General features: G+C 63.7%; 218 protein-coding genes, 1 tRNA gene, 1 other RNA gene, 3 pseudogenes and 1 riboswitch (1 of these 224 cut by a window edge). Of the genes and pseudogenes, 88 read left to right on the top strand and 135 right to left on the bottom strand.

Annotation, left to right across the window (positions count from 1 at the left end; translation table 11 throughout):
* A partial coding sequence (locus FJ954_RS20240; RefSeq protein WP_140662731.1) for a WYL domain-containing protein occupies positions 1-360 on the top strand: 360 nt, incomplete at its 5' end.
* A gap of 63 nt (positions 361-423) precedes the next feature.
* Here the strand turns inward: FJ954_RS20240 and FJ954_RS20235 are convergent.
* The 3 genes from FJ954_RS20235 to FJ954_RS20225 all read right to left on the bottom strand — a co-directional run bounded on the left by FJ954_RS20235 (position 424) and on the right by FJ954_RS20225 (position 2,833).
* Entirely contained in the window at positions 424-1,119 is a 696-nt protein-coding gene (locus FJ954_RS20235) for a DUF1013 domain-containing protein (RefSeq protein WP_015315358.1), read from the bottom strand.
* 361 nt (positions 1,120-1,480) lie between these two features.
* The gene (locus FJ954_RS20230) at positions 1,481-1,621 is read right to left on the bottom strand and encodes a DUF1127 domain-containing protein (protein WP_013892619.1); all 141 of its coding nucleotides are present in this window, start codon (positions 1,619-1,621) and stop codon (positions 1,481-1,483) included.
* Between the two features lie 201 nt (positions 1,622-1,822).
* Entirely contained in the window at positions 1,823-2,833 is a 1,011-nt protein-coding gene (locus FJ954_RS20225) for an NAD(P)H-quinone oxidoreductase (RefSeq protein ID WP_140662729.1), read from the bottom strand.
* Between the two features lie 122 nt (positions 2,834-2,955).
* Between FJ954_RS20225 and FJ954_RS20220 the strand changes: the two genes are divergently transcribed.
* The 3 genes and pseudogenes from FJ954_RS20220 (at position 2,956) to FJ954_RS20210 (ending at position 4,781) form a co-directional block, all read left to right on the top strand.
* Positions 2,956-3,150 (top strand): DUF1192 domain-containing protein, encoded by a 195-nt coding sequence (locus FJ954_RS20220; protein WP_015315356.1) that lies wholly within the window; start codon positions 2,956-2,958, stop codon positions 3,148-3,150.
* Positions 3,151-3,226: 76 nt separating this feature from the next.
* Positions 3,227-4,486, top strand: a pseudogene (locus tag FJ954_RS20215) (MFS transporter); the annotation flags it as partial.
* 31 nt (positions 4,487-4,517) lie between these two features.
* Positions 4,518-4,781 carry a metalloregulator ArsR/SmtB family transcription factor gene (locus FJ954_RS20210; protein ID WP_010911936.1) on the top strand — a complete coding sequence of 88 codons (264 nt, stop codon included), beginning with the start codon at positions 4,518-4,520 and terminating at the stop codon, positions 4,779-4,781.
* A 26-nt stretch (positions 4,782-4,807) separates the two neighbouring features.
* Here the strand turns inward: FJ954_RS20210 and FJ954_RS20205 are convergent, their stop codons facing one another.
* The 5 genes from FJ954_RS20205 to FJ954_RS20185 all read right to left on the bottom strand — a co-directional run bounded on the left by FJ954_RS20205 (position 4,808) and on the right by FJ954_RS20185 (position 7,586).
* Positions 4,808-5,272, bottom strand: a complete 465-nt coding sequence (locus FJ954_RS20205) for an SRPBCC family protein (protein ID WP_140662727.1) — start codon at positions 5,270-5,272, stop codon at positions 4,808-4,810.
* Between the two features lie 18 nt (positions 5,273-5,290).
* Positions 5,291-5,662 carry a nuclear transport factor 2 family protein gene (locus tag FJ954_RS20200; RefSeq protein WP_015315352.1) on the bottom strand — a complete coding sequence of 124 codons (372 nt, stop codon included), beginning with the start codon at positions 5,660-5,662 and terminating at the stop codon, positions 5,291-5,293.
* A 13-nt stretch (positions 5,663-5,675) separates the two neighbouring features.
* The gene (locus FJ954_RS20195; RefSeq protein WP_015315351.1) at positions 5,676-5,999 is read right to left on the bottom strand and encodes a metalloregulator ArsR/SmtB family transcription factor; all 324 of its coding nucleotides are present in this window, start codon (positions 5,997-5,999) and stop codon (positions 5,676-5,678) included.
* 5 nt (positions 6,000-6,004) lie between these two features.
* On the bottom strand, positions 6,005-6,661 hold the full coding sequence (locus FJ954_RS20190) for a glutathione S-transferase family protein (RefSeq protein ID WP_140662725.1): 657 nt from the start codon (positions 6,659-6,661) through the stop codon (positions 6,005-6,007).
* An 88-nt stretch (positions 6,662-6,749) separates the two neighbouring features.
* Positions 6,750-7,586 (bottom strand): alpha/beta hydrolase, encoded by an 837-nt coding sequence (locus FJ954_RS20185; protein ID WP_140662723.1) that lies wholly within the window; start codon positions 7,584-7,586, stop codon positions 6,750-6,752.
* Positions 7,587-7,678: 92 nt separating this feature from the next.
* On the opposite strand from FJ954_RS20185, the gene FJ954_RS20180 reads away from it, so the two are divergent.
* The 3 genes from FJ954_RS20180 to FJ954_RS20170 all read left to right on the top strand — a co-directional run bounded on the left by FJ954_RS20180 (position 7,679) and on the right by FJ954_RS20170 (position 9,103).
* Positions 7,679-8,200, top strand: coding sequence for a helix-turn-helix domain-containing protein (locus FJ954_RS20180; RefSeq protein WP_015315348.1), 522 nt, complete (start codon positions 7,679-7,681; stop codon positions 8,198-8,200).
* A gap of 76 nt (positions 8,201-8,276) precedes the next feature.
* Complete coding sequence (locus FJ954_RS20175; protein WP_023773965.1) at positions 8,277-8,510, top strand: hypothetical protein; 234 nt, start codon at positions 8,277-8,279, stop codon at positions 8,508-8,510.
* A 161-nt stretch (positions 8,511-8,671) separates the two neighbouring features.
* Positions 8,672-9,103, top strand: a complete 432-nt coding sequence (locus FJ954_RS20170) for a heme-binding protein (RefSeq protein ID WP_140662721.1) — start codon at positions 8,672-8,674, stop codon at positions 9,101-9,103.
* A gap of 9 nt (positions 9,104-9,112) precedes the next feature.
* Here FJ954_RS20170 and FJ954_RS20165 read toward each other — a convergent pair whose 3' ends face one another.
* The 3 genes from FJ954_RS20165 to FJ954_RS20155 form a co-directional block, all read right to left on the bottom strand.
* Positions 9,113-9,514, bottom strand: coding sequence for a hypothetical protein (locus FJ954_RS20165; RefSeq protein WP_015315345.1), 402 nt, complete (start codon positions 9,512-9,514; stop codon positions 9,113-9,115).
* A gap of 252 nt (positions 9,515-9,766) precedes the next feature.
* Positions 9,767-9,949 (bottom strand): 50S ribosomal protein L32, encoded by a 183-nt coding sequence (gene rpmF / locus FJ954_RS20160; RefSeq protein ID WP_008834724.1) that lies wholly within the window; start codon positions 9,947-9,949, stop codon positions 9,767-9,769.
* A gap of 141 nt (positions 9,950-10,090) precedes the next feature.
* The gene (locus tag FJ954_RS20155) at positions 10,091-10,852 is read right to left on the bottom strand and encodes a transglycosylase domain-containing protein (protein WP_140662719.1); all 762 of its coding nucleotides are present in this window, start codon (positions 10,850-10,852) and stop codon (positions 10,091-10,093) included.
* 222 nt (positions 10,853-11,074) lie between these two features.
* Here FJ954_RS20155 and FJ954_RS20150 point away from each other — a divergent pair, with 222 nt between their 5' ends.
* Positions 11,075-11,992, top strand: coding sequence for a polyprenyl synthetase family protein (locus FJ954_RS20150; protein WP_140662718.1), 918 nt, complete (start codon positions 11,075-11,077; stop codon positions 11,990-11,992).
* 111 nt (positions 11,993-12,103) lie between these two features.
* Positions 12,104-14,443, top strand: a complete 2,340-nt coding sequence (locus FJ954_RS20145) for a response regulator (protein WP_140662716.1) — start codon at positions 12,104-12,106, stop codon at positions 14,441-14,443.
* Between the two features lie 13 nt (positions 14,444-14,456).
* Here FJ954_RS20145 and FJ954_RS20140 read toward each other — a convergent pair whose 3' ends face one another.
* The 4 genes from FJ954_RS20140 to FJ954_RS20125 all read right to left on the bottom strand — a co-directional run bounded on the left by FJ954_RS20140 (position 14,457) and on the right by FJ954_RS20125 (position 17,961).
* Positions 14,457-15,209 carry a Stf0 family sulfotransferase gene (locus FJ954_RS20140; protein WP_140662714.1) on the bottom strand — a complete coding sequence of 251 codons (753 nt, stop codon included), beginning with the start codon at positions 15,207-15,209 and terminating at the stop codon, positions 14,457-14,459.
* A 126-nt stretch (positions 15,210-15,335) separates the two neighbouring features.
* Positions 15,336-16,190 carry a lytic transglycosylase domain-containing protein gene (locus tag FJ954_RS20135; protein WP_140662712.1) on the bottom strand — a complete coding sequence of 285 codons (855 nt, stop codon included), beginning with the start codon at positions 16,188-16,190 and terminating at the stop codon, positions 15,336-15,338.
* Between the two features lie 5 nt (positions 16,191-16,195).
* The gene (gene ispG / locus FJ954_RS20130; RefSeq protein WP_140616683.1) at positions 16,196-17,449 is read right to left on the bottom strand and encodes a flavodoxin-dependent (E)-4-hydroxy-3-methylbut-2-enyl-diphosphate synthase; all 1,254 of its coding nucleotides are present in this window, start codon (positions 17,447-17,449) and stop codon (positions 16,196-16,198) included.
* 332 nt (positions 17,450-17,781) lie between these two features.
* On the bottom strand, positions 17,782-17,961 hold the full coding sequence (locus tag FJ954_RS20125; RefSeq protein WP_015315338.1) for a YdcH family protein: 180 nt from the start codon (positions 17,959-17,961) through the stop codon (positions 17,782-17,784).
* A gap of 239 nt (positions 17,962-18,200) precedes the next feature.
* Between FJ954_RS20125 and FJ954_RS20120 the strand changes: the two genes are divergently transcribed.
* Positions 18,201-18,404 carry a YdcH family protein gene (locus FJ954_RS20120; protein ID WP_015315337.1) on the top strand — a complete coding sequence of 68 codons (204 nt, stop codon included), beginning with the start codon at positions 18,201-18,203 and terminating at the stop codon, positions 18,402-18,404.
* Positions 18,405-18,433: 29 nt separating this feature from the next.
* Here the strand turns inward: FJ954_RS20120 and FJ954_RS20115 are convergent, their stop codons facing one another.
* Positions 18,434-19,222 carry an IclR family transcriptional regulator gene (locus FJ954_RS20115; RefSeq protein WP_140662711.1) on the bottom strand — a complete coding sequence of 263 codons (789 nt, stop codon included), beginning with the start codon at positions 19,220-19,222 and terminating at the stop codon, positions 18,434-18,436.
* A 170-nt stretch (positions 19,223-19,392) separates the two neighbouring features.
* Between FJ954_RS20115 and FJ954_RS20110 the strand changes: the two genes are divergently transcribed.
* The 10 genes from FJ954_RS20110 (at position 19,393) to FJ954_RS20065 (ending at position 27,697) form a co-directional block, all read left to right on the top strand.
* On the top strand, positions 19,393-20,223 hold the full coding sequence (locus tag FJ954_RS20110) for a transporter substrate-binding domain-containing protein (RefSeq protein WP_174361987.1): 831 nt from the start codon (positions 19,393-19,395) through the stop codon (positions 20,221-20,223).
* A 73-nt stretch (positions 20,224-20,296) separates the two neighbouring features.
* A complete protein-coding gene (locus FJ954_RS20105; RefSeq protein ID WP_015315334.1) occupies positions 20,297-20,962 on the top strand; it encodes an amino acid ABC transporter permease in 666 nt (221 codons plus the stop codon).
* Between the two features lies 1 nt (position 20,963).
* Complete coding sequence (locus FJ954_RS20100) at positions 20,964-21,614, top strand: amino acid ABC transporter permease (RefSeq protein ID WP_015315333.1); 651 nt, start codon at positions 20,964-20,966, stop codon at positions 21,612-21,614.
* 5 nt (positions 21,615-21,619) lie between these two features.
* The gene (locus FJ954_RS20095; RefSeq protein ID WP_015315332.1) at positions 21,620-22,414 is read left to right on the top strand and encodes an amino acid ABC transporter ATP-binding protein; all 795 of its coding nucleotides are present in this window, start codon (positions 21,620-21,622) and stop codon (positions 22,412-22,414) included.
* A 37-nt stretch (positions 22,415-22,451) separates the two neighbouring features.
* Positions 22,452-22,913, top strand: coding sequence for a RidA family protein (locus FJ954_RS20090; RefSeq protein ID WP_015315331.1), 462 nt, complete (start codon positions 22,452-22,454; stop codon positions 22,911-22,913).
* Between the two features lie 25 nt (positions 22,914-22,938).
* Positions 22,939-24,144, top strand: a complete 1,206-nt coding sequence (locus FJ954_RS20085; protein WP_140662709.1) for an aminotransferase class V-fold PLP-dependent enzyme — start codon at positions 22,939-22,941, stop codon at positions 24,142-24,144.
* A gap of 435 nt (positions 24,145-24,579) precedes the next feature.
* Positions 24,580-25,119: a sigma-70 family RNA polymerase sigma factor gene (locus FJ954_RS20080; protein ID WP_041163301.1), complete on the top strand. Its 540-nt coding sequence runs from the start codon at positions 24,580-24,582 to the stop codon at positions 25,117-25,119.
* Entirely contained in the window at positions 25,116-26,027 is a 912-nt protein-coding gene (locus FJ954_RS20075) for an anti-sigma factor (protein ID WP_015315327.1), read from the top strand. The genes FJ954_RS20080 and FJ954_RS20075 overlap by 4 nt, the downstream gene beginning before the upstream one ends.
* A 99-nt stretch (positions 26,028-26,126) precedes the next feature.
* On the top strand, positions 26,127-26,624 hold the full coding sequence (gene purE / locus FJ954_RS20070; RefSeq protein WP_027141852.1) for a 5-(carboxyamino)imidazole ribonucleotide mutase: 498 nt from the start codon (positions 26,127-26,129) through the stop codon (positions 26,622-26,624).
* Positions 26,621-27,697, top strand: coding sequence for a 5-(carboxyamino)imidazole ribonucleotide synthase (locus FJ954_RS20065; RefSeq protein ID WP_140662707.1), 1,077 nt, complete (start codon positions 26,621-26,623; stop codon positions 27,695-27,697). The genes purE and FJ954_RS20065 overlap by 4 nt, the downstream gene beginning before the upstream one ends.
* A gap of 12 nt (positions 27,698-27,709) precedes the next feature.
* On the opposite strand, the gene FJ954_RS20060 is transcribed toward FJ954_RS20065, so the two are convergent.
* A complete protein-coding gene (locus tag FJ954_RS20060; protein WP_140662705.1) occupies positions 27,710-28,129 on the bottom strand; it encodes a lysozyme inhibitor LprI family protein in 420 nt (139 codons plus the stop codon).
* Positions 28,130-28,371: 242 nt separating this feature from the next.
* Between FJ954_RS20060 and ykgO the strand changes: the two genes are divergently transcribed.
* The 4 genes and pseudogenes from ykgO to FJ954_RS32090 form a co-directional block, all read left to right on the top strand.
* Positions 28,372-28,497 (top strand): type B 50S ribosomal protein L36, encoded by a 126-nt coding sequence (ykgO, locus tag FJ954_RS20055; protein WP_006327841.1) that lies wholly within the window; start codon positions 28,372-28,374, stop codon positions 28,495-28,497.
* Between the two features lie 109 nt (positions 28,498-28,606).
* Positions 28,607-29,254 (top strand): hypothetical protein, encoded by a 648-nt coding sequence (locus tag FJ954_RS20050; RefSeq protein WP_140662703.1) that lies wholly within the window; start codon positions 28,607-28,609, stop codon positions 29,252-29,254.
* Positions 29,255-29,347: 93 nt separating this feature from the next.
* Positions 29,348-30,415, top strand: coding sequence for an alpha/beta hydrolase (locus FJ954_RS20045; RefSeq protein WP_140662701.1), 1,068 nt, complete (start codon positions 29,348-29,350; stop codon positions 30,413-30,415).
* A 37-nt stretch (positions 30,416-30,452) separates the two neighbouring features.
* Positions 30,453-30,764: pseudogene (locus FJ954_RS32090) on the top strand (hypothetical protein); the annotation flags it as partial.
* Between the two features lie 24 nt (positions 30,765-30,788).
* Here the strand turns inward: FJ954_RS32090 and pyk are convergent.
* Together pyk and FJ954_RS20030 are read right to left on the bottom strand one after the other, a co-directional pair.
* Entirely contained in the window at positions 30,789-32,222 is a 1,434-nt protein-coding gene (pyk, locus tag FJ954_RS20035; RefSeq protein WP_140662699.1) for a pyruvate kinase, read from the bottom strand.
* Complete coding sequence (locus FJ954_RS20030) at positions 32,219-32,665, bottom strand: DUF1036 domain-containing protein (RefSeq protein ID WP_181177879.1); 447 nt, start codon at positions 32,663-32,665, stop codon at positions 32,219-32,221. Before FJ954_RS20030 ends, pyk begins: the two co-directional genes overlap by 4 nt.
* Before the next feature lie 286 nt (positions 32,666-32,951).
* Between FJ954_RS20030 and FJ954_RS20025 the strand changes: the two genes are divergently transcribed.
* The 3 genes from FJ954_RS20025 (at position 32,952) to FJ954_RS20015 (ending at position 35,349) form a co-directional block, all read left to right on the top strand.
* Positions 32,952-33,749 carry an N-formylglutamate amidohydrolase gene (locus FJ954_RS20025; protein WP_140662695.1) on the top strand — a complete coding sequence of 266 codons (798 nt, stop codon included), beginning with the start codon at positions 32,952-32,954 and terminating at the stop codon, positions 33,747-33,749.
* Between the two features lie 11 nt (positions 33,750-33,760).
* Positions 33,761-34,069 (top strand): DUF1244 domain-containing protein, encoded by a 309-nt coding sequence (locus FJ954_RS20020; protein WP_015315317.1) that lies wholly within the window; start codon positions 33,761-33,763, stop codon positions 34,067-34,069.
* A 98-nt stretch (positions 34,070-34,167) separates the two neighbouring features.
* Positions 34,168-35,349 (top strand): MFS transporter, encoded by a 1,182-nt coding sequence (locus FJ954_RS20015; protein WP_015315316.1) that lies wholly within the window; start codon positions 34,168-34,170, stop codon positions 35,347-35,349.
* On the opposite strand, the gene FJ954_RS20010 is transcribed toward FJ954_RS20015, so the two are convergent.
* A complete protein-coding gene (locus tag FJ954_RS20010; RefSeq protein ID WP_140662693.1) occupies positions 35,307-36,221 on the bottom strand; it encodes a LysR family transcriptional regulator in 915 nt (304 codons plus the stop codon). The two genes, FJ954_RS20015 and FJ954_RS20010, sit on opposite strands and share 43 nt — an antisense overlap.
* A gap of 114 nt (positions 36,222-36,335) precedes the next feature.
* On the opposite strand from FJ954_RS20010, the gene FJ954_RS20005 reads away from it, so the two are divergent.
* Entirely contained in the window at positions 36,336-36,542 is a 207-nt protein-coding gene (locus FJ954_RS20005; protein WP_140662691.1) for a DUF680 domain-containing protein, read from the top strand.
* Positions 36,543-36,631: 89 nt separating this feature from the next.
* Entirely contained in the window at positions 36,632-37,591 is a 960-nt protein-coding gene (locus FJ954_RS20000) for an SDR family oxidoreductase (protein ID WP_140662689.1), read from the top strand.
* Positions 37,592-37,655: 64 nt separating this feature from the next.
* Here the strand turns inward: FJ954_RS20000 and FJ954_RS19995 are convergent, their stop codons facing one another.
* From FJ954_RS19995 to FJ954_RS19975, 5 genes and pseudogenes are all read right to left on the bottom strand, one after another.
* Positions 37,656-37,814, bottom strand: a complete 159-nt coding sequence (locus tag FJ954_RS19995) for a DUF3309 family protein (protein WP_015315312.1) — start codon at positions 37,812-37,814, stop codon at positions 37,656-37,658.
* 96 nt (positions 37,815-37,910) lie between these two features.
* The gene (locus tag FJ954_RS19990) at positions 37,911-41,087 is read right to left on the bottom strand and encodes an efflux RND transporter permease subunit (protein WP_140662688.1); all 3,177 of its coding nucleotides are present in this window, start codon (positions 41,085-41,087) and stop codon (positions 37,911-37,913) included.
* A gap of 80 nt (positions 41,088-41,167) precedes the next feature.
* The gene (locus FJ954_RS19985) at positions 41,168-42,343 is read right to left on the bottom strand and encodes an efflux RND transporter periplasmic adaptor subunit (protein WP_140662686.1); all 1,176 of its coding nucleotides are present in this window, start codon (positions 42,341-42,343) and stop codon (positions 41,168-41,170) included.
* 797 nt (positions 42,344-43,140) lie between these two features.
* A pseudogene (locus FJ954_RS19980) lies at positions 43,141-44,245 on the bottom strand (patatin-like phospholipase family protein).
* Positions 44,246-44,465: 220 nt separating this feature from the next.
* Positions 44,466-45,554 carry a citrate synthase/methylcitrate synthase gene (locus FJ954_RS19975; protein ID WP_140662684.1) on the bottom strand — a complete coding sequence of 363 codons (1,089 nt, stop codon included), beginning with the start codon at positions 45,552-45,554 and terminating at the stop codon, positions 44,466-44,468.
* Between the two features lie 93 nt (positions 45,555-45,647).
* On the opposite strand from FJ954_RS19975, the gene FJ954_RS19970 reads away from it, so the two are divergent.
* Positions 45,648-46,790 (top strand): citrate synthase, encoded by a 1,143-nt coding sequence (locus FJ954_RS19970; protein WP_140662683.1) that lies wholly within the window; start codon positions 45,648-45,650, stop codon positions 46,788-46,790.
* A gap of 20 nt (positions 46,791-46,810) precedes the next feature.
* On the opposite strand, the gene phaR is transcribed toward FJ954_RS19970, so the two are convergent.
* Positions 46,811-47,419, bottom strand: a complete 609-nt coding sequence (phaR, locus tag FJ954_RS19965; RefSeq protein ID WP_140662681.1) for a polyhydroxyalkanoate synthesis repressor PhaR — start codon at positions 47,417-47,419, stop codon at positions 46,811-46,813.
* Between the two features lie 81 nt (positions 47,420-47,500).
* A complete protein-coding gene (locus FJ954_RS19960) occupies positions 47,501-47,728 on the bottom strand; it encodes a hypothetical protein (protein WP_140662680.1) in 228 nt (75 codons plus the stop codon).
* Here FJ954_RS19960 and FJ954_RS19955 point away from each other — a divergent pair.
* The 6 genes from FJ954_RS19955 to FJ954_RS19930 all read left to right on the top strand — a co-directional run bounded on the left by FJ954_RS19955 (position 47,715) and on the right by FJ954_RS19930 (position 55,739).
* Positions 47,715-48,893, top strand: coding sequence for an acetyl-CoA C-acetyltransferase (locus tag FJ954_RS19955; protein WP_015315306.1), 1,179 nt, complete (start codon positions 47,715-47,717; stop codon positions 48,891-48,893). The genes FJ954_RS19960 and FJ954_RS19955 overlap by 14 nt on opposite strands.
* Before the next feature lie 107 nt (positions 48,894-49,000).
* Positions 49,001-49,726: an acetoacetyl-CoA reductase gene (gene phbB / locus FJ954_RS19950; protein WP_015315305.1), complete on the top strand. Its 726-nt coding sequence runs from the start codon at positions 49,001-49,003 to the stop codon at positions 49,724-49,726.
* Positions 49,727-50,454: 728 nt separating this feature from the next.
* Positions 50,455-53,823, top strand: a complete 3,369-nt coding sequence (locus FJ954_RS19945) for a helicase-related protein (RefSeq protein ID WP_140662753.1) — start codon at positions 50,455-50,457, stop codon at positions 53,821-53,823.
* 10 nt (positions 53,824-53,833) lie between these two features.
* Positions 53,834-54,220, top strand: a complete 387-nt coding sequence (locus FJ954_RS19940) for an RNA-binding S4 domain-containing protein (RefSeq protein ID WP_140662679.1) — start codon at positions 53,834-53,836, stop codon at positions 54,218-54,220.
* Positions 54,221-54,449: 229 nt separating this feature from the next.
* Positions 54,450-54,788 (top strand): ferredoxin FdxA, encoded by a 339-nt coding sequence (gene fdxA / locus FJ954_RS19935; protein WP_015315302.1) that lies wholly within the window; start codon positions 54,450-54,452, stop codon positions 54,786-54,788.
* 369 nt (positions 54,789-55,157) lie between these two features.
* A complete protein-coding gene (locus tag FJ954_RS19930) occupies positions 55,158-55,739 on the top strand; it encodes a CarD family transcriptional regulator (protein ID WP_015315301.1) in 582 nt (193 codons plus the stop codon).
* A gap of 78 nt (positions 55,740-55,817) precedes the next feature.
* Here the strand turns inward: FJ954_RS19930 and FJ954_RS19925 are convergent, their stop codons facing one another.
* The 3 genes from FJ954_RS19925 to FJ954_RS19915 all read right to left on the bottom strand — a co-directional run bounded on the left by FJ954_RS19925 (position 55,818) and on the right by FJ954_RS19915 (position 58,174).
* Entirely contained in the window at positions 55,818-56,585 is a 768-nt protein-coding gene (locus FJ954_RS19925) for an amino acid ABC transporter ATP-binding protein (protein WP_140662677.1), read from the bottom strand.
* On the bottom strand, positions 56,582-57,262 hold the full coding sequence (locus FJ954_RS19920; protein WP_027141826.1) for an amino acid ABC transporter permease: 681 nt from the start codon (positions 57,260-57,262) through the stop codon (positions 56,582-56,584). The genes FJ954_RS19925 and FJ954_RS19920 overlap by 4 nt, the downstream gene beginning before the upstream one ends.
* A 138-nt stretch (positions 57,263-57,400) precedes the next feature.
* Positions 57,401-58,174, bottom strand: a complete 774-nt coding sequence (locus FJ954_RS19915) for an amino acid ABC transporter substrate-binding protein (RefSeq protein WP_140662675.1) — start codon at positions 58,172-58,174, stop codon at positions 57,401-57,403.
* Positions 58,175-58,475: 301 nt separating this feature from the next.
* Here FJ954_RS19915 and FJ954_RS19910 point away from each other — a divergent pair, with 301 nt between their 5' ends.
* Positions 58,476-59,339: an RNA polymerase factor sigma-32 gene (locus tag FJ954_RS19910; protein ID WP_140662674.1), complete on the top strand. Its 864-nt coding sequence runs from the start codon at positions 58,476-58,478 to the stop codon at positions 59,337-59,339.
* Between the two features lie 16 nt (positions 59,340-59,355).
* On the opposite strand, the gene FJ954_RS19905 is transcribed toward FJ954_RS19910, so the two are convergent.
* The 4 genes from FJ954_RS19905 to thiB all read right to left on the bottom strand — a co-directional run bounded on the left by FJ954_RS19905 (position 59,356) and on the right by thiB (position 64,520).
* Positions 59,356-60,825: a M48 family metalloprotease gene (locus FJ954_RS19905; protein ID WP_023784820.1), complete on the bottom strand. Its 1,470-nt coding sequence runs from the start codon at positions 60,823-60,825 to the stop codon at positions 59,356-59,358.
* A gap of 229 nt (positions 60,826-61,054) precedes the next feature.
* Complete coding sequence (gene thiQ / locus FJ954_RS19900; protein WP_140662672.1) at positions 61,055-61,831, bottom strand: thiamine ABC transporter ATP-binding protein; 777 nt, start codon at positions 61,829-61,831, stop codon at positions 61,055-61,057.
* Entirely contained in the window at positions 61,824-63,443 is a 1,620-nt protein-coding gene (gene thiP, locus FJ954_RS19895; RefSeq protein WP_140662670.1) for a thiamine/thiamine pyrophosphate ABC transporter permease, read from the bottom strand. The genes thiQ and thiP overlap by 8 nt, the downstream gene beginning before the upstream one ends.
* Positions 63,444-63,521: 78 nt before the next feature.
* The gene (gene thiB / locus FJ954_RS19890; protein ID WP_140662668.1) at positions 63,522-64,520 is read right to left on the bottom strand and encodes a thiamine ABC transporter substrate binding subunit; all 999 of its coding nucleotides are present in this window, start codon (positions 64,518-64,520) and stop codon (positions 63,522-63,524) included.
* Positions 64,521-64,563: 43 nt separating this feature from the next.
* A riboswitch (TPP riboswitch) is annotated at positions 64,564-64,678 on the bottom strand.
* A gap of 86 nt (positions 64,679-64,764) precedes the next feature.
* Between thiB and FJ954_RS19885 the strand changes: the two genes are divergently transcribed.
* The 4 genes from FJ954_RS19885 to FJ954_RS19870 all read left to right on the top strand — a co-directional run bounded on the left by FJ954_RS19885 (position 64,765) and on the right by FJ954_RS19870 (position 67,939).
* The gene (locus FJ954_RS19885) at positions 64,765-65,424 is read left to right on the top strand and encodes a thiamine diphosphokinase (RefSeq protein ID WP_140662666.1); all 660 of its coding nucleotides are present in this window, start codon (positions 64,765-64,767) and stop codon (positions 65,422-65,424) included.
* 1 nt (position 65,425) lies between these two features.
* A complete protein-coding gene (locus FJ954_RS19880) occupies positions 65,426-67,246 on the top strand; it encodes an ABC-F family ATP-binding cassette domain-containing protein (protein ID WP_140662664.1) in 1,821 nt (606 codons plus the stop codon).
* A 151-nt stretch (positions 67,247-67,397) separates the two neighbouring features.
* The gene (locus tag FJ954_RS19875; RefSeq protein WP_140616651.1) at positions 67,398-67,640 is read left to right on the top strand and encodes a type II toxin-antitoxin system CcdA family antitoxin; all 243 of its coding nucleotides are present in this window, start codon (positions 67,398-67,400) and stop codon (positions 67,638-67,640) included.
* On the top strand, positions 67,640-67,939 hold the full coding sequence (locus tag FJ954_RS19870; RefSeq protein WP_140662662.1) for a CcdB family protein: 300 nt from the start codon (positions 67,640-67,642) through the stop codon (positions 67,937-67,939). Before FJ954_RS19875 ends, FJ954_RS19870 begins: the two co-directional genes overlap by 1 nt.
* Positions 67,940-67,966: 27 nt before the next feature.
* On the opposite strand, the gene FJ954_RS19865 is transcribed toward FJ954_RS19870, so the two are convergent.
* On the bottom strand, positions 67,967-69,730 hold the full coding sequence (locus FJ954_RS19865) for a hypothetical protein (RefSeq protein ID WP_140662660.1): 1,764 nt from the start codon (positions 69,728-69,730) through the stop codon (positions 67,967-67,969).
* Positions 69,731-69,808: 78 nt separating this feature from the next.
* Positions 69,809-71,107: an adenylosuccinate synthase gene (locus tag FJ954_RS19860; protein ID WP_015315287.1), complete on the bottom strand. Its 1,299-nt coding sequence runs from the start codon at positions 71,105-71,107 to the stop codon at positions 69,809-69,811.
* Between the two features lie 211 nt (positions 71,108-71,318).
* On the opposite strand from FJ954_RS19860, the gene FJ954_RS19855 reads away from it, so the two are divergent.
* Positions 71,319-72,215 (top strand): DMT family transporter, encoded by an 897-nt coding sequence (locus tag FJ954_RS19855; RefSeq protein ID WP_140662658.1) that lies wholly within the window; start codon positions 71,319-71,321, stop codon positions 72,213-72,215.
* A gap of 12 nt (positions 72,216-72,227) precedes the next feature.
* On the opposite strand, the gene FJ954_RS19850 is transcribed toward FJ954_RS19855, so the two are convergent.
* The 8 genes from FJ954_RS19850 to glmM form a co-directional block, all read right to left on the bottom strand.
* Positions 72,228-73,445 (bottom strand): cytochrome c, encoded by a 1,218-nt coding sequence (locus tag FJ954_RS19850; protein ID WP_140662656.1) that lies wholly within the window; start codon positions 73,443-73,445, stop codon positions 72,228-72,230.
* Complete coding sequence (locus tag FJ954_RS19845; RefSeq protein ID WP_140662654.1) at positions 73,442-75,208, bottom strand: GMC family oxidoreductase; 1,767 nt, start codon at positions 75,206-75,208, stop codon at positions 73,442-73,444. The genes FJ954_RS19850 and FJ954_RS19845 overlap by 4 nt, the downstream gene beginning before the upstream one ends.
* Before the next feature lie 2 nt (positions 75,209-75,210).
* A complete protein-coding gene (locus tag FJ954_RS19840) occupies positions 75,211-75,864 on the bottom strand; it encodes a gluconate 2-dehydrogenase subunit 3 family protein (protein WP_246681114.1) in 654 nt (217 codons plus the stop codon).
* A gap of 468 nt (positions 75,865-76,332) precedes the next feature.
* On the bottom strand, positions 76,333-77,934 hold the full coding sequence (gene serA / locus FJ954_RS19835; RefSeq protein WP_140616645.1) for a phosphoglycerate dehydrogenase: 1,602 nt from the start codon (positions 77,932-77,934) through the stop codon (positions 76,333-76,335).
* Between the two features lie 65 nt (positions 77,935-77,999).
* The gene (locus tag FJ954_RS19830; protein WP_140662652.1) at positions 78,000-79,175 is read right to left on the bottom strand and encodes a phosphoserine transaminase; all 1,176 of its coding nucleotides are present in this window, start codon (positions 79,173-79,175) and stop codon (positions 78,000-78,002) included.
* 258 nt (positions 79,176-79,433) lie between these two features.
* Positions 79,434-80,210 (bottom strand): outer membrane beta-barrel protein, encoded by a 777-nt coding sequence (locus tag FJ954_RS19825; protein ID WP_140616643.1) that lies wholly within the window; start codon positions 80,208-80,210, stop codon positions 79,434-79,436.
* Positions 80,211-80,418: 208 nt separating this feature from the next.
* A complete protein-coding gene (locus tag FJ954_RS19820) occupies positions 80,419-81,279 on the bottom strand; it encodes an outer membrane protein (RefSeq protein ID WP_015315279.1) in 861 nt (286 codons plus the stop codon).
* 251 nt (positions 81,280-81,530) lie between these two features.
* Positions 81,531-82,886 carry a phosphoglucosamine mutase gene (gene glmM / locus FJ954_RS19815; RefSeq protein ID WP_015315278.1) on the bottom strand — a complete coding sequence of 452 codons (1,356 nt, stop codon included), beginning with the start codon at positions 82,884-82,886 and terminating at the stop codon, positions 81,531-81,533.
* A 367-nt stretch (positions 82,887-83,253) separates the two neighbouring features.
* Here glmM and FJ954_RS19810 point away from each other — a divergent pair, with 367 nt between their 5' ends.
* Entirely contained in the window at positions 83,254-84,111 is an 858-nt protein-coding gene (locus FJ954_RS19810; RefSeq protein ID WP_015315277.1) for a hypothetical protein, read from the top strand.
* A gap of 254 nt (positions 84,112-84,365) precedes the next feature.
* Entirely contained in the window at positions 84,366-84,824 is a 459-nt protein-coding gene (locus FJ954_RS19805) for a hypothetical protein (RefSeq protein ID WP_015315276.1), read from the top strand.
* Between the two features lie 276 nt (positions 84,825-85,100).
* On the opposite strand, the gene ftsH is transcribed toward FJ954_RS19805, so the two are convergent.
* From ftsH to ybgC, 10 genes are all read right to left on the bottom strand, one after another.
* Positions 85,101-87,029 (bottom strand): ATP-dependent zinc metalloprotease FtsH, encoded by a 1,929-nt coding sequence (gene ftsH, locus FJ954_RS19800; RefSeq protein WP_015315275.1) that lies wholly within the window; start codon positions 87,027-87,029, stop codon positions 85,101-85,103.
* 122 nt (positions 87,030-87,151) lie between these two features.
* Complete coding sequence (tilS, locus tag FJ954_RS19795) at positions 87,152-88,519, bottom strand: tRNA lysidine(34) synthetase TilS (protein ID WP_140662749.1); 1,368 nt, start codon at positions 88,517-88,519, stop codon at positions 87,152-87,154.
* 58 nt (positions 88,520-88,577) lie between these two features.
* On the bottom strand, positions 88,578-89,672 hold the full coding sequence (ybgF, locus tag FJ954_RS19790; protein WP_140662650.1) for a tol-pal system protein YbgF: 1,095 nt from the start codon (positions 89,670-89,672) through the stop codon (positions 88,578-88,580).
* 212 nt (positions 89,673-89,884) lie between these two features.
* On the bottom strand, positions 89,885-90,391 hold the full coding sequence (pal, locus tag FJ954_RS19785; protein WP_015315272.1) for a peptidoglycan-associated lipoprotein Pal: 507 nt from the start codon (positions 90,389-90,391) through the stop codon (positions 89,885-89,887).
* 258 nt (positions 90,392-90,649) lie between these two features.
* Positions 90,650-91,027, bottom strand: a complete 378-nt coding sequence (locus FJ954_RS19780) for a four helix bundle protein (protein ID WP_140662648.1) — start codon at positions 91,025-91,027, stop codon at positions 90,650-90,652.
* Positions 91,028-91,059: 32 nt separating this feature from the next.
* Positions 91,060-92,331, bottom strand: a complete 1,272-nt coding sequence (gene tolB / locus FJ954_RS19775) for a Tol-Pal system beta propeller repeat protein TolB (RefSeq protein WP_224531044.1) — start codon at positions 92,329-92,331, stop codon at positions 91,060-91,062.
* A 78-nt stretch (positions 92,332-92,409) separates the two neighbouring features.
* Positions 92,410-93,567 (bottom strand): TonB family protein, encoded by a 1,158-nt coding sequence (locus FJ954_RS19770; protein WP_140662646.1) that lies wholly within the window; start codon positions 93,565-93,567, stop codon positions 92,410-92,412.
* Positions 93,568-93,574: 7 nt separating this feature from the next.
* Positions 93,575-94,030, bottom strand: coding sequence for a protein TolR (gene tolR, locus FJ954_RS19765; RefSeq protein WP_015315268.1), 456 nt, complete (start codon positions 94,028-94,030; stop codon positions 93,575-93,577).
* A gap of 9 nt (positions 94,031-94,039) precedes the next feature.
* Positions 94,040-94,750: a protein TolQ gene (tolQ, locus tag FJ954_RS19760; RefSeq protein WP_015315267.1), complete on the bottom strand. Its 711-nt coding sequence runs from the start codon at positions 94,748-94,750 to the stop codon at positions 94,040-94,042.
* A 270-nt stretch (positions 94,751-95,020) separates the two neighbouring features.
* Positions 95,021-95,500, bottom strand: a complete 480-nt coding sequence (gene ybgC, locus FJ954_RS19755; RefSeq protein ID WP_015315266.1) for a tol-pal system-associated acyl-CoA thioesterase — start codon at positions 95,498-95,500, stop codon at positions 95,021-95,023.
* A 53-nt stretch (positions 95,501-95,553) separates the two neighbouring features.
* Between ybgC and FJ954_RS19750 the strand changes: the two genes are divergently transcribed.
* Entirely contained in the window at positions 95,554-96,801 is a 1,248-nt protein-coding gene (locus FJ954_RS19750; RefSeq protein WP_140662644.1) for a cellulase family glycosylhydrolase, read from the top strand.
* 25 nt (positions 96,802-96,826) lie between these two features.
* On the opposite strand, the gene FJ954_RS19745 is transcribed toward FJ954_RS19750, so the two are convergent.
* From FJ954_RS19745 to FJ954_RS19710, 8 genes are all read right to left on the bottom strand, one after another.
* Positions 96,827-97,723, bottom strand: coding sequence for a metallophosphoesterase (locus FJ954_RS19745; protein ID WP_140662642.1), 897 nt, complete (start codon positions 97,721-97,723; stop codon positions 96,827-96,829).
* A 210-nt stretch (positions 97,724-97,933) separates the two neighbouring features.
* Positions 97,934-98,971 (bottom strand): Holliday junction branch migration DNA helicase RuvB, encoded by a 1,038-nt coding sequence (ruvB, locus tag FJ954_RS19740; RefSeq protein ID WP_015315263.1) that lies wholly within the window; start codon positions 98,969-98,971, stop codon positions 97,934-97,936.
* 43 nt (positions 98,972-99,014) lie between these two features.
* On the bottom strand, positions 99,015-99,635 hold the full coding sequence (ruvA, locus tag FJ954_RS19735; protein ID WP_015315262.1) for a Holliday junction branch migration protein RuvA: 621 nt from the start codon (positions 99,633-99,635) through the stop codon (positions 99,015-99,017).
* A gap of 28 nt (positions 99,636-99,663) precedes the next feature.
* Positions 99,664-100,083 carry a type II toxin-antitoxin system VapC family toxin gene (locus FJ954_RS19730; RefSeq protein WP_140616636.1) on the bottom strand — a complete coding sequence of 140 codons (420 nt, stop codon included), beginning with the start codon at positions 100,081-100,083 and terminating at the stop codon, positions 99,664-99,666.
* Positions 100,061-100,330, bottom strand: coding sequence for an AbrB/MazE/SpoVT family DNA-binding domain-containing protein (locus FJ954_RS19725; protein ID WP_140662640.1), 270 nt, complete (start codon positions 100,328-100,330; stop codon positions 100,061-100,063). The genes FJ954_RS19730 and FJ954_RS19725 overlap by 23 nt, the downstream gene beginning before the upstream one ends.
* A 55-nt stretch (positions 100,331-100,385) precedes the next feature.
* The gene (gene ruvC / locus FJ954_RS19720; protein ID WP_140662639.1) at positions 100,386-100,895 is read right to left on the bottom strand and encodes a crossover junction endodeoxyribonuclease RuvC; all 510 of its coding nucleotides are present in this window, start codon (positions 100,893-100,895) and stop codon (positions 100,386-100,388) included.
* Between the two features lie 88 nt (positions 100,896-100,983).
* Complete coding sequence (locus FJ954_RS19715) at positions 100,984-101,517, bottom strand: DUF1465 family protein (protein ID WP_015315258.1); 534 nt, start codon at positions 101,515-101,517, stop codon at positions 100,984-100,986.
* Positions 101,518-101,890: 373 nt separating this feature from the next.
* Positions 101,891-102,283, bottom strand: a complete 393-nt coding sequence (locus FJ954_RS19710; protein WP_015315257.1) for a hypothetical protein — start codon at positions 102,281-102,283, stop codon at positions 101,891-101,893.
* Positions 102,284-102,609: 326 nt separating this feature from the next.
* Between FJ954_RS19710 and FJ954_RS19705 the strand changes: the two genes are divergently transcribed.
* The gene (locus tag FJ954_RS19705; protein WP_140616634.1) at positions 102,610-103,161 is read left to right on the top strand and encodes a DUF2269 family protein; all 552 of its coding nucleotides are present in this window, start codon (positions 102,610-102,612) and stop codon (positions 103,159-103,161) included.
* Between the two features lie 13 nt (positions 103,162-103,174).
* On the opposite strand, the gene FJ954_RS19700 is transcribed toward FJ954_RS19705, so the two are convergent.
* The 3 genes from FJ954_RS19700 to FJ954_RS19690 all read right to left on the bottom strand — a co-directional run bounded on the left by FJ954_RS19700 (position 103,175) and on the right by FJ954_RS19690 (position 105,323).
* A complete protein-coding gene (locus FJ954_RS19700; RefSeq protein ID WP_015315255.1) occupies positions 103,175-103,945 on the bottom strand; it encodes a sulfite exporter TauE/SafE family protein in 771 nt (256 codons plus the stop codon).
* Positions 103,946-104,050: 105 nt separating this feature from the next.
* A complete protein-coding gene (locus FJ954_RS19695; protein ID WP_140616633.1) occupies positions 104,051-104,779 on the bottom strand; it encodes a class I SAM-dependent methyltransferase in 729 nt (242 codons plus the stop codon).
* A gap of 91 nt (positions 104,780-104,870) precedes the next feature.
* Positions 104,871-105,323: an Lrp/AsnC family transcriptional regulator gene (locus tag FJ954_RS19690; protein WP_015315253.1), complete on the bottom strand. Its 453-nt coding sequence runs from the start codon at positions 105,321-105,323 to the stop codon at positions 104,871-104,873.
* 132 nt (positions 105,324-105,455) lie between these two features.
* On the opposite strand from FJ954_RS19690, the gene FJ954_RS19685 reads away from it, so the two are divergent.
* The 9 genes from FJ954_RS19685 to FJ954_RS19645 all read left to right on the top strand — a co-directional run bounded on the left by FJ954_RS19685 (position 105,456) and on the right by FJ954_RS19645 (position 113,484).
* The gene (locus tag FJ954_RS19685) at positions 105,456-106,361 is read left to right on the top strand and encodes a DMT family transporter (RefSeq protein WP_140662638.1); all 906 of its coding nucleotides are present in this window, start codon (positions 105,456-105,458) and stop codon (positions 106,359-106,361) included.
* 133 nt (positions 106,362-106,494) lie between these two features.
* Positions 106,495-107,142: a thiamine phosphate synthase gene (locus tag FJ954_RS19680; RefSeq protein WP_015315251.1), complete on the top strand. Its 648-nt coding sequence runs from the start codon at positions 106,495-106,497 to the stop codon at positions 107,140-107,142.
* Between the two features lies 1 nt (position 107,143).
* Positions 107,144-108,184 carry a tetratricopeptide repeat protein gene (locus FJ954_RS19675; RefSeq protein ID WP_181177875.1) on the top strand — a complete coding sequence of 347 codons (1,041 nt, stop codon included), beginning with the start codon at positions 107,144-107,146 and terminating at the stop codon, positions 108,182-108,184.
* 165 nt (positions 108,185-108,349) lie between these two features.
* Positions 108,350-108,916: an elongation factor P gene (gene efp / locus FJ954_RS19670; protein WP_015315249.1), complete on the top strand. Its 567-nt coding sequence runs from the start codon at positions 108,350-108,352 to the stop codon at positions 108,914-108,916.
* Between the two features lie 89 nt (positions 108,917-109,005).
* Positions 109,006-109,806 carry an inositol monophosphatase family protein gene (locus tag FJ954_RS19665; protein ID WP_015315248.1) on the top strand — a complete coding sequence of 267 codons (801 nt, stop codon included), beginning with the start codon at positions 109,006-109,008 and terminating at the stop codon, positions 109,804-109,806.
* A gap of 136 nt (positions 109,807-109,942) precedes the next feature.
* The gene (locus FJ954_RS19660) at positions 109,943-110,629 is read left to right on the top strand and encodes a hemolysin III family protein (RefSeq protein ID WP_140662636.1); all 687 of its coding nucleotides are present in this window, start codon (positions 109,943-109,945) and stop codon (positions 110,627-110,629) included.
* A 120-nt stretch (positions 110,630-110,749) separates the two neighbouring features.
* On the top strand, positions 110,750-111,775 hold the full coding sequence (locus tag FJ954_RS19655) for a MotA/TolQ/ExbB proton channel family protein (RefSeq protein ID WP_140662634.1): 1,026 nt from the start codon (positions 110,750-110,752) through the stop codon (positions 111,773-111,775).
* 1 nt (position 111,776) lies between these two features.
* A complete protein-coding gene (locus FJ954_RS19650) occupies positions 111,777-112,808 on the top strand; it encodes a peptidoglycan -binding protein (protein ID WP_109664719.1) in 1,032 nt (343 codons plus the stop codon).
* Positions 112,809-113,058: 250 nt separating this feature from the next.
* Complete coding sequence (locus FJ954_RS19645; protein ID WP_140662632.1) at positions 113,059-113,484, top strand: hypothetical protein; 426 nt, start codon at positions 113,059-113,061, stop codon at positions 113,482-113,484.
* A 103-nt stretch (positions 113,485-113,587) separates the two neighbouring features.
* Here the strand turns inward: FJ954_RS19645 and FJ954_RS19640 are convergent, their stop codons facing one another.
* Entirely contained in the window at positions 113,588-113,941 is a 354-nt protein-coding gene (locus tag FJ954_RS19640; RefSeq protein ID WP_140662630.1) for a DUF1304 domain-containing protein, read from the bottom strand.
* 142 nt (positions 113,942-114,083) lie between these two features.
* Between FJ954_RS19640 and FJ954_RS19635 the strand changes: the two genes are divergently transcribed.
* A complete protein-coding gene (locus FJ954_RS19635) occupies positions 114,084-115,568 on the top strand; it encodes a carboxypeptidase M32 (protein ID WP_140662628.1) in 1,485 nt (494 codons plus the stop codon).
* 50 nt (positions 115,569-115,618) lie between these two features.
* Here the strand turns inward: FJ954_RS19635 and FJ954_RS19630 are convergent, their stop codons facing one another.
* A complete protein-coding gene (locus tag FJ954_RS19630; protein WP_140662626.1) occupies positions 115,619-117,418 on the bottom strand; it encodes an ABC transporter transmembrane domain-containing protein in 1,800 nt (599 codons plus the stop codon).
* 205 nt (positions 117,419-117,623) lie between these two features.
* Here FJ954_RS19630 and rpmE point away from each other — a divergent pair, with 205 nt between their 5' ends.
* Positions 117,624-117,845 carry a 50S ribosomal protein L31 gene (gene rpmE, locus FJ954_RS19625; protein WP_010912060.1) on the top strand — a complete coding sequence of 74 codons (222 nt, stop codon included), beginning with the start codon at positions 117,624-117,626 and terminating at the stop codon, positions 117,843-117,845.
* Positions 117,846-117,926: 81 nt separating this feature from the next.
* Here the strand turns inward: rpmE and FJ954_RS19620 are convergent, their stop codons facing one another.
* Positions 117,927-118,556: a TetR/AcrR family transcriptional regulator gene (locus FJ954_RS19620; RefSeq protein ID WP_140662624.1), complete on the bottom strand. Its 630-nt coding sequence runs from the start codon at positions 118,554-118,556 to the stop codon at positions 117,927-117,929.
* 146 nt (positions 118,557-118,702) lie between these two features.
* Between FJ954_RS19620 and FJ954_RS19615 the strand changes: the two genes are divergently transcribed.
* Positions 118,703-119,179, top strand: a complete 477-nt coding sequence (locus tag FJ954_RS19615; protein ID WP_140662622.1) for a DUF1772 domain-containing protein — start codon at positions 118,703-118,705, stop codon at positions 119,177-119,179.
* A 29-nt stretch (positions 119,180-119,208) separates the two neighbouring features.
* Here the strand turns inward: FJ954_RS19615 and FJ954_RS19610 are convergent, their stop codons facing one another.
* From FJ954_RS19610 to FJ954_RS19600, 3 genes are all read right to left on the bottom strand, one after another.
* Positions 119,209-119,529 carry a SelT/SelW/SelH family protein gene (locus tag FJ954_RS19610; protein WP_140662620.1) on the bottom strand — a complete coding sequence of 107 codons (321 nt, stop codon included), beginning with the start codon at positions 119,527-119,529 and terminating at the stop codon, positions 119,209-119,211.
* Positions 119,530-119,545: 16 nt separating this feature from the next.
* A complete protein-coding gene (locus FJ954_RS19605) occupies positions 119,546-120,295 on the bottom strand; it encodes a YebC/PmpR family DNA-binding transcriptional regulator (protein WP_015315237.1) in 750 nt (249 codons plus the stop codon).
* 232 nt (positions 120,296-120,527) lie between these two features.
* Positions 120,528-120,851: a helix-turn-helix domain-containing protein gene (locus tag FJ954_RS19600; RefSeq protein ID WP_140616621.1), complete on the bottom strand. Its 324-nt coding sequence runs from the start codon at positions 120,849-120,851 to the stop codon at positions 120,528-120,530.
* Positions 120,852-120,902: 51 nt separating this feature from the next.
* On the opposite strand from FJ954_RS19600, the gene FJ954_RS19595 reads away from it, so the two are divergent.
* From FJ954_RS19595 to FJ954_RS19585, 3 genes are read left to right on the top strand one after another with little or no spacing between them, the layout of a single operon-like run.
* Positions 120,903-121,385 (top strand): SRPBCC domain-containing protein, encoded by a 483-nt coding sequence (locus tag FJ954_RS19595; protein WP_140662618.1) that lies wholly within the window; start codon positions 120,903-120,905, stop codon positions 121,383-121,385.
* 16 nt (positions 121,386-121,401) lie between these two features.
* Positions 121,402-121,764, top strand: a complete 363-nt coding sequence (locus FJ954_RS19590) for a hypothetical protein (protein WP_140662616.1) — start codon at positions 121,402-121,404, stop codon at positions 121,762-121,764.
* Positions 121,765-121,788: 24 nt separating this feature from the next.
* Positions 121,789-122,256 carry an SRPBCC family protein gene (locus FJ954_RS19585; protein ID WP_140662614.1) on the top strand — a complete coding sequence of 156 codons (468 nt, stop codon included), beginning with the start codon at positions 121,789-121,791 and terminating at the stop codon, positions 122,254-122,256.
* A 21-nt stretch (positions 122,257-122,277) separates the two neighbouring features.
* Here FJ954_RS19585 and FJ954_RS19580 read toward each other — a convergent pair whose 3' ends face one another.
* From FJ954_RS19580 to ssrS, 4 genes are all read right to left on the bottom strand, one after another.
* Entirely contained in the window at positions 122,278-123,045 is a 768-nt protein-coding gene (locus tag FJ954_RS19580) for a TerC family protein (protein WP_140662612.1), read from the bottom strand.
* A 68-nt stretch (positions 123,046-123,113) separates the two neighbouring features.
* Positions 123,114-123,938 (bottom strand): YmdB family metallophosphoesterase, encoded by an 825-nt coding sequence (locus FJ954_RS19575; protein ID WP_015315231.1) that lies wholly within the window; start codon positions 123,936-123,938, stop codon positions 123,114-123,116.
* Between the two features lie 63 nt (positions 123,939-124,001).
* Complete coding sequence (locus FJ954_RS19570) at positions 124,002-124,589, bottom strand: 5-formyltetrahydrofolate cyclo-ligase (RefSeq protein ID WP_140662747.1); 588 nt, start codon at positions 124,587-124,589, stop codon at positions 124,002-124,004.
* Between the two features lie 96 nt (positions 124,590-124,685).
* Positions 124,686-124,841, bottom strand: a non-coding RNA gene (gene ssrS / locus FJ954_RS19565) — 6S RNA.
* Positions 124,842-124,978: 137 nt separating this feature from the next.
* Between ssrS and FJ954_RS19560 the strand changes: the two genes are divergently transcribed.
* The 4 genes from FJ954_RS19560 (at position 124,979) to msrB (ending at position 128,052) form a co-directional block, all read left to right on the top strand.
* Positions 124,979-125,818, top strand: coding sequence for a MoxR family ATPase (locus tag FJ954_RS19560; protein WP_140662610.1), 840 nt, complete (start codon positions 124,979-124,981; stop codon positions 125,816-125,818).
* A gap of 82 nt (positions 125,819-125,900) precedes the next feature.
* Positions 125,901-126,347 (top strand): GNAT family N-acetyltransferase, encoded by a 447-nt coding sequence (locus FJ954_RS19555; RefSeq protein ID WP_140616616.1) that lies wholly within the window; start codon positions 125,901-125,903, stop codon positions 126,345-126,347.
* A gap of 6 nt (positions 126,348-126,353) precedes the next feature.
* Entirely contained in the window at positions 126,354-127,544 is a 1,191-nt protein-coding gene (locus FJ954_RS19550) for a VWA domain-containing protein (protein ID WP_140662608.1), read from the top strand.
* 103 nt (positions 127,545-127,647) lie between these two features.
* Positions 127,648-128,052 (top strand): peptide-methionine (R)-S-oxide reductase MsrB, encoded by a 405-nt coding sequence (gene msrB, locus FJ954_RS19545; RefSeq protein ID WP_015315226.1) that lies wholly within the window; start codon positions 127,648-127,650, stop codon positions 128,050-128,052.
* Positions 128,053-128,115: 63 nt separating this feature from the next.
* On the opposite strand, the gene FJ954_RS19540 is transcribed toward msrB, so the two are convergent.
* The 13 genes from FJ954_RS19540 to FJ954_RS19480 all read right to left on the bottom strand — a co-directional run bounded on the left by FJ954_RS19540 (position 128,116) and on the right by FJ954_RS19480 (position 142,994).
* Positions 128,116-128,415 (bottom strand): hypothetical protein, encoded by a 300-nt coding sequence (locus tag FJ954_RS19540; RefSeq protein WP_140616614.1) that lies wholly within the window; start codon positions 128,413-128,415, stop codon positions 128,116-128,118.
* The gene (locus FJ954_RS19535) at positions 128,416-128,856 is read right to left on the bottom strand and encodes a hypothetical protein (protein WP_140616613.1); all 441 of its coding nucleotides are present in this window, start codon (positions 128,854-128,856) and stop codon (positions 128,416-128,418) included.
* A 49-nt stretch (positions 128,857-128,905) separates the two neighbouring features.
* On the bottom strand, positions 128,906-129,166 hold the full coding sequence (locus tag FJ954_RS19530) for a DUF2312 domain-containing protein (protein ID WP_015315223.1): 261 nt from the start codon (positions 129,164-129,166) through the stop codon (positions 128,906-128,908).
* A 159-nt stretch (positions 129,167-129,325) separates the two neighbouring features.
* On the bottom strand, positions 129,326-132,784 hold the full coding sequence (pyc, locus tag FJ954_RS19525; RefSeq protein WP_140662606.1) for a pyruvate carboxylase: 3,459 nt from the start codon (positions 132,782-132,784) through the stop codon (positions 129,326-129,328).
* Between the two features lie 286 nt (positions 132,785-133,070).
* The gene (locus tag FJ954_RS19520) at positions 133,071-134,189 is read right to left on the bottom strand and encodes a branched-chain amino acid ABC transporter substrate-binding protein (protein WP_015315221.1); all 1,119 of its coding nucleotides are present in this window, start codon (positions 134,187-134,189) and stop codon (positions 133,071-133,073) included.
* A 137-nt stretch (positions 134,190-134,326) separates the two neighbouring features.
* Positions 134,327-134,674 carry a DUF6867 family protein gene (locus tag FJ954_RS19515; protein WP_140662604.1) on the bottom strand — a complete coding sequence of 116 codons (348 nt, stop codon included), beginning with the start codon at positions 134,672-134,674 and terminating at the stop codon, positions 134,327-134,329.
* A gap of 16 nt (positions 134,675-134,690) precedes the next feature.
* Complete coding sequence (locus tag FJ954_RS19510; RefSeq protein ID WP_015315220.1) at positions 134,691-135,419, bottom strand: ABC transporter ATP-binding protein; 729 nt, start codon at positions 135,417-135,419, stop codon at positions 134,691-134,693.
* Complete coding sequence (locus FJ954_RS19505; RefSeq protein WP_140662602.1) at positions 135,419-136,891, bottom strand: ATP-binding cassette domain-containing protein; 1,473 nt, start codon at positions 136,889-136,891, stop codon at positions 135,419-135,421. Before FJ954_RS19505 ends, FJ954_RS19510 begins: the two co-directional genes overlap by 1 nt.
* Entirely contained in the window at positions 136,891-138,486 is a 1,596-nt protein-coding gene (livM, locus tag FJ954_RS19500) for a high-affinity branched-chain amino acid ABC transporter permease LivM (RefSeq protein ID WP_015315218.1), read from the bottom strand. Before livM ends, FJ954_RS19505 begins: the two co-directional genes overlap by 1 nt.
* 4 nt (positions 138,487-138,490) lie before the next feature.
* Positions 138,491-139,393: a branched-chain amino acid ABC transporter permease gene (locus tag FJ954_RS19495; protein ID WP_015315217.1), complete on the bottom strand. Its 903-nt coding sequence runs from the start codon at positions 139,391-139,393 to the stop codon at positions 138,491-138,493.
* A 333-nt stretch (positions 139,394-139,726) separates the two neighbouring features.
* A complete protein-coding gene (locus FJ954_RS19490; RefSeq protein ID WP_140662600.1) occupies positions 139,727-140,728 on the bottom strand; it encodes a 4-hydroxyproline epimerase in 1,002 nt (333 codons plus the stop codon).
* A 15-nt stretch (positions 140,729-140,743) separates the two neighbouring features.
* Positions 140,744-142,081 (bottom strand): FAD-binding oxidoreductase, encoded by a 1,338-nt coding sequence (locus tag FJ954_RS19485; protein WP_181177874.1) that lies wholly within the window; start codon positions 142,079-142,081, stop codon positions 140,744-140,746.
* A gap of 19 nt (positions 142,082-142,100) precedes the next feature.
* Positions 142,101-142,994 (bottom strand): dihydrodipicolinate synthase family protein, encoded by an 894-nt coding sequence (locus tag FJ954_RS19480; RefSeq protein ID WP_140662599.1) that lies wholly within the window; start codon positions 142,992-142,994, stop codon positions 142,101-142,103.
* Positions 142,995-143,105: 111 nt separating this feature from the next.
* Here FJ954_RS19480 and FJ954_RS19475 point away from each other — a divergent pair, with 111 nt between their 5' ends.
* Positions 143,106-143,756 (top strand): GntR family transcriptional regulator, encoded by a 651-nt coding sequence (locus tag FJ954_RS19475; RefSeq protein WP_246681115.1) that lies wholly within the window; start codon positions 143,106-143,108, stop codon positions 143,754-143,756.
* 25 nt (positions 143,757-143,781) lie between these two features.
* On the opposite strand, the gene FJ954_RS19470 is transcribed toward FJ954_RS19475, so the two are convergent.
* Entirely contained in the window at positions 143,782-144,087 is a 306-nt protein-coding gene (locus FJ954_RS19470; RefSeq protein WP_140662596.1) for a hypothetical protein, read from the bottom strand.
* Between the two features lie 236 nt (positions 144,088-144,323).
* Positions 144,324-145,820, bottom strand: a complete 1,497-nt coding sequence (locus tag FJ954_RS19465) for a CoA-acylating methylmalonate-semialdehyde dehydrogenase (RefSeq protein WP_015315211.1) — start codon at positions 145,818-145,820, stop codon at positions 144,324-144,326.
* Between the two features lie 159 nt (positions 145,821-145,979).
* On the opposite strand from FJ954_RS19465, the gene FJ954_RS19460 reads away from it, so the two are divergent.
* The 3 genes from FJ954_RS19460 (at position 145,980) to FJ954_RS19450 (ending at position 149,635) form a co-directional block, all read left to right on the top strand.
* The gene (locus FJ954_RS19460; RefSeq protein WP_140662594.1) at positions 145,980-146,861 is read left to right on the top strand and encodes a LysR family transcriptional regulator; all 882 of its coding nucleotides are present in this window, start codon (positions 145,980-145,982) and stop codon (positions 146,859-146,861) included.
* Between the two features lie 189 nt (positions 146,862-147,050).
* Positions 147,051-147,494, top strand: coding sequence for a hypothetical protein (locus FJ954_RS19455; protein ID WP_140662592.1), 444 nt, complete (start codon positions 147,051-147,053; stop codon positions 147,492-147,494).
* Positions 147,491-149,635 (top strand): phosphatidylserine/phosphatidylglycerophosphate/cardiolipin synthase family protein, encoded by a 2,145-nt coding sequence (locus tag FJ954_RS19450; RefSeq protein ID WP_140662591.1) that lies wholly within the window; start codon positions 147,491-147,493, stop codon positions 149,633-149,635. The genes FJ954_RS19455 and FJ954_RS19450 overlap by 4 nt, the downstream gene beginning before the upstream one ends.
* A gap of 60 nt (positions 149,636-149,695) precedes the next feature.
* On the opposite strand, the gene FJ954_RS19445 is transcribed toward FJ954_RS19450, so the two are convergent.
* From FJ954_RS19445 to rsfS, 10 genes are all read right to left on the bottom strand, one after another.
* A complete protein-coding gene (locus tag FJ954_RS19445) occupies positions 149,696-150,952 on the bottom strand; it encodes a D-amino acid dehydrogenase (protein ID WP_140662589.1) in 1,257 nt (418 codons plus the stop codon).
* 123 nt (positions 150,953-151,075) lie between these two features.
* Entirely contained in the window at positions 151,076-151,618 is a 543-nt protein-coding gene (locus FJ954_RS19440; RefSeq protein WP_140662587.1) for a nucleoside-diphosphate kinase, read from the bottom strand.
* A 14-nt stretch (positions 151,619-151,632) separates the two neighbouring features.
* Positions 151,633-152,055: a nucleoside diphosphate kinase regulator gene (gene rnk / locus FJ954_RS19435; protein ID WP_140662585.1), complete on the bottom strand. Its 423-nt coding sequence runs from the start codon at positions 152,053-152,055 to the stop codon at positions 151,633-151,635.
* A gap of 272 nt (positions 152,056-152,327) precedes the next feature.
* The gene (gene alr, locus FJ954_RS19430) at positions 152,328-153,467 is read right to left on the bottom strand and encodes an alanine racemase (RefSeq protein WP_140662584.1); all 1,140 of its coding nucleotides are present in this window, start codon (positions 153,465-153,467) and stop codon (positions 152,328-152,330) included.
* Positions 153,468-153,564: 97 nt separating this feature from the next.
* On the bottom strand, positions 153,565-154,086 hold the full coding sequence (locus tag FJ954_RS19425; RefSeq protein ID WP_140662582.1) for an RNA pyrophosphohydrolase: 522 nt from the start codon (positions 154,084-154,086) through the stop codon (positions 153,565-153,567).
* A gap of 36 nt (positions 154,087-154,122) precedes the next feature.
* Entirely contained in the window at positions 154,123-155,304 is a 1,182-nt protein-coding gene (locus FJ954_RS19420; protein WP_140662580.1) for a divergent polysaccharide deacetylase family protein, read from the bottom strand.
* Between the two features lie 182 nt (positions 155,305-155,486).
* A complete protein-coding gene (locus FJ954_RS19415; RefSeq protein WP_015315201.1) occupies positions 155,487-156,818 on the bottom strand; it encodes a S41 family peptidase in 1,332 nt (443 codons plus the stop codon).
* 1 nt (position 156,819) lies between these two features.
* On the bottom strand, positions 156,820-158,169 hold the full coding sequence (locus FJ954_RS19410; RefSeq protein ID WP_140662578.1) for a murein hydrolase activator EnvC: 1,350 nt from the start codon (positions 158,167-158,169) through the stop codon (positions 156,820-156,822).
* A 157-nt stretch (positions 158,170-158,326) separates the two neighbouring features.
* A complete protein-coding gene (gene rlmH / locus FJ954_RS19405) occupies positions 158,327-158,809 on the bottom strand; it encodes a 23S rRNA (pseudouridine(1915)-N(3))-methyltransferase RlmH (RefSeq protein ID WP_140662576.1) in 483 nt (160 codons plus the stop codon).
* A gap of 82 nt (positions 158,810-158,891) precedes the next feature.
* On the bottom strand, positions 158,892-159,269 hold the full coding sequence (gene rsfS / locus FJ954_RS19400; RefSeq protein ID WP_015315198.1) for a ribosome silencing factor: 378 nt from the start codon (positions 159,267-159,269) through the stop codon (positions 158,892-158,894).
* A gap of 242 nt (positions 159,270-159,511) precedes the next feature.
* Here rsfS and FJ954_RS19395 point away from each other — a divergent pair, with 242 nt between their 5' ends.
* Complete coding sequence (locus tag FJ954_RS19395) at positions 159,512-160,363, top strand: mechanosensitive ion channel domain-containing protein (protein WP_140662574.1); 852 nt, start codon at positions 159,512-159,514, stop codon at positions 160,361-160,363.
* Here the strand turns inward: FJ954_RS19395 and FJ954_RS19390 are convergent, their stop codons facing one another.
* The 5 genes from FJ954_RS19390 to obgE form a co-directional block, all read right to left on the bottom strand.
* Positions 160,364-161,662: an MFS transporter gene (locus tag FJ954_RS19390; RefSeq protein WP_140662572.1), complete on the bottom strand. Its 1,299-nt coding sequence runs from the start codon at positions 161,660-161,662 to the stop codon at positions 160,364-160,366. It abuts the gene before it with no gap.
* A 69-nt stretch (positions 161,663-161,731) separates the two neighbouring features.
* Positions 161,732-162,364, bottom strand: coding sequence for a nicotinate-nucleotide adenylyltransferase (locus FJ954_RS19385; protein ID WP_224591736.1), 633 nt, complete (start codon positions 162,362-162,364; stop codon positions 161,732-161,734).
* Positions 162,365-162,391: 27 nt separating this feature from the next.
* Positions 162,392-163,678 carry a glutamate-5-semialdehyde dehydrogenase gene (locus FJ954_RS19380; RefSeq protein WP_140662570.1) on the bottom strand — a complete coding sequence of 429 codons (1,287 nt, stop codon included), beginning with the start codon at positions 163,676-163,678 and terminating at the stop codon, positions 162,392-162,394.
* A gap of 3 nt (positions 163,679-163,681) precedes the next feature.
* A complete protein-coding gene (gene proB / locus FJ954_RS19375; RefSeq protein ID WP_015315193.1) occupies positions 163,682-164,818 on the bottom strand; it encodes a glutamate 5-kinase in 1,137 nt (378 codons plus the stop codon).
* Between the two features lie 4 nt (positions 164,819-164,822).
* Complete coding sequence (gene obgE / locus FJ954_RS19370) at positions 164,823-165,854, bottom strand: GTPase ObgE (protein WP_140616594.1); 1,032 nt, start codon at positions 165,852-165,854, stop codon at positions 164,823-164,825.
* A 132-nt stretch (positions 165,855-165,986) separates the two neighbouring features.
* On the opposite strand from obgE, the gene FJ954_RS19365 reads away from it, so the two are divergent.
* Positions 165,987-166,856 (top strand): endonuclease/exonuclease/phosphatase family protein, encoded by an 870-nt coding sequence (locus FJ954_RS19365; RefSeq protein ID WP_140662568.1) that lies wholly within the window; start codon positions 165,987-165,989, stop codon positions 166,854-166,856.
* A gap of 99 nt (positions 166,857-166,955) precedes the next feature.
* On the opposite strand, the gene FJ954_RS19360 is transcribed toward FJ954_RS19365, so the two are convergent.
* The 3 genes from FJ954_RS19360 to FJ954_RS19350 all read right to left on the bottom strand — a co-directional run bounded on the left by FJ954_RS19360 (position 166,956) and on the right by FJ954_RS19350 (position 168,703).
* Positions 166,956-167,543, bottom strand: coding sequence for a GNAT family protein (locus tag FJ954_RS19360; RefSeq protein WP_140662567.1), 588 nt, complete (start codon positions 167,541-167,543; stop codon positions 166,956-166,958).
* A 118-nt stretch (positions 167,544-167,661) separates the two neighbouring features.
* Positions 167,662-167,931, bottom strand: coding sequence for a 50S ribosomal protein L27 (gene rpmA / locus FJ954_RS19355; protein ID WP_015315190.1), 270 nt, complete (start codon positions 167,929-167,931; stop codon positions 167,662-167,664).
* A 100-nt stretch (positions 167,932-168,031) separates the two neighbouring features.
* On the bottom strand, positions 168,032-168,703 hold the full coding sequence (locus tag FJ954_RS19350) for a 50S ribosomal protein L21 (protein ID WP_140662565.1): 672 nt from the start codon (positions 168,701-168,703) through the stop codon (positions 168,032-168,034).
* A gap of 326 nt (positions 168,704-169,029) precedes the next feature.
* On the opposite strand from FJ954_RS19350, the gene FJ954_RS19345 reads away from it, so the two are divergent.
* From FJ954_RS19345 to FJ954_RS19335, 3 genes are all read left to right on the top strand, one after another.
* A tRNA-Ser gene (locus FJ954_RS19345) sits at positions 169,030-169,119 on the top strand.
* Between the two features lie 559 nt (positions 169,120-169,678).
* Positions 169,679-170,071 (top strand): low affinity iron permease family protein, encoded by a 393-nt coding sequence (locus FJ954_RS19340; RefSeq protein ID WP_318011701.1) that lies wholly within the window; start codon positions 169,679-169,681, stop codon positions 170,069-170,071.
* A gap of 1 nt (position 170,072) precedes the next feature.
* Positions 170,073-171,416: a phospholipase D-like domain-containing protein gene (locus FJ954_RS19335; protein ID WP_210243327.1), complete on the top strand. Its 1,344-nt coding sequence runs from the start codon at positions 170,073-170,075 to the stop codon at positions 171,414-171,416.
* 62 nt (positions 171,417-171,478) lie between these two features.
* On the opposite strand, the gene recQ is transcribed toward FJ954_RS19335, so the two are convergent.
* Positions 171,479-173,314 (bottom strand): DNA helicase RecQ, encoded by a 1,836-nt coding sequence (gene recQ, locus FJ954_RS19330; RefSeq protein ID WP_140662562.1) that lies wholly within the window; start codon positions 173,312-173,314, stop codon positions 171,479-171,481.
* Positions 173,315-173,551: 237 nt separating this feature from the next.
* Here recQ and FJ954_RS19325 point away from each other — a divergent pair, with 237 nt between their 5' ends.
* Positions 173,552-174,973, top strand: a complete 1,422-nt coding sequence (locus FJ954_RS19325) for a coniferyl aldehyde dehydrogenase (RefSeq protein ID WP_140662560.1) — start codon at positions 173,552-173,554, stop codon at positions 174,971-174,973.
* 153 nt (positions 174,974-175,126) lie between these two features.
* On the opposite strand, the gene FJ954_RS19320 is transcribed toward FJ954_RS19325, so the two are convergent.
* The 8 genes from FJ954_RS19320 to uxaC all read right to left on the bottom strand — a co-directional run bounded on the left by FJ954_RS19320 (position 175,127) and on the right by uxaC (position 182,293).
* Positions 175,127-175,465 carry a cupin domain-containing protein gene (locus FJ954_RS19320; RefSeq protein WP_140662558.1) on the bottom strand — a complete coding sequence of 113 codons (339 nt, stop codon included), beginning with the start codon at positions 175,463-175,465 and terminating at the stop codon, positions 175,127-175,129.
* Positions 175,466-175,475: 10 nt separating this feature from the next.
* Positions 175,476-176,240: a 2-dehydro-3-deoxy-D-gluconate 5-dehydrogenase KduD gene (gene kduD / locus FJ954_RS19315; protein ID WP_140662556.1), complete on the bottom strand. Its 765-nt coding sequence runs from the start codon at positions 176,238-176,240 to the stop codon at positions 175,476-175,478.
* Entirely contained in the window at positions 176,237-177,088 is an 852-nt protein-coding gene (gene kduI, locus FJ954_RS19310) for a 5-dehydro-4-deoxy-D-glucuronate isomerase (RefSeq protein WP_140662554.1), read from the bottom strand. The genes kduD and kduI overlap by 4 nt, the downstream gene beginning before the upstream one ends.
* 22 nt (positions 177,089-177,110) lie before the next feature.
* Positions 177,111-177,884, bottom strand: a complete 774-nt coding sequence (locus FJ954_RS19305; RefSeq protein ID WP_140662553.1) for a FadR/GntR family transcriptional regulator — start codon at positions 177,882-177,884, stop codon at positions 177,111-177,113.
* A 114-nt stretch (positions 177,885-177,998) separates the two neighbouring features.
* The gene (locus FJ954_RS19300) at positions 177,999-179,279 is read right to left on the bottom strand and encodes a TRAP transporter large permease (RefSeq protein WP_140662551.1); all 1,281 of its coding nucleotides are present in this window, start codon (positions 179,277-179,279) and stop codon (positions 177,999-178,001) included.
* A gap of 3 nt (positions 179,280-179,282) precedes the next feature.
* Positions 179,283-179,807 (bottom strand): TRAP transporter small permease, encoded by a 525-nt coding sequence (locus FJ954_RS19295; protein ID WP_041163297.1) that lies wholly within the window; start codon positions 179,805-179,807, stop codon positions 179,283-179,285.
* 62 nt (positions 179,808-179,869) lie between these two features.
* Complete coding sequence (locus FJ954_RS19290; protein WP_140662550.1) at positions 179,870-180,847, bottom strand: TRAP transporter substrate-binding protein; 978 nt, start codon at positions 180,845-180,847, stop codon at positions 179,870-179,872.
* A gap of 33 nt (positions 180,848-180,880) precedes the next feature.
* Positions 180,881-182,293 (bottom strand): glucuronate isomerase, encoded by a 1,413-nt coding sequence (gene uxaC / locus FJ954_RS19285; protein ID WP_181177872.1) that lies wholly within the window; start codon positions 182,291-182,293, stop codon positions 180,881-180,883.
* 151 nt (positions 182,294-182,444) lie between these two features.
* Between uxaC and FJ954_RS19280 the strand changes: the two genes are divergently transcribed.
* A complete protein-coding gene (locus FJ954_RS19280; protein WP_181177871.1) occupies positions 182,445-183,977 on the top strand; it encodes a mannitol dehydrogenase family protein in 1,533 nt (510 codons plus the stop codon).
* A gap of 144 nt (positions 183,978-184,121) precedes the next feature.
* On the opposite strand, the gene FJ954_RS19275 is transcribed toward FJ954_RS19280, so the two are convergent.
* The 8 genes from FJ954_RS19275 to FJ954_RS19240 all read right to left on the bottom strand — a co-directional run bounded on the left by FJ954_RS19275 (position 184,122) and on the right by FJ954_RS19240 (position 192,995).
* The gene (locus FJ954_RS19275) at positions 184,122-184,529 is read right to left on the bottom strand and encodes a F0F1 ATP synthase subunit epsilon (RefSeq protein ID WP_015315174.1); all 408 of its coding nucleotides are present in this window, start codon (positions 184,527-184,529) and stop codon (positions 184,122-184,124) included.
* 112 nt (positions 184,530-184,641) lie between these two features.
* Positions 184,642-186,237, bottom strand: a complete 1,596-nt coding sequence (atpD, locus tag FJ954_RS19270; RefSeq protein ID WP_181171137.1) for a F0F1 ATP synthase subunit beta — start codon at positions 186,235-186,237, stop codon at positions 184,642-184,644.
* 70 nt (positions 186,238-186,307) lie between these two features.
* Entirely contained in the window at positions 186,308-187,192 is an 885-nt protein-coding gene (locus tag FJ954_RS19265; RefSeq protein ID WP_140662549.1) for a F0F1 ATP synthase subunit gamma, read from the bottom strand.
* Between the two features lie 46 nt (positions 187,193-187,238).
* Positions 187,239-188,768: a F0F1 ATP synthase subunit alpha gene (atpA, locus tag FJ954_RS19260; protein WP_015315171.1), complete on the bottom strand. Its 1,530-nt coding sequence runs from the start codon at positions 188,766-188,768 to the stop codon at positions 187,239-187,241.
* On the bottom strand, positions 188,768-189,328 hold the full coding sequence (locus tag FJ954_RS19255; protein ID WP_140616577.1) for a F0F1 ATP synthase subunit delta: 561 nt from the start codon (positions 189,326-189,328) through the stop codon (positions 188,768-188,770). The genes atpA and FJ954_RS19255 overlap by 1 nt, the downstream gene beginning before the upstream one ends.
* A 246-nt stretch (positions 189,329-189,574) precedes the next feature.
* Positions 189,575-189,970 carry a DUF4345 family protein gene (locus FJ954_RS19250; protein ID WP_140662548.1) on the bottom strand — a complete coding sequence of 132 codons (396 nt, stop codon included), beginning with the start codon at positions 189,968-189,970 and terminating at the stop codon, positions 189,575-189,577.
* A gap of 96 nt (positions 189,971-190,066) precedes the next feature.
* Entirely contained in the window at positions 190,067-190,762 is a 696-nt protein-coding gene (locus tag FJ954_RS19245; RefSeq protein WP_015315168.1) for an aspartate/glutamate racemase family protein, read from the bottom strand.
* 49 nt (positions 190,763-190,811) lie between these two features.
* Positions 190,812-192,995, bottom strand: coding sequence for a primosomal protein N' (locus FJ954_RS19240; protein ID WP_140662546.1), 2,184 nt, complete (start codon positions 192,993-192,995; stop codon positions 190,812-190,814).
* Between the two features lie 90 nt (positions 192,996-193,085).
* Here FJ954_RS19240 and fsa point away from each other — a divergent pair, with 90 nt between their 5' ends.
* Positions 193,086-193,742: a fructose-6-phosphate aldolase gene (gene fsa / locus FJ954_RS19235; protein ID WP_140662544.1), complete on the top strand. Its 657-nt coding sequence runs from the start codon at positions 193,086-193,088 to the stop codon at positions 193,740-193,742.
* A 59-nt stretch (positions 193,743-193,801) separates the two neighbouring features.
* On the opposite strand, the gene FJ954_RS19230 is transcribed toward fsa, so the two are convergent.
* From FJ954_RS19230 to leuS, 3 genes are all read right to left on the bottom strand, one after another.
* Positions 193,802-196,276, bottom strand: a complete 2,475-nt coding sequence (locus tag FJ954_RS19230; RefSeq protein ID WP_140662543.1) for a DNA translocase FtsK — start codon at positions 196,274-196,276, stop codon at positions 193,802-193,804.
* Positions 196,277-196,552: 276 nt separating this feature from the next.
* Positions 196,553-197,131 (bottom strand): LPS assembly lipoprotein LptE, encoded by a 579-nt coding sequence (locus FJ954_RS19225; RefSeq protein ID WP_015315162.1) that lies wholly within the window; start codon positions 197,129-197,131, stop codon positions 196,553-196,555.
* Positions 197,118-199,742 carry a leucine--tRNA ligase gene (leuS, locus tag FJ954_RS19220; protein ID WP_140662541.1) on the bottom strand — a complete coding sequence of 875 codons (2,625 nt, stop codon included), beginning with the start codon at positions 199,740-199,742 and terminating at the stop codon, positions 197,118-197,120. The genes FJ954_RS19225 and leuS overlap by 14 nt, the downstream gene beginning before the upstream one ends.
* Before the next feature lie 153 nt (positions 199,743-199,895).
* Here leuS and FJ954_RS19215 point away from each other — a divergent pair, with 153 nt between their 5' ends.
* Both FJ954_RS19215 and FJ954_RS19210 read left to right on the top strand, forming a co-directional pair.
* Positions 199,896-200,558 (top strand): YggS family pyridoxal phosphate-dependent enzyme, encoded by a 663-nt coding sequence (locus FJ954_RS19215; protein WP_140662539.1) that lies wholly within the window; start codon positions 199,896-199,898, stop codon positions 200,556-200,558.
* 128 nt (positions 200,559-200,686) lie between these two features.
* Positions 200,687-201,736, top strand: coding sequence for an aldo/keto reductase (locus FJ954_RS19210; protein WP_015315159.1), 1,050 nt, complete (start codon positions 200,687-200,689; stop codon positions 201,734-201,736).
* 60 nt (positions 201,737-201,796) lie between these two features.
* Here the strand turns inward: FJ954_RS19210 and FJ954_RS19205 are convergent, their stop codons facing one another.
* The gene (locus FJ954_RS19205; RefSeq protein ID WP_015315158.1) at positions 201,797-202,702 is read right to left on the bottom strand and encodes a LysR family transcriptional regulator; all 906 of its coding nucleotides are present in this window, start codon (positions 202,700-202,702) and stop codon (positions 201,797-201,799) included.
* Positions 202,703-202,823: 121 nt separating this feature from the next.
* Here FJ954_RS19205 and FJ954_RS19200 point away from each other — a divergent pair, with 121 nt between their 5' ends.
* Both FJ954_RS19200 and FJ954_RS19195 read left to right on the top strand, forming a co-directional pair.
* On the top strand, positions 202,824-204,005 hold the full coding sequence (locus FJ954_RS19200; protein ID WP_140662537.1) for an MFS transporter: 1,182 nt from the start codon (positions 202,824-202,826) through the stop codon (positions 204,003-204,005).
* 56 nt (positions 204,006-204,061) lie between these two features.
* Positions 204,062-205,096, top strand: coding sequence for an aldo/keto reductase (locus tag FJ954_RS19195; RefSeq protein WP_015315156.1), 1,035 nt, complete (start codon positions 204,062-204,064; stop codon positions 205,094-205,096).
* A 206-nt stretch (positions 205,097-205,302) separates the two neighbouring features.
* Here FJ954_RS19195 and FJ954_RS19190 read toward each other — a convergent pair whose 3' ends face one another.
* Entirely contained in the window at positions 205,303-205,575 is a 273-nt protein-coding gene (locus FJ954_RS19190) for an aspartate-semialdehyde dehydrogenase (RefSeq protein WP_140662535.1), read from the bottom strand.
* 318 nt (positions 205,576-205,893) lie between these two features.
* Here FJ954_RS19190 and acs point away from each other — a divergent pair, with 318 nt between their 5' ends.
* Positions 205,894-207,849 (top strand): acetate--CoA ligase, encoded by a 1,956-nt coding sequence (acs, locus tag FJ954_RS19185; protein ID WP_140662533.1) that lies wholly within the window; start codon positions 205,894-205,896, stop codon positions 207,847-207,849.
* Complete coding sequence (locus FJ954_RS19180) at positions 207,849-208,595, top strand: MOSC domain-containing protein (RefSeq protein WP_140662531.1); 747 nt, start codon at positions 207,849-207,851, stop codon at positions 208,593-208,595. Before acs ends, FJ954_RS19180 begins: the two co-directional genes overlap by 1 nt.
* A gap of 15 nt (positions 208,596-208,610) precedes the next feature.
* On the opposite strand, the gene FJ954_RS19175 is transcribed toward FJ954_RS19180, so the two are convergent.
* The 3 genes from FJ954_RS19175 to FJ954_RS19165 all read right to left on the bottom strand — a co-directional run bounded on the left by FJ954_RS19175 (position 208,611) and on the right by FJ954_RS19165 (position 212,946).
* The gene (locus FJ954_RS19175; protein ID WP_140662529.1) at positions 208,611-209,879 is read right to left on the bottom strand and encodes a cyclopropane-fatty-acyl-phospholipid synthase family protein; all 1,269 of its coding nucleotides are present in this window, start codon (positions 209,877-209,879) and stop codon (positions 208,611-208,613) included.
* 334 nt (positions 209,880-210,213) lie between these two features.
* Entirely contained in the window at positions 210,214-211,692 is a 1,479-nt protein-coding gene (locus tag FJ954_RS19170; RefSeq protein ID WP_140662527.1) for a TadE/TadG family type IV pilus assembly protein, read from the bottom strand.
* A 384-nt stretch (positions 211,693-212,076) separates the two neighbouring features.
* Positions 212,077-212,946: a transglutaminase family protein gene (locus FJ954_RS19165; protein ID WP_015315150.1), complete on the bottom strand. Its 870-nt coding sequence runs from the start codon at positions 212,944-212,946 to the stop codon at positions 212,077-212,079.
* Positions 212,947-213,140: 194 nt separating this feature from the next.
* Here FJ954_RS19165 and FJ954_RS19160 point away from each other — a divergent pair, with 194 nt between their 5' ends.
* Entirely contained in the window at positions 213,141-213,806 is a 666-nt protein-coding gene (locus tag FJ954_RS19160) for an HAD-IA family hydrolase (protein WP_140662525.1), read from the top strand.
* Positions 213,807-213,815: 9 nt separating this feature from the next.
* Here the strand turns inward: FJ954_RS19160 and FJ954_RS19155 are convergent, their stop codons facing one another.
* Positions 213,816-214,037, bottom strand: coding sequence for a DUF1674 domain-containing protein (locus tag FJ954_RS19155; RefSeq protein ID WP_015315148.1), 222 nt, complete (start codon positions 214,035-214,037; stop codon positions 213,816-213,818).
* Between the two features lie 105 nt (positions 214,038-214,142).
* Between FJ954_RS19155 and htpX the strand changes: the two genes are divergently transcribed.
* Together htpX and FJ954_RS19145 are read left to right on the top strand one after the other, a co-directional pair.
* The gene (gene htpX, locus FJ954_RS19150) at positions 214,143-215,165 is read left to right on the top strand and encodes a zinc metalloprotease HtpX (RefSeq protein ID WP_015315147.1); all 1,023 of its coding nucleotides are present in this window, start codon (positions 214,143-214,145) and stop codon (positions 215,163-215,165) included.
* Positions 215,162-216,550: an RsmB/NOP family class I SAM-dependent RNA methyltransferase gene (locus tag FJ954_RS19145; RefSeq protein ID WP_181177870.1), complete on the top strand. Its 1,389-nt coding sequence runs from the start codon at positions 215,162-215,164 to the stop codon at positions 216,548-216,550. Before htpX ends, FJ954_RS19145 begins: the two co-directional genes overlap by 4 nt.
* A 96-nt stretch (positions 216,551-216,646) precedes the next feature.
* Here the strand turns inward: FJ954_RS19145 and FJ954_RS19140 are convergent, their stop codons facing one another.
* Complete coding sequence (locus tag FJ954_RS19140; RefSeq protein ID WP_140662738.1) at positions 216,647-217,579, bottom strand: phytanoyl-CoA dioxygenase family protein; 933 nt, start codon at positions 217,577-217,579, stop codon at positions 216,647-216,649.
* A 424-nt stretch (positions 217,580-218,003) separates the two neighbouring features.
* Between FJ954_RS19140 and FJ954_RS19135 the strand changes: the two genes are divergently transcribed.
* Positions 218,004-219,728 carry a heparinase II/III family protein gene (locus FJ954_RS19135; protein ID WP_140662521.1) on the top strand — a complete coding sequence of 575 codons (1,725 nt, stop codon included), beginning with the start codon at positions 218,004-218,006 and terminating at the stop codon, positions 219,726-219,728.
* 104 nt (positions 219,729-219,832) lie between these two features.
* Positions 219,833-220,738, top strand: the 5' portion of a protein-coding gene (purH, locus tag FJ954_RS19130; RefSeq protein WP_140662519.1) for a bifunctional phosphoribosylaminoimidazolecarboxamide formyltransferase/IMP cyclohydrolase. It continues 711 nt past the right edge of the window; the window shows 906 of its 1,617 coding nt (coding positions 1-906); it begins with the start codon at positions 219,833-219,835; the stop codon falls past the right edge of the window.

Here is a 220,738-nt window from a genome sequence, read left to right as displayed (position 1 = left end):
GAGATCCACACGCCGATGTGGGTGGTCAGCGATGCCGCCCGCGAGGCGATCGACCTGATCGAGCGCGCGGTCGAAAAGCGCCAGGTGCTGACCATCGACTACTCGGACGAAGCCGGCCGCGGCACCGCGCGCGATATCAGGCCGCTAGGCCTGTGGTTCTGGGGCAAGGTGTGGACACTGGTCGCCTGGTGCGAGATGCGCGATGATTTCCGCGCCTTCCGCATCGACCGCATTGCCTCCGTGGTCATCGCCGGCCGAATCTTCAAGCCGGAGCGCGGCAAGCAGCTTGCCGATTTCTACCGGGCGGTGGAGCGCAGCGAGGACTACGGCATGGCGCCCGACCGCGCGGCGCGAAGCTGAGACTTGCTGGCCGCACAAAATAGCCCGCTCGAAGCGGGCTATTTTGTTCCGTTCGCGAAAAGCCTATTCCTCGTCGTCCGTATCGGTGTCCTTCGACTTCAGCGCCGACAGCTTGGCGAAGACGGCGTTTGCATCGAGCTCCGCGTCCTCGTCCTTCGGCTTCTCCGGTGCAGGCACCAACCGCTCGGTCAATGCCGCCGGCAGCAGCGTGTCGCCGACCGGCTGCGCCTGTTCGCGGCCGCGCGAGGCGCGGTTGACTTCCATGTCGAGGTCGATCTGCGAGGCGAGACCCAGCGTCACCGGGTCCATCGGCTGCAGATTGGCCGAATTCCAGTGCTTGCGTTCGCGGATCTGCTCGATCGTCGACTTGGTGGTGCCGACGAGGCGCGAAATCTGCGCGTCCTTCAGTTCGGGATGATTGCGCACCAGCCACAGGATGGCGTTCGGCCGGTCCTGACGTTTCGACAGCGGCGTATAGCGCGGACCCTTGCGCTTGGATTCGGGTACCCGCACCTTGGGGTCGGAAAGCTTCAGGCGCTGGTTCGGATCCTTCTCGGCGCGCGCGATCTCGTCGCGGGTCAGCTGGCCGGTCATGATCGGATCCATGCCCTTGATGCCTTGCGCTGATTCTCCGTCGGCGATCGCCTTGACCTCGAGCGGATGCAGCCCGCAGAACTGCGCGATCTGCTCAAAGGAAAGCGCGGTGTTGTCGACCAGCCAGACGGCGGTCGCCTTGGGCATAAGCAGCGTATTGGCCATGTGCAAATCCTTCTCGTTCGCCCGCGTTCCCGCGCGGGCGGTGGTTTAGAGCCACCAAAATGGGAAATTCGCGGCCTGTATAACTGCTCTCAGGTCGTTTCGCAACGTTTTTGGAAGAGCTGGGAACGACATGGCCAACCAAGGCACGCGGTGACGGCTAACGTTTGCCACGGCGGTCCAAACCCTGCCGCCGCATTTGCCGCGGATCGCCATGGCATATCACGCCGAAGCCGAGATGAATCCAATCCCCCCAAAAGACAAAACCCGCCGGACAGGGTCCAGCGGGTTTGGAACCGGCGACGACAAGCGTCTGCGGCGGCTCTGCATTGCGACCCTGCCTTGCGGCGGGTCGCGCTTGCAATCAGATCGCCTGACGGGCGATCCGCTCGATGTCGCCGCGGTTGATGCCGAGGTCGCTGAGCTGACGGGCGTTGAGGCGGTTCAGTTCGCGAACGGTCTCGTTGTACATGCGCCAGTTACGGAAAGCACGGATCGGGTTCATGGTAGTCCTCCTGAATTGGGTTCGTTTCGATGATGCTCAAATAGTGATCATCGGGCGGGACTTGAACAGCCGATTTTGCATAGCAATGATGCAAATGCTGCATTGCACCATTAAGCTTCTGTTCATCTTGTAGGCAGGGGCGAAGGACGCTGGCCAGACCGTGTCGAGATCCGGTCGGGCCGAGCCGAAAATGCTGGCGTCCTAGCCGACGTCGAGCACGATCTTGCCGATATGCTCGCCCTCCTCCATCCGCTCATGCGCACGCCAGGCGTCGGTGAGCGGGTAGATCATGTCCATCACCGGTGCCACCTTGCGCGTGCCCAGCAGAGGCCACACCTGTGCCTCCAGCGCCGCCGCGATCGCCGCCTTGAATTCGACTGTGCGCGGCCTGAGCGTCGAGCCCGTATGGGTCAGCCGCTTGACCATGACCTTGGAAAAATCGGCACTGGCGACAGCGCCTGCCTGAACCGCGATCTGCACGATCCGGCCCTCGACAGCGGCGGCCTCGTAGTTTCGCTGGACATAGTCGCCGCCGACCATGTCGAGGATGACGTTGGCGCCTCGGCCTTCGGTCACCTCCTTGACCGCGGTGACGAAATCCTGCTCGCGGTAATTGATCGCACGGTCGGCTCCGATCTTCAGGCAGGCGTCGCATTTCTCCTGGGATCCGGCGGTGGTGATCACATAAGCGCCGAAGGCCGAGGCGAGCTGGATCGCCGTGGTGCCGATGCCGGACGAGCCGCCATGGACGAGCAGTGTCTCACCCTTCTTCAGGCCGCCGCGTTCGAACACATTGTGCCAGACGGTGAAATAGTTTTCCGGCACCGCCGCCGCTTCCGTGTGGGTGAAGCCCGCCGGCAGTGGCAGAACGCTGCCTGCATGAACCCTGACATATTCGGCATAGCCGCCGCCGGGCGTGAGCGCGCAGACCCTGTCCCCGATGCGCCAGCGCGATATCTGGTCGCCAAGAGCGGCCACTTCTCCCGACACCTCGAGGCCCGGCAGGTCCGATGCACCGGGCGGAGGCGGGTAGGCCCCCTTGCGCTGCTGCACGTCCGGCCGGTTGACGCCGGCGGCATGCACCTTGATCAGGATTTCGCCGGGGCCGGGCTGCGGTACGTCGCGCGTTTCCGGTTTCAGCACCCGTGGGCCACCCGGCTCCGAGATAGCGATCGCCGTCATCCGTGCCGGAATTTTCTGTCCGCTCGCCATGAAGTTTTCCGTCTTTCCTCGCCGCACTCTTACCGGCTGTTTGCATCGACGCCCTTGCCCTATGTATGCTCATTGCCAAATCAGGCAAATGGCCAATCTGGTCTGGCGGAGGAGGAGCAGCCATGGCGATCTTCGACGACGAACCCAAGAAGAAGGCACGTCCGCACGAGATCGGGCAAGACCTGTCGCTGCTTTCCGTCGGTGAACTGTCCGAGCGCATCGGCATCCTGCGCGACGAGATCGCCCGGCTGGAGGCCGAACTCAAGACCAAGGACACCACCAAGTCGGCTGCCGAGGCGCTGTTCCGTCGCGGATAAGTTCGCTGAGGTAACCGCCCGCCGCCGAAAACCGAATGCGACTGCCTTCAAACCTGCGTCCCCGCCCAGTCCCCAGCCGGATCAAAAAATGCTCGCAGCCTACAGACCGATCCTTTCCCTGCTTCGCGGCACCGCCTTTCTTCTGGCTGCATCGGGACTGCACGGGCTGCTGCTGCCCTTGCGCGGCCAGGTGGAAGGGTTCTCGACCGCTTCGCTCGGCCTGATGGGCACGGCTTGGGCCGGCGGCTTCGTCACCGGCTGTTTCTTTGCGCCGCGCATCGTGCGCCGCGCCGGACATGTGCGCGCCTTCGGCGCCTTTGCCGCGTCCGGCGCGATCGTGGCACTGCTCACCGGCCTGATCATCGACGAGTATGTCTGGATCCTGCTGCGTGCCTTTACCGGCTTCACCATGGCCGGCGCCTTCATGGTCATCGAAAGCTGGCTGAACGAGAAAGCCACCAACGAGAACCGCGGCACCGTTTTCGGCCTTTACATGATGGTCACCTATGCCTCGATCATGGGCGGCCAGATGATCGTCGCCGGCGGCGACGTGAAATCGGCGTCGTTGTTCATGATCACCGGCATCCTGTTTTGCCTGTCACTGATCCCGACGGCCGTGTCGACCGCCTCGCATCCCAAGCCGCTGCAGGACGTCAAGCTCGACGTCAAGGGACTCTACGCCAACTCGCCGGTGTCGGCGATCGCTTGCCTTTTGATCGGCATCGCCAACGGCGCCTGGGGCACGCTCGGCGCCGTCTACGGCGCCCGCATCGGAATCTCCACCGCCGAGATCGCCTTGATGATGAGCCTGGTGGTCGTCGCCGGCGCCGCCATGCAACTTCCGGCCGGGCGCCTCTCCGACAAGACCGACCGGCGTTTCGTGCTGGCCGGTGCCGCCTTCGGCGCGGCGCTGTTTGCGCTGCTCATCTTCCTGTTCGAGCCGCGCTCGGCGGTCTTCGTCCTCGTCTTCACCGCCGCCTACGGCGCTTTCGCCTACACGCTCTATTCGATCGCCGTAGCGCATGCCAACGACCACGCCCGGTCGGAAGATTTCGTCAAGGTGTCGGGCGGGCTGCTGCTGCTTTACGGCTTCGGCACCATGATCGGGCCGTTGCTGGCCGCCGCCCTGATGGGCTGGATGCGCCCGGAGGGCCTGTTCCTGGCGACAGCCTTCGCGCATCTGTCGCTGGCCGGCTACACGCTGCTGCGCATCAGCCGCCGCGCGCCGGTGCCGATCGGAGATCGCGATGCCTTCAAGACGCAGCCGGCCGACCGTTCGGTGACCCCCGAAGCATTGCGGCTCGATCCGAGAAGAAAAGCAGAAGCAAACAGTTGAGATTTGAAAAACTTTGCCTCACAAATGAGGCATGATGTTTTCCGACGCCTTCATGGCGATCGCCGATCCCAATCGGCGCCATCTTCTGGAAGAACTTCGACGCGGTCCGAAGACCGTCAACGAATTGGCGGCCGGGCTGCCAGTCTCCCGCCCGGCGGTATCACAGCATCTGAAAGTGTTGCTCGACGCCGGACTGGTCAATGCCAAGGCTGAAGGGACGCGGCGTGTCTATACGGTGAGCAATGCCGGCTTCCTCAGACTCAACATCTGGCTCGATCAATTCTGGGAAGCCTGATCCTCTTCGGTCAGCGGCCACAACGATCAGGTTTCCATCCGCAAAAACTTGCCGAGAAGATCGAGCAACACCCCGGTCCCATGCTCGCGTGTGCCGGACGTGTCATGGCCATCCAGGAAAGCGCCCTGCTCGGTCAGCACCAGGCGCGTGCTCTTGTCTTCGGCAAAAAGTTCGATCGTGGCCAGCGACACCGAAATTCTGATATCGCCAAACAGCATGTCGTAGCTGTAGACGATGCGCTGGTCGGGCACGATATCCCAGTAAGTGGCGGTGTAGACGTGGATCGGCCCATCCTTCGGCCCTCCGGCATTGATCTCCTTGCCGCCGACGCGAAAGTCCAGTTCGGATCGGCTGGGCATCGGGTTGCCCGGATCGGTGAACCAGTGCCGCTTGGCGTCCGGATTGCTGAGCGCGAAAAAGACCTTCGATGGCGCCGCCGGATAGAGGCGCTCGATAACGAAGGTGGAGTGGACGACGGAACGTTCGGTCATGGCTTGGGTCCTCGCTGGTCAACTCGATTGGTTCGGCGGAATGAAGACACCGTTGCGATAGGCAGCGCCGAAATAGACCTCGACACTACGCAGCCGGCCGCCGCGAAACACGTGTAGCTCGGTGTTGCGGAAGGATTTTCCGTCCACCGTTTCGCAGCCATACAGAACGAAGGCGGCAGCCCCGTCTTCGCAAATCCGCTCGATCGTCATCGACCGGAACAGCTTGCCATTCGGCCAGCAGCGCTCGAAATAGGTCGTGCGATCGATGGCGTCGTCATAGGGGCTGGTGAAGGTGAAATCGTCGGCAAGGGTTGCCTCCATGACGGCGCGGTCGCCGGCCTGAAAGGCCGCGAAATAGCCGCGGACCAGATCGGATTTTCTCTTTGACATGGCATGCTCCTCTTCAGTTCTCCGCAAGAAAATCGCCGAGCCGATCCAGCCGGCGTTCCCATGAGAGGCGCCGCTCATTGATCCAGTGTTCGGCCGCGCGCAGCGCCTTCGGCTCGATCTGACAGGTGCGCACCCGTCCGACCTTTTGCGTGCGCACGAGGCCACTCGCCTCCAGGAGATTGAGGTGCTGGACGACCGCCGATAGCGACATCGCCAGCGGCTCGGCCAACTGGCTCACCGACGCCGGGCCGCGTGATAGCCGGTCGACCATCTGCCGCCGCGCCGGATCGGCGAGCGCCTGGAACATCAGGTCGAGTTGGGCGGGATCGTGCAGCATCGCGATCAGCCGTTGTTGTAGGGAAAGAACTTGAAGTAAGGCTGCGCCTCCTCGATCACCCTGGTGAAGGCGGCGCGCTGCAGCAGGCGGTCGTGATAGCGCTTCACGGCGGGATAGCTGTCGCCGAACGGCTCGACCTTGTTGGCATAGAAGAGCGCCGGAGACGCCGCGCAATCGGCCATGGTGAAGATATCGCCCACAGCCCATTCCCTCGACAGCATCTCCCGTTCGATGATGGCGTAGGAATTGCGCAGCTGGCTCCGCGCCTGCTCGACACCGAATGGATCGGTCTTGTCCTGCGGCCGCAACCTGTCGCCGACGATCTTCTGCATCGGCTCCTGCACATAGAAATCATAGAAGCGGTCGGCCTGGCGGACCGCCAGCGCCAGGTCGATGCCTTCGGGAACGAGGTCAATCGGTCCCGGATAGTGCGCGGCCAGATATTCCACGACGATGGTCGATTCCAGCACCGTCCGGTCACGCGCGTCGTCGCGCAGCGCCGGCATCTTGCCGGTCGTCGAAACCTTCAGAAAGGCCGCGCGCGATTGCTCATCGCCTAGGTCGACGATGACGGGCGCAAAAGGCGTGGCGTTCTCGTAGAGCGCGATCAGCGGCTTCCAGCAAAAGGAGGCCAGCGGATGGAAATGCAGCGTCAGGGACATTCTTGTGCTCATCTGTTCTGTGGAAACACTGAAGCATTTACTTAACTATTGCGGCAGGCCTCGCTCGTCAAGGCTCGCCCACGAAGTCTCAGCTGGATCGGACATGCTCGACAATGGCGGCTTCTATATCAGGCCAGTCATCCGGATGCAGTTCGTGACCGCCGCCTTCGACACGAAGGAGTTTCGCTCCGGCAACTGCTTGGGCCAAGGCCTCGCCATGCTCGACCGGAAAAATCGGATCCGACGTGCCGTGGATGACCAGAAGCGGCACCGCCAGTTCGTGCAGGCGACCCTTCCATTGGTCATTGCCCTTGAGCATGAAATGATTGGTGGCGCTGAGCAAGCCGCCGGACCTGGTATAATCCCGCTCGATGAACGCCCTCATCCCGGCCTCGTCGAACCGATGCGCGGTGCTGGCGATCGCGCGTGCATCGCTGACCATGAAGTCGATGACCTGGCGGCGGTCCGCCCAGTCGACCTTGGTCCCATCGGCCGAATGCTCCATATAGGCATCGGTCGTTTGCGGCAGATGCGACGTGTCGGTCCCCACGGGCGAACTGCTGATCACGGTCAGCGAAGCGACGCGCAAAGGGTGCCGGAGCGCGACGAATTGCGCGATCATGCCGCCCATCGACATGCCCGCGACATGCGCATTGCCGATGCCGTGACTGTCGAGAACGGATATCGCGTCGTCAGCCATGTCGTCGAAAGTGTAGGGCGGCTGTCCCACCAGATATTTGGTCGACCGGCCAGTGTCGCGATTGTCGTAGCGGATCACGTAAAGGCCGGCATTCGCGAGCTCCCGGCAAAACGCCTCCGGCCACCACAGCATTGAGGCCATCGCGCCCATGATCAGCAACAGCGCCGGATCCGCCGGATCGCCAAAGGCTTCCGATATGATCTCGGGACGGTCTTTGCTCGTCATTTCATGGCCTCCTCATCTGCTTGCATTTTGCAATCGGTTGCACGATAGGAAAACCGATACGATAATGCAACCGGTTTTGCGGAGAAAATGAAATGACCCTCGATCGCCGGTCCGGCTGCCCGATCAACCTTTCGCTCGAGGTGTTCGGCGATCGCTGGAGCCTGATCATCCTGCGCGACATGATTTTCGGCGGCAGGCGCCATTTTCGCGAGCTGCTCAACGGCTCGATGGAGGGTATCGCCTCCAACATCCTCGCAGACCGTTTGAAGCGGCTGATGGAGCTCGGCATGCTGACCAAGGCGGACGACCCGAGTCATAAGCAGAAGGCGATCTACAGCCTGACCGAGATGGCCATCACGCTGGTGCCCATCCTGGCCCATCTCGGCGCCTGGGGCCGCGTCTGGCTGCCGACAAGCGAGGAACTCTCGATCCGCGCCGAACTCCTGGAAAAGGGCGGACCTCCAATGTGGGAGAAATTCATGGACGAATTGCGCCATGAGCATCTCGGCACCCCCCTCGACACAGCGCCCGGCTCCTCTGTCCGCGCGACGCTGCAGGCCGCCTATGAAGCGGTGGTTGCTGAAAAGGCCCGCAACGCCAGCCCGGCCGTCTGACCAACTATTTTCCCCGTTGAAAGGCCGGCTCTGCTACAAAGGACGGAAATCACACTTCACGGGATTGGATACGCTCTTGGTTGAGAACTCTAGGGACACTGCCCGCGCGCGTGCCGATCTGCGCTTCAAGAAGCAGGAAGAGGCGGCGACGGTACGGCAGAAAGCCATGGCCGAATACGTCGCCGAGAGCGATGCCCGCAAGGCCAAGACCGACAAGCTGCGGGCGCTGCGGCTGGCCAAGGAAGCCGAAGATCTAGCCAACGCGCCTGCCGCACCTGCCAAGAAGCCGGCCCGCGCCAAGAAAAAATAGCCCCGTCTCTCCGCCAATGCCTCGTCCTGGATCGAGCGGTCGTAACGCATCCGACAGGCACGCCTTCGTCCCGCTGCTGCGCGGGAAGCAATTTCAACCGAAAGCGGGATTGCCTGGTCCGGCTGGCCGGCGATGATTGGGCTGTTCAACAGGAGATTGCCATGACCGCTCTGTCGCTCGAAAAAGCCGTCGAGATCATCAATGCCGCCTTCGCCAAGGGCGCCGACCTCAAGCTCAAGCCGCTCGGCGTCTCGGTGCTCGACGCCGGCGGGCACCTGGTCGCCTTCCAGCGCCAGGACGGCGCCTCGTTCCTGCGCCCGCAAATGTCGGCCGGCAAGGCTTATGGCGCGCTGGCGATCGGCATGGGCTCGCGCAGGGTCGAGGCCTTCGCCAAGGAGCGCCCGCATCTGGTTGCCGGCATTTCCGACGTGTCGGGTGGACGCGTGCTGCCGGTCGTCGGCGGCGTGCTGATCCGCGACAAGGCAGGCAGTGTCATCGGCGCTGTTGGCATTTCCGGCGACACGTCTGACAATGACGAGGCGGCCGCGATTGCCGGCATCGAAGCCGCCGGCTTCGCCGCCGATCCGGGCTGAGGTTCCGGTCTAACTCAAATTGATGTCGCGGCTGGCCGACCGCATCGACACCGCGAACCCGGCCAGCACATCGAACAGCGCGATGATCAGCAGCGTGAAGAAGATGGAGTGCGCGGCACCCTTCACCAGCAGAAACTCGACCAGGAAAGCAACGAAGACAAGCGTCGACAACAGATGGTCCATGATCGAGGCGGTGGTCGTGCGCGCCGACTTCACCATTTCAAGGAACAGAAAAATCAGCCCGATCAGCACGATCAGGTCGCCGAGCGTCATCGAGAACACCCCGCCCGACATCATGCGGAACGAGAACATCTCGCTCGCCCACGGATCGTCGCCGCCGCCGAATATACCGAGCAGGCCGAGATTGTAGAGCACGAAAGGCACGATCAAAAGCGGGACGGCACCGAACATCTGGCGTCTCCATATGGGGGCACCTTCTGTAGAATGCCCCACAGGCACGGCGTCAAGATTTTTCGTGCGCGGCCGCAAACACGGTCGAATACCGGATGCAACAACCATGTCAGCCGGTTGCCCGGCCGACATGAAAATCGAGAGACGAAAGCTCAGCGCTTGAAGTAGCCGGCGCGCACGGCAAGGCCAAAACGCAAAAAGACCGGCCAGAAGCCGGTCTTTTGTAACTCGGTTGCTTGGGAAAAGCTGGTCTCAGCTTTCCTTGGGCGTCAGCACCTGGCGACCGCGATACATGCCGGTCTTCAGGTCGATGTGGTGCGGGCGGCGCATTTCGCCGGAGTTCTTGTCCTCGACATAGGTCGGGGCCTTGAGGGCGTCGGCCGAGCGGCGCATGCCGCGCTTGGACGGAGAGGTTTTGCGTTTCGGAACGGCCATGGATATGCTCCACTACATGGTCAAAAGCCCCGCCCGCCCTCGTGAAAGGGCCATGTCGGGGCCTAAATCTGAGAAAGTCGGGTGCCTATACACGCCTGACACCGTTTTGGCCAGCACCGCAGTGAATCTTTTTTATACCGGCTAGTCCAGGCAACCGACATAGCCGCCGGAGCGGCCGGCGCGCCGCTCGATCAGATTGGCGAGCCTTCTCAAGCCCGGCCCTGGTTTTGCCGGATTGCGGGCGATCGGATTGGGCAGCGTGACGGCGAGAAGGGCCGCCTGCCGTCTGGACAGCTGCTTTGCCGAAATGCCGAAATGGTGCCGCGCCGCAGCCTCGATGCCGTAGATGCCGGGCCCCCACTCGGCGATGTTGAGATAGATCTCCATAATGCGCCGCTTCGACATCACCGCGTCGAAATAGACGGCCAGCGGCAGTTCGACGACCTTGCGCACCGAGCCCAGCGGCCGCGACCACAGGAAAAGGTTCTTCACCGTCTGCATGGTGATGGTCGAGGCACCACGCGTCGCCTCGCCGGCCAGCGCATCATCGACGACCCCCCTGAGCTCGCCAAGATCGACGCCGCGATGAAAGCAGAACTGCCCGTCCTCCGACATGATGACCGAATGGGCGAGCACAGGCGCGACATCATCGATCGACACCCAGCGCCGGTCGTAGCCGGAGAATGTCGCGAGATCCTTCAGCATCAGCGTCGACACTGGATGCACGAAGGACGGCAGGTAGAGAAAGGTCAGCACCACCGGGATGAGCGCCAGCACGGCGGCCACGACGATGCCGCGCCGGACCCAGCGCTTGAGACTGCGGCGGCTCACGCCTCGCGATCTCGTCGCCATGTCCAGCTTTTCGGTCTCATGATCGACGATCGGTTCCGCCAAGCCGCCCAACCCATGCCAGAGAACTCGCTTTGAAACTGCCTCCTGGGAGTCATGTGAGGGTGTTTTCGAGAACCGGAGCGGAGCGTACATTCGAGTACGTGAACACCGGAAGCGCGGAAAACGCCTTCAGATGACCGCAGGAGATGAGTTTCCAAACGGGCTCTTACCGCCCCGGCATAATGGCGCTTGCCTTCTTGCGCAACGTCTGAGTGTCGGCTACCGGTCCCGGCCATGACGAATGACGACGAAATGGCGTTCGAAATGGCGCTCATCAGGCGCGCGGCCGCCGTCGAGGTGATGCTGCGTCGCTTGCTCGACGACCGCCCGCTTTCGGGCGAGATCGCGCGGCCCGATCGTCTGATGGCGGCGATGCGCCATGGCGTGTTGAACGGCGGCAAGCGCCTGCGCCCCTTCCTGGTCATGGAAAGCGCCGCCCTGTTTTCCGCCGATGGCGAAGCGGCGTTGCGCGTCGCGGCGGCGCTCGAATGCGTGCATTGCTATTCGCTGATCCACGATGACCTGCCGGCGATGGACGACGATGACCTGCGCCGCGGCCAGCCGACCGTGCACAAGGCCTTTGACGAAGCCACCGCCATCCTGGCGGGCGACGCCTTGCTGACTCTGTCCTTCGACATCATCGCCGGCGAAGCGACGGCGCTGCCGGCCGAACGGCGCGCAGCCCTGGTGCTGGCGCTCGCCCGCGCCGCCGGGGCCGGTGGGATGGTCGGCGGCCAGAAGCTAGACCTCGAAGCCGAGCAAGTGCGACCGGACGAGGCCGGCATCATAACACTGCAGGCGATGAAGACTGGCGCGCTGATCCGCTTCGCCTGCGAGGCGGGTGCGATCCTGGCCGGCGCACAGTCGGATGACCTGGAAAGGCTTGCCGAGTTCGGTTCGGCGATCGGCTTGGCCTTCCAGCTCGCCGACGACCTGCTGGATCTGACGGCCGACGCCGAGCAGATGGGCAAGGCGACCGGCAAGGATGCCGCCGCGGGCAAGGGTACGCTGGTGGCCCTGCACGGCGCGGATTGGGCACGCAAGCAGCTCGACGGCCTCGTCGGCCAGGCGCACGCGCTGCTCGAGCCCTATGGCGAAAAGGCTGCCCTGCTGAAGGCCGCAGCGATCTTCGTCGCAACCCGTAACAGCTGACGGCAGGCTCATGTCGGTTGCGCGGTGCACCTGCGGTCCACCAACGAAATCTTAATGTAAATGAAGCGTAATCCCAATCCTTAGAATGATGCGTATGTGTTGGGGTTGCGCATGCCGGAATATTCTTCCTTTATCCGGTCCGTCCGGATACGTTATCTTTCAGGATTGTTGGTTTTCGCGCTGGCTTCAGCCGCCATCATGGTTGCGCTCAATCGCGTCAATTCCTTGCGCCATGAAATCGATGCGCTGAGCAGCAATCTCGTCATTTTCACCCGCGATCTGCGCAACGCCACCAGCTTCGCCGAGACAACCAGTTCCGCCTGGCGGATCGAGACGCGCGATGCGCTGACGGCTTCGGCGCGCGACCATTCCGAGCGGCTGACCGGCGAGATCGAGACACTGACCGCCCAGCTCGCCGCGATCCGCCCGCGCCTGTCGGCCAAGACCGTCAGCGAGCTCGCGGCCGCTTCGGTCAATGGCGACCTGTTCTGGTCGCCGCGTGACATGGTTCGCAACTTCAACCTGATGTCGGTGGCGCAAAAGACCGATGAATGGAGCACTCGCGAGATCCGCAACCAGAACGACCTGTTCGTTCAGCCTATGCTGGTGCGTGTCCGCACCGCGATGGACGACGAACGCCATCAGGCGGACGCGTCCAGCGATCGGCTGCTTTTGTGGGCAAGCGGCTTGTTGTTTGCCGTCCTGGGCATCGTCGCTTTCTGGATCTTCCGCCCGATGGAACAGGCGATCCGTCGCGCCTTTGCCCAGTCGGCCGAATCCTTGTTCAAGGCAGAGGCCGCCGACCGTGCCAAGTCGGAATTCCTGGCCAATATGAGCCACGAGATCCGCACACCGATGAACGGCGTGCTCGGTATGGCCGAATTGCTGGCCAAGACCGAGCTCAACCCGCGCCAGAAGACGTTCACCGACGTTATCGTCAAGTCGGGCAACGCGCTGCTCACCATTATCAACGACATCCTCGACTTCTCGAAGATCAATGCCGGGCAGTTGACGCTCGACCCCGCCCCCTTCCGCCTCTCGGAAGCGGTGGAGGACGTGGCGACGCTTGTCTCGGCGCGCGTCGCCGAGAAGAACCTGGAACTCATCGTGCGCGTCGATCCCAGGCTGCCGGCCTATGTCGTCGGCGACGCCGGCCGCTTCCGGCAGATCGTCACCAACCTGGTCGGCAATGCAGTGAAATTCACCGAGAAGGGCCATGTGCTGATCGATGTCGGCGGCGAAACCGTCAACGACGTCGTCCAGCTCAAGCTGCGCGTCGAGGACACCGGCATCGGCATCCCGGCCGAGAAATTGCAGAACGTGTTCGAGAAGTTCGCTCAGGTCGATGGCTCCTCGACCCGCCGTCACGAAGGTACCGGCCTTGGGCTCGCCATCGCCGCCCGCCTCGTCGACCTGATGGCCGGCAAGATCGGCGTCGAGAGCGAGATCGGCCGCGGCTCCGTCTTCTGGTTCGCCGTGCCGCTGCCGGTCCACCGTGCCGAGGCGCGCGACGCCATCGTGCCGGTCGACGTCACCGGCGCGCGTGTGCTGGTCATCGACGACAATCCGGTCAACCGCGAGATCCTGCTAGAACAGCTCAGAAGCTGGAGCTTCGACTGCGCCGCCGCCGAAAGCGGCGCGGTTGGCCTCGCCTTCCTCGATCGCGCCTGCCAGCTCCGCGCCAGCGTCGACTGCATCATCCTCGATTATCAGATGCCCGGCATGAACGGCGCCGATGTCGCCCGGGCCATCGCCGCCGACAGCCGGCTGTCCACCATCCCAGTCGTTATCCTGACGTCGGTCGACCAGGTCGATTTCGGCAAGATGATCATCGACTTCGGTATATCGGCGCATCTGACCAAGCCGGCGCGCTCGGCGGTCCTGCTCGGCACCGTCATCTCGGTCATCCAGAAGGCGCGCTCGCAGGTCGGCAAGGCGCACTTCATTCGCGAACCGATCCAACCGATGCCTCAGCCGGCTCCGCCGGCCTTCACGGTTATCCGCGGCCCCGCCATGCCGATCGCGGCAGTGCCGGAATCGAATGCCGCGCCGAACAGCCCGATCGACATCCTCATCGCCGAGGACAATGACGTGAACCAGATGGTGTTCGGCCAAATCCTCAATGGGCTGGGCTTGAGCTACCGCATCGCAGGCAATGGCCGCACCGCGGTCGAGATGTACCGGTCGCTGCATCCGAGGCTGGTTCTGATGGACGTCTCGATGCCGGAAATGAACGGCTACGAGGCGACACGCGCCATTCGGGCGATCGAGGCGTCGTCGGGTGGCCACATCCCGATCATCGGCGTCACCGCGCATGCGCTGAAGGGCGACCGCGACAAGTGCATCGAGGCCGGCATGGACGACTATCTGCCCAAGCCCGTTTCGCCCGATCGCCTCGGCGCCAAGATCGGCACCTGGCTCAGCGAAACGGTGGTGGCCAAGACGGCCTGAACTCCGTCCGGCGTCAGACGGCTGCGTCCAGATGGTAGCGGCGCATCCAGTCGAGGCTTGTCGCGTCGGCGAGCTTCGCGACACCCGGTTTCACATCCCCGGCGTTCGGCGACTGTACGCCCAAGGCCTGACAGATGGAAATCAGCGTTGCCGCCGGGCTGCTTGAAAGCCGCTCGTAGCCAATACGCAGCGGCGTTATGTCTTGCTCGGCGAACCATGTGTTCCACGCTGAGTCATAGGCTTCGAGCTCGGCGACTTCGTCCCTGATACGCTGGAAGTCGTACCGCGGTTCTCCTGGCGATCCGACCCTTTCGATCTCCGTTCCATCGGGAGCGACGTGCCAAAGGCCGGTCTGCTCCGCCTTGACCAGGGAGACAGCCTGCGCAAGCTTGTTCTCACGCGACAGATGCACGTAGAGAACGCGACCGAAAGCCCTTTCGAAACGCGCTTTGCCCGACGCAAGCCCCGGAAAAATCCGGTCGAGGATCGCTGAAAGCTCGTCCAGGTTTTCTCGCATCAGGCGAAGACCGAAGATTTCCGTACCACCCTTGCCGGCATCGATCGCCGCATTGAGATAGGCAAGCTGGAATTCAAGCTCGCCCATCGTGTCGCGAGGCGGCAGGTTCCATTCTTCGGCCCACTCCGACACATCCTGCCGCCGATAGAATGAGTGTGGATCGCCGGTCGTTCTGGTGGCCGCCAGCAGTTTGCACAGCAAGGTGCTGCCGGTTCTGGGCGTGCCGCAGATAATGTACGCGTCGAACATCGCTGTCCCTGTAGCTGCCGAAGGCGGACCAGCCCACCGGTCCGGCGCCGCTATAGCTGAAATCGTTGCTGGATACGATGGGCACATTCCAACGGCGTGTGCCCCGTGCAGCCCAACCCTCCTCGGCTACCGGTTGCGCACCACCACGCAGGCGCCACCGATGCTTTGCAGTTTCTGGCAGATGACATTGGCGGCGGCGCGGTCGTCGACGCCGATCCGGACCGCGTAGATGCCGCGCCGGCCGATCGGCGTACGCACTCGGCTGACCACCGGATCATGCCCGGCAAGCAGGGCCGGAAAACGGCCCCGTACCCTGAGCCATTGGCTGATCGCGGCGCTGCGGCGGAAATTGCCCGCCACCTGAATGCCCCATGGCTTGATGTTGATTGAGGCCATCGCCACGGTTCTGGACATGATCACCGGCAGCTTGCGGCAGGCGACCGCGAAATCCAGCTTGGCGTCGAGTGGCTCGACTTTGCCGGCATAGGCCCGGTCGGTGAACTTGTCGACCGGCTCGCCCATCACGTCGAAGACATAGCTTTCCGTCTCCATCGGCAGGAAGCCACCGGAATTCAGCCAGCGCGACACCCGGCTCTCGCCGGCATTGTAGGCAGCGGCCGCCAGACCGAGATTGCCATAGCCGGCCTTCATTTCGGCGAGATATCTGGCCGACGCCGGAATTGCCTGGTTGATGTCGAAGGAATTTTCCAGCCCCCGCATCTTGGCGGTGCCCGGCATGAACTGGGCAATGCCTTCGGCGCCGACAGGGCTCACGGCGTTGGGATCGAACCGGCTTTCCTTCCAGATCAGGCGGGCGAAGAAATCCCGGGGCAGGCCGTTCTGGTCGGCATGCGCCTGGATCAGGTTACAGACCTTGTCGATCAGCCGCTGCTTGGCCGATTGCGGTGGATCGGCCTGGGCAAGCGTCGACCAGGCCATACCGCACAGGAATATCAGCGCCACCCACGGGAAACGCCGCATCTGGTTTACTCTGCCGCGGCCTTGCCGCCCCGACCGAAGCGCTGGTCAATATAGTCGGCGACCATTTTCTCGAAATCCGCCGCGATCGACGGCCCGCGCAGCGTCGCCGCCTTCTTGCCGTCGACGAAGACCGGCGCGGTCGGCGTTTCTCCGGTGCCGGGCAGCGAAATGCCGATATCGGCATGCTTGGATTCACCGGGACCGTTGACGATGCAGCCCATCACCGCGACCTTGAGGTTCTCGACGCCCGGGTATTTCTCCCGCCACACCGGCATGTTCTTGCGCAGGTCCGCCTGGATGTTCTGCGCCAGTTCCTGGAACACGGTGGAGGTGGTGCGGCCGCAGCCCGGGCAAGCCGCGACGATCGGCACGAACTGCCGGAAACCCATGGTCTGCAGCAGTTCCTGCGACACCTGCACCTCGCGGGTGCGATCGCCATTGGGCTCCGGCGTCAGCGAGATGCGGATGGTATCGCCAATGCCTTGCTGCAAGAGGATGCCCATGGCCGCGGAAGACGCGACGATGCCTTTGGAGCCCATGCCGGCCTCGGTGAGGCCGAGATGCAGCGCATGGTTGGAACGGGTCGCAAGCTCGGTGTAGACGGCGATCAGGTCCTGCACGCCGCTGACCTTGGCCGACAGGATGATTTTTTCGCGGCCAAGACCAATTTCCTCGGCCATCTCGGCCGACAGGATCGCCGACTGCACGATTGCCTCGCGCGTCACTTCCTGCGCCGTCAGCGGGAAACCCTTGTCCTGGTTGTCGTCCATCAGCCGCGTCAGAAGCTCCTGGTCAAGCGAGCCCCAGTTGACGCCGATGCGCACCGGTTTGTCATGTTTGATCGCCATCTCGACGATCGCCGCGAACTGCCGGTCCTTCTTATCCTTGAAGCCGACATTGCCGGGATTGATGCGGTACTTGGCCAGCGCCTCGGCGCAAGCCGGATGATCGGCCAGGAGCTTATGTCCGATATAGTGGAAATCGCCGACCAGCGGCACGTTGATGCCAAGCCGCTGCAGCCGCTCATGAATGCGCGGCACGGCGGCGGCACTTTCATCGCGGTCGACGGTGATGCGCACGATCTCGGAGCCGGCGCGGTGCAGCGCCGCGACCTGCGCGACTGTCTGGTCGATATCGGCCGTGTCGGTGTTGGTCATCGACTGAACGACCACCGGCGCGCCGCCGCCGACGACCACGCCGCCGACATCGACGCCGACCGAGGTGCGGCGGGGGAAGGGAGAAGAAAAATATCCGGTCATGCCGGCAGCCTTTTGTCTCTGGAGCGCTATGCGTCTCTCTGAAGCGCGTGCGTCCACCTGGACGCACAAGCCGGGGCCGATGCGTTGAAGTCCGGCATGAGGTGGAGGAGCAAAGATGGCTTGTCAATGGCGACAGTCGCCACTGGCAGCAATTGGTCCCGGCCGGGACCTGAAACAGCACACGAGCTGGCAGCGGCCAAGCGGGCAAGATGGGTCCGAAGGATATTAGTTTCCGCTTATGGTGCAGCGCTGAAAATCGCAATCACTGCACCGGCGGCTGGCGCCGCCGGCAAGGAAGACCGCCAGTGGTGAGCGGCTATGTCAGGTGAGGATCAATGCGTGGTTGGTTGCGCCCTCAGTTTCTCAATCGCATCCTTGAGTGCCAGCTTGCGTCGCTTGAGATTCCCGATTTCGAGGTCATCAACCGACGGGTGATTCATCGCGTCATCGATTTCGCGTTCGATGTCGCCGTGTTTCCGCTGCAACTCATCAAGATGGGATGCAAGAGACATGATTGGTTCTCCCTTTCATGGTTTTCCTCGATTGCAGCCGCCAAGGCACGTCCACCGCAGGTCGTATCTGTGACGGCACAATGACAGTGTGCCACCATCGAGCAGCGATGTCGAATGCTGCGTGGTAGCATTCCACGACAACGTGAAATGTGATATGGGCTGCGCGCCGGTGGCAGAAATTGCCGCCCCCGCCCAACCAGGCCCAGTTTTGGGCGCCGCAGACGTGCAGACGGTAGAGAATGTCCGATCAGGAACAGGCCGATACTCGCCTCGAATTTTCCCGGCTGAAGCAGGAACACGCCGATTTCGATGCCGCGATCAACGCCATGATCGCCATGAATTGCGACCCGCTGCAGATCCAGCGCATGAAAAAGAAGAAGCTGTTCCTCAAGGACCGACTGATGAAGCTGGAAGACAGGATCATTCCAGACATCATCGCCTGAGACGGAATCGCGCCGCCGGCACTTTCCGCCTATGCGCCGATCGAGAGCCCGGCGGCGCGGCCGCGCAGCAGGCCGATGAGATCGGCGGTCCGCTCCTCCGACGTATCGATCGGAACCACCAGGCACATCGTCGCCTCGACCTTGCCTGGCGCTGAAAAGACCGGCACGGCGAGGCATTTCGTATAGGCGTCGACCAGGCCCGAGGTGACGCAGTAGCCGGTCACCCCTGCCTTTGCGATGTCGGCGATGAAATCGTCGAGCCGCAGCTTGCGCCCGTCAGGCAGCACGAGATCGTCATCAGACACCATGGCTTCGATCGCAACTCTATCCAGCCCCGCAAGCAATAGCCGGCCAGACGCGGTCCAGGGCAGCGGTATCTGCAGGCCGGTGGCCGAACTGATGCGGAACGGCCTGGTACCAGGGCTGGAATGGACGATCGTATAGCGGCCGCTCTGCAGCATGCACAATTCCGAGGTCTCGCCCGTCTCGCGCGACAGATGGTCGACCTCCTGGCGCCCGCGCCGCAACAGGTCGTTGCCGCGCACATAGTCCATTCCGTAAAGGTAGAGCTTCTTGCCGAAATAGACGCGATTGCCGTCGCCGGCCATTTCAAGGAGGCCGGCATCGACCAGAGACCGCACCAGCGTGTAGGTGGTCGAACGCGGCGCATTGACGCCCTTGGCGAGATCGCCAATGCCGATCGCACGCTGCGTCGTGTGAAGGAACTCTAGGATTTCCAGGACCCGGTTGAGGCCCTTCTCACGGGAGCCCGGCGCCTTCTCGTCGGCCGAAGCAGCCAAAACACTACTATCTTGCATTGTCGATTCCCGGTGCTAGTATCTGTCTTGTACAGGATACATGCGTCTCTTGTAAGAGACAATCTTTGATAATCACTGCCGCGTGTATGGCCTGTGCATAGGGGAACACAACACGAAAGGAGGTCGCCGTGAACGACACATCCGGAAGACGTGATTTTCTGAAATTGGGAATGGCGGGACTTGCCACGGCCGGCGTGCTGGCAGCCGTCGATGCGCAGAAGGCCGCCGCACAGGCCGCATCCGACAGCCTGCTGCGCACCGTGCTCGACAGAGGCAAGCTGATTGTCGGGACCGGCAGCACCAACGCACCCTGGCATTTCGAGAACGATGCCGGCGAACTGGTCGGAATGGATATCACCATGGGCCGCATTCTCGCCAAGGGCCTTTTCGACGACCCGACCAAGGTCGAGTTCGTCATGCAGGATCCGGCCCAGCGCATTCCCAACGTGACCACCAACAAGGTCGACATCACCATTCAGTTCATGACTATGACGGCGCAGCGCTCGCAGCTGATCAATTTCTCCCGGCCCTACTATGTCGAAGGCGTTGCCTTGCTGACCCTGCCGACCGCCGAGAACAAGACCTTCGACAAGCTGCTGGCCGGTGGTTCAGCGACACGCATTTCCATCCTGCAGAATGTCGACGCCGAAAGCTCGGTCCACTATGCTCTGCCGCAGGCCCAGGTGTTGCAGATCGACACGCAGGCGAACGTGCTGCAGGCGCTGGAGTCCAAGCGTGCCGACGCCGCCGCGGTCGACCTGTCCACCGTGCGCTGGCTCGCCTCGCGCAATCCAGACAAGTATTTCGATGCCGGCAAGAGCTGGTATTCGATGCTTTACGGCGCCGCGCTGCGGCAAGGCGATTTGGACTGGCTGACCTTCGTCAACCAGACTTTCACCATCGCCATGTTCGGCCACGAATCGGCGCTCTATGACGCCGCCTTCAAGGACTATTTCGGCCAGGAGCCGCCGGCGCGTCACCCCGGCTTCCCGGTCATCTGATCCCGGATTACGGAAGGGTGGCGTTGTTGCCCTTCCGTAATCGACTCGACGTCCTTCACACCGAGGCGGATGCATGGGCTATGCCCTTAATTTCAACCTGATCTGGCGGCATTTCGACAAGCTCTGGGGCGGCCTGCTGCTCAGCCTCGAGCTTGCCGTGATCTCGATCGCCATCGGCGTCGTCATCGGGTTGGTGCTCGCGGTCTGGTACGTCTCGGCCGGACGCGTGGTGCGGGCGGTGATCGCCGCCTATGTCGAATTCATCCGCAACGTGCCGCTGATCCTGCTGGTCTATCTCGTCTTCTACGGCCTGCCGACCGTGGTCGACCTGGCCTACAGTGCACCGACCTCGTTTGTATTGACCCTGTCGGTCTATAGCGGCGCCTATCTGGTCGAGGTGTTTCGCTCCGGGCTCGAGGCTGTCCCGCGCGGCCAGCTCGATGCCGGCAAGGCGATCGGCCTAACGCCATGGCAGAGGCTGTTGCACGTGCGCCTGCCTACAATGCTGCGCATCACGCTGCCGGCGCTCTCCAACACCTTCATCTCGCTGTTCAAGGACACCTCGATCGCCTCGGTCATCTCGGTGCCCGAACTCACCTTCGGCGCCCAATGGATCAACTTCAACACATTCCGCATCGTCGAGGTCTACCTGGTCACGACGGCGATGTATCTGGTAACCGGCTATGCGCTGCTTTTCGGGCTGCGGCTCGTCGAGCGCCGGTTCAGGGCGGCGCGCTGACATGCTGAGCCAGATCCTCTACGCACTGCCCTTCCTTGCCCAGGGCTTCGCCGTGACCTTGTGGGTCTCGCTGCTGGTGGTGGTGCTGTCGCTTATCGCCGGCGTCCTGCTGGGCGTCGGCCTGATCTATGGTCCCGCCCCTTTGCGCTGGGCGGTGCGCATCTTCTCGGACACCATTCGCGGCATTCCGATCCTGGTGCTGATGTTCTTCGTCTATTACGGCCTGCCGGCGATCGGGCTGCATCTGCCATCGTTCTGGGCCGCGGTGTCCGCGCTCACCCTGTTCAAGACGGCGCAGGTCATCGAATACCTCAGGGGCGCGGTCGGCTCGATCCCGAAGGGACAGTCCGAAGCCGCGATGGCGATCGGGTTGACCTTTCGCCAGAGGCTCACCTACGTCATCTTTCCGCAGGCCTTCAGGCGCTTCCTGCCGCCCTGGATCAATGGCGTCACCGACGCGGTCAAGGGCAGCGCGCTGGTGTCGCTGCTCGGCATCACCGATTTGATGCAGGCCATCAATCAGGTCATCGGCCGCACCTATGAAGCGATGCCGCTCTATATACTGGGCGCGCTCCTCTATTTCGCGGTCAACTACGCACTCTCGCTCGCCAGCCGGCGGCTCGAGCGGCGTTTCTCCTTCATCCGGGAATAGCAACGATGTCCGAAGCCCCAAACGCCAGTCCGGCACTGCTCGACGTGCGCGATGTCTCCAAGGCCTTCGGCGCCGTCGAGGTGCTGCGCTCCGTCAGCCTTCAGGTGAAGCGCGGCGAGGTGGTGACCGTCATCGGCCCTTCCGGCAGCGGCAAGACCACGCTGCTGCGCTGCGTCAACTTCCTGGAGAGCTACGACAGCGGCTCGATCCGCATCGACGGCAAGGAGGTCGGTTTTCGCGAGGCCGGAACGCGTCAGCGCCGCAGCGAGCGCGATCTTGCCGCCATGCGCGCCGAGACCGGCATGGTGTTCCAGAGCTTCAACCTGTTCCCTCACCTGACGGCGGCCGGCAACATCATGCTGGGTCTGACCAAGGTGCGCGGAAAAAAGGACGCCGAGGCACGATCGATCGCCGAACACTGGCTCGGGCGCGTCGGCCTTGGCCACAAGGCCGACAGCCTGCCGGCCGAACTCTCCGGCGGCCAGCAGCAGCGCGTCGGCATAGCCCGCGCCGTGGCCATGGAACCGAAGATCCTGCTGCTCGACGAGATCACCTCCGCGCTCGATCCCGAACTCGTCGGCGAGGTGCTGGCCGTGGTGCGCAGCCTCGCCGAGGATGGCATGACCATGCTGATGGTAACCCACGAAATGGCCTTTGCCCGCGACGCTTCTAGCCGCATCGTCTTCATGGCCGATGGCGGCGTCAGCGCCGTCGGGCCGCCGAAGGAGATCCTCGCGGCGGAGACCAGCAACGAACGCCTCCGTACTTTCCTGGCGCGCTTCCGAGCCTCGCATTTCTAAACTCAGGCGGCCAAAGCCGCCCAAGGAGCCTTCATCCATGACGCCTTATATCAGGCTCGCCGAACTCGGCCTGACGTTGCCCGAGCCGCCGACGCCGATCGCCAACTTCGTCACCCATGCCGAGAGCGGGCGGCTGATCTTCCTCTCCGGCCAGGGGCCCCTGCGCGCCGACGGCACGCTCTGCACCGGCAAGGTGGGCGAGGACGTGACGGTCGAGCAGGCCTATCAGCATGCCCGGCTGACCGGGCTCAACCTGCTTGCCGTCATGCATGCCGCCGCCGGCGATCTCGGCCGTATCGTACGCGTCGTCAAGCTGCTCGGCTTCGTCAACGCGACGCCGACCTTCAGCGACCACCCGAAAGTGGTCAATGGCTGCTCGGACCTGTTCGCCGATGTCTTCGACAAGATCGGCGGCCATGCCCGCTCGGCGATCGGCGTCGGCTCGCTGCCTGGAAACATCACCGTCGAAATCGAAGCGGTCGTCGAGATCGCCGCCTGACCTGCCACCCACGGGATTAGCTCACATGAAAACCTCTTCCGACACCGGCTCCAACACCACCATCCGCGAACGGCTGGGATTGCGGCCGATCATCAACGTCTCGGGCACCATGACCGCGCTCGGCGCCTCGATCATCGTCCCGGAAGCGATCTCCGCCATGGCTGAAATGGCCTCGCAATGGGTGGAAATGGACGATCTGCAGCGCGCCGCGAGCACGGTCGTCGCACGCCTCACCGGCGGCGAGGCCGGCTTCATCACCGCCTGCTGCGCCAGCGGCATCACCATGGCGATCGCCGGTGCGATGACCGGAACCAGCCTGCTCGCCATCGAGCGCCTGCCCGACGACACTGGCGACCTCAAGTCGGAGGTCGTCATCCAGCTCGGCCACATCGTCAATTACGGCGCCCCGATCGACCAGTCGGTCCGCGTCGCCGGCGCCAGGGTGGTGCCCGCCGGCACGGTCAGCGTGACCCAGGACTATCATGTAAGCGAGGCGATCAACGAGCGCACGGCGGCGGCCCTCTACGTCGTGGCCCACCACACGGTGCAATACGGCATGCTGTCGCTGGAGGAATTCTGCGATATCTGCCACGCCAAGGGCGTGCCGGTGATCGTCGACGCCGCGTCCGAGTATGATCTGCGCGGTTTTCTGGCGCGCGGCGCCGATGTCGTCATCTACAGCGGCCATAAATTCCTGAGCGGGCCGACCAGCGGCATCGTCACCGGCCGCAAGGATCTGGTGCGGGCCGCCTATCTGCAGAACCGCGGCGTTGCGCGCGCCATGAAGGTCGGCAAGGAAAGCATCGCCGGCACCATGGCGGCACTCGAAGCCTGGGAGAAGCGCGACCATGCCGGCATCCGCCGGCGCGAGGAAGCAGCACTGAACCTGTGGAAGGACGCGCTGCAGGGACTGCCCGGCATCGCCGCCATCATCATTCCCGACCCCACCGCCAATCCGCTCGACCGGCTGCAGATATTCGTCACGCCGGAGAGCCGCTTCACCGCCGCCGGTCTTGCCTCGGCCCTTGCCGCCGGCTCGCCGCCGATCATCGTGCGCAACCACGAGGTCGAGCGCGGCCATTTCTTCCTCGACCCCTGCAACCTTCACCCCGGCGAGGCGGAGATTGTCGCCGAACGTCTGCGCGCCGTGCTGACGGCGAAGGAGCGCCCGGCCGACGCGATGAAGGTCGCCCGCAAGGATTCGTCAGGCGTCTTGCGCTGGCCGGATTGATCGCTAAACCGACCATGCCGAAGGCATCGGCTGATCACGCGACTGTGAACAGCCGGAATTTGCCCACGCGGGAATAAATCCTCTCTTCAACAAGTCTCCTCGACATACGCCACGGCTGGCGTTGAGGAGACTGGCATGCCCCATCATCGCGAGCACAGCGAACACGGCTGCGGCGTCAGCCGCCGTCATGCGCTGCCGAGCATGATCGTCATCAGTCCCTTCTCCATGGCGCCTCTCCTTTTCATAGCGCCCCTCCTTTTCATAGCGCCCCTCCTTTCATAGCGCTTGACACTGGTGACGCAGATGAATTCACTTTCAGCAAGGCAGACGACTTTGCCCGTTTCCGGGGGCTTTGCTCCTGCAAGCCAGGCAAAATCGCTGTCGCATCTTGAGGCGGCACGGCCTGTCCGCTCCGGAGAGGATCATGGTGCTGCTTTGAGCGACAGGGCCCTGGCAGAGCGTTTCAACGACGTAGTGCTGCCGCATCTCGGCGACGCGCTGGCGCTTGCCCGCTGGCTGACCGGCAATGCCGCCGACGCCGAGGATGTCGTTCAGGACGCCTGCATCAAGGCGCATGCCGGCATATCAGGCTACGCCGGCGGCAATGCGCGTGCCTGGCTGCTCACCATCGTGCGCAACACCTCCTACACCTGGATGGCGCGCAACCGGCCGCGCGGGATGATGGCCGTCGGCGACCTCGGCGATCTCGACGACATGGCGGCCGCCCATGGCACCAGCCTGCCGGACGAGGATGGTCCGGAAGCGAGCCTGATCGCCAGGGCCGACACGGCGGCACTGGAGGCTGCGATCGCTGCCCTGCCGCAGCCGTTTCGCGAAACGCTGGTGCTGCGCGACATCAACGGCCTCAGCTATCGCGAGATAGCGGCCATGCTCGACGTGCCGATGGGTACGGTGATGTCCAGGCTGGCCCGCGCCCGCGGCCTGCTGGCGTCCGAACTGGGGAGAGCGCCATGACCGGCCATGACGATGGACTGCCCAATGATCCCGAAGGTGTCAGACTGATGATCCACGCCCTTGTTGATGGCGAGCTTGATGCGGCGGCGGCCCTTGCGGTGGAGCGTCGCATCGCCGCCGATCCCCGGCTTGCCGCCGAACATGCCCGCATCCTTGCCTTGCGAGGCGCGGTCAGCCGCTTGCCGCGCCCCGACGTGAGCGACGCCTTTCGGGCCCGCATCGCGGCGATCGGCATGGCCAGCACCGAGCAGCCGGCGACAGCCGAGGCAGCAGAGCCGCAGCGCGGCACGCCGTCGGCGCTGCCGGGCTTGATTGCCGGCGCTGGCGTCGGCCAGCGGCGTGAAGCCGGGACGCGTCCTTCGCTGGCGCGGAGATCGCCGAGGGCAAGCCGCTTCGGCTCGTTCGACTGGCGCGCCATGGCGGCATCGATCATGATCAGCGCGGTGCTGGCCAGCGGCGCAACGCAATGGGTAATGTTCAACGGCGCCGAAGACGGCTTGGCCGCGGCCGTCGCCAGCGGCCATCGCCGCAGCCTGCTCGCCGCGAGCCCGATCGACATCGTCTCCTCCGACCGCCATACGGTCAAACCGTGGCTGGACGCCCGCATCGGCGTCTCGCCGCCGGCGCCGGATCTTGCCCAGGAGGGTTTCGCTCTTATCGGCGGCCGGGTCGAGGTGATATCGGGCCGGCCGGTACCGGCACTGGTCTACCGCCACCGCGAGCACCTGATCACCCTGGTCGCCGAACCGCAGCAGGGCGGCAAGACCACCCAGCCGGACGATCTTTCCTCCGGCGGCTTTTCGATGGTGCACTGGAGCGACGGCGCCTTCTCCTATTGGGCGATCTCCGACATGGAGCGCCCCGAGCTCGACGACTTCGTCGCTCGCTTCCGCAAGGCGGCGGCATGAGCCGGAATGTGGCCGTCGGCATCTCGCCGATGGCCTGAAATCCTTGCGGCCCCGCGCGAATTCCGCTAAGGCGCGCCTTTGTCGCCGGGGAGCAGAAGCTTGAACGATCAACGCGCCGACGTCGCCATCATCATGGGCAGCCAATCCGACTGGGCGACGATGCGCCAGGCAGCGGAGACGCTGGAGGCGCTTGGTGTTCCCCACAAACGGCTAATCATTTCGGCGCACCGCACGCCCGACCGGCTCTATGAGTTCGCCAAGGGCGCCAAGGCCGCCGGCTACAAGGTCATCATCGCCGGCGCCGGCGGTGCCGCGCATCTGCCCGGCATGACGGCGGCGATGACACCACTGCCGGTGTTCGGCGTGCCGGTGGAATCGAAGGCGCTGTCGGGCCAGGATTCGCTGCTGTCGATCGTCCAGATGCCGGCCGGCATTCCTGTGGGAACGCTGGCCATCGGCAAGGCTGGTGCGGCCAACGCGGCCCTGCTGGCCGCCGCCGTGCTGGCGCTCAACGACGACAAGCTTGCCCAGCGCCTCGATGCATGGCGCGCCTCGCAGACCGCCAAGGTCGCGGCCGAACCGACGGATACGCCGTGAGCCTGCCCGCCGGATCGACCATCGGCATCATTGGCGGCGGCCAGCTTGGCCGCATGCTGGCAATGGCCGCCGCCCGGATCGGCTACCGCACCATCGTGCTGGAGCCTCAACCGGATTGCCCGGCGGCACAGGTCGCCAACCGGCAGATTACGGCCGCCTATGACGATCCGGCAGCACTTGCCGAACTGGCGGCTGCAAGCGCCGTCGTCACCTACGAGTTCGAGAACGTGCCGGTCGCCGCCGCAACCGCGCTTGCCGCCAAAGTGCCGGTCTATCCGCCGCCGCGGGCGCTTGACGTGGCGCAGGACCGGGTGAGCGAAAAGACATTCCTCAACGGCATCGGCATCGCCACCGCCGCGTTCCATCAAGTCGACACCAACGACGAGCTGGCGGCGGCGCTGAAGGCCTTCGGCGGCAGCGGCATCCTCAAGACGCGGCGAATGGGTTACGACGGCAAGGGCCAGCGCGTCTTCCGCAACATGGAAGCCGGCGGTTTCGCCGGCACCTGCGAGGCGATGGGCAATGTGCCGCTGATCCTGGAAAGCTTCGTGCAGTTCGAGCGCGAGATTTCCGTCATCGCCGCGCGAGGGCTGGACGGCACTGTCGCCGCCTACGATCCAGCCTGGAATGTGCACCGCGACGGTATTCTGCGCACATCGACCTTGCCGGCCGGCGTTGCGCCGGCGACCGCGCGGGACGCGAAAGACGCGGCGACGAAAATCCTCTCGGCGCTCGACTATGTCGGCGTCATCGGTGTCGAGTTCTTCGTACTGGCCGACGGCTCGCTGCTGGCCAACGAGATCGCGCCCCGCGTCCACAATTCCGGTCATTGGACCGAAGCCGCCTGCATCGTTTCGCAGTTCGAGCAGCATATCCGCGCCATTGCCGGCCTGCCATTGGGAAGCTCGAACCGTCATTCCGATTGCGTCATGGAGAACCTGATCGGCGACGACGTGCTGCGCGTTCCCGCCTTGCTCGCCGAGCCCGACCTGATGCTGCACCTCTACGGCAAGGCCGAGGCCCGGCCCGGTCGCAAGATGGGTCATTTCACCCGCATCAGCCGCCGCGGCTGATACCAGACACGCCTATTGCACCTCGTCGCTGTCCGCGTCGGGGCTGGCGCAACTTGCATCGCCTTCCTCGCAATTGGCGGAGGCGGCGAGCTGCTTGATGCGATCATTGGTCAGCCTGGTCAGGCATTGCGAGACCTCCATCGCATGGATGGACCCGCCTTGGCTGGCGGCGGTGTTGTGCGCGCATTCGGCATCCCGGAAGCTGATCCAGGCGCGTTGTGCCACCTGAAGCAATCTCTTGCCATCGGCATCATCGGAGCCGATCAGCGCCTGATAGGCCGCATTGAGCCTGGCGTCGGCCGCCTGATAGTCCTCGCCGGCACAGATATTCATCATCTGCTGACTGTCGTCGGAGCGGTCGCATTCCTGCCCTCGGACAGCCGAGCTCGCCGCCAGGATGACGAGGCAGGAGGAGAGGAATATTCGGCGCATGGTCGTCCCCAAATCGCTTGCGATGGACGACATCATCCCAGCCGGCTCATGGCCGCGCAATGCCACGGGGCCGATATGGCGGATATTTGATGATATCGGGACGCGGAGCGCGCTTGCGGTTGACTTACGGTTGACATGGGCAAGTCTCCTCGTTTATGAGCCACCCACCGTTCAAAAGGCGCGTCTTCTGGCGCGCCTTAAAAATTCGACCCCGAACCGGGTCCAGACCGACAGGCAAGACCATGAAGATCAAGAATTCGCTCAAGGCGTTGAAGGCGCGTCACCGCGACAACCAGCTGGTTCGCCGCAAGGGCCGCGTTTACATCATCAACAAGACCGCCCCGCGCTACAAGGCGCGCCAGGGTTGAGTTTTCGGCCGGAGGCTTCTCGTCTCCGCCCACTGATGCTTGTCGGCCAGCCGACCTTCCCACGCTAAAATCACTTTGATGTTCCGCCGCCCGGGATTAAACTCGGGCGATGCGGATTCTTTTTGTATTCTTGACGACTTTGCTGGTTTCCGGCGTCATCTCCCTGCCGGCCCAAGCCGGTGATCGGCCGATCGCGGTGGCGGCCGCGGATGGTCAGCCGGCGCCCGCCGATGCCCAGCCAGCGGCTCCGGACACTCCGGCCACGCCGATGACGAAACAGGCCCGGCTCGACAAGTTGTTCTCCGACCTGAAGCGCGAACGCAACGAAAAGGCCGCCGAGCGCATTGCCGGCAGCATCTGGAACGAATGGTTCCAGTCCGGCAGCGCCTCGATCGACCTGATGATGCAGTGGTCGCAAAAAGCGATGAATGATCAGAAATTCGACGTCGCGCTCGATTTCCTGGACCAGGTGGTGACCTTGCAGCCTAGCTACGCCGAAGGCTGGAACCGTCGCGCCACCGTGCATTTCATGATGAAGAACTACGGCAAGTCGATGGCCGACATCGACCGCACGCTGCAGCTCGAGCCACGCCATTTTGGCGCGCTGTCGGGCCTTGCCCAGATCATGGCCGAGACCGGCCACAAGCAATCGGCGCTCGAGGCCTGGCAGAAGGTGCTGGCCATCTACCCGATGATGCGCAGCGCCCAGAACCAGGTCGCGACCCTGTCGGAAGAGCTTGCCGGCGAAGGCATTTGATAGATCAGGAAATAGCCATTAGGCGCTGGCGCTGGAGCCAGCCCTACTGCCCTACCCCACAACTTATCCCCCTCCATCCCCGTATATCCCTGCATGAACCTGATCTATGCCGCGCTCGCCTTCCTGATGGCGCTTGTCCTTGCCCTGGTCGGCGTCACCCGCGCCGGCTCGTGGCTGATCGAGCGCCGCGGTCCATCGGTCGGCGCGTTCGCCGACATCGACGGTGCTCGCATCCACTACGTCCACCTCCCCGCCCCAGCCAATGCGGATCTGCCGCCGATCGTCTTCATCCATGGCGCCAGCGCCAATTTGAAAGACCAGATGCTGCCCCTCAGGCCGCTGCTTGAAGGCCGCGCCGAAATGCTGTTCTTCGACCGGCCTGGTTTTGGCTGGTCCGGCCGCGGTCCAGGCAACAATGAGGACCCATCGGCGCAAGCCGCAACCATCGCCGCCCTAATGGACCGTCTCGGCATCAAGAAGGCAATCATCGTCGGCCATTCCTTCGGCGGCGTGGTGACGGCGGCTTTCGGCCGCGAGCATGCGGACAAGACGCTCGGGCTGGTCTTCCTGGCGCCGGCGACCCATCCCTGGCCGGGCGGCGCGACGTCCTGGTACTACGACCTGACCACCATTCCGGTGATCGGCCGGCTGTTTTCCGAGACGCTGACCTATCCTGCCGGGACGCTGTGGATGGCGGACGCCACGACCTGCGTCTTCTCACCCAACAAGGTGCCCGACAATTATCTCGCCGCAACCTCGATCCCGCTGGTGCTGCGGCCGTCGGCCTTTCGCGCCAACGCCACCGACGTTGCCGGCCTCTATCGCTATGCGCTCGCCGCCGCACCGCACTACAAAGAGATCACGGCCCCGACCGTGGTCATCTCCGGCGACCGCGACAAGGTCGTCTATGCCCGGATCCACTCCGTCGGCCTGGTGCGCGACATCCCGGGTGCCGAGCTCGTCTGGGTGCATAATCTCGGTCATAAGCCAGACTGGATCGCATCCGACCTCGTCGTCGGCGCCATCGAGAAAGTCGGCGGCAAGGATATCGATCTGGAAGCAATCGCCAGGACGGTGGAGGCACGGATTGCCGGCGACACATATGGCACGGGCAAATGCGCCGACATCAAAGAACCTGAGGCGGAGCTCGCGCCGACCTGATGCGTGCCAACCGAAAACGGCCATCGCAGCCCGCCATTACGGCGAACGGATCATTCCTAACGAAGGTTTTTCAGGAAACCATATCTATGTGACGAACGGCCTGATCGCTTTCGACTACCACGGCTATTGCGCCCGAGAGCGGTTGCTCGAACACCATGAAAGAAGCTGGGCTTCGCGCAACGCCGGATGGCGTTGCACGATTGCGAAAGTGGATTTCGATCTGCTCGATAAGACCGAACTCAACCGGCGAAAGATGCTCGGCCCAAATCAATATCTGCATGACCCCATTCCTCGCGCGCGACGGTTCCTCCAGCGAAGAAACCACGCGGAAGCCGCGGTAAGAGCGCTGGGACTGCAGCGACGCTGGCGCCGACTACCGGCCGGCTGTTTCCGATCCGACATAGGCGATGCGCAGCATGTTGGTCGATCCCGGAGTCCGCAGCGGCACGCCTGCGGTGATGATGACCCGGTCGCCCGGCTTGCCGAAGTCTTCTTCCAGCGCGATGCGGCAGGCGCGGTTGACCATGTCGTCGAGATCGGTGGCATCGGGCGAGACGACGCAATGCGTGCCCCACAAAAGCGACAACCGTCGCGCCGTGTTGAGGATCGGCGACAGCGCGATGATCGGCACCTGCGGACGCTCGCGCGCGGCGCGCAGGCCGGTGGTGCCCGATGCCGTGTAGGTGATGATCGCCGACAGTTTCAGCGTCTCGGCGATCTCGCGGGCGGCCAGCGAAATGGCATCGGCGCCGGTCGCTTCCGGCTCCGAACGCTGTGCGTTGATGATGCCGGCATAGGTCGGATCGGTTTCGACCTTGGCGGCGATGCGGTTCATCATCGCCACCGCCTCGACCGGATAGGCGCCCGCTGCCGATTCCGCCGACAGCATGATCGCGTCGGCGCCTTCGAAGACGGCAATCGAAACGTCGGACACTTCGGCGCGGGTCGGCACAGGGGCGGTGATCATCGATTCCAGCATCTGCGTGGCGACCACCACCGGCTTGCCGGCACGGCGCGCGGCGCGCGTGATCTGCTTCTGGATGCCGGGCACCGCCTCCAACGGCATTTCGACGCCGAGATCGCCGCGGGCGACCATCAGCGCGTCGGACAGTTCGATGATCTCGGCCAGCCGGGCCACGGCCTGCGGTTTTTCGATCTTGGCCATGATCAGCGCCCGGCCACGGGCGATCTTGCGCGCCTCGGCCAGATCTTCCGGCCGCTGCACGAAGGACAGCGCGACCCAGTCGACGCCCGTGGCGAGCACCGCGTCGAGGTCCTTGCGGTCCTTCTCGGTCAGCGCGCCGACCGGCAGGTCGGTATCTGGCAGGCTGACGCCCTTCTTGTCGGAAATGGTGGTGCCGGCAATAACGGTGCAGACGATCGACTTGCCGTCGCTCTTTACCGCCTTCAGTTCGAGCTTGCCGTCGTCGATCAGGAGGCGATGGCCAGCCTCGACCGAGCTCAGGATTTCAGGATGCGGCAGGTAGACCCTTGTCGAGGTGCCGGGCTCGGGATTGTCGTCGAGCGTGAAGGTCTGGCCCAGCGTCAAGACTTCCTTGCCATTGGCGAACTTGCCGACGCGCAGCTTCGGGCCCTGCAGGTCGGCCAGGATGCCGATCGGCCTGCCAACTTTTTCCTCGACCACGCGGATGCGGGCGACCAGCGTGCGCATCAGCTCATGATCGGTATGGCTCATATTGATGCGGAACACATCGGCGCCGGCTTCGAACAGCTTTTTCAGCATCTCCTCGGAGGAAGATGCCGGACCGATTGTGGCTAGGATCTTGACCTTGCGGCTACGTCTCATTGACTATTCGTTCCCGGGGCGGCTGGAGCGCCTCCCGTTGCGGGCTCGTCGGTGAGCTGGACCATCCAGCTTGCCTGCTCGCCCGTGTCATATTCCTGGAATCCGGCGCGCTGGAAGCCCCTGGCGATGCAGTCGCTTACGCCGGCAATCTTGAACTCTTTTTCAGCCACGCACATGTTGATCGGGCCGTCCCAGCGTCCACCGCGCTCGGCGTCTTCTGCATAAAGATAGTAAAACCTTGATGACAGCGGTCCTTCGATCAACGTCTTGCAACTCGATCCCTCGATGTGCCACCAGCCCTCGGTGATCCAGCCGGCCTTGGCCCGATAGCCGATACCGACGCCGACCAGGTTCTGCGTGGCGTTGCAGACGCGAAAGTCGGCGCGCGCCGGTGAAGCTGTGACCATCGCTGACAGTCCCACGGCGAGCGTCAGGAGCGGCATGGCTAAGGCAAAGCGCGCGCGCTGCCCGCCGTCGGAACCCATCCTAAAACCCCTCAAGAACCACATCAGCATCTCTCTGCGCCCCTTTTCGGAAAAGTCCGGGCGCATGTCAACGCGCCGTTTTGACCAATTCCAATCGATTTAGGAAGGCTACCGGCGCACGACCGTCGCCCCGTGCCAGATTTCCCGGGAAACCTTGGCTAAACAACGGCATTGCGTACACGTCGTCTTCGTGGAATGACGATAGCATCCTCCCCGAAGGCCAGCGAACGACCATTTTCCGCCAATGACCCGGTCCACAGTTTTCGCGCCCTTCGACATCGTCGAGGGCGACCGCAAGCGAGGCATCGTGCTTCTGGCCGATCACGCCCGCCGCGACCTGCCTGAAGAATATGGCAGCCTGGGGCTGCCGGCGGCCGAATTCGACCGCCATATCGCCTATGACATTGGCGTCGAAGCGGTGACGCGCGAACTGGCGGCCCTGCTCGATGCGCCGGCGGTGCTCGCCAATTTCTCGCGGCTGCTGATCGACCCCAACCGAGGCGAGGACGATCCAACACTCATTCGCCAGCTTTACGACGGCACCATCATTCCCGGAAATTATCCCCTGGCGCAGGAGGAACGCGAAAGGCGGCTCGATCGCTTCTACCGCCCTTATCACGACGCGGTCGGCGCCATGATTGCGTCAGTCGCGCAGGCTTCAGGGCAAGCGCCTTTCATCTTCTCGGTGCATTCCTTCACCCCTGCCATGCAGGGCAAGCAACGTCCGTGGCATGTCGGTATCCTGTGGGACAAGGACGACCGGGTGGCGCGACCGCTGATCGATATGCTGGCTGAGGACAAACAACTCGTGGTTGGCGACAACGAACCGTATGATGGCGCGTTGCGCGGCGACACCATGTTCAGGCACGCCATCGTCAATGGCTATGCCCACGCGCTGATCGAAATCCGCCAGGATCTGATAGCGGACCAGAAGGGCATTGTCGCCTGGGCCGGGCGGCTCGCACCGATCGTTGACGCGATCGACCGCCGTCCCGATATACATGCGGTAAAGATGTTCGGCTCGCGCACCGGGCCGCTATGACGGAGGTTTCGATGACCGAACTCAGCAACGAACAGAAGCGCGACTTCGAGGCCGCCGCCTTTCGGCGACTGGTCGAGCATTTGCGTGAACGGGGCGACGTGCAGAACATCGATCTGATGAACCTCGCCGGCTTCTGCCGCAACTGCCTGTCGAACTGGTACCGCGAAGCAGCCAATGCCGAAGGCGTCGAGCTCGGCAAAGAGCAATCGCGCGAGATCGTCTACGGCATGCCCTATGCGCAATGGCAGGCGCTCAACCAGATAGAGGCTTCGGACGCCAAGAAGGCGGAATTCGAAGCACGGCGCCCCAAGGATCACTGAGCCCGTTTAGCCCAAATGCTTTCCCACAACAGCGCTTGACTGAAAATTGAATCGATCTAATTTGCCGCGCAAAGCCATTTTCTGACCGGATTCGTGCCATGAACGCTTCGAACGCCATGCAGACTGCCATTCGCGGGCGATGGGCCGTGGCGGCCATTTTCCTCGCCAATGGTTTCCTGACCGGCAGCTGGGCGCCGCAGATTCCTGTCTTCCTGACCCGGCTCGACATCTCGAAATTCACGCTCGGCCTGCTGATCCTTTTGTTCGGCGCCGGCGCGGTCACCGCCATGACATGGTGCGGCCACCTGATCTCCAAACACGGCTCGCGCACCGTGCTGCGCTGGTTCGGCCTGTGCGGCAGCCTCGGCCTGCTGGTCGTGGCGCTGGCACCCGACGTGCCGCTGGCGGCCATCGCCATGTTCATATTCGGCGGCTCCATCGGCGGCATGGATGTCGCCATGAATGCGAATGCGGTGGTGGTGGAACGGCGGCTGGGGCGCGCCATCATGTCCTCGTCGCACGGCTTCTGGAGCCTCGGCGGTTTCGCCGGCGGCGCCCTCGGCGGCTTCGCCATCCAGACCTATGGCCACCTCGCCCATGCCGCGGTGGTGACCGTGCTTGCCTTCGCGGCAATCGCCGCGGCGGTGCCCCACATCGTGGCCGAAAACAAGCCGCAGGCGGTCGAGCATCATAAATTCGCTCTGCCGGCAAACCCATTGGTCTACCTCATCGGCCTAATGGCCCTGTTGACGATGATTTCAGAGGGCGCGGTGCTCGATTGGGCGGCGCTGTATCTGCGGCAGGAACTCGGCGCCGACCTCGCCGTCGCCGGTCTTGCCTATGCCGCCTTCTCCGGCGTCATGGCGATCATGCGCTTTTTCGGCGATGGCGTCCGCAACCGCTTCGGCGCAGTGATGACACTGCGCGGTTCGGCCATCGTCGCGGCCGCCGGCATGCTGATCGCCGGCCTGTCGCCTTCGCCTTGGCTCGCCATATCAGCCTTTGCGCTTTGCGGCTTCGGCATCGCCAACATGGTGCCGATCATCTTTTCCGCCGGCGGCAACCAGGAGGGCATGTCCTCGGGCACCGGCATGAGCGTCGTCACCACCATGGGCTATTCCGGCATTCTGGTGGCGCCGTCGGCGATCGGCTTCGTCGCCGAGCATTCCAGCTTCGGCCCGATCTTCATCGCCATGTCGGCTCTGCTGATCGTCGTCTTGCTGATGGCCGGATTGGCTCACCGCGCCGAATTCGCTCCGGATGCCGCCCCCGCCGAATAACGTTTCAATTCCTCGTGGAGAAAATCCGCCACGCGCCGGATGCGCACGCTGGTGCGCACGTCGCGATGCATGGCCAGCCATACCGGCAGAGCAGGCAAGGGCAGGCCGGGCAACACTTTTTCGACCAGCGGATCGCGGTCTGCCAGCGGCTCCTGGCCAAGACCAATGCCGTTTCCCGCCCGCACCGCTTCCCAGAGCACGATCTGATTGTCGGCCCTGAAACGAAAGCTGTTTCGGGTGACCGGGATGCCATACTGGGAAAAGGCCCGGATCATCTCGTCGCTGCGATCGAAGCCGATCAGGGCGTGATTGACGAGGTCGGCCGGTCCCAGCGGGCGCCCGCGCCTATCGAGGTAGGATATGGCTGCACAGGCGCAGAGTCCGATATCGCAGACCTTGCGCGCCACCAGTTCGTTCTGCGCCGGCTTGACCATGCGGATGGCGATGTCGGCATCCCGGCGCAGCAGGTTCTCGACCTGGTTCGAGGCAACGATCTCGACCTCGATGCCGGGCTCATCAATGCCGAGCCGCGCCATCATGTCGGGCAGCACATAGGCCGCTACCACCTCACTGGCCGCGATGCGCACAGTGCCTTCGATCGCCTCGACCGAACCCAGCGCGAGCCGTGAAAAGGCGCTTGCCTGCTCGCTCACCGTCTTGCCGCGCTCGAACAGCGTGGCTCCCGCTTCGGTCAGCGCATAGCCGCTTCGCCCGCGCCGGAAAAGCGTGACGCCGAGCGCCTGTTCCAACTCCCCGATGTGACGGCCAAGCGTCGGCTGGCTTGCCGACAGCTTTCGCGCCGCGGCCGACAGGCTGCCGGTTTCCGCCACGGTGACAAAGCTCTTGATCAGGTTCCAGTCAATGTCTTCCATTCAATAATGAATATCAAAACTGCATTCGTAGTCAATTTTAATTCATTGATGAAGCAATCATATTCACCCTGCAAATACCGATACCGACTGCAACAACCAATCAGGAGTAATCCAATGACCAAGATCGCAATCGCAACCGCCGCCCTCCTCATCGCCGCCAACACGGCTTTCGCCGGCAGCGACAAGTTTGGCTCGGACAATGCCAGCCAGACCGTCGCCACCACCGACAATGTGACCACCTCGTCGATCAGCAAATCCGAGGCGACCAATCAGAAGCCTGTCGTCCAGGGCAGCAACCGCGACCTCTTCGGCAGCCGCTGAACGGTGGTCCTCGAAAATCCAGAAGCGGCGGGCTCGTCCCGTCGCTTCTAGGCAAACCCCGCACTTGAAAACGAATAAGGAGACGAAGAATGACCAAGATCGCAATTCTCGGCGCCAATGGCCGGCTCGGTCGCGTGGTTGCCAAGGCCTTCATCGACGCCGGCTTCGACGTCCGCGCCGTCACCCGTACCGGCATGGTGCCGGCCGAGCTTGAGGGCGCCACGGCGGTTGCCGGCGATGCGCTGGACCGTCAATCGCTGATCCAGGCCACCGAGGGCGTCGACATCATCTTCAACGGCCTCAACCCGATCTACACCGACTGGGGCAAATGCCTGCCAATGGCCGAAAATGTCATGGCCGCCTGCCATGCCAACGATGCGCAGCATCTCTTCCCCGGCACCGTCTACAATTACGGCTCGCCCATGCCGGCGGTGATCACGGAAGACACGCCGTTCCATCCGACGACCGAGAAGGGCCGCATCCGCTGTGCCATGGAGGATCTGTTCCGCCGTGAGGCCGAGGCCAGACGGGTGCGCACCATTGTTCTGCGGGCCGGCGATTTCTTCGGCGGCACCGGCAGCGGCTCCTGGTTTGACCTGATCGTCGCCGCCAAGATCAACAAGGGCATCTACACCGCGCCCGGTCCGGCCGACCTCGTGCATGAATGGGCCTATTTGCCGGATTTCGCCGTCGGTTTCGTCGCGCTGGCCCGCAATCTCGACAAGCTCGGCTTCTATGAGGCGCTGAACTTTCCGGGCCATGCCGTCACCGATCTCGAGATCAAGGTGGCCGCCGAGAACGCCGTCGGCCATCAACTCAAGATGACTTCCATGCCTTGGTGGGTGCTGCGCGCCGGCAGCCCGTTCGTGGCGATGTGGCGAGAGATCGTCTCGATGTCATACCTGCGCTTCGAGCCGCACCGGCTGGCCTCGACGCGGCTGGAAGGCATCATCGGCGAAATCCCGCATACGCCGCTCGATCAGGCGGTGACCAAAGCCTTGCAGGATATTGGCCTCGCCGTCGCTCCCGCCCGTCGCCAGGCCGCCTGATCGAGCTTGCTGGCAGGTGAGAACAGCTGCGCTCGGTAAGGGTCCGGCGGCGGATCGTTGCCGGTCAGATCCTGCCCAGCACAAGCAGGATCAGCACCACGACCAGTATGACGCCGACAATGCCCGATGGTCCGTAGCCCCAAGAGCGCGAGTGCGGCCATGCCGGCACAGCGCCGATCAGGATCAGGATCAGGATGATAACGAGAAGTGTGCTGATCGTCATTTTGAGCCCTCGCCGTCTGGTTGCATTCGAGGGAACAATGCAAAAGGCCGCCCGGTTGTTCCCGGACGGCCTTTGTTGCTTGGCCTGCGAAACGCTCTATTCCGCCGCCTTCGGGAAGCTGACTGCCGGCTCGGCGCCGACATCTGCCAGAGGCCCTTGGGACGAGATCTCGCCCTTGCCGCGCCGGAAGAGACGGCTGATTAAGCCGCGTCGCGCGCCGGGTTTGATCTTGGCGCGGGTGAACACCATCAGCATCGACGGCGTCACGACCAGCGTCAGAATGGTGGCGAAGGACAGGCCGAAGACGATCGCCGAGGACAGCGAAATCCACCATTGCGTCGACGGCGCATTGATCGTCGTCTCGTGATGGAAGATTTCGAGCCCAAGGCCGAAGGCAATCGGCAGCACGCCGAGAATCGCCGACACCGCCGTCAGCACAACCGGTCGCGCACGCTCGCGGCAGGTCTGCAGCACCGCGTCCATCTTGTCCCAGCCCTCCTCACGCAACCGGTCGTAGGTGTCGATCAACACGATGTTGTTGTTCACCACCACGCCGGCCAGCGCGATGACGCCAATGCCCGACATGACGATGCCGAACGTCTCGCCCGTGATCAGCAGTCCAAGGAACACGCCGATTGTCGCCATGACCACGCAGGACAGCACCAGCCATACGCTGGTGAACTTGTTGAACTGCGCCAGCAGCACCAAGAAGATCAGGAAGATCGCCGCGCCGAAGGCCTTGCTGAGGAAGGCGCTGGCTTCCGCGCTGTCCTCGTTCGATCCGGCGAGCTTCCAGCGTATTCCGCTGCCCAGATTCATATCGGTGACGGCCTGAGTGACCTGCTGCTGGACTGCCGCGACCTGTTGGCCGGCGGCAACATTGGCCTGCACCACCACGGTTCGGGCACCGTCGATGCGGTTGAGGATGCCGACCGTCGGCTCGGGTTTGCGCACGACGAAGTTTGAGATCGGCACCGACCCTTGCGAGGTCTGCACCCTGAGCTCGTCCAGCGTCGACAGCGTGCGCCGGTCTTCCGGAAGACGCAGGCGGATGTCGACGGCGTCATCGGCACCAGCAGGCCGGTATTCGGAGAGCTTCAGTCCGTTCGTCACCAGCTGCACCACGGTGCCGACCGAAGTCGGGCTGATGCCGTATTGCGCGGCCTTGGCGCGGTCGACCTCGAGAGCCCAGTCGACGCCGGGCGGCGGCAGGCCATCGGAAATATCGATGACGCCCGGCACCTTGGCGATACGCGCCGCGACGGCGCGCGCCTTGTCGTCGAGGCCGGCTGGATCGACGGCCGATAGCCTGATCTGGATCGGTTTGCCGGTCGGCGGACCGGCTTCCGGCACGCGCACCTCCACGTCGACCCCGGGAATGCCGGCCATCACGCCGCGCAGATCGCTTAGGATCTGGTTGGCGGACTTGCGTTCGCGCCAGTCGATGAATTCGTACTGGATGACGCCGACGACGTCCTCGGGCACGTCCTGGCCGCCGCCCTGCGTCTTGCCGACGCGGGTGTAGACCGACTTCACGCCAGGCCACCCGAGCAATCGGCTCTCGGCGATCTTGGTCGCCGTATCCATTTCGGCCAGCGAAAGGTTGCCGCGGGCATGCACGTAAAGCAGGCCGTAGTCAGGTTCGACGCTCGGGAAAAACTCGACGCCGGCACCGTACTTTGAATAGCCAACGAAAATACCGGTCAGCAAGACGACGGTGAGCACCATCACGGTGATGGGAAAGCGCACCGCCTGCTTGACGACAGCCATGTACCAGCCGTCGCGATTGCCATCCTCGTGATGCTGCGGCGCCTTGGCGAATATAGCGCCCAGCGTCGGCGCGAAGACCAGCGCATAGAGCATCGAGGCCGACAGCGTGACGATCAGCGTGATCGGCATGTACTTCATGAAATCGCCGATGATGCCGGGCCAGAACAACAGCGGCGAGAAGGCGGCGATACGCGTCATCGTCGCGGCGATGACCGGGCCGGCCATGCGCTTGGCGGCAAGCGCGAAGGCTTCCTGCTTCGGCATGCCTTCGCTCATCCTTCGTTCGGCGAACTCGGTGACAATGATGGCGTCGTCGACCAGCATGCCGACCGCCAGGATGAGGCTGAACAGCACGATCATGTTGATCGTGTAGCCCATCATGGCAAGCAGCAGGATACCGATTAGGAAGGACGACGGAATGGCCAGGCCAATCAGCAGCGAGGCACGGCCGGACAGCGCGTAGAGGATGACGATGAACACCAGGATGACGGCGATCATCACATGGTTCTGCAAGTCCCCCAGCAGCTGGTTGACGAAGACCGACTTGTCCTGCGTGTAGGTGACGTGCATGCCCTCGGGCATGGTCTTGACGAAGGCATCCGACACCTCCCTGACCTTGGTCAGCGTATCGATCAGATTGGCGCCGATGCGCTTTTTGACTTCGATGGCGATGGCCGGCTTGCCGTTGAGGCGCGTGATTGTCGTCGCGTCGGCGAAGGTCGAGCGTATCGTCGCGATGTCCTTGGCCTGCACCACGGCATTGGGCCCGGCGACCACGGGAAGTGCCGCCACATCCTCGGGTGTCTCGATCAGCGACGGCACCTTGACGGCATATTTGCCTTCCGAGCCCTCGATGTTGCCGGCGGCGACCAGGCTGTTGGAAGCACCGACCGCGCCGATCAGCTGGTCGAGCTGCAGGCCATAGGACGACAGCTTCATCGGATCGATGACGACCTCGACCAGATCGTCGCGCGAGCCCTGCAACGAGCCTTCGAGCACGCCGGGCACTTCCTCGATGCGATCACGCAGTTCGCGCGCCGCGGCCGCCAGCACGCGTTCGGGCAATTCGCCGGACAGCGTGACGACGAGCACCGGAAATTCGGAAATGTTGACCTCCGTGACGACAGGCTCCTCGGCCGCCTGCGGCAGGTCGGCCTTGCCGTCCTGCACCTTGGAGCGTGTGTCCTGCAGTGCCGTCGCCAGGTTCGTCTGCGGCTGGAACTCGACCAGAACGTAGCCGCCGCCCTGGAAGGCGGCCGAGCGCATCTCCTTGAGGCCCTTCAGGCTTTTCAACTTGCTTTCCATCGGCCGCAGCAGAAGACGCTCGGAATCCTCCGGCGAAATGCCTTGATAGATCAGGCTGACATACATCATCGGAATCGGAACGTCGGGTTCCGCTTCCTTCGGTGTCGATTGATAGGCGACCCAGCCTGCAATCAGCAGGAAGACCAGGACCGAGATGGTCAGGCGGGCATTGTTGATTGCGAGTCTGACGATATGCATGACTTATGCCTGCTGTTGCTTTCGGGAGTGGCGAACGGACATGCTGTCGCCGGACAAGGCCCGGCGCCGGCGCCCATGCGCTACTGCGTCCCAGCGGTGGCTTCGCCGATCAGTTTTTTGATGGTCGCCTGGTCGGCCTCGACCGGATGGACCTCGTCGCCTTCCTTCACCAGTTCCTGGCCGGCAACGATGATGCGCGCATCGGCCGGGATGCCCCCAAGCACGAGACCGGTCGGCGTATCGTCGACCAGATCGATCGGGAAGAACGCCACCTTGTTGTCCTTTCCGACGGCGCGGATGCCGAGGTCGCCCTTGTCGCCGAGCGTCACCACCGAGCGCGGCAAAAGCACCGCGTCGGTCGGCTGCGCGCTGAGCTGGATTTCGGCCGTCATGCCGGCCGGCACCGAGCCATCGGCATTGGGGATGGCAATCTCGACACGGAAGGTGCGGGTCGCCGACGAGGCGTCGCGGCTGATATAGCGCACGGTGCCTTCGATGGTCTGGCCGCTGACCAGCCGAACGCTGGCCTTGTCGCCGATCTTGAGATAGCCGAGGTCGCGCTCGCTGATTTCGCCGCGCGCGATCACCGGATCGAGCTTGAGGATCGTCGCCACCTCGCCGCCCTGCATGACGGAGCTGCCGAGTTCCACCGGCACCCGGTCGATGACGCCGTCGAACGGTGCCTTCACTTCGTTGCGGTCGAGCTCGGCCTGTGCGGTGTCCAGCTGGGATTGCGCCTGGGTCAGGTTGGAGCGGGCGGTGTCGAGCTGCAGCTTCGGCAAATTGCCTGTCTTGGCCAGACGCTCGGCGGCGTCGAGTTCGGCCTTGCGCTGCGCCACAAGCTGCTTGGCGTTGTCGACCATCGAGATCTTTTCCTCGGCGGCGAGCATCAGCACCAGGTCGCCGGTCTTGACGTGGTCGCCCTGCTTGACCGGCAGCTTGTCGATGACGCCGGCGACGCGGGTTGCCAGCACCGCGCGCTTGTCGGCTTCGGTCAGCCCGGAAATGCGGATGGCGCGCGCATAGGTCTTTCGCGGCGGCGTCACCACAGCGACGGTACGCAGCGGGGCCTTCGGTTCGGCTTCCGCCGTCTTCGGCTTGCTCGCGTCCGGCATCTTGCCCTGCTCGGCTTCGGCTGCCTTGGCCTTGTTCGCCGCTACGCTGCCGACCGACGAGAACTCGCCTGTCGCCATCCACGCCGCGAAACCGATGAGCACAACAATGGCTGCAAGCTTGTGAAACCTGATTTTAGGCATCGTCATTTTTCCACTGCGGGTTCGGCCAGCACCGCGTCTGATGACGCGGGCGCGTCGCCGATATGGGTGCGCGCTCGACCGTGTTCAAATTGCCGTGATCGGCGAGCGCGCTTCTACATCAAAGTTGCATCGCAATATAGCCCCAAAGTTGCAGCAGCATTGCGTAGCCGAACAAGGTGTGGCCGCCATGAAACGGTACTTCGTCACTTGCCAGGCTACTTGGTGAAGCCGGCCGCCGGCTCACGATCCGGCTCTGAAACATCGTCCACCGGAGACCAGCGCGGCTCGCCACAGGCCCGTCCGGCCGTCACCGAAATATAGCCGCGATCCGCATTGCGTCGCCGATCGAAGTGCAGGCACAAACCGACGATCCGCGTCAGTGTGATCGGCGAGGGAAGACACCACAACACTCGGCCAAGCCGCTGGAATCCCTCGAAAAAAGGCACGGCAACCTTTCAGGTCAGGTTTGCCGCCGCCAAGGCCCCGAGGTCGAACCTGATGCTGAAAAACTCAACGCGCCCGCATTCTTACGCCTTGGACCATCGCGTCGCGATACGCGCGACATAGGGCTCGGCGCGAGACAGGTACGGGAACACCGGGTGTGTTTCGTCCCATTCGCAATTCGGGATCGAGCATTGCGCCCGATTCCTTCGGACGTCTTCCGCCCGGCGTCATCTGACCGTTGGTGGCAACAGGCGTCAGCATGATGACGGCTCTTCCGCACGCCAAGGTTGCTGTCACGCCAGCAGCGCTGGACTACGCGCTGCTGCGGAGACCCCGCCATGCCGCCGGCGGGCTCAGGCCCGACGGCGCTCTGCCTCCGGATTCTTGCGAACGGCGAGAAACTCCTTCACGCGACGGCCCGGTGCTGGACCGCGGACCGGCTTGAAACCGTCGTCGAGTTCGCCCGAGAGATCGAGCGTGGCATGCTTGCCGACGGCAGCGTAATTCTCTTCAAGCCAGTCGCTGGCGGCGGTGCGGCCGAGGTCGCGCAGATAGGTCAGGAAGGCCCATTCGGCATTGACCTTCGAGGATGCCGACAGATCCTTGAACGCCTCGTCGGCATCGATGCGGTGCATGCGGATGTCCCGGTATTCGCCATGCGGCAGACGCCCGGCGGCGATCAGTTCCTTGACGAAGGCGATCGAGCGGAATTCGCGCAGCAGCCCGGCATTGAAGCTCGTTGGCGCTTCTCGGTGTTCCCTCGCGCACCACCGGGTTGATCTGCACCAGAAGCACGTCCTCGGTCGCCGCCGTCTTGAAGAACGGATAGAGCGCCGGGTTGCCGCCATAGCCGCCATCCCAATAGGGCACGCCCTTGATCTCGACAGCACGGAACAGTTGCGGCAGGCAGGCCGAGGCCATCACTGTGTCGAGATCGATCTCGCCGTCGGAAAACACTCGCAACTGCCCTGTCTCGACATTGGTGGCGGAGATGAACAGTTCCATCGGCTTGCAGGCATGGACATTCCCGAAATCGATCTCCTGCGCGACGACGTCGCGCAGCGGATTGAGGCCGAGCGGGTTGGCGACATAGGGCGAGAATACCCGCGACATGGTGTCGAAGAAGACATAACCCGGCGTGTTCTCGATCGACCAATTGCCCCAGGCGACATCCCACGGCATGCGTTGCACCGGGCTGAACCGTCCCTTCGCCGCCACCGCGCGCCAGAAATCGTCCAGCTTCTTGCGCGCGCCCTCGACCCCGCCTCTGACAAAACCGTCAGCCAGCGCCACCGCGTTCATCGCGCCGGCACTGGTACCGGACACCGCCGATATCTCCAGCCTGCCATCCTCCAGCAGCCGGTCGAGCACGCCCCAGGAAAAGGCGCCATGCGAGCCGCCACCCTGGAGAGCGATGTTGATCTTCTTCTTTTCCTCCGCCTTGCCGTTCTTCGTCATGGCGTTCCTGTCATCCTGATACGCCAGCCCGCCCCCCAACGTCATTCGAAGGAAGCAGCTATCGCCAGCTTATGTTGCAGTGCAGCATATAAGGATGGGCCAAGGCAAGAACACGAACACGCTCGCGTGATCACATGAAATTTCGGTCATGCGAAAGCCAATCGCTGCATGCGGAGAGACCGCGGCTTTCGAAACAGACATGAAGCCAGGCAAATGGGAGCTAGGCGACGAGGTCCGGCACAGGCCCGATATAGCGTGACTGCGGACGGATCAGCCGTCCGGTGGTCTGCTGCTCGCGCGCGTGCGCGACCCACCCGGCGACGCGTCCGGCTGCGAAGACATTGCTGAACGCCTCGGGCGGAAACCCTGCCGCTTCCAGCACCAGTGCGGTGTAGAATTCGACATTGGTCTGCAGCGAACGCTGCGGCTTGGCGACCCGGAGCACGTCGAGCGCGGTTTGCTCGACCGTCTCGGCGAAAGCCAGCCGCCTGCCGGTGTCGCCCTCACCGCCAAGCTTGCGCACCACCGCTTTCAGGACATCGGCACGCGGATCGCGCACGCGGTAGATGCGGTGACCGAAGCCCATGATGCGTTCGCCATGCGCGATCTCGTCGCGCAGCCAGGTGGCCGCATCGCCATGCGCGGCGATGGCGTCGAGCATCTCGATGACCGGGCCGGGCGCGCCGCCATGCAGCGGCCCCTTGAGCGCGCCAAGCCCGGCCAGCACCGACGATGTCAGGCCCGCCAGGGTCGAAGCGACGACGCGGGTGGCGAAGGTCGAGGCATTGAGGCCATGATCGCAAACGGTCACCAGATACGTGTCGAGCGCGTTTGCCAATGCCGGCGACGGGACCGATCCCCTGAGCATCCGCAACATGTCGGTGGCATGATCCGCCTTGCCGTCGGGTGCGATCGGCTGCTCGCCGCGCCGCAGGCGCAGCAAGGCCGGCGTCAGCACCGCCGGCGCAGCAATCAGCCGCAAGGCGTCCGCCAGCGTTTCGCCATCCGGCAGCAAGGCCATGCCGGCGCGCATGGCGCTGTAGATTTCGAGCGGCGCCAGCAGGGGCAGCGAAGACGCGAGCCGGTCGAAGACCTCGGTGCGTGCCCCGCCCAACCTTGCCGCCAGTTCGGCGTCACCGGGCAGATCGTCGAAGAAGCCGTCCAGCAGCAGGCGGACGACCCGGGCGTAACTCCATCGTCCAGCCAAGTCCCCAAGCGAATGGCCTCGGATCGTCAGGTGGCCGCCCAGGCCATCCACGTCGGACAGCACGGTTTCGGCCGCCACCACATCATCGAGGCCATTCGCCATGGTCTTGTCTCCTTGAAGCTTTTCCCGGTGGGAGATAAGGATGGGCGCCATAAGCATCAATCTTGATCAATAGAATCAATATCTGAGCTCGATATGTCCGAATGGTTGTCGCGGGAAGAGGCGCTGGAAAGGCTCCGGGTGAGGCCGCAGACGCTCTATGCCTATGTCAGCCGCGGTCGCATCGGCATGCGCCCGGATCGGGCCGATCCGCGCCGCAGCCAGTACCGCGCCGACGACATCGCGGCGCTGGCAACGCGAAGGGCGCGCGGGCGCAGCCCCTCGGCCATTGCCGAAAGCGCGATCGCCTGGGGCGAGCCGTCGCTCGTCACCGCGATCTCGACCGTCTCGCACGGCAACCTCATCTATCGGGGCCGGGATGCCGTTGCGCTGTCCGATCATGCCACGCTGGAAGAAACCGCTGGACTGCTCTGGGCTCTGTCCGGCCCGGTCCATTTCGAAGCGTCGCCACCAGATGCGCCGCGCCCGACCGGCCGCGCCCAGGCGTTCGTGCAACTCGCTTTGCTTGCCGGCCAGGCGCGGTCTTCGCTTGGACGAAATGCTGCCTCGCTGTGCACTGATGCCGCACGCGCGATCGGTGTGCTGGCCAGCGCCCTCGGTGCCGAGGCGGGGCCGGAACCGGTGCACCAGCGATTGGCGCGGGGCTGGTCGGTGGACGATGAAGGCGCGGATGCGATCCGGCGTGCGCTTGTGCTGCTTGCCGATCACGAACTCAATGCGTCGACCTTCGCGGCCCGCGTCGCCGCCTCGACCGGAGCCTCGCCCGCCGCTTGTCTGCTGGCCGGCCTGGCGACACTGTCAGGTCCCCGCCACGGCGGCGCCGGCGAAGCGGTAATGCAACTCGCCGAAGACGCGGGACGGCATGGTGCCGATGCCGCGATCCGGCGCTGGCTTGGCCACGACCGGCCACTGCCGGGATTCGGCCACCAGCTCTATCCCGAGGGCGATCCCCGGGCCACGGCGCTTCTGGCGGCCTTCGACAACACCGATGAAACATTGCGGTCGCTGGAAACCGCCGCCATGGCGGCGACCGGCGCCCAACCGAATATCGATTTTGCCTTGGCCGTGCTGGCGCGCAGCCTTGGCTTGCCGCGCGATGCACCGTTCCACCTCTTCGCGCTTGGACGCAGCGTCGGCTGGGCGGCACATCTGGTCGAACAGATCGTGAGCGGCAGCATCATCCGGCCGCGCGGCCGCTATGAGGGATTGCTGCCGTAAATCGCGTGAGCGCTATGCGCTCATGACATCGTGTCGAGCTTGCGCTGCATGGCCGCGATCTGGTCCTTCAACTGCTGCAGATCGTCGGACTTCTCCGGCGCGTCCTTCCTGGCCGGCTCGGCGGGGGCCGCTGCCGGTGCCGGGCCCGCGGGCGGAAAAGGCGTGAACAGCCGCATCGCGTTCTGGAACATTTCCATGTTTCGGCGCGTCTGTTCTTCCAGCGCCTTGATCGGTGTCGCCATTTTCATAACGTCCAGTGGCGACTTGCCGATGGCGCCCTTCATCTGCTCGCGGAACCGCTCTTGTTCCTTGGAAAAGGCGATCATCGATTGCTCGAGGAAACTCGGCACGATCATTTGCATCTGGTCGCCGTAGAAGGCGATCAGCTGGCGCAGGAACGGGATCGGCAGCATGTTCTGCCCGTCCTTGTTCTCCAGCTCGAAGATGATCTGGGTCAGCACCGGATGCGTGATGTCGTCGCCGGTCTTGGCGTCCTGGACGGTGAACTCCTCGCCCTTCTTGACCATCTCGGCCAGATCCTCGAGCGTCACATACGTACTCGTCCCCGTATTATAGAGGCGGCGATTGGCGTATTTCTTGATAATGATAGGGTCGTCTTTTGCGGCCATCTGCATCCTCCCCGGACACCGGCGCGCCTGAGTAAGCAGCCGGTAACGATTGCGCCTTTTTCGAGGATATGCGCAAAAGCCTCATAATTCCAAGCAGTTTGTGCACTGCGGGATCACATAATGCTGCATAGCAGGCAAAATATGCTGCGCGGCAGCGACCGGACCGCCGACACCGCGATGCGCGGCCCGCTTGCGGCGCATCGGCGCCATGCCGATTTCCGGTTTGACTTGGGGTTGGGAAAGGGCAAAAAAGTCCTCAACGGCACAACAACACCCTTGAAGTCTGGAGAAGAAAATGTCCGCTTCCATTGTCATTGCCAGCGCCGCGCGCACGGCTGTAGGCTCCTTCAACGGCGCCTTCGCCGCCACGCCCGCGCATGAGCTCGGCGCCGTCGTCGTGCAGGAACTTTTGGCGCGTGCCGGGGTCGAACCGGCCGAGATCGACGAGGTCATCCTCGGCCAGGTGCTGACCGCGGCGCAAGGCCAGAACCCGGCCCGCCAGGCCTCGATCCTTGCCGGACTGCCCAAGGAGACCACCGCCTGGGGCCTCAACCAGGTTTGCGGTTCGGGCCTGCGCGCCATCGCGCTCGGCATGCAGCAGATCGCCACCGGCGACGCCAAGGTGATCATTGCCGGCGGCCAGGAATCGATGTCGCTGTCGCCGCACGCCGAGCACCTGCGCGCCGGCGTCAAGATGGGCGACTACAAGATGATCGACACCATGATCAAGGACGGGCTGTGGGACGCCTTCAATGGCTACCACATGGGCAACACCGCCGAGAACGTCGCCCGCCAGTTCCAGATCACCCGCGACGACCAGGACCAGTTCGCACTGGCCTCCCAGAACAAGGCCGAGGCCGCGCAGAAGGCGGGCAAGTTCAAGGACGAGATCGTCGCCTTCACCATCAAGGGCAAGAAGGGCGATACGGTTGTCGATCAGGACGAATACATCCGCCACGGCGCCACGATCGATGCCATGACCAAGCTGAAGCCGGCCTTCGACAAGGATGGCACGGTGACCGCCGCCAATGCCTCCGGCATCAATGACGGTGCCGCCGGCGCGCTGCTGATGAGCGAAGCGGAAGCCGCAAGGCGTGGCATCACCCCGCTGGCGCGCATCGCCTCCTGGGCGACCGCCGGCGTCGATCCGGCGATCATGGGCACCGGACCCATTCCCGCTTCACGCAAGGCCTTGGAACGGGCCGGTTGGTCGGCAGGGGATCTCGACCTTGTCGAGGCCAACGAGGCGTTCGCCGCACAGGCCTGCGCCGTCAACAAGGACATGGGCTGGGACCCCTCGATCGTCAACGTCAATGGCGGCGCCATCGCCATCGGCCACCCGATCGGCGCCTCGGGCGCCCGCATCTTCAACACGCTGGTCTTCGAAATGCGCCGACGCGGCGCCAAGAAGGGACTGGCCACCCTATGCATCGGCGGCGGCATGGGCGTCGCCATGTGCGTGGAGGCTTTCTGATAGACTTTGGACGGGCGGCGCAAGCCGCCCGTTTCACATGTGGTGCCTGTAGCAAATCCAGTGCCTGCCAAGCCCGACAACAGGGCGATTTCAAAAAGGGGAAATGCATGACCAAGGTTGCAATCGTCACGGGTGGATCGCGTGGCATCGGCGCGGCGATCTCGATCGCTTTGAAGAACGCCGGCTATTCGGTTGCCGCGAACTACGCCGGCAACGACGAGGCGGCGGCGAAGTTCAAGGCGCAGACCGGCATTCCGGTCTACAAATGGTCGGTCGCCGACTATGACGCTTGCGCGGCTGGTATCAAACAAGTCGAGGCCGACCTCGGCCCTGTCTCGGTGCTGGTCAACAATGCCGGCATCACCCGCGACGCCATGTTCCACAAGATCACCCGCGAGCAGTGGAAAGAGGTGATCGATACCAATCTGTCCGGTGTCTTCAATATGACCCATCCGCTGTGGGGAGGTATGCGCGACCGCAAGTTCGGCCGCGTCATCACCATCTCCTCGATCAACGGCCAGAAGGGCCAGGCCGGTCAGGTCAATTACTCCGCCGCCAAGGCCGGCGACATCGGCTTCTCGAAGGCGCTCGCCCAGGAAGGCGCCCGCGCGGGCATCACCGTCAACGTCATCTGCCCTGGCTACATCGCTACCGAGATGGTCAAGGCAATCGACGAAAAGGTGCTCAACGAGCGCATCATCCCGCAAATCCCCGTGGGCCGCCTTGGCGAACCGGAAGAGATCGCGCGCTGCGTGGTCTTCCTCGCTTCGCAAGATGCCGGCTTCATCACCGGCTCGACCCTCACCGCCAATGGCGGCCAGTACTTCGTCTGAGACGTCTGCTCGCGCAGTCCAACGCTGCGGATTCATGCGTACCCTGCGATAGGCGGACCGGAAAATCGGTCCGCTTCCAAATGGCCTGACTCTTGGGAGACATCGCTGTGACGCAATGCCCCAATGCGGCACGCAAAGGTTAATGCCGGTTGGCGCGTCTGTGCGAACCCTGTGGTTAAGCCTGTGGATTCTCGGTGGATAAGCTGTTCACAACACAAGATATTGAGGGAACAAAAAGAGAAAATACGTGCGGCGCTACTTTGTCTCCGATTCGTTCCGGCTTTGAGCCCAATGTTAAGATTAATGGCCGCGATAAGCTGCTGTTCTTTAACGCCGAGTTTAGAAAGATTAACACTTTCATAAGCTTAACGGGGCGCGCACCGAATCGCCCCCATCGTTCCCGGCGAAAGTAACGGCAGGACCCGCCCAGCATAAAACGGGCCAGTTCGGTGATTCAGCATGTGGTGAGACTCGTGGTCACGAAATCCATATCTAGCCGTGAACAAAAGCTGAATCTGACGGAGTCGCCGATTCGTCGCTGATTCGTTCCAGACTCGTTCCAACTGTTAAGCAGGGGCTGATTTGCGGAGTGAGGCGGGCGTCTCCGGAACCCTGCCGGAACATTCTGCTTTCGCTTCGCGCCCGAAATCCCTATGTGTCGGCTGTCATACGCGCCGTCCTGGCACGCTCCCGACCACGAGAGGCCAGAAAGCCTTATTTCCGAGCCGATGAACATCCAGCCGAAACACAACGAGCCGCTGATCCTGTCGGGCCGCGACGTGACCGCCGTGCTTGGGCCGACCAATACCGGCAAGACCCATCTCGCCATCGAGCGGATGGTGGCGCACGAAACCGGTGTCATCGGCCTGCCGCTGAGGCTGCTGGCCCGCGAGGTCTACACGCGCGTCTGCGAAAAGGTCGGTGCCAACAAAGTGGCGCTGATCACCGGCGAGGAGAAGATCCAGCCGCCGGGCGCCAGATATTCGGTCTGCACCGTCGAAGCCATGCCGCGTGAAACCGACGCCGCCTTTGTTGCCATCGACGAGGTACAGCTGGCCGGCGACCTCGAGCGCGGCCATATCTTCACCGACCGCATCCTGCATCTGCGCGGCCGCCAGGAGACGCTGCTGCTTGGCGCGGCCACCATGCACGGCATTCTCCAGCGGCTGCTGAAAGGCATCTCCGTGGTGACGCGGCCGCGGCTGTCGCACCTCGCCTATGCCGGCTCCAAGAAACTGACCCGCCTGCCACGGCGCACCGCGATCGTCGCCTTCTCCGCCGACGAGGTCTATGCCATCGCCGAACTCATCCGCCGCCAGCAGGGTGGTGCGGCCGTCGTGCTCGGGGCGCTGTCGCCCCGCACCCGCAATGCTCAGGTGGCGCTGTTCCAGTCGGGCGATGTCGACTATCTCATTGCCACCGATGCGATTGGCATGGGCCTCAACCTCGACCTCGACCATGTCGCCTTCGCCCAGAACCGCAAGTTCGACGGCTACCAGTACCGCAATCTGACGGCGGCCGAACTCGGCCAGATCGCCGGCCGCGCCGGCCGGCATCTGCGCGATGGCACGTTCGGCGTCACCGGCCAGGTCGATCCGCTGGACGAGGACCTGGTGCAGAAGATAGAGGGCCATGACTTCGACCCAGTGAAGGTGCTGCAGTGGCGCACCGCCCAATTCGATTTCGCCAGCCTCGATGCGCTGAAGCGCTCGATCGAAACCAACGCTCCGGTCGAGGGCCTGACACGCGCGCTGCCGGCCGTCGATGCGCAAGCGCTCGAACATCTCTCCCGCGACGAAGACATCCGCGCGCTCGCCACCAACGCCAAGCGCGTGGCGCTGCTGTGGGAAGCCTGCGCCCTGCCCGACTATCGCAAGATCGCGCCTGCCCAGCATGCCGACCTCATCGCCTCGATCTACATGGACCTCGCCCGGCAGGGCCATGTCGACGAGAACTACATGGCCGAACAGGTGCGCCGCGCCGACACCACCGAGGGCGACATCGACACGCTGTCCCACCGCATCGCCCAGATCCGCACCTGGACATTCGTGTCGAACCGGCCCGGCTGGCTGGCCGATCAGGCACACTGGCAGGAAAAGACGCGCGAAATCGAAGACAGATTGTCGGATGCGCTGCATGAGCGGTTGACGAAACGCTTCGTAGACCGCAGGACTTCCGTCCTCATGCGGCGCCTTAGAGAAAATACCATGCCTGAAGCCGAAATCAGTCCTACCGGAACCGTCCTTGTCGAAGGCCATCATGTCGGCGAGTTGCAAGGGTTCCGCTTCACCGCCGACCAGACCGCCGGCGGCGAAGACGCCAAGGCCGTGCGCACTGCCGCGCAAAAGGCGCTTGCCGCCGAGTTCGAGGCACGCGCGGAGCGCTTCGGCGCCTGCGCCAATGGCGATCTCGCGCTCGGTTCGGACGGCACGCTGCGCTGGATCGGCGCGCCGATAGGCACGCTGGTCTCGGGCGAAGACGCGCTGAAGCCGCGCCTGGTGTTGCTGGCTGACGAACAGCTGACGGGCCCGGCGCGCGACAAGGTCGCGGCGCGCGCCGAACGCTTCGTCAATTTCCAGATCGAGTCGTTGTTGAAGCCGCTGGTCGATCTGAAGAACGCCGAGCAGATTTCCGGCATCGGCCGTGGCATCGCTTTCCAGCTGGTCGAGAATTTCGGCCTCATCAACCGTCGTGACATCGCCGAAGAGATGAAATCCTTGGACCAGGAAGGCCGCGCGGCGCTGCGCCGGCTTGGCGTCCGCTTCGGCGCCTACCACGTGTTCGTGCCCGCGCTGATCAAGCCGGCACCCGCCGGGCTGGTGACGCTGCTGTGGGCGTTGAAGAACGACGGCAAGGACAAGCCAGGCTTCGGCGACGTCGTCCACGCGCTGGCCTCGGGCCGCACCTCTGTTGTCATCGACCCGGCCTTCGACAAGGCCTTCTACAAGCTCGCTGGCTACCGCAATCTCGGCCGCCGCGCCGTGCGCATCGACATTCTGGAGCGGCTGGCCGACCTGATCCGCCCGGCGACCAACTGGAAGCCCGGCCTTGGCCAGCGTCCGGACGGCGCCTATGACGGCCAGTCCTTCATGGTGACGCCGCCGATGATGTCGATCCTTGGCGCCACCGCCGACGACATGGAAGAGATCCTCAAGGGTCTCGGCTATCGCGCCGAGCCGAAGCCGGCTGCGGAAGTCAAGGCACGGCTGGAAGCACAGGACAATGCCGCGCGGGAAGCCGCTGCGGCCAGGCAGGCAGCCGAAGAAGCAGCCCGCGCGGAACAAGCCAAGGCGGCGGAAGAGTCGGCCGCCGAGGGAGTTGAACTGGTGCCGGATGCGGCAACCGACGTGGAGACGGAGGTTCCAGCCGAAGTCGCCGCCGACGCGCCGGTGGAAGCTGTCGCGCAAGAGCAGGCGGAAGCCACCGCTGAAGTTGCGGAGGAACCTATAGCCGAAGCCGCTGTTGAAGCCGCCGAGCCGGCGCCGGTTGAGCCGCGGGCCGAACCTGAAACTGCCGAGGTGGACGCGGCACCCACGGAGGAAACCGCAGCGGCGGAGCCCGCCGTCGAAACCTCCGCGTCGACGGAAGCCGCCGAACCGGCTGCCGTGGCGGAAGCCGCCGGCGAACCCGTGCCGGAAGCCGAAGCGCCAAAGCCGATCCTGCTGTGGCGCCAAGGTCGCTTCGACCAGCGTCCGCGTCATCGCGACGGCCGCAACAACCGGCCGCAAAACGGACAGGCGCGCGGCCGAAGCAACGCGCCGGCCGGCGGTGAACAGGCAACAGCCGCGCCCGCGGACCGTCCCACACACGAAGGACGCCGCGACGGCGCCGGAAAGCCGCGCTTCGACCGCTCGAAGTTCAAGCCCAAGCCGCAAGCTGAGGGTGCTGAGCGCCGCGACGGCCGCCCGCAGGGCGAGCGTCCCGAGCGCCGCGAAGGCCGGCCAGACTGGAAGGGCGGCAGGCCGGAAGGCAAGGGTGCCGATCGCGGCGGAAAGCCCGCTTTCCAGCCCAAGCCGCGCGAGGAGCGCCCGGTGCGTTTCGATCCGGACTCACCCTTCGCCAAGCTCGCCGCATTGCGCGACCAATTGAAGAAGTAAACTCGCTTCGATGGTTGCTGAAGGCCGTCAGCGCATCGACAAATGGCTGTTCTTCTCGCGCGCGGTGAAATCGCGCTCGCTGGCGGCCAAATTGGTGGTCGCCGGCCGCGTGCGCATCAATCGCGACAAAGCAGCGCAGGCTTCCGATCTGGTCAAGCCAGGCGACGTGCTGACCATCACACTCGACCGGCGTATCTTCGTCTGGAAGGTGCTCGGCGCTGGCGCGCGGCGCGGCCCGTCCGAGGAAGCCCGCACTCTTTATCAAGACATGTCGCCTCCGCCCGCACCAAAGGGCGACGCCCCGCCCGACGCTATCGCGGCGCCGCGCGAGGCAGGCAGCGGCCGCCCGACCAAAAAAGAGCGTCGCCAGACCGACCGATTGCGCGACGAAGATTGAGCCTGCCGATCGACGCAGATGTGCGCTCCCGCGGCAACGGCAACTAAAAGGGAATTTTTGCACGGCAAACCAACGTCGGTGAGGGATGCGGGACCGTCGCGGCACCGCCGACCTGAAATTCAATTCCCAAACTCTGGCGCCGCTGGGAATGGCTACCCTTGCAAGCAGCCCATAAAGGCGTTACCTCACGGAAAAAGCCAACAAAAACGGGACGTCCCGGAGCCGACCGATGACCTATGTCGTGACCGACAACTGCATCAAATGCAAATACATGGACTGCATCGAGGTCTGTCCGGTCGACTGTTTCTACGAAGGCGAGAACATGCTCGTCATCCATCCCGACGAGTGCATCGACTGCGGCGTCTGCGAGCCGGAATGCCCGGCCGACGCGATCAAGCCCGACACCGAGTCCGGCCTCGACAAATGGCTGCAGATCAACACCGAATATGCCGATAAATGGCCCAACATCACCGCCAAGAAGGAGCCGCCGGCCGACGCCAAGAGCTTCGACGGCGAGGCCGGCAAATTCGAGAAATACTTCTCCGCCGAGCCCGGCGAAGGCGATTGACAACACCGCTGTAAAGGCTTGTATGACGCAGCGTAACAGGCACGCCGGATTAACCGCCTTGACAGGCGGCGATTGGTTGTGGCCTTCGCTTACGCAGCAAAACCTTGATTCTTCCGACTTTTTGTGTTACATCAGCGAAACATGCCGGTGACACAACGTCGATTTATGGCGCAGACGCCCCAAATCACTGAAAGGTGAAAATCCCATTCCGGACCAGAGCGATCTGGGCCAGGCGGTCGCAGTTGTTGCGGTTTGCCGGTCCCGGCTTTTCCGGTGGGTTCATCTGTTGTGCGGCTAATGATCGGTGACCCCGATCACGTGAGTTCAGCCGGCACCGCCGCCGGCCCACAACAAGGAGTTCAGGGCGTAATGGCAACGATCACCCCGCAGAAGAAGTCCACAGCTGCACGTCACGGTTTCAAGACCGGCGAGTTCATCGTCTATCCGGCGCATGGCGTCGGCCAGATCGTCTCGATCGACGAGCAGGAAGTGGCCGGCCACAAGCTGGAACTGTTCGTCATCGACTTCCAGAAGGACAAGATGCGCCTGAAGGTGCCGGTCGCCAAGGCGACCTCGATCGGCATGCGCAAGCTGTCGGAAGAGGATTATGTCGAGCGCGCGCTGAAGGTCGTGCAGGGCCGCGCCCGCGTCAAGCGCACCATGTGGTCGCGCCGTGCCCAGGAATATGATGCCAAGATCAATTCGGGCGACCTGATCTCGATCTCGGAAGTCGTGCGCGACCTCTATCGCGCCGACAACCAGCCGGAGCAGTCCTATTCCGAACGCCAGCTCTACGAGGCGGCACTCGACCGCATGGCCCGCGAGATCGCGGCCGTCAACCGCATGTCGGAAACCGAAGCCGTGCGCCTGATCGAGGTCAACCTCAACAAAGGCCCCAAGCGTGGCGCCAAGGCCGACAATGAGGAAGCCGAGCAGGAAGAAGCTGCCTGAGCTTTTTCGCATTCAAGTTGACGAAAACCCGGCCTCGCGCCGGGTTTTTGTTTTTGGGGAAGGCCGCGATTGTCGCGCCTATGCGCCTCCCTCTTCCTCCGCCTCCTGCTTCAGCGTGGCGATAAACCGCTTGGTGCGTTCGCGCTCCGGATTGCCGAACAGCTTGGCGGATGCCCCCTGCTCGACGATGACGCCGGCGTCGAGGAACACCGCCTCCTGGGCGATCTTGGAGGCCAGGCGCAAATCATGCGTCGCCATCACCATGGTCGTTCCCTCGCTGGCGAGCTGACCCAGCACATCGACCACCTCCTGCGCCAGTTCCGGATCGAGCGCCGAAGTCGGTTCGTCGCACAGCAACACCTTCGGCGACGGCGCCAGGGCGCGGGCGATCGCCACGCGCTGCTGCTGGCCGCCCGACAGCGTCGCCGGCCAGGCATCGGCCTTATGCACCATGCCGACCTTCTCCAGCAGCGCGAGTGCCCGCTCATGTGCCTTCTGCGGCGACCATTTGAGCACCGTAACCAAGCCTTCCATGACATTTTCGATGGCGGTGCGATGCGGAAACAACTGGAAATTCTGGAACACCATGCCGGTCTGCAGGCGCAGACGCCTTATGTCCGCCGCCGGCACCTTCCCGCCCGGGCGGAACTCAAGCGTCTCGTCACCGATCCGCACCGTGCCCGAGGTTGGGATCTCCAGCAGGTTGATGCAGCGCAGCAGCGTGCTTTTCCCCCCGCCGGAAGGGCCGACAAGCGCGGTGACGCTGCCTTCGGCGATGGCGACAGTCACCCCTTTCAGCACGAGATTGTCGCCGAAACGCTTTTCGATGTTGGTGAGGCTGATCATGAGCGTGCCTCCAGGAAGCCGCCATAGCGGTTGAGCCGCTCCTCCAGTCGCGTCTGCAAGGCCGACAGTACCGAACTCATCGCCAGATAGAGGATCGCCGCCTCGACATAGAGGATGAGCGGCTCATAGGTGGTGGCGACGATGCGTTGCGCCGCCTGGAACATTTCCGGCACGGTGATGGCGGCGGCCAGCGACGTGTCCTTGACCAGCGAGATGAAGGTGTTGGAGAGCGGCGGCACCGCCACCCGTCCGGCTTGCGGCAGAATGGTGCGCCGCATCGCCTGGCTCCAGGTCATCCCGATCGAATAGGCGGCCTCCCACTGGCCCTTGGGCACCGAGCCGATGGCCGCCCGGATGATTTCCGACGTGTAGGCCCCGATGTTGAGCGTGAAGCCGATCAGCGCCGCCGTGAAGGCGTCAAGCAGGATGCCGACCGACGGCAGGCCGTAGAAGATCAGGAAGAGCTGCACCAGGAGCGGCGTGCCGCGGAAGATCCAGACATAGAAGCGCACGAGCGCCACCAGCGGCTTCGGGCCGAACAGCCTGCCGAGCGCCGCGCCCAGCCCTACCGTCAGGCCGAGCACGAAGGACAGCAACGTCAGCGGCACGGTAAAGATCAACGCTGCCCACAGCAGCGAGGGCAGCGAGTCCAGCATCAGTTGCAGCCAGTGCGGCACGAAAGATCCTCCGGAATGGACGGGGAACGTCATCGAAGCGCGAATGCGCCAGCCATATCACGACAAAAGCGGCGAGCCGTCAAAGACGACTCGCCGCTGGATACGTCACAGGGCGACAGCCGGCCCCCGCTTGGTGAATTACTTCGAGACGTCCTGGCCGAAATAGGTGTTGGCGATCTTCTGGTAGGTGCCGTCCGCCTTGATGTCGGCCAGCGCCATGTTGATGGCCGCGACCAGCTCCGGATCGCCCTTGCGCACGATGACGCCGGAGTAATCGGCATTCTCTTCCTGGGCGGCGATCTTCACATTGGCGTCGGGCTTGTGCTTCTTGAAGTCGAGGAACGACAGGCTGTCATTGATGGTAGCGTCCGCACGGCCGGTCAAAAGCAGCTGGATCGACTGGTCGAAGCCGTCGGTGCCGACCAGTTCGGCGCCATTGGACTCGGCCAGCTTGCCGAAATTGGATGTCAGCGACTGCGCCGACTTCTTGCCCTTGAGGTCGGCGAAGGTCTTGATGTCGGTGTTGTCGCCGCGCACGATCAGCACTGCCTTGGAGGCGATATAGGGATCGGAAAAGTCGTACTTGGCCTTGCGGGCGTCGGTGATGCCGACTTCGTTAATGACGGCATCATAACGGTTGACGTCGAGGCCGGCGATCAGCCCGTCCCACTTGCCTTCGAGGAACTCAGCCTTGACGCCGAGCTTATCGGCGATCGCCTTGGCGATCTCGACATCGAAGCCAACCAGCGCGCCGGAAGCGTCATGGTAGGTGAAGGGAGCGTAGGTGCCCTCCGTACCGACCTTGATGATTCCGGCCTGCTTGATCTGGTCGAGATTGGCGCCGGCGTGGCCCGATGCGACGGCCAGGGCCTGCAACGTTCCGGCGATGATGAGTGACTTGAGCCATTTCATTTTTCTGTGATCCCGTCCTTGGCCGGTAACCCGGCATGTTGTGAGGGCTGGAAAATGACAGATGCAGGTCGAAAAAATAAGGAATGAAATTTCAAAGAGAGCGTCTTCCAGAAATCAAATTCTCCGAAAGGAATTCATTCGCAGGCTCGGAAGTTGCAGGCAGCTGCGCGGACGCTAGCGCTCGCCCTGCCCGCACCGGCGGAACCTTTCTCGCGCATGACAGTTTTGGCTGTTGTAGGGCACGCCGCCGTCATTTCAAGCCGGTGTCTGCCATTTGCCTCGCCGAGCCACGGAGCGCCTTATGATGGAAGACACGGCAGGACGGATCATGGTCCGCGCGGCAATGAAGGCACCCTATCTCGAGCGCGAGGAGGAGCATCGGCTGGCATTGCTCTGGAAGGAAGACAACGACCAGAACGCGCTGCACAGCATCACCGTCGCCCACATGCGGTTGGTCATTTCCATGGCCTCGAAATTCCGCCATTACGGACTGCCGCTCGGCGATCTGGTTCAAGAGGGCCATGTCGGACTGCTCGAGGCCGCCGCCCGTTTCGAACCGGAGCGCGAGGTGCGGTTCTCGACCTACGCGACGTGGTGGATCCGCGCCTCGATGCAGGACTACATCCTGCGCAACTGGTCGATCGTGCGTGGTGGCACCAGTTCGGCGCAAAAGGCCCTGTTCTTCAATCTCAGACGCTTGCGTGCGCGTCTCGCGAACGGCGCCGAGCCGATCTCCAACACAAATCTCTACCGCGAGGTTTCGGTTGCGCTTGGTGTATCCGAGGCTGATGTGGCGATGATGGATTCACGGCTGTCGGCTCCGGATTCTTCGCTGAACGTGCCGCTGGCCGACGACGCGGGCGGCACCGAGCGGATGGATTTCCTGGTCTCCGACGATCCCTTGCCGGACGAAATTGTCGGCGACAAGATCGATGTCGCGCGCCGCTCGCTTTGGCTGAAGGAAGCGCTTCACGCGCTCAACGCGCGCGAACTCAGGATCATCGAGGAACGCCGGCTGAATGACGAGGGGGCCACGCTCGAGGCGCTCGGCGAGACGCTCGGCATCTCCAAGGAACGTGTCCGCCAGATCGAGGCGCGCGCCATGGAAAAGCTCAAGGTCGCGCTGGTGAAGCAGAATCCGGAATTCATGGCGACCGCCGCCTGATCTCCCGCTCGGGCTTTTATTTGTCGGTGACGATCTTGACCTTGTCGCCGGCCGAAACCGCGGCCCCCGGCGACAGCGCATTGAGCACGCGGAACAGGTCGAGCTTGCGGTCGACGCCAACCATCTGCGCGGCAAGCGACCCCATGGTCTGTCCCGGCTGCACGGTGAGCACACGAATATGCAGTGGCTTCAGTGCCGCCTTCTCGGCGGGGCTGAGGATGCGGAAGGAGCCGCTGACCGAGCGCGCCACCGTTTCAAGCGAGGTGCTGGCCGAGGGGGCCGCGGTCAGCAATCGGTAGACCTGGCCGCCGGCGCGGATCACAGCGATATCGAACTGCCAGCCTTCGGCGCCTGCATGCGCGGTCGCCGCCTCATTGCCGTTGATGGTTTCCTGCTTGACGGTGCTGTCGTCGAGGCCGGCCACCCAGCCGCTTCTGATATAGTCGGTCAGGGCGCGGTTCTTGTCGATCGAAACGCCGTCGAAGCGGATCGCTATGTCGCCGGGACCGGTCGCCGTCACCGCCGCCGCCGAATTGTCGATGATGAAACCGTCCGGCACCGTGAACGACACGCCCAAGCCTGGATGCAGGAAGGTTTCGCCGCGCACATAGCCTTCTTCCGGCGTGTCGCCGTAAAGCAGGCCGTCTATGCCGGCGAGGAAGGAATCGCGGTCGCGTGTACCGAAGCCGGGCGCACCGAACTGGCGGGCGTGCCGCTGTGCCAAATCGATGCGTTGCGGCGTGTTAGGGTGCGTCGCCAGGAAGTCGAGGCTGGCGTCGGTGGCGCCGCTGATCGAGCGGAAATCGGTATAGGCCGACATCGACTGCAGGAAGCGGCCGGCGGCATAGGGATCATAGCCGGCTTCGCCGATCGACTTTATGCCGATGGCGTCAGCCTCAAGCTCCTGGTTGCGCGAGAACTGCGCCAGCCTGAGCTTGCCGCGGATGAGTGCAGCCTTGGCGGTCGGGCTGTCGCCAAGCACATCGGAGACGACCTTGGTCGCCAGACCTTCCTCGGCCTCCAACTGCTGGCGCTGCAGCCCATGATTGGCGGTGACGTGGCCCATCTCATGCGCGATGACGGCGGCGAGCTCGGACGAATCATTGGCCAGCGCCAAGAGGCCGCGCGTTATGTAGAGATAGCCGCCCGGCAGCGCGAAGGCGTTGACGTTGGGCGAATTGAGGATGGTGATGCGATAGGTCTGGGTCGGGTTCGCCGACACCACGGTCAAATTGCCGACCACCTTGGCGACCATGCGTTCGAGCTTGGGATCGGAATATTCGCCGCCATAGGTCGCCAGGATGCGCGGATGCTGCGCCTTGGCGAGCTCCGCGAGCTTGTTGTTGGCGGCGACATTGTCGACCGTGATCGGCTTGTCGGATGGCTGGAAGCCTGATTCCTGGACTTCCGGAGGCGTGAACATCTGGCAGCTTGCCAGCGCCACGGCAAAGCCGGCCAGCGCCAGAAAGCGCGCCAGCGGGTTCATTCGTAGCCTGTCAACGCCGATCGCCAGAACGGCTTCCTTTCAGGTCCCTGCGCATGACCACATGCGCAAAACAAACTGCTACAGTATCCGTCACGCGCCCCTCGGAGCATGCGGCGGAAGCTGTAGGCAAATCACGGCCTGTGCCGGACCGGTATCGAGCGGACCTAGCCACACTACTTCAGTCATGGCAAGCAAGCGCCACATCGCATCGAGCCGGTTTGAGCGTAAATTATGTCCGCTTCCGGGCAATATCTCGTGATAAGGAATCCCCGGCACCGGCTCCGATATAGCGCCGGAATGCCTCCGGACCAGCCCCGGCAAAAAAATCATCCGCCGTGCCGATAGCGGCGACGGCGCCGTTCTCGAGAAACACCAGCCTCTGACCGATGCGGCGGGCATCTTGCGGCTGATGCGTGACGAGCAGCACCGTCATGCCACGCTCGGCATGCAGGCTGGCAACCAGGTCGAGCATATCGTCTCGCAAGGCGGGCCCAAGCGAAGCGAAGGGCTCGTCGAGCAGCAGCACCGGGCGGTCACGCACCAGCACGCGAGCCAGGGCAACGCGCTGGCGCTCACCACCGGAAAGTTCGCGCGGCAGCCGCTTCTCCTTGCCGGCAAGGCCGGTGCGCGCAACCGCGTCGGCGATCGCAGCGCGATCGGCTTCGGCCAGCCGCAACGATGGCGAACGGCCGAGCCCGACATTCTGCTCGACGGAAAGATGCGCGAAAAGGTTGTTTTCCTGAAAAACCATCGACACTGGCCGCGTCGCCGGTGCCGCGGTGCTGACATCGGCCCCGCCGATCAGCACGCGACCGGATCGCGGCGGCTCGAACCCGGCCACCAGATTGAGCAGCGTCGACTTTCCGGAGCCGCTCGGTCCCATGATGGCGGTGATTTGCCCCGCCGTGAACTCGGCATCGAAGGTGAACAACGTCTCGCCATAGCTGAACGAAACCTTGTCCAGCCGCACCGAAACCCCCTTGCCGCCAGCCGCCCCGTCAGACATTGCGGGCCGTCTCCTTTCCCAGCCGGTCCGCTGCCAGCACCAGTGCCAGGCAGACAAGGCCGAGCAGCAGCGCCAAGCCGGCGGCGTCCTCGGTTCGGTAGCTGCCCATGCGCGCCAGGAGAAGGTAGGGCAAGGTCTGCACGGAATCACTGCCGAACAGGGCGACGACGCCGAGATCGCCGAGCGACAGTGCCATGGCGAAGGCAAAAGCGGTGGCCAGCGGGCGCCGCAACGTCGGCCAGTCGACCAGCCACAGTCTTGACCAGCCGGAAATTCCGAGCTGCGCGCAAAGCCGCTCGTGACGCTCGCTTGCCGCATCATAGGCGGGACGGATGGCGCGCAGCGCAAAAGGCATCGCCATGACAGCGTTGACGGTGACGACCATGAGCGGCGCGATGGCAAAGACATCGCCGACATGGCGCAGCAACAGGAACCAGCCGGCGCCGACGACGATCGGCGGCACGACCAGGACAAACCCGGCGCCCGTATCGGTGGCATGTTCGAGCAGTGTCCTTGCCCCGAAGCGGCGGTTCGACGCCAGCGCCCTGCGCGCCATGGTCAATGCCAGCGAAAGCATCACCGAAAGCCAGGCCGAAAGGAAAGCGAGCACAGCACTGGTCAGCGTCGCCTGACGGACAGTGGCCTCGCCGGCAAGCCGGCCGAGGTCGGCGCCAAGTCCGGCCGCCACGGTCGCCGCCATCGGCCCGGCAACGAAGAGCAAGGCCAACACGATGAGCGTCGCGTTCAGCCACGCTTCGGTCCTGTTGACGGAGAGGTAGCGGCGCGGCGCGACCGGCAGGTTGATGTCGCCGACGACGTCGGCTCCGAGCCGGGTCAACGCCAGCACCATGATGAAGGTCAAGGCGATCTGCAGCAGTGTCAGCGCGACAGCCCTCGCGGGATCGAAATCGAAGCGCAATGCCTGATAGATGCCGACTTCGAGCGTCGTCGCGGCCGGCCCGCCGCCGAGCGTCAGCACGATGGTGAAGGATGTGATGCACAGCATGAAGACAAGTCCGGCGACACCGGGCAGCGCGACACGCAGCGTCGGCCACTCGATCAGCTGGAATGCCGGCGGCGCCCCCATGCCGAGCTGGCTCGCCAGCCGCCACTGGTCGGAGGGAATGGTCTGCAGCGCCTCGAGGAACAGGCGGGTGGCCAGCGGCAGGTTGAAGAAGACATGGGCGACGAGAATGCCGGACAGGCCATAGATGCCCGGCCAACCCTGGCCGCCGACGGCGCTGAGAAAGCCGGAGAAATAGCCGGCGCGGCCATAGAGCGCCAGGATGCCGAGCGCCGCGACGATCGCCGGCAGCGCCAGCGGCACGGCGAAGAGCTGCAGGATGAAGGCACGGCCGAAAAACCGTGGATGCCGCGACAGCGCCCGCGCCACGAACAGGGCCGGCCCGACCGAGAGCAGCGTCGACAGGGCCGCCTGCCAGAGCGTGAAGCGCACGACCCGGAACAGGTAGGGATCGAACGCAGCCCAAGCGCCGGAAAAATCGCGAGCGCCTTCGACAAGCAGCCCCGCAAACGCGCCGCCGATCAAAATGGCGATGGCGGCGAGCCCTATCACGCCGGCTGTGATGCGGGGATCAGAGCGGGTTTGCACACCGCACCCTCAACGATTGGGTGAAGCTTAGGGAGCATCGCCGGAGAGCGTTCATCTCACGAGATTAGCCCACAAAACCTACTTGCTCATCACCGCCAGCCATTCATCGACCCAGGCTTTGCGGTTGGCCGCGACCTCCTCCGGGCTGAACAGCAAGGTCTTGGTCGGCTTGACCAGCTTGTCGAAGGCGGGGTTGAGCGGCTTGTCGGTCTTCCCGGCCGGGAACATCCAGTTGGTCTCGGGGATGGCGTCCTGGAATTTCGGCCCAGTCATGAAGGCCATGAACTTTTCCGCCAGCGGATTCTTGGCGCCGGTCGTGGTGATGCCCGCGACCTCGATCTGCAGATATTCGCCTTCCTCGAACGACGCCGCCTGATAGCGCTCGGTGTTCTCGGCGACCATGTGGTAGGCCGGCGAGGTGGTGTAGGACAGCACCATCGGCGCCTCGCCCTTGGTGAACAGGCCATAGGCCTCGCTCCAGCCCGGCGTCACGGTCAGCACCTTGGTCTTGAGCTTGGCCCAGGCCTCCGGCGCCTTGTCGCCATAGACCGACTTCACCCACAACAGCAGGCCAAGACCGGGCGTCGATGTGCGCGGGTCCTGGATGACGATCTTGTCGTCGGCGCTACCCTCGACCAAATCCTTCAGGCTTTTCGGCGGCGATTTCAGCTTCTGGGTATCGTAGACGACGGCGAAGTAGCCATAGTCGAAGGGAACAAAAGTATCGTCGCTCCAGCCACCCGGCACGTTGACGTCCGTTATTGCGCCATGTGGCGCGAACAGGCCCGAGGCCTTGGCATCGGCGGTGAGATTGGTGTCGAGACCGAGCACGATGTCGGCTTTGGTCGAAGCGCCTTCCAGCTTGACGCGGTTGAGCAGCGCCACGCCATCGGCGACCGAGACGAACTCGAGATCGCAGCCGCATTCTGCCTCGAATTCCTTCTTCACCACGGGACCTGGACCCCAGTCGGCGGTGAAGCTCTCATAGGTGTAGACGGTGAGCTTATCCTTGGCCAAGGCCGGCCCGGACAGGGTCACTGCCGTGGCGGCGATCAGAAAATATAAAAGCGTGCGCATCGGCGCCTCCTTCGTTTGCGTTGAAAGGAATTGAGGCGTCGGAGTGTCCGAAACGTCTAATCCCTCCGCCGGTACAAACCGGATCAGGTTCAGCGGGTTGGCGACACTGCCTCTCAGCCGGCCCGCGAAATTCGCGTCCGGCACCCCGTTAGAGCGTTTCGACACATAGGCCGGGCCGATGACCCGCGCAAGTGGGACTTTGCCGCCTTCCGTTTCCCGTGCCGGGCTGGTAAGGCGACGGGATATGAGCACATTCACCATCCTGCTTGGCGGCGACCTCATCCGCACGCCTCGGCTCGACCGCCAGGTCGAAGGCTCGCGCGTCATCGCCGCCGACGCCGGCATCGGCCATGCGCGGATGCTGGGCCTCGTGCCGGAACTGTGGGTGGGTGATTTCGACTCGGTCCCGGCTGATCTGCCCGCCGACCTCGCCGCCGTGCCGCGGCAAACCTTCCCGGCGGAAAAGGACAAGACCGACGGAGAACTGGCGATCGCGGCCGCACTGGAGCGCGGGGCGACCCGCCTTGTGCTGGCGGGCGCCTTCGGCGGCAAGCGCGCCGACCACGCCTTCCTGCATCTGGCGCTTGGCCTGCGGCTGGCCGAAGCCGGAATGGATGTGTTTCTGACCAGCGGCGCCCAGGAAGGTGTTCCCTTGCTGCCCGGCAGGGCCGGCTTCGATTATGCCGACGGCACGCTGTTCTCGATTCTCGGCTTCTCCGAACTCTCCGGCCTGACCGTCACCGGCGCCAAATGGCCGCTCGACAAGGTCGAGGTGGCGTTCGGTTCGTCGCTGACCATTTCCAACGAGGTCAAGTTCGGCAAGACCGGGGGCCGCCTCGACATCGCGCTCGGCCATGGCCGCGCGCTGCTGCTCGCCCATCCCTATCCATTGCCCGAAAGCTGACATGGCCCCGCCTCTTCTCAATCTCGACGGGATAAGACTGACCTTCGGCGGCGCGCCGCTGCTCGACGGCGCCGCCTTGACCGCTTCGGCCGGCGACAAGATCGCGCTGGTCGGCCGCAACGGGTCCGGCAAGTCGACGCTGCTCAAGATCGCCGCCGGCCTGATCGAACCACAGGACGGCGAGGTGTTCCGCCAGCCTTCGGCGACGGTGCGTTATCTGCCGCAAATGCCCGACATGGACGGCTTTGCAACCGTGCGCGCCTATGTCGAGGCCGGGCTCGGGCCCGCCGACGATCCCTACCGCGCCAGCTATCTGATGGAGCATCTCGGCCTGTCGGGCGAAGAACGGCCTGGCGACCTGTCCGGCGGAGAGGCCAGGCGCGCCGCGCTTGCCCGCGTCATGGCGCCGGAGCCCGACATCCTGCTTCTTGATGAGCCGACTAACCATCTTGATTTATCTGTCATCGAATGGCTGGAAGAAGAGCTCGTCCGGACCTCCTCGGCGCTCATCGTCATCTCGCATGACCGCCGCTTCCTCGAGCGCGTGTCGCGCGCCACAGTCTGGCTCGATCGCGGCCAGACGCGCAGGCTGGACAAGGGCTTTGGCCATTTCGAGGAATGGCGCGACCTGGTGCTGGAAGAGGAAGAGCGCGAACAGCACAAGCTCGGCCGCCAGATCGTGCGCGAGGAGCACTGGCTGCGCTACGGGGTGACGGCGCGGCGCAAGCGCAACATGCGGCGCCTAGGCCAGTTGCAGACCATGCGCCAGCGTTTTCGCGGCCATCGCGGCGCCGAAGGCACCGCGATAATGGTGGCAAGCGACGCCGCCGAATCCGGCAAGCTGGTGATCGAGGCCAAGAACATCGAGAAGAGCTTTGGCGACCTCACCGTCGTCAAGGGGTTCTCGACCCGCATCCAGCGCGGCGACCGCGTCGGCCTTGTCGGGCCGAACGGCGCCGGCAAGACGACACTTCTGAAGATGCTGACCGGCGAATTGGCGCCGGACGCGGGTTCGATACGGCTTGGCACCAATCTGGAGATCGCCACGCTCGACCAGAAGCGCGAGGCGGTCGACCCGCAAGAGACGCTGGCGCAATATCTGACCGACGGGCGCGGCGAGAACCTCGTCATCAATGGCGAGCAGCGCCATGTCGTGTCCTATATGAAGGATTTCCTGTTCAAGCCGGAACAGGCCCGCACGCCGGTGCGCGAGCTGTCCGGCGGCGAACGGGCGCGGCTGATCCTGGCGCGCGTGCTGGCACGACCAGCAAACCTCCTGGTTCTCGATGAGCCGACCAATGATCTCGACATGGAGACGCTGGAACTGCTGCAGGAACTGGTCGCCGGCTTTGCCGGCACCGTCATCCTGGTCAGCCACGACCGCGATTTCCTCGACCGCACCGTGACGAGCGTGATCGCGCCGGAGGGCGGCGGCCGCTGGGTCGAATATGCCGGCGGCTATTCCGACATGCTGGCGCAGCGTGGCGGCACCAGGCTTGACGACCGCAAGGCGCGCGCCAAGGCGGAAGCCGGCGATGGGCCGACACCGGGCAAGAGCGATCCGGCGGCGCCAAAAGGGCCGGCGAAGAAATTGTCGTTCAAGCAGAAGTTCGCGCTGGAATCCCTACCCAAGAAGATCGAGGCAGTGACCGCGTCGATCTCGCGGCTGGAGAACAACATCGCCGACCCGGCCTATTACGAACGCGACCCGGCCTCGTTCCAGAAGACGATCGCCGCCCTCGACAAGGAGCGTGCGACGTTGGCCGCGCTCGAGGAAGAATGGCTGGAACTGGAGATGCTGCGCGAGGAGATGGAAGGGTGAAGAGCGGTCGGCCGTAGGCCGATCGATTGACAACGATTTGTCGATTGAAGCGACGAGCGCCCGGAGCCATAGTGGGGCGCTCCTTGCTGCGCCTGAGCATTGCCTCCACATCGGAATGCGCATACATTATGCGCATGTTGCGGAGGCCGTTATGCGTAAGATTGCCTTGAATGCGATCCGTCAGCCAGCAAATCTGTCGATCGACTCGAACCTCATGCGGGAAGCCAAGGGGCTTGACGTGAATGTCTCGCGCGCTGCGGAAGCCGGCATCGCGGAGGCGGTGGCAGCTGAAAAGGCGCGGCTTTGGAAGCTTGAGAACCGTACCACGATGGATGCGTGGAACGACTACATCGACAAGAACGGCATCCCATTGGAAGAGTATCGGCAGTTCTGATGCCCCGCTATGATGTCTTCGCCGGTCGCGTTGAAGGCAACTATTTGCTCGACGTCCAATCCGACCTGCTCGACAATTTCAAGACGCGGGTTGTCGTTCCGCTTCTGCCGGTCGCAACGGTGCCGCCGCCGATGCGAAAGCTTCATCCGATCTTCGAGATCAATGGACGGAAGCTGGTCATGGCGACACACCTGATCGCCACCGTTCCCGCAAGCGAATTGGTTGAAAGTCGGCTGAACCTGGCGAAGCATCACGATGACATCGTTGCCGCGCTCGACATGCTGTTCCAGGGATTCTGAACGGAGGCGACCGTTACGCCGCCCGTCTCAACCCGCCGTCTTGGCCTGCCAGGCCTTGATCGCCTCGTCGAACACCTTCTCGCCGGGAATGCCCTTTTCCATGGTCAGCAGTGCCCGCCGTCCGGTCTTGTAGACGACCGGCACGTCGATCCAGTCCTGGCCGCGCAACAGGGTCATGTTGGCGTCTTCGTCGGCCTTGGTGTCGTTGAGCGCGACGAGGAAGAAGCCGTCGGCGATCTTGGCCGGGATGCCGATCAGCGGGCTGCCGGCGTCCTGTTCCGAACTCTTCATGGCAACGCGCAATATGTTGTCGACGCCGCCGCCCTCGAACCCGTCGGGGGTCAGGAAGATCATCTCGATGATATGGCTGGCCGGCAGGGTCTGGTCGGTGTTGCGACGGATGGTCATGCGCAACTGGATGTCCTTGCCGGGAATGGTCGCCTCGGCACGGATCGCAGGCTCTGGCGGCAGGTCGCCGCCGGGCGATTCCTGCACCAGCGACCAAACGATGCTGCCGGGCTCGGCTGAACCCTGCGCGGTGCTGGTGCGCTCCTCATAGAAGATCGCCTTCTGGCCGACCGGAACCGAGGTTGGCGCCACGGCCGGAGCCGGTGCCGCCGGCGGCGTTGCGGCTGCCGGTGCGGGCGGCGGCGTGGCGGCGGCATCGGCCGGGGCCGCGGGCACGGTTCCGTTGGTGGGCGGTGTCGCGGGCGGGGTGCCCGCCGCGGGCGTGGTCGCGGCTAGCGCGCCTGCCGCGGGCGTACCGGCAGCAGGCGTATTGGCAGCCGGCGTATTGGCAGCCGGCGCGGGAACCGCCGGCGCTGCCGTGGCCGGCGCATTCGTTGCCGTTGGCGGTGTCGTCAGCGCGGCGACGGATTCGCCCTCGCCTACGCCGCTTTGCCCGCCGGCTGGGCCGGGGTCGGTCTCGCCGCCTTCAGGCGTCAGCCGCTGCGTGAACTTCGTGCCTTCCGCGCCGGTCGCGGGCGCCGGCGGCGTGGCCGCGGCATCGGTCGCCGGCTTGGCCGGCGTCGTTTTCACCGGCTCGGTTTTGGCAACAACCTTGCTGCTCTCCAGGCCCAGCATCTTGCCGAAGGCATCCTTGTTCAGCCAGATGCCGTAGCCGCCGCCGGCAACGACCAGCAGTGCGACGACGGCGGCGATCAGCCCGCCATAGCTGCGCTTGCGTTCGGCCGGCCGCAAACGCTCGAAAGTGTCGGTGGCGGCAGGCGCTTCGTCATCGGCAAAGACGTCGTCCTGATCGTCGTCCCGATCCGCGTCCATCCCCGGCAAGGTCTTCTCGGAAAAGTCCGGAGCGGGCTGCACCGGCGCCGGCCTTTGCCAGCCAGGCTCGACCTTGGCGGCTGGAGCGGGCCGGTAGGGTTCGGGGTTCGCCGCCGGCTGTGCCGGCTTGTACGGCTCCGGCCTGACCGTGGCCGGGGCGGGCCGATACGGAGACGGAGCAGGAATTGCGGCAGCCTCCGCCTTGGCCGGCTGCTTGACGTGGTTCGACTGGTTCTTGTTGCGGTCGATGGAGGAAAAGATGTGTTCCAGTTCCGCGAGCGGATCCGGCTCGGGCACACTCTTGACATAGTCCCGCTCGACGCCGGCAATGGCGTCGTCCAGCGCGCGTTTCTGTTTGTCTATGGCCTCGGAAGCCAGCGGCGGCGAATATTCCGCCAGCTTCTTCGCCAGCATGGCGCGCACGCTGTTATAGATGCGCGTACGCTTCTCGGGCGTCTCGTCGCCGTGCTTCTCGAACGCGTTTTTCAGAACAGCAACGAAATCTGCCATGCTTCAGTCGACCTGTATTTTTTTGCCTCCGCGCCGGCCCCCGCAAATCAGCCGCGATGCCCGGAAAGGCCTCAGAAACTAGTCTTGAAACGGATCGGTCACAAGTATCGTGTCGTCCCGTTCCGGGCTGGTGGAAAGGAGTGCGACCGGCGCGCCGATCAACTCCTCTATGTATCGGACATATTTGACGGCCTGGGCCGGAAGATCATTCCAGCTGCGTGCGCCTGCGGTGGTGCCCTTCCAGCCTTCCAAGGTCTCGTAGATGGGTTCCACGCGGGCCTGGGCGCCCTGGCTTGCCGGCAGATAGTCGATCGTCTCGCCGTCCAGCCTGTAGCCGGTGCAGACCTTGATCTCATCCAACCCGTCGAGCACGTCGAGCTTGGTCAGCGCGATGCCTTTGATGCCGTTGACGGCAACCGCCTGGCGCACCAGCACCGCGTCGAACCAGCCGCAGCGGCGCTTGCGCCCGGTGACGACACCGAATTCATGGCCGCGCGTGCCGAGGAATTCGCCGATCTCGTTCTTCTGCTCGGTCGGGAACGGACCTTCGCCGACACGCGTCGTGTAGGCCTTTGTGATGCCGAGAACATAGCCGATGGCGCCCGGGCCGACGCCGGAGCCGGCGGCGGCTTGGCCGGCGACCGTGTTGGACGAGGTGACGAAGGGATAGGTGCCGTGGTCGATGTCGAGCAGCGTGCCTTGCGCGCCCTCGAACAGGATGCGCTCGCCGGCGCGGCGCTTGTCGTCGAGCACCTTCCAGACGCGGTCCATGTAGGGCAGGATGTCGTTCGCGACCGAGGTCAATTCCTGCATGATCGCATCATGCGTGACTTCGTCATGGCCGAGCCCGCGACGCAGCGCATTGTGGTGCGTCAGCAGCCTGTCGACCTTCAGGGGCAAAGTTTCCAAATCCGCCAGATCCATCACCCGCACCGCGCGCCGGCCCACCTTGTCCTCGTAGGCGGGGCCGATCCCGCGTCGGGTCGTGCCAATCTTTGTTCCGGAATTCGAAGCGGCATCCTCGCGAAACCCGTCCAGCTCCCGGTGTACGGACAGGATAAGCGCCGTGTTTTCGGCTATTTTCAGGCGATCCGGCGTCACGTCCACGCCCTGGCCTTTCAGTTTCTGCACCTCGGCGACGAAAGCATGCGGATCGAAGACCACGCCATTGCCGATGATGGACAGCTTGCCTTCCCGCACGACGCCCGAAGGCAGCAGCGACAGCTTGTAGACCTTGCCGTCGACGACCAGCGTGTGGCCGGCATTGTGGCCGCCCTGGAAACGCACCACGACATCGGCGCGCTCCGACAGCCAGTCGACGATCTTGCCCTTGCCTTCGTCGCCCCACTGCGAGCCGACGACCACCACATTGGCCATGTTTCTTTTCCCTTGAGACGCCGCCGCGCGGCTTGGATATGGTTCGAAACGACAGGCCTCTATAGCGTCAAGACCTCGCGAGTGCGACCTTTCTTTGCCGCCGAAAATGCCCTGAGGCACAACAATTTTCGGCTTTGACATCATTTACTTGGGCTGACCGGGGCAATAGGCCGGCAAACACCGCGGCCCATCCCGCGGCCGGAAGCCAGCGATGCATCGAAACGCCTACATGTTCCTGCTGCTCACCACCTTGCTGTGGGGCGGCAATTCGGTGGCCGGCAAGCTGGCGGTCGGCCACGTCTCGCCGATGACGCTGGTCTTCCTGCGCTGGATGCTGGCCGTGGCGATCCTGCTGCCGATCGGCTGGCGCACGATCCAGGAGGATTGGCCCGTCGTGCGCCGGCACTGGCTCGTGCTGGCGGCGCTTGGCGCCAGCGGCTTCACCCTGTTCAACACCATCTTCTACACCGCCCTCAACTACACCACGGCGATCAATGTCTCGATCGAACAGGCGGCGATGCCGATCCTGATCATGACAGCCAATTTCGTTTTCTTCCGCCTGCGCGTGAACTGGGCGCAGATCGCCGGCGTGGTGCTGACCGTCTTCGGCGTCATCCTGACCGCCTGCCATGGCGATCCGCGCCGGCTGCTGACGCTGGAGCTCAATTTCGGCGACGCCATCATGCTGGTCGCGGTCGTTCTCTACAGCAGCTATTCGGTCGGGTTGCGGCTGAAGCCGGCGATGCGCTGGCAAAGCCTGATGCTGGCCATGTCGTTCGCCGCGCTCATCACCTCACTGCCCTTCTTCCTGTGGGAAGCCGCCGCCAGCAAGGTGATCGTGCCCGACGCCCGCGGCTGGGCGGTCATCGTCTACACGGCGATCGGCGCTTCGGTCATCTCGCAGATAACCTATATCAGGGGCAACGAACTGATCGGCGCCAATCGCGCCGGCTTGTTCATCAATCTGGTGCCGATCTTCGGCACGCTGCTTTCGGTGCTGATCGTCGGCGAGACCTTCCAGCTCTATCAGACGCTGGCGCTGGTTCTCGTTCTGGGCGGCATCGGGCTCGCGGAATACAGCGGGCGCAAGATGGCATCCGGCGTTTAACGTGCGCCTAAATTACTGCACCAATTCCTTGCGCACCGCCGCGATATCGTCCGACGAGACCGCCGAAGCGGAATTGCCCCAGCTGCCGCGCACATAGGTCAGCACGTCGGCGATTTCCTGGTCCTTCAGCCGCCATGCCAGCGAGGGCATCGAAGGCGTCGTCGGCGCGCCGGCCGTGTGCACGGCCTGGCTTCCGGCGAGAACGACGCGGGCCAGGGTCTCGGGATTGCCCTGCGCGACGATCGAGTTGCCGACAAGCGCTGGGAAAAGCGCTCCGGCCCCGGCGCCATCGCCGCCATGGCAGGCTGAGCAATTGTCATGATAGATCGCCGCGCCCGCCACCATCCGCGCCTCGTCGGGCTTGGGCGCCTGCGCATTGCCGGTGTCCGGCCCCAAGCTCTTAAGATAGACGGCCACGGCCTTGAGGTCGGGATCCGTCATTTTGGAGGTCGAGTTCTCGATCGCCTCGGCCATCGGACCGGATGCGATCGAATGCGCGTTGACGCCGGTCCTGAGGTAGGCGACCACATCCTCTTGCGACCATTTGCCCAGGCCGGATTGGGCATTGTTGGTGATGTCGGGGGCGAACCAGCCTTGCAGCGAGGCGCCTTGCAGGAAGCCGCTGTCTTGGTCCGCTCCAAGGAACGATTTGGGCGTGTGGCAGGTGCCGCAGTGCCCGGCGCCCTGGACGATATAGGCGCCGCGGTTCCATTCCGCCGATTTGGAGGGGTCGGCCTGGAAGCTTGCCTCGCTGAAGTTGAGGAGGTTCCACCCCCACATCGCCAGCCGGATGTTCAGCGGGAACGGCAGCTGGTTGGCTTCGACCTTGTTCGAGACCGGGTCGACCGTGGTCATGTAGGCCCACAGGTCGGAAATGTCCTGCTCGTTCATCCTGGTATAGGCGGGGTAAGGCATGGCGGGATAGAGCCGCACGCCATTGTGGCCGACGCCGGTCTTCATCATGTTGCGGAAATCGGCCTCCGACCAATTGCCGATGCCCGTCTCGTGGTCGGGTGTGATGTTGGGCGGCACCAGTGCGCCGAAAGGCGTTTCGAGCGGCAGGCCGCCGGCCAGCGGCTTGCCGCCCGGCCTGGTATGACAGCCCGCGCAATCGCCGAGCACGGCCTGATACTGGCCACGGATGATCTGGTCGGCCTGGTCGGCGGCGAGCGCCGGCGTGATCGCCAGCATAGCGGCGCCGGCGGCGGCGGCGGCGGCGAGCGTCCTCATGCCTGCACCAAGGGGGCGCCGGGATTGCGCAAATAGTGATTGCGGATGCCGTCAGCGGCGCGGTAGGCGAGCGCGCCGACCGTTCCCGTCGGATTCTTGCCGGCATTCTGCGGAAAGGCCGAGGCGCCGATGACGAAGACGTTGGGCACATCCCAGCTTTGCAGGAAGCTGTTGACCGCACTCTTCCTAGGGTCCGTTCCCATGATGGCGCCGCCCGTATTATGGGTGCTTTGATAAGGGACGCTGTCCCAGCCCTTCTTGCGGCGGCCGACATTGTACTGCTTGCCCCCAAGCGTCTTGGCGATCTCCTCCATCCGGTCGCAGAGATAATTCGACATCCGGATATCATTGTCGGGAAAATCGAAGGTCATGCGCATGAGCGGCCGGCCGAAGCGATCCTTGTAGGTCGGATCGAGGTCGAGGTAGTTGGTGCGCGTCGCATAGCTGCTGCCCTGCGAGGAGAAGCCAAGCGTGCTTTTGTAGCCCGCGACGGTCGCCTTCTTCCAGGCGCTACCCCATTTCGGCGTGCCGGGCAGCGTCGGCCTCGTCCCGATCGGACGTCCATTGGTGGGAATGCAGTTGATGCCCGCGCCGCCGACGAAATCGAGGCCGCCATGGTCGAAGGCGTCGCCATTATAGTCGTCGATCGTCTGTCCGAGCGCGCCCGCGGCAATGAACGGGTTGAAGTTCTTGTCGTCGAAGAACACCTGCACGCCGGCATTGGTCTGGTAGCAATAATTGCGCCCGACGGTGCCCTCGCCGGTAGCGGGATCGTAGATCTTGCCGATGCCCGACAGCATCATCAGCCGGGCATTGTGCAGGCCGTAGGCGCACAGAAGCACGAGATCGGCCGGCTGGAAGAATTCCTGCCCCGACGTATCGACGTAAGTGACACCTCGCGCGGACTTGCCGCCGGCGGCGAGATCGACATGCAGCACCTCGCTGTCGGTGCGCACCTCGAAATTGGCCTTCTTCATCAGCACGGGAAGGATGGTGGTCTGGGCGCTGGATTTGGAGTAGTTGGCGCAGCCGAACCGCTCGCAGAATCCGCAGTAGGTGCACTGCCCCATGGTGATGCCGAGCGGATTGACATAGGTCCGCGACATGTTGGCGGACGGTGTCGGGAACGGGTGCAGTCCCATGGACCGGCCGGCATTGGCGAACAGGGTCGGCGCGTAGGTCATCTCCATTGGCGGATTTGGGTAATCCCGGGACCTCGGATCCTCGAACGGGTTGCCACCTTCCTGTATCTGCCCCTTGATATTGCCGGCCTCGCCCGAGATTCCCGCCAGATATTCGAACTGGTCGTAATACGGCTCCATCTCGGCGCCGGTCACGCCCCAGTCCTCGACCTGGAGATCGGCGATCCGCGCCGCGCCATACTTCTTGGTCAGGTTGGTCTTGATCTGGAAGTCGGAGTCCCAGAACCGCCAAGTGTGGCCGTTCCAATGGACGCCTGCGCCGCCGACGCCGTTGCCGGGCAGGAACGAGCCGAAATCGCGCATCGGCAGCGCCGTCTGCGAAGGGTCGTTGCGCATCGTCATGGTTTCGACTGCTGGCTGCAGGAACAGGTCGCGCCGCACGCTGTAGCGCAACTCGTCCTGCGCATAGCCGATGTTGAAATCGGTCGCCGTGTCGCGCCAGGGACCACGCTCGATGGCCAGCACGTCCAGGCCCTGATCGGTCAGTTCATGAGCAAGGATGGACCCCGTCCAGCCGAGGCCGACGATCACGACGTCCTTGCGGGGCAGTATCGTCGTCATGGTCAGCTCCTTTTCACGAGCCATTCCGGGCTGCCCTCGATCGAGACGGGCGGCCGCGGATAGGGCTGATTGTGCTTGCTGACGTGATCCCGGTAGTCATAGCGCGCGCCGGGGAAACCAAGCATGCGCCACGACACCATGTCCTTGTTGCCGCCATAGACCGGATCGGCAAAGAACCCTTCCATCGTGTTCTGCAGCAGAAGTCCGAAGAAGCCGGCAGCCTTGACTCCATTGGGCAAGTCGACCTTTCCAGCCTCCATCGCGGCCAGGAACGTATCCTGATCGGCCGGCTGGAGTTCGGTGAATGCCTTGCCATCGCGCTGTTTCAGGAAAGCGTCTATGGCGGCCAGGCCGGAGCGGTAGCGCTGGGCCGGGTTTGCCTCGCCCTGGTAGCCCTGCGTCGGCAATGCCGGCAAAAACGGTCCTTTTGTGTAGAGCCGGCTCGACGTTCCGAACGCGCCCGTCAACTGACGGTCTATATAGACGGCGCAGCCGGCCTCCTTGCCGCCCATCGACAGATCGTCGGCGGGGATGATGCGGTCGACGATAGCCTCGACCAGCGCGGCTTCCTGCGGCGTGAAGAACTGCCAGCCGCCGGACACCACCTGCACCGGAGGATCGGAAGACAGCGGCGCCCAGGGCAGCGAGCCAGACAAGGATCGGGCAAAACCTGCCGATGTTGCCGTCACTGTAAACATCGCAGCCGAAGACAGAAAAAGACGCCGGCTCAGTCGGACAGTATTGCGATGATCCATCGAAGGCACCCCGACAGCAACAGAGGCGCGCCGGATGTTACGCGCAAAATCATGACCAACTCAGTTAAGTTTAGATCGCATCCATCAATTGACCGCAGCGTGCGGAAAGAAACCGGGATCGTCAAGCAGATCACAAAATCGTTAGATTGGGCCAGACCTTATGCTTATCTACATCCGCTAATGTACTGACGGCTAAAAAGGATATCTTGCAGCAGCTTGACGCAAGGACGCCGTTGGTGCGACGCCTGCTGCGGCGCCCGCAACGACGCAAACCGTCGGGCGGCGCCAGCGGTCGTGGAAACGCCCCGCATGCATGCCGGCAAACGGGGCGTCTGATGTATGGCTTGTCACCTCAGAGGATGTGGAGAGCTAGATCCCGCCCACATCGAACCGCAGCCGCTTTGCCGAATCGATCGACTTGTGGTCGCGCACCTGCTCCAGCACTTTCTCCGGGAACGGGGCGTCGAGATAGAGCAGTGCGATAGCGTCACCGCCCGGCCGGTTGCGGCCGAGCTGGAAGTTGGCGATGTTGACGTCGTTCTCGCCGCAGACAGTGCCGAGCAGGCCGATAATGCCGGGCGCATCGGCATTGGTCGTATACAGCATGTGTTGGCCGACCTCGGCGTCGAGATTGATGCCCTTGATCTGAATGAAGCGCGGCTTGCCGTCCGAAAAGCAGGTACCGGCGATCGAGCGCGTCATGTGCTCGGTCTTGACGGTCAGCTTGATGTAACCGTCGAAGACGCCAGATTTGTCGCGCTTGACTTCGGCGACGATGATGCCGCGCTCCTTCACCATGATCGGCGCCGACACCATGTTGACGTCGGCGACCTGCGGCCGGATCAGTCCGGCCAGGGCGGCACTGATCAGCGCCCGCGTGTTCATCGTCGCGGTCGAGCCGTCGAACAGGATCTCGACCTCGCTGATCGGATCCTCGGTGACCTGGCCGACAAAGGCGCCCAGCACTTCGGCGAGCTTGACGAAAGGCTTCAGCCGCGGCGCCTCTTCCGCCGTGATCGAGGGCATGTTGATGGCGTTGGAGACCGCGCCCTTGATCAGGTAGTCGGCCATCTGCTCGGCGACCTGCAGCGCGACATTCTCCTGCGCTTCCGCCGTCGAGGCGCCAAGGTGTGGTGTCGCCACCACGTTCTCCATGCCGAACAGCGCATTCTGCTCCGCCGGTTCGACCTCGAACACATCGATGCCGGCGCCTGCCACCTTGCCGCTCTTCAGCGCCGCGACCAGGTCGGCCTCGACCACCAGCCCGCCACGCGCGCAGTTGATGATACGCACGCCATTCTTCATCTTGGCGATCGCCGCCGCATCGATGATGTTGCGGGTCTTGTCGGTCAACGGCGTGTGCAGCGTGATGAAGTCGGCGCGGGCGAAGAGTTCGTCCAGTTCCACCTTGTCGACGCCGAGCTCCTCGGCGCGCTTGTCCGACAGGAACGGATCAAAGGCGACGACGTGCATCTTCAGCCCGACGCCGCGTGTGGCGACGATCGAACCGATATTGCCGCAGCCGATGACGCCCAGCGTCTTGCCGGTGATCTCGACGCCCATGAAGCGGTTTTTCTCCCATTTGCCGGCATGGGTCGAAGCGTTGGCTTCCGGGATCTGGCGGGCGAGCGCGAAGATCATCGCCACGGCGTGTTCGGCCGTCGTGATCGAATTGCCGAAGGGCGTGTTCATCACGATGATACCCTTGCGGCTTGCCGCCGGGATATCGACATTGTCGACGCCGATGCCGGCGCGGCCGACGACCTTGAGATTGGTGGCCGCGTTGATCAGCTTCTCGGTGACCTTGGTCGCCGAACGGATGGCGAGACCGTCATACTTGCCGATCACTTCGAGCAGCTTTTCCTTGTCCTTGCCGAGGTCGGGCAGATAGTCGACCTCGACGCCGCGATCCTTGAATATCTGCACGGCAGTGGGAGAGAGTTTGTCAGAGACGAGAACGCGGGGCGCCATGGCGGCCTCCTTGAAAATGAAATTGATCCGGGAACGGACGGCCCTCGGGGCCGCCACGGAAACTCTCAGGCGGCCGCTTTGAGCGACGCCTTCTGGCTGGCAAAGGCCCAGTCGAGCCAAGGCAGCAGCGCTTCGACATCGGAGGTCTCGACGGTTGCGCCGCACCAGATGCGCAATCCCGGCGGGGCATCGCGATAAGAACCGATGTCGTAGGCGACGCCTTCCTTGTCGAGCGTCGAGACCAGGCCCTTGGCAAACGCCGCCTGTCCATCAGCGTCGAGCGCCGCGATATCGGGGTCGGTGAAGGACAGACAGACCGACGTGTTCGAGCGTGTCGCCGGGGCCACCGCAAGATGGCCGAGCCAGGATGATCTTTCCACGAACCGGTCGAGCACGGCGGCATTGGCATCCGCCCTGGCAATCAGCGCATCGAGGCCGCCGACCGACTTAGCCCAGTTCAACGCGTCGAGATAATCCTCGACGCAAAGCATCGACGGCGTATTGATGGTTTCGCCCTTGAAAATGCCCTCGATCAGCTTGCCGCCCGAGGTCAGGCGGAAGATTTTCGGCAGCGGCCATGAAGGCTTGTAGCTCTCCAGCCGCGCTACGGCGCGCGGCGACAGGATCAGCATGCCATGCGCGCCCTCGCCGCCCAGCACCTTCTGCCAGGAGAAGGTCACGACATCGAGCTTCTCGAAGTCGAGCCTTTGCGCGAAGGCCGCGGAAGTAGCGTCGCAAATGGTCAGGCCCTTGCGATCGGCGGGAATGAAGTCACCGTCCGGCACGCGCACGCCCGAGGTCGTGCCGTTCCAAGTGAAGACCACGTCGCGATCGAAATCGATCTTGGTCAGATCAGGCAGCGCGCCATAACCGGCCTCGATCTTTCTGATATCGGCGAGTTTCAGCTGCTTGACCACGTCGGTGACCCAGCCGGAGCCGAAGCTTTCCCAGGCGACCATGTCGACGCCGCGTTCGCCGAGAAGAGACCACAGCGCCATCTCGACGGCACCTGTGTCGGAAGCCGGCACGATGCCGATCCGGTAGTCGGCCGGGACCTTGAGTATCTCGCGCGTCAACGCGATCGCCTGCTCGAGCTTGGTCTTGCCGATCTTGGCGCGGTGGGAACGGCCGAGCGCGGCAGCTTTCAGCGCCTCGACCGACCAGCCGGGACGTTTTGCGCAGGGACCAGAGGAAAAATTGGGATTTGCCGGACGGAGTCCGGGCTTCGTAAGCGTCGTCATCGTGGTCTATCCTTCCAGATAGTGGCCCCTCGTTGGGGAGGGGTGGCCCACGGACGGCGATATGCGTTCAGGCATCGGGCGTCAAGAGGAAAGTTTTTGTCGCTGCCGGGATACCGGATGCATGTCGCCAAAAGGTGCGCGGCGGTTTTGGGGCTACGACATGCGTCAAACAGGAAAGCGCCGCGATCAGGATCGCGTGACTTCAAATGCAAACGGCGGACCCCGAGAGATCCGCCGTCAAGAGCTGGTGTGCCCAGTCTACCAGAGATCGTAGCGCAGCCCGAGCTTGATCTGGTGATTGCTGATCCCTTTCTCGACCGGAAAGGAAGTCAGGCTCGCGGCGGTCGCGTATTCGACGCTAGGCGCGGAAAAATACTGATAGCCGAGATCTACGGAAACATTCTTGGACACTTGATACGCAAGACCGGCATTCAACGTATAGGCGAGGGAATACTGCGTCTTGCTGTCATCAAGCGTGAAATCGTTGGCGGGGGTGGCCTCGTCGGCATAGCTGGCGGAGAGGCTGCGTTTGCTCACGACGACGCCGACACCCGCACCGACATACGGTGTGATTCCAACATAGGTGCCAAGGTCAACATAGCCATTGAGTATGCCTGAGAACGCATAGTTCTTCAGGTTTCCCGATCCCACGATCGACGTTCCAGCCGGTGCGGTAGCAGTATCGTCATAGCCGAAGCTTGCCTTGTTACCCGGCAAATAGCCGAAGTTGAGATCGGCGCGGAGGTAATCGTTGAAATGATATCCGAAGCCGACGCTCGCAAAAATTGCATCTTCGCTCTCGCTAAAGTTTTCGTTGTTGATCGCCGACGGGAAGGTGAAGTCCCCATTCTTGAAACTCTTCTGCGCCAGGTAGGAAACATCGCCGCGCAGGTACCAGCCGGAGCCGACCTCGACCGGCACATAATCCGGCGCCTGGTCGACATAGATCGGCGGATCGTAGTCGGCGGCGATTGCAGGCGTCAGCGGCAACAGCAGTGCGGCAAGCGCCAGCGCCATACGCGATATTGATATCATGGTCCCCGGCTCCCGAATTCGGCGCCGTCAAACAAGCAACGGCGGCCAACGTTTCATGAGCCATTGTTAACCATAGTGGTTAAGTGCCGGTTAAGGCTAACAGAGGGTTAGCGAATTGATTTCGAACGGGCTGACCTCGGCTCATCTCAAACGAAAACCGCCCGGCTGATGCCGGGCGGTCGACGAATTCCTGGAAACTTCGAAGCGATTACTTGGTGTAGATCGGCTCGGGCTCCGGCTGATAGGCCACCACCGGCGCGGCGCAACCGTTGTTGCCGCCGAACTGGTAACGCAGACCGCCGCGCACCTCGTGGGTGTTGAAGCCGTGATCGAAGCCCGGCCCGGCGCCCGGCGTGGCGCCGGCTGGACCATACTCGAACATGCGACCGCCTTGAATATGGGAGAAACGGTAACCAGCATCGAGGATGACTTTGTCGGTCAAGCAGTAGGAGGCGCCGGCCATTACCGCGTACGCGAAGCGCCAGCTGGATGTTCCGGGGTTGGACTCGGTTGCGCCCGGGGTCGGGTCGTAGACAGTATCCCATTTGACGCGCGCTCCGCCGATACCGGCGCCGACATAGGGCGTGATGCCGTGCCAGGTGCCGATATCGACATAGGCATTTGCCAGAAGCAGCAAGGCGCTCATCTTCGACGACTCGACCGAGACCGTGGTGAGATCCGAGGTGCCGCCGTTGAAGTTCGACTTGAACCAGTAGTCGGCGGTCAGGTCGGTGCGGAAGTGTTCATTGATCTTGTAGCCGACGCCGCCGCCAAGCGAGAAGCCGCCCTTGAGCTTGCCATAGTCGAAGGACTTGCTCCCGGCGACCCCGACAGGAGGCCCGCACGGGCAAGGCGCGGCGCCGTAGGTGATGTAGTCGATGTCACCGACCTTCGACTTGTGATAGTCGAGGTCGCCACGGATATACCAGCCGCCGACATCGACCGGTTGCTCATAGACCGGCGGCGGCGCTTCTTCGACTTGCGGCTCGGGCAGGTCAGCTGCGAACACCGGCCAGGCCAAGCCCGCGAACAGCAGCGCGAACAGGGCCTTTCTTGCTGTATTGAACATGCTTGTCACCCCTAGAAAACTCGGAACGGCGATCGCGTCCGAATAAGATTGGCTTTCAGGCGTGGATAATGAATTGCAAAAGTTAAAAGGCGTTTAACCCTGTCGATTAACCACGAATCTCCAGAATCCCGGAGATCTGGCAAGGATTTCGACAGAAAGAGACCGATCCTTTGCCAACAAAAAAGCCCGCCGGAGGGGCGGGCTTCGATGCAATGAAGGCGGCGGCGTGACGCCTTCGAGGCTGGCGGGGATCAGGCGGCGCTGCTGCGGGTTTCCGAGATGACCCCGACGATGTCGTTGACGACGGCCTCGACCAGTTGCGGATCGTCGCCCTCGGCCATCACACGGATCAGCGGCTCGGTGCCGGATGGACGGATGACCAGCCGCCCGGCCTTGCCGAGACGATGGCGGGCGTCCTCGATCGCGGCCTTGACCGGGGCTTCCTCCAACGGTTTTCCGCCGGCGATGCGAACGTTCTTCAGCAGTTGCGGCACCGGCTCGAACTTCTTCGACAGTTCGCTGACCGGGCGGCCTTGCCGCTTGATGCAGGCCAGCACCTGCAGTGCCGAGACCAGCCCGTCGCCGGTGGTCGAGAAGTCGGACAGCACGATGTGGCCCGACTGCTCACCACCGACATTGAGCCCATGCGCGCGCATATGCTCCACGACATAGCGGTCACCGACCTTGGTGCGATGCAATTGCAGCTTCATGTCGCCGAGAAAGCGCTCGAGGCCGAGATTGGACATGACCGTCGAAACGACGCCACCGCCAGCCAGCCGCCCGCTCTGGTGCCAGGACTCGGCAATCAGCGCCATGATCTGGTCGCCGTCGACGATGGCGCCGTTCTCGTCGACGATGACGACCCGGTCCGCATCGCCATCAAGCGCGATGCCGATGTCGGCGCGCACTTCGTGCACCTTTTTCTGCAGATCGGCGGGATGGGTCGAGCCGCATTCCTTGTTGATGTTGAAGCCATTGGGTTCGACATTGATGGCCACGACTTCGGCGCCCAGTTCCCACAGCGCCTCGGGCGCCACCTTGTAGGCCGCGCCATTGGCACAGTCGACGACGATCCGCAGACCCGAAAGCGACATCGAGCGCGGCAAGGTGCGCTTGGCGAATTCGATGTAACGGTCATGCACGCCGTCGACGCGCTTGGCGCGGCCAAGCCCGTCGGAATCGGCGAGCGCCAGTTCGATATCCTTGTCGAGCATGCTCTCGATGCGCTCTTCGATCTCGTCGGACAGCTTGTAGCCGTCTGGGCCGAACAGCTTGATGCCGTTGTCGTAGTAGGGATTGTGAGAGGCCGAGATCATGACGCCAATGTCGGCGCGCAGCGAGCGCACCAGCATGGCAACCGCCGGGGTCGGGATCGGGCCGAGCAGAAACACGTCCATGCCGGCGGCGCAAAGGCCGGCCACCATCGCGTTTTCGATCATATAGCCGGACAGCCGGGTGTCCTTGCCGAGCACGACACGATGGCGATGGCTGCCGCGCTGGAACGAAAGGCCGGCGGCCATGCCGACCCGCATGGCGATTTCCGCGGTCATCGGAAACTTGTTGGCGCGCCCGCGAATGCCGTCCGTGCCGAAGTAATTCCCTGCCATGCCAGTCAGTTTCCTTGGTTGTCCTTAGCCGGCACGTCATGCCACAATTGGCCGTCGTGCCTCGATCACATTGTGTGATTATATGTTACCAATCCTTAGAAAATCATTGTTGTGCGTTGCACACAACATGGCCGCAGCCTAGCACGGAGACGCTATGGCGTCACATATACCAGTTTTGCCAGCCATTCGGCGCGGATACATCCCGAGAATTCTTGCCTCGGCGGCAGTCAGGCCGAATGATTTCATCACCTTGTCGTTAGAAAGCGATTTCGGCGATATATAAGCCGCCTGGCATCTGGCGCAACCGACCGTTGAGCGTTATTGATTCGCTGGGACGTATAATGGGCTGCAGCCACGGAGAAACGCTATGCTCATCCACCGAATTGCTACTCTGACCGGCCTTGCGGTCGCGACGTTGTTCCTGGCCGCGCCAGCCAACGCGCTGACGATGGCCGAGTGCAGCACGAAGTACAACGCCGCCAAGGACGCTGGGACACTTGCCGGGGCGACCTGGAACCAGTTCCGCAAGGCACAGTGCGGCACCGACGCCGCCGCCACCACCGACACCAAGGCGGCCACGACCAAGGCTGCTGAAACTAAGCCGGCCGAAGCCAAGCCGGCCAAGACCACCAAGGCCGCCGCAGCGGCCAGCGACAGCACGGCCAAGGGCCTGACCGCCAAGGAATGCAGCACCAAGTACCAGGCGGCCAAGGCCGCCGGCACATTGAACGGCATGAAGTGGAACGACTTCCGCAAGGCCGAATGCGCCGCTGGCGCATCCGCCGCCGCCGACACCGTCAAGCCGGCGACCACCAAGGCTGCGACCACGACGGCCGCAGCTTCTGGCAAGGGCCTGAGCATGGCCGAATGCAGCACCAAGTACCAGGCTGCCAAGACGGCGAACACGCTGAAGGGCATGAAGTGGAACGACTTCCGCAAGGCCGAATGCGGCGCCAGTGCCTCGGATGACGACAGCGTGCCCGCTCCTAGCGAGGCGAGCTACACCAAGGAACCCGCAAAGCCGACGACGGTTGCCCCCAAGGGCGTCACCTTCCCGTCCGCGATCTCGGCGAAATATGCCAGCGAGACCCCCGGAAAAGGCCGCATGCATACCTGCCTTGACCAGTACTATGTCCTCAAGGACGCCAACGCACTCGGCGGTCTGAAGTGGATCCAGAAGGGCGGCGGCTTCTACAGCCTCTGCAATGCCAAGCTGAAGGGCTGAGCCGCGCATAGCATCCCCCCCGGGATCGGTGGGGCATGACGGTGAATTGAATTAGATGAAATCTGGCAAGGCCAGGCAAAGGCCCGCGATGCATCTGCTTCGCGGGCCTTTTGTTGCGCACGAAGACGCCAGGGTCTTGCTCGCGTCTGCATATCGCGGAAGCTGCCTGCAACTCATGAAAATTCCGATTGAACATATCAGGAACAAACAGTATACAAAAGACGTCTGAACTTGTCATCAACCAGGAGGATCTTATGCCCAGTTTAAAATTGGCGGTATTGGCTGTGACGGCATTGGTTGCTTGCGGCGTCGCCCCTGCAAGCGCATTGACGATGAAGGAATGTGGCGAGACCTATCGGACAGCCAAGGAGAGCGGCACTCTGAATGGCATGGACTGGGCCGCTTTCCGCAAGGAGAAATGCGCGACGTCGGCTGCGGAGAGTGTCAGCGCGGATAAGGTCGAAACCGCACCGCAGCCGAAAAAAGAAACCAGCGCGGCACTTGCCCCCACTGTAGCGCCAGCGGGCGTAACATTCCCGACCACCCTCGCCGCCGAGTTCGAGACCGAAAAGCCCGCGAAGGCACGGATGAAGACCTGCCTGCAGGGTTACCATGGCAACAAGGAGGCAGGTACGTTGAACGGCCTTCGCTGGATCCAGAAGGGCGGTGGTTATTACAGCCTGTGCAATGCGCGGCTGAAAGCTGAATCATAAAAAGCGATAACGGCGGAAAGCGGTTCACCGTTTTTCCCGCAGACGTGGCCGTTATCCTCAGGCTGTCCCGAGGATCTGCTGTCGGGCGACATCTGGACCTCGGGCTAGCCCGAGGTTGACGTTCCAAATGTACGTCCGGCCAGCCTCCTGATGCGATGTCGCCCAAAGGTGGTTTGGGGGCGACGACATACTTAGAAGCAAAGACTTAAAGCGCGTCGGGGATAGCGTCAAAGAACAGAGCGGTTCTGCTTCCGTGAAACGGTGAACCGCTCTGGTCTAGCTTGACGGCTGTGGCTCCATGCCGCCTTCGGGCTCGGGACCCTTCTTGCGGCGGCCGCCGGACTTCGGCACCGCCGAGCCACGGCTCGGCGGCGTGTCGTCGCCGAGGTCGCGCGAGGGCTTGTTGCCCGCGATCAGCTGCTTGATCTCCTCGCCCGACAGCGTCTCGTATTCGAGCAGGCCCTGCGCCAGCGCGATCCATTCCTTCTTCTTCTTGGTCAGCACCGACTTCGCCGTCGAATAGGCCTCGTCGATCAGGCGGCGCACTTCGCCGTCGATGATCTGCGCGGTCTCTTCCGAAATGTTCTGCGTGCGCGCCACCGAATGGCCGAGGAACACTTCCTCCTGGTTGTCGCCATAGGCGACATGGCCGAGCTTGTCGGAGAAGCCCCAGCGCGTGACCATGGCGCGCGCCAGCTTGGTCGCCTGCTCGATGTCGGAGGAAGCACCGGACGTGATGTTCTCCTTGCCGAACTTGAACTCCTCGGCAACGCGGCCGCCCATCATGATGGCGAGGCGCGAGACCATGTATTTGTAGCTCATGGAATAGCGGTCGCCTTCCGGCAACTGCATGACCATGCCGAGCGCGCGGCCGCGCGGGATGATGGTCGCCTTGTGCAGCGGATCGGCCGACGGCACGTTGAGCGCCAGGATGGCGTGTCCGGCCTCGTGATAGGCGGTCAGTTCCTTCTCGGCCTGGGTCATGGCCGACGAGCGGCGCTCGGCGCCCATCATGATCTTGTCCTTGGCGTCCTCGAACTCGGCCATGGTGACGAGGCGCTTGTTGCGCCGCGCCGCCATCAGCGCGGATTCGTTGACCAGGTTCATCAGGTCGGCGCCGGAGAAGCCGGGCGTACCACGGGCGACGACCTTGAGGTCGACATTGGGCGCCAGCGGCACGTTGCGCACATGCACCTTGAGGATCTTCTCGCGGCCGACGATGTCTGGGTTCGGCACCACCACCTGGCGGTCGAAACGGCCTGGACGCAGCAACGCCGGATCGAGCACGTCGGGCCGGTTGGTGGCGGCGATCAGGATGATGCTTTCGTTGGACTCGAAGCCGTCCATCTCGACGAGCAGTTGGTTCAGCGTCTGCTCGCGCTCGTCATTGCCACCGCCGAGGCCGGCACCGCGATGGCGGCCAACGGCGTCGATTTCGTCGATGAAGATGATGCAGGGCGCATTCTTCTTGGCCTGGTCGAACATGTCGCGGACACGGGACGCGCCGACGCCGACGAACATCTCAACGAAATCCGAACCCGAAATGGTAAAGAACGGCACGTTGGCTTCACCGGCGACCGAACGGGCAAGCAGCGTCTTGCCGGTGCCGGGAGGGCCGACCAGCAGCACGCCGCGCGGAATCTTGCCGCCGAGGCGCTGGAACTTCTGCGGATCGCGCAGGAATTCGACGATCTCTTCGAGGTCTTCCTTGGCCTCGTCGACGCCGGCGACGTCCTGGAAGGTGACGCGGCCATGCGCCTCGGTAAGCAGCTTGGCCTTCGACTTGCCGAAGCCCATGGCGCGCCCGGAGCCGGACTGCATCTGGCGCATGAAGAATATCCACACGCCGAGGATCAGGATCATCGGCAGCCACGAGATCAGATAGCCGAACAGCGAATTGGAGCCGTCGGTCTCGGGCCGCGCATTGATGGTGACGTTCTTGTCCTGCAGCCGCGAGACCAGCTGGGGATCGCCGGGCGAATAGGTCTGGAAGCCGCTGGAATTGTCGGTGTAGTTGCCGGTGATGCGGGCGCCCGCGATGGTCACCGTCTTGACCCGGCCGGCCGCGACATCCTGCAGGAACTGCGAATAAGGCACATCGCTCGAAGCCCCGCGCGTCTGCGGCGTCTGGAACAGATTGAAGAGGGCGATGAGCAGGACCGCTATGATCGCCCAGAGCGCGAGGTTGCGATAGTTCGGATTCATCAATTGTCCCGTTGGCGTCCGCGAGCGGACAGCATCATGAGAGGAAACTTGGGCCTAACATAGGGAGAGCGTACCCCCTTGCCAAGCAGAACAGCATGTCTGGGTTAAGCTTTCGCCCAGCATCAACCGGCACTAGGGCCACGCAATGGCAGGGCGGGAAGCGGCGCCGCGCCGATCAACCCGGCGACGGCGCGCGCCGGGGCCAGGTCGAAGGACGGCAGGAAGCGGGCAAAGGGAGCAACGACCGGCGAGGCCGCGAACCCTTGAGATGCCGGCCTATCAGGCTCCGGACCCACCTTCTCGACGGCTTGCAGCCATCCTGGTTCCGCCGCCAATGCCGCACGCAGCAGGCTTGGCGGGGTTTCGTCCCGGCCTACAGCCAGCCGCTTCGCCGCCATTGCCCCGAATGGCGCGATCAACAATGCGCCGCCGGCGTCGTTCAATGTGATTTGGCGGCGCCCATCCCAGATGGCGCCGTCGATCGTTGCCGCCGCCGCCGGCAAACCGCGCATCTCCCGACGCAGGAAGATGCCGGGGCGCCGGAAGTCGACCACTGTCCGCGACAATGTAGCGCAAAGAAATCCGGCTTTCAGCCGGACGAACAACGCCTCGCCGCGGGCCTGGTCCGGCAGGAAGGCAATCCCGCCTGACGTCGCAAGGAGAACGCGCAGTGCGTATACGGCCGCCCGATCGGCGCCGGCGCCGAGCAGGGCCGGATCGAGCCGGATGAGGCCCGCCGCCGGCTGGCTGGCAAAGCGCTCGATCAGACGGGCGGCCTCACCGCCAAGCCGCGTCCGGTCGCCGGCCTGCCGCGCGGCCAACGCCAGCGCGTCGTTCACGCGTTGCGCGCCGGCCTCCCCGGCAAGGGCTGCGCGCATGCGCGGCCGCTCGAAGGCTTCATCGGCATTGGTCGGGTCCTCGGCCCAGCCGACCTGTTGGCGCCCCAGGAAATCGCGCAGCGCATGGCGCCGCACGCCAAGAAGCGGTCGCACGATCCAGTCGCGCCAGTCATGCAGGGTGGCGGGCGCCATGCCGGCGAGGCCCCGTCCCTCGTCGCGGGTCGCATCGTTGCGATCGCGCCGCATCAGCACCGTCTCGGCTTGGTCGTCCGCTGTATGTCCGGTCACGATCAGGCCGATGCCTTCCGCCCGGGCGGCGCTGGCCAGCAGCTGGTAGCGCGCCTCGCGCGCCGCCGCCGGCAGGCCGGTCGACGGCTTGGCGCCGGACCAGGCCAGCATGCGGTGGGCGATGCCGCGATCCGCGCAAAGCTTCGCCACGGTCCGCGCCTCACCGGCCGAACCTTGCCGCAGGCCGTGGTCGATCGTGACCGCGAGCAGCTTCGCGGATGGTGCGGTTTTGTCGAGATGCTGTTTGAGAAGGAGAAGGAGCGCAGTCGAGTCGCTGCCCCCGGATACGGCCGCTACGGCGCCGTTGGAAAAATCGATATGCGAAAAGAGTCCGGTCGAAAGATCAGGCCCGGTGTCGAGCATCAATCCATGTCGCCAAAAAGCGGTCCCGGCTTTGGGACTGCGACACCCCCAGAAAAGATCAGCACGCAGCCAGGGCCTTCTCCTGCTTGACGCGTTCCTTGAGTGTGCTGGAAATATCGGGATAGCGCTTGCCGACCTCGCTGAAGGTGGCGCAGGCAACATCGTGCTGCTTGAGGCCGACCAGCGACACGCCCAGCTTCAACAGCATGTCGGGCGCCTTCTTGGCTTTGGGATAGTCCTTGCTGGCGGCGAGGAAGACTTCCGCCGCATCGCGATATTTCTGCTGGCCAAGCAGCGATTCCCCCAGCCAGTAATGCGCGTCCGCCGCCTTGGCGTCCTTGGGGAAGCGCGAGATATGATCGCGGAAACCCTGTTCGGCGGTGCCGTAGTCACCCGACAGGATGAACTGGTAGGAGTTGCGATAGAGCTCTTCGGGATTGTTGGTCGCGGGCAGCGCGGCGACCACCGTGCCGCCGGACTTGCCGGCTTTGGCCGGCGCGCTGGCGGCTGGTGCCGTGTCCTGTGCCGGCGCGGTTGCCTGCGTGCTGCCGCCGGCATCGATCACATTGCCGTTCTTGTCGACAGTGATGGACCCAAAGGTCTTTTCGGGCGCTCCGTTGCCGGGGATCACCTTGCCGGGGTCACCGTCGGGTGATTCGACGATGACGTCCTCGACCGTCTTGCCGCCTGTGGATTGATCGCCGCCCGGCGCGGCGCCGGCATCGGCCGGCGCCTGGGTTGCCGGGGCCGAGGCCACGTCGGTGTTGGTCCCGGTGGTGGCATCTGATTTCTTCTGCGCCGGCGGTTGACCACCTTGCGAGCCGCCTTCAAGCTGCTGGAAGCGGAACTCGTTGTCTTCCTGCTGTTTGCGGATCTGCTCCTGCATCTGCAGGATCTGGAAATTGAGTTCCTCGACCTTGCCGGTCAACTGCCGCATTTGGTCCTCGAGCCCGGTCACGCCGGCGCCGCTCGACTGGGCGAGCTGGACCTGATCTTGCTTTTTCTTCTCGCCGAAAAGGCTGGGCAACTCGAGTGTCGGCAGATGAAAGGAAAAGCCGGTCTCGGCTGATTGCCCTGTACCGCTCGCCGAAGCGGTTACGCCTGATAGGAGCAGCAGCGCCAGCGTGCCGCTCAGAACCGATCTCAAATGCATGTGTCTCTCGCCGTCCAATCGTTAGCTTGTTCGCGCCTTCCAATCGATGTGAGACCAGCCAAGCGCCCTCGGCTCATAGCAGGGCGCGAGACTTCGGCCAAATTTTGTTTCGGGTGTCAGGAGATGAAAAAGGCGGCCCGAGGACCGCCTTTCGCAAAGAGGTGTTGTATTTTTGCCATCTGTGCCGTGCGCGCCTTTCGGCGCGCGACGCCTCAGGAACCAGCGCCGCTGAGCGTGGTGACGGCGCGGCGGTTCTGCGACCAGCAGGAGATGTCGTCGCATACGGCGACAGGACGTTCCTTGCCGTAGGAAATCGTCTTGAGACGGCTCGCCGAAACACCCTTGGAAACCAGGAAGTCGCGCGTGGCGGCGGCACGGCGGGCACCGAGCGCCAGATTGTATTCGCGCGTGCCGCGTTCGTCGGCATGGCCTTCGACGACGATGGCATACTGCTTGTACTGGTTCAGCCACTGTGCCTGGCGCGACAGCGTCGTCTGTGCGTCGGCACGGATCGAGGTCGAGTCCGTATCGAAGAAGATACGGTCGCCGATGTTGACGGTGAAGTCCTGTGCCGAGCCGGGTGTTGCGGCACCCGCGCCATTGAGGCCAAGGTCAGCGGCGCTGTTCGGGGTCTTCTTCGAAGCGCAACCGGTGATGGCGAGCATCGCCACCAGCGCGATCATGGCCGGGTTTCTGGTCAGTGCTGCGATACGGCCCATGCCGCCTCTCCTTCGTATTCGAGTGATCATGTTCGAGTGATTTCGTTGATCACCCAGTAACCACGTTTGGGTTAACCGGCATTCAAGAAACACGGTTAAAATTTGGTTTAGGCTGCCCGTCCGCAGCTGTTTTGTCATAGGCCACAGTTGGCGCGGACCCTAGGCGGAAATGCGGCCAAAACGCGACGAAGGCATGGAAAAGGGGAATGTAAGAGGGGAATTGAAGAGTTGGAGAACTGAAGAATTGAAGAAGGATGTTCACCCTAGCTTCACTCTGAGGTTCACCAGCATTCCGTACACCTGGCCATACGATTGTAGCCACTCGTCCCGTTGCGCCTGCGAGATGTATTCGAGATCGAACGCGTATGAAATCCACGTCTCCACTTCACTGCACGATCCTATGGCCATCGAAATGAACCGGGCAAATTCAGCTTTGGAGTGGGTCTGTTTGGCAAATCCCTCGGCCAGATTGGCGCAAATCCCTTTGCTGGAACGCCGCAACTGATCGGCCAGCGCGTATTGCTCTATCTTGGGAAAAGCGAGGGTGGCCTTGTGAACCGCCAGAGAGACCACGTAAGCGCGCTTGTAGACCTCTAGATCCTTTGCTCGCTTAACGTAGCCCTCTGCTTTCACCATCTCTTCAATTCTTCAGTTCGCCAATTCCCGTTCTATTCCAGCAGCGGTGACCAAGCCGGATCCGAAGCAAAATTCGTCGTCGGGATCGGCTGCTCGTTGCGGCCGGTGAGATCGACGGAAACCAGTTTCGGGCCGCCATTGGCGTCGCGGAAGAACATCAGCACGCGGCCATTCGGCGCCCAGGTCGGGCCTTCCTGCTGGAAGCCGGACGACAGAATGCGCTCGCCCGAGCCATCGGTCTTCATGACGCCGATCTGGAATTCGCCGCCGCTCTGCTTGGTGAAAGCGATGAGGTCGCCGCGCGGCGACCAAACCGGCGTCGAATAGACGCCGTCGCCGAAGGAGATGCGGGTCTGGCCCGATCCGTCGGCGCCCATGACGTAGATCTGCGCGCGACCGCCACGGTCGGAGGTGAACACCACCTTGCTGCCGTCGGGCGAGTAGGAAGGCGAGGTGTCGATGGCGGTCGAGTTGGTCAGCCGCGTCGTCGAACGGCTGCGCAGGTCCATGGCGAAGATGTTGGAATTGCCGTCGTCGCGCAGCAGGCTCATGATCACCTTCTGGCCGTCGGGCGAGAAGCGCGGTGCAAAGGTCATGCCTGGAAAATTGCCTACCAGTTCACGCTGCCCGGTCTCGATCTGCAGGAGATAGACCCTGGGCTGGCCGCTCTCATAGGACATGTAGGTGATTTCCTGCCGGTTCGGCGAGAAGCGCGGCGTCAGCACGATCGACCTGCCGTCCGAAAGGTAGCGGACGTTGGCGCCGTCCTGGTCCATGATGGCGAGGCGCTTCTTGCGCGCGTTCTTGGCGCCGGACTCGTCGATGAACACGACGCGCGTGTCGAAATAGCCCTTCTCGCCGGTCAGCCGCTCATAGATGGCGTCGGCGATGATATGGGCGACGCGGCGCTGATTGGCGTCGTTGGCGAAGAACTGCTCACCGGCCATCTGCTGCCCCGCGAATGTGTCCCACAGCCGGTACTGGGCGCGGATGCGGCCGTCTGCTTCCTTGCTGACGCTGCCGGTGACCAGAGCCTGCGCATTGATCACCTTCCAGTCGTCGAAGCGGGGGGTTGCGTCCGGATTGGCGATCTTCTCGATGAAGGCGCTCTTGTCGATCGGCGCGAACAGGCCGGAGCGCTTCAAGTCGGCGGTGACGATCTGGGAAATCTGCGCGCCAAGTGCGTCGCCGCCCTGGAAATCGGTGATGGCGATCGGCAACGGCTCGACATTGCCCTTGTTGACGTTGAGTTCGACCAGCGCCCAGGCAGGCATCGGAACGATGGCCGTCATGCCCAGCGCCATGGCTGCAATGGTCAGGAGCGGCTTGAGGATTGATTTCATGTCTTCTCGCTTCTCATACTGATCTTCGGATATCAGGGCCTAGAGGCCGAGCATCTCCCTTGGGTCGAATGTGACCCGGATGTCGTTCCAGATGTCCTGCTTGCCGGCGGGAACCTGCAGGCCGGCCATGTCGCATTTCTGAACCGCGCGCACCGCGCTCTCGTCGAACTGCCTGTTGCCGCTCGACGTTTCAACGGAAGGACGGCCGTCGAGCTTGCCGGAGTTGTTCAGGTTGAAACGGACGACGACGACGAAATTCTCCGAACCTTCAAGCCCGGCCGGCAAGGTCCAGCAACCGCCGAGCTGGCTTTCCAGGGCGCCCTGCTCCGACTTCGACAGCTTCTGGCCCTGATCCTTGTCGCCGCCGAGCGACGCTTGCTGCGTCGAGCGCTTGGCGCCGCCGCCGGACGGCTTCTGCTTGTCGAGCAGCGCCGAAATCTCGTTGGCGTTGAACTGCTTGTCGTCCGACTTTGGCTTGGACGAGGCTTCCTTGACCGGCTTGTCGGCATCCTTGCGTTCAGGCGCCTTGGCGCTTTCGGCCTGTGCCGGCTGCGGCTTCGGCCGGGCCTCCGGCGCGGGCGCCGAATTCGGCAACTGCGTCTCCTCGGTGGGCGGGTCCTTGGCTATGGCCTCGGCGACGGCGTCGGGCTTGACCTCGGGCGTCGGATCGATGGCGGCGGTCTTGTCCTGCGGCGGCGGTGTCGGCGCGGGCTTTGCCGGAGTGGGCTTCGGCTCGGTCTGCTTGACCGGCTCAGGCTTGACCTCTTCCTTGGGCGTCGGCGCTGGCGCCACTTCCGTCGCCGGAATGGGCTTGGGCTTTTCCTGCGGCTTCGGCACGTCCTCGGTCTTCGGGATTTCCTTCGGGGTCGGCGCGGGCGCCGGAGCCGAGGTCGTGTCGACGGGTTTCGGCTTGGCCTCAGGCGTTATCGGCTTGTCGGTGTCGACGCTGTTTTCGCCGACCTTCTGTGCATTCGGCACCATATCGGGACGCTGCGTCGGCAACGGCGCCGGCTTTTCATGCATCACGGCCTTCTTGTCGCCCTGCAGGGTCTGCGCAATGGCTTCCATCGGCACGATATCGACCGCGACGGACTCGACATCGGCGGACGGAAGCGCGGCCGGCGCCGACAGCGTGAACAGGCCGAAGGCCAGCACCGCCGTATGCAAGATCACCGATGTGGTGAGGCCAGTCCTCATCGTGCGTCTATTGATCCTGTTCCTGCAGTGAAACCAGGCCGATGTTCTTGTAGCCAGCGGCCGAAATGCGGGCCATCACCTTCATCGCCGTGCCGTAGTCCGTCGACCTGTCGCCGCGGATGAAGATGCGCTCTTCATAGCCGGTCTTCGAAATCGCCTGCAGCTTGGCCACCAGCTCCTCGATCGGAATCTCGGTTTCCTGCAGGAAGATCTTGCCGGTCGCATCGATCGAGACGGTGATCGGCTGGGTGTCGGCATTCATCGCCTTGGCCTGCGTGTCGGGCAGGTCGATCGGCACGCCGACCGTCAGCATTGGCGCCGCGACCATGAAGATGATCAGCAGCACCAGCATCACGTCGACCATCGGCGTAACATTGATCTCCGACATCAATGCATGGTGACGGCCGCGCCGTCGATGACCCCTGCCGCCACGTCCACCACCTGCGCCTACAGACATTCCCATGATCGTCCCTCAGGCCTTCGGCGCGACTTTTTCATCGATTTGGCGCGAGAGTATGGCGGAGAACTCGTCGGAGAACCCCTCCATCCGCACGGCGATCTTGCTCGCATCCGATGACAGCTTGTTATAGGCGATGACCGCCGGAATGGCGGCGAGCAGGCCAATGGCCGTCGCCAGTAGCGCCTCGGCGATGCCGGGCGCGACCACCGCGAGACTGGTGTTCTTTGAGCCGGCGATGGCCTGGAACGAGGTCATGATGCCGATGACGGTGCCGAACAGGCCGATGAAAGGTGCCGCCGAGCCGGTGGTGGCGAGAAAGCCGAGGCGGCCCTCCAGCTTTTCCATCTCACGGGTCAGCGCCAGGTCCATGGCCTTGTCGATGCGGGTCTGCAGGCCGAGCGGCGACTTGGCGCCTTTCTCGAAACTCTTCTTCCATTCGCGCATGGCGGCGACGAAGATGGCGCCCATGCCTGTCGTCTTGCGGTCGGCAAGGGTGCGATAGAGCTCCTCCAGCGACTGCCCGGACCAGAAAACCTGCTCGAAGCGGTTCAGCGCCAGGCGCATGCGGCCATAGGCAACCAGCTTGTCGACGATGATCGCCCAGGTCCACACCGAGGCGCAGAGCAGCCCGATCATGACCAGCTTGACCACCCAGCTGGCCTGCATGAACAAGGCCCAAATCGACAATTGCGCGCCCGGTTCGGCGAGTGCGATATTTTCCATCGTTACGTCCTTAAGATTTTCCGGGCGAAGCTGGCGGCTGGCCCATGGCATCCCTTGTGGTCGGTTCGCACGAAGCTACCGGACACCCCAAACCGTGCCGTTAGCGGCCTTTTCGGGGCAAATATTGGTGAAAGGAAGGCGCTCGATAACGCCAATCTTCACCAATCTCTTCATGAACCGTTATGGTTAAGGATGGGTTAGTCCATAAGGCGCGGCGCATTGCCGCGCCCCGGCACCGGCGCTGGCGAAGTCGGCACGCGATCCGTCCAATCAGTCCTGGGGAACGACCTTGGGCATGAACGCCGCCACCCATTCCCTGGGAAAACGCCTCGGCCGGCCGTTCTCGCCGATGATCGCCGCCTCGACCTTGGCCTCGACCAGCACCTCTTCGCCGCGCTTGAGCTGCTGCGCCATGAAGATACGCGCGCCGGAAATGGTCTCGGTGCGGGTGTCGACGGTCAGGATGTCATCGATACGGGCGGGGATGCGGAAGTCGATCTCCATGCGGCGCACCACCCACACGATCTTCTCGCCGTGCTTGCCGTCGGCGAGTTCGGTGTGATGCACGCCGGTGAGCCTGAGATAGTCGGAGCGGCCGCGCTCGAGGAATTCCAGATAGCGCGCGTGATAGACGACACCCGAGAAATCGGTATCGGCATAATAGACCCGCGCCATCAGCCGGTGGCCGAACGCGGTCAGCGCACCGGAAAGCCCTGCCAGCAATGCCGCGGATTCACCATGATCGCCCATTGCGCTTCCCTTTTGGATGCCGACGCGGCAGGTATTTTTGGCGCATGAACCCGATGGCACTGTTAACGACGATGATCAAGAGCTTGATGGCGGTCGTGCTGGCGCTGGCCGCTTCCACACTGTCGGGTGAGGCGGCGACCTTCACGATGAAGCGCGGTCTCAATCTCGACCAGTGGGTCACCTGGCCCGGCGAGGACCAGTGGGATGCCAAGGCCATCCTGCCCTACCCGGAATGGCGCAAATTCCTCAACGAGGACGACCTCAAGGCGCTGAAGGATGCCGGCTTCGATTTCCTGCGCATGCCGGTCGATCCGTCGCCTTTTCTCTCGGACAAGACAACGGACCTTCGTGACCAACTCTATGCCAGCGTGCTGGACTCGGCGCGCATGATCAATCGCGCCGGACTGAAGGTCATCGTCGACATGCACCTGATCCCGGCCGGCGGCGGCCGCAAGATCGGCATGGGCGAAGTGATGGACGACCCCGCGACCTTCGACCGCTATGTCGAGGTGGTTCGCGGCATGGCGCGCACGCTGGCCGCCGAAGATCCCGAGAAGGTCGCTTTCGAACCGATGAACGAGCCGATCGTCGATTGCGACAGCGACGGCACCAGCCTGTGGCCCGACCGCCAGCGCAAGCTGTTCGCGGCGGCGCGCGCCTCGGCGACGAAACTGACGCTGATCCTGACCGGAGCTTGCTATTCCGCTGCTTCGTCTCTGGAAAAGATCGACCCGAAGACGATCCCCGACGACAACGTCATCTGGACCTTCCACTCCTACGACCCGTTCCTGCTCACCCATCAGGGCGCGACCTGGGCCGGCGACTTCATTCCCTATGTGACCGGCCTGCCCTATCCTTTGACCGCGGTGCCGAAGGCGCAGCTTGATGTGACGCTGGACACCATCCGCGCCCGGATCAAGGCCGAGGCGCCGTGGACACGGCAGAATGGCCTGCTTGCCTATCTCGACGAGCAGGTCGCCAGCATGGACAGCGCCGACAAGCTGCTTGGCCTGATGGATGCGCCGTTCAAGGCTGTCGAGGCTTGGGCGAAGGCCAACGGCATCAAGCCGGAAGACATCACGCTGGGCGAGTTCGGCATGATCCGCCAGGAGTATGGCAATGCCTATGTGGTGCCGGCCGAATATCGGGCCGCCTATGTCAGGGACATGATCGCTCGGGCCGAAGCGCATGGCTTCTCATGGTCGGTGTGGAGCTATGGCGGGGCTTTCGGCATCGTCGACGCATTCAATGGCGACAAGGCCGAGCCTGACGTGCTGGACGCAATCCGAAGCCTGCCATGACCCGAAGCCTGCCATGACGCGCCGGTCAGCCGAGGTCTATCTGCAGGATTTCCGGGCGCATTCCGAAACGGATCGGCAAATTGCTGAAGCCAAGCCCGCCCGAGACGATGAGGTTGCGGTCGTTCTCGACGACATGGCCATAGGCGTAGCGATTGCCGAACTGGGATGGCACGATCGGCGAATAGCCGAACAGCCGCACCTGCCCGCCATGGGTGTGTCCCGATAGCGTCAGCGACACACGCCACGGCACTTTTGGAAAAATGTCCGGTTCGTGCGCCAGCAGGATGACGGGCGCGGCATCGCTGATCTTGGCCAGCGTGCCGTCGAGATCGTCCAATCCCCTGGGAGGCTCGTGTTTCTTTTTCGGCAACAGCGCCAACTGATCGGCGAGGCCCGCGATCCAGACGCCATGTCCGTCCTTTTCCAGACGCACGGCGTCGTTCTCCAGCACCGGGATGCCGGCTTTCTCCAGAGCCTTGCGCGCGATCGTCGGGCCGACTTCGGCACGCTGCGCAAAGCCGTCGGCCCACCAGTCCTGATTGCCGAGGATCGACACCACGCCGAGCGGCGCCTTGAGGCCCGACAGGGCGCCAGCCCATTCCGGCGGCGTCACCCTTTGCGACACCAGGCGCATGCCGGCTATGTAGTCGCCGAGCAGCACGATCAGGTCCGGCTGCAAGGCATTCGCCTCTTCGGCAAGCGACGCGATCCGCTCCGGCGTCATCCACGGCCGGCAAGCATGGATGTCGGCGAGCGCGACGACGCGCAGCTTCAATCCGGCGGGCCAATGCGGTGGCGTCAGCGCATAGCGCTTCACATGCGTCAGCAGCATCGGCTCGATACCGACGGCGTAGGCGCTGAAGGAGGCGACCGACAGGAACGACCCGCCGATAAAGCGCAGGAACCCGCGTCTGGTTATCATCAAGTGGCTCCGGCACCTCATTTCGGCATGCGCTGCTACATGTCGCCCAAAAGCGATCTCGGTCGGGAGGAGGACATGCATGGATGCAGCGAACCCGATACAATCCAGCAATACGCCGGTAAGCCGGCGAAGATGAGGAGAATTTGCGCAGGCCCGTTCACTGATGCTTGATCGCTAGTCCGCGAAACCCGCGCCTGATCGCTTGCGTGGCTATTCTTCCTGGAACAGATTGATCTGCTGCTGCGCCAAATCCTTCGGCGCATCGAGGCCGAGATGGCGCCAGGCATTGGCGGTCAGCATGCGTCCGCGTGGTGTGCGCTGGATGAACCCCTGCTGGATCAGATAGGGCTCGATGATGTCCTCGATGGCATCGCGCGGCTCGGACAGGCCGGCGGCGATGGTCTCGATGCCGACCGGACCGCCGCCGAAATTACGGGCGATCATGCTGAGATAGCGGCGGTCGAGGGCGTCGAGGCCAAGCGCGTCGACTTCGAGCCGGGTCAAGGCCTCGTCGGCGATCAGGCGGTCGACATGGCCGTCGCCGGCCACCGAGGCGAAATCGCGCACGCGCCGCAGCAGCCGTCCGGCAATGCGTGGCGTGCCGCGCGCGCGCCGCGCGATTTCCAGCGCACCGTCGTCGCCGAGTGGCATCTGCAGGATGCGCGCGCCGCGCCGCACGATCTGCTCCAACTCCTCGACGGTGTAGAAGTTGAGCCGCACCGGGATGCCGAAGCGGTCGCGCAGCGGATTGGTGAGCAGGCCGAGCCGCGTGGTGGCGGCGACCAGCGTGAAGTGCGCTAGGTCGATCTTCACCGAACGCGCCGCCGGACCCTCGCCGATGATCAGGTCGAGCTGGAAATCCTCCATCGCCGGATAAAGGATTTCCTCCACCGCCGGGTTGAGCCTGTGGATCTCGTCGATGAACAGCACGTCGCCTTCTTCGAGATTGGTAAGCAATGCCGCGAGATCGCCGGCCTTGGCGATGACCGGCCCGGAGGTCGAGCGGAAATTGACACCGAGTTCGCGCGCCATGATCTGCGCCAGCGTCGTCTTGCCCAGCCCCGGCGGTCCGACGAACAGCACATGGTCGAGCGCTTCCTTGCGGCCCTTGGCGGCCTCTATGAAGACCTTGAGATTGGCCCGCACCGCCGCTTGGCCGACGAAATCGTCAAGCGTTTGCGGCCGCAGGGTCTGCTCGGCATCCTCGCCGCGCTTTTCCGGTGCAATGAGGCGGGGGGAAAGGCTCATGGGACCTTCCTTGCACAGGGCAGCGCCCCGGACAAGCGATGGCTCACCGTGCCAGTTCCTTCAACCCAAAACGGATCAGTTTGGACGCATCGGCGCCCTCGCCCGCCGTCTTCAGCGCTGCTGACACCGCATTGGCGGCGGTGTCGCGGGAATAGCCGAGATTGACCAGCGCCGAGACGGCGTCGGTGATCGGCGCCGGCGCTACGCCTTCGCCGAGCTCCTGCTTGAGCCCAATGGTGCCGGTGGCGGTGCCCGCATAGGCCGGCGCCTTGGCCTTCAATTCGGTGACGATGCGCTCGGCCACCTTCTTGCCGACGCCGGGCGCGCGGGAAACCATGGCGATGTCGCGCAGTGCAATGGCATTGGCAAGGTCAGCCGGCGCCAGCGTCGACAGGATGGCCAGCGCCACCTTGGCGCCGACACCCGGCACATTGTTCATCAGCAGCCGAAACCATTCGCGCTCGAGCTGCGACTGGAAACCATAGAGCCGGATCATGTCCTCTCGCACATAGGTCTCGATGAACAGCACCACCGCTTCGCCAGGCGAAGGCAGCGCGGCAAGCGTGCGGGTCGAGCAGTACGCGACGTAGCCGACGCCGTGGATATCGACGAGACAATGGTCTTCGTCGACCTCGTCGAGCGTACCCTTGAGCTTGCCGATCATGCCAGATCTTTCATGGGAGATAAGCCCCTCATGGGTGCGTTTCCGGAGAGATGATATCGAGATCGGGGAAATAACTGCGATAGCGCGCGGCGTCGCGGGTCAAAAGACGATGTCCGGCAACAGCCGCATGAGCACCAATAAAGAAATCAGGCAAGGTGCGTTCCCGAACGCCGCCGGCCCGGCGATAGCGGGAATGCGTGACGCCCGCAAGGAATGCCGCGTCCCAAGGTACAAGTTCGCGATCCATTTCGAGCATGTCGACGGCTCTTCGAAGCGCCGTCTCCGTCGGGATCAGCGGCGCGAGCTCAGACCAGACGATTGTATTGACGACCAATGCGCCGTCGCTACGGCATGAAACGATTGCAGACGCTGACCATTCCGTCAGCGGCCCGGTTGGCCCCCAAACGTCGATGAGGACATTGGTGTCAATCAACGTCGAGATCTTCACGCGGGCCTCTCAACCACTCCATGTAAGCGTCGGCGGTCATGCCTCCTAGATCCAGTGTGCCCGCCATGCCGTGGAGAATATTCCTGAACCTGCGCGCGGCTTCTTCGTCGGACAGGTTTTCATTGACGGCAACGAGCCGAGCCCCTTCCTCGGTGGCCACGAACTCAACCTCGGAGCCCGGTCCGATGCCCAGATGGTCCCTTATCGGCTTGGGGATTGTGACTTGGCCCTTGGTGGTCACGCGCATGGTAATACCTCTAGGGTATTACTACGCGCGCAGCGTGAACAAGTCAAGAACATTGCTATTCGGCAAGCGCCATTCGGTAAGCGGCACTTTGCCGGTGATGCACGTGACAAATCGCGATGGCCAGCGCGTCGGCGGCATGTTCGGTGTCGAAGATCGCTTTCGGCAACAGCACCTTCACCATCATGTGGATCTGCTTCTTGTCGCCATGACCGACGCCGATCACCGCTTTCTTCACCGCGTTCGGCGCATATTCGGCGACGACGAGGCCGGCGCGCGCCGGCACCAGCATGGCGATGCCGCGCGCCTGGCCGAGCTTCAGCGTCGCAACGGCATCCTTGTTGACGAAGGTCTGTTCGACCGCGGCTTCATGCGGCATCGCCTGGTGCAGGATGTCGGCAAGCCCGTCATGCAGCTGGCAGAGCCGCGTCGCCAGCGCCGCCTTGTCCTCCGAGCGCACGGTGCCCGCAGCAACAAAGCGCAAGGAATTGCCGAGGCTCTCGACGATGCCCCAGCCGGTGCGCCTGAGCCCCGGATCGATCCCGATGATGCGAATCGCGTCCCCCATGCCGTGAGTGTACCTCCGGCGGACAGCGATGCCAGCGAAAAGTGAACAAACCGGAAACGTTCAGCCAACCGGGAGGCCTCGACGTTTCTCAGTTGCGGGCGAAAGCCGTGTTGAGCAGGCTGATCTGGTCCGACACCGGATTGGGCCGGCGGGCCACGGGCTGCATGTCGACCACGGCGCCTGCGCCATAGATCTCTTCGTCCATGCGGCGCACCAATGCCTGCAGGCGCAACGATCGGTTGACGAGATCGAGGAAATCGGTCGGCAGTTCGGCCCAGCCGGCCGCCTCGTCATGGGCGGAAGCGGTGTCGAGACGCACCTTGGATTTTTCCGAAGCGACCTGATCGCGCGTCATCTCGCCGGAATTCGCCGCACGCTGCAAAAGCAGCCACGAGGCAACCTGCATCAGCCTGGTGGTCAGCCGCATCGATTCGGCCGCGTAGAGCGTGGCCGCCAGCCGCGACAGTTTCTTGGCCTCTGCCCGGCCCTTGCCGTCGAGATACTCCGCCGCCTGTTCGACCAGGCCCATGCCTTCCTGGTAAAGCGGTTTGAAGGAGTGCGAAAACACCCGGCGTTCCGCCAGCTTGACGGTTTTCGCAATGCCCTTCGAAGGCTCGTTCATTGATACGCCCCTGCACTTGCGACCGGCTGATTCGGCTCTCTGCCGATACACCCGTGACCCTATAAAACTGAAGCTTGAAAATGCGCTTCGTCCGGGGTGAAGGCAAGCACATGTTTAACAGAAGGTTAACGGCGTTCGGCCGTGCGGAATGCCGCCTGGGTGCGGACAAAAAAAGAGCCGCGGATAAGGCGGCTCTCAGGAGTTTAACAGGGAGGCGTCAAACAAAGTGGCTCCAACCACTCGGTAAGAATCCAGATCACTGGATGGACATAGTAAACGCCTGTAAAGCTTAATGAACCCTTAACGGCTCTGATGTTTTTTTACCCAACACCGTGCTCCTGTGCCGTAACAACACAGCCGCACCGGCTGGGTTTCAGCCTTCACTCAGGCTTTTTTTCCACACCACCGGCAAGGCGATGAAGGCAAACAGCAGCATGCCTGCGTAGAAGCCGATCGAAGATATCCCCAGCAACGGCTCGATCCCCGGATTTCCGGCAAGCAGTATATAAAGGCCGATCATCAGCCCGATGCCGCTGATTGCCGTCAGCCAGAAATGGACAAGGGCCAGCGTCTTTTGCCCGGCAGCCGGAAACAGGTGGTAAAAGAACGCGAAAACCGCCGACATCAACCAACCGGCCACCATCGTGTGGGCGTGGGTCGGCATCTGGCCGTGGTCTTCGCTGATCGCCATGTGGATGCCGAGCGCCATGCCGCACAACGCGTAGATGATCGCCAGCGTGAAGAAATTCCGTGCTACCCCTTGCATATTAGTCCCCCGAATTGCCTTTTTCCCAAGCTGGGAATGGGTTGATCGTCAGGCGAGCGCTGTCGCCGCCGGACTTCCGGCGTCGGCACTAGCATCGGCAGTGTTTCCGGACGATGTCGCTCCCCGACGCTGCCGACGATAGCAGAAAACCGGGCGGTGGGTTCATCATATTAGTCTCTCCTTTCGTTAGCGGCAGCCTGAAACACAGCCGGTTTTTCCACGACATCGTCCTGAAACAGCCGCGGCGCTAAACGCTGCGGCATCGAAGCGGCGGGCGGGCAATGGCGCGGCCTCGCCAGCAACCGTTGGACATCGGGGAAAAAGCCATGGATTGGTATTCCATCATCAAATTGCTGCACATCCTTTCGGCGATGCTTTGGGTCGGCGGCGGCTTCACTCTGATGGTGCTGGCGACGCTGGCGGATCGCGCCGGCAACATCCAGGGAACGCTGCAGGCGATGCGCGCCACTGGCGAACTGGGCAACCGCTTCTTCGCTCCGATGTCGATGCTGACATTGGTCTTCGGATTGATCATGTGCTCGTTCTGGGTCGGCTTCTCCGATCTCTGGGTCCTGATCGGGCTTGCCGGCTACGCCACGACCTTTTGCATTGGCATGTTCGTCTTCAAGCCGACCGCCGACCGCATGGGCGCGATGATCGCCAGGGATGGCGTGACGCCTGCGGCACTTGGCTATGGACAGCGCATCCTGCGGGCGGCGCGCTTCGACTATGCGGTCATGCTCATCATCATCACCGACATGGTTCTGAAGCCTACCCTGCACGACGTCGGGATTCTCGCCGGCATGGTGGTGGTCCTTGCCGCCGGTGCCACAATGGCGCTCAGCCGGCCAAGACGCATGGTGCCCAGCGCCGCCTGACGCGGCTGGAGCGCTACATGATGCCGGCGATCCCGTCCCACAGAAGCTTCACTGCCACGACCGCCACGGTCGCATAGGTGAAGGGATAAAAAATTTCTGGCCGCATCCGCCGCACCAGCCAGGCACCGGCGATGGTCGACAGTGGCGCCAGCGGCATCAGCACGGCGGACGCCGTCAGATTGGCGGTGTCGAACTGGCCGAGCGCGAAATAGGGGATGAGTTTCAGCGCGTTGGTAGCGGCGAAGAAGATCGCTGCCGTGCCCGACAACACCTTGGGGTCGAGCCGGATCGGCAAGGCATAGACCTGGAAGGGCGGGCCGCCGACATGGGCGACGAAGCTGGTGAAGCCTGCGACCGTGCCCCATATGGCCGCGGCCACGCGATTAGGTGCGGCCGCATGGTCGGAACCATGACGAAATTGCAGGTAAAGCCAGCGCAGCACGAAGATAATGGCAACGGCGCCGACGATGAGCCGCACCGCTTCCTCGGTGACCAGTGCCGCCGTCAGCCAGCCAAGCCCGATGCCCACGATGGCGCCCGGCATCATGTCGACCAGCATCTTGCGGTCGTACACGCCCCACCATGTCCACACCGAGACGATGTCCATCAGGCACAGGATGGGCAGCAGGATGGCGGCCGCTTGAACCGGCGGCATGGTCAGCGCCATCAGCGGCACGCCGACGAAACCAACCGCGCCGCCGAAGCCGCCCTTGGACAGGCCGACCAGGATGACCGCCGGAATGGCGGCCGCGTAGAACCACGGATCGAGAAGCAGGCCTGACATGAGGAGGAACTGATCTGGAGGGAAAGCGCGTCGACGCCTGAATAGCCCACAATCTTGAGTCGAGCGACAGCAAAAGCAACCCGCGCGCCTCGCCATGCCCCTATTCTATCGGCACGCCGAAACCAGCAGGAACATCGGCCGCTCGAGTTCTTCCGCCAGATCCGGTCTGGCCGCGATCTGCGCGTCCGTCGGACGGAATTCCTCGACATGCTCGATCGTGAAACCCGCGCGGATCAGGGCGTTGAGCGTGGTGCCGATGGTGCGGTGATGTTTCACCACCCCCTTGGTCAGCCAGTTGGTCTTGCGCGGCCCTTCCACCAGATATTGGTCGACAGGCCAGGTCCTTTTCCCCTCCCCATCGATCGACCAGCCCGGATTGGTCGGCGCCATGTAGATCGGATGCTCGGTCGAGAAGACGAAATGCCCGCCGGGCAACAGGGCTTCGTGCACGGCCCCGAACAGGCGCTCAATGTCTTCGACGTAATGCAAGGCGAGCGAACTGTAGGCGAGGTCGAAGCCGCCTTGCGGCAGGCTGAGCTGGTCGAGGTCGGCTCTCTCGTAGGTGATGCCGGTGTCCGGGCCGGCCGCTCTCGCACGGGCCAGCATCTTCTCCGAGAGGTCCAGCCCAAGGACTTCCCTCGCTCCATTTTCATGTGCCCAGCGGCAGAACCAGCCAAAGCCGCAGCCGAGGTCGACGACCCTCAGGCCACCGACATCGGGCAGCATCGCGCGCAACGCCGGCCACTCGGCGGCACCATCCAGGCCTTCGACGGAGCGGCCAAGCTGGCTGTAGCCCGCGAAAAAATCGGGTTGATCGTAAATGTTCTGCGCCATCTTTTTCTGGCTTCTCGGACAAATCATCCGGCGGAAGACTGATATTTGGTGGACTGGCCGCGCCTTTCCACCACTGCCATGAGTGTCAAGCCTACGAGGCCGCCGGCAACCCCAGTGGCGGCGGTCGCCGCCGGATCGGCTGTGCCTTGATAATGGCGGTGCTGGTCTCGGCCTTGTCGGCGATGCGATCGAGAATGCCGTCGAGGTCGCCGATCGAGCGCACGAACAGCCGGGCGACGAAGCAGTCGTCGCCGGTCACCTTGTCGCATTCGCCAAACGCCTCAATCTCCTCGATCAATTTCTGAACGATGTGCAGCTTGCCCGGCAGAGGCTTGATCCGCACGATCGCCTGCAGCGTATAGCCGAGCGCCAGCGGATCGATCTCGACGGTGAACGCCCGGATGACGCCGCGCTCCTCGAGGCGCCGCAGCCGCTCCGAAACGCTCGGCGACGATAGCCCGACCTGGGCCGCCAGATCCTTCAGCGAGGTTCGCGCATCCCTGACCAGGATTTCCAGCAGATTTCGGTCCAAATCATCCAGCATCTTCTATTTCCCGCGGATTTCGGGCGGATACCTAATTTAATTAGGCAATCCCGTCATATCACCTTTTCTAAGAGCCGGATAGCTCAGACCTCTCATGAGATTATGCCGCCTCAACGGGTTCAGAGGCTTATTATGAACGATACGGTACGAGGCACGGTCGAAATGTCGGCCGCAATGGCGATCCTAGGAACGATCGGCTGGTTCGTCATCATGTCCGGTCAGCCGATCATGGATGTCGTGTTCTGGCGCTGCGCGTTCGGCGCGCTGACGCTGCTCTTGATCTGCGCTTCGCTTGGTTTGCTGCGCAACAGGCTGTCGTTGCGCGTCATCGGCCTTGCGGCGCTTGGGGGTGCGGCGATCGTCATCAACTGGCTGCTTTTGTTCAGCGCCTTCTCGCGCGCGTCGATCTCGATCGCCACTGCCGTCTACAACACGCAGCCTTTCATGCTGGTCGGCTTCGGCGCGCTCCTGTTCGCCGAGCGGCTGACATTGACCAAGCTGACATGGCTGGCAATCGCCTTCACCGGCATGCTGCTGATCGTCGCCGCTGCTCCCGATGCTGCTGATGTCGGCACGAACTATTTCGCCGGCATCCTGATGGCCCTGGCCGCCGCCTTTTTCTGGGCCGTCGCGGCAATCGTCACCAAGAAGCTCAAGGGCACGCCGCCGCATCTGATCGCGCTGATTCAGGTCTGCGTCGGCGTCGCCATGCTGGCGCCCTTCGCCAATCTCGCGCATCTCCCCGGCGATCCATGGAGCTGGGCCATGCTGGCAACGCTCGGCATCGTCCACACCGGCCTGATGTACATCCTCATGTACGGCGCCATCCAGAAGCTGCCGACGCATCTGCAGGGGTCGCTGTCCTTCATTTATCCGGTCGTTGCCATCCTGGTCGATGTCACCGCCTTCGGCCACCGGCTGCACCTCAGCCAGGTCGCCGGCGCCGCCGCCATCCTGATCGCGGCCGCCGGCATGAACCTCGGCTGGACATTGCGGAAACCGAGACCGGCCGCCGCGAGCCCCGAGCCGATCAGGTAAGGCGACGCGCCGGCTGCCCGGCGGATCAAAAATCGCGATCCCGGCTGCCCGCCTGTTCAAAGCGGGCAGTTTGCTCTATGCCGCAATCCAACCATCTTCGCCCGGCATAGGCGAAACCCGGGATCGAAGAACCATGAATGACGCAACGCCCCCCAACCGCTGCCGCATCGTGCTGATCGCGCCGTCCGGCGTGTCGGCGGATCGGATCACGGCCGCGTTCGACGGCGGCGATGTCGCCTCGCTGATCCTGCCCGAGAACGGCATGGACGAGGCCTCCTTCCAGGCCTTCGCCGAGCGTATCGTGCCGGCCGCGCAGGCCGCCGGAGTGGCCGTCATTATCGCTGGCGACACCCGCATCGCGGGCCGCGTCCAGGCCGACGGCATCCATGTCGAGGTCTCCAAGGCCGAACTCGCCGAGACGATCGAACATTTCCAGGCGAAAATGACGGTCGGCGCCGGCGGCGCCAAGACGCGTGACGACGCGCTCGAACTCGGCGAAGCCCGGCCCGACTACATCTTCTTCGGCCGGTTCGGCTACGACAACAAGCCCGAGCCGCATCCGCGCAACCTGTCATTGGGGCAATGGTGGGCGCAGATGATCCAGATCCCCTGCATCGTCGAGGCCGGTTCCGATCTTGCCTCTGTCGAAACCGTGGCCGCCACCGGCGCCGAATTCGTCGCGCTGTCGAGCGCCGTGTTCGCCGACGGCATCGATCCGAAGGCGGCGATCGCCCGGGCCAATGCGCTGCTCGACGAAACAGCGCCGCGCCTCGAGGACTGACGTGTTCCTGACAAGGCTTTCCCTTCAGGCCCTGCTTGCGGCGGTGATGATCCAGGCCGCCGCCGCCGAAACCATACCCTTGCCGCAGCCCAAGCCTGAAACCGGCGTGCACACCGACAAGCCGATCGAAAAGCAGCTGCCGCAGCCCGCCACCACATCCGAACCCGCGCCGTTGCCATCGGCCGACAGCGTCAATCCCGACCGCTTTGGCGCCAAGCCGGCGGACGCTGCCTATGGTGCCTTCCAGCGTGGTCTTTACAAGACCGCCTATAATCTGGCGCTGGTCCGTGCGCAGAATGGCGATCCGGCGGCGCAGACGCTGGTGGCCGAGATCCTGTCGCGTGGGTTGGGCGTGCCGTTGAACGCGGCCGAGGCCGCGAAATGGTACGCGCTTGCCGCCGAGCAGGGTGTGCCGGAATCGCAGTTCCAATATGCGTTGATGCTGCTCGACGGCCGCTACGTCAAGAAGGACGCGAAGGAAGCCTATGCCCTGATGCAGGCTGCCGCCGAGGCCGGCAACCAGCTGGCGCAGTTCAATTTCGCGCAGATGCTGGTCCAGCAGGATCCCGGCAACGCCGGCCTGGCCAAGGCGGTTTCCTACTATGAGCGTGCCGCCGCGACCGGTCTCGCCGACGCGCAGTACGCCATGTCGCAGATCTATGCCAACGGCGTCGGGGGCAAGCCGCGCGACGATGCACAGGCACGGCGGCTACTGGCGCAGGCCGCCCGTCAGAACTACGACACCGCGCAGATCGATCTCGCCGCCTGGATGATCGAGGGCCGCGGCGGCGCGCGCGACCTGAAATCGGCCTTCGGCTGGACGAAGCAGGCCGCCGAAGGCGGCAATGTCGCGGCCCAGAACCGGCTGGCAAAACTCTATATGCAAGGCATCGGCACCGATCCCGACCTCGTGCTCGCCGGCGCCTGGTACATCGTCGCCCGCCGCGCCGGTCTCATCGATCAGCAGATGGACGATTTCCTGCAAGGGCTGAGCGACGACCAGACCAAGCAGGCCCTGCAGAAGGCCAACCGCCTGCCCTGATGGCGGTAGGCGGAACCGGCCGGTGCCCGCCCCCGTTGCTCAGCCGCAACCCGCCCTCCCTTGCCTCTCCGGGCGATTTGTGGTCTTGGAGCCTTAAATCGCCTGTCACGGCGAACATCCCATACCAATGGCCCGGCCGTTGGCAGCATCCCGGATCCCATCATCATGGCCAAGATCAATGGCAACGAAATCCGCCCCGGCTACGTCATCGAACACGATGGCGGCCTCTGGGTGGCGGTCAGGACCAACACCGTCAAGCCCGGCAAGGGCGGCGCCTACAACCAGGTTGAGCTGAAGAACCTCATCAACGGCACCAAGCTCAACGAGCGCTTCCGTTCGGCCGAAACGGTCGAGCAGATCCGGCTAGACCTGAAGGACTTCTCCTTCCTCTACGAGCAGGACGACGCGCTGGTGTTCATGGACACCCAAAGCTACGAGCAGCTCGAACTGAACAAGGATTTCGTCGGCGACCGCGCCGCGTTCCTGCAGGACGGCATGATGGTGACGGTTCAGCTCTACGAGGAGCGGCCGATCGGCATTTCGCTGCCCGATTACGTGACGTTGACCATCACCGAGGCGGATCCGGTGGTGAGGGGCCAGACGGCGGCATCCTCCTACAAGCCGGCGGTGCTGGAAAATGGCATTCGCGTGCTGGTGCCACCCTTCATCGGCGCCGGCGAACGCATCATCGTCGACACCAACGAAATCACTTACGTGCGCCGCGCCGACTGATGCATGCATGTCGCCCGGAAGCGGCCCCGGTTTGGGTCGCCGGCATGCATCGAGACAGAATTTAAAGCGCCGCACCAGGAAGAAGCACTATGGCACGCTCAGCCCTCCTCAACGTCATGGTCCAGGCCGCAATGAAGGCCGGCCGCTCGCTGTCGCGCGACTTCGGCGAGGTCCAGAACCTGCAAGTCTCGATGAAGGGCCCCGGCGACTATGTCAGCCAGGCCGACCGCAAGGCCGAGGACATCGTTTTCGCCGAACTGTCGAAGGCACGTCCTGGCTACGGCTTCCTGATGGAAGAGCGCGGCGCCGTCGCCGGCGATGACAGCCAGCACCGCTGGATCGTCGACCCGCTCGACGGCACCACCAATTTCCTGCACGGCATCCCGCTTTTCGCCGTCTCGATCGCACTGGAGCGCCAGGGCCAGATCGTGGCGGGCGTCGTCTACAATCCCGCCATGGACGAGCTCTACACCACCGAGCGCGGCGGCGGCGCCTTCATGAATGATCGGCGCCTGCGCGTTGCCGGCCGCACCAAGCTTGTCGACACGGTGATCGGCTGCGGCGTGCCGCATCTCGGCCGGGGCCATCACGGCAATTTCCTGGTCGAACTGCGCAACGTCATGGCCGAGGTCTCCGGCGTCCGCCGCATGGGCTCCGCCTCGCTCGATCTTGCCTATGTCGCCGCCGGCCGCATGGACGGCTTCTGGGAAGTGGGCCTGTCGGCCTGGGACATGGCCGCCGGCCTGCTCTTGATCCGGGAAGCGGGCGGCTTCGCCTCCGACATGGATGGCGGACAGGACATGCTGGACACCGGCACGGTTGTCGCCGGCAACGAGATCATCCAGCGCGCATTGCTGAAGACGGTGAAAAAGCCGCTCCCGCCGCGCTGAAGCAATTCCGGAAAAAATGTTCGCGGTTTTGCATCCAGAATTGCGGTCAAGGCAAAGCGCGCAGTCGTAAAACCGCAAACAAAGCTTGAAATACTGTCCGTCGGTTGCCCAGATATGGGGTGATGCAGGACGATAGATGACCGACACCCCGCCACAGATCGAGATTCCGTTCATCGGACGCTGGCACTATTCGCGCGCCGAGATGATCGCCGACGGGATCGTCCATGCTGTCGGGATCGTGCTGGCGATCGCGGCCGGTTCGGCGCTGCTGGCGCTCGCCGCCTTCCGGGTCGGGCCCGGCGAATATATCGCCGCCGCCTTCTATGTCGTGTCGCTGCTCACCGTGCTCTCGGTATCGCTGACCTACAATCTGTGGCCGGTGACCTCGCCCGCGAAATGGATCCTGCGGCGCTTCGATCATGCCGCTATCTATCTCTTGATCGCCGCCACCTACACACCCTTTCTCGCCCAGTTGGGAAACTCTGCGCTGGCGCGCTGGATGATCGTCCTGGTCTGGGCCGCGGCCGCAACGGGCATTGCCATCAAGGTGTTTTTCCCCGGCCGTTTCGACAGGCTGGCGATCGTCTTCTATCTTGCCATCGGCTGGAGCGGCATCGTTCTCGTCAAGCCGCTCGTCGAGACGCTGCCGACCACGTCGATCGTGCTCATCGTCGCCGGGGGCGTCGTCTATTCCTGCGGCGTGATTTTCTTCGCCTGGAAGGCGCTGCGCTTCCACAACGCACTGTGGCACGGCTTCGTCGTCATCGGCGCCGGCCTGCATTTGGCAGCCATGGTCGACTGCCTCGTCATCAACCGCCTCTGATGCGCCGGCTCCAAAGGCCGCCTGTGGCAATATTGCCAAGCACCATTCAATTTGGTCATAATTCCGTTTAGAGTTGCCAACTACGTGATCGGCGGCAGCGGCATCGGAAACGGGGCACGGATGGCTTTTCTCAGATCCTTCGGCATGGGCAGGCGCTCCGACGTGCTGATCTACGACCCGCATAAACTGTCCAGTCCGCAGGTCTTCCTGCTGACCATGGTCATCTTCCTGGCCATCGTCGCTTTCATCGCCGCCATCCTGACCCGCCAGGTCACCACCGCTTTCGTCACCAACCCCGGCCTTAACGGCCTGATCGTCGGCGTGCTCGTCGTCGGTATCCTGCTGGCCTTCACGCAGGTCGGGCGGCTGTTTCGCGAGGTCCGCTGGGTCAACTCTTTCCGAGCCGGCTCCGAAACCACCCAACCGGTGCTGCTGGCGCCGATGAAGGCGATGATCGGCCGTTCCTCGTCCATGGCCTTTTCGACCTCATCGATGCGCACAATGCTCGATTCCATCGCCACCCGCCTCGACGAAAGCCGCGACACCTCGCGCTACCTTGTGGGCCTTTTGGTGTTCCTCGGCCTGCTTGGCACTTTCTGGGGCCTGCTGAATACGATCGGCTCGATCCGCGAGACCATCGAATCGCTCGATCCCGGCACGGGTGACGCCGCCGCGGTGCTCGATTCGCTGAAACAGGGCCTGTCGGCGCCGCTGGCCGGCATGGGCACAGCCTTCTCGTCCTCGCTGTTCGGCCTGTCCGGCTCGCTCGTGCTCGGCTTCCTCGACTTGCAGGCCGGCCGCGCCCAGACGCGCTTCTACACCGAGCTCGAGAACTGGCTGTCCTCGGTCACGGATCTGTCGTCCGACATCGTCGTTTCCGACCCGGCCAAGGCCGACTCTTCCGACGAGATCCGCGTCCTGTCGGAGCGGCTGCGCAGCATGCAGGAGAATGGCGGCGGCTCCAACCCGCGCGTCGCCACCGCCATGGCCAATCTCGCCGATGGCATTTCCGGCTTGGTCAAGAACATGCGCTCCGAACAGCAGATCATGCGCGACTGGGTCGAAGCCCAGTCGGACGAACAAAAGGCGATGCGCAACACGCTGGAAAAGATCGCCGACGCGCTGAAGAAGCCCGGGGTGCACTAGCATGGCGCTTGCCAGGGGCCGGCGTACCGATCGCCGCATCGACTATTGGCCGGGCTTCGTCGACGCGCTTTCGACGCTGTTGCTCGCCATCATGTTCCTGCTCACCGTCTTCGTGTTGGCGCAGTTCCTGCTCGGGCGCGAAATCTCCGGCAAGGATACGGCGCTGTCGCGCCTCAATTCGCAGATCAACGAACTGACCCAGCTTCTGGCGCTGGAGCGCTCGACGGCACAGGACAAGGACGATTCGCTGGCCAACCTGCAGGCGTCGCTGTCGGCGGCGGAGGCGGAGAAGAGCCGGCTCGAACAGTTGCTGGCGCAAGGTGCGGGTGCCGGCGACGCCGCCAACCAGCGAGCCGCGGCGCTGGGCGGCGAACTGGACAGCCAGCGCCAGATCAGCCAGCAGGCGCTGAGCCAGGTCGAGATCCTCAACCAGCAGATCGCGGCATTGCGCAAGCAGATCGGCGCGCTCGAGGATGCCCTCAACGTCTCCGAAACGCGCGACCGCGATTCCAACACCAAGATCGCCGATCTCGGCCGTCGCCTGAACGTGGCGCTGGCGCAGCGTGTGCAGGAGCTGAACCGCTACCGCTCCGATTTCTTCGGACGTCTGCGCGAAATCCTGGCCGATCGCGAGAACATCCGCATCGTCGGCGACCGCTTCGTGTTCCAGTCGGAGGTTCTGTTCCCGACCGGATCCGAAGTGATCAACGATGCCGGCAAGGTCGAGATGAAGAAGCTCGCCGACGCCATCATCGAACTGCAGAAAGAGATCCCGCCGGAGATCAACTGGGTGCTGCGCGTGGACGGCCACACCGACAACAAGCCGCTGTCCGGCACCGGCCGTTATCGCGACAATTGGGAACTGTCGACGGCGCGCTCGACCTCGGTGGTCAAGTTCCTGATCGAAAATGGCGTGCCGGCCAACCGGCTCGTCGCCGCCGGCTTCGGGGAATTCCAGCCGCTCGATCCCGCCGACACCGAAGAGGCGCGCAACAAGAACCGCCGCATTGAACTGAAGCTCACCGAACGTTGATCCATCATCACGCGAACTCACGCGAAATTGTTCGCCGGCTCAACTCTAGGGCGCAGGCATCCGCCGGCAAGGCCTGAAAAGATTATCTTTTTTTAATTACACTTGGCGCCGAAGCGCTCCTAGCTTGCTGCGCAGGGCCGAGAACCGCCGGCGATGCCTCCCATCGCGACGCGACGGGACTGGACGACCCAAAATGGTCGGGAGGCGAGGCGGCGCGGCCGCTCTCCCTCCCAGCAGGAGGAAGCGCATCATGCGCCCATCAGCATCTCTCAAGACTGCAACGCTTGCCGCAATTCTCATTGCCGTCCCGCTCGCCGGCGCCTATGCCGCGGGCCACCACAAGGGTGCTCTCGACGCGACCGCCCCCACCGACATGGCAGGCCCCCGTGTCGAGGCGCTCGTTCAGCAGGTCCAGGGTGTTCATCAGGGCATCGTCGACGCCAGGCAAGCCAACCACATCACCCCGGCCGTCGCGGAGCGCCTGGAAATGCGCACCGCCCGCATCAGTCAGGTCGCCGAGAGGATAGCCGCGTCGGATCACGGCAGGATCCCGGCCGCGCAATATCATGACCTGCTGCGCCGGCTCGACAATGTGGATCAACGTCTGATGGTCGACACCGGCAGCGGTTTCCTGATGGGTGATGGTGCCGACGGCGGGAACTATCCGAACGGCTGAGGGCTATTCCGGCCTGCAAACGTCCTCGGGGAAGGGACCCATTGACGCCTTCGGGACCCCAATCCGCTGGCGTCCTTTTTCTTTCCTTACCAGCCCATCCTGCCTACCAACCGAGCCAGGCCGCGACCAGGGCGACCACCGCCGGCACGGTCTGGATGTACAGGATCTTGCGGCCGACCGTCGCCGCGCCATAGAGACCGGCAATGGCCACGCACAACAGGAAGAAGACCTCGACCTGGAAACCGGCGGCGCCGAGGTAAAGCCCCCAGATCAGGCCGGCGGCGAGAAAGCCGTTATAGAGACCCTGATTGGCGGCGAGCACTTTGGAGGCACCGGCGAATTCCGGCGTCAGGCGGAATGTCTTGTGCCCGCGCGGCGTGTCCCAAAGCACCATCTCGAGATAGACGATGTAGACATGGATCAAGGCCACCAGCCCGACCAGGATGTTGCCGATCATTCTGCTCCCCCTTCATCCGTCGCCGGCAGCATTTCATGCCCAACCTCGCTTGCGCAAGCTGCATCTGCCGGATGGCATCCGAGGGTTGCCAATGCTTTTGCGTTGGTGTCTTTTCGCCCCGTCCTCAACCACGGAAGCCGCCATGTCCTTTCACAAACTCGACGATCTCGGCCACAAGCTCGAAGCGCTTGAGCATGCGCTGGCCATCCTCGGCGCCGATGAGGCGACCCACATGGCCGTCGGTGGTGGCGAGAAGCGCGCCGAGGCGATGGCGGCCCTTGCCGGCATGTATCACACCAGGGCGACCGCGCCGGAAATATCGGACTGGATCGCCGCGGCCGAAGGCGAGGCATTGGACGATGAGCAGCGGGCGGCTCTCGCCGAGCTGCGGCGGCAATACACCAACCTGACCTGCCTGCCGGTCCAATTCGTCGAGCGCCAGACGACGGCGCGCATGCGCTGCGAGCAATTGTGGCGTGCCCTGCGCGCCAAGAACGATTGGGCGGGTTTTCAGCCGGCGCTTGAAGGCGTGGTGGCGCTGGTGCGCGAAGAGGCCGCCCTGCGCTCCGACGTGCTCGGCCTTGCCCCCTATGACGCGCTGATGGAACAATACGATCCCGGCAATCGCACGGTCGACATCACGCCCGTCTTCGCCGACCTCAAGGCCTTCCTCAAGGGCTTCGTGCCGGAGGCGCTGGCGATCCAGGAAGCGCGGCTGCGCAAGCATCCGCTGAAGCCGCTTTCGGGTACCTATGCCATCGACCGGCAGCGCGAACTCGGCCTTGCCATGATGGCGGCGGTCGGCTTCGACCTGACGCACGGCTCACTGTCGGTGTCGCACCATCCGTTCTGCGGCGGCGTGCCCAGCGACGTGCGCATCACCACGCGCTACAAGACCTCGGATTTCCTGTCGGCGCTGATGGGCGTGCTGCACGAGACCGGTCATGCGCTCTACGAACAGAACCTGCCCAAGGCGTGGGCTCACTGGCCGCTCGGCAAGGCCCGCGGCATGGCAGTGCATGAAAGCCAGAGCCTGTTCGTCGAAAAGCAGATCGGCCGCAATCCTGCCTTCTGGCGCTGGGCGCTGCCGGTGGTGGAGAAGCATCTCGGCGAAGCCTGGTCGCTCGACGATATCCTGCCGCATGTGCATCGTGTCGAACGTGGCCTGATCCGCGTCGACGCCGACGAGGTGACCTATCCCTTGCACGTCATCCTTCGCTACGAACTGGAGCAGGAGCTTGTTTCGGCCAGCCTCGAAGTGGCTGATTTGCCCGAAGCCTGGGATGCCAGGATGCGCGACTATCTTGGTCTCTCGACCATCGACAACCCCGCCGACGGGCCGATGCAGGACGTCCATTGGCCGGGTGCCGCCTTCGGTTATTTCCCGTCCTATACGCTGGGCGCGATGATGGCGGCGCAGCAATGGGCCGCGCTGACGCGCGAGCATCCTTCAGCCGACGAAGATCTTGCAAAGGGGAATTTCGAGGCGATCAACGATTGGCGCCGCGAGAAAATCTGGTCGCAGGGGTCGCGCTGGTCGACGCCGGACCTGCTTGAGCGCGCCACCGGCGAGAAGCTCAACGCCACGTACTTCGTCAACCATTTGAGGCAGCGCTACGGCGGCTGAGATGCCGCCTGGGACGACAATTGTCCTTACGCCGAGGCGAACTGAACCTACTACTCCGCCGCGCCCCTGAAGGCGCTGGCGCCGGTCTCGAACTGCAGCTTGGCGAGCCTGGCATAGATGCCGCCCTTGGCGACCAGGCTCTGATGCGTGCCTTCCTCGACGATGCGGCCGCCATCCATCACCAGGATCCTGTTGGCCTTCAGCACCGTCGCCAGCCGGTGGGCGATGACGATGGTGGTGCGCCCCCGCATCAGCCGCTCGAGCGCGGTCTGCACCAGTGTCTCGCTTTCGGCGTCGAGGGCCGAGGTGGCCTCGTCGAGCAGCAGGATCGGCGCGTCGCGCAGGATGGCACGTGCAATCGCCACACGCTGGCGCTGGCCGCCGGACAGCGTCACGCCACGCTCGCCGACCTGGCTGTCATAGCCGTTCTCGAGCCTAAGGATAAACTCGTCGGCCAGTGCGTCCTTGGCCGCGGCCTCGATCTCGGCCTCGCTGGCGCCTGGCCGGCCGAAGCCGATATTGTCGCGCGCGCTCGCCGCGAAGATGGTGACGTCCTGCGGCACGATGGCGATGCGCTGCCTGACCGAAACGGGATCGGCTTCGCGCACGTCGACGCTATCGACCAGGATCTTGCCTGTCTCGGGATCGTAGAAGCGCAGGATCAGCGAGAACACCGTGCTCTTGCCGGCACCCGAGGGGCCGACGATGGCGACCGTCTCGCCGGGCATGACTTGAAAACTCAGGCCGTGGACGGCGGCGCGATCGGGCCTCGCCGGATAGGAGAAGGACACATTCTCGAAGATGATCGCGCCCTTGGCAACCGCCGGCAGCGGCTTCGGATCGGCCGGCGCCTGGATCGCCGGCGTCTCGGCCAGAATCTCGGTCAGCCGTTCGGCGGCACCTGCGGCTTGCGCGAGTTCGCCCCAGACTTCCGACAGCGCGCCGAGCGCGCCAGCGGCGAACACCGAATAAAGGAGGAATTGGCCAAGCGTGCCAGGCGATATCGTGCCGTCGAGCACGTCGCGCGAGCCGAACCACAGCACCGCCACGACCGAGGAGAAAATGGTGAAGATGGCAAAGAAGGTGAGGAAGGAGCGCGCGAAGATCGAAGCGCGCGCTGCCTCGAAGGCCGCTTCCACCGCGCCCGAGAATCGTCCGGTGACCAGTCTCTCATTGGTGAAGGCCTGCAGCGTGCGCACCGCGCCGATCTGCTCGCTGGCATAGGCCGTCGCGTCGGCAAGCGTGTCCTGGGCCTGCCTTGACTTGCGCCGCACCGAGCGGCCGAAGGCGACCAGCGGCAGCACGATCACGGGGATCGCCCCGATGACCAGGCCGGAGAGTTTCGGGCTGGTGACGACCATCATGCCCACCGCGCCGAGGCCGAGGATGACATTGCGCAGCGCCACCGAAGCGGTGGCGCCTACCGCCGACTTGACCTGCGTGGTGTCGGCGGCGAGCCGTGACACGATCTCGCCCGACTGGGCGGTGTCGAAGAAGGCCGGCGACAGCGTCGTCACATGGGCAAAGACATCGCGCCTGATATCGGCGACGACGCGCTCGCCGAGCGTGATGACGAAATAGTAACGGCCGGCCGACGCCGCGGCCAGCACGGCGGCCATCGCCACGAGGGCGCCGAAATATTCGGCGATGAAGGTGGTGCTGGCCGACGAGAAACCGTGGTCGATCATGCGCCGGACAGCCAGCGGCAGTGCCAATGTCGTTGCCGCCGCGATGGCCAGTGAGATAAGGGCGCCGATGATCAGCGTGCGATATCCGGCGATATACGGAAACAGGCGCCTGAGCGGCTTGAGCGAGCGTCGGCGCTCGTCTGCGCTGCTTGATTGCGCCATCTGGGTGTTTCCTCTAGCCACTTCAGCCTATGCGCCTCAATATGCGCTTGCCGCGGCCTTGTGATTCAATTCCGGCTGATGTATAGGCACGCCGACCGTTTTAGAAGCCGTGGCTCCTCAATAGCTGCGGCTTCGAGTTTTAAAAAGAGGCGCATCGACGCAGGCTTATGCCCGTCCGCCGCGCCTGCAAGCCAGGAACAGAGCCATGAAGAGCGCAATCCATCCCGACTACCACACCATCAAGGTCGTCATGACCGACGGCACCGAATACACGACCCGTTCGACCTGGGGCAAGGAAGGCGATACGATGAACCTCGATATCGACCCGACCACCCACCCGGCCTGGACCGGCGGCCAGCAGACCCTGCTCGACCGCGGCGGCCGCTTGTCGAAGTTCAAGAAGCGTTTCGAAGGTTTCGGCCTCTAAGGCGAAGAGCTTTTCGCGGATCAAAAAGCCCGCCCTTGTGGCGGGTTTTTTGTTGCTTGGCCGAAGGCTGGGTCTTCGGCCCTATTCGGCCAGCAATTCCCTGAGTGCCATGCGCTTGTAGGCCGCGACCAGCCTGTCACCCTCCTGCCTGTCGACCGAGATCGCCAGCCGCATGGCCGCCTCGCCCATCTGCCAGACCAAGAATGCCGTCGTGTCGAGCGCCACCGGATCGGCATCGGGCCGAAGGCGTTTGAGTACCGCGATCAGAAATTCCGCGTTCGCGCGGCTGTCGGCGAGTTCGAGCTGGCGCAGCGCCTTGTCGGCCTGCGTGCCCGACCAGATGTCGCGCATCACCGGCTCGGCCAGGAACAGCTCGTAGTAAATATCGACCAGCTCCGAGAAAGCCTGCCGCAGGCCTTTGGCGTCGCTGACATCCCTGAGTGCCGCCGAGATACAAGCCTGGCTTTCCGCTGTGTAGCGTTCGGCCAGCGCCCAGACGATCGCCCTCTTGTCCGGAAAGAACTGGTAGAGCGAGCCGATCGACACCCCAGCCCGCTCCGCCACCTCGCCCATGCGCATTGCGTCGCTGCCTTGTTCGGCAATCAGCGCCGAGGCGGCGGCCAGCATGCGCTCGACCCGCTCGCGGCTGCGCTGCTGGCTTGGCGCCCGGCGCGGCGAACCGATCCGCTCGTTGGCTTGCGTGCCTTCCATGACCGTCTCCAACAAACGCGCCCGGCAAAATCGCCGGGAATGACTTGACTTACAAAATACGAGGGTTTATCAGGTTTTGCAAATGTGAGGAATGCTCATATTTTATAGAGAGCAAACCGCCGCAACCGGCGTCTGGAGCAACTGAGATGATCAAGCTTCTTCCAACCCTCACCTTCATTGCCGCGATCGGCGCGGGCGTCGTCGGTGGCGTGTTCTTCGCCTTTTCCAACTTCGTCATGGCGGCCCTTGCCCGGCTGCCCGTCCCGGCGGGCATCGCCGCGATGAATTCGATCAACGTCACGGTGATCACCCCGGCCTTCATGACAGCGCTGTTCGGCACCGGCCTCATCTGCCTCGTCCTCATTGCCGCCGCTCTCTTGGGCTGGAGCCAGTCGGGCACCTACTGGTTGCTTGCCGGCGCGGTGATCTATCTGGTCGGCAACCCTATCGTGACCATGGTCTTCAACGTGCCGCTCAACGATGCGCTCGCCGCCGTCGATCCGGCCAGCAGCAACGGCGCCGCCGTGTGGGCGAACCACCTGAGCCAATGGGTGATGTGGAACCACGTCCGTACCATCACCGCCATCGTGGCAATGGCCTGCTTTATATTCGCATTGCTCTGAAGAGGTCTAACGAGACGCAGAAAAACTCCTCAGGCGGGGTTTTTCTGCGTGTCACCCTTGTGGCCTTTGCGGTCGGCGTGACCGAGATCCCGATCCGGATCGATCACGTCGCGGACCAGCTGCTTGAGTTTCGCCGCGTCCGGAAAGCCGCCGTCGCGCTTGCGATCCCAGACCAGCACTTCATTGCAGGAGATGGTGAAGATGCCGCCGGTGCCCGGCACCAGCGTCACCTCGCCGAGATCGGTACCGAAGGTGGACAGCAGCTCCTGCGCCATCCAGCCGGCACGCAACAGCCACTGGCACTGCGTGCAATAGGTGATGCGGACGGCCGGCAACTCAGCTTTGCTCATGTCGGACGACCTTCGCTCACGCCGCGCTGAGCTTGGCCATCGTTTCGTCGTCGACTTCGAAGTTGGCGTACACGCTTTGCACGTCGTCATCGTCCTCGAGCGTGGCAACCAGCTTCATCAGCGACTGCGCCCGCTCTTCGTCGACCGGGACATTGTTCTGCGGCTTCCAGATCGCCTTGACCGATTCGGCCTCGCCGAGCGAGGTTTCAAGCGCCTTGGACACCTCGCCGAGAGTCTCGAAGGAGCAATAGATCGTGTGGCCTTCCTCGTCCGATTCGACATCGTCGGCGCCGGCTTCGATCGCCGCATCCATGATCTTGTCGGCGCTGCCGGCCGAGGCCGGATAGTAGATTTCGCCGGCGCGGTCCCACATGAACGACACCGATCCGGTTTCGCCGAGCGCGCCGCCGGCCTTGGTGAAGGCGGCGCGCACATTGGACGCCGAACGGTTGCGGTTGTCGGTCAGCGCCTCGACGATCACGGCGACGCCACCAGGCCCATACCCTTCGTAGCGCACCGCTTCGTAGTTTTCGGCGTCGCCCATCGAGGCCTTGTTGATGGCGCGCTGGATGTTGTCCTTGGGCATCGACACCGCCTTGGCGTTCTGGATCGCCAGGCGCAGGCGCGGGTTCATCGATGGGTCCGGCGTTCCGCTCTTGGCGGCGACGGTGATTTCGCGCGCCAGCTTGGAAAACATTTTCGACCGCACCGCGTCCTGACGGCCCTTGCGGTGCATGATGTTCTTGAACTGTGAATGGCCAGCCATGGCACCCCTGTCGTGTTCGGCTAGAGCGTCTTGCCGCGAGATGCGTCATCTCGCCTTTGCAAAAGGCTCGAATTCAATTTCAGAGCGTCCCGATGCGTCCGGGTGAACGTACGGCGCCCTGTGTCGGAATGGCCGGCTTATAGATAAATCGGCTCAATTCGTCCAGCCGCGCCGCGTTGCCGGGCACTCGGCATGCGGCGGCCCGGCAAGCAGGCTTTGCCCGGCCTTTGTCCTACCCTTCCAGATCGGACTTCAGCCGGTCGATGATGCTGAGCGCATGGCCGGCATACTGGCTGATCCAGCGGTCGTGTATCTGCTTGATCGGCAACGCATTGAGATGGTTCCAGCGCTCGCGTCCGTCGCGGCGCGCGACGATCAGGTCCGCCTCCTCCAGCACCTTGAGATGCAGCATGACCGTGCAGCGGTCGATATCGGGAAAGGCTTCGCACAGCATGCCGGTGGTCTTTGGCTCGTCTTTCAACCGATCCAGCATTTCGCGCCGGCGCGGATGCGCCAGCGCCTTGAAAACATTGTCGTCCTGCGATCGGCTTGACATGTTATATTTCTATAACATAACGTTGGCTCGTTCAAGCAAGGAGCTGTGGATATGTCTCTTGGATTCAGCGTTGCAGGGCGCATCGGCAAACCGGTCGCCGAAGTCTTCGACGCGGTCGTCAACCCGAAGAAGCTGAGCGGCTATTTCACCACCATCGGCGGTGCGAGCGCGCCATTGGTGGCCGGTTCGGCTGTCGTCTGGTGGGGCAAGGTGCCGGTCGAGGTCGACGAAGTGGTCAAGGACAGCCGCATCGTGCTGCGCTGGGATGCCACCGACGCCGTCGGCAAGCTCGCCTACAAAACCCGCATCGAGATGAATTTCGAGCCGCTCGACGATGGCGGCACCTTCGTCACCATCGCCGAGAGCGGCTGGCAGGAAGGCGCGGTCGGCCTGAAGAAGTCCTACCTGAATTGCGAGGGCTGGTCGCAGATGCTGGCCTGCATGAAGGCCTATGTCGAATACGGCATCAATCTGCGCGACGGCTATTACCGCAGCGAGATGAAGGGCGAACCCGCCAGCGAAAACAACATTTGAAAAACGGAGCCCAGTCATGACCGCGAAGATCACCGGCGGCATCAACATCGCCATGAAGGTGCCATCGCACCAGTACGAAGCGACGATCGCCTTCTACCGCGATGTCGTCGGCCTCAAGCCGTTCACAGCCAAGGCGCCGGCCATCGGTTTCGAGTTCGGTCCCAACAGGCTTTGGATCGACGAGGCGCCGACGATGAGCCAGGCCGAGATCTGGCTGGAGCTTTTCACGCGGGATTTTCCGGACGCCGCGGATCATCTGGCCAAGGCGGGAATTGTGCGTTGCGATGCCGTCGAGCCCTTGGACGCGGGTTTCCGAGGTGGTTGGATCACCAATCCGGCCAACATCATCCATATGGTGCGCGAACCCGACGCCTGGTGAGGGCGTATTCGAAAGGAGATCGCCATGGAAATCCGTGAGACACCGACAGCCGAAGCCGCCATGCTGATCCGGCGGCCGGTCGCTGAGGTTTTCGAAGCCGTCGTCGATCCGGCGATCACGACCAAATTCTGGTTCACCCATGGCAGCGGCCGGCTTGATGGCGGCAAACCGGTTCAGTGGGAGTGGCGCATGTATGGGGTCTCGACGACAGTCGAGGTCAGCGAGATCGTCAGGGACAAGAAGATCGTCATGACGTGGAGCGATCCGCCGACCACGGTGGTCTGGACCTTCACCGAAATGCCTGGCGAAGCGACATTCCTCGAGGTCCACAATTTCGGCTTTGCCGGCAATGGCGACGAGCAGGTGAAACAAGCGGTCGGCTCAACCGACGGCTTTGCGCTTGTGCTCGCCGGCGCCAAGGCCTGGCTGGAACAGGGCCTGACGCTCGGCTTGATGGGTGACCGCCATCCGAAGGGTGTTCCGGGGCACTAGGCTCGCCCCGGCCGACCAGTATCAGTGGCCGTCGCCGGTTTTCGCTTTCTTGCGCCGCCGCGCCAGCATGTTGAGCCCCTCGACCAGCGCCGAAAAACCCATCGCCGCATAGATGTAGCCCTTGGGCACATGATAGCCCATGCCGTCGGCGATCAGCGTCATGCCGATCATCAGCAGGAAGCCCAGCGCCAGCATGACGATGCTGGGGTTCTTGGCGATGAAGTCCGCCAGCGGTCCGGCCGCCAGCATCATCACGGTCACGGCCGCGATGACCGCGATATACATGATGGCGATCTCGTCGGTCATGCCGACGGCGGTGATGATGGAATCGATGGAGAAGACGAGGTCGAGCAGCAGTATCTGGAAGATCGCGCCGGCAAGCGAGATCTTGAGCGTTTCGCCCAGCATCGTGTCCTGATGGTCGTCGGGATCGACCGTGTGGTGGATCTCCTTGGTCGCCTTCCACACCAGGAACAGACCGCCGGCGATCAGGATCAGGTCGCGCCAGGAGAAGCCGTGGCCGAACGCCGTGAAGACCGGCGTCGTCAGTTGGACGATGACGGAAATGGTGGCGAGCAGCACCAGGCGCATGACCAGCGCCGCCGAGATGCCAAGACGCCGCGCGCGAGCTCTCTGCTCCACGGGCAGCTTGTTGGTGAGGATCGAAATGAAGATCAGGTTGTCGATGCCGAGCACGATCTCGAGCGCCACCAACGTCAGCAGCGCGACCCAGGCGGTCGGGTCGGAAACGAATTGAAAATGCGGCGCCAGGAATTCGATAAGCTGCATGGAGGTCGTCCCCTACGATCTAGAGCAGTGTCGCCGGCAATTAGGTACTGCGACCCCCTATATCAATGTCACGCCCAGAAGGACGGAGCCGTTTCTTCCAGCCTTGGCCCGCGACGAAACGGCGCGATCTTCTCGGTCAGCCCCGTGCGGTCGGAAATATCGACGCCGACGCCGCACAACGTCGCCGGTCCCGTCGCCGCCTCGAAACGCCCTTTCGGCACTTTCGACAGGAACCGGTTGAGCGGTTCTTCCTTGTCCATGCCGAGCGAGGAATCATAGTCACCGCACATGCCGGCATCCGACAGGTACCCGGTGCCGCCATTGAGGATCTGGTGGTCGGCGGTGGGCTGGTGCGTGTGAGTGCCGACGACGAGACTGGCGCGGCCATCGACAAAATGCGCGAAGCACATTTTTTCCGAGGTTGCCTCGGCGTGGAAGTCGATCACCACCGCATCCGCCTGCTCGCCGAGCGGACAGGCGGCAAGCTCGCGTTCGCCGGCCTGGAACGGGTCGTCGAGTTCCGGGTGCATGAACACCCGGCCCATAATGTTGGCGACCAGCACGCGCGCGCCGTTTTTGGCGATGTAGACACCGGAGCCGCGCCCGGGCGTGCCTTTGGGGAAATTGGAAGGCCGCAGGAACCGCTGCTCGCGCGGCGCGAAGGCCAGAGCGTCGCGCTGGTCCCAGACATGGTTGCCGGTGGTCACGACATCGCAGCCCGCCGCGATCGTCTCACGCAAGATCTCTTCGGTGATGCCGAAGCCGCCGGCCGCGTTCTCGCCGTTGACGATGACGAAATCGAGCTTGAAGTCGGAGATCAGGCCAGGCAGTTGTTCCCATACCGCGGTGCGGCCCGTCTTGCCGACCATGTCCCCGAGGAAAAGAAGTCGCATCTATGCCTGATCCCGAAAAGTTGCATGACTTTTCGGCAAAGATCATGCGTTTCAAAGAACTATCTACAATTTTGGCGCAAAGCGGCGCAACCCGCTCTCGGTGAGTATTTCCGGGATGACCACGTCATGGGGTTCGTCTGGAACTTGCGAAACTTCTTGGCAGTCGAAGGCGATGCCGATCAGCCGGGGCGCGAGTCCCTTGTCGACGAGCTTCGCGATCGCCCGGTCGTAATAGCCAGCGCCATATCCGATGCGGTGACCGCGCGCGTCGAAGGCGGCGAGCGGCACCAGCACGACCGAAGGATCGAGAACTTCGGCCTCGGCATGCGGCCCGACCGTGCCAAAGCCCATGTCGACCATCGGCGCGCCGCGAACCAGTTCGCGAAAGACGATGGTGGTCTTGTCGAGAATGGCAGGCAGGCAAAGCCGTGCGCCCTTCTCTCGCAAGGCGAACATCAGCGGCCTGACATCGACCTCCGAGCGCATCGGCCAGAAACCGGAGACGATCTGACCGGGCCCGATCTCCAGATGGTCGCGCGCCGTCTCCGCCATTTCGAGCGCAGCCTCCACCCGCCAGAATGCATCGAGGCCGTCGCGGCGGGCGAGCGCCTCGAGGCGCAGCTTCTTCTTCAAGTCTCTGGGAGAGGTCATGCGGCCAAGATAGAAAAGGTCAGAGCTGTGCGGGGTCTCAAGTGCGACGTTTTCCACCGCATCATCCACCAAGATGCGTGGACACGTTGCGACAAGTGACGATCCACACAACCGGTGGAGAGAGCGATCCCGGGAACCTACAAAGTAGGTGGGCGCCGTGTGAGAAAACCCACGGGTCTTCCCAGGGACAGCTCCCTAAGGATCGTTAAGGCCCCGGGGAAAATGTTCTCCTGCCGGGAAGCACAGACCGTCCTGCCCAATATAGGCCGCCGGTGTCTCAAGCGCCAGTGACGCAGGCAGTCTCGGCGGCTTTATTCGCCATCCGCACCGCACCCTTGCACAGCCGCGGCGGCGTCCTTACGGTCGCGACGACCAACCAAGGAGCAAAAATGCGTTTCGAAGGCACGGCGGCCTATGTCGCCGACAAGGATCTGATGGTGGCGGTCAACGCGGCGATCGCGCTGGAGCGGCCCTTGCTGGTCAAGGGCGAGCCCGGCACCGGCAAGACGGAACTCGCCCGCCAGGTGGCGGCGGCACTCGGCCTCGACCTGATCGAGTGGCACGTCAAATCGACGACGCGGGCGCAGCAAGGCCTCTACGAATACGATGCGGTGTCACGGCTGCGCGACAGCCAGCTCGGCGATGTCAGGTTCAACGACATCAAGAACTACATCAAGCGAGGCAAGCTTTGGGAGGCATTCGCGGCCGACAAGAAGGTCGTGCTTCTGATCGACGAGATCGACAAGGCCGACATCGAATTCCCCAACGACCTGCTGCAGGAACTCGATCGGATGGAGTTCTTCGTCTACGAGACCGGCGAGACCATCCGTGCCGCCGTTCGCCCGATCGTCATCATCACCTCCAACAACGAGAAGGAGTTGCCGGACGCTTTCCTGCGCCGCTGCTTCTTCCACTACATCCGCTTCCCCGACGTCGACACGCTGCACAGAATCGTCGACGTGCACTATCCCGGCATCAAGCAGAACCTGGTGCGCGCGGCCCTCACCCAGTTCTATGAAATTCGCGACGTGCCAGGCTTGAAGAAGAAGCCATCGACCTCCGAGGCGCTCGACTGGATCCGCCTGCTGGTCGCCGACGACATCGCGCCGGAGGATTTGCGCGCCGACCCGAAGAACGCATTGCCCAGACTGCATGGCGCCCTGTTGAAGAACGAGCAGGACGTGCATCTGTTCGAGCGGCTGGCATTCATGGCGAGAAGACAGCAATAGGGCAGCGCTTTCCCGGCTGTGGACCGTTGCCGCGGGCCAAAGAGAAGGTCAGCTTCGGCCAGAACCCTTCGGAGGAGATAAAATGTCTGAGATCGTTGTCCGCCCGCTCGCGCAATCCGACCACGCCGACTGGCACCGCCTGTGGACCGATTATCTGACCTTCTACGAAACCAAGCTGCCGGAAGAGGTCTATGCCATCACCTGGAAGCGGTTATTCACCGAAGGCGAGTTCGAGCCGAAGGGTTTTATCGCCACATCGGACGGCAAGGCCGTCGGTCTCACCCATTATCTCTACCACCGCTCCGGCTGGTCCGAGAAAAACAACTGCTACCTGCAGGATCTGTTCGCCGACCCGGATGTGCGCGGAAAGGGCATCGGCGCGGCCCTCATCGAGGCGGTGAAGCAGGAGGCCGGCAAAATCGGCGTGAAGAACGTCTACTGGATGACGCACGAAACCAATGGCACCGCCCGCAAGCTCTACGACCATGTCGCGCGCAGGACGGGCTTTATCGAGTATGATTTGCTGTAACCGGCCATGTTCATCCCCTTCTTCCTCGAGCTGAAGGCAGCGCGCGTTCCCGTCTCGCTCAGGGAATATCTCTCTCTGCTGGAGGGGCTGGACGCCGGGCTGGTCGATTACGACGTCGAGGGTTTTTATTATCTCGCCCGTGCCGCTTTGGTGAAGGACGAGCGCCATATCGACCGCTTCGACCAGGTCTTCGCGCATGTCTTCAAGGGCGTCGAGGCACTGGGCGGGCCGGATGCGGTCCACGTCGCCAATATTCCCGAGGAATGGCTGCGCCGGCTCGCCGAAAAGCACCTGACCGAGGAAGAGAAAAAGCTGGTCGAGGCGCTGGGCGGTTTCGACAGGCTGATGGAGACGCTAAAGCAGCGGCTCGAGGAACAGAAGGGCCGCCACCAGGGCGGTTCGAAATGGATCGGCACCGGCGGCACCTCTCCCTTCGGCGCCTATGGCTACAACCCCGAAGGCGTGCGCATCGGCCAGAACGAAAGCCGCAACCGTCGCGCGGTGAAAGTCTGGGACAAGCGCGAGTTCCGGAATCTCGACGATGCGGTCGAACTCGGCACCCGCAACATCAAGATCGCGCTGAAGCGCCTGCGCCGCTGGGTGCGCGAGGGCGCCGAGGAAGAATTCGACCTGCCCGGTACCATCCACGCCACCGCCGAGCACGGCTATCTCGACGTCCAGACACGGCCCGAGCGCCGCAATGCGGTGAAGCTCCTGATGTTCTTCGATGTCGGCGGCTCGATGGACGATCATATCAAGAGCGTCGAGGAGCTGTTTTCCGCCGCCCGCGCCGAATTCCGCCAGCTCGAATATTTCTATTTCCACAACTGCCTCTACGAAGGCGTGTGGAAGGACAATCGCCGCCGCCATGCCGAGACGATCTCGACCTTCGATCTCATCCACAAATATGGCCCCGACTACAAGGTCATCGTCGTCGGTGATGCCTCGATGAGCCCATACGAGATCGCCCACCCAGGCGGCTCGGTGGAACACTGGAACCCCGAGGCCGGAGCCGTCTGGCTCGGCCGGCTGCTGCGGCAATGGCCGAACGCGGTGTGGCTTAACCCCGAGAACGAGAAGAACTGGGGCTTTACTCATTCGATCGCGATAATCCGTGACATCTTCGGCGGCCGCATGTTCCCGTTGACACTGGCCGGACTGGAGGGCGCCACGAGGCAATTGTCGCGCAAACATTGAGATATCCGGAGCGGTCGGACTGGGCAGGTCTGTAACAAACCCCTATCTTGTTGCGAATATCCGGTTGCAACCAAGAACGAGCCGCCAAGGCTGAGGAGATCAAATGGACACCCACACCTACCCCGTCACCCGCACCGACGCCGAATGGCGCGCCCGGCTGACGCCGGAGCAATACGCCGTCATGCGCAACCATGGCACCGAGCGGCCGGGAAGCTGTGCCCTGCTGTACGAGAAGCGCGCCGGTACTTTTTCCTGCGTCGGCTGCGACCAGCCGCTGTTCCAATCCACGCTGAAATTCGAGAGCGGCACCGGCTGGCCGAGCTTCAACGATCCCGTGCCGGGCTCGGTCGAGAACACCGTCGATCGCAGCTACGGCATGGTCCGCACCGAATGCCATTGTGCCCGTTGCGGCAGCCATCTCGGCCATGTCTTCGAGGACGGCCCGCCGCCGACCGGCCTGCGCTACTGCATCAATGGCGTGGCGCTGAAATTCGAGCCGGCCGGCTGAACAACGCGTCGTGAATGCTTGCCAAGGGCGGCTCCGGCCGCCTTTTTCGTGCGGGCAGCTTCGTCAGACGACGATCGTGGCGATCAGCCAGAGCGCTGATCCCAGCATGAAGAGGGAAGCCCTGGCACCACCGGCCTTCTCAGCCGTGCGCCAGACCGCCAAAGCCAGGAAGATGCTGTAGGGCACCGGTGCGAAATGCACCGCAAGGACAAGGCCGAGCGGCATCTTCAGCCCAAGCAAGATCAGCGCCCCGGCAGACGACGCAATATTGATCGCGGTTCCGACAAGCATCATGTCGCGCCAGAACAGCCGGTCGATCGGCACCTCGCCAAGCCAACGCGAGCGGAAGAAATCCGCGATCACTTACCCCTGCCTCAGCACTTCGGTCACGGCGCACTCGACCCGCGAGCATTCCGTCACCAGCCAGTCGGTCATGGCAGGCCAGTTGTCCTCGGCAAAGCAGTTGACGCGCCACATCGAATTGATGCCAAGGCCTTCGCAGCTTTGTTCCGGCCTGAGCTTCAGCCTGTCTTCGATCGCTGGTCGGAACGGCTTCAGCCGCGACCAGCTTTGCGTGGCGCCGAACTTCTCGTTGCGGCCGAAGAAGACACCGACATGGTTCTGCGCCGGCGCGACATACATGGAAAGTACCAGAGCGAAATCGGGCAGTCCGCGCTGCCAGAACCAGGGTCCGCGTCGCGCCAGCCGGGCTCTTTCCTCCGGATGCCGTTCGGCAAACAGCGACCAGAAGCCGCGATGGCGGAATTCCGAGGCGCGGCGGCCGCCGAAGTCGAATTCGCTCATGGTTCGAACCGTATCTCCGGCAACCGCGTCGGGCACCGGCCGGTTAGTCTTACACCATGCCGAGGGCGGCCATGTATAGATCGAGGATGGCGTCCTCCTCCTGGCGCTCGGCCTGGTCCTTCTTGCGCAGACGGATGATGGTGCGGATTGCCTTGGTGTCGAAGCCGGTGCCCTTGGCTTCGGCGAAGACTTCCTTGATGTCGTCGGAGATCGTCTTCTTTTCTTCCTCGAGCCGCTCGATGCGCTCGATCAAGGCACGCAGCTGGCCGGCGGCAACAGTCTGGCTGGTCTCGGTGATATCGTCGGCCATGTTTTCTCCAAATCGGTTCCGCGCCGCGACTCGGGGAACGTGCCGCGACGAATTTCAGCGGTTCGATGCCCGACCGGAGCCGGCGGGTCAAGCCGTTATCGAACAGCTCGCCAAGGCCTGCCGTCATGAGCCGACAGCCTGCCCGTTCCTTGCGAGCTCTCAGTTGAAGGCGATCAGGAGATCCTTCGCATCGATCTGGTCGCCGGCCTTCACCAGCACCTCGGCGACCGTCCCGTCGCGCTCGGCGTGCAGCGCCGTCTCCATCTTCATCGCTTCGATGGAGAGCAGCACGTCGCCGGCCTTGACCGCCTGGCCGGCGGCGACCGAAAGTGCGGAGACCACACCCGGCATCGGCGCCCCGACATGCGCCTCGTTGCCGGGCTCCGCCTTGCGACGCGCCTTGGCCGCCGACGCGCCATGTGCGCGATCGGGTACCTTCACGCGCCGCGGCTGGCCGTTGAGCTCGAAGAACACCGTGACCATGCCCTTGTCGTCGACATCGCCGAACGCCTGGCAGCGCACGACCAAGGTCTTGCCCCTTTCGATATCGACGAAAATCTCGTCTTCCGATTTCATGCCGTAGAAATAGGTCGGCGTCGGCAGAACGCTGACCGGGCCGTAGGTCTCCTGCGCGGCGACGAAGTCGGAAAACACCTTCGGATACATCAGCCACGAGGCGAACTCGTATTCCGACAGCTTGCGCTCGAGCTTGTCCTCGATCTCCTTGCGGCTCTTCTCGAGGTCGGCCGGCTTGAGCAATGAGCCGGGCCGCGCCGTGATCGGCTTGTCGCCCTTGAGTGCCTTCTTCTGCAACGCCTGCGGCCAGCCGCCAGGGGATTGGCCAAGATCGCCGCGCAGCATCGAAACCACCGAGTCCGGGAAGGCGATGTCGCGGGCCGGGTTCTCGACATCGGCAACGGTCAGATCCTGGCTCACCATCATCAGCGCCATGTCGCCCACGACCTTGGAGGACGGCGTCACCTTGACGATGTCGCCGAACATCAGGTTGACGTCGTGATAGGTCTGCGCCACCTCGTGCCAGCGTGTCTCCAGCCCCAGCGAACGCGCCTGTTCCTTCAAATTGGTGAACTGCCCCCCCGGCATTTCGTGCAGGTAGACCTCGGAAGCCGGGCCTTTCAGGTCGCTCTCGAAAGCAGCGTACTGATTGCGAACGGCTTCCCAGTAGAACGAGATCTTTCGGATCCATTGCGGGTCGAGGCCTGGATCGCGCTCGGTGCCTTTCAGCGCTTCGACGATTGAACCCAGGCACGGCTGCGAGGTGTTGCCGGAGAAGGCGTCCATCGCCGCGTCGATGGCGTCGACACCGCTTTCCACGGCCGCCAGCACGGTTGCCGCCGACAGACCCGATGTGTCGTGGGTGTGAAAATGGATCGGCAGGTCGGTCGCCTCGCGCAGCGCCTTGAACAGCACGCGGGCAGCACTCGGCTTCAACAGGCCGGCCATGTCCTTGACGGCGATGATATGGGCGCCGGCGGCCTGCAATTCCCTGGCGAGCCCGACATAGTATTTCAGGTCGTACTTGGCCCTCGCCGGATCGAGGATGTCGCCGGTATAGCACATCGCCGCTTCGATCAGCTTGCCCTCGGCGCCGACCGCGTCCATGGCGACGCGCATGTTCTCGACCCAGTTCAGGCAGTCGAAGACGCGGAACAGGTCGACGCCGCCCGACGCCGCCTGCTTGACGAAATGCTGCACGACATTGTCGGGATAATTGGTATAGCCAACACCGTTGGCGCCGCGCAGCAGCATCTGCAGCAACAGGTTGGGGGCGGCTTCCCGCACCAGCGACAGCCGCTCCCATGGATCCTCGGTGAGGAAGCGCATGGCGACGTCGAAAGTGGCCCCACCCCAGCATTCGAGCGACAGCAACTGCGGCAAGGCGCGCGCATAGGTGCCGGCGATGCCGGCAATGTCATGCGTGCGCACACGGGTGGCGAGCAGCGACTGGTGGCCGTCGCGCATCGTCGTGTCGGTGACCAGCACTTCCTTTTGCTCGCGCATCCAGGCGGCGAACTTTTCCGGCCCGAGCACGTCGAGCTTCTGCTTGCTGCCGCTCGGCACATTGCCGTTGAGATAGGGCACCACGGGCGGCGCCGCGTCGGCCTTTGGCGTCGGCCGGCCGCGCGTCTCGGGATGGCCGTTGACGCTGACGTCGGCCAGGTAGTTGAGCAGCTTGGTGGCACGGTCTTGGCGCTTGACCTGCTGGAACAGCTCCGGCGTCGTGTCGATGAACCTGGTCGTATAGGAATTGTCGGCGAAGCTCGGGTGATTGATGATCGCTTCGAGGAAGGTGAGGTTGGTGGCGACGCCGCGGATGCGGAACTCGCGCAGAGCGCGGTTCATGCGGGCGATCGTCTCGGCCGGCGTCGGCGCCCACGCCGTGACCTTCTCCAGCAGCGGATCGTAGAAGCGGGTGATGACCGCGCCGGAATAGGCCGTGCCGCCATCGAGGCGGATGCCGAAGCCGGTGGCGCCGCGATAGGCGGTGATGCGGCCGTAGTCCGGAATGAAATTGTGTTCGGGATCTTCCGTGGTGATGCGGCACTGCAAGGCATGGCCGTTCAGCCGGATATCCCTCTGCGCCGGCACACCCGATTCCGGCGTGCCGATGGCGAAACCGTCGAGGATGTGGATCTGCGCCTTCACGATGTCGATGCCGGTCACCATCTCGGTGACGGTGTGCTCGACCTGGATGCGCGGATTGACCTCGATGAAGTAGAACTTGCCGGTATCCGCGTCCTGCAGGAATTCGACGGTGCCAGCGCCGATATAGCTGGTCTCGCGCGCGATCTTCAGCGCATAGCCGCAAAGCTCCTGGCGCAGGTCCTCGTTAAGATAGGGCGCCGGCGCGCGCTCGACGACCTTTTGGTTGCGGCGCTGGATCGAGCAGTCGCGCTCGAACAGGTGGACTGCATTGCCGTGCGTGTCGCCAAGCACCTGCACCTCGACGTGGCGGGCGCGCTCGATCAGCTTTTCGAGATAGACCTCGTCCTTGCCGAAGGCGGCCTTCGCCTCGCGCTTGCCTTCCATGACCTCGCGGGCGAGGTCGGCCTCGGAGCGGATGGCGCGCATGCCGCGGCCACCGCCACCCCACGAGGCTTTCAGCATGACCGGATAACCGACCGTCTTCGCGAGTTCCTTGACCGCCTCCATATCGTCCGGCAACGGATCGGTCGCCGGCACCACGGGCACGCCGACCTCGATGGCCAGATTGCGCGCCGCGACCTTGTTGCCCAGCCGGCGCATCGTGTCGGGCTTGGGACCGATGAAGGTGATGCCTGCTTGCGCGCAGGCCTCGGCGAATTCGGGGCTTTCCGACAGCAGCCCGTAGCCGGGGTGGATGGCATCGGCGCCTGAAAGTCTGGCGACGCGGATCACCTCCTCGATCGACAGATAGCTCTCGATCGGACCCATGTCCTTGCCGAGATGCGGGCCGCGCCCGACCTGGTAGCTCTCATCGGCCTTGAAGCGGTGCAGCGAGTATTTGTCTTCCTCGGCCCAGATCGCCACGGTTTTGAGGCCCAGCTCGTTGGCCGCGCGAAAGACGCGGATGGCGATTTCTGACCGGTTGGCGACGAGGATCTTCGTGATGGCCAAGGACTGGGCTCCAGCAGCGGAAGGAACGGGAAATCGGGGCAATGATTAGCGCGAAAATGCTGCAGTGCAAACAAAATCGACGCTGATTTAAACCGATTTAGATCGATTATCCGGCCCAACACTCGCACGCATCGGTTCGAACGGACGGAACAATGGCGACAATTTCGATCCTGGATGCGATCTTCGTAAGGAAGGCTCGCCGTGACGTAACCCGGCTGCCGCCGCGCATCAAAAGAAAATGCCCGGCGCGAGGCGCCGGGCATCGTTGGTTTCGGATCCGAATGAATTACGACTTCGGGAACCAGGAATACTTCCCGTCGTCCTTCTTCTTCCATTCGTACATGATGTAGCCTGGCAGCTTCGGATCGCCCTTGGCGTCATAGGCGAGATCGCCCAGAACGGTCGGGAACGGTCCGCTTTCATGCATCGCCTTGGCGACGGCCTGCGGATCGTTCGTCTTGGCGGCAGCGGCCGCCTCGGCGACCACCTGCACGGCGGCATAGGCGTAGAGCGTGTAGGCTTCCGGCTCGAAACCCTGCGCGCGGAACTTCTCGACGAGTTCCTTATTGGCTGGGATCAGGCGCGGGTCGGGGCCGAACGTGTTGAGGGTGCCGGCGACAGCGTCGCCCGCGATGGCGGCGAGTTCGTCCGTCACGATGCCGTCACCCGACATCATCGGGGCCTTGAGGCCCTGGTCCGCCGACTGACGGATGATCAGGCCGGCTTCGGTGTGCAGGCCTCCCCAGTAGATCAGGGTGACGCCGGCTTCCTTCATCTTGGCGATCAGCGCCGAGAAGTCCTTGTCGCCGACATTGACGCCTTCATACATCACTTCCTTGATGCCGGCGGCGTTCATCGCCTTCTTGGTTTCGTCCGCGAGGCCCTGGCCATAAGGGGTCTTGTCATGGATCACGGCGACTTTGGCATCCTTGAAGTTCGCGGCGATATAGGCGCCAGCGATGCTGCCCTGCTGGTCGTCGCGTCCGCAGGTACGGAACACATTCCACAAGCCGCGCTCGGTAAACTTCGGGTTGGTTGCGGCCGGCGTGATTTCGACGATGTTGTTTTCGGCGTACACTTCGGAGGCCGGGATCGACACGCCCGAGTTGAAGTGGCCGATCACGAACTTGACGCCGTCGCCGACGAACTTGTTGGCGACCGAGATGCCCTGCTTCGGATCGGAGACATCGTCGCCGACTTCGAGCTTGATCTGCTCGCCATTGATGCCGCCCTTGGCATTGATCTCGGCGACCGCCGCTTCGGCGCCCTTCTGCAGCTGTGCGCCGAAGGCCGCGTTCGGACCGGTGATCGGCCCGGCGACGGCGAACATTACATCAGCCCACGCGTTGCCGCCGAACGCGACGAGCGCGGTCAGGGCCACGGCGGACAAAAGTGACTTTTTCATTTAAACGCTCCCATTAACGGAGTGGGCGTGGATGAAGCTTTCATGCGATGCCCACCCTTATCGCAGAAAGCATAGTTTGCCGATTTTCAGGCACTTGTCACGCCGATTCATCCCTGACGCGGCGTTAATGATGAACGTCAACCTTTCGGTTTCCAGCTCAAGATTGAAGCTCTTTCGTAGAGCCAATTATACTGTGTGACCATCTGGTTGGTTCGTGTGTATTGATAGCCGACGAAGCCCAGTATCATCAGCACGATGATGTCGACGATATAGTAATGCAGCGAGAACATCGTGCCGTCGAACAGCGCGTGATGGATGAAGCGGATTCCGATGCCGAGCCCGAGCAGATAGGCAAACAGCTGGATGAAGCTGCGCCATGTCTGGGCACTGGCCTTGCCGGTCATCCAGGCCGCCCATCCGCCGAGCAGGCAGGTGACGAAGAAGAACTGCCAGATCGACGGTTCCTCGTAGAGAATGCCTTGCATGGGAAGTCTCCTGAACTCAGTGATGTCCGCCTTCGAGATAGGCGGCGCGCACTTCCGGATTGGCGAGCAGCTCCTTGCCGGTGCCGCTCATCGTCACATTGCCGTTGACCATGACATAACCGCGCGTGGCGAGCTTGAGCGCGCCGAACGCGTTCTGCTCGACCAGGAATACGGTCAGCCCTTGGGTGCGGTTCAACTCACGAATGGCATCGAAGATCTGCTTGACGATCAGCGGCGCCAGGCCCAGCGACGGCTCGTCGAGCAGAAGCAGTTTCGGCCGCGCCATCAGTGCGCGTCCGATCGACAGCATCTGCTGCTCGCCGCCCGACAGCGTACCGCCACGCTGGGCGATGCGCTCCTTCAGCCTGGGGAACAGCGTGAACACCTTCTCGACGTCCTCGCCATAATATTTGAGGTTGTCGAGGCTGGCGCCCATCTGCAGGTTTTCCATCACCGTCATGCGCGGAAAGATGCGCCGGCCCTCCGGTGACTGGGCAATGCGCATGCGCGCGATTTCGTGTGTCGGCAATTGGGTGATATCGGTCCCGTTGAAGGTGATGGTGCCCGTGCGGGCGCGTGGAGCCCCGAAGATGGTCATCATCAGCGTCGACTTGCCGGCGCCGTTGGCGCCGATCAGCGCCACGATCTCACCTTGCTTGACGCTGACATTGACGCCGTTCAGCGCACGGATGTTGCCGTAATAAGTCTCCACGCCCTTGATATCGAGCAGCGTTGTCGTGGCCATCACTTGCCCCCTCCACGCTTGCCCTGAACGGGCTTGGCTGTGCTCGCCTTGGCTTTGCCGGACACATGGCTGGTCGCCACCTTGCCTGCATCGACGCGGCGCGAGAATTCCGTATCCTTGCCTTGGCCGAGCAGCTTGGCCTGCTTGACCCACTCCTCGCGCGCGATGCGTCCGTCAAAGGCCAGGTAGGCCTCGACCGCCTCGACGTCTGCCTTCTTCCAGGCGCCGATCTGGTCGAAGTGGAAGATGCCGTGTTCGTTGAGCTTCTTCTCGTTGACCGTGCCGATGCCCTTGATGCGGGTCAGATTGTCGGCCTTGCCGCCACGGGGGGCAGCGAGGCGGTTCGAAACGCCTTCGGCCTTCGCGGCGGGCGCCTTGGCGGCCGTTTTCCGTGGTGCCGCTTTCTTCGCGGCGGGCTTGGCCGGCGCCGGTCTCGGGGCAACAGGCACGCTGGCAGCGCGGGCATCGACCTGCGCTGCCTTCGAGGCGCCTTTCGACACGGTTACGCGTTCGCCTTGGCTATGGCCGACGGTGTCGCTCACCGGCCCGGCCAGATACGACGACGATGTCCCCGGGCCATGCGCGGAATCGGGGCCGATGTCGAGCTGTTCGATGACGTCCTCGTCGCCGACTTCGGTAAGTACGGTCTCCACCTCCTCGTCGTCGACGCCAAGATAGGCAGCGATGACGCGCGGGTCGGTGCGCACCGACTGCGGATTGCCGTCGGAGATCTTGCGGCCATATTCCAGCACCACGACATGGTCGGAGATCTGCATGACCACCGACATGTCGTGCTCGATCAGGAGGATCGAGGTGCCTGTCGTGTGCTTGATCCCCATCAGCAGTTCGTTGAGAGCCGCCGATTCCTTCGGGTTGAGACCGGCCGCCGGTTCGTCGAGGCACAGAAGCTCGGGACCGGTGCACATGGCGCGCGCGATCTCGAGCCGCCGCTGTGCGCCGTAGGGCAAGTCGCCGGCCGGATCGTCGGCGCGATCGACGAGATCGGCCTTTTCCAGCCAGTGCTTGGCAAGCTCCACCGATTCGGCCGAGGCCTTGCGGTAGCCGCTGAAGCCGAACAGGCCCAGGATCGTATACCCGGACGCCTTCATCAGCTTGTTGTGCTGGGCGACGAGCAGGTTCTCCAGCAGCGTCATGCCCGAGAACAGGCGGATGTTCTGGAAGGTGCGCGCCACCTTGGCGCGCGCCGGGATCTCATGGTTGGGCAGCCGTTCCAGCAGGTAGCTGGAGCCATCGGCCCGGTTGAGCGTGATCATGCCTTCCGACGGCTTGTAGAAGCCGGTGATGCAATTGAACACGGTGGTCTTGCCGGCGCCGTTGGGGCCGATCAGCGCGGTGATTTCGCCGCGCCTGGCGGTGAAGGACAGGTCGCCGATGGCGACCAGACCGCCGAACTTCATCGACAGATGATCGACCTGCAGGATGGCGTCGTTCACTTGTGCGTTCGCATTCATCAGCCGTGACCCTCCTTGGTGAAGGAGCTTGAGACAGCCCTTCGCTCCTTGAGGAAGGCTGTCGGTTCACGACTGCCGACAAAGCCCCGCGGCTTCCACAGCATGACTATGACCATGGCCATGCCGAACAGAAGCATGCGGTAGAGTTCGGGGGTGAAATCTTGCCCGAAGACCTGTTTGAGGAAGTCGAGCTCGCGCAGCGCCTCGGTGCCGCCGATCATCACCATCGCGGCGACGGCGATGCCGACCAGCGACCCCATGCCGCCAAGGACGACGATGGCCAGGATGATGGCCGATTCCAGGAAGACGAAGGATTCCGGGCTGACGAAGCCTTGCCGCGCGGCGAAGAATGCCCCGGCAAAACCGCCGAACATGGCACCGGTGGCAAAGGCCGTCAGCTTGGTCGTGGTGGTGTTGATGCCGAGCGAGCGGCAGGCGATCTCGTCCTCGCGCAGCGCTTCCCAGGCACGCCCGACGGGCATGCGCCTCAGCCTGATGGTGACGAAGGCGGTGAGCATGCAAAGCGCCAGGATCAGGTAATAGAGGAAGATCTTGTAGTAGGCGCTCGAGGTCGCGAGGTGCAGGACCTTGGCGATGTAGTTGGGGTCCGAGACGTTGAAGGTCATCAAGCCGAAAAAGGTGACTTTCGGGATGCCGGAGATACCGGCCGAACCGTTGGTCACATCGCGCCAGTTGATCAGCACCAGGCGGATGATCTCCCCGAAGGCAAGGGTAACGATCGCCAGGTAATCGCCGCGCAGGCGCAGCACCGGAAAGCCGAGCAGCACGCCCCAGAAGGCGGCCATGGCGCCGGCCGCCGGAAGCAGTATCCAGAACGACAGGCCGTAGGTTGTGCCAAGCAGCGCATAGGCGTAGGCCCCGACGGCGTAGAAGGCGACGTAGCCCAGATCGAGCAGGCCGGCGAGGCCGACGACGATGTTCAGCCCCCAGGCCAGCATCACGTAGATCAGGATCTGGATGCCGAAATTGTCGACCCATTTCAGCGAGCCCTGCAATCCGGTGGCGACCGACCACGACATCAGCGACAGCACGACGATGACAAGGATCGGATAGAGCACCAGCGCGGCAATGCCGAGCTTGGTGAAGTTGGCGTGGATGAAGCCGCGGTAATAGTAGATCACGCAGGCCAGCGCATAGATGATTGCGAGCGCGCGCAGGAACTGCAGATAGCCGGCCGCCTCTGCTCCTATCCATCCGGGAAGCGAGCCGTTGAACACGAACAGCAGCACCACCGCGATGATCGCCACGACAAACGCCGGCAACAGGAAGAAGCGCGACGCCGCACTGGCCGGCAACAGGCCGGTGGCGACATCGGCGATCTTCTGGTTGGCCATGAAGGGTTGACCATAGGCGACATAAAGGAAACGGCCGATAGCCGTGGCGATCACCACGGCGGCCAAGAGGCCCCAGCGCTTCACCAGGACCAGTTCATTGGAGATGTTCTGGTCTGTCTTGAGGCCGATGAACAGCACGAACAGGCCAAGCGAGATGGCGCCGGCATAGAAGCCCTCGCGCAGCGCGCGCTGCATGGGGCTGGCGACGGTGTCGCGCTCTGGAGATACGGTCACGGCCATGGTCTCAGACCTTTTCGACTTCTGGCCGGCCCAATATGCCGGAAGGCAGGAAGATCAGCACGATTGCCAGGATCGAGAACGCGGCGACGTCCTTGTAGTCGATCGAGAAATAGGCCGACCACATGCTCTCGATGAAGCCGATCAGGAGGCCGCCCAGCACCGCACCTGGCAATGAGCCGATGCCGCCAAGAACCGCCGCCGTGAATGCTTTGACCCCGGGGGTAAAGCCGTCCGAGAAGGCGATGACGCCGTAGTACATCAGGAACAGCGTGCCGGCGACGGCGGCAAGAGCGGCGCCCATGATGAAGGTGATCGAGATGGTGCGGTCGACGTCGATGCCCAGCAGTGCGGCCATCTTGCGGTCCTGCTCGCAAGCGCGTTGCGCCCGGCCAAGCGAGGTCTTGTTGACCAGGTACCAGAACAGCGCCAACAGCAAAGCCGTGACGATGACGATGATGATCTGCTTCAGCGAAACGCTGACGCCGTTGATGTTGTAGACTTGGCTGACCATCGGCGGGATCGGCTTGTTGCGCGGGCCTTGCGTCACCTGGACGAAGTTCGACAGCGCGATCGACATGCCGATGGCGGTGATCAGCGGCGCCAGCCGGAACGAACCGCGCAGCGGCCGGTAGGCCACTTTCTCGATCGTCCAATTGTAGAGGCTGGTGAGCAGCATCGCCACGATCATCATGACCAGCAGCGCGATGACCACGGGCACCGAATAAAACAGCGCGCCGAGGATGAGGAAGACGATCAGCGCCGTGAAAGCGCCCACCATGAAGATGTCGCCATGGGCGAAATTGATCATGCCGATGATGCCGTAGACCATCGTGTAGCCGATCGCGATCAGCCCATAGATCGATCCCAGCGTCAGCCCGTTGATAAGCTGCTGGACAAAGTACTGCATGTGTACATGGCTCCCCTGGAATGTCGCCCATGCAGACGCATTCCTTTTCGTATTTCCCCTAGTCGTAAAGTTTCGAGCCCGGATTGCAACGTGATTTTTTGACCGCTCCGCGTGTTTGCAAGTCACGTCTTCCCGATCGCCCGTTTTTCGCACCCAGCCCCTGGACTATCGCGGACCCTATCATTGGCATAACGCAATGTCTTTGACGATTGAGCCGCATCATGCGCTCCGTTTCGAAGAAATCACCGTCAAAATTAGGTGATGAGAGGAATCGTTGCGTTCCTGACACGGTTCGTTTTTCGTCACACTCCTTTCCGCAGGGTCAGGATTCTCCTACTTGACCACGAAACCATGCGCGAACGGATCGCGGTCGTCGATGAAGATCGTGTTCAGTCCAGTCATGCGGGCCCAGCCGCCGATCGAAGGGATGATGGCCGGCTTGCCGGCGACGGTGACGTCCTTTTCAACCTTGCCCTTGAACAGCGAGCCGATGATCGATTCATGGACGAACGCATCCCCCGCCTTGAGCTTGCCCTTGGCATGGAGTTGCGCCATGCGCGCCGAGGTGCCGGTGCCGCATGGAGAGCGGTCGATCGCCTTGTCGCCGTAGAAGACGGCATTGCGGGCATCGGCTCCCTCGACCGTCGGCTTGCCGGTCCACAGCATGTGCGACAACCCGGTGATCCCGGGATTCTCCGGATGCACGAAGGAATACTTCTCGTTGAGCCGCTGCCGCACCACCGGGCTCCAGGCGATGAGGTCGCCGGCGGAATAGTCGGCCATATCACGATAGTTCGCCTGCGGCTCCACGATGGCGTAGAAATTCCCGCCATAGGCGACATCAACGGTGATCTCGCCGAGCCCCGGGCATTCTACCGCCAGTCCTTCGGCATAAAGGAAGGACGGCACATTGGTGATGCGCACCTCCTCGACATACTCGCCGACCTGCTTGTACTCGGCGATGACCAGGCCGGCGGGCGTGTCGAGCCGCAGCATACCCGGCGTCTTCGGCTTGACCAGCCCATGCTCGATCGCCATCGTCACCGTACCGATGGTGCCGTGACCGCACATCGGCAGGCAGCCGGACGTCTCGATGAACAGGATGGCGATGTCGCAATCCTCACGGGTCGGCGGGTAGAGGATCGAGCCGGACATCACGTCATGGCCGCGCGGTTCGAACATCAGGCCGGTGCGGACCCAGTCGTATTCGGCCAGGAAATGCGCCCGCCGCTCCATCATCGTCGAGCCCTGCAGCAGCGGCCCGCCGCCGGCGACCAGCCGCACCGGGTTGCCGCAGGTGTGGCCGTCGATGCAGAAGAAGGATTTCTTGGCCATGTCGCTCCTCGAAAATCAAAACCGTTGTGGACTGAAGGGGGCCAGATCAACGGACGAAGTCTGCCCCAGAACGAATTCCCTGATCAACCGCCCGGTTGCCGCGGCCTGCGTCAGGCCGAGATGGCCGTGGCCGAAAGCGTAGATCACGGACTGGCTTCGCGCCGCCTTGCCGATGACGGGCACCGAATCCGGCAGGGAGGGCCGGAACCCCATCCATTCGCGCCCGCCCGAGGGATCGAGCCCCGGCAGGAATTCCCGCGCCTTCCGCAAGAGCGCTTTCGACCTGTTGAAATTGGGCGGCCGCTCGATGCCGCCGAGTTCCACGGCACCGCCGACACGCAGGCCGGTTTCGAGCGGGGTGATGACGAAGCCATGGCCGGAAAAGATCAACTGTCGCCTCACGTCGAAGGCGCTCGTCGGCAGCGTCGTGTTGTAGCCGCGTTCGGTCTCCAGCGGAATGCGATCGCCGAGTTGCCGCGCCAGCAGATGCGACCAGGCGCCCGCCGCGATGACAAGGCGCCTGGCTTGCCTGCTCGTGCCGTCGGCCAGCGTCAGCGTCACGGCATCCTGATCCGCCGCGACGCGGTCGATGCGGGCCATCTCGAAGCGGGCGCCCTTGGACTGCGCGTACGCCCACACCGCCTTGCCGAGCAGTTTTGGATCGGCGACGGTCTTCCATCCAGGCACGAAAGTGCCTTTGACGAAGCGCGGTGACAGCCCCGGCTGCAGGTCCGTTAGGTTCTCGCCCTCGACATGGCGGAAGCCGATGCCGAAGCGCTCGCGCGCCGCCCAGCCCGACAGCGAGGCGCGGAACTCGGCCTCGCCTTCGTAGAGTTCGAGCGAACCGTCCTCGCGCAGCATCGGCCGGGTGCCGGAACGATCGAGCAGATCCATCCATTCGGCCTCGGCAAGCTTCATCATGCCGGCCTGCGCCGTCAAGCTCGCCTCATATTTTCCAGGCGCGCCGGCGCGCCAGAACCGGATCAGCCAAGGCAGCAGCTTCGGCAGGTAGGCGGGCGGAATGCTGAGCGGGCCGAGTGGATCGGCGAGCCATTTTGGCAGCTGCCGGATCATGCCCTTGTGCGCCAGCGGCAGCACGTCGGAGAAAGCAAAGGCGGCGGCATTGCCGGAGCTCGTCTCCTCGCAGATGCCCGTGCGGTCGAAGAGCGTGACGTCCAGTCCCGCCTCGGCAAGGAAGGCAGTCGCGCAAATGCCGATGATGCCGCCACCGACGATGGCGATGTCTCTCCCTTCTCCCCGTTCACGGGGAGAAGGTGCCCGCAGGGCGGATGAGGAGCGCCGCCCCTTGTCTGTCGATTTGGACTTTCCTTGCACCTGGGCGCTGCCTCTCATCTGGCTGCCGCCACCCTCTTTAGAACTGCGGCAGTGTCGGCCGCGCCGCCAGCGCATCCTTGATGATCTTCTCGACAGCCTTGCGGCGTTCGCCCGACAGCGGCATGCGCGGCATGCGCACGCGGTCATTGGTGTTGATTGCGAACACTTCGGTAAGCTTGATGTTCTGCACCAGATAGGTCGAGACATCGAGGTCGAGCAGCGGCCGGAACCAGCGGTAGATGGCGAGCGCCTCTTCGCGGCGCCCCTGCTTCATAAGCTGGTAGATGGCGACGGTCTCGCGCGGGAAGGCGGTGACCAGACCGGCCACCCAGCCGATGGCACCCACGGAGAGCGCCTCGAAGGCCAGGTTGTCGACGCCGGTGAACAGGTCGTAGCGGCTGCCCAGGCGGTTGATGATCTCGGTCGAGCGGCGGATGTCGTCGGAGGATTCCTTGATGGCGACGAAGCGCTTGTCCGACGCCAGCTCCTCCATCTGGTCGACGCTTACATCGACGCGGTAGGCGAGGCGGTTGGAATAGATCATGACCGGCAAGTCGCCGGCTTCCGCCACTGCGCGCAGCGCCACCACCGTCTCTTCCGCGTTGGTGTGGTAGATCGGGCTCGGCACCACCATCAGGCCATTGGCGCCTTCCTTGGCGGCGCGCTTGGCGATACTGGCGGCCTCGCGGGTGCCGGCCTCGTTGACCGTCAGCAGCACCGGCTTCTTGCCAGCGATCTTCTGCGCGGTCTTCAGCACCTCGATCTTCTCGTCAGGCGACAGCATCGGTCCCTCGCCCAGCGAGCCGCAGACGATGATGCCATCGCAGCCGGCATCCATTTGCAGGCCGAAGCAGCGCTCCATCTCGGCGTGATCGAGCCGGTCGTCGGCGGTGAATTTGGTCGTGACGGCGGGGAAAACTCCGGTCCACATAGCTATCTCTCCATCTGATATATCAGCCGTATATCTGTTAGGAAAGCTGCTGTCAATGCGGAATCTGTTATGATATATTCTAGATATATCAGGAGAGAGCCTTTGATATCCATGGAAGCAAGCATCGTGTCGGAGCCCGCGGCGACCAAGGCCTATCGCGTCCTCGAAAACATGATCGTCACGCTCGAACTGGCCCCGGCGAGTTTTGTCACCGAGGGGTCCCTGATCGAGCGGCTGGCGCTCGGCCGCACGCCGGTGCGCGAGGCGATCCAGCGGCTGGCCTGGGAGGGATTGCTAGACGTCAGGCCCCGCGCCGGCATCGCGATCGCGCCACTGCACCCCGGCGACTGGCTGCGTGTGCTCGACGCAAGGCGCGGCGTCGAGGTGGTGCTCGCCCGTTCGGCCGCACGCTTCGTCACCCGCGAGGCCGCCGACCTGTTCCACGAGGCGGCGCTCGCCATGCAGAAAGCAGTGATATCAGGCAATGTGCTCGCCTTCATCCAGGCCGACAAGGCGCTCGACGAGGCGCTGGCGCTGGCCGCCGACAACCCGTTCGCCGCCCGGCTGGCCGCCCCCCTGCAGACCCACAGCCGCCGCTTCTGGTTCCGCTACAAGGCCGACACCGGGCTGGCGGAGTCCGCCGAGCACCATGTCGCATTGATCCGCTCGATCCTGGACGGCGATGAGGAAGGCGCCGCCGAGGACGCCAAGAAACTGATGGCACTGCTGCGCGGCCATGCCGAGGTCGCCGCCACGCGCTAGTTGCAAGAGCGCGAAGGCAAATCGCTCAGGCGCCCGGCAAGGCCGCCTTGAGTGTCGGGCTGTCCCAGCCTTCGCCAACCGACAGGATACAACTCTGGCCTTTCGTATCGGAAGCCAAGACCGTCCAGCTGCCTTGTTCCGATACGAAGACCTCGAGGACCACATTGGGGTTGATCAGGCCGCGCCCGGCTTCGCTTTCGTGGAAGTTCTCGCCGAGCGCCTTCACGATATCGGCGCGTGGCGCGCATTGCCCAGTTGCATTTGCCTGAGCAGCGCACGAGCACATCGCCATCGCCGCAACGAACATTGTCGCCGTAAGACGTCGTGTCATTTGACACCTCCTTGCGCCGGACGATGCAATGCCACCGGCCCGCCGTCGGCGCCCTGGTTGTCTGCCGCGCCTCCTCCACGGCAGGATTGCAGCCCTAAGTCGCGCAATCCCCCACCGGTTCCATCACATTAGCGTTTGCAAAAACAAAAGGCCTAAGTCCGGGGACTTAGGCCTCAGGTTCAATCGATCTTCTCATCCGCCCTGCAGCGAGGAAGACCAGATAAAAAAGCGTCCGGTCAATTCATCGTCGGGATAACGAACTCGGCGCCGTCCTTGATGCCGGACGGCCAGCGCGAGGTAACCGTCTTGGTCTTGGTGTAGAAGCGGAACGCGTCCGGGCCATGCTGGTTGAGGTCGCCGAAGGAAGACGCCTTCCAGCCGCCGAAAGTGTAATAGGCGATCGGCACCGGGATCGGTACGTTGACGCCGACCATGCCGACCTGGACACGGCTGGCGAAGTCGCGCGCGGCGTCGCCATCGCGGGTGAAGATGGCGACGCCATTGCCCATCTCATGATCGTTGGCGAGTTTGATGGCGTTCTCATAGGTCGGCGCGCGCACCACCGAGAGCACCGGCCCAAAGATCTCTTCCTTGTAGATGCGCATATCGGCCGTGACATTGTCGAAAAGGCAACCACCCATATAGTAGCCGTTCTCATAGCCCTGCATCTTGAAGCCGCGGCCGTCGACGACAAGCTTGGCGCCTTCCTTGACACCGGTGTCGACGTAACCCTTGACGCGCTCCAGCGCCTGAGCGGTAACCAGCGGGCCGAAATCCGCTGCCGAATCCGTCGAGGGACCGACCTTCAGGCTTTCGACGCGCGGGATCAGCTTTTCCATCAGCCGGTTGGCGGTGTCGTTGCCGACCGGAACGGCCACCGAGATAGCCATGCAGCGCTCGCCGGCCGAGCCGTAGCCGGCGCCGATCAGTGCGTCGACGGTCTGGTCCATGTCGGCGTCGGGCATGATGATCATGTGGTTCTTGGCGCCGCCGAAGCACTGCACGCGCTTGCCGGCCGCCGTGCCGCGCGAATAGATGTAGTGCGCGATCGGCGTCGAGCCGACAAAACCGATGGCCTTGATGTCGGGATCGTCGAGGATGGCGTCGACGACATCCTTGTCGCCGTTGACGACATTGAGGATGCCGGCCGGCAGACCGGCCTCGATGAACAGTTCGGCAATGCGCATCGGCACACCCGGATCACGCTCCGAAGGCTTCAGGATGAAGGCGTTGCCGCAGGCGATCGCCGGCGCGATCTTCCACAGCGGGATCATCGCCGGGAAATTAAACGGCGTGATGCCGGCGACGACGCCGAGCGGCTGGCGCATCGAATAGACATCGATGCCGGGGCCTGCACCGTCGGTGAACTCGCCCTTCATCATGTGCGGAGCGCCGATGCAGACCTCGACCACTTCCAGGCCGCGCTGGATGTCGCCCTTGGCGTCGGCGATGGTCTTGCCATGTTCGCGCGCAAGGATCTCGGCCAGTTCGTCATAGTCGCGGGCGACCAGTTCGAGGAACTTCATCAGCACGCGCACGCGGCGCTGCGGATTGGTCGCGGCCCATTTGGGCTGTGCGGCCTTGGCGTTCTCGACCGCCGCGCGCAATTCCGCCTGCGAGGCCAGCGCCACCGTGCCGCGCACCGTGCCGTCCATCGGCTGCATGACGTCCTGCTTGCGGCCGCTGGTGCCGGCGACACGCTTGCCGCCGATGAAATGACCGTAGTCGATCATGATTTCTCTCCCTGGGTTGTGATGTCGCATTGTCCGCCTTTGGCCGGCCGATGGCAACGCGAGGGAGAACGCAACCGTTGTGCATAAAATAGATATCGATTGACGCGTGAGCATCAATTCTCGCAAATACTCGCCCGAGATCTCCATCAGGGGAACGCCATGAACTGGGATGACGTCCGCATCTTTCTCGCCGTGGCGCGGGCCGGCCAGATCCTTGGCGCCGCCAGGCGGTTGGAGCTGAACCACGCCACGGTCTCGCGCCGCATCGCGGCCCTTGAAGACGCGTTACGCACGAAACTCTTCCGCCGGCTGACCACCGGCAGCGAACTGACCCCGGCCGGCGAGCGCTTCCTCGACATCGCCGAGCGCATGGAGGGCGACATGATCGCCGCCCGCTCGACCATATCGGGCGAAGGCGACGACGTGTCCGGAACCGTGCGCATCGGCGCGCCTGACGGCTTCGGCGTCGCTTTCCTGGCCAAGCGGCTGGGCGAACTCACCGCCCAGCACCGCGAACTCACCATCCAGCTCGTCCCGGTGCCGCGCTCCTTCTCCCTGTCGCGACGCGAGGCCGACATTGCCATAACCGTCGAGCGGCCGACCGAAGGCCGGCTGGTGGCGGGAAAACTGGTCGACTACTCGCTCGGGCTGTTTGCCTCCCGCGGCTATGTCGACGCGCATGGCCTGCCCAAAACCGCCGCCGAACTTGGCCAGCACACCCTCATCGGCTATGTGCCTGACCTGATCGTCAGCCCGTCGCTCGACTACGCCGCCGAATTCAGCGCCGATTGGCGGACCAGCTTTGCCATCTCCTCCGCACTTGGTCAGGCCGAAGCGGTGCGCTCGAGCGCCGGCATCGGCATCCTGCACACCTTCGTCGCCCGCTCGATGCCGGAGTTGGTCGCCGTCGATGTGGTCGCGCCCATCCGCCGCGCCTACTGGCTGGTCTATCACGAATCGGTGAGACCGCTGCGCCGCGTCCAGATCGTTGCCTCCTTCATCACCAAGGCGGTGGAACGGGAGCGGGGGTTGTTTACCTGATTTCGCCCAGATGCCTGCGGGTTTCGCGCCCTTAAGGCAGGGTGCCGACATCACAATAACGCGGGGCCTGGATCACGCACGGCGCCTTTTCCTTGCCACAAAACCGACCAGTGTGGCATCAGGCGTGCGGTCGCCGGCCATGGGACAGCTCGGGTGGGGAAATCTTTCATAAAGCTGGCGCGGATAGACATGCGAGCCGTTCTTGCCATCCTGCCGCTGCTGATCGTCTCCGCATGCGCCAACCCATGGACAAAAGTTCCGGAAGCCGAATTGCCGAAACCGATCCGCTACGCCATGGCGCGTCCCTCGCCTTTCGTCATCGGCAATTACTGCGGTCCCGGCACCCGCACCGGCGATCTGTCGGCCCGGCCTGTCGATCGCCTCGACGCCGTTTGCCGAACCCATGATGCCTGCTACATCGCCCGCCGCAACCATTGCGACTGCGACGGCGCCCTTGTCGCCTCGGCGAGGGCGATCCGCGATGACATGACGGCGCCCCGCAAGATGCGCGGCGAGGCGGACCTGCTAATCGCCACCTTCGCCATCCCTGTCTGCAAGGTTTTCCCGCAAGGTTTCATGCCGCCCCGCGACCCGGCGCAGTTGAGCGTCATGAAGGCCGGGGCGACGGGGTGAACATCCGCACGGCCATCCTCGCCCTGTTCGGGCTGGCCGCCCTTGCCGGCTGCGGTGCGGGCCGCAATGCCTGCGAACTATCGGCCGGGCAGGAGGCTTGCGCACGGCCCTCGCTGTCGGCTGGCACGCCCGGGTCGCGGGTCGCGGCTGAGCAGTTCTTCGGCAATGACGGCGGCAGCGACTATGAAAGACGGTTCCTGGCACTGCTCGCCCACAACCAGCTCGGCGCCATGGACCGTGCCAACGGCACCGGCCCCTTCGGGCGCAACCGCCTCGATGTCCAGAACCGCGATTTCCAGGCGACCTATTCGACGCTCCAGCACCTGGCCGGACCAGTCGCCAACGCTCATCTGCCGCCGGTCGGTGGGGGCAGCGGCGACGGTCATTTCGACGGCCGCTGGCGGGTGTCGCGGCAGACGCTCTATATCGATGCGGCGGCGCGGCCCTCGGCCCCCAGGATTTTCGATTTCTCCGGCTTGCAGGCACGCAGCACCGAGATCGTCGTGCGACAGGCGGGCAAACAGCCGGCCGACATCGAAGGCAATTGCGACGGCGCGTTGGCGCTCCGCGCTGGCGGAGCCTCACGCACCATCGCCGCCGGCGCGGCATTCCGCTTTCACCTCTCCGGCGAGGACGACACGGTCAGCCTGTTCCCGGGCGACGGCCTAAACCGGTGCACGGCGAGGATCCGCTCCAGCCTTGCGCCCACCGGTACACCGCTCACCATCCGGCGCGAAGAAACCGCGGATCCGGCGCTTGCCAGCTTGGACAGCCGCTACCAGCGCTGCCCAGTCCCCGGCGGTGCCGGCCTCGATGCGCTCGAGCGCGCCTTCTATGCCAGCCGCTGGCTGTCGCAGACCTGCGCCATGCCGATCGGCGAGCCCAGGCTGCTGCGCAAGTCGCGCGACGGCTTCAACGCCAAGGTCGAGGCGCTGATGGGCGCGCCGCTGCCCGATGCGGCAATAGACAGGGGCGATCCGGAACTGCCGCTCGATTTCTCGAAGGCGCCAAGGCTGAAGCTGATCTATCTGTCCTCGCTGGAATTCAAGGCCGACTTTTCCGGGCGCGTCATCGAACGGCTGATCCGCCATCATGCAGCGCTTGGCGCCAAGGTGCGCATCATAGTCACCGACGTGCTGGAGCGCGAAAAGGACGACGCCATGCTGCACCGGCTGGCCGCCGAATTCCCCAATGTGGAGCTGCAGGAATATCGCTGGCGGGCGGACCACGGCGCGCCGATCGACGAGCAGATTTCACAACTGCACAAGGTCCATCATGTCAAGATGCTGGCCACGCTGGCGCAGGACCCCGCGCGCTCGCGCGTCATCATCGGCGGCCGCAACATCCATGACGGTTTCCTGTTCCACCAGCCGATCGATCTGTCGCGCTATCCGGACCTCGAGCAATACGGCAAGACCGACGGGTTTTCGCTGAATTACTACTCGAACTGGAGCGACTTCGACATCGAGTTCGCCGACCGGGCGACGGTCGAGACGCTCGCCGCGCAGCTGTCGACGATATGGCTGCGCGACGCCGACACCAACCTGGCGCGCCCCTTCTCCATCCCGGTCCGCGGAGATGGCCCCCGGGGCAATGCCCGGCATTTCATCTCGATGCCCTATGAGGATGACCATGCGCTGGAGGCCTATTTCGTCGAACTGGTCGATGCCGCCCGGCACCATATCCAGATCGTCAACCCCTACCTCAATCTGACGCCGAGCCTCGCCAAGGCTTTTGACCGGGCGCTCGCCCGCGGCGTCAGGATCGACGTTGTCGGCCGCATCGACCTCAAGGGCGATATCGGGGGCAGGTTTCTCACCGCGCTCAACAAGCTGTTCGTCGAGAAATATGGCGACCGTATCGATATCCGCGAGTTCAAGGCGCCTGACGTGGTGCTGCATTCCAAAATCATGATGATCGATGAAAGGCTGGTTGCCATCTCCTCGGTCAACCTCAACAACCGCAGCTTCTTCCACGATTCGGAGAACGGCATGATGGTGCTCGACCCCGCCTTCTACGCCAGGATGAAGCCGGTCTATGACGACTACCTCGTCCACTCGAACCCGGTCGCCACCAATGTGACGATCCCGTGGGCCTACCGGCTGCTGTTCGACGAGGCGTGGGTCAGGCAGGCGTTCTGATATCGCCCCGGTTCCGGGGCAACGACATAAGCAAAGAATAAAGCGCGAGACGCGCGGCGGCTATTTCAGGTAACGCTCCTGGGCCAAGGCACGCACGTCGATATCGGGCACCCGGTTGGAGATGATGTCGGCCAGAACCTTGGCCGAGCCGCAGGCCATGGTCCAGCCGAGCGTGCCATGGCCGGTGTTGAGATAGAGGTTGGACAGCTCCGTGCGGCCGATCAACGGCGGTCCGTCAGGCGTCATCGGCCGCAGCCCGCACCAGAACGTCGCATCGCGCATCGCGCCGGCTCCCGGAAACAGGTCGCCGACCGAGTGTTCGAGCGTGCGCCGGCGCGATTCATGCAGCCTGAGGTCGAAGCCGGAAATCTCGGCCGTGCCGCCGACGCGAATGCGGTCGCCGAGCCGGGTGATCGCGACCTTGTAGGTTTCGTCCATCACGGTCGACACGGGCGCGGCGGCGGCGTCCTTGATCGGCACCGTGATCGAATAGCCCTTGACCGGATAGACCGGGATCGGTCGCTTCATCCGGCGCATGAAACCAGCCGAATAGCTGCCCAGCGCCATCACATAGGCGTCGGCGGTCAGCCAGCCCTTGCTGGTGCTCATATTGTTGACGCGGTTGCGGCTGCGGATGACGCGCCATATCGTCGTGTCGTATTCGAACTTGACGCCGCGCGCCACGCAGAGCTCGGCCAGCCTGTCGGTGAACATCTTGCAGTCGCCGGTCTCGTCGCCCGGCAGTCTCAGGCCGCCGACGAATTTTTCACGCACCCCCGCCAGCGCCGGTTCCGCCGCGATGCAGCCGTTGGGATCAAGGACCTCATAGGGCACGCCATATTTCTTCAGCACCTCGACATCGCCTCCGGTGCCGTCGAGCTGCTTTTGCGTCCGGAACAGCTGCAGCGTGCCCTGCGTCCGCTCGTCATAGGCGATGCCGGTCGCCTCGCGCAGCGCCTTCAGCGTGTCGCGGCTGTATTCCGCCAGCGGCACCATGCGCGATTTGTTGATCGCGTAGCGCTCGGCGGTGCAGTTGCGCAGCATCTTGACCAGCCACGTCCACATGTGCGGATCGAAGGCCGGCCGCACCACCAGCGGACCATGCTTCATCAAGAGCCACTTGATCGCCTTGAGCGGGATGCCGGGGCCGGCCCAGGGCGAGGCATAGCCGGGCGAAATCTCGCCGGCATTGGCAAAGCTGGTTTCCAGCCCCGGCCCTTTCTGGCGGTCGATCACCGTCACCTCGTGGCCGGCCTCGGCGAGATAGTAGGCCGTGGTCACCCCGATCACGCCACTGCCCAGCACCATGATTTTCATCATTCACTCCTTGCCGCGCCGAGCGTCCTCAGGACGCCCGTGGACGCAGCCGTATTTTTCGATTTGCGCATGATCCCGAGCGAAAATCGATGCCGATCTTCGAGACCACGCGCTGTTGCCCATTCACGCCGCCGAGGGACCGGGGTCGTCGTCTTCTGTCTGCCGCATTCCGGCCGTCTCGCCAAGAGGCCTCCAATCGGCTGCGGCACTGTAGACGAGCCTGAGCCCGTGCGGTCGCTGCGCGTCAGCCTGGTGTTTCTGCCTGACCGTGCGCCGGGCAGCCTCCGGCTGGTAAAGCACGGCCCGGATCAGGATCGACTCCCGCCGGCCGTCGGCGTGTTCGACCATTGCAGTCTGGCCTTGCACCATGCCAAGCATGCAGAGCCCGCGCCTCGTTGCGACCGACAGGCTGGAGCCGACCGGCCCGCGCACCTCGTGCTGCACCAGGGTTCGCGTCTCCGCGGGACCGGTATCGACGCCGAACACTACCCTGCTGTTCAGCGTGACGATGTCGGGGCCGACCGAATCGATCGGCACGACATCGGCGCGTGAAAGCTTGTGTTCGAGCATGCGCACGATCGGATCCGCGAATGCCCGCCGGCGCTCCAGCATGACTTCGAGAACGGCAAAGTCCTTCGTCGTCAGGCAGCAATTCGTGCTCGTCATCACCGCCTCCGCCATCAAGCTCGTTGCGGGCCGGAAGCCGGCGTATCGACGGCTTCGACGGTCACGGACAGTTCCCGACCACCACGACCGTTCCAGCAAACCGCCTGCCCAACGCTCGCGCCGATGAGCGCGGTTCCCATCGGCGTCAGCACCGAGATCCGGTTCTCGGCTATGTCGGCCTCGCCCGGGTAGACCAGCATGATGCGCTGGGTGTCCCCGCTTTCGCCGCGCACCATAACCGTCGAGCCCATTCGCACCACACCGGCCGGCATCGCCGCCGCGTTCGTGACGACGGCCCGGTCCATTTCCGAAAGCAGCTCCTCGGCCGTCTCGGGCGCGCGATCGAGCAACGCCCTCGCCAGGCCGGTCAGCCTGTCATGGTCGGCTTCGCTGATCAGAATATGGCTGTTTGGACGCAGTTCTTTTGCATGTTGCATGGCAAACCTCATGGGATCGGCGCATCGAACGGATGCGCGCCTGCCGCCGCACTGGCGGCGGCGTGATGAAAGGCCGGCAGCCGCGAAGGGCTGTTCGGCTTGCGCTTGTGGATGTATGGATGCCCCGGTACGGACGGACGCCAGAAGGCGGCCGCGCCGGGGCTACGATCCCGCGATCGGGCAGACCCTGAACAAGGTTGTGCTATAAGCGAGGTTGCTCATGCGCCGAACCTTGCCGACAGGCGTCCGCTTGTCAAGCGCGGCCAAACCGCTCAGCCGCCAACATAGCGCCGGTGAAACCGCGTTCCGAAGCTGGCCAGGATTTCGTAGCCGATCGTGCCGGCATGGCCGGCGGCATCGTCGACGCTCTGTGAAGGGCCGAGCAGTTCGACGAGATCCCCTTCGCGGAGCCTGCCGGGCGGCAAGGCCGAGATGTCGAGAATGATCGAATCCATCGACACGCGTCCGAGGAAGGGCAGGCGCGCGCCCTCGAACCAGGCGGCCGACGCGGACCGGCGCAGCCAGCCATCCGCGTAGCCGAACGAGATCGTCGCCAGGCTGAGCGGCCCTTCCGCGTGGTAGGTGTGGCCATAGCCGATGCCGGTGCCCTTTTCGACGCCGCGCGTCTGCGCCACCTTGGCCTGCAGCCGCACCACGGGCAGCATCGGGTTGGGTTCGGCAGGCGTCGGATTGATGCCGTAGAGCGCGGCGCCAGGGCGGGCGAGATCATAATGGTAGGACGGTCCCAGAAAGATGCCGGAGGAATTGGCGAGCGAGGCGGGCGCCCCGGGCAGCATGGCACGCAACCGCTCGAAGGCCCGCCGCTGCTGTTCGTTGGCGGGATGGTGCGGCTCGTCGGCGCAGGCCAGGTGGCTCATTACATACCTGATGGCGATGCCATCGAACGCGGCGGTGTCGCCGGCCATGGCTTCGACTTCGGGCGGCGCCATGCCAAGTCGCGACATGCCGCTGTCGACCTGGATCGCGGCCGGAAGTCTTTGGCCAACGCGATGTGCCGCCGCGCGCCAGGCTCTCAACTGTGCGCCACTGTTGATGACCGCGCAGAGACCAGACGCGACCGCTTCCCCCTCGGAGCCTGGCGGCAGACCGTTCAGCACATAGATCTCGGGTCCTGCCCCGATCGCCTTGCGGAGCGCGATTCCTTCGGCCAGCAGAGCGACGAAGAAGATGTCGCAGCCTTCTTTCATCAGCGTCGATGCCACTTGGCTCGCACCCAGACCGTAGCCGTCGGCCTTGACCACGCCCGCGCAGCGCACGCCGCCCAGCCGCGCCTTCAGTCGCCGGTAATTTTCACGGATCGCGCCAAGATCGATGGTGAGGATGGCCCCGGCAGCAGCCTCGCTCGGGGCGTCGGCTTCCTCGGACAGTGATCTTTTGGGGGCGTCGTACATGGCGGCCCTTCTTGTGACGGACAGACATCAAATCAATAAGGCGGTCGAACCGGCGCGGCAACCGCGGGCGTTTGAACCGCGGCCGGAGCCCGTCCAGCTATGGCACAAGGTGACGGAACGCGCCCACCACCTCTTCATAGACCTTGCGCTTGAACGGCACGATCAGGTCGGGTAGGTCTTGCATCGGCCGCCATGACCATTTGTCGAATTCGGCTGTGTGGCCGCCCGGCGGCGGATTGATCTGGATCTCGCTGGCATCGCCATGGAAGCGGAAGGCGTACCATTTCTGCGTCTGGCCGCGATACCGCCCCTTGAAGGCGATACCGACCAGATGGTCCGGCAGGTCATAGTTGATCCAGTCCGGCGCTTCTGCCAACAGCGAGACGCTGCGCATGCCGGTCTCCTCGTAGAGCTCGCGCTCGGCGGCCTGCAACGGCTCCTCGCCCTTGTCGATGCCGCCTTGCGGCATCTGCCAGAGCTGCGTCGTGCCGGCGAACTCGCTGTCGGGTTCGGCAATGCGATGCCCGACCCAGACCAGCCCCTCGCCATTGAGGATCATCAGCCCGACACAGGGTCGGTAGGGCAGCGTTTCGCGGTCGACTTTTTTTGTCTGCGGCATCACTTAGTCTCTCCAGTCGCCTTCCGAAGGCCTTGGCTAACTCTTTTGCGGATCGACGGCCACCGCTGAAATCGGCACGATCTCGATGCCGCGCTTCTTGGCCTCGGCCACCCATGACGAGACCGTGTCGACCGTCAGGTCGAAAGCCGAGCCGATGCCGACGGCCGTGCCTTTGGCACGCGCGGTCGCTTCGAGGCTGTCGAGCTTCTTCAGGATGGCGCCGCGATCCTGCACCGCATCGATCGCCGTGTCGCCGGCGACGAAAGGGACGCCATTCCTCAGCGCCATGTCCGGAGCCAAGCTGCGCGCCGACGAGCCGTCGTCGATATAGGCGAGGCCCCTTTTGCCAAGTTCGGCCATGAACGGCTCCATCGCCGCGGAGTCGGCGGAAAACCGCGCGCCCATATAGTTCATGACACCGGTATAGTTCGTCGTCCGCGACAGCGCCCAGTGCAGGTTCTTCAGGTTTTCTTCCGCGCTCGCCGCCACCGTCAGCGTGTTGCGGCCGGGGTTGACTTTGGGATAGTCGAACGGCTCGAGCGGCACCTGCATGACGACCTCGTGGCCGCTCTGCCTTGCAGCCTGCATCCAGCGGCCGATGCTGTTGCCCTGTGGCGCGAAGGCCAGCGTCACTTCCGCCGGCAGCTTGGCGATCGCCGCCTGGGTACCAGTCTGTGAAACCGCGAGCCCGCCGATGATGATCGCCACACGCGCGCCACGCGTGCCGGACCATGGCCGCGCATAGACGTCGAACGGTCGCCTTCCGTCGGCGGAGCGCATCGGCAAGGGCCCGGTTTCACTGGTTTCGATCAGCGCCTTGTCGGGAATATGCGCGATCTTGAGGTTCTGGCCGACGGTCGATGGATCGCGAATGACGATTGCCGCCTTTGGCGGGCCATCGCCTTCTTCGGTCTGCACATGAATGATCTGCGGACCGCCCGTCTTGGCCGGCATCTCCACCTTTGGCGCCGCCGCCGGGGCCAATGCGGGAGGCGACGCGGCGGGCTCGGCCGCCGCGGTCACTTTCGGCGTCGAGACGGCGACTTCCTGCGGCTTTCGAAACGGCTTTTCCCTGAACGCGATCGCGGCCGAGACGCCGACCACGGCAAGCACGATCGCGCTCGCCGCGATCACACCGACGCTGATCTTGCCGGCGCCGCGAGGCGCCCGGACGGCCTGTCCAAGCGGGCGTTCGATGTCCTTGCCGATATCAGCCAAGCCCTATCCCCGATGCACGGTTCCGAAGGTGACCTCCTTCGGCAACACATGCACGAATTCATCAATCCTGGCGCCTAGGCGCCATATCTGGAGGCCTGGTCCTGCCCCCCGAATCAAACTGCCGGAACCTTTCGGTCCCGGCAGCATTGCATTGCTTCGTTCAACCGGCCAGACCGGTTGCCTTACTGGTTGAGCACGGCCTTTTCCGGATTGGGCGGGAAGGCCGGATCGGTCTTCTGGCCGCGCAGCAGCTGCTCGGCATAGATGAGCTGCAGGTCGTCCTTCGGATCCGGTGGCACATAGGCCGCGGAGCCCGAGCCGGTCTTGCTCTCGTCGGCGCCCTTGATATGGCCCTTGAGATCGGATTCGCCGCGCGTCAGGTCCCTGCCCTGCAGTTCGGGCGGCAGGGGCTGGTCGACCTTGATGTCGGGCGTGATGCCCTTGCCCTGGATCGATTTGCCCGATGGCGTGTAATAGAGCGCCGTCGTCAGCCTGAGCGCGCCATTCTCGCCGAGCGGGATGATGGTCTGGACCGAGCCCTTGCCGAAGGACTGCGTGCCGACCACCGTGACGCGGCGCAGGTCCTGCAGCGCGCCGGCGACGATTTCCGAAGCGCTGGCCGAGCCGCCATTGACGAGCACGATCATCGGCTTGCCGTTGATGTCGTCGGTCTGCTTCGGCTTGGCGTCGAAGCGGGTGACGTCCTTTGGATCGCGTCCGCGCGTCGAGACGATCTCGCCGCGCTTGAGGAAGGCGTCCGACACGCTCACCGCCTGGTCGAGCAGGCCGCCCGGATTGAGGCGCAGGTCGAGCACATAGCCCTTCAGCTTGTCGTCCGGCACCTGCTTCTTGATGGTCTCGATGGCGTTCTCGAGGTCGTCATAGGTCTTCTCGGTAAAGGAGGTGATCTTCATGTAGCCGATATCGTTCTCGACCCGGAACTTGACCGCCTTGACCTTGATGATGTCGCGCACCACCGTCAGCTCGATCGGCTTGTCGGCGCCCTGGCGCAGGATGGTCAGCTTGATCGGCGTGTTGACCAGGCCGCGCATCTTGTCGACCGCGTCGTTGAGCGTCAGGCCGCGAACCTCCTCGCCGTCGATCTTGGCGATATAGTCGCCGGCCAGCACGCCAGCCTTGGCGGCCGGCGTATCGTCGATCGGCGTGATCACCTTGACCAGGTCGTTCTCCATGGTGACCTCGATGCCGAGGCCGCCGAACTCGCCCTTGGTCTGCACGCGCATGTCCTGCGCCTGTTCGGCGTTCATGTAGGAGGAGTGCGGGTCGAGCGAGGAAAGCATGCCGTTAATGGCGTTCTCGACCAGCGACTTGTCGTCGGGCGGGGTCACATACTGCGCCCGCACCCGCTCGAAGATGTCGCCGAAGATCGCCAGTTGCTTGTAGGTCTCCGACCCCGCAGCGTTCGCCGCCGAGCCGGGTGCGCCATAGACAAGGCTCATGGCGGACGCGCCCATCAGCGCACCGGCAAACAGAAGCGACAGTTTCCGCATCATTTCACGTCCTTCCAGAAAAACGGTCCGCCCACCATGGGGCCGGATCGACGGGTTTTCCATCCTTGCGGAACTCGACATAGAGCTCCGGCGTGGCATTTCCATTCTTCGAAACCGAGGTGCTTGCCACCCGGGCTTCTCCCATCGCGCCGACCGGCTCTCCTGCAAGCACCGACTGGCCAGTCGCGACGCTGATTCTGCTCATCCCAGCCAAGACGACATGATAACCGTCGCCGGCATTGAGGATCAAGAGTTGACCGTAGGAGCGAAACGGCCCCGCATAAAGCACATTCCCATCCGCCGGCGCGGTAACGATGGCTCCCGATTGTGTCGCAACCATGTCCCCAAGCATCAAGGCGCCGTTACCGTCGTCGGCGCCAAACCTGCGTTTGATGCGGCCGGTGACCGGCAGGGCGACCTGTCCTTGCAGTGCCGAGAAAGGCGCCGCGGCGGTCAACCTGTTGCCTTCGGGAACCGGCAGCGATGCCGTCTGGTCGCCACCGGGCTCGGTGCCGCCGGCCTGGCCAGCGGCGGCTGCCTTCGCGGCATCCGCCGCCCTGCGGTTCTTGTCCGCCTGCGCTTCGAGCGAGGCGATCAGATCCTTCAGGCTGCTGGCTTTGGCCGCCAATTGCTCGGAACGCTGCTGTTCGGCCGCCATCTGCGCCTTCGTGTCGGTCTCGAGCTTCTGCTTGGCTTCGAGCAGCATTCCGAGCCGCTTCTTCTCCGCCGTCTGATCGCCGACCGCCGCCGTCAGCCGCGCCCGTTCGGCCTCGATCGAAGCCGTCACCCGGGTCTGCTCCTTGAGATCGGCCAGCAGGCTGTCGGTCTGCTGGCGCAATTCAGGCACCACGGCGCCGAGCAGGATGGCGCTGCGCACCGACGACAGCGCATCTTCCGGCTTGACCAGGATCGCCGGCGGCGGGTTGAGCCCCATGCGCTGCAGGGCGCCCAGCACTTCGGCCAGCACATCGCGTCGCGCCGCCAACGAAGTACGGATCTTCTGTTGCTGGCCCTTCAGCCCTTCCAGCTTGGCGCCGATGTCCTCGATGTCCTGGCCGAGCTTCTGCTCGGTCATCGCCGACTGGATGAGTGCTGCGGTGATCGAGGCGTGGTCCTTCTTGACCGCGGCGATATCGGCGGCGAGCTTGGCCAGCCGTTCGGACGACAGCGTTATTTCCTTCGAAACCTGCTCGTATTCGGCACGGCTCTGGTCCGGATCGGGCGCCATGTCGAGCGTGTTTTCGGCCCGCACAGCATGCAGCGACAGAAGCACCGCCGCCGCGGCGATACCGCAGCGCACGCGCCAGGAGCCCCCCGTCGATGGGCCCGTCGTCGATTTCCAGCCTTCAGACATTCGCGATCGATTCTATCCGCGCCTTCGTTAACGAATCATCAACCATGTTAGCGCCTGTCGCCCAAAGGGTTCGCAATAACGCAATGCAACGGAAAAACAGGCCCACGTCGAATCTTGCGCGGCATTTGGGGCCAAATTCGGTGCGATCCGGCGGCTTTCAGGACCTGTGGTAGGGATGACCCGACAGGATCGTCGCCACCCTGTAGAGTTGTTCACCCAGCATCACCCGCACCAGCTGATGCGGCCAGGTGAGCGCCCCGAACGACATCACCAGCTCGGCCTGGCCGCGCAGCGACGGATCGTGGCCGTCGGCGCCACCAATGGCGAGGACCAGCGCCTTGCGTCCGCCGTCGCGCAACTGTCCCAGACGGCCGGCGAAATCCTGTGAAGACAGGCTCTTGCCTCGCTCGTCGAGCAGGATGAGGGCCGTACCTGGCTGCAGCTGTGCCTGCAGCCGCGAACCTTCGTCGCGCTGGCGCTCGGTGGCGCTCTGCGCGCGGCCCTCGACGATCTCGGTGATCCCGGCGAATTCGAGCCCCACGCCGGGTCCGCTCTTGGCGAACCGCTCGAAATAGCGGTCGGCTAACTCCCGCTCGGGGCCGGCTTTCATTCGGCCCACTGCATGAACTGAAATCCTCATCCTCGCCTCTATAGCCGCTAATGCATGTCACCCGACAGGGGGAACCGGTTTACGGCAACGACATGCATCGAACACAATCGGCTTAGTGGAGGGTCTCTTCCTCGAGATCCGGCGCCTGCCACATCTTTTCGAGATTGTAGAATTCGCGGACTTCGGGGCGGAAGACATGGACGATGATATCGCCAGAATCGATCAGGACCCAGTCGGCGCCTGACAGTCCCTCGACGCGCGCGGTGCCGAGGCCGGCATCCTTGAGCGCCTTGAGGAGATGGTCGGCGACAGCCGCGACATGACGGTGCGATCGGCCCGACGCAACGACCATGTAGTCGCCGAGGCTCGATTTCCCCTGAATGTCGATTGAGACAATGTTTTCGGCCTTGGAGTCTTCCAGACTGGCAAGGACTGTCTTGATGGCACGGGACACGGCGTCGTCTACGCTGATCCTGGCCGGCGAAGGCACGATGTCGGCCTTCTTCCGCAGTGCTGTTCTCAGTGTATTTCCTTTCGCAGCAAGAACAACCAAATCACCCCTTAAAGCAGGTGACACCACTTAGATAGGCAGAGTTCCGTTGCAGTTTCAAGACGGAGCCCCGATCGACGCGAACTCGCCGAGTGGAATGTTGTTCCACGGGTGACGCAAAAACATCGGAACCCAGGCCTTCCACAGCGGTTACCGGCTGACCGACCAACCGGAATCCCGCCATGCCGATCGACCCGCAAAACACCCTTCTCACCGTCCAGACCGGCCTCGCGCAGTTGAGTACGCTGATCGTCTCCTATTCCTTTTCCGCCATCGGCGCCGTCATCCTCCTGGTGGTCGGCTACATCGTTGCCAACCTTGCCGAGCGCTCGATCTCGGCTGGCCTCGGCCATATCCATGGTTTCGACGCGACGCTGCGGCATTTCTTTTCCAAGATCGGGCGCTACGCCATTCTGATCCTCGTCGTCATCATGGTGCTCGGCCAGTTCGGCGTGCAGACTGCATCGATCATCGCCGCGATCGGCGCCATCGGCCTCGCCATCGGTCTCGCCCTGCAAGGCACGCTGCAGAACATCGCCGCAGGCATTATGCTGCTCGCGTTGCGGCCATTCCGCATCGGCGAATCCGTTGAGGTCGGTTCCATTGCCGGTTCGGTCGAGGAAATCGGCCTTTTCGCCACCAAGCTCAGGACCGCCGACGGCATCTACATATTGGCACCGAATTCGACGCTGTGGAACCAGCCGGTGCGCAATTTCACCCGCAACGGCGTGCGCCGCACAGACATCACGCTCAGCATCGGCTCCTGGAACGACATAGACGGCGCCCAGAAGACATTGCTTGCCATTGCCGGTGCCGAGAAGCGCATCCGCCGCGAACCGGCGCCGATCGCCTTCGTGGCCGGGCTCGGCGATACGACCGTTTCGCTCACCTTGCGCTACTGGACCGCGGCGGCGGACCATTTCGCCACCCAGATCGACATGACGAAACTTGCCAAGCAGGCCTTCGACAGCGAGGGCATCTCGATCCCGCAGCCGCCTCCGCAGGCACCGCCACCCGAGGCCCGCAAGCAGTAATCAGTCGCCCCTGTGGCGGATCACTTCGTCCGGCGCGAAGGCGAGTTCGACCGGCAAGGGCGCTTGCGCCGACATCGGCGCGAAACTGCCCGTGGCGGCCGCCGGAACGCGGCCCGCCGCGATCACCCGCCACAGCACGAAAAGGCAGAATGCCGAGGCGATGACGATGCCGACATAGATGAAGGTTGCCGTGCCGAAGACGGCGGAAAGCGCCGTGACAATGCCTGGCACGATGAAGCCGGCGAGCGACCAGGCAAACAGCATCGAGCTCGACAGCGCCAGCAGTTCATCCTTCCTGGCGCGGTCGGCGGCATGCGCGCTGGAGAGCGCGTAGATGGATTCCGCCGCCCCGTCCCAGATCAGGTAGATCACCACCAGCGCCATCAGCGCACCGCCGTCGAAGGCGATGGCGAGCACGCTCGCAACCACCGCCAGCGCCGCGGCGCCGGCAAGCACGTAGCGCCGATCAGTACGGTCGGAGAGCCAGCCGAGCGGTATCTGCAGGATCAGCGTGCCGACCGGCATTGCCGACAGCAGCAGCGCGACATCGGCCTGGCTGTAGCCCTTGGCCGTCGCGTGGATGGGCGCGAAGCCGGAAATGATCATCGACAGGCCGCCGACCGCCAGCATGCCGGCGACGCCGACCGGCGAAATCCGCCAGGCTTGGCGCAGAGCCACCGAAGCCGCCTGCGGCGCCGGCGGCTGGGCAAGGCGTGTCATGCCGACAGGCAGGATCGACAGAGCGGTAAAGGCGATGCCGATCAGCGACGCGGCGGCCGTGTGGATGTCGATCACGGCAAGCGTCGCATAGCCGACCCCAAGACCGGCAATGTAGGCGACGTAGAACACGGCCATCACCCGGCCCCGTACGGCGTTCGGCAGCGCGTCGTTGAGCCAGCTTTGCGCGACGATGAACAGGCCGCATATGGCAAAGCCGTAAAGCGCGCGCGCCACGATCCACAGCAGCGGGTGCGGTCCGGCGCCGATGGCGGCATTGGACAGCGCGATCAGCGCCGACAGCACCATGAAGGCGCGGGCGTGGCCGACCCGGCGCACCAGCGGACCGGTCAGGATACAGCCGGCGAGGCCGCCGGCCGACAGGCCGGTGACGATCAGCCCTGCCCAGACCGGATCGAACCCTTCGACGCCGAGCCGGACGGGGATATAGGCGAACATCAGCCCGTTGCCGATGGCAATCAGCGCCATCGACACGATGACACTGGCAATCGCGATCAGCGGCGCAGGCGTGCTGCCCTGGTCGGGATCGATCGTGGGATGGGTTTTCTTGTGAATCGCCATGGCTGGTCAGCATCGCCCATGGGTCAGGCGGACGCCGCTGTAAAAACGACATGGCCGGACGGACGACGCTCAACCCTTCGCCATCTTCCGGATCGCGCTCGACGACAGCAAGGAACGCGGACCGTGGATGAAGGTCCAGGCCGGCGCCTTCATCCGCGCAAGCCTTGGCGCGTCGCCTTCGTCGATGCGGGCGTAATCGAAGGTCTTGGCGACAACCGACGACAGAAAGGACAGCGTCGCGCCCGGGCGGTCGATGACCGCGATCGGAAAGGTCATGACGATCTCGCGCCAGCGCTGCCAGCGATGGAAGTCCCTCAGGGAATCGGCGCCCATGATCCAGACGAAGTCGACGCCGGGATTGCGCGCCTTGACCAGCGCCAGCGTGTCGGCGGTGTAGCGCACATTGTGTGCCGCCTCGAAGGCGGTGACCTTGATCTTCGGGTTCTTGGCGATCTTCTCGGAAAGCACGATGCGCTCGCCCAGCGGCGCCAGTTCGCGCGTGCTCTTCAGTGGATTGCCTGGGGTCACCATCCACCAAAGCTGGTCCAGCGCCAGACGCCGCAAAGCGATTTCGGCGACCAATGCGTGGCCGGCATGCGGCGGGTTGAACGAACCGCCAAACAGTCCGACGGCCAGCCCCTTCTCGGCATGCGGCATCTTCAGATAGCTGGAGGGTATCGCCGGTTCGGAAGAGGCCAGCATCGCTTCAGGCTCTGGCGACGAAAAGCTTCAAGGCCTCACCTGTCCCGACCCGCGCACGCGATATTTGAACGAGGTCAACTGCTCGACGCCGACCGGCCCGCGCGCGTGCATCTTGCCGGTGGCGATGCCGATCTCGGCACCCATGCCGAACTCGCCGCCATCGGCGAACTGCGTCGAGGCGTTGTGCAGCAGGATCGCCGAATCGATCTCGTTGAAGAACCGTTCGACCGCCTTCGCGTCCTCGGCGACGATCGCCTCGGTATGATGCGAGGAGAAGGTTTCGATGTGATCGATCGCACCAGCGATCCCGTCGACCAGCTTCACCGCGATGATCGCGTCGAGATATTCGGTCACCCAGTCGGCGTCGGTCGCCGGCTTGGCGTCGAAGAACATTTTCATCACTTCTTGATCGGCATGGATCTCGCAGCCGGCGGCGCGCAGCGCATCGAGGACCGGCACCAGATGGGTGGCGGCGACCGCACGGTCGACCAGCAGCGTTTCGGCGGCACCGCAGACGCCGGTGCGCCGCATCTTGGCGTTGACGGCGATCCGCACCGCCATGTCGAGCTCGGCGGAGCGGTCGATATAGAGATGGCAGATGCCTTCGAGATGGGCGAAGACCGGCACCCGCGCCTCGCTCTGCACCCGCCCGACCAGGCTTTTGCCGCCGCGCGGAATGATGACGTCGAGATTGCCGCCAAGCCCCTTGAGCATCTCGCCGACCGCAGCGCGGTCGGTGGTCGGCACCAGCTGGATGGCATCCCCGGGCAGACCGGCCGCCTTCAGTCCCTCGACCAGGCAGGCATGGATCGCCGAGGAGGAATTGAGTGAATCCGAGCCGCCGCGCAAGATGACCGGATTGCCGGCCTTGAGGCAGAGAGCGCCGGCATCCGCCGTCACGTTCGGCCGGCTTTCATAGATGACGCCGACAACACCGAGCGGCGTACGTACGCGCTCTATGCGCAGACCGTTCGGCCGCTCCCACGCGGCGATGACATCACCGACTGGATCGGGCAGGGCAGCGATTTCGCGAATACCGTCCGCCATGGCGCGGATGCGTGCCGGATCGAGCTTCAGCCGATCCATGAAAGAGCCGGAAAGCCCGGATTCGTGGCCATTCGAGACATCGATGGCGTTGGCGTCGAGAATGTCCCGCGCGCGGGAAATGATCGCGTCGGCCATAGCGACAAGAGCGGCGTTCTTGGCGGCGGCGGTGGCGATGGCCAGCGGTCGGGCGGCAGCGCGGGCGCGGCGCCCGATATCGGCCATCAGCGCCACGGTGTCGTCCCCGGATTTTTCATGCAGCTTCAGCATGGCTCATCCTCCGCTTGTGTCGCTTCCGGCGTGACTTACGACGAGATCGTCGCGGTGGATCATCGCCGAACGCGCCTCGTAACCGAGCACCGTCTCGATCTCGGCCGTCTTCAGGCCTGCGATCCTTACGGCATCGGCGGCATCGTAGGCAACCAGCCCGCGCGCGATCTCGCGGCCTTCGGGCGACAGGATCGCAACCGTGTCGCCGCGGGAGAAATTGCCGCTGACCAGCTTGACGCCGGCCGGCAGCAGCGACTTGCCCGAAATGAGCGCGCCGATGGCGCCGGCATCGACGGTCAGCCGCCCGGCCGGTTCGAGCTGGCCGGCGATCCAGGTCTTGTAGCCTTTCACCGGATTGGCGCTGGGCTTGAAGAACGTCGCGCGCTCGCCGCGCTCGATCGCCATCAGCGGCGACAGCCTTGTGCCGGAGGTGATGATCATCGCCGTGCCCGCAGCATTGGCGATCTTGCCCGCGTCGAGTTTGGTACGCATGCCGCCGCGCGACAGCTCGGACGCGGCGGCTCCCGCCATCGCTTCGATGTCTGGTGTGATGCGGTCGACCACCGGAATGAACTTTGCACCGGGGTCCGACGCTGGCGGCGCGGTGTAGAGCCCGTCAATGTCGGAGAGCAGCACCAGAAGGTCCGCGCCCATCATGGTGGCGACGCGGGCCGCCAGCCGGTCATTGTCGCCATAGCGGATTTCGGAGGTCGCCACCGTGTCGTTCTCGTTGATGACCGGCACCGCCTTCATCTTGAGCAGCGTCGATATGGTGGCCCGCGCGTTGAGATAACGCCGGCGCTCCTCGGTGTCGCCGAGCGTCAAAAGGATCTGGCCCGATTTCAAGGCACCCTTGCCGAGCGCGTCCGACCATGCGCCGGCGAGCGCGATCTGCCCTACGGCGGCGGCGGCCTGGCTCTCCTCGAGCTTCAGGGCGCGCTTTCCAAGGCCAAGGATGGTGCGGCCGAGCGCGATGGCGCCCGACGACACGACGAGGATTTCGGCTCCTCCCTGGGCAAGCACCGCGATGTCGTCGGCGAGCGAGGCCAGCCAGTCGCGCTTCAGGCCGCTCGCGCGGTCGACGAGCAATGCCGAGCCGATCTTGACGGTGATGCGCCGGTATTTCCTGAGCGGCTGCATGACTTTACTTTTCCCAGCGCGACTCGACCGGCGCGACGATCCGCGCGCGCGCCTCCGCGATGACAGCCATCAACGCGCGCTGCACCGCCTCGACGCCCTCGCCGGTGACCGCCGACAGCAGCATCGGCGCGCGGCCGGCGGCACGCTTCAGCGAGGCGACCTTCTTCTTGCGCGCGTCTGCGTCGAGCGTATCGACCTGGCTCAGCGCCAGGATCTCGGCCTTGTCGGTCAAGCCGTGGCCATAGGCCTCGAGCTCGGCCCGCACGGTCTTGTAGGCCTTGCCCGGATTCTCCTCCTGCGCGGAGACCAGGTGCAGCAGCACGCGCGTGCGCTCGACATGGCCGAGGAAGCGGTCGCCGATGCCGACGCCCTCATGCGCGCCTTCGATCAGACCTGGAATGTCGGCGATGACGAATTCGCGCGCATCGATGCGGGCGACACCGAGGCCCGGATGCAGGGTCGTGAACGGATAGTCGGCGATCTTCGGCTTGGCCGCGGTGACGGCGGCAAGGAATGTCGACTTGCCGGCATTGGGCAGCCCGACCAGACCGGCATCGGCAATCAGCTTCAGCCTGAGCCAGATGTTGAGTTCTTCGCCGGGGAGGCCGGGATTGGCGCGGCGCGGCGCCTGGTTGGTCGAGGTCTTGAAGTGCTGGTTGCCGAAGCCGCCATTGCCGCCCTTGGCCAGGAGAAAGCGCTGGCCGACGACGGTGAGGTCGCAGATCAGCGTCTCATTGTCCTCTTCGAAGACCTGCGTTCCGGCCGGCACTTTCAGCGTGACATCGGCGCCCTTGGCGCCGGTCATGTTGCGGCCCATGCCGTGGACTCCGGTCTTGGCCTTGAAGTGCTGCTGGTAGCGATAGTCGATCAGCGTGTTCAGCCCGTCGACCGCTTCCAGCCAGACGTCGCCGCCGCGGCCGCCATCGCCGCCATCCGGTCCACCGAACTCGATGAACTTCTCGCGCCGGAACGACACCGAACCGGCGCCCCCGTCACCGGAGCGGACATAGACCTTGGCTTGATCGAGAAATTTCATGGGACTGCAGTTTCTTTTATTGGTCTTGCGGCATTGCTCTAAACCTTGGGCCTTGCTCTAAACCAAGGCGCGGCGAAGGGCGAGGCCGTTTTGTGACGATGGCCGCGCGGGGTTGGCCGGAGAGACGTCGGAATGAAGCTTGTAACCTACAACATCCAGTACGGCATCGGTCTCGATGGACGCTACGATCTCGGGCGCATCGCCGACGCGGTGCGCGGCGCCGACGTAATCGCGCTGCAGGAGGTCACCCGCAACAATCCCCGGAACGGCAACCGCGACATGGTGGCCGAGATCGGCGAGGCGCTGCCCGATTATTTCGCCGTCTATGGCAGCAATTTCGAGGCCAATATCGGCTCGCGCATCGAGGACGGCCGCGCCATCACCACGACCTTCCAGCTCGGCAACATGGTCTTGTCGAAAACGCCCATTCATCTGTCGCGCAACCTGTTGTTGCCGCGCAGCCGCAGCTTCGAGATGATGAACTTCCAGCGCGGCGCGCTGGAAGCCCTGATCGAGACGCCGCTTGGTTTCATCCGCTTCTATTCCATCCATCTCGATCACCGCAGCCCGGTCGAACGCGCCAGCCAGATCCAGTTCCTGCGCCAGCGCCTGTTGAACTATGCGCTCGAAGGCGGCGCGCTGTCCGGCGTCGCCGAGATCGGCCTGCCGGAACTGCCGCATCCCGAGGCCTTTGTCGGCATGGGCGATTTCAACATGCTGGCCGGCTCGCCCGAATATGTCGAACTGGCCGGCCGGCCGGACCATGAATTCGGCATGCCGCTGACCGCCGACTTCGCCGTCGATGCCGCCCTGCGCCTCGATGTCGCCGGCGACGATCTCGTCTCCTGGGTCGACCCCAAGGACCCCACCAACGCCAGCCGCCACAAGCGCATCGACTACGTCTTCACCAGCGCGTCGCTTGCCCGGTCGCTGAAGCGCCTGTGGGTCGATAGACAGTCAGTCGGTTCCGACCACCGGCCGGTCTGGGTCGAACTGGGCTAGGCCCAAGTCTGGTCCCCAGCTGATTTATCCTGTTCCGCCCCACGCGCCAAGGTGTGCCGATATTCAGGTCAGGCCGGCCCCACCTGAACATCGACGCACCTAGAAGTGGATCCAATTGCGCAGGCTCGTCCAGGTTTTCCTGTCGAGCCGGTAACGCTCGACCGGCACCTGGCCGGCAACGATCGAGTTCAGCATGCCCTGGCCGGCATATTGGAAACCGCATTTGTGGATGACGCGGCGTGAAGCCGGATTGATGACCCTCGTCGAGGCCTGCAGCACCTGGATCGACGTCTTCTGGAAGGCGAGGTCGACCAGTGCGTGCGCTGCTTCCGTCGCGTAGCCCTTCTTCCAGTGGGGTTCGCCGATCCAGTAGCCGAGCTCAAGGCCGCGATCGGTGGCGTTCAGCCCGGCGCAGCCGACGAAAGTGTCGGTGCCTGCCAGCGTCAGCGCATAGGCGATGCCGGCGCGGCGCGCCTTGGTCATGGCGAGGAAAGCACGTCCCTCGGCCTCGCCATAGGGGTGCGGCATGCGCGCCAGCATCTCGGCAACGTGACGGTTGTCGGCAAGTTCGACCAGTTGCGCGATATCCCGCTCATCGGGAGCGCGCATCACCAGCCGCTCGGTGACCAGCACCGGGCAATCTATCGCGTAACTTTCGTCTTCTGAATCTTCCGCTTCGGCAACCATTTGAAGTCCTCCAGGCACAAGAAAAAGGGGAGATGGAAACCCATCTCCCCTGATCCTTTTCCTGGTTTTTCCAGATACCGGTCCCGAGATGGGCGCCGGTGTTCTAGTGCGGAACCGGCTACTCCGCGGCTTTGGTAATCGGGTTGACCGATACGTAGGTTCGGCCGTTGGCTTTTTTGTTGAACGTCACGGCGCCGGTTTCGAGCGCGAAAAGGGTGTGGTCCGTGCCCATGCCGACATTGACGCCGGGATGCCAGGTGGTGCCGCGTTGACGAATGATGATGTTGCCCGGGATGACGGCTTCGCCGCCGAACTTCTTCACGCCCAGACGCTTGGAATGCGAGTCGCGGCCGTTGCGCGACGAGCCGCCAGCTTTCTTGTGTGCCATCTAACTAACTCCGATGCGCCCATGGGCGCTTGAATGGTCTTATGAACGCGTTCGCGTTCCGTTTCAAGCCCGATCCGGCGACGTTTCGCGCCGGTTCGCCTTACTTCTTAGCCAGTTCCTTGGCCTGCTCGCGCCAGTCCTTGATCTGGTCGGCGCTGAACGGCATGTTCTCGTCGATCTTGGCAACGTCCTTCTCGGTCAGCTTGGCGAGCTGCGCGAAGGTGATGATGCCCTGCTCGGCGAGATCCTTGGCGGCGACCGGGCCGATGCCCTTGATCACGGTCAGGTCGTCCGGCTCACCCTTCGGCGCCTTGAACAGCGGCGCGGCGACGGCCTCGGCCTTCGCGTCTTCCTTGGGGGCGGCGTCCTTCTTGGCCTTGGCTTCCTTCGGCGCCGCCTCGGGAGCGACTTCAGCCTTGGCTTCCGCCTTGACGGCCGCCTTCTTGGCGGGCTTGGCGCCACCCAGCAGGATCTCGGAGATCCGCACGGTGGTCAAAAGCTGGCGATGGCCGATCTTGCGGCGCGAATTCTGGCGGCGACGCTTCTTGAAAGCGATGACCGTGCGGTTCTTGCCCTGCTCGACGACTTCGGCGGTCACCAGGGCGCCATCGACGAACGGCGCGCCGAACGTGACATTCTCGCCCTCGCCATGGGCGAGCACGTGGCCGATCTCGACGATGTCGCCGACATTGGCTTCGACTTTTTCGATCTTCAGGAGATCGTTGGCGGCAACGCGATACTGCTTACCGCCCGTTTTAATGACTGCGAACATTTTTTGCCTTTCGCTGTTCGGTCGGCCTTGATGAACCGCCTCTGGCGGTTCGGCCGTCTTTTTGTCAGTCTGCGGGTTCAAAAAACAAGCGGCGTGGAAGAACCCTCCACGCCGATTGCGCGCTGTCCCTAACCGAAGGTTGCGTAGGAGTCAAGGCAAACGGGCCGGGTTCCCTGCCATGCGGGCCAGACTCCTGCCGAGGACGGAGCGTGGCACTCCGACCGAGGCCCGGACAGGAAGCTGAATTTCCGGTGGATTTGGCCTTGTAACCTGCCCGTTCAGCCGTTATCTAGTGCGCCGCGCCGGCAACGGCCGACCATGACCGCGGAGAGGTGGCAGAGTGGTCGAATGCACCGCACTCGAAATGCGGCATGGGTGCAAGCCCATCGGGGGTTCGAATCCCTCCCTCTCCGCCATTCCCCCAAATAGAAAATGCCGGCGGCATCGGCTACCGCCAATTCGCGGGTTCGTCCCCATCCTCGGCGATAATGATCGCCGACAGGCGCTGACATGCGTGCGGCGGGACGCGACCGGCTGTCGCGGGTCGGAAAATAAGAAGCGATGCCGAGGAACCAAAGCATGTCCCTCAAGTTCGATATCCGTTTCCAGGGGAGATCGAGTTCAGCATGCAAGGTCGAGGGCCAATCAAGGCAGCACTTCGAGCACAGGCCGATGAGGTACGCATCCGCATCGGCATCCTCCAGCAGGAGTTGACCACCAACCGCAAAAGCATGGGAGGCACATTGCGGTTGGGGTACGAGATAAAGTCGAGGAAAGTCCTTCTGGCGCGTCTGGAAAGGGTATTGGCGCAGTACTCGCCGGGCTGCCTGCTTGACGACGTCCCGACGCTGCGGCGCTCCGAGACAGGCCCGCGATCGCAAGGCTCCCATTGCAGCCTCTGACGCTGCAGCCGTTCGAGACAACGCCCAACCCAGACGGATGGTCAGGGCCTGACGGCGCTTTCTGCAGACAACTGTGCCGCACGGCAGCCTTCGCCGACGCGCTCGCGGGAACCTGCGTTACCGTGGAAAGTTCCTGCTGATGGCAAATCACCCCATTACCGGCGCGCTCACCTCGATCGGCACGTGGACCTCTCGTCCGGCAGCATTCCTGGTCCTGCTGGCCTATGCGATCTTCTGGATCGTTTTCGACCGGCAAAGCTTGAACTGGCATGGCGCGGCTACGCTCCTCACCTGGGCCATGACGCTCTTCATTCAGCGGGCTGAACATCGCGATACCCAGGCCATTCATGCCAAGTTGGACGAAATGCTGAGATCAAACAGTTCGGCTTCGACCATCACCCGCATCGACGATGAAGAGCCCGAGGACATCGAGAAACATCGCGATCGCAAGCAGCAGGGCGACTAACATGCGCGCTGCCGGTCTCGTGGCGTTCCTGAGGGGCGCGAAGCCAACGCGGTTGGATCGAAAATTCAGCCCGCTGCTCAAGGGATTAAGCTATGTGGCCGTTGCGGTTGTCGCCGGTCTGGCCACGTTGGCGGCCATAAACCTGACCCCTGAACCGCGGGTTTTGCGGACGATTGTCCCGCATCGCTTCGACGCATCGGATCCGCAGTTCGCGAGGTCGATGAGCAGCTACTCGCTGGGACAGATGTCAAACGCGAACGCGGTGCAGACCCTTGTGAACGGCGACGAGATTTTTCCTTCGATGCTCCGGGCAATCGGCGCGGCCCGGTCCACCATCGATTTTGAAACCTATATCTATTGGTCTGGGGCTGTTGGATATGAATTCGCACGAGCATTGGCGGCCAAGGCGCGGCAAGGTGTGGAGGTCCGCGTGCTTGTCGACTGGGTCGGCAGCCTGCCTTTCGACGAAAACCTGATCCACATCATGACAGGAGCCGGCGTGAGGTTCCAGCGCTACCGGCCGATCCATTGGTATACGTTGGACCGCGTGAACAACCGGACCCATCGCAAACTGCTCATCGTCGACGGACGGGTGGCCTTTACGGGCGGCGTCGGCATCGCCGACAAATGGCGGGGAGACGCCCGCAATCCGGATGAATGGCGCGATACGCACTATCGGATCGAAGGGACCGCCGTGCCTGCTTTCCAGGCAGCCTTTGCCGAAAATTGGTTGGAGACGACCGGTGAGACATTGCAGGGTCGGAAGTTCTACCCTCCGCCCGAACCGGCGGGGTCGCTCGGCGCCCAGCTGATACTTTCTTCGCAGCCAAATGGCTCGGAGAACATGGAATTGATGATGCTGGCCGCGATAGCCGCCGCGAGGGATCACCTGCGAATCGGAATGGCCTATTTCGTCCCCGACGACATCGCCCTCCAGCAGATCCTGGACGCCAGGAAGCGAGGCGTGTCTGTCGATGTGATCGTTCCGAACGCGCTCACCGACGTGCCTTTGGTTCGGAAGGGCTCGCGCTATTTCTGGGGCGACTTGCTTAGGGCTGGAGTGCGTATCTACGAGTTTCAACCCACCATGTATCATCCCAAGCTGCTGATCGTTGACGACATCTGGACGAGCTTTGGTTCCACCAATCTGGACGAACGCTCCTTGCGGCTGAACGATGAAGCCAGTCTGAACGTCTACGGCAGGGATTTCGCGAACACGCAGATCGACCTGTTCAACCAGGACCTTGGGAGGTCCCGGCAAGTTACCCTGGCCGAATGGGAAGCGCGTCCCCTGCGGGAAAAAATTTCGGACTGGCTGGCCAGCAGGCTGCGCTCCCAACTTTGATGACCTGGCTTTTACTGCTCATTCGACCAGCCTGATCAGCCCTACCGCTCGCCATCAAGCTTTCAATCAGGCTGTTGCGCGGCGATCGCGGCCAGGAAAACCGCGCCGAACTCCTTGAGCTTGGCCCCTCCCACGCCATTCACTTCGGCAAAGGCGTCGAGGTCGCGCGGGCGGCGGTCGGCCATGTCGATGAGCGTGCGGTCGGAAAACACCACATAGGCCGGCACCTGTCGCTCCTTGGCGAGCCGTAGCCGCAGCGACTTGAGCGCCGCCAGCAGCGAAGCATCGACGCCCTCGGCTCCGGCGGCGGCGCCTTCCCCGGAACGCTTCCTGCCGCGCGCCAGAGGGTCCCGCGTCTCGACGCGATACTGGAATGCAATCTCGCCACGGCCGAGCGCGCGGCCGCTTTCGGAGATGGCGAGACCGCCATGGCCCTCGGGATCCGGCATCAGGAACCCGCCGGCCACCAGTTGCCGGACCAGCGACAGCCACACTGTCTTTCTGTGCGCGGCGCCGGTGCCGAAACTGCTGAGTGTTTGATGAGCTCTCGCCAGCACCTTCTCGGTCTCGTGGCCAAGCAGGATATCGATGACATGGGCCGCGCCGAAGCGCTCGCCGCTCTCTGCGACCGCCGCCAGGATCTTCCGCGCTTCGGCACTGCCATCGGCGCGCGGCGCCTGGTCGAGGCAGTTGTCGCAATTGCCGCAGGCCTGGGCCTCTTCGCCGAAATAGCCGAGCAGCACCTGGCGGCGGCATTGCGCCGTCTCGCAATAGCCGATCAGCGTGTCGAGCCGGCGGTGTGACCGCCTCTTGTGCTCTGACGAGGCATCCTCGTCGTCGATGAACAGCCGGCGCATGCGGATGTCGCCAAGGCCGTAAAGCATATGCGCCTCGGCCTCGCGTCCGTCGCGGCCGGCACGGCCGATTTCCTGATAATAGGCTTCCAGGCTGCCCGGCATATCGGTGTGGAAGACAAAGGCGACATCAGGCTTGTCGATGCCCATGCCGAACGCGATGGTTGCCACCATGACGACGCCGGACAAGGTCATGAAGGCGTTTTGATTGGCTTCACGCGCCTCCTTGCTCATGCCGGCGTGGTAAGCGAGCGCGGTGACGCCGTTGCGCTTCAGAAAGGCCGCGATCTCTTCCGTTTTCTTGCGCGACAAGCAATAGATGATGCCGCTCTTGCCCGCATGGCGCTCGATGAAGCCGAGCAGCTGGCGCTTGCTGTCCTGCTTGGGCGCGATGGCCAGCTTGATGTTGGGCCGGTCGAAACCGAGCACCAGCGTTTCGACCTGCTCGGCGAACAGGCGGGCGGCGATGTCGGTACGCGTGCTCTCATCAGCCGTCGCCGTCACCGCGATGATCGGCACATTGGCAAAGATACCGCGCAACCGGGACAGATCCTCATATTCGGGCCGGAACGCCGGACCCCATTGCGAGATGCAATGCGCCTCGTCGATGGCGATCAGGCTGACGTGGAGCCTGGAAAGGGCGTCCAGCATGCGCTCGGTCATCAGCCGCTCCGGCGCCAGATAGAGCAGCCGCGTCTGGCCAGATGCCACACGGCGCCAGGCCGCGACATTGGCCTCGCGGTCGAGCGAGGAATTGATCGTATCGGCCGCCACGCCGGCAAGCCGCAGCGCCGCGACCTGGTCCTGCATCAGAGCCACCAGCGGCGAGACGACGAGGGTGAGCCCGCCCAGAACCAGCGCCGGAACCTGGTAGCAGAGCGATTTGCCCGCGCCCGTCGGCATGACGGCCAGCACATGGCGCCCGCTAAGCAGTGTATCCATCACGTCGGCCTGGCCGGGGCGAAAATCGTCGAAGCCGAACACCTCCTTCAGGACGCGCCGCTTGGGATCCCCGGCCCTGATGCCCGCCGCCTGAGCCGGCATCAGACAGTCACCTGGCGGCAAGCGATTTTTCGCGTACGGGAGAGATCGGGGAAGACGGTCAAGGGCAACTCCTTGTGAGGCCTTGGAGTAGCTCACCGCTCATCCCATCACAACAGCCCTCTCAATGCCCTCGGCAACACCGCCGGCGACGCCTTCCCCAGCGGCACACGCACCCCTGATGGATTCCGCCGCGTTGCGATGTAAGCTTGCCCTCGCCGATACGCCACGGAGGGCGCGATGCTGCAGGTGAGACAGGATTTGCTGGGCGAGCGGTTCCGGCTGCAGCGCGCCGCCTTCAAGGCACAACCCTTTCCCGACCTTGGCGTCCGCAAGGACCGGCTGAGGCGCCTGCTGGCGCTGACCGAGCGGCACGAGACCGAAATCTGCGCTGCGATCGATGCCGACTTCGGCGGCCGCTCGGCGCATGAGACCCGCCTGGCCGAACTGTTCGTCGTGCGCGCCGGCATTCGCCATGCGCTCGCCCATGTCGGCGGCTGGATGCGGGAGCGCCGCGTTGCCACCACCTTGCCGTTTCTGCCAGGCAGGAACCGCCTCGTGCCGCAGCCGCTCGGCGTCGTCGGTATCGTGTCTCCCTGGAATTATCCTTTTCAGCTCGCCGTCGCGCCGGTTACGGCCGCGCTTGCCGCCGGCAACCGCGTGCTGGTCAAGCCTTCCGAACTGACGCCGGCTTTTTCCGGGCTGCTGACCAGGCTGGCTGGCGAAAATTTCGCCCCGGATGAACTCAGCGTCATCGCCGGCGATGCCGATACGGGGAAAGCCTTCGTCTCGATGCCGTTCGATCATCTGCTGTTCACCGGTTCGACGGCGGTCGGACGCCAGGTTGCGATCGCCGCCGCCGCCAACCTGACCCCGGTCACGCTCGAACTCGGCGGGAAGTCGCCGGCGATCCTCGACCCCTCCTGCGATCTCGACACTGCGGTCGCCAGCGTCACCTATGGCAAGCTGTTGAATGCCGGGCAGACCTGCATCGCGCCGGACTATTTGCTGGTGCCGAAGGGACAAGCAGGTACGGTCGCCGCGAAGCTCGCAATCGCCATGGCGCGGCTCTACCCCTCGCTGCGCGACAACCCCGACTATACCGCCATCATCAGCGATCGGCATTACCAGCGTCTGCGCGCTATGATCGCAGAAGCGCGCGACACGGGTGCCGATGTCACCGAGATCAACCCGGCCGGCGAGGACCTCGGCAATGCGGGCCGGAAGCTTCCGCCGACCCTGGTCAGCAACGCAGGCCCGGACCTGAAGCTGATGCGCGAGGAGATTTTCGGCCCGGTGCTGCCGATCGTCGAATACGCCACGCTCGACGACGCGATCGCTTATGTGAACCAGGCCGACCGGCCGCTGGCGCTCTACTGGTTCGGCAACGACGGCGGCAACCGCCAGCGCATCCTGCGCGAGACGGTCGCCGGCGGCGTCACCATCAACGACTGCATGCTGCATCTGGTGCAGGAGAACCAGCCCTTCGGCGGCGTCGGCGCCAGCGGCATGGGCGCCTATCACGGCGAATGGGGTTTCCGCACCTTCAGCAAGGAGAAACCGGTCTTCCTGCAGTCGCGCTTGAGCGCAGGGAGCCTTCTGCGGCCGCCCTACGGCAAGACGTTCGAACGGCTTTTCGGCCTGCTCAGGCGCATCACCTGACGCGCATTAAGTCTATCTTCACCATGATGCGGCAGCTTTCGCACTCTGCGGTGATGTTTTGAGTACCGCGGCGCCATTGGCGCCCAGGCAACAACCCGCGCTTCCCTGGAGGCGCGGGTTTTTCCGTTGGCCCAGAAATCGTCGGCGACCCGGTCAGGCGAGGAAATCGGCGCGGTGCGGCGTAAAACTGTCGACCAGCCGCCCCGCCTCGAGCGCCTTGACGCCGTGCACCAGGCCGGACGGCACGATGAAGCTGCCGCCGGTCTCGACGATTTCGGTCCGGCCGCCGATGGTCACCTCAAAACGGCCTTCGGCGACATAGCTCGCCTGCACATGCGGATGCGAGTGCAAGGCGCCGACACCACCCTTGTCGAAACCGAATTCGACCATCATCAGTTCGTCGGTAGTGAGGAGAACCCGCCGGCGATTGCCGTCCGGGGTCGGCGTCCAGTCACCCTGGCCGGCATGCGCGAAAATCTTCGGCTCGGTCATCGTCTTCTCCTCATCGCGCCAGCCATCCCCCATCCACCGGCACCACCGCGCCATGCATATAGTTCGAGGCCGGCGCCAGCAGAAAGACGGCGGCATCGCCAATGTCTCCGGGCTCGCCCCAGCGGCCGGCGGGAATGCGCCCGAGGATGGCCGCGCTGCGGTCGGGATCGGCGCGCAGCGCCTGCGTGTTGTTGGTGTCGATATAGCCCGGCGCTATGCCGTTGACGTTGATGCCCTTCGCCCCCCACTCGCAGGCGAGCAGCCTGGTGATGCCGAGCACGCCATGCTTGGACGCCGTGTAGGACGCGACGCGGATGCCGCCCTGGAAACTCAGCACCGAGGCGATGTTGACGATCTTGCCCTGGCGTCCACCGGCAAGGAGGCGCCGCGCAAAGGACTGACACAGCAGGAAGACGGACTTCAAATTGACGTCGATCACGTCGTCCCAGTCGGCTTCGCCGAGATCGACGGCATCGGCGCGCCGGATGATGCCGGCATTGTTGACCAGCCCGTCAATCGGACCGTTTTGATCCCAGACGCGGTCCAGCATCGGTCCGACTGCTGCCGTGTCGGCAAGATCGATGCTCACCGCCTTGAATTGGCCGCCCACCGCGCCGACCTTGCTCGCGGTGTCGTCCATCGATGAGCGGCCGACGCCGATCACGGCGCCACCGGCGCGCGCGACCGAGATGGCAATACCTTGGCCGATGCCGGTGTTGGCGCCGGTCACCAGGATGCGCTTGCCGGCCAGGCTGAAGGCGGAGAGGTCGCTCACCGCAGCATGTCCATCGCCACCGGATCGACATCGGTGTAGTCGACATTGTCGCCGGCCATCGCCCAGATGAAGGCATAATTGGACGTGCCGGCGCCTGAGTGGATCGACCAGCCCGGCGACAGCACCGCCTCCTCGTTGCGCATGACGATGTGACGTGTCTCGTCCGGCTCGCCCATGAAGTGGAAGACGCGGGCCGCCTCGGGCAGGTCGAAATAGAGGTAGGCCTCCATGCGCCGGTCATGCACATGGCATGGCATGGTGTTCCAGATCGAGCCCGGCGCCAGCTGCGTCATGCCGACGACGAGCTGGCAGGTTTTTGTTCCCCCGGCATGAATGAACTGGAAGATCGAGCGCTCGTTGCAGGCCTCCTTGCTGCCGAGATCGAGGCGCTTGGCGTCATCGAGGCGGATCAGCCGGCTGGGATGAGCCTGATGCGCCGGGGCGCTGAGCAGATAGAACTTGGCGGGGTCGTTCCTATCAGCAGAAGCGAAGGAAACCGTGTCGGTGCCCATGCCGAGATAGAGCATGTCGCGCGCCCGCAGGTCGAAGGACTGGCCGCCGGCTTCGATCGTGCCGGCACCGCCGATGTTGACGGCGATCAATTCGCGCCGGTCGAGAAACCCCTTGGTGCCGGTCGGCTTGATCGCTTCCAGTGGCAGTGCCGTTGCCGCAGGCACGGCGCCGCCGACGATCATGCGGTCGTAGTGCGTGTAGGTCAGGCTGATGCGCCCGGGCTGGAAGAGATCCTCGATATGGAAATTATGGCGCAGCTCATCCGTTCCCATGGCGGCCGCCGCCGCCGGGTCGATGGCGAAGCGCGATGTGTAGTCGGTGTGGTTCTGGCTCATTTCTGTCCTGGCTTTCGGTGGATCATTCGCCTGCGGCCGCCTTGACCGAGCTGGCGTAGTAGGCCTGCCGCGCCTGCAGCCGCTCGCGGTAACGCTGCTGGCTGGCGCCGAGATGGGTGCGCATCGCCTCGCGCGCGGCTTCGGCATCGCCCGCCGTGATCGCGTTCAGGATCACCAGATGCTCGCGCTGCAGCCCGCGCTGGTAGCTGTCGGACTGCGCCAGTTCGGTCGACCAGGGCGAGGTCACGTCGCACGGAATGGCGCGCCGGCCGAGCACGTCGAGCATCTCGACATAGAAGGGGTTGTTGGTGGCGCTGGCGATGGCGCGATGGAAGGCGAGGTCGGCCGGACCGGTCGGCTGGCTGCCGAGCAGCAGCCGCTCGAACTCGAAGAAGGCTTCCTGGATCGCCGCCTCCTGCGCGGCGTTGCGACGGATGGCAGCGAGCCCAGCCGATTCGATCTCGATCGCCAGCCGCACCTCGAGCACGTTGAGCGCGACCGAATCCTTGGCTCCCATGTCGGCGGCGAGCGCCCCGAACATGGTCGAAATATGCTCTGTGACGAACACCCCGGCGCCCTGCCGCGGCTCGACCAGACCGTCGGCGGCAAGCTTGGCCAGCGCCTCGCGGATGACGGTTCGGCTGACGCCGAAGGTTTCGGTCAGCTGGCCCTCGGTCGGCAGCTTGTGGCCGGGCAGGATCTCGCCCGCCTGCAACTGCTTGCGGATCGCCCCCACGACGGTTTCCGACAGCTTGGGTTTTCTCTCGACCCTGAGGTCGTTTGCGGTATCGGACACCTCGGTGACCTCCTAGTGCAATTCCACGAAAAGTGCGTAGCGGCTTTCCGCGTGGAATTGCGTAAACACAAAGAGTTAGAGCGGTTCAACGATTCCAACGATCGCCGAACCGCTCTAATGGAACAGGCTCGGCAGCCACAATGAGATTTCCGGCACGTAGGTGACAAGCATCAGCACGGCGAAGGCGGCGCCGTAGAATGGCCAGATCGAGCGCATCGCGGTCCAGATCGGAATTCGCCCGATGGCGCAGCTGACGAACAGAACAGCGCCGACCGGTGGCGTGCAAAGCCCGATGCCGAGATTGAGGATGAGGATCACGCCGAAATGCACGGGATCGACCCCATAGGCCATGACGACAGGCAGGAAGATCGGCGTCGTGATGATGATCAGCGGCGACATGTCCATGAAGGTGCCGAGAATGAGCAGGACGACGTTGATCAGCAGCAGGATCACCAGCTTGTTGTCGGACACCGACTGCAGAAAGGCGACCAGTGCCGCCGGTACCCTGAGATAGGCGAGCAACCAGCCGAAGGCCGCCGCGCAGCCGATGATCATCAGCACCATGGCCGTGGTGCGCACCGACGCCGTCGTCGCCGCGACGAAGTCGCCCCAGCTCATCGAGCGGTAGATGATCAGCGTCACCAGGAAGGCGTAGACGATGGCGATGCAGGAACTCTCGGTCGCGGTGAAGACACCGGACCTGACGCCACCGAAGATGATGGCGATCAGGATGAGCCCGGGAATGGCCGCGACAAGCAGTTGCAGGGCCCGGCCGAAGCCGGCGAAGGGCTCCGTCGGATATCCCCGGCGGCTGGCGACCCAATAGGCCGTTGTCATCAGCGACAGCGCCAGCAGCAGACCCGGCAGCACGCCAGCCGTGAACAGGTCGGCGATCGAGATACGGCCGCCGGCGGAGATCGAATAGATGATCATGTTGTGGGACGGTGGAATGAGAAGCGCGATGATGGCCCCGACCGAGGTGATGTTGACGGCATAGTCGACGCCGTAGCCGCGCGCCTTCATCTGCGGGATCATCAGGCCGCCGACCGCCGACGCATCCGCCACCGCCGAGCCGGAGATGCCGCCGAACATGGTCGATGCGGCGATGTTGACCTGCCCCAGACCGCCGCGCAAATGACCGACCAGGGAGCCTGCCAGCGCGACCAGCCGCGCGGCGATACCACCGCGCACCATCAGGTCTCCGGCGAAGATGAAGAACGGGATGGCCATCAGCGAAAAGACGCTGACCCCGGAATTCAGCCGCTGGAACACCACGACCGGCGGCAAGCCAAGCGTGAGGATCGTGGCAAAGCTGGCAACGCCGAGGCAGAAGGCGATCGGCGTGCCGATGACCAGCAGGAACACGAAGGTGCCGAAGAGGACGATCAGGGCCATGGTTCAGGGCTCCTCGCCGGTTGCATGAATGTCGGCGTCGACGGGCAGGCCGGCAAAGCGCCCGGCCAGCCGTTCCAGCGAAAACAGGCAGACCAGCGCCCCACCCAGGATGACCGGCAGGAAGCTGACGCCGCCCGGCAGGGCAAGTGACGGCATGACCGTGTTCCAGGTCAGCCTGGCCAATTGCACGCCATAGACGATCATGCCGGCGCCGAAGGCCAGCACGACAAGGTCGGAAATGCTGCGCAGTACCGCCTTGGCCGAAACAGGCAGGACATAGAGCAGCACGTCGAAGCCGAGATGGGTGCGTTCGCGCACGCCGACGGCGGCGCCGAGAAAAATGAACCAGCCCATCAGCAGAACCGAGAAGGATTCCGTCCAGCTCGGCGAACGGTTCAGCACATAACGCGAGAAGACCTGCCAGAAGATGATGATCGTCATCAGCGTCAGGCCGGCGCCGCTGATCCAAAGCGCCAGCCTGGCAAGCCCTGACAGGACCCGCTCCGCACCCAGCCAGAATCCTCGCATGGCCGACATGTCCGAAGGCAGCGCGGGCGCCTCCGCGCTGCTCGATCCATTGCCCCTGCCGTTCATTTCTCGGCCTGTATGCGGGCGGCCAGATCCTTCAATTCGGGCGTCGACAAGTACTTGTCGTAGACGGGCTTCATCGCTTCGATCAGCGGCTGTTTGTCGATCTCGCTGACCTTGACGCCCGCGGCCTCGACGATGCCGCGCGACTTCTTCTCCTGCGCGTCCCACAGTTCGCGCATCTTGACGACGCTGTCCTTGGCTGCCTGGCGCACGATCGCCTGGTCTTCCGGCGAGAGCTTGTCCCAGCTTGCCTTCGACATGACCAGCACTTCCGGCACGATCTGGTGTTCGTCCATCGTGTAATGCTTGGCCACTTCGTAGTGCTTGGCGGATTCGAAGCTCGGCCAGTTGTTTTCGGCGCCGTCGATGACGCCGGTCTGCAGCGCCGAATAGACTTCGCCATAGGCCATCGGCGTGGCGTTGGCGCCAAGCGCGTTGACCATGTCGACGAACACATCGGACTGGATGACGCGGAACTTCATCCCTTTCATGTCCGCCATCGAGGTAATGTCCTTCTTGGTGTTGTAGAAGGACCGAGCACCGGAATCGTAGAAGGCGAGGCCGACGAGATCATGCGCCTCGAACGCCTTCAGGATCTGGTCGCCGACAGCGCCGTCCATGACGTGGCGCATGTGCTCGACGGAGCGGAACATGTAGGGCAGCGACGGCACGGCGGTCTCCGGCACGATGCCGTTGAACGGTCCCATCGAGACACGGTCGAGGTCGATGACGCCGGCCTGGGTCTGCTCGATCGTGTCCTTCTCCTCGCCGAGCTGCGCCGAGTGATAGACCTCGATCGAATAGCGGCCGGCGGTGCGCTGCTTGATCAGGTCGCCCATGTACTTGACCGCCTCGACGGTCGGGTAGCCGTCCGGATGGGTATCCGAGGATCGCAGCACGGTTTCGGCGTTGGCAGCGCCGATCAGCAGCGAACCGATGGCGAATGTCGCCGCCGTCAATTTCGAAAAATGCAACATGACTTCCTCCCTTTGAAAATCGAAACGCCCGGCTCAGAGCCGGTACGCATTCTTGGCAAGCGTGTAGGCAAGCTCCTTCGCGAGTTCATGCGCCTCGTCCTCACGCAGCCTGTGCTCGGCGACGAGACGCGCCAGGAACGCACAGTCGACCCGCCGCGCCACGTCGTGGCGGGCCGGTATCGACGGAAAGGCGCGCGTGTCGTCGTTGAAGCCGACCGTGTTGTAGAAGCCGGCGGTCTCGGTGGTCATCTCGCGGAACCGGCGCATGCCTTCCGGGCTGTCGTGGAACCACCAGGCCGGCCCGAGCTTCAGCGCCGGATAGACGCCGGCCAGCGGCGCCAGTTCGCGCGCGTAGCTGGTTTCATCCAGCGTGAACAGGATGACGGTCAGGTCGCGCTCCAGCCCGACGCAGTCCAGTAATGGCTTCAATGCCGTGACATAGTCGGTCCGGGTCGGGATATCGAAACCCTTGTCCCTGCCGAATTTCTGGAAAGCGGAAGCCGAATGATTGCGCATGGAGCCGGGATGGATCTGCATGACCAGCCCGTCGTCCCGGCTCATCTTGGCCATCTCGGTCAGCATCTGCGCGCGAAACAATTTTCGCTCGCGCTCATCCTGCGAGCCGGCGCGGACCCGGTTGAACAGCTCCTGCGCCGCCGCGTCGGAAAGATTGGCGGTCTCCGCCGTCGGATGACCGTGATCCGACGAAGTCGCGCCGAAGCTCTTGAAGAAGGCGCGCCGCTGGCGATGTGCGTCGAGATAACCGGCCCAGGTCCCGGTATTGCAGCCGGTGATCTCGCCGAGCCGATCGAGATTGGCCGAAAAGCCTTCAAAATCGGGATCGACGACGGCGTCTGGCCGATAGGCGGTGACGACACGGCCCTCCCAGCCACTGTCGCGGATCATCTGGTGCCATTTGAGATCGTCGAGCGCGCCTTCGGTCGTCGCGATGACCTCGATGTTGAAGCGCTCGAACAGCGCGCGAGGGCGGAAATTCTCCCACTGCAGCAGCGTTGCGATCGTGTCGTAATGGCGGTCGGCGGTCGCGGCGCTCAACGGCTCTTCGATGCCGAACAGATGCGCAAGGACATGGTCGAACCACAATCGGGTCGGCGTGCCACGAAAGAGGTAATAGTGTTCGGCGAACAACCGCCAGATCGCCCTGCCGTCGGTCTCGACGGGCGCACCATCGAGGGTCGGCACGCCGAGAGCCTCCAGCCGCACGCCCTGACTGAACAGCATGCGAAAAATATAGTGGTCCGGCACGATGAGCAGTTGCGCGGGATCGGGGAACGGCTCGTTCAGCGCATACCAGCGCGGGTCGGTATGGCCGTGCGGGCTGATGATGGGCAGGTCCTTGATGCCGGCATAGAGAGCGCGGGCGATCGACAGCGGACGCGCCTCGGCTGAAAACAGCAAATCCGCATTGGTCAGTGCCACGGCCATCCTCCGGCTCCATGGGTAGGATCGGTCAGAAATAATGTCAACATACAAAAATTGGATTGTTGTATGATGACTCCTAGGCAAAGCTGAGCATTGTCGGCGGACGCCGTCAGTGTTACCCCGCAAATCGTTCCACGAGATGAGTGCCGAACCGATGACAGACCGCCGCCTTTCCAACCGCATGGCGCAGGCATTGCCGGCCGAGGTCGCCGCGCCTCGATATGATCGTGGCGCAATCACGCCGGGCATCGTGCATCTGGGCGTCGGCGCCTTTCACCGCGCCCACCAGGCCGCTTATATCGATGAATGCCTGGCGGCCGGAGAAACGGACTGGGGCATATCAGGCGTGTCGCTGCGCAGCGCGGAAACGCGCGACGCGCTGGCGCCGCAGGACGGGCTCTACACCTTGGCTGTGCGCGGCAGCGGCGGCGAGAAGCTGCATGTCATCGGCTCGATCGGCTCGCTGCTGGTGGCGCCGGAAGACCCGGAAGCGGTGCTGGCGGTGCTGGCCGATCCGCGTACCCGCATCGTGACGCTGACGATCACCGAGAAAGCCTATTTGCGGGCGGCCGGCGGCGGATTGGACGCAGCGCATGCGGACATCGTCCACGACCTGGCCAATCCGCGAACACCGAAGACGGCGCATGGTTTTCTGACCGAAGCGCTCGCCCGGAGGCGGGGCGCTGGCACCCCGCCCTTTACCGTGCTTTGTTGCGATAACCTGCCGGCCAACGGCGCCACCTTGCACCGGCTGCTGATCGAATTCGCCACGCTGCGCGATGCCAGTGCCAGTTCGGCGGGCAATGCCGGAATGGCCGACCACATCGCCAGTCACGTCGCATTTCCCTCAAGCATGGTCGACCGCATCGTGCCAGCCACGACCGACGCCGACAGGGCGCGGATAGCGGGCGAACTTGGTATTGAGGACGCCTGGCCCGTGATGACGGAACCCTTCCGCCAGTGGGTGATCGAGGACGATTTCCCGACGGGCCGTCCGGCCTGGGAAAAATTCGGCGTCACCATGGTTGGGGATGTCGCTCCCTTCGAGGACATGAAGCTGAGGCTGCTCAACGGCGCGCATTCGGGCATCGCCTATCTCGGCCTGCTCAGCGGCCACGCGACGGTCGACAGTGCCTTCGCCGATCCGGCGATCCGGCGGTTCGTCGACGCGCTATGGCAAGAGGCCATAACAACATTGCCGGACGACGCCGGCCTCGACCCATCAGCCTATACCGCCGAGCTTGCCGAGCGTTTTTCGAACACGGCACTTGCCCACCGTACGGCGCAGATCGCCAATGACGGCAGCCAGAAACTGCCGCAGCGCATTATCGCCTCGGCTGTCGAGTGCCTCGAAGCCGGCACCGAGCTGGTCCATCTCACGCTGGTGGTGGCTGCCTGGATCGCCGCCTGCGCGGCGCGCGGAAAGACGTTGCCGGAAGGCCATTTCACCGATCCGCTCGATGCGCCGATGACCGCGCTTTTGGACCAGCAGCTGCCGGCGAACGAAACCGTGACGGCGGTGTTTGACATGGCCGGCTTCGCCCGGGATCACGCCGAGCGCCAGACGCTGATCGAGCTCGTGGCCGTCCATCTCGTCCACCTGCGACGAGACGGCCCGACTTTGGCCTTCGCCGCGCTCGGCATAGAAGCCGAAGGACAGCAAGGCGCGAGCGGTACAGAACCTTGATGTCGGCGGCGCAGCGCCCCCTCTGTCCTGCCGACGTCGCGCAACTCCGGCACCGCCGCCACATCAACTCTCACGCCATAATGTCCCGACAAACAAAAAAGCGGGGCAATGCCCCGCTTTCAATCCGTTGTCCCGCGACGCGTTTCAGGCCGGCAGGATCGCGCCTTCCAGCGTGGTGAGCTGGCTAAGGAATTGTTCGGCCTTGCTGCGCGCCTGGTCGTCCTTGGCGTCGGCAGCATCTTCCCTGGCTTCCTGGATGCGGCGGGCGAGATCGGCGCGGTCGACATCCTTCACCGCGACAGCCGATTCCGCCAGCAGCGTGCAGCCGGCCGGGACGATGTCGGCGAAGCCGCCGAACACGACATAGCGTTCTTCGCTGCCCGAGGCGCTCTTCACCGTGACGACACCCGGCTTGATCGTGGTCATGACCGGTGCGTGATGAGCCATGACGGTCATCTCGCCTTCGGCGCCTGGAATGACGACGGATTCGACCTCGGCGGAAACCAGCAGGCGCTCCGGTGAGACCAGTTCGAACTTGAAAGCTTCAGCCATGTCAATTTAGTGAGTAGGGAATAGTGAGTAGGAAGTAGGGCAAGAGAACAACTATCCGACTCGCCCAGCTGCTATTCACTACTGACTACTGACTACTCCCTATTCGCTTGATTTACGCCGCTTCTGCCGCGAGGCGCTGTGCCTTCTCGACCGCTTCCTCGATGCCGCCGACCATGTAGAAGGCGGCTTCCGGCAGGTGGTCGTAGTCGCCGTTGCAGAGGCCCTTGAAGCCCTTGATGGTGTCGGCGAGGTCGACCAGCTTGCCCGGCGCGCCGGTGAACACTTCGGCGACGAAGAAGGGCTGCGACAGGAAGCGCTCGATCTTGCGGGCGCGGGCCACCGTCTGCTTGTCCTCTTCCGAGAGCTCGTCCATGCCCAGGATGGCGATGATGTCCTGCAGCGACTTGTAGCGCTGGAGGATCGACTGCACCTGGCGGGCGACGCCATAATGCTCGTCGCCGACGACCAGCGGGTCGAGCATGCGCGAGGTCGAGTCCAGCGGATCGACGGCCGGATAGATGCCCTTCTCGGCGATCGAACGGTTGAGCGTCGTCGTCGCGTCAAGGTGAGCGAACGAGGTCGCCGGCGCCGGATCGGTCAAGTCGTCGGCCGGCACGTAGATCGCCTGCACCGAGGTGATCGAGCCCTTGGTGGTGGTGGTGATGCGTTCCTGCAGCGCGCCCATGTCGGTGGCGAGCGTCGGCTGGTAGCCCACGGCCGACGGGATGCGGCCGAGCAGAGCCGACACTTCGGAACCCGCCTGCGTGAAGCGGAAGATGTTGTCGACGAAGAACAGCACGTCCTGGCCCTGGTCGCGGAAATATTCGGCGACCGTCAGGCCGGTCAGGCCGACACGGGCGCGCGCGCCCGGCGGCTCGTTCATCTGGCCGTACACCAGCGCTGCCTTGGAGCCTTCGCCGCCCCCCTTCTTGTTGACGCCGGATTCGATGAACTCGTGATAGAGATCGTTGCCTTCGCGGGTGCGCTCGCCGACGCCGGCGAACACCGAATAGCCGCCATGTGCCTTGGCGATGTTGTTGATCAGCTCCTGGATCAGCACGGTCTTGCCGACACCGGCGCCGCCGAACAGGCCGATCTTGCCGCCCTTGGCGTAAGGCGCCAAGAGGTCGAGCACCTTGATGCCGGTGATCAGGATCTGGGCTTCCGTCGACTGCTCGACATAGGTCGGAGCCGGCTGATGGATCGAGCGCATTTCGATTGCGTCGACCGGGCCTTCTTCGTCGACCGGCTCGCCGATGACGTTGATGATGCGGCCGAGCATGCCCGGGCCGACCGGCACGGTGATCGGAGCGCCGGTGTCGCGCACTTCCTGGCCGCGCACCAGGCCTTCGGTGGAGTCCATGGCAATGCAGCGCACGGTGTTTTCACCCAGATGCTGGGCCACTTCGAGCACCAGGCGGTTGCCGACATTGGTCGTCTCGAGCGCGTTCAGGATCGCCGGCAGGTGATCGCCGAACTGCACGTCGACAACGGCGCCGATGACCTGGCGAACCTTGCCGACAACGCCGGTGGCTTTCGTGGCCACGGCCTGCGTCTTGGCGGCCACGGCCTTGGCCGGCGCCGCTGCTGCCTTGGCCGGAGCAGCCTTTGCCGCCGCTGCCGGAGCCCTGGCCGCTTTCACTGGGGCTGCTGCCTTGGGGGCTGCCGCCTTCGGAGTTGCCTTCTGGGGGGTCGCTGCTTTCGCCATCGTCTTTACCCTTTTCGTCCTTTGTTTCTCACGCGGTCCGGTTCGCGGGACAGTCACCCGCGGACCGCGCCTAGAGCGCCTCGGCGCCCGAAATGATTTCGATCAGTTCCTTGGTGATCTGCGCCTGCCGCTGGCGGTTGTAGGTGATCGATAGCTTGTTGATCATCTCGCCGGCGTTGCGCGTCGCATTGTCCATGGCGCTCATCTTGGCGCCCATTTCGCCGGCGGCGTTTTCGAGCAGCGCCCGGAAAACCTGCACGGAGATGTTGCGCGGGATGAGGTCGGAGAGGATTTCGCCCGGCTCCGGCTCATATTCATAGACGGCGCTGCCGCCATCCACCGCCGCGGCCGGAGCCGAAGCGGTGCTGGCCGGGATGATCTGCTGCGCGGTCGGGATCTGGCTGATCACCGACCTGAACTGCGAATAGAACAGCGTGCAGATGTCGAAGGCGCCCTCGTTGAAGAGATGGATGACCTTCTTGGCGATCGCATCGGCATTGACGAAGCCGAGCGTCTTGACCTCGCGCAGATCGACACGGTCGATGATCATCGATGCATAGTCGCGGCGCAGGATGTCGAAGCCCTTCTTGCCGACGCAGATGATCTTGACCTGCTTGCCATCGGCCAGAAGCCGGCGGATGTGGTCGCGGGCAAGACGGGCGATCTGCGAATTGAAGCCGCCGCACAGGCCGCGCTCGGCGGTACAGACCACGAGCAGATGCACGGCGTCCTTGCCGGTGCCGGTCATCAGCGCCGGGGCATCGCCGCCACCGCCGATCGCTTGGGTGATGTTTGCCAGCACGGAACCCATGCGCTCCGAATAGGGGCGCGCCGCTTCCGCCGCCTCTTGCGCACGGCGCAGCTTCGCCGCGGCGACCATCTGCATCGCCTTGGTGATCTTCTGCGTCGCCTTGACCGAGGCGATACGGTTACGAAGGTCTTTTAATGAAGGCATGCTTCAAACCTGATCCCGTCTTGTCTCATCCGGACTGGCGCTTCGCTTAGGCGAAGGTCTTGGCGAAGGCGTCGATCTCGGCCTTGAGCTTGGCGCGCAGATCGTCCGAAAGCGCCTTTTCCTTGCGGATGGCGTCGAGAACGTCCTTGCCCGCCGCACGCATGTGGCTGAGCAGGCCGTGCTCGAACTTGCCGACCTGGTTGACCGGCAGCTTGTCGAGATAGCCGTTGACGCCGGCAAAGATCACCGCGACCTGCTCTTCCGTCTTCAGCGGCGAGAACTGCGGCTGCTTCAGGAGTTCGGTCAGGCGCGATCCGCGGTTGAGCAGGCGCTGCGTGGCGGCGTCGAGATCCGAGCCGAACTGCGCGAAGGCAGCCATTTCGCGGTACTGCGCGAGCTCGCCCTTGATCGAGCCGGCGACCTGCTTCATCGCCTTGATCTGCGCGGCCGAGCCCACGCGGCTGACCGACAGGCCGACGTTGACGGCCGGACGGATGCCCTGGAAGAACAGGTTGGTTTCGAGGAAGATCTGGCCGTCGGTGATCGAGATCACGTTGGTCGGGATATAGGCCGACACGTCGTTGGCCTGCGTCTCGATGATCGGCAGGGCGGTCAGCGATCCGCCGCCCAGATCGTCGTTGAGCTTGGCAGCGCGCTCGAGCAGGCGCGAGTGCAGGTAGAAGACGTCGCCGGGATAGGCTTCGCGGCCCGGCGGGCGGCGCAGCAACAGCGACATCTGGCGATAGGCGACGGCCTGCTTCGACAGATCGTCATAGCTGATCAGCGCATGCATGCCGTTGTCGCGGAAATATTCGCCCATGGTGCAGCCGGCGAACGGCGCCAGGAACTGCATCGGCGCCGGGTCGGAAGCGGTGGCGGCGATGATGATCGAGTATTCGAGCGCGCCGCGCTCTTCCAGAACCTTGACGAACTGCGCGACGGTCGAACGCTTCTGGCCGACGGCGACGTAGACGCAGTAGAGCTTTTCCTTTTCCGGGCCGTTGTCGTGCACCGACTTCTGGTTGAGCATTGTGTCGAGGATGATGGCGGTCTTGCCGGTCTGGCGGTCACCGATGACCAGCTCGCGCTGGCCGCGGCCGACCGGGATCAGCGCGTCGATGGCCTTGAGGCCGGTCGACATCGGCTCGTTGACCGATTTGCGCGGAATGATGCCCGGCGCCTTGACGTCGACACGCTTGCGTTCGGTCGCCTTGATCGGGCCCTTGCCGTCGATCGGGTTGCCGAGCGCGTCGACGACGCGGCCGAGCAGGCCGGGGCCGACGGGAACGTCGACGATGGCGCCGGTGCGCTTGACGATGTCGCCTTCCTTGATGTCGCGGTCGGCACCGAAGATGACGACGCCGACATTGTCGGCTTCGAGGTTGAGCGCCATGCCGCGGATGCCGCCGGGGAACTCGACCATTTCGCCGGCCTGCACATTGTCGAGGCCATAGACGCGGGCGATACCGTCACCGACGGACAGCACCTGTCCGACTTCGGAGACCTCGGCCTCCTTGCCGAAATTCTTGATCTGGTCTTTCAGAATTGCGGAAATTTCCGCGGCGCGGATGTCCATCAGCCGACCTCTTTCAGTGCAAGCTTGAGCGAATTGAGTTTGGTTTTGAGCGACGTATCGATCTGGCGCGAGCCCATCTTGACCACCAGCCCGCCGAGCAGCGACGGATCGATGGTGACGGAGATGGCCACGTCCTTGCCGGCAACGCCCTTCAGCGCCGCCTTGAGTTCGGTCTGCTGGGCCGCGGTCAGCTCATGAGCCGACGTCACCTCGGCGGCAGCCTCGCCACGGTGTTCAGCGGCGATCTGGCGGAACGCCTTGATCATGCCGGGCACCGCGAACAGGCGGCGGTTCTTGGCGACGACGCGCAGGAAATTGCCGGTCAGGCCGGTGATGCCGGCCTTGTCGGCGATCGCCCCGATGGCCTTGGCCTGGTCCTCGCTGGAGAATACCGGGCTGTTGATCAGCCGGGCCAGGTCGGCACTGCCCGCGAGCATGGCCTCGAAACTGGTGAGGTCGGCCTCGACCTTGGCCACGGAATTTGCCTGCGATGCCAGTTCGAACAGCGAACCGGCATAGCGTTCTGCGACACCTGAGATTGGCGATGACGATTGAGCCACGGACCGTCTTTTCTCTTGTCTGACAGGCCGCAGATTGTTGGCGCGAGCAAAAACTCTGGCTAAATCTTTGACCTTACTGCATTTTTCCAAGCACGGAGGCGCGGCTTCCGCTATCCCCGGCCGAAAGTCGATTGCCGTCTAGCACAGGCATTTTAAGACCGCAATGCGTCGTTCCGCATGGTTTTCAGGCACTATTGTCGCATCCGGCGAAAGATCAGCGTCCTGCGCACCTGAATACCCCAGGATTCAGGGCACAAAGCCGAAGGCAAAGGCGAGCGGCAAGGCCGCGAGCGCCAATTCCACCACAATGGAAACCCAATTGAAAGGTGTACTGGCGCCATCCGACATCATCGACAGCAGCCGGCCGAATGCGGTGAACAGCCAGGAAAACCCGAGCGCCATGTAGACCAGGGGCTGCGCGAGCAGGATGCAGCACAGGCCGACTCCGAGATAGAAGCCCGACATGCGGCCGCGCCCCTCGGCGATCGCCGCCGCCTTCTCGGGTTTCGCCTGCAGGCGCAGGATACGGAACGCCAGCCCCGGCGCCAGGAAAAACAGAAGGCCGAGCAGCACGGTGAAGGCCGCGCTCGACCAGGCCAGCCATTCGCCCTGGCTCGTCGGCCATGGAAGCGCAAAATCCATCGTGTCCCCTCGAAATGCCTGTTTTGAAAGTCGCTGACATTCTAGCGAAGGAAAGAGCCGGCGCCAGATGGCTTCAGCCACTTTAGGAGACGCGCATCAACCGAGTGCGAATTCCACCGCCGCCCCGGCATGGATGCGCGTCGTGTCGAAAACCGGGATGTCGAAATCATCCTGGCCGATGAGCATGGTGATCTCGGTGCAGCCCATGATCAGGCTGTCGGCGGCTTCGTCGCGGCGCAAGCGGTTTGCCTCGGCGACATAGGCCGCCTTCGAGGCTTCGGTGACGATGCCCTGACAGAGTTCCTCGTAGATGACACGATGCACCATGTCGCGCCCGGCCGAATCCGGCACCACTGGCGACAGGCCATATTTGTCGGCGAGCCGGCCCTTGTAGAAGTCCTGCTCCATGGTGAACCGCGTTGCCAGCAGCGCCGGCCGCCGCAGGCCGGCCTGCCTGACCGTGGCCGCAGTGGCGTCGGCGATATGGATCAGCGGGATCGACACAGCCGCCTGCACTTGGTCGGCCAGTCTGTGCATGGTGTTGGTGCACAGAAGCAGGCCCTCCGCGCCGCCGGCCTCAAGTTTGTGTGCGGCATCGATCAGCAGCGCACCGGCACCGTCCCAGTCGCCATCATGCTGCCGTTCGGCGATCTCGGCGAAATCGAACGACCAGAGCAGCAGCTTCGCCGAATGCAGACCGCCCAGCCGCTCGCGCACGATCTCGTTGAGCAGGCGGTAGTAGATGGCGGTCGATTCCCAGCTCATACCGCCGAGCAAGCCTAAGGTTTTCATGAGATCTTCCGTTTCTCTCGTCGAGGCAGCTGTAGCTGAATTTGTGTTCCTACAAAAAGCTCTGCGGGTCGATGTCCACCTGCACCCGAACCGAGCCGCGCTGTTTCGGCCCGTTGGCCAGCATGGTGCGGATGAAGCCCTGCATGTCGGCGCGCCGTTCGCCCTGGATCAGCAGGCGGAAGCGGTGGCGACCGCCGAGCAACGATAATGGCGCTTCCGCCGGCCCGAGCACGACCAGATCCGGCGCCTCCGGTGCGGAGCGGCGCAGGCCGCGTGCATGGCCTTCCGCTTCCGCCCGCGTCACCGCGCTGACGATGACGCCTGCCAGCCGGCCGAAGGGCGGCAAGGCAGCGCGTTCGCGCTCTGAAATCTCGCGCTGGTAGAAAGACTCGGCATCGCCGGAGACGATCGCCCGCATCACCGGATGGTCGGGCTGGAAGGTCTGCAGCAGGCCAAGGCTCTTCTTGCCGGTGCGGCCGGCACGGCCGGTCACCTGGCTGAGCAGCTGGAAGGTGCGCTCGGCGGCGCGCGGATCGCCATTGGCAAGGCCCAGATCGGCATCGACGACGCCGACCAGCGTCATGTTCGGGAAATTGTGACCCTTGGCGACCAGTTGCGTGCCGATGACGATATCGGCCTCGCCGTTGGCGATAGCCTCCAGTTCCAGCCGCAACCGTCGTACACCCCCCATTATATCCGACGACAGCACGATGGTACGCGCGTCCGGGAAATGCGTGACGACCTCTTCGGCGATGCGCTCGACTCCCGGCCCGCAAGCGACCAGGTGGTCGAGCGTGCCGCATTCGGGGCAGGCTTCCGGACGGCGCTCATTGTGACCGCAGTGATGACACACCAACTGGCCGCGAAAGCGGTGTTCGACCAGCCAGGCCGAGCACACCGGGCAACCGAAGCGATGGCCGCAGACCCGGCACAGCGTCAGCGGCGCATAGCCGCGCCGGTTGAGGAACAGCAGCGACTGTTCCTGCTTCTCCAGCGTCTTGCGCATATGGTCGATCAGCACCGGCGACAGGAAGCCGCCACGGGCCGGCGACGCGCGGCGCATGTCGATCGACTTGAGATCGGGAAGTGCCGCCTCGGCGAAGCGGGCGGAAAGAACAGCCCTGGCGTAGCGGCCCTGGCTTGCGTTGACCCGGCTTTCGACCGACGGCGTCGCCGACGCCAGCACCACCGGAAAGCTGCCAATATGCCCGCGCACGACAGCCATGTCGCGCGCATTGTAGAAGACACGGTCTTCCTGCTTGTAGGCCGGGTCGTGCTCCTCGTCGACCACGATCAGGCCAAGTTCCTTGAACGGCAGGAACAGCGCCGAGCGTGCGCCGGCGACGACACGCACGCCCCCTTCCGCCACTTGCCGCCAGACTTTTTCGCGCATCCTGGGCGGCAGATCGGAATGCCATTCCCCCGGCTTGGCACCGAAGCGCTGCTGGAAGCGTTCGAGGAAAGCATGCGTCAGCGCGATTTCGGGCAGCAGGATCAGCACCTGTTTTCCCTGATCGAGCGCGGCCGCCACCGCCTCGAAATAGACCTCCGTCTTGCCGGACCCGGTGACGCCGTCGAGCAGCGCGACATTGAACGCACCGGCCGCGACATTGGCGCGCAGCATCGACGCGGCGTCGTTCTGGTCCGGCATCAGGTCCGGCACGGCATAGCTTGGGTCGGGTGCGGCCACCACCGGGCGCGGCGGGATCATCACCGTTTCGAACACGCCTTGCGCTTTCAGCCCCTCGATCACCGTCGACGACACGCCGGCGGCATGCGCCAGCCCCGAGCGCGTCCAGGCCAGCCCTCCTTCGGCCGTCTCCAGCACCCGCGTCCTCGCATCTGTCATCCGATCGGGCATGACGAGCGTCCGCTGCAGTCCTTCGATCCAGGGTTCGGGATCGAAAGCTTCCGGCGCACGCAGCAGCATTCGCGCCACCATGCCCGGAGCCGACAGCGTGTATTGCGCCACCCAGTCGACGAAGCGGCGCATGGCGCGATCGATCGGCGGACAGTCGAAAACCTGTTCGATCGGGCGCAATTTCCTGGCATCGACCTGCTCGACCACGCCGTCCCAGACGATGCCCGCGACCTGACGCGGCCCGAGCGGCACGCGCACGATCGAGCCCGGCACCACCCGCATGCCGGCCGGCACGGCATAGGTGTAGGGGCGTTCGGCCGGCATCGGCACCAGCACCGGTGCGGCTGCGACAAAGGGCGAATCTTCGATCATGAGGCGTGACCTTGCCCCGACTTTGCTCTAGATCAAAGGGCAACGCTGAACGTGCCTTCGCAGGCACCACGAAATCGTCAGGAGACCGCCATGAAATTTTTTGCCGACACAGCCGATATCAAGGAAATCCGTGAACTGATCGATCTGGGGTTGCTCGACGGCGTCACCACCAACCCGTCGCTGATCCTGAAATCGGGCGGCAAAATCGCCGAGGTCACCAAGCAGATCTGCGACATCGTCGAAGGCCCGGTTTCCGCGGAAGTCGTGGCGACCGAATACAAGCAGATGATGGCCGAGGCCGAGGTGCTGGCCAAGATCGCGCCGAATGTCGCGATCAAGGTGCCGTTGACGCTGGACGGATTGAAGGCCTGCAAGACGATCCGCACCGAGATGAACCGCATGGTCAACGTCACGCTGTGCTTCTCGGCCAACCAGGCGCTGCTCGCCGCCAAGGCAGGCGCCTCCTTCATCTCGCCCTTCGTCGGCCGCATCGACGATACCGGTTCTGACGGCATGGAAGTGATCCAGGAGATCCGTCAGATCTACGACAATTACGATTTCCAGACCGAGATCCTGACCGCTTCCGTGCGCACAGTGAACCACGTGAAGCAGGCGGCGCTCATCGGCGCCGATGTCGTCACCGCGCCACCCGCGACCCTGAAGGCGCTGGTCAATCACCCGCTGACCGACAAGGGCCTTGCCGCCTTCCTCGCCGACTGGGCAAAGACCGGCCAGAAAATCGGCTGAGCGAGCTTATGCCCGATACGAAAAAAGGCCGGGCAACCGGCCTTTTTATGCGTTGCGGATCAAGGGGCCGATCGATCCGTGCCGTCATCCCCAGGGATGGTTACCGGTGGGCGCTTGCCCGCCATGATCTCGCGCTTGCCGACATGGTTCGGTGCGCCGACCAGACCCTCCTTCTCCATCCGCTCGACCAGTGAAGCGGCGCGGTTGTAGCCGATGCCAAGGCGGCGCTGGATGTAGGACGTCGAACATTTCTTGTCGCGCAACACCACCTTGACCGCCTCGTCATAGCTGGAATCGCCGTCCTCGGCGGCAACGGCTCCCTTGTCGAAGACCGCTCCCTGGTCGTCTTCCTCTTCCTCTTCATCCTCGTCGGCCGTTACGGTCTCCAGATATTCGGGGCGGCCCTGCGCCTTCAAATGCGCCACGACATGCTCGACCTCGGCGTCGGACACAAAGGGGCCGTGCACGCGGGCGATGCGCCCGCCGCCCATCATGTGCAGCATGTCGCCCTGTCCGAGCAGCTGCTCGGCACCCTGCTCGCCCAAAATGGTGCGGCTGTCGATCTTGGAGGTGACCTGGAAGGAGATGCGGGTCGGGAAGTTGGCCTTGATCGTGCCGGTGATGACGTCGACAGAGGGCCGCTGCGTTGCCATGATCAGGTGGATCCCGGCGGCGCGCGCCATCTGCGCCAGGCGCTGGATTGCGCCTTCGATCTCCTTGCCGGCGACCATCATCAGGTCGGCCATCTCGTCGACGATGACGACGATGTAGGGCATCGGCGCTAGGTCGATCTCCTGCTGTTCGAACAGCGGCTCGCCGGTGCCCTTCTCGAAGCCGGCCTGCACGGTCATGACGACCGTCTCGCCCTTGTCGCGGGCAGTGGCGGCACGCTCATTGTAGCCGTCGATGTTGCGCACGCCGAGCCGCGCCATCTTGCGATAGCGGTCTTCCATCTCGCGCACTGCCCATTTGAGCGCGGTAACCGCCTTCTTGGGATCGGTGACGACGGGCGTCAGAAGGTGCGGGATACCGTCGTAAACTGACAGCTCAAGCATCTTCGGGTCGACCATGATCAGCCGGCATTCTTCCGGCTTCAACCGGTAGAGCAGCGACAGGATCATGGTGTTGATGGCGACCGACTTGCCGGACCCGGTGGTGCCGGCGACGAGCAGATGCGGCATTTTCGCCAGCTCGGCGATGACAGGTTCGCCGCCGATCGTCTTGCCAAGGCAAAGCGCCAGCTTGCAGCTGGTCTTGCGGAAGCCCTGCGATTCGATCAGTTCACGGAAATAGACGGTCTCGCGTGTCTCGTTCGGCAGCTCGATGCCGATGACGTTGCGGCCGGGCACCACGGCGACGCGCGCCGAGACGGCCGACATGGAGCGAGCGATGTCGTCGGCGAGACCAATCACGCGGGAAGATTTGACGCCCGGCGCCGGCTCGAACTCATAAAGGGTAACGACCGGGCCGGGGCGAACATGGATGATCTCGCCGCGCACGCCGAAATCCTCCAGCACGCTTTCCAGGAGATCGGCATTTTGCTCGAGCCGCTCCTGCGACATGTAGAAGCCCTGCCCTTCCGGCGGCTGCTGCAGCAGCTCCTCCGAGGGAAGCGCGTAGCCTTCGCCCGTCACCGGCTGCACAACCTTTCCGGCCATGGGCAGCGACGGCGAACGCACGGCGGGAACGGTTTCCTCCACGCGTTGCAAAAGTGGCGCCGGGGCGGCGCTGGCTGCGGCAGGCGCCGTCGCGGCCGTTGTCCGACCGAGCCGGGCGGCTCTGCCCGCCGGGACGGCCGGCTCGATCACCACCGTGTTGGAGTTGGCCGGAAAGACGTCCGGCAGGGCAGGTGGAACCTGGCCAGGAAGGCATTCGATGACACGGAACAAGGCGGTGACATCGGCCACCGCCGGTCCGGAGACATCGGCCCGCGCGGTGGCAACCGGCGGAGCCGGGACCGGTGCACGCGGGACCGGGCTGACTTGGCGGGCGGGCGTCACGTCGACCAGAAGCGGCGCCAAGCCCTCGAAGAAGGCGTGATCCGAAAGATAGGGCCGCCGGGCTTTTTCAGCGGGGGCTGCTTTGACCGGCGCGCCATTCCCGCCAACGGGCGCCGGGCGCGTGGCCGCCCGTGCCGTTGCTGGCACCTTTAGAGCCGCCGGCGCAACGCCTTGCGCCATCTCCCCGCTACGCGCCGGCTGAGCGGGCCCGGCCGGTGCCGGTCCGCGATGCATGACGGCCCCAGGACCGACCTCCTGCGTCGGGAGCGCCTGCCGTGCGTCCTGCTCGGCAACGTCGTCCTGCGGTTGGCGGTGCTTTGGCTCATAGTCCGGCGTGCGTGTAAAACGCACATTGGGTGCAAGGAAAAAATACTCTTGCCAGGCCGGGCTTTCGGTGTCGCCACCATGCGGGAAAGAAGCGCCGGACTGGCGGACATCGACCTTGCCGCGCGGGCCGCCGGAACGCTCTCCTTGGGGGTCATCGGGCGCAGCTGTGTGCAACGAATTGATCCGAGAAAAACGCCTGGCTTCCATGCTCAAGACTCACTGTGAAACGACTGCCGAGCAATAGGGAGCGAGTGGTTAACAGTTGCTTCCCGTCAGCGTCGCTGGAGCGATCGAGACGCATCTTTCGCGGCGAAGCGCTGGGCTGGAAAGCGGGGCGAACCTTGGTCACGGGAAAAACCCGCGGACAGCATTCACATGGCGCCAAAAGCCCAGCTGCCGGCGCGTTTCCGTCGCCCGGACACAGGATCGGGACATCGAGAGAATGAAAGAGGGCGTTCGGCCCTCTTTGAGACGGCGAACGCGCTAGCTGGCCGCCTTGCCGTGCCGGGCCAGATCCTGGGCGATCGACAGCTGCAGGGCTTCAGCCAGTTCGCGCGCGGCGCGGTTCTCGGCGTCGATCTGCGCCCGGTAGGAGGCAAACTCCTGACGCGGCCTGTCGAAGGACGAGGTGATCGCCCGCTTGCCGACGGCGATCACCGCGCCGGTTTTCACATCGGTCAGCGTGTAGCCCGCGGTCAACGTCACCGAACCGGCGGTCGGCTCGTCCTGATCGGTTCCATTCTGTACCAGCGCCGAGGATTCAACGCCTTCGCTCACGCCGAGGTCGAGGGAATAAAGCGGCGAGGCGGGCTCGCCTGCGCCGCGCCCGAACCCGAAGATCAGATTGTTACGCACCTGCTGGGCATAGCGCGTCCGGACCGGCTTGACGGCGATCGATGCCATCTCGGCATTGGCGGTCGAGCCCGTCGACAACGGCGCGCTCGAATAGAGCGGCCGCACCTGACAGGCCGAAATGAGCGCCAGCGAACCGACGAGGCCGGCAAGCGCGATGCGGCGCAGCAGACGGCCCAGCTCTGTCTTTTCCCGATCAGGCAACGACATTGACGATCCTCTGCGGCACGATGATCACCTTGCGCGGAGCCTTACCTTCAAGTGCTTTCTGCACGAAGTCGAGAGCCAAGACCGCTTTTTCGACCGCACCTTGGTCCGCGTCGCGGGCAATTGTCAAATCCCCCCGCTTCTTGCCGTTGACCTGCACCGGATAGGTGACTTCGTTGTCGACGACCAGTGCCGGATCGAAGACCGGCCACGGCCGTTCGGCCACCAGATCGACGCCGCCCAGCGTCTCCCAGCACTCTTCGGCCAAGTGCGGCATCACGGGCGCGATCAGATGCACCATGATATCAATCGCCTCGCGGCAGGCGCTTTTCAGCGCCGGAACGGCCTTGCCTTCCGCCACTTCGTTAAGCGGGGCCGTCAGCACGTTGGCAAGTTCATAGATGCGAGCAATGGCGCGGTTGAAGGCGAGCTTCTCGATGTCTTCGCCAACCGCCTTCAGGATCTTGTGCGCGGCCTTGGAAACCGCCCCGGCCTCGCCATCATTGGCCGCCTCGGGCGCAACCCCTGCCAGCGTCTCGGCCGCCGTCGACACCAACCGCCAGATGCGCTGCATGAAGCGATGCGCGCCGGCGGCACCGTCGTCGGTCCACTCGACATCGCGCTCGGGCGGCGAATCCGACAGCATGAACCAGCGCGCCGTATCGGCGCCGTAGCCATCGGTGATGTCTTCCGGGCTCACCGTGTTCTTCTTCGACTTCGACATCTTCTCGAGCGGGCCGATGGTGACCGCCTCGCCGGTGGCGACGTCGATGGCGCGGCGCTTGCCGTCGACGTCATCCAGACGAACCTCGGTCGGCGCCAGCCAGCGCCCATTTGACGCCGAGCCGACACGGTAGGTTTCGTGAACCACCATGCCTTGCGTGAACAGGCCTTTGAACGGCTCGGCCAGGGCAACATGGCCGGTCTCGCGCATGGCGCGGGTGAAGAAGCGCGAATAGAGCAGATGCAGGATCGCATGCTCGATGCCGCCGATATATTGGTCGACCGCCAGCCACTCGTTCGCTGCCTTGGGATCGGTCGGCTCATGCGCCCACGGCGCGGTGAAGCGGGCGAAATACCAGGACGAATCGACGAACGTGTCCATCGTGTCGGTTTCGCGCCGCGCGTCCTTGCCGCATTGCGGACACTTCACATGCCGCCAGGTCGGGTGACGGTCGAGCGGATTGCCTGGCCGGTCGAAATCGACATCGTCGGGCAGCTTGACCGGCAGATCGGCCTTCGGCACCGGCACCACACCGCAATCCTCGCAATGAATCATCGGGATCGGGCAGCCCCAGTAGCGCTGGCGCGAAATGCCCCAGTCGCGCAGGCGGAAATTCACCTTGCGCTCGGCCATTGGCCGGTTGCCGATGGTCTTTTGCTCCAGCAGCCTGGCGACTTCATCGAAAGCGCTGTCCGGCGTCATGCCGTCGAGGAACCGCGAATTGATCATCGCGCCATCGTCGACATAGGCCTCGTCGACGATCTGGAACGTCTTGGGATCGGCGCCGTCAGGCATCACCACCGGCACCACCGGCAGGCCGTATTTGTTGGCGAAGTCGAGGTCGCGCTGGTCATGCGCCGGACAGCCGAAGATGGCGCCGGTGCCGTACTCCATCAGCACGAAATTGGCGACGTAGACAGGCAGCGTCCAGCTGTCGTCGAAGGGATGGACGACGCGGATGCCGGTGTCGAAGCCCTTCTTCTCGGCCGTCTCGAGCGCCGCCACCGAAGTGCCCATATGGCGCACTTCGTCGATGAACTTCGCCAAGGCCGGATTGGTCGCCGCGGCCTTCTTGGCCAGCGGATGATCGGCGGCGATTGCCATGAACGAGGCGCCGAAAATGGTGTCCGGCCTTGTCGTGTAGACTTCCAGCTCATGCTCGCCGGCGATTTCCGAGGCCAGCGGCCAGCGGATCAGCAGGCCTTCCGAACGGCCGATCCAGTTCTGCTGCATCAGCTTCACTTTTTCGGGCCACTCGTCGAGACCGTCCAATGAATCCAGCAAATCCTGGGCAAAGTCGGTGATCTTGAAGAACCATTGCGTCAGCTCGCGCTGTTCAACTAGCGCACCGGAGCGCCAGCCGCGCCCGTCGATGACCTGCTCGTTGGCGAGCACCGTCATGTCCTCCGGATCCCAGTTGACCTTGGAGGATTTGCGCGTCACCAGCCCCTTCTCGACGAAGTCGAGGAACAGCATCTGCTGGCGGTGGTAGTAATCGACGTCGCAGGTGGCGAATTCGCGCGCCCAGTCCAGCGACAGGCCCATTACCTTGAGCTGCTCGCGCATGGCGGCGATGTTCTGGTAGGTCCATTCCTTGGGATGCACCTTGTTCTGCATCGCGGCGTTCTCAGCCGGCATGCCGAAGGCATCCCAGCCCATCGGATGCAGCACGTTGAAACCCTTGGCGCGCTTGTAGCGGGCCACCACGTCGCCCATCGTGTAATTGCGGGTATGGCCGATATGGATGCGCCCCGACGGATAGGGGAACATTTCCAGCACGTAGTATTTCGGACGCGGATCGTCATTGTGCGCTTCGAAAAGCTTCTTCTCGGCCCAGGCCTTCTGCCATTTGGGTTCTGACGCGCGCGGGTTGTATCGTTCGGTTGCCATGGGACGTTTTTCACTTAAAAGCATACGGACTGCGGGCAAGAGCCCGGCAGTTCATGAAATGTGGTCCGGGTGTTCACCATGGTTTGGCAAACCCGTCAACCATATGGGCACCGCGGCTGACAAAAACGCGGGTCAAAACAGCGGGATTTGCATATGGGCGACACCGTTCAGCAGTTTTTCGCGGTCAAGGCGAAGATCGCCGCCGCCGAGCGGGAGGCCGGCCGTAAAGCCGGCGCGGTGACGCTGGTGGCAGTCTCCAAGACCTTCGACGCCGCCGACATAGGCCCGGTCATCGAGGCCGGCCAGCGCGTCTTCGGCGAAAACCGCGTGCAGGAAGCGCAAGGCAAATGGCCTGACCTGAAGGAAGCTTTCCCTGGCATCGAACTGCACCTGATCGGCCCGCTGCAGTCGAACAAGGCGAGGGAAGCGGTGGCGCTGTTCGAGGTCATCGAGACGGTCGACCGCGACAAGATCGCCGCGGAGCTCGCCAAGGAAATTGTCCGGCAAGGCCGTGCGCCAAAACTCTATGTCCAGGTGAACACCGGTTCCGAACCGCAGAAAGCCGGGATCGAACCGAGCGAGGCGGTCGCCTTCGTCAGACGCTGCCGGGAAGTGCACGGCCTCGGCATCGAAGGCCTGATGTGCATCCCGCCGGCGGACGAGAACCCCGGCCCCCACTTCGCCTTGTTGGAGAAACTCGGCAAGGAAGCCGGGGTCGCCAAACTGTCGATGGGCATGTCCGGCGACTACGAGACCGCGATCGCCTTTGGCGCCACCAGCGTCAGGGTCGGTTCGGCGATTTTTGGAAGCCGGTAGTCCGAATTTCCAGCTTGCCCTGCATATCGCTGGGCCTGATCTACAAGCACCATTATACCAGTGCTTGAAACGAAACGTGCCGTTCCTATTTGCCTTGATGTCACCGCACATCCTCCTGGAGTCTCACGATGCGTTACAATCAGCTTGGAAACACGGGGCTATTCGTCTCCGAACTTTGCCTCGGCACTATGACCTTCGGCGCCGCCGGCCAGAACGCCCAATGGGGCCTGATCGCCAGCCTCGACCAGAAGGGCGTCAACGAGATCGTCGGCCGCTCGATCGCCGCCGGCGTCAACTTCTTCGACACGGCCGACGTCTATTCCGTCGGCGAGTCCGAACGCCTGCTTGGTCAGTCGCTTAGGGATCTCGGTGTTGCCCGGTCAAACGTGGTCATCGCCACCAAGGTCCACGGCGCCATGGGTGAGGGACCAAACCAGCGCGGCTCCTCGCGCGGCCATATCATGGATTCGGTCGACGCCAGCTTGGAGCGGCTGCAGCTCGACCATATCGATCTCTATCAGTTGCACGGCACCGATGCGGTGACGCCGATCGACGAGACGCTGCGGGCACTTGATGATCTCGTCTCCAGCGGCAAGGTCCGCTATGTCGGTGTCTCCAACTGGCAGGCTTGGCGCATCGCCAAGGCGCTCGGCATCGCCGACCGCAAGGGCTTTGCCCGCTTCGAGACCGTCCAGTCCTATTATTCGATCGCCGGCCGCGACCTCGAACGCGAGATCGTGCCGCTGATCAACGAGGAGAAGCTCGGCCTGATGGTGTGGTCGCCGATGGCTGGCGGGCTGCTGTCCGGCAAATATGGGCCCGGCGCGCCGGGCAATGGCGAGGGCCGCCGCGCGTCCTTCAACTTCCCGCCGGTCAACGAGGACCGCGCCTGGGCGGCGGTCGCCGTCATGCGGGAGGTCGCCGAGAAGCATGATGTCGGCGTCGCGACCGTGGCTCTCGGCTATGTCCTGGCCAAGCCTTTCGTGATGAGCGTGATCATCGGCGCCAGCCGCATGGACCAGCTCGAGCAGAACCTTGCCGCCACCAGCCTCAAGCTCGATGCCGACGATCTCGCCAGGCTTGACGAAGTGAGCGCACTACCCGCCGAATATCCCGGCTGGATGGTCGAACGCCAGGGCGCCGGCCGTCGTCCGGGGCCTTTCGTGCCGAAGGCATAGCGCGTACCGCTGGCAAGTCGGTCCTTCAACGCCGCGCGTCTCATCGACGCGCGGCTTCGATTACAGCCGAACGGTCTCGGCAAGAAAGTCGAGAAAGGCCCGCACACGTGCCGGCAGGTGTTTGCCCTGGCCGACATAGACGGCATGCGTCGGCTCTTCGTCGCCGGGGTTGAAATCTTCCAGCAGCGGCACCAGCCGGCCGGCGGCAATGTCGGGTTCGACATGCCAGCGCGCCAGTCGGGCGATGCCGGCCCCGGCGACGGTCGTTTGGCGCATCGCCTCGCCATCGGTCAATGCCAGGTTTCCGACAACCGGGGTGATCACCGGCGCGCCTGCCGTATCGATAAAAGGCCAGCCGTCGATATGCCGCGCGAAACTGAAGGCGAGCATGTTGTGACGCCCGAGATCGGACAGCGTGCGCGGCGTGCCATGTGCTTCGAGATAGGAAGGTGCCGCGACCACCACCATTCGGCTTTGACCGAGCTTGCGCGCCACCAGCCTCGATTCGCGCAGCGGCCCGGCGCGGATCGCGACATCGGCCCGCTCTTCCAGCAGGTCGATCACGCTGTCGGTCAGCACAGCCTCGACGAAAATTTCGGGATAGCGCTCCAGAAAGCGCGGCAGCAGTTCCATCAGCCGGTGTTGGCCGAACGGCACGTAGCTGTTAACTCTCAGCCTGCCGCGCGGCGCGGCTCCTGCCGCCGCTTCACGCTCGGCCTTATCCATGTCGGCGAGCACGCGCACGCCGCTGTCGTAGAACGCCGTCCCTTCCGGCGTGAGCTGGAGCTTGCGCGTCGAGCGGCTGACAAGCCGCGCCCCAAGCCGGGTTTCGAGCCGTGCTATCAGCTTGCTCACCGCCGATGGCGTCATCCGCAGCTGCCGCGCCGCGGCCGAAAAACTACCCGCCTCGACGACGCGCACGAAGACTTCGATCTCGCCGGAACGGTTGATGTCGGGCCTGGCCATCTGTGAATCTATTTCACAAGAAGTGTGCCTTGGGCAAGTCTGGTTCACAACATCGCGGATCATGATCTTCAGGGCCGGGGCGCGGACTGAGCGTCCTTCGCCGACAGATGGGACCATCGCCATGCCTCTTGCTCTTTATGCCCTCGCCGCCGGTGCTTTTGGCATCGGTGTTACCGAATTCGTCATCATGGGCCTGCTTATCGATGTCAGCAAAGACCTCGGCGTGTCGATCTCCGCCGCCGGCCAATTGATCTCTGCCTATGCGCTCGGTGTCGTCATCGGTGCACCCTTGTTGACCATTGCCACGGGCAACTGGCCGCGCAAAACCGTGCTGCTGGCGCTGATGGCGATCTTCACGATTGGCAACCTCGCTTGTGCGCTGGCGCCCGATTACTGGACGCTGATGGGTGCCCGCATCATCACCGCCTTCGCCCACGGCACCTTCTTTGGCGTCGGCTCGGTCGTCGCCACTGGTCTGGTCGCGCCCAACAGGAAGGCTTCGGCGATCGCGCTGATGTTCACCGGCCTGACCATCGCCAACATCCTAGGCGTGCCCTTCGGCACCTGGCTCGGCCAAGCCTTTGGCTGGCGTGCGACCTTCTGGGCGGTGACCGCCGTCGGCCTGGCGGCCTTCGCCGTCATCCTCGCCCTGGTGCCGCGCGGCCAGGCAGCGCCCGAGAAGAGCGATCTGCGCGCCGATCTCGCCGTTCTGCGCCGCACGCCCGTCCTGCTCGGCCTCGCCACCACGGTGCTCGGCTATGCCGGCGTCTTCGCCGTCTTCACCTACATCGCCCCGTTGCTCACCGAGATCAGCGGCTTCAGCGAAGCCGCTGTATCGCCGATCCTGCTCGTCTTTGGCGGCGGCCTCATCGCCGGCAATCTCGCCGGCGGCAAGATCGCCGATCGCTGGCTGGTGCCGGCGGTGCTCGGCAGCCTCGTGGTGCTGGCGCTGGTGCTTGCCACGATGAGCTTCGCCATCCACAGCCAGGTCATGGCCGTGATCTATGTCGGCCTGCTCGGCGCCGCCGCCTTCGCCACAGTGGCGCCGCTGCAGATGTGGGTGCTGGAAAAGGCGCAAGGCGCCGGCCAGAGCCTGGCCTCATCGTTCAACATCGCCGCCTTCAATCTCGGCAATGCGGCCGGCGCCTGGCTTGGCGGCGCGGTCATCGCCCATGGCCTTGGACTGGGTTCGCTCACCTGGGTCGCCGCCCTGCTGCCGCTCGCGGCGCTCGCCGTGGCCGGACTGGCGCTCCGCCTTGATGGTGGCACCACATCAGGTGCGCCTGTCTCCGTCCGGTCGTGACGCCAGCCGACACCCGAATCCTCTCGACCTCTTCACAAAACACCAGGAGCAAGAAAATGGACTATCGACGTCTCGGCGCATCGGGCCTGAAAGTCCCGGCGCTTTCATTCGGCGCGGGCACCTTCGGCGGCTCCGGCCCGCTGTTCGGCGCCTGGGGCAACAGCGACGCGCAGGAAGCGCGGCGGCTGATCGACATCTGTCTCGAGGCCGGCGTCAACCTGTTCGACACGGCGGACGTCTATTCGAACGGCGCCTCGGAGGAGGTGCTCGGCGAAGCGATCAAGGGCCGTCGCGACGCGGTGCTGATCTCGACCAAGACGGCGCTGCCGATGGGCGAAGGGCCGGGCGACTACGGCTCCTCGCGCTCGCGGCTGATCAAGTCGGTCGACGCCGCGCTGAAGCGCCTCGGCACCGATTATATCGACCTGCTGCAACTGCACGCCTTCGATGCGGGCACGCCGATCGAGGAAGTGCTGTCGACGCTGGATGACCTCGTTCGCTCCGGCAAGCTGCGCTATGTCGGCGCCTCCAACTTCTCCGGCTGGCAGGTGATGAAGTCGCTCGGCTTGGCGGAGAAGCACGGCTATCCCCGCTACGCCGCGCATCAGGTCTACTATTCGCTGCTCGGCCGCGACTACGAATGGGAGCTGATGCCGCTCGGCCTCGACCAGGGCGTCGGCGCGCTGGTGTGGAGCCCGCTCGGCTGGGGCCGCCTGACCGGCAAGATCCGCCGTGGCCAGCCTCTGCCGGAAAAGAGCCGGCTGCACGAGACGGCTGATTTCGGGCCGCCGGTCGGGGACGAGCATCTCTATCGGGTCATGGATGAGCTCGACGCGGTGGCGCAGGAAACCGGCAAGACCGTGCCGCAGATCGCCATCAACTGGCTGCTGCGGCGCCCGACCGTTTCCTCCGTTATCATCGGCGCTCGCAACGAGGAGCAGCTGCGCCAAAACCTTGGCGCCGTCGGCTGGGCGCTGACACCGGAGCAGGTGAAGAAGCTCGACGCCGCAAGCGAAGTCACCGCGCCCTACCCGTACTTTCCCTATCGCCGCCAAGAAGGCTTCGCCCGCCTCAACCCGCCGGCGGTTTGAGCCGCGCTGGCGTTGAAGCTGCCATCTCCCCCCTTGCGGGGGAGATGTCCGGCAGGACAGAGCGGGTGTGAAGGAACGCGGCGTTGACTAGAACCACTAGCGGCGAACGGCCCCATGGATAATTGCTGAGATGTCGACGGGACAGCACCCCCCTCTGCCCTGCCGGGCATCTCCCCAGCAAGGGGGGAGATCAGCTGTATCACCGCTCAATGCAGCACGAACTCGCCATCCACCTTGCGCCATTCATTCGGCGCGATCAGCTTCTGGTGCGTGTAGACCACCGAATGCAGTGGCCCGTCGAGCTTGGCTTTCCAGAATTCGATGAACCGGATCAGCACCGGAAACCTCAGAGCGATGTCGTAGTCCTGCCAGACGAAGCTCTGCAGGAGATGCGGGTGGTCGGGGAAATGATAAAGAATCTTGGCCGTGGTCAGGCCGTAGCCTTTGAGCATCAGGTCCATTTCAAGATGGTGGTGCATTATGGTCCCCTTGGGCGGTCCCCTGGTTGATTCTCCTTTCCTCCCAGCTGCCAATTGTGCGCGCCGTTACTTAACTGTCTATTGATTTTTGTTGATCTCAAAGGGAACTTTTCGCGTAAAAACATGCGGTTAGCAGCGAACCGCGTCGAGTGCTGACAGTTCCGGAAAGCGCCCCTGCGGCATCCCGCCGCGCGAATCCAACGTCTAATGTTGCCGTCGCGACGGAACTGGTAATAATGCCGCCGAATTCGCGGCTGCGTCGCCGCGATCCCGCGGGCGTTTCAAGCCGGCGGACTGGTTCGGGAGGAAAGCCAAGAAATGTCCGAGGTTCATGTCCATCGCGTCCAGCCGGCGTGGAAGAAGAACGCCCTGATCGACAATGACACCTACCTCAAATGGTATGCCGACAGCGTGAAGAACCCGGACAAGTTCTGGGGCAAGCACGGCAAGCGCATCGACTGGTTCAAGCCCTTCTCCAAGGTCAAGAACACCTCCTTCGACGGCAAGGTCTCGATCAAGTGGTTCGAGGATGGCCAGACCAATGTCTCGTACAATTGCATCGACCGCCACCTGAAGAAGCGCGGCGACCAGACCGCCATCATCTGGGAAGGCGACAACCCCTACGACGACAAGAAAATCACCTACAACGAACTCTACGGGCACGTCTGCCGGCTCGCCAATGTGATGAAGAAGCACGGCGTCAAGAAAGGCGACCGCGTCACCATCTACATGCCGATGATCCCGGAGGCGGCCTACGCGATGCTGGCCTGCACGCGTATCGGCGCTATCCATTCGGTCGTCTTCGGCGGCTTTTCGCCGGACGCCTTGGCCGGCCGCATCGTCGATTGCGAATCGACCTTCGTCATCACCGCCGATGAGGGTCTGCGCGGCGGCAAGCCCATTCAGCTCAAGGAAAACACCGACAAGGCGATCGACATCGCCGCCAAGCACCATGTCAAGGTCAAGACCGTTGTGGTCGTGCGCCGCACCGGCGGCAAGATCGGCTGGGCGCCGGGACGCGATGTCTGGTATCACGACGAAGTCGCGACGGTTAAGTCTGATTGCAAGCCGGAGAAGATGAAGGCGGAGGATCCGCTGTTCATCCTCTACACGTCGGGCTCGACCGGCAAGCCGAAAGGCGTGCTGCACACCACCGCCGGCTACCTCGTCTATGTGTCGATGACGTACCAATATGTCTTCGACTATCATGACGGCGACATCTATTGGTGCACCGCAGATGTCGGCTGGGTGACCGGCCACAGCTACATCGTCTACGGGCCGCTCGCCAACGGCGCCACCACGCTGATGTTCGAGGGCGTGCCGAACTACCCCTCTCAGTCGCGCTTCTGGGAAGTCATTGACAAGCACAAGGTCAACATCTTCTACACCGCGCCGACGGCGCTGCGCGCGCTAATGGGTGCCGGCGACGCGCATGTGAAGAAGACCTCTCGCAAGTCGCTGCGCGTGCTGGGCTCGGTCGGCGAGCCGATCAACCCGGAAGCCTGGGAGTGGTATTTCAACGTCGTCGGCGACGGCAGGGTCCCGATCGTCGATACATGGTGGCAGACCGAGACCGGCGGCATCCTGATCACGCCGCTGCCGGGCGCCACCGACCTCAAGGCGGGTTCGGCGACACGGCCCTTCTTCGGCATCAAGCCGCAGCTGGTCGATAGCGAGGGCAAGGTGGTGGACGGTGCGGCCGACGGCAACCTCTGCATCACCGATTCCTGGCCCGGCCAGATGCGCACCGTCTATGGCGATCACGACCGTTTCGTGCAGACCTATTTCTCCGCCTACAAAGGAAAATACTTCACCGGTGACGGCTGCCGCCGCGACGCCGATGGCTACTACTGGATCACCGGCCGCGTCGACGACGTCATCAACGTCTCCGGCCACCGCATGGGCACGGCCGAGGTCGAATCGGCCCTGGTCAGCCATGACAAGGTTTCCGAGGCCGCCGTCGTCGGCTATCCCCATGATATCAAGGGCCAAGGCATCTATTGCTACGTCACCCTGATGGCCGGCGGGCAGCCGAGCGAGGATCTGCGCAAGGAGCTTGTCGCCCATGTCCGCAAGGAGATCGGCGCAATCGCCACGCCTGACAAGATCCAGTTCGCGCCGGGCCTGCCCAAGACGCGTTCGGGCAAGATCATGCGCCGCATCCTGCGCAAGATCGCCGAGGATGATTTTTCCGCGCTCGGCGACACCTCGACGCTTGCCGATCCGGCCGTGGTCGACGACCTCGTTGCCAACAGGCAGAACAAGAAGGGCTGATGCGGGAAGACGCGGTATTGGGCACCGTCACCCAGTTGTGGCGCTATCCGGCAAGTTCGCTCGCCGGCGAGCGCCGGGACACCATCCTGGTTGGACCGGCTGGGATCGAGGGCGACCGCCTGTTCGGCCTTGTCGATGCCTCGGACAATGAGATCGCCCGGCCCGATCGTGACGCCAAGTGGAACAAGGTGCCGCGCATCCGCACCCGGCTGAGCCGCGACAGCGAACTGGAAATCGCCGTCCCCGATGGCGACTGGCTCGCCGCCCCCGGCGCCGAATGCGACCGCGTCGTGTCGGCCTATCTCGGCTTCCGCGCCTCGATCCGGCCGTTCCGCGGGGAGAACGCGGCCGGCTATGCCGGGCCGCTGACCGCGGAGCGCTACCGCAAGGCGCCGATCCATCTCCTGACCACCGCCTCGCTGGCACGGCTGGAGGCGCTCCATCCGGAGGGGGTCGCCGATCCGCGCCGCTTCCGTCCCAACATCGTCGTCGACATGGCCTCGGTCGACGGCTCGTTTCCTGAAACCGAATGGATGGGCAAGAAGCTCGCCATCGGCGACCTCGTCCTGACCATCTCGGAGCCGTGCCGCCGCTGCGGCTTCACCATCATCGCCCAGGATGGTTTCGACCATGACCCCGCCATCCTGCGCAATCTGGTCCGCCACAACGCCCACAACCTCGGCGTCTACTGCACCGTCGACCGGCCCGGTCGTGTCGAGACCGGCGCGCCGATGCGGTTCGTCTGACCTTCCGGCCCAAGCCTATCGATAAAGATCCGCCCGCGTCGGTGGCAGGCCGCTCGGGCCTCGCGCGCGTTTGGTGGCGACAGTCTGGAATATCTGCGCCGAGGCGCGTTCGAAGGTGATGGAGCAGCCGCTCAGGTAAAGCAGCCACAGCCGCGCCTTGGCTTCGCCGACCTCGCCGATCGCCTCGTCGAACCGCGCCTGCAGACGCTCGGCCCACAGCCTGCAGGTGCGGGCATAGTGCTCGCGCAAATTCTCGACATCATAGACGAGGAAGCCGTGTGCTTCGAGATTGCCTGATGTCATGCCGATCGTGTCGAGTTCGCCACCCGGGAAAATGTATTTGATCAGCGCCTTGTATTCCGGCCCCTTGCGCAGGGTCTTCTTGACGTCGCCCTTGCTGCGCCTGGTGATGGCGTGATGCAGATAGATGCCGCCCGGTTTCAGCAGCCGGTGGACAGCGGAGAAATAAGCGGCATGGTTTGCCAGGCCCAGATGCTCGAACATGCCGATGGACGATATCTTGTCGAAGGTGCCGGTGAGCTCCGCATAGGACTTTATCTCGATGGTGATCTTGTCCTCCAGACCCTCGGCGCGAATGCGCTCGCGCGCTAGTGAGGTCTGGGCTTGCGAGAGCGAGACGCCGTGTCCGACGACACCATAGTTTTTCGCGGCGTGGATCAGCATCGCGCCCCAGCCGCAGCCGATGTCGAGCAATCTTTCGCCGGGCTTCAGCCGAAGCTTGCGGCAGATATGGTCGAGCTTGTCGACCTGCGCCTCGTCGATGCCGTTTGCGAAATCCTGGAAATACCCGCAGCTATAGACCATGCGCTCGTCGAGAAAGAGCCCGTAAAAGGCATTCGAGATGTCATAGTGATGCTGGATCGCCTCCTTGCTGGAGCCGCTGACGAACGGGTTGCGCCCCGCGAGATCGACCCGCGACGCCATCTGCTTTCTCGAAAACAGCACCGCCGGCAAGTCACGTAGAAGCGCCCGTTTGGGCAACGCCTTCAGCTTCGACCGCAGCTTGCCCGTCGAAGGCAGGGCATAGAAATCGAACAGCGATCCGTCCTCGATGTCGACGGCCTTGGATATCCACATCTCGATAAGGGTCGACAGGGACGGTCGGCGAACGATCTGCCAGACAATGTCGTGGTCGTTGATGATCAGCACGGGGCCGGTGGCGGGGCCGATCCGCTCGCCGGTCCACAGCCTGACCGCGAAGCCGGGCTTGATCGCCTCGACTACCGTTCGAACGATGCGCGCAGCTCTTTCGGTGGCGTCCATGCCCTTCCCCGCAGTCGATGACGCGATGTTGTCCTTTTGGGCCGCGGATCGCAAGCACGTCACGCTTTTTCCACCCGGCATCTTGTCATTTGCTGCAACGCACCCCATCATGAGTGTGTGTTCAACAAATCGAAAGGAGGTGATCCGATGTCGAGTGATTTCGTTTTCCAGAACGTGGGCTCAGCGGATTGCACTTTCGGGAAGCAGTCTTCCCGTTAAGGCGCGAGATGCGCGGTCGGTGACGTAAGCGTCACCACCATTGAGCCGCGCCATGGACGGAAACACGGAAGGCCGCCGGCTTCGAAAGAAGCGGCGGCCTTTTCCTTTTTACGGTCTATTGGGTCAGTACGACCTTTTCGGTGTTGCGGATGATTTCCTGAAAGGCATTATCCAATTCCAGCCCGGTGGACACCTCGAAATAATGTCTCTCGGCGGCGGAGGCGTCTTTCGAAGAACAATCCTTTAGCACCGCCTTTGCCTGGTCCCTCTCGGTTGCCGACATATCCTTATCGTTGAGGTCGAAGCCGATGGTGAAAATCTCGATGTCGTCATTTTTCATATTGTCGCACAGCGTTTCAGCATTGCCGCGCGCAAGATTGCCCTGGCTGTTGTATCTCCCAGCAACACCCGCGAAGGCGGTATTGAACTGGCCATCGGTCATCAGGATCGCAACCTTGGCGACCTTCTTCGCATCGGCGTTCGAAGCGCCGTTGCCGAGACCGGCATTCTCGATCGCAGCGCGCCATTGCGGCGACAGCATGTAATAGGTCCACTGAATGGCGATCGCGCCGGCCGTATAACCATCGGCCTGGAAGTCGTCGATCGAATCAAGCAATGCCTCCGAATCCGCGGTCAGCGGGATCACTTGCGCGTCAGGACACTTGTTCATTCCCTGGTCGCTGAGATGATCGTCCCGATTCACCAGGGCATAATATTTCTTGCCGTTCCTGTCTGTGCGAACCGTGTCAGGGCCATCGGCGCTCAAGTCGGCATCGCCGTTCTTATTCTTGCGCTCTGTAGCGCAATTATCCGGGTGTGGCATGGCCGCCCCAACAATGGAGACGTAGTCGCTGAAGGACGGCAGCAGATTTTTGCCCGTCTTGGCAACGAGAAGCGAACTGCCGGCGACGGGTGGTAGTTCAGAACTCCCTTGCTTCTCGGCATAGACGTTTTCGGCCAGTTTTCCGGCGTTCACGCCAGATGCATAGGGCACAATCGCGACACGGACGCGGGGGTTCTTCGGGTCTTGGTTCTCGAGCATCGTCTTGACGGCGTTCGTCGCAGCGACTTTCAGATCGCCGATCTTGTTGACGTTGCCCCGCTTGGCCATCGATCCCGTTATGTCGAGCATCATGGCCACCTCTATCTGCTTGTCGGAATAGAGCGCTTTGGTGGAAGCGCCGACGCGCTGCATGTCACCGGTGCTGAACAACGGGAAATAGAGGCCGACATCGACGTGGGCATCCGCCTGGACCGTGTTGGCGGTCCTGTCGACGATCAGCTTGTCGAGCACGATCTGGCCAGCGTGCAGAATGCCCCCCGTGCCGTTGGCGTCGAGAAAGGCCTGCACGGATTTGTTTGCGTCGGCCTCCTTGATGGCGCCGGTGGTCAGGTCACGTGCCGTCGATGTCACTGCCGCGTCGATCACGCCCTGCAGGCTCGATCTGGCGTTGTAGAGCTGCGTGATATTGACCGAGAAGCCTGCGGCCAGCGCCAAGACCGAGGCAGCAAAGCCGAACAGGACCGCGAAATTTCCACTGCGGTCTCTGGCGAAGCCGCCGACCGCGTGAACAAGACCCCCGTAATTCCGCATCCAACAGCCTCCACTTGCCTCGGCCTCGTCGCCGCATCGGGGGCAATGCAGGATTCCAGCCGGAACGGGAGGCGACCCGATCCGCGATCGGGAATTCACCAGCAGAACATTGCTTTTATTGGATTTTCACGGGGTAAGAAGGTGAACGGTCGGTAAACGTCAGCGTGTATCCGCGCGCACCTTTACCGGACGCTTACCATGCCCAGACCGAAGTGCTGGTCCGGTGTCTGGCGACGTCTTGTTGCGGCACAGCATCTCTGTGCCGAAGCGGGCCAACTGTCCCAGGATTGCGAAGCATGTCGAGGCACAAACCCGGCCAGGTGTGTTGAGATTCATGTCAGGCCAAGCCATTTGCAGCCCGGCCTCACCTGAATATCAACGCAGTTAGGCCAGCATCCGCGCGCTGACCGTCCTGTCGATGCCGTGATAGGGTGGATTGAACAGCCTGCCTTCCTGTTCGTAGGTCCATACCTTGAACAAGCTCAGCCGGTGCGGGCCGAAACTGTGCAGCAAGGGAACGTCGGTGGCGTCGCGGCCGCGCGCAATGACGACGCGACCGGTCCTCGGCCGGTTGTGGCGCGGGTCGAACGTATACCACTTGCCGTCCAGGAAGGCTTCCATCCAGGCCGAGAAATCCATCGGCGCGGGATCCGCCGGCACGCCGATATCGCCGAGGTAGCCGTTCACGTAGCGCGCCGGAATGTTCATGCAGCGGCAGAGCGTGATCGCCAGATGGGCAAAGTCTCGGCACACCCCGACACGTTCCTCGTGCGCTTGCGCGGCGGTGCGGGTCGAACGGGCATAGCCGTAGCCGAAGGACAGGCGGTTATGGACATAGTCGACGATCGCCTGCACCCGCGCCCAGCCGGAAGGAAGATGGCCGAAGAGCTGCCAGGCAAGGTTACTCAGATGATCCGTCTCGCAATAGCGGCTGCCCAGGAGATAGAACAGCACCTCGTCAGGCAGCTCGGCGACGGGCATTTCCCGGGCCAGCGTATTGACCTCATCCGTCTCGCCGCTGTCCTCCACGACCGCGTCATAAAGGATGCGAAAGCCGCCGGCCGGCGCCGTGAAGCGGCGGCAGGCATTGCCGTGCAGGTCATGATAGAGTCTGGTCGGCACCGAAGGCGAGGTCAGGACACGCGTCTGCCGCTTGATGTCGGCCTGCCTGTCCTTGTGAATCTCGAGCAGCGAAATCACCGGAGTGGCCTCGGCGCATTCGATGGCAATCTCATAGCCGAGGCGTATCAGCATGGGCGTCGTCCCTTGGTTCGCGTGGTGGGAATTGTACGTTTGAAACGTTGCAAGGTGACGGTGGTTCCCTGGATCGCGCCCCAAATGCGCTCGCGCGCCTTTCCCCAAATGCGCTCGCGCGCCTTTCCATGTCACCGCCTTGGCGTTACGGTTGCGTCCTCCCTCGACCCCTCCCCCGCACTTCAAGGAAAATCATGTTTGCTGGCAGAAAATTCGCCGCCTTCCTCTTCGATATGGACGGCACGCTCATCAATTCCATCGCCTCGGCGGAGCGGGTCTGGGGCGATTGGGCGCAGCGCCACGGCCTCGATGTCGCGGCCTTCCTGCCGACGATCCACGGCGTACGGGCGATCGAGACCATCACCGCCCTGGCGCTTCCGGGCGTCGACCCGAGACACGAAGCGGATCTGCTGCTGAAGGCCGAGGCCGACGATCTCGACGGCATCGTCCAGATCGCCGGCGCCGTGGCATTCCTCAAATCCCTGCCGCCGGAGCGCTGGGCGATCGTAACCTCGGCGCCACGCTCGTTGGCGCTTGCACGCATGAAGGTCGCCGGCATTCCCGTCCCCGCGGTCCTCGTCGCGGCGGAGGACGTTTCCCGCGGCAAGCCGGCGCCAGATTGCTTCCAGCTCGGCGCAAGACGCCTTGGCTTCGACGCGCGCGATTGCCTGGTGTTCGAGGATGCCCCGGCCGGCATCGCGGCGGCGGAGGCGGCGGGCGCTCCGGTCATGGTGATCAACGCCACGCACCAGCACCCCCTGGCAACACAGCACGCGGCGATATCAGGTTATGACGCAATCGGCATCACCGTCGACGAGCGAGGCTGGGTTGCACTCGAGCCGCGGCGCAACGCTGCTTGAGATCAGTCGCTAGAAATCACTGGTCAGGCCTTTGACCTCCCAGTCACCATAGCGGCCGGGCTCCTTGCCGCCACGGCCGCCGATCTCCCGCGGAAGTGCTGCTTCCTTGCGGCGGTAGTCCTGCCGCCTTGCCTCGGCTTCCTGCAGCGCGCGGCGGGCGGCGGGCGTCAGCTCCCGTGGCGGCGTGCCATCGTCCGGGCCGGGCGGCGTTTTACTGGTTTCGTCGTTCATGCGATATTTCCAGTGGATTGAAACGGGAACGGGCGTTTCCCATCATATAGCGATGACCTCACGAGGATCGAGCCTTTTTCACCACCATCCGGACAGGAGCAGACGATGAATACCATTCGCACCGCCATGCTTCTCGCCGCCATGACGGCGCTGTTCATGGGCGTCGGCTTTTTGATCGGCGGTTCGGGCGGCATGATGATCGCGTTGGTCATTGCCGCCGGCACCAATTTGTTCAGCTACTGGAACGCCGACAAGATGGTGCTGTCGATGAATCGCGCCGTCGAGGTCGACGAGAAAAACGCGCCGGAATATTACGCCATCGTCCAGGCGCTGGCCAAGCAGGCCGGCCTGCCGATGCCCAGGACCTATCTGATCGACAATCCGCAACCGAATGCCTTTGCCACCGGACGCAATCCGCAGAACGCGGCGGTCGCCGCCTCCACCGGCCTGCTGCAGCGGCTGACCCATGAGGAGGTCGCCGCCGTGATGGCGCATGAGCTCGCCCATGTCCAGCACCGCGACACGCTGACCATGACCATCGTGGCCACCTTTGCCGGCGCCATCTCGATGCTCGGCAATTTCGCCTTTTTCCTCGGCGGCAGCCGCGAAAACAACAATCCATTCGGCTTTGTCGGCGTGCTGGCGGCGATGATCGTGGCGCCCTTCGCCGCCATGATCGTGCAGATGGCGGTCAGCCGTACTCGCGAGTACGAAGCCGACCGGCGCGGCGCCGAAATCTGTGGACACCCGCTGTGGCTGGCCTCCGCGCTTGACAAGATCGCCCGCGGGGCCGAACGCATTCCCAATCCCGATGCCGAGCGCAATCCGGCGATGGCGCATCTCTTCATCATCAACCCCCTGCATGGCGAGCGCATGGACAGTCTGTTCTCCACCCATCCGAGCACCGACAACCGCATCGCCGCGCTGCAGGCGATGGCACAGCGGATGGGCGAAGGCGCTCCGCCAGCCACGCAGCGCCAAGCGCCGATGTCAACGCAGGCTGACGAGCCGGAGATGACCGGACCGTGGGGCAAGCCAACCGCGCCAGAACCGGCGACCGGGCCGGCCAGCCCAAAATCCAATCCGTGGGGTCGCAATCCGACCGGACCCAAGGGCCGGTGGTCGTGAGTGTCGCGGGCAGGGCACCTCGACGCACGGTTCCAGGCGATCAGGATCACAATGCCGGCGGCGAATTCGTTGCCGGCCTTGCCGCGCGCAAGGCGGCGGCGCGACTGCTGGCCGCCGTCATCGACGCCCGCACGCCGCTCGACGGCCTGACCGATCACGAGAATGGTCATCCGCAATACAAGGCGCTTGATCTGCGCGACCGTGGCCTGGTACGCGCCATACTGGTCACCGCGCTGCGCTACCGCATGACCATAGCGGGGCTCCTGGCGCGGCGCCTGGAAAAGCCGCTGCCGCCCAACGCGACCGCCTTGTCGCATATCCTGCATGTGGCGGCGGCGCAGATCCTGTTCCTCGACATTCCCGACAGCGCCGCCGTCGACCTCGCGGTGACGCACGCCAAGTCCGATCCCCGCACGCAGCGCTTTTCCGGCCTGGTCAACGGTGTGCTGCGCACGCTCGCGCGGGCCAAGGAATCCGAGCTTCCGGCCGCGCTTGCCGCCACCGACGAAGCGCCGAAATGGTTTTCCGACCGGCTGAAGGCCGCTTACGGCGCCGAGAAGGCCCGGCGGATCCTGGCTGCCCACCGCCACGAGGCGCCGGTCGATTTCTCGGTCAAGGCCGATCCCGAACTCTGGGCCGAAAAGCTTGGCGGCATTGTCCTGCCGACGGGCACGGTTCGGGTGGAGAAGCTTGCCGGCGCCGTCACCGAATTGCCGGGCTTCGCGGAGGGTGCATGGTGGGTCCAGGACGCGGCCGCCAGCTTGCCGGCAAGACTGTTCGGCGATGTCAGCGGATTGCGCGTCGCCGATCTCTGCGCCGCGCCCGGCGGCAAGACCGCGCAGCTCATTCTCGCCGGTGCCAAGGTCACCGCCGTCGACACTTCGAAGAACCGGCTGGCGCGGTTGACGCAGAACCTTGCGCGCCTCGGCCTCTCCGCCGAAATCGTCCAGGCCGATCTGCTCAAATACGAGCCGGCGGAGTTGTTCGACGCCGTGCTTCTCGACGCGCCATGTTCCTCGACCGGTACCGTTCGGCGACATCCCGACGTGCCGTGGACCAAGACGGCGGCGGACGTCGAAAAACTCGCCGACCTGCAACGCAGGCTGCTCGCCCGCGCCGTGATGCTGGTCAGGCCCGGCGGCCGGATCGTCTTTTCCAATTGTTCGCTCGATCCGCGAGAAGGCGAGGAACTCTATCGCGCCTTCCTGGTCGACAATCCGGGGGTGACCACCGATCCGATCCGGCTGGGTGAATCTGCCTGTCTCGACCCGTTCCTCACATCCGATGGCACGCTGCGCACCACGCCCGCCGACATGGTGCTGGGCGCACCCGCGATTTCCGGTCTCGACGGCTTCTACGCAGCCCGCATGCGACGTGCCGGCTAAAGCAATCCCAGGAAAAGCGTGTAACGGTTTTCCGTCCGGAATTGCGTGAAGACAAACAGTTAGAGCGGGCGGCGATCCCATCGAACGCTGAACGTTCTAAAGCATGTCATCAAGGCTCCAATGATTGCCCCAGCGGGCATCGATTTCGTCGTCGACATTCTGGTAGCGGATATCCGTCGACAGCCGGATCAGCCCATCGAGGCTCTGGTTGGTCGTCGAGGCATGGATCATGTAGGGCGAGTGAAGGACGATGTCGCCCGCTTCGAAATCCGCCATCAGCCAGCGCGTGTCGAACCGCTCCGCCATATCGGGCAGGTCCTTCGACACCCAGCCGCCCTCACTCATGTTGCGATTATAGGCACTGATGCGCTCCTGCGGACTGAGAGCGGAATTGTCCTTGTTGAACTGTCTCTCCAGGGCGGCGCCGACGGCGTGTGATCCCTCCAGGTAGACCAGGCCGCCCATGTCGATCGTCGTGTCGCCGATCGGTATCCAGGTCGTCACCACCCGGTTGGTGCCTCCGCGCAGATAAACGAGATCGTAATGCGCCGGCGTCGCGGTGGCCGTTCCAGGCAAGGTGAAGCGCATGATCTTGCGTTTGTGCAGATAGGATAGGCCGCCCACGAAACCATCCATCAAGCGCGACAGGCGCGGCTGCGCGCAAAAGCCTTCATAACCGGTTGACCGGACCACCGACATCAGCCGGCGCTCGGCGAGCTGACGGTCGATGGCACGATCCGAAGCGATGCCGAGCGAGGGATCCGTCCCGGGTTCCAAAAGCCCGCTCTCGGCAAGATGGGAAAGCACCCAGCCACGAAAATCGGTCACTTCCCTGCGGGGCAAAAGGCTCTTCAGCCAGACATAGCCTTGGGTCGCATAAAGATGCCGGATGGCTTCAATGCCGACGGACGGGTCGGTCGCGGAAAGGTATCCGAGCCTGTTCGGCATTGTCGACAGCAGCTTGCCGTCAGCTGTGAGGGCAACCGGCGGGGTGTCCGGAAATGCCTGCTCATCCGTTGATACCGACATTTCAATCACCTGGATCGGTTCGACCTTGGCCGGAGAATACCTTATCATCCGGCCCCTTCCTATGGATAGGAAACCGACCTCCATTTGCTCACGCCGTTTCAGCCGCGCATCCTGTTCGCGAGGCAATTGCGGCGGCTACCGATTCGATCGAACGGTCGCGACGAGGGTCTATATCGGCGATGCCTTCCGCGTTCCGCAGCCCTTTCGGGACCGCGAAAACTGTTGGCCCAGCGCGTTTGGCCGCCGCCGCAAGAAGACATAAGTCGCAGGAAAACCGGCTGTATGGCCCGGAAAAGACGTGACTTTTTTAGGGGCGACCCGGCCACGGCCCCGTTGCGCGCCTTACCGAGGCGAAATCCGCCTTCGCATAAGTTCTTGAATCATATAAGCTTGTGCTTGGGATAGAGGACGACCAGGAGGGGTTTTGGCACTTGCTGCCGGCAACACGACGCGTCTGTGGACGCTGGTCGCGAAGGAGTTCTGGCGCAAGACGCGCCGGCGCCTGCGCGCCGGGCCGATCTATCGCTGGCGCTATTCGGGCCGCACGCCCGAACGTGTCCTGATCGCACCGCCGGACCTGCGCCTCGCCGATCCGCAGATCGCGCTCGAGATCTACTACGGCCGTTATCCCCTGTCCGGCCACCTGGTCGAGACCGGCGGCAAATCCCCTTTCCAGATCAATGTCCCCAATCACGGTTGGCAGAAAACGCTGCATGGCTTCCGCTGGCTGCGCCATATGCGCGCCGCCGGCACCGAGCTTGCCGCCGCCAACGCCCGTGCCCTGGTTTCGGACTGGATCGCCATGCATGGCAATCATATTTCGGGCGTTGCCTGGGAGCCAGGCACGACCGCCAAACGCATCATTGCCTGGCTGCAGCACTCCTCCATCGTGCTGCAGGGTGCTGAGTTCCCCTTCTACCGCGCTTTCCTGAAATCGCTGGCCATGCAGATCCGCTATCTCAGGTCGATGGCGCGCGAAATGCCCGACGGCAAGGACCGGCTGCGCGCCCGCATCGCGCTGGCCTTCGCGGCGCTGTCCCTGCCGGCGCCGGCTTCGGCGCTGCGCGGCGCCACCCGCAACCTCGCGGGGGAACTCAATCGCCAGATCCTTGCCGACGGCGGTCACATCTCGCGCAATCCAATGGCGGTGCTGGAAATCCTCGCCGACCTCCTGCCGCTGCGCCAGACCTATGCCAACCAGGCCGAAGCGCCGCCGCAGGCGCTGATCGGCGCCATCGACCGCATGCTGCCGGCACTGCGTTTCTTCCGCCACCAGGACGGCAGCCTCGCCCGATTCAACGGCATGGGCGCCACCATCCATGACCGCATCGCCACCATCCTGCGCCATGACGACACCGCCGGCGCACCGCTGCTGCATGCGCCGCATTCGGGCTATGAGCGGCTGGCGATGGGCGGCACCACCGTCATCGCCGATACCGGCCTGCCGCCACCGGTCGACGTGTCCAATGCAGCGCATGCCGGCTGCCTTGCCTTTGAACTGTCGTCGGGCCGCCAGCACTACATCGTCAATGCCGGCATCGACACCTACGGCGCCGCCGAGTTCCGGCCGCTGGCCCGCGCCACCGCCGCGCATTCGACGGCCACCATCAACGACACGTCTTCGGCGCGTTTCACCCACGCGCTGCGGGTAAACGACCAGTTGGGTTCACCGTTGATCGGCGGCCCGCAGCAAGTGCAGTGCAAGCGCATCGACCAGAAGGGCGTCCACGGCTTCATCGCCCGTCATGACGGCTATCTCCAGCGTTTCGGCTTCCTGCATGAGCGCGAGCTGAAACTCTCCTCGGACGGCAATGTGCTGGTGGGCCGGGACCGGTTCCAGCGGCCGGGCAGCACAGCGATCCGCAACAATGGCCGCGATTTCATCACCGTGCGCTTTCACATCCACCCCGACATCAATCTGCTGCAGGACGAGCAGGAGCGGCTGGTCCTGACCGGCGATCAGGCCGATACCTGGGTGTTCACCTCCAGCGAAGTGGTGCCCGAAGTTGAGGAATCGATCTATTTCGCCGGTCTTGGCGGTCCGCGCCGCAGCCGCCAGATCGTGCTCGCCTTCAAGGCGTCCGAAATTGCCGATGTCCACTGGCAGCTGACCCGCACAAAGATCGCCGGTTATCCCGAAAACAATTGAGCTTGCGGCGGCAATGGCATGCCGCGAAAAAGCCAACGCTTGATTTCCGAGCCTCATGTGCTACGGCGCGGGCACGCTCCTCCAGACATGAAAGGCCGCCAGCCATGGCCGTTCCTGCCAAGAACATTCCCGCCCCGGACCTCGTTCCGGTCCGCCGTGCGCTGCTCTCCGTCTTCGACAAGACGGGCTTGATCGACTTTGCCAGGGCACTGGCCGCGGCCGGCGTCGAGCTGGTCTCCACCGGCGGCACGGCAAAAGCGATCGCCCAGGCCGGCATGGCGGTGCGCGACGTCTCCGAGCTCACCGGCTTCCCAGAGATCATGGATGGCCGTGTCAAGACGCTGCACCCGTCCGTGCATGGCGCGCTGCTTGGCGTGCGCGACGACCCCGAGCACGCATTGGCGATGCGCAAATACGGCATCGAGCCGATCGATCTCGTCGTCTCCAATCTTTACCCGTTCGAGGAAGTCCGCCGCTCCGGCGCCGACTACGCGGCGATCGTCGAGAACATCGACATTGGCGGCCCGGCGATGATCCGCGCCTCGGCCAAGAACCACGCCTATGTCGCCATCGTCACCGACCCCGGCGACTACGCCGCGGTGCTCAACGCGCTGGAGATGAACATCGGCTCTCTGTCGTTGGATTTCCGCAAGAAGCTGGCGGCGAAGGCCTTCGCCCGCACCGCTACCTACGATGCGGCGATCTCGGGCTGGTTCGCCGAGGCGCTGGAGATCGAGCATCCAACCTGGCGCGCTTTCGGCGGCAGGCTGGCCGAGGTGATGCGCTACGGCGAGAACCCGCACCAGGGCGCCGGCTTCTACGTCAATGGCGACAAACGGCCGGGCGTCGCCACGGCGCGGCAGTTGCAGGGCAAGCAGCTATCCTACAACAACATCAACGACACCGACGCCGCCTTCGAACTGGCCGGCGAATTCGATCCCAATCGCTCGGCCGCCGTCGCCATCACCAAGCACGCCAATCCGTGCGGCGTAGCCGAAGGCACATCGCTG

Source organism: Mesorhizobium sp. B2-3-15, assembly GCF_006442875.1.
Classification (GTDB): domain Bacteria; phylum Pseudomonadota; class Alphaproteobacteria; order Rhizobiales; family Rhizobiaceae; genus Mesorhizobium; species Mesorhizobium australicum.
This window is presented reverse-complemented; position numbering and strand designations above follow the sequence as displayed.

What these genes read in the sequence shown, in the direction of transcription:
- FJ954_RS19650 (WP_109664719.1), top strand. Translation starts at nt 111,777, where the DNA reads ATGGCGCTTGCCAGGGGCCGGCGTACCGATCGCCGCATCGACTATTGG.
- FJ954_RS20200 (WP_015315352.1), bottom strand. Translation starts at nt 5,662, where the DNA reads ATGTCAAAGAGAAAATCCGATCTGGTCCGCGGCTATTTCGCGGCCTTT.
- glmM (WP_015315278.1), bottom strand. Translation starts at nt 82,886, where the DNA reads ATGGCAGGGAATTACTTCGGCACGGACGGCATTCGCGGGCGCGCCAAC.
- FJ954_RS19705 (WP_140616634.1), top strand. Translation starts at nt 102,610, where the DNA reads ATGGATTGGTATTCCATCATCAAATTGCTGCACATCCTTTCGGCGATG.
- FJ954_RS19930 (WP_015315301.1), top strand. Translation starts at nt 55,158, where the DNA reads ATGGCAACGATCACCCCGCAGAAGAAGTCCACAGCTGCACGTCACGGT.
- FJ954_RS19750 (WP_140662644.1), top strand. Translation starts at nt 95,554, where the DNA reads ATGGCACTGTTAACGACGATGATCAAGAGCTTGATGGCGGTCGTGCTG.
- FJ954_RS19300 (WP_140662551.1), bottom strand. Translation starts at nt 179,279, where the DNA reads ATGGCCCTGATCGTCCTCTTCGGCACCTTCGTGTTCCTGCTGGTCATC.
- FJ954_RS19165 (WP_015315150.1), bottom strand. Translation starts at nt 212,946, where the DNA reads ATGCTGATACGCCTCGGCTATGAGATTGCCATCGAATGCGCCGAGGCC.
- FJ954_RS19610 (WP_140662620.1), bottom strand. Translation starts at nt 119,529, where the DNA reads ATGAGCAAAGCTGAGTTGCCGGCCGTCCGCATCACCTATTGCACGCAG.
- FJ954_RS19335 (WP_210243327.1), top strand. Translation starts at nt 170,073, where the DNA reads ATGCGCGCTGCCGGTCTCGTGGCGTTCCTGAGGGGCGCGAAGCCAACG.
- FJ954_RS19875 (WP_140616651.1), top strand. Translation starts at nt 67,398, where the DNA reads ATGCGTAAGATTGCCTTGAATGCGATCCGTCAGCCAGCAAATCTGTCG.
- FJ954_RS20000 (WP_140662689.1), top strand. Translation starts at nt 36,632, where the DNA reads ATGACCAAGATCGCAATTCTCGGCGCCAATGGCCGGCTCGGTCGCGTG.
- FJ954_RS19690 (WP_015315253.1), bottom strand. Translation starts at nt 105,323, where the DNA reads ATGCTGGATGATTTGGACCGAAATCTGCTGGAAATCCTGGTCAGGGAT.
- FJ954_RS19275 (WP_015315174.1), bottom strand. Translation starts at nt 184,529, where the DNA reads ATGGCTGAAGCTTTCAAGTTCGAACTGGTCTCACCGGAGCGCCTGCTG.
- phbB (WP_015315305.1), top strand. Translation starts at nt 49,001, where the DNA reads ATGACCAAGGTTGCAATCGTCACGGGTGGATCGCGTGGCATCGGCGCG.
- FJ954_RS19995 (WP_015315312.1), bottom strand. Translation starts at nt 37,814, where the DNA reads ATGACGATCAGCACACTTCTCGTTATCATCCTGATCCTGATCCTGATC.
- FJ954_RS19945 (WP_140662753.1), top strand. Translation starts at nt 50,455, where the DNA reads ATGAACATCCAGCCGAAACACAACGAGCCGCTGATCCTGTCGGGCCGC.
- thiQ (WP_140662672.1), bottom strand. Translation starts at nt 61,831, where the DNA reads ATGTCTGACGGGGCGGCTGGCGGCAAGGGGGTTTCGGTGCGGCTGGAC.
- FJ954_RS19990 (WP_140662688.1), bottom strand. Translation starts at nt 41,087, where the DNA reads ATGCATATCGTCAGACTCGCAATCAACAATGCCCGCCTGACCATCTCG.
- FJ954_RS19820 (WP_015315279.1), bottom strand. Translation starts at nt 81,279, where the DNA reads ATGTTCAATACAGCAAGAAAGGCCCTGTTCGCGCTGCTGTTCGCGGGC.
- FJ954_RS20205 (WP_140662727.1), bottom strand. Translation starts at nt 5,272, where the DNA reads ATGACCGAACGTTCCGTCGTCCACTCCACCTTCGTTATCGAGCGCCTC.
- rpmE (WP_010912060.1), top strand. Translation starts at nt 117,624, where the DNA reads ATGAAGAGCGCAATCCATCCCGACTACCACACCATCAAGGTCGTCATG.
- FJ954_RS19265 (WP_140662549.1), bottom strand. Translation starts at nt 187,192, where the DNA reads ATGCCTTCATTAAAAGACCTTCGTAACCGTATCGCCTCGGTCAAGGCG.
- FJ954_RS19860 (WP_015315287.1), bottom strand. Translation starts at nt 71,107, where the DNA reads ATGGCCAATGTGGTGGTCGTCGGCTCGCAGTGGGGCGACGAAGGCAAG.
- FJ954_RS19210 (WP_015315159.1), top strand. Translation starts at nt 200,687, where the DNA reads ATGCGTTACAATCAGCTTGGAAACACGGGGCTATTCGTCTCCGAACTT.
- FJ954_RS19520 (WP_015315221.1), bottom strand. Translation starts at nt 134,189, where the DNA reads ATGAAAAAGTCACTTTTGTCCGCCGTGGCCCTGACCGCGCTCGTCGCG.
- ruvC (WP_140662639.1), bottom strand. Translation starts at nt 100,895, where the DNA reads ATGGGGGACGCGATTCGCATCATCGGGATCGATCCGGGGCTCAGGCGC.
- FJ954_RS20045 (WP_140662701.1), top strand. Translation starts at nt 29,348, where the DNA reads ATGAACCTGATCTATGCCGCGCTCGCCTTCCTGATGGCGCTTGTCCTT.
- FJ954_RS19905 (WP_023784820.1), bottom strand. Translation starts at nt 60,825, where the DNA reads ATGAACCCGCTGGCGCGCTTTCTGGCGCTGGCCGGCTTTGCCGTGGCG.
- FJ954_RS19570 (WP_140662747.1), bottom strand. Translation starts at nt 124,589, where the DNA reads ATGACCTCTCCCAGAGACTTGAAGAAGAAGCTGCGCCTCGAGGCGCTC.
- livM (WP_015315218.1), bottom strand. Translation starts at nt 138,486, where the DNA reads ATGGCCGTGACCGTATCTCCAGAGCGCGACACCGTCGCCAGCCCCATG.
- recQ (WP_140662562.1), bottom strand. Translation starts at nt 173,314, where the DNA reads ATGCCGGCTCAGGCGGCGGGCATCAGGGCCGGGGATCCCAAGCGGCGC.
- efp (WP_015315249.1), top strand. Translation starts at nt 108,350, where the DNA reads ATGGCCAAGATCAATGGCAACGAAATCCGCCCCGGCTACGTCATCGAA.
- FJ954_RS20010 (WP_140662693.1), bottom strand. Translation starts at nt 36,221, where the DNA reads ATGGAAGACATTGACTGGAACCTGATCAAGAGCTTTGTCACCGTGGCG.
- FJ954_RS19515 (WP_140662604.1), bottom strand. Translation starts at nt 134,674, where the DNA reads ATGCAAGGCATTCTCTACGAGGAACCGTCGATCTGGCAGTTCTTCTTC.
- FJ954_RS20210 (WP_010911936.1), top strand. Translation starts at nt 4,518, where the DNA reads ATGATGTTTTCCGACGCCTTCATGGCGATCGCCGATCCCAATCGGCGC.
- FJ954_RS19410 (WP_140662578.1), bottom strand. Translation starts at nt 158,169, where the DNA reads ATGTCTGAAGGCTGGAAATCGACGACGGGCCCATCGACGGGGGGCTCC.
- leuS (WP_140662541.1), bottom strand. Translation starts at nt 199,742, where the DNA reads ATGGCAACCGAACGATACAACCCGCGCGCGTCAGAACCCAAATGGCAG.
- atpA (WP_015315171.1), bottom strand. Translation starts at nt 188,768, where the DNA reads ATGGACATCCGCGCCGCGGAAATTTCCGCAATTCTGAAAGACCAGATC.
- FJ954_RS19425 (WP_140662582.1), bottom strand. Translation starts at nt 154,086, where the DNA reads ATGCCGCAGACAAAAAAAGTCGACCGCGAAACGCTGCCCTACCGACCC.
- htpX (WP_015315147.1), top strand. Translation starts at nt 214,143, where the DNA reads ATGAATACCATTCGCACCGCCATGCTTCTCGCCGCCATGACGGCGCTG.
- FJ954_RS20235 (WP_015315358.1), bottom strand. Translation starts at nt 1,119, where the DNA reads ATGGCCAATACGCTGCTTATGCCCAAGGCGACCGCCGTCTGGCTGGTC.
- FJ954_RS19460 (WP_140662594.1), top strand. Translation starts at nt 145,980, where the DNA reads ATGAACTGGGATGACGTCCGCATCTTTCTCGCCGTGGCGCGGGCCGGC.
- acs (WP_140662533.1), top strand. Translation starts at nt 205,894, where the DNA reads ATGTCCGAGGTTCATGTCCATCGCGTCCAGCCGGCGTGGAAGAAGAAC.
- FJ954_RS20020 (WP_015315317.1), top strand. Translation starts at nt 33,761, where the DNA reads ATGACCGAACTCAGCAACGAACAGAAGCGCGACTTCGAGGCCGCCGCC.
- FJ954_RS19645 (WP_140662632.1), top strand. Translation starts at nt 113,059, where the DNA reads ATGCGCCCATCAGCATCTCTCAAGACTGCAACGCTTGCCGCAATTCTC.
- FJ954_RS20180 (WP_015315348.1), top strand. Translation starts at nt 7,679, where the DNA reads ATGACCCTCGATCGCCGGTCCGGCTGCCCGATCAACCTTTCGCTCGAG.
- FJ954_RS20005 (WP_140662691.1), top strand. Translation starts at nt 36,336, where the DNA reads ATGACCAAGATCGCAATCGCAACCGCCGCCCTCCTCATCGCCGCCAAC.
- FJ954_RS20125 (WP_015315338.1), bottom strand. Translation starts at nt 17,961, where the DNA reads ATGTCTCTTGCATCCCATCTTGATGAGTTGCAGCGGAAACACGGCGAC.
- FJ954_RS19725 (WP_140662640.1), bottom strand. Translation starts at nt 100,330, where the DNA reads ATGCGCGTGACCACCAAGGGCCAAGTCACAATCCCCAAGCCGATAAGG.
- kduI (WP_140662554.1), bottom strand. Translation starts at nt 177,088, where the DNA reads ATGAGCCAGAACCACACCGACTACACATCGCGCTTCGCCATCGACCCG.
- serA (WP_140616645.1), bottom strand. Translation starts at nt 77,934, where the DNA reads ATGGCGCCCCGCGTTCTCGTCTCTGACAAACTCTCTCCCACTGCCGTG.
- FJ954_RS20225 (WP_140662729.1), bottom strand. Translation starts at nt 2,833, where the DNA reads ATGGCGAGCGGACAGAAAATTCCGGCACGGATGACGGCGATCGCTATC.
- FJ954_RS20165 (WP_015315345.1), bottom strand. Translation starts at nt 9,514, where the DNA reads ATGTTCGGTGCCGTCCCGCTTTTGATCGTGCCTTTCGTGCTCTACAAT.
- FJ954_RS19810 (WP_015315277.1), top strand. Translation starts at nt 83,254, where the DNA reads ATGCTCATCCACCGAATTGCTACTCTGACCGGCCTTGCGGTCGCGACG.
- FJ954_RS19915 (WP_140662675.1), bottom strand. Translation starts at nt 58,174, where the DNA reads ATGAAATGGCTCAAGTCACTCATCATCGCCGGAACGTTGCAGGCCCTG.
- FJ954_RS19465 (WP_015315211.1), bottom strand. Translation starts at nt 145,820, where the DNA reads ATGATCGACTACGGTCATTTCATCGGCGGCAAGCGTGTCGCCGGCACC.
- FJ954_RS20140 (WP_140662714.1), bottom strand. Translation starts at nt 15,209, where the DNA reads ATGTTCGACGCGTACATTATCTGCGGCACGCCCAGAACCGGCAGCACC.
- FJ954_RS20120 (WP_015315337.1), top strand. Translation starts at nt 18,201, where the DNA reads ATGTCCGATCAGGAACAGGCCGATACTCGCCTCGAATTTTCCCGGCTG.
- FJ954_RS19590 (WP_140662616.1), top strand. Translation starts at nt 121,402, where the DNA reads ATGACCGCGAAGATCACCGGCGGCATCAACATCGCCATGAAGGTGCCA.
- FJ954_RS19295 (WP_041163297.1), bottom strand. Translation starts at nt 179,807, where the DNA reads ATGCGAGGATTCTGGCTGGGTGCGGAGCGGGTCCTGTCAGGGCTTGCC.
- FJ954_RS19190 (WP_140662535.1), bottom strand. Translation starts at nt 205,575, where the DNA reads ATGCACCACCATCTTGAAATGGACCTGATGCTCAAAGGCTACGGCCTG.
- phaR (WP_140662681.1), bottom strand. Translation starts at nt 47,419, where the DNA reads ATGGCCGCAAAAGACGACCCTATCATTATCAAGAAATACGCCAATCGC.
- pal (WP_015315272.1), bottom strand. Translation starts at nt 90,391, where the DNA reads ATGGGCCGTATCGCAGCACTGACCAGAAACCCGGCCATGATCGCGCTG.
- FJ954_RS19970 (WP_140662683.1), top strand. Translation starts at nt 45,648, where the DNA reads ATGTCCGAATGGTTGTCGCGGGAAGAGGCGCTGGAAAGGCTCCGGGTG.
- FJ954_RS20145 (WP_140662716.1), top strand. Translation starts at nt 12,104, where the DNA reads ATGCCGGAATATTCTTCCTTTATCCGGTCCGTCCGGATACGTTATCTT.
- FJ954_RS19630 (WP_140662626.1), bottom strand. Translation starts at nt 117,418, where the DNA reads ATGGCGCAATCAAGCAGCGCAGACGAGCGCCGACGCTCGCTCAAGCCG.
- FJ954_RS19205 (WP_015315158.1), bottom strand. Translation starts at nt 202,702, where the DNA reads ATGGCCAGGCCCGACATCAACCGTTCCGGCGAGATCGAAGTCTTCGTG.
- FJ954_RS19715 (WP_015315258.1), bottom strand. Translation starts at nt 101,517, where the DNA reads ATGAACGAGCCTTCGAAGGGCATTGCGAAAACCGTCAAGCTGGCGGAA.
- FJ954_RS19745 (WP_140662642.1), bottom strand. Translation starts at nt 97,723, where the DNA reads ATGATAACCAGACGCGGGTTCCTGCGCTTTATCGGCGGGTCGTTCCTG.
- FJ954_RS19940 (WP_140662679.1), top strand. Translation starts at nt 53,834, where the DNA reads ATGGTTGCTGAAGGCCGTCAGCGCATCGACAAATGGCTGTTCTTCTCG.
- FJ954_RS20095 (WP_015315332.1), top strand. Translation starts at nt 21,620, where the DNA reads ATGTCCGAAGCCCCAAACGCCAGTCCGGCACTGCTCGACGTGCGCGAT.
- ruvB (WP_015315263.1), bottom strand. Translation starts at nt 98,971, where the DNA reads ATGAGCCTTTCCCCCCGCCTCATTGCACCGGAAAAGCGCGGCGAGGAT.
- ykgO (WP_006327841.1), top strand. Translation starts at nt 28,372, where the DNA reads ATGAAGATCAAGAATTCGCTCAAGGCGTTGAAGGCGCGTCACCGCGAC.
- FJ954_RS19230 (WP_140662543.1), bottom strand. Translation starts at nt 196,276, where the DNA reads ATGGAAGCCAGGCGTTTTTCTCGGATCAATTCGTTGCACACAGCTGCG.
- FJ954_RS19635 (WP_140662628.1), top strand. Translation starts at nt 114,084, where the DNA reads ATGTCCTTTCACAAACTCGACGATCTCGGCCACAAGCTCGAAGCGCTT.
- FJ954_RS19845 (WP_140662654.1), bottom strand. Translation starts at nt 75,208, where the DNA reads ATGACGACGATACTGCCCCGCAAGGACGTCGTGATCGTCGGCCTCGGC.
- FJ954_RS20190 (WP_140662725.1), bottom strand. Translation starts at nt 6,661, where the DNA reads ATGTCCCTGACGCTGCATTTCCATCCGCTGGCCTCCTTTTGCTGGAAG.
- FJ954_RS19550 (WP_140662608.1), top strand. Translation starts at nt 126,354, where the DNA reads ATGTTCATCCCCTTCTTCCTCGAGCTGAAGGCAGCGCGCGTTCCCGTC.
- tolQ (WP_015315267.1), bottom strand. Translation starts at nt 94,750, where the DNA reads ATGGAAAATATCGCACTCGCCGAACCGGGCGCGCAATTGTCGATTTGG.
- FJ954_RS20090 (WP_015315331.1), top strand. Translation starts at nt 22,452, where the DNA reads ATGACGCCTTATATCAGGCTCGCCGAACTCGGCCTGACGTTGCCCGAG.
- FJ954_RS19960 (WP_140662680.1), bottom strand. Translation starts at nt 47,728, where the DNA reads ATGGAAGCGGACATTTTCTTCTCCAGACTTCAAGGGTGTTGTTGTGCC.
- tolR (WP_015315268.1), bottom strand. Translation starts at nt 94,030, where the DNA reads ATGGGAATGTCTGTAGGCGCAGGTGGTGGACGTGGCGGCAGGGGTCAT.
- proB (WP_015315193.1), bottom strand. Translation starts at nt 164,818, where the DNA reads ATGCAGCCGCTCAGGAAATACCGGCGCATCACCGTCAAGATCGGCTCG.
- FJ954_RS19225 (WP_015315162.1), bottom strand. Translation starts at nt 197,131, where the DNA reads ATGTCGTTGCCTGATCGGGAAAAGACAGAGCTGGGCCGTCTGCTGCGC.
- FJ954_RS19490 (WP_140662600.1), bottom strand. Translation starts at nt 140,728, where the DNA reads ATGGCCAAGAAATCCTTCTTCTGCATCGACGGCCACACCTGCGGCAAC.
- FJ954_RS19200 (WP_140662537.1), top strand. Translation starts at nt 202,824, where the DNA reads ATGCCTCTTGCTCTTTATGCCCTCGCCGCCGGTGCTTTTGGCATCGGT.
- tilS (WP_140662749.1), bottom strand. Translation starts at nt 88,519, where the DNA reads ATGCTCGACACCGGGCCTGATCTTTCGACCGGACTCTTTTCGCATATC.
- FJ954_RS19495 (WP_015315217.1), bottom strand. Translation starts at nt 139,393, where the DNA reads ATGCAGTACTTTGTCCAGCAGCTTATCAACGGGCTGACGCTGGGATCG.
- FJ954_RS19985 (WP_140662686.1), bottom strand. Translation starts at nt 42,343, where the DNA reads ATGCCTAAAATCAGGTTTCACAAGCTTGCAGCCATTGTTGTGCTCATC.
- FJ954_RS19140 (WP_140662738.1), bottom strand. Translation starts at nt 217,579, where the DNA reads ATGTCGGTATCAACGGATGAGCAGGCATTTCCGGACACCCCGCCGGTT.
- atpD (WP_181171137.1), bottom strand. Translation starts at nt 186,237, where the DNA reads ATGGCGAAAGCAGCGACCCCCCAGAAGGCAACTCCGAAGGCGGCAGCC.
- FJ954_RS20230 (WP_013892619.1), bottom strand. Translation starts at nt 1,621, where the DNA reads ATGAACCCGATCCGTGCTTTCCGTAACTGGCGCATGTACAACGAGACC.
- FJ954_RS19415 (WP_015315201.1), bottom strand. Translation starts at nt 156,818, where the DNA reads ATGATGCGGAAACTGTCGCTTCTGTTTGCCGGTGCGCTGATGGGCGCG.
- FJ954_RS19695 (WP_140616633.1), bottom strand. Translation starts at nt 104,779, where the DNA reads ATGGCGCAGAACATTTACGATCAACCCGATTTTTTCGCGGGCTACAGC.
- FJ954_RS19600 (WP_140616621.1), bottom strand. Translation starts at nt 120,851, where the DNA reads ATGTCAAGCCGATCGCAGGACGACAATGTTTTCAAGGCGCTGGCGCAT.
- msrB (WP_015315226.1), top strand. Translation starts at nt 127,648, where the DNA reads ATGGACACCCACACCTACCCCGTCACCCGCACCGACGCCGAATGGCGC.
- FJ954_RS19805 (WP_015315276.1), top strand. Translation starts at nt 84,366, where the DNA reads ATGCCCAGTTTAAAATTGGCGGTATTGGCTGTGACGGCATTGGTTGCT.
- thiB (WP_140662668.1), bottom strand. Translation starts at nt 64,520, where the DNA reads ATGCGCACGCTTTTATATTTTCTGATCGCCGCCACGGCAGTGACCCTG.
- FJ954_RS19195 (WP_015315156.1), top strand. Translation starts at nt 204,062, where the DNA reads ATGGACTATCGACGTCTCGGCGCATCGGGCCTGAAAGTCCCGGCGCTT.
- FJ954_RS20075 (WP_015315327.1), top strand. Translation starts at nt 25,116, where the DNA reads ATGACCGGCCATGACGATGGACTGCCCAATGATCCCGAAGGTGTCAGA.
- FJ954_RS19325 (WP_140662560.1), top strand. Translation starts at nt 173,552, where the DNA reads ATGCTGCAGGTGAGACAGGATTTGCTGGGCGAGCGGTTCCGGCTGCAG.
- FJ954_RS20085 (WP_140662709.1), top strand. Translation starts at nt 22,939, where the DNA reads ATGAAAACCTCTTCCGACACCGGCTCCAACACCACCATCCGCGAACGG.
- FJ954_RS20025 (WP_140662695.1), top strand. Translation starts at nt 32,952, where the DNA reads ATGACCCGGTCCACAGTTTTCGCGCCCTTCGACATCGTCGAGGGCGAC.
- FJ954_RS19955 (WP_015315306.1), top strand. Translation starts at nt 47,715, where the DNA reads ATGTCCGCTTCCATTGTCATTGCCAGCGCCGCGCGCACGGCTGTAGGC.
- FJ954_RS19655 (WP_140662634.1), top strand. Translation starts at nt 110,750, where the DNA reads ATGGCTTTTCTCAGATCCTTCGGCATGGGCAGGCGCTCCGACGTGCTG.
- obgE (WP_140616594.1), bottom strand. Translation starts at nt 165,854, where the DNA reads ATGAAATTTCTCGATCAAGCCAAGGTCTATGTCCGCTCCGGTGACGGG.
- FJ954_RS19455 (WP_140662592.1), top strand. Translation starts at nt 147,051, where the DNA reads ATGCGAGCCGTTCTTGCCATCCTGCCGCTGCTGATCGTCTCCGCATGC.
- FJ954_RS19595 (WP_140662618.1), top strand. Translation starts at nt 120,903, where the DNA reads ATGTCTCTTGGATTCAGCGTTGCAGGGCGCATCGGCAAACCGGTCGCC.
- ftsH (WP_015315275.1), bottom strand. Translation starts at nt 87,029, where the DNA reads ATGAATCCGAACTATCGCAACCTCGCGCTCTGGGCGATCATAGCGGTC.
- FJ954_RS19485 (WP_181177874.1), bottom strand. Translation starts at nt 142,081, where the DNA reads ATGAGAGGCAGCGCCCAGGTGCAAGGAAAGTCCAAATCGACAGACAAG.
- rlmH (WP_140662576.1), bottom strand. Translation starts at nt 158,809, where the DNA reads ATGAGGATTTCAGTTCATGCAGTGGGCCGAATGAAAGCCGGCCCCGAG.
- FJ954_RS19870 (WP_140662662.1), top strand. Translation starts at nt 67,640, where the DNA reads ATGCCCCGCTATGATGTCTTCGCCGGTCGCGTTGAAGGCAACTATTTG.
- FJ954_RS19975 (WP_140662684.1), bottom strand. Translation starts at nt 45,554, where the DNA reads ATGGCGAATGGCCTCGATGATGTGGTGGCGGCCGAAACCGTGCTGTCC.
- FJ954_RS19320 (WP_140662558.1), bottom strand. Translation starts at nt 175,465, where the DNA reads ATGACCGAGCCGAAGATTTTCGCGCATGCCGGCCAGGGTGACTGGACG.
- FJ954_RS19395 (WP_140662574.1), top strand. Translation starts at nt 159,512, where the DNA reads ATGCCGATCGACCCGCAAAACACCCTTCTCACCGTCCAGACCGGCCTC.
- FJ954_RS19160 (WP_140662525.1), top strand. Translation starts at nt 213,141, where the DNA reads ATGTTTGCTGGCAGAAAATTCGCCGCCTTCCTCTTCGATATGGACGGC.
- FJ954_RS19855 (WP_140662658.1), top strand. Translation starts at nt 71,319, where the DNA reads ATGCATCGAAACGCCTACATGTTCCTGCTGCTCACCACCTTGCTGTGG.
- FJ954_RS19365 (WP_140662568.1), top strand. Translation starts at nt 165,987, where the DNA reads ATGAAGCTTGTAACCTACAACATCCAGTACGGCATCGGTCTCGATGGA.
- FJ954_RS19585 (WP_140662614.1), top strand. Translation starts at nt 121,789, where the DNA reads ATGGAAATCCGTGAGACACCGACAGCCGAAGCCGCCATGCTGATCCGG.
- FJ954_RS19850 (WP_140662656.1), bottom strand. Translation starts at nt 73,445, where the DNA reads ATGAGGACGCTCGCCGCCGCCGCCGCCGCCGGCGCCGCTATGCTGGCG.
- FJ954_RS19385 (WP_224591736.1), bottom strand. Translation starts at nt 162,364, where the DNA reads ATGCTGGCCTCTTCCGAACCGGCGATACCCTCCAGCTATCTGAAGATG.
- FJ954_RS20015 (WP_015315316.1), top strand. Translation starts at nt 34,168, where the DNA reads ATGAACGCTTCGAACGCCATGCAGACTGCCATTCGCGGGCGATGGGCC.
- FJ954_RS19620 (WP_140662624.1), bottom strand. Translation starts at nt 118,556, where the DNA reads ATGGAAGGCACGCAAGCCAACGAGCGGATCGGTTCGCCGCGCCGGGCG.
- FJ954_RS19910 (WP_140662674.1), top strand. Translation starts at nt 58,476, where the DNA reads ATGATGGAAGACACGGCAGGACGGATCATGGTCCGCGCGGCAATGAAG.
- FJ954_RS20050 (WP_140662703.1), top strand. Translation starts at nt 28,607, where the DNA reads ATGCGGATTCTTTTTGTATTCTTGACGACTTTGCTGGTTTCCGGCGTC.
- FJ954_RS19390 (WP_140662572.1), bottom strand. Translation starts at nt 161,662, where the DNA reads ATGGCGATTCACAAGAAAACCCATCCCACGATCGATCCCGACCAGGGC.
- FJ954_RS19250 (WP_140662548.1), bottom strand. Translation starts at nt 189,970, where the DNA reads ATGGATTTTGCGCTTCCATGGCCGACGAGCCAGGGCGAATGGCTGGCC.
- rpmF (WP_008834724.1), bottom strand. Translation starts at nt 9,949, where the DNA reads ATGGCCGTTCCGAAACGCAAAACCTCTCCGTCCAAGCGCGGCATGCGC.
- FJ954_RS19780 (WP_140662648.1), bottom strand. Translation starts at nt 91,027, where the DNA reads ATGGTGAAAGCAGAGGGCTACGTTAAGCGAGCAAAGGATCTAGAGGTC.
- uxaC (WP_181177872.1), bottom strand. Translation starts at nt 182,293, where the DNA reads ATGGCCGTGGCACTGACCAATGCGGATTTGCTGTTTTCAGCCGAGGCG.
- FJ954_RS19830 (WP_140662652.1), bottom strand. Translation starts at nt 79,175, where the DNA reads ATGACGACGCTTACGAAGCCCGGACTCCGTCCGGCAAATCCCAATTTT.
- FJ954_RS19240 (WP_140662546.1), bottom strand. Translation starts at nt 192,995, where the DNA reads ATGATCGAAGATTCGCCCTTTGTCGCAGCCGCACCGGTGCTGGTGCCG.
- alr (WP_140662584.1), bottom strand. Translation starts at nt 153,467, where the DNA reads ATGTACGACGCCCCCAAAAGATCACTGTCCGAGGAAGCCGACGCCCCG.
- FJ954_RS19470 (WP_140662596.1), bottom strand. Translation starts at nt 144,087, where the DNA reads ATGACACGACGTCTTACGGCGACAATGTTCGTTGCGGCGATGGCGATG.
- FJ954_RS19575 (WP_015315231.1), bottom strand. Translation starts at nt 123,938, where the DNA reads ATGCGACTTCTTTTCCTCGGGGACATGGTCGGCAAGACGGGCCGCACC.
- FJ954_RS19155 (WP_015315148.1), bottom strand. Translation starts at nt 214,037, where the DNA reads ATGAACGACGAAACCAGTAAAACGCCGCCCGGCCCGGACGATGGCACG.
- pyk (WP_140662699.1), bottom strand. Translation starts at nt 32,222, where the DNA reads ATGAGACGTAGCCGCAAGGTCAAGATCCTAGCCACAATCGGTCCGGCA.
- FJ954_RS19440 (WP_140662587.1), bottom strand. Translation starts at nt 151,618, where the DNA reads ATGACGAGCACGAATTGCTGCCTGACGACGAAGGACTTTGCCGTTCTC.
- FJ954_RS19510 (WP_015315220.1), bottom strand. Translation starts at nt 135,419, where the DNA reads ATGGCCACGACAACGCTGCTCGATATCAAGGGCGTGGAGACTTATTAC.
- FJ954_RS19560 (WP_140662610.1), top strand. Translation starts at nt 124,979, where the DNA reads ATGCGTTTCGAAGGCACGGCGGCCTATGTCGCCGACAAGGATCTGATG.
- FJ954_RS20150 (WP_140662718.1), top strand. Translation starts at nt 11,075, where the DNA reads ATGACGAATGACGACGAAATGGCGTTCGAAATGGCGCTCATCAGGCGC.
- FJ954_RS19640 (WP_140662630.1), bottom strand. Translation starts at nt 113,941, where the DNA reads ATGATCGGCAACATCCTGGTCGGGCTGGTGGCCTTGATCCATGTCTAC.
- FJ954_RS20100 (WP_015315333.1), top strand. Translation starts at nt 20,964, where the DNA reads ATGCTGAGCCAGATCCTCTACGCACTGCCCTTCCTTGCCCAGGGCTTC.
- FJ954_RS19290 (WP_140662550.1), bottom strand. Translation starts at nt 180,847, where the DNA reads ATGTTGCATTTTTCGAAATTGACGGCGGCGACATTCGCCATCGGTTCG.
- FJ954_RS19680 (WP_015315251.1), top strand. Translation starts at nt 106,495, where the DNA reads ATGAATGACGCAACGCCCCCCAACCGCTGCCGCATCGTGCTGATCGCG.
- FJ954_RS20185 (WP_140662723.1), bottom strand. Translation starts at nt 7,586, where the DNA reads ATGACGAGCAAAGACCGTCCCGAGATCATATCGGAAGCCTTTGGCGAT.
- ybgC (WP_015315266.1), bottom strand. Translation starts at nt 95,500, where the DNA reads ATGGGCGATCATGGTGAATCCGCGGCATTGCTGGCAGGGCTTTCCGGT.
- FJ954_RS20220 (WP_015315356.1), top strand. Translation starts at nt 2,956, where the DNA reads ATGGCGATCTTCGACGACGAACCCAAGAAGAAGGCACGTCCGCACGAG.
- ispG (WP_140616683.1), bottom strand. Translation starts at nt 17,449, where the DNA reads ATGACCGGATATTTTTCTTCTCCCTTCCCCCGCCGCACCTCGGTCGGC.
- FJ954_RS19925 (WP_140662677.1), bottom strand. Translation starts at nt 56,585, where the DNA reads ATGATCAGCCTCACCAACATCGAAAAGCGTTTCGGCGACAATCTCGTG.
- FJ954_RS19480 (WP_140662599.1), bottom strand. Translation starts at nt 142,994, where the DNA reads ATGTGGACCGGAGTTTTCCCCGCCGTCACGACCAAATTCACCGCCGAC.
- FJ954_RS19880 (WP_140662664.1), top strand. Translation starts at nt 65,426, where the DNA reads ATGGCCCCGCCTCTTCTCAATCTCGACGGGATAAGACTGACCTTCGGC.
- FJ954_RS19770 (WP_140662646.1), bottom strand. Translation starts at nt 93,567, where the DNA reads ATGAGGACTGGCCTCACCACATCGGTGATCTTGCATACGGCGGTGCTG.
- FJ954_RS20030 (WP_181177879.1), bottom strand. Translation starts at nt 32,665, where the DNA reads ATGCCGCTCCTGACGCTCGCCGTGGGACTGTCAGCGATGGTCACAGCT.
- FJ954_RS19380 (WP_140662570.1), bottom strand. Translation starts at nt 163,678, where the DNA reads ATGCTGAAGCTGCATGAAAAATCCGGGGACGACACCGTGGCGCTGATG.
- FJ954_RS19685 (WP_140662638.1), top strand. Translation starts at nt 105,456, where the DNA reads ATGAACGATACGGTACGAGGCACGGTCGAAATGTCGGCCGCAATGGCG.
- FJ954_RS19865 (WP_140662660.1), bottom strand. Translation starts at nt 69,730, where the DNA reads ATGGCAGATTTCGTTGCTGTTCTGAAAAACGCGTTCGAGAAGCACGGC.
- FJ954_RS19530 (WP_015315223.1), bottom strand. Translation starts at nt 129,166, where the DNA reads ATGGCCGACGATATCACCGAGACCAGCCAGACTGTTGCCGCCGGCCAG.
- FJ954_RS19535 (WP_140616613.1), bottom strand. Translation starts at nt 128,856, where the DNA reads ATGAGCGAATTCGACTTCGGCGGCCGCCGCGCCTCGGAATTCCGCCAT.
- FJ954_RS19170 (WP_140662527.1), bottom strand. Translation starts at nt 211,692, where the DNA reads ATGCGGAATTACGGGGGTCTTGTTCACGCGGTCGGCGGCTTCGCCAGA.
- FJ954_RS19505 (WP_140662602.1), bottom strand. Translation starts at nt 136,891, where the DNA reads ATGAATGCGAACGCACAAGTGAACGACGCCATCCTGCAGGTCGATCAT.
- fdxA (WP_015315302.1), top strand. Translation starts at nt 54,450, where the DNA reads ATGACCTATGTCGTGACCGACAACTGCATCAAATGCAAATACATGGAC.
- FJ954_RS19175 (WP_140662529.1), bottom strand. Translation starts at nt 209,879, where the DNA reads ATGGACGCCACCGAAAGAGCTGCGCGCATCGTTCGAACGGTAGTCGAG.
- tolB (WP_224531044.1), bottom strand. Translation starts at nt 92,331, where the DNA reads ATGGCGCTGGGCATGACGGCCATCGTTCCGATGCCTGCCTGGGCGCTG.
- ybgF (WP_140662650.1), bottom strand. Translation starts at nt 89,672, where the DNA reads ATGCATTTGAGATCGGTTCTGAGCGGCACGCTGGCGCTGCTGCTCCTA.
- FJ954_RS19555 (WP_140616616.1), top strand. Translation starts at nt 125,901, where the DNA reads ATGTCTGAGATCGTTGTCCGCCCGCTCGCGCAATCCGACCACGCCGAC.
- FJ954_RS20170 (WP_140662721.1), top strand. Translation starts at nt 8,672, where the DNA reads ATGACCGCTCTGTCGCTCGAAAAAGCCGTCGAGATCATCAATGCCGCC.
- fsa (WP_140662544.1), top strand. Translation starts at nt 193,086, where the DNA reads ATGAAATTTTTTGCCGACACAGCCGATATCAAGGAAATCCGTGAACTG.
- FJ954_RS19350 (WP_140662565.1), bottom strand. Translation starts at nt 168,703, where the DNA reads ATGTTCGCAGTCATTAAAACGGGCGGTAAGCAGTATCGCGTTGCCGCC.
- FJ954_RS19215 (WP_140662539.1), top strand. Translation starts at nt 199,896, where the DNA reads ATGGGCGACACCGTTCAGCAGTTTTTCGCGGTCAAGGCGAAGATCGCC.
- FJ954_RS19710 (WP_015315257.1), bottom strand. Translation starts at nt 102,283, where the DNA reads ATGCAAGGGGTAGCACGGAATTTCTTCACGCTGGCGATCATCTACGCG.
- FJ954_RS19580 (WP_140662612.1), bottom strand. Translation starts at nt 123,045, where the DNA reads ATGCAGCTTATCGAATTCCTGGCGCCGCATTTTCAATTCGTTTCCGAC.
- FJ954_RS19700 (WP_015315255.1), bottom strand. Translation starts at nt 103,945, where the DNA reads ATGTCAGGCCTGCTTCTCGATCCGTGGTTCTACGCGGCCGCCATTCCG.
- FJ954_RS20135 (WP_140662712.1), bottom strand. Translation starts at nt 16,190, where the DNA reads ATGCGGCGTTTCCCGTGGGTGGCGCTGATATTCCTGTGCGGTATGGCC.
- FJ954_RS19665 (WP_015315248.1), top strand. Translation starts at nt 109,006, where the DNA reads ATGGCACGCTCAGCCCTCCTCAACGTCATGGTCCAGGCCGCAATGAAG.
- FJ954_RS20195 (WP_015315351.1), bottom strand. Translation starts at nt 5,999, where the DNA reads ATGCTGCACGATCCCGCCCAACTCGACCTGATGTTCCAGGCGCTCGCC.
- FJ954_RS19885 (WP_140662666.1), top strand. Translation starts at nt 64,765, where the DNA reads ATGAGCACATTCACCATCCTGCTTGGCGGCGACCTCATCCGCACGCCT.
- FJ954_RS19660 (WP_140662636.1), top strand. Translation starts at nt 109,943, where the DNA reads ATGACCGACACCCCGCCACAGATCGAGATTCCGTTCATCGGACGCTGG.
- FJ954_RS19245 (WP_015315168.1), bottom strand. Translation starts at nt 190,762, where the DNA reads ATGAAAACCTTAGGCTTGCTCGGCGGTATGAGCTGGGAATCGACCGCC.
- FJ954_RS19825 (WP_140616643.1), bottom strand. Translation starts at nt 80,210, where the DNA reads ATGATATCAATATCGCGTATGGCGCTGGCGCTTGCCGCACTGCTGTTG.
- FJ954_RS19615 (WP_140662622.1), top strand. Translation starts at nt 118,703, where the DNA reads ATGATCAAGCTTCTTCCAACCCTCACCTTCATTGCCGCGATCGGCGCG.
- rpmA (WP_015315190.1), bottom strand. Translation starts at nt 167,931, where the DNA reads ATGGCACACAAGAAAGCTGGCGGCTCGTCGCGCAACGGCCGCGACTCG.
- FJ954_RS19475 (WP_246681115.1), top strand. Translation starts at nt 143,106, where the DNA reads ATGGAAGCAAGCATCGTGTCGGAGCCCGCGGCGACCAAGGCCTATCGC.
- FJ954_RS19280 (WP_181177871.1), top strand. Translation starts at nt 182,445, where the DNA reads ATGACAGACCGCCGCCTTTCCAACCGCATGGCGCAGGCATTGCCGGCC.
- FJ954_RS20105 (WP_015315334.1), top strand. Translation starts at nt 20,297, where the DNA reads ATGGGCTATGCCCTTAATTTCAACCTGATCTGGCGGCATTTCGACAAG.
- FJ954_RS20115 (WP_140662711.1), bottom strand. Translation starts at nt 19,222, where the DNA reads ATGCAAGATAGTAGTGTTTTGGCTGCTTCGGCCGACGAGAAGGCGCCG.
- FJ954_RS19180 (WP_140662531.1), top strand. Translation starts at nt 207,849, where the DNA reads ATGCGGGAAGACGCGGTATTGGGCACCGTCACCCAGTTGTGGCGCTAT.
- FJ954_RS20110 (WP_174361987.1), top strand. Translation starts at nt 19,393, where the DNA reads ATGGCGGGACTTGCCACGGCCGGCGTGCTGGCAGCCGTCGATGCGCAG.
- FJ954_RS19360 (WP_140662567.1), bottom strand. Translation starts at nt 167,543, where the DNA reads ATGGTTGCCGAAGCGGAAGATTCAGAAGACGAAAGTTACGCGATAGAT.
- FJ954_RS19605 (WP_015315237.1), bottom strand. Translation starts at nt 120,295, where the DNA reads ATGGCTGGCCATTCACAGTTCAAGAACATCATGCACCGCAAGGGCCGT.
- FJ954_RS19445 (WP_140662589.1), bottom strand. Translation starts at nt 150,952, where the DNA reads ATGAAAATCATGGTGCTGGGCAGTGGCGTGATCGGGGTGACCACGGCC.
- rnk (WP_140662585.1), bottom strand. Translation starts at nt 152,055, where the DNA reads ATGCAACATGCAAAAGAACTGCGTCCAAACAGCCATATTCTGATCAGC.
- FJ954_RS20060 (WP_140662705.1), bottom strand. Translation starts at nt 28,129, where the DNA reads ATGCGCCGAATATTCCTCTCCTCCTGCCTCGTCATCCTGGCGGCGAGC.
- ruvA (WP_015315262.1), bottom strand. Translation starts at nt 99,635, where the DNA reads ATGATCGGCAAGCTCAAGGGTACGCTCGACGAGGTCGACGAAGACCAT.